Consider the following 230,686-nt stretch of genomic DNA (forward strand, 5'->3'; position numbering starts at 1 on the left):
GGTAACGGTTCCTATCTATCCTACCAACACGCCAGAGCAGGCGGCTTATATCTTACAGAATGCGGATGTGAAAGTGGTTTTTGTGGGTGAGCAGGCACAATTTGATGCTGCGCTCAGCCAATTTGAACAATGCTCAGAGCTGCGTCTGATTGTGGCTATGAATGCCAATATCGACCTCAAACAAGCCAGTTGTGCGATGCATTGGGATGAGTTTGTTGCTCAAAGTCACCATCAAGATCGAGCGCCGTTGGATGCCTTACTTGAGCAGGCCAACTATAACGATCTGTTTACCCTCATTTATACCTCAGGCACTACTGGGACGCCGAAAGGGGTGATGTTGGATTATCGTAATATCGGTGCTCAGTTAGAGGGGCACGATCAGCGCCTGAATCTGACTCAAGAGGATGTCTCACTCTGTTTCCTGCCACTCTCTCATGTCTTTGAGCGAGCATGGACGGCTTATGTGCTCTATAGAGGTGCAACGAACTGTTACTTGCAAGATGTGGCTCATGTACGTGAAGCTTTAGCTGAAGTCCGTCCAACCGTGATGTGTGCCGTACCGCGCTTTTATGAAAAAATCTTCTCAGCAATCCATGAAAAAGTCGCTAAAGCGCCGTTGGTACGCAAGGTTCTTTTTACTTGGGCTGTCAATATGGGCGCGAAAATGGCGGTGTGCCGTCAGCAGCAGCGCCAACCTTCTTGGATGCTTAAACAGAGCCATCAATTCGCTGACAAGCTGGTGTTAAGTAAGCTGCGCGCTTTGCTTGGGGGAAGGATCAATTTCATGCCTTGTGGTGGCGCGAAATTGGATGAAACCATTGGACGCTTTTTCCATGCGATTGGCATCAACGTCAAGCTTGGTTATGGCATGACCGAAACCACGGCCACGGTTTCTTGTTGGGATGACCACTGTTTTAACCCAGATTCGATTGGGCTTTCTATGCCGGGAGCACAAGTCAAAATTGGCGAGAACAATGAAATTCTGGTTCGTGGTCCAATGGTGATGCGTGGCTACTACAAGCTCGATAAAGAAACCGCCGAAAGTTTTGATGAGCATGGTTTCCTGAAAACGGGAGATGCGGGTCATATTGATGAAAACGGTAATCTATTTATTACCGATCGCATCAAGGAGCTGATGAAAACCTCAGGTGGTAAATATATTGCGCCGCAGGTGATTGAAGGGGCGATTGGCAAAGATCATTTCATAGAACAGATCGCGGTGATTGCCGATACGCGCAAGTTTGTCTCTGCCTTGATTGTGCCCTGCTATGATTCTTTGGAAGAGTACGCCAAAGAGTTGAACATTAAATATCACGACCGTTTGGAACTGATTAAACACAGCCAAGTGCTGGAGATGTTTGAAAAGCGCGTTAATGATTTACAAAAAGAGCTGGCGAAATTTGAACAAGTGAAGAAGTTTAGATTGTTGCCAAAGGCATTTTCGATGGACAGTGGTGAGCTGACTCCGACCCAAAAACTGCGTCGTAAAGTGATTAACGATCGCTATCAGGATGAAATCGAAGAAATGTACCAAGATTCTCCGAAAAAATAGCGCGATCAAGCTGTTATCTTGATGTTATGAACACCTCTTGGCGGAAATCGCTCAGAGGTGTTTTTATATCTGCAATACTATGATCCCATGCTCTTTCTACCTGAAGCGACAAGCTTCGCTCATGCCAATCACATTGTCTCTTAGTGTTGATGGAAGCATGGGAGCCGATACACCGGAGCGCTGACAAAATAATCTACTTTTTTTTAACTGCTCAATAGCTGTTCGACCTAAAAGCAAGGTAATGGTTGAAATGGAATGCTTAATCACCGTCTTATTTTCGATTCTGCTGTAAAAGTGCGCAAATTGGGGTTAGACCAGTTGCTAAGAAAGCGTTACATTTGTTGCGTAACCTCGCGGCTGTTATGACAGACGCAGGACATAGCCGAAAGCGGAGCGTTTTCGAATTAGGCTACAAATAAGCCCTAAACTATGTAAAACCAACCCTTTTGCCGACCGAGCACAAGGTATGTTGGTAAGGAGACAAGATGGAAATGCTATCTGGCGCAGAGATGATCGTCCAATCTCTGATCAATGAAGGTGTGGAGCAAATCTTCGGATATCCCGGCGGTTCAGTACTCGACATCTACGATGCCCTTCACGAAAAAACCGATCAAATTAAACACGTTCTGGTTCGTCACGAACAAGCCGCAACACATATGGCTGATGGCTATGCGCGCGCCACTGGAAAACCGGGCGTAGTGCTCGTCTGCTCAGGTCCAGGCGCCACCAATACGGTGACTGGGATTGCAACCGCCTATATGGACTCGATTCCGATGATTGTGATCTCCGGTAACGTAGCCACGAATCTTATTGGTAACGATGCATTTCAAGAGTGCGATATCGTCGGCGTGTCTCGCCCTATCGTTAAACACAGCTTTTTAGTGAAAAAAGCCGAAGATATTCCTGAAACCATCAAAAAAGCGTTTTATATCGCGTCAACGGGGCGTCCTGGTCCTGTGGTGATTGACGTGCCAAAAGATGTGATGAGCCCGCTTAATAAGCTGCCTTATGAGTATCCTGAAACCATCAAAATGCGCTCTTACAACCCAACGACGGCTGGCCACAAAGGACAGATCAAAAAAGGGTTACGCGCACTGCTCGATGCGAAAAAACCAGTACTGTACGTTGGTGGCGGGGCGATTATTGCTAATGCAGAGCAGCAAATTCGCCAACTTGCAGAGGCTTTAAATCTGCCCGTGGTCAGTACTTTGATGGGATTGGGCGTTTTTCCTGGCACTCATAAAAACTCACTGGGTATGCTTGGCATGCATGGTGTGTATGAAGCCAATATGGCGATGCACAATGCGGATCTGATTTTTGGGGTAGGTGTGCGCTTTGATGACCGTACGACTAACAACCTAGAGAAGTACTGCCCCAACGCGAAAATCATGCATATCGATATTGACCCGTCATCGATTTCTAAAAACGTGAAAGTCGATCTGCCGATTGTTGGTTCTGCTGACCAAGTATTGGATGGCATGCTCAAGCTTCTAGAAGAGAGTGCTGAGCGCAATGATGCGGCAGCATTGGATAGTTGGTGGAATGAGATCCAAGTGTGGCGTGATCGTCAGTGTTTGGCTTATGAAACCTCCGCTGAACGGATTAAGCCTCAGCAAGTGATTGAAACGCTTTATAAAATTACAGAAGGTAAAGCAATTTTGGCCTCGGATGTGGGGCAGCACCAAATGTTTGCGGCACTCTACTATCCGTTTGATAAGCCACGTCAGTGGATCAACTCTGGCGGGCTAGGCACCATGGGTTTTGGTTTGCCTGCGGGAATGGGCGTGAAATTCGCCATGCCAGAAGAAGAGGTACTGGTCGTGACGGGAGATGGCAGTATTCAGATGAATATTCAAGAGCTATCGACCGCACTGCAGTACGACATTCCAGTAAAAATCATTAACCTTAACAACCGTTTCCTTGGAATGGTGAAACAGTGGCAGGATATTATTTATCAAGGTCGTCACTCTAACTCATACATGAGTTCTGTGCCGGATTTTGCGGCGATCGCAGAAGCTTATGGTCATGTTGGGATCCGTATTTCTCACCCTGATGAGCTGCAAGCTGGGCTGGAAAAAGCGTTAGCGATGAAAGATCGTCTGGTGTTTGTCGACATTAATGTCGATGAAACTGAGCACGTTTACCCAATGCAGATCAAAGGCGAAGGGATGGACAAAATGTGGTTGAGCAAAACGGAGAGAACCTAAGATGAGACACATTATTTCACTGCTATTGGAAAACCAACCGGGTGCGCTATCTCGTGTTGTCGGGCTCTTTTCCCAGCGCGGGTACAACATTGAAACGCTAAACGTATCACCGACCGATGACGAAACCCTTTCACGGCTGAACATTACGACGAAAACCGATGAAATGCAGCTAGAGCAGATCCAAAAGCAGTTGCATAAATTGATTGATGTTTTGAAAGTGCAGGAAGTGACAGAGTGTGAACACATCGAGCGTGAGCTGATGCTGGTCAAAGTCAAGGCCTCTGGTTTTGCACGTGCGGAAGTAAAACGTACGGCGGATATTTTCCGTGGCCAGATTGTTGATGTCACAGCTTCACAATACACAGTGCAACTGGCCGGTACGAGCGAGAAACTGGATGCTTTTATTGAGGCGATTGCGGAAGTGACGGAAGTTATCGAAGTGGCACGAAGTGGTGTGGTAGGCATCGCGCGTGGTGAACGAGCGCTCAGAGCTTAGTTTATCCCCTTCCTACTTGAAGCTGCAGCGGTGTTGGCTACGTTGGTTCACCCCAATCACATAGTGTATCTATGCTTATGGGGATGAACTCAGTTGCCGCCTACCTGCAACTCCAAGTCGTTTGGGTATCGTCTTTATAATTACAAGCGAAGCACAAATAAAAAAACCAGCCGAAAGGCTGGTTGTTATATTCAGGATTCTGGATGGGTGAGCGATGTAGCCCACCCATCAATCAGTGCAGAATGCGGGCGCGAATCGTGCCGTCGATCGCTTTAAGCTTAGTTAACGCTTCTTCAGAGCGAGCCGTTTCCACATCGATGACCACATAGCCGATTTCTGCGGTGGTTTGCAGATATTGAGCCGCGATGTTGATCCCTTCTTCGGCGAAGATGGTGTTAATTTGGGTCAAAATGCCCGGACGGTTGGCGTGAATATGCAGTAAGCGAGAGCAGCTGCGATGCTCTGGCAGTGACACTTCAGGGAAGTTGACACTAGAGAGCGTTGAGCCGTTATCTGAGTATTTAGCCAGCTTGCCAGCCACTTCAATGCCAATGTTCTCTTGTGCCTCTTGGGTTGACCCCCCCACGTGTGGTGTCAAAATCACGTTATCAAACTTCATCAGTGGCGATTCAAACGGCTCTTTGTTTGATGCCGGTTCTTCTGGGAATACGTCAATCGCTGCCCCTGCAATATGACCAGATTCGAGCGCATTGCACAGAGCCGGGATATCGACCACAGTACCGCGCGCCGCGTTAATGAAGATAGCGCCCGGTTTCATGCGCGCAAACTCTTCCGCACCCATCATATTTTTAGTGCCAGCGGTTTCCGGAACATGGAGTGAAATGACATCACACTTATTGAGTAGCTCGCTTAAGGTATGCACTTGGGTAGCGTTACCGAGCGATAGTTTGCTTTCAATGTCATAGAAATACACGTGCATCCCCAAGTTTTCAGCAATGATCCCCAACTGAGTACCGATATGACCGTAACCGATAATGCCTAGGCGTTTCCCCCGTGCTTCATAAGAGTTATCTGCACTTTTTTTCCAGATCCCACGGTGAGCAAGTGCGTTTTTCTCTGGAATGCCACGCAGTAACAGTAAAATTTCGCCGAGCACCAGTTCTGCCACACTGCGAGTATTGGAGAATGGTGCGTTAAACACTGGAATACCGCGTTTGGCGGCGGCATTAAGGTCGACTTGGTTAGTACCGATACAGAAACAGCCAATCGCCACCAGTTTCTCTGCCGCATTGATCACCTTCTCCGTCAGATTACTGCGCGAGCGGATCCCGACAAAATGCACATCTTTGATAGCTTCAATCAGCTCAGCTTCTTCCAGCGAGCCTTTATGGTATTCGATATTGCTGTAACCGGCCGCTTGCAAAACTTCCACCGAAGAGGGGTGAAGTCCTTCAAGAAGGAGGATCTTAATTCTGTCTTTTTCCAGTGAAACTTTGGCCATTTTATCGTCCTTAAAACTATGGGAAGGTGGGCTAACAGGCGCTTGGGTTCGAATGGTTCGAATTTTGGTCGTAATTTAGAAAAGCAAACGTTTTCCTTGTGCGCCTTCTGCTCACTAAATTAACAAACTTTTTTTGCTTTGGGTAAGAAAATTACGGAATAAGGCATAATTTTCTTAGAGAAAAGGATAAAAAACGGCACACAGCGGTGCCGTTTGTAAGCAAATAACGGAATATGGGGAGAAATGCCCGATATTAATCTTCGATTTTTGCACCTTGTGGTGTGCCAGTGATGACCACATCAGCCCCTCGATGAGCAAAGAGACCCACGGTCACAACTCCTGCGATGCCGTTGATCTTGCTTTCGAGATCTTTGGGATGGGTGATCTTCATGTTGTAGACATCCAGAATAACGTTACCGTTATCGGTGATCACACCTTCACGATACACAGGATCGCCACCGAGTTTTACCAGTTCGCGCGCGACATAAGAACGCGCCATTGGGATCACTTCAACAGGTAGAGGGAAGTTGCCTAGAACATCGACCGCTTTAGTGCCATCGACAATACACACAAATTTCTTGGCAATCGCTGCGACGATCTTTTCACGCGTTAGCGCTGCACCGCCACCTTTGATCATGTCGCGTTCTGGGTTGATCTCATCAGCACCATCGACATAGATGTCCAGCTCCGATACATCGTTACAGTCATAAACACGGATACCGAGCGCTTCCAGTTTCGCAGTTGAAGCAATCGAGCTCGAAACCGCGCCTTTGATTTCGTCTTTGATAGTGCCTAAAGCATCGATGAAGTGATTAACGGTTGAGCCCGTACCAACACCGACAATGCTGCCTTTTTCTACGTATTTCAGAGCAGCCCAACCGGCGGCTTTTTTCATTTCATCTTGAGTCATGCCTATCTCCTGAGTATCGATTTGCGGGTATGTTGCGCGGCGCGATTATAACCCCAAACCGGAAGCAGAAGTAATCACTTAGGCTGAGCTAAACTGAGCAATTGTTCGACTACCACTGCCAAACCTTGCTGGGGGTCACGATTTTTCGTAACGGAATATCCCAGCTTGCAGTGGGCAGTTGTTCAACTTGCTGGCAATCGTGCGCGAGGCCAATCGGCATCGCGCCTTGCTGCGTTTTAAACCAAGGTGCGAGAGTGCGATCGTAATAGCCGCCACCCATTCCCAAACGCTGGCCTGATTGATCAAACGCCACCAAAGGAGTACCGATAATATCGAGCTCTCGAACCGGGCAGATCAAACGTTGGTCGAGTTTAGGCTCTGCGATCCCATAGCGATTGTTGCTCATCGGCGTGTGTGCGTGGTAGTGCAGAAACAGCAGGTGACCCTTTGCTAAAGGGTGCAAAACGGGGAGATACACTTGTTTACCTTGCTGCCAAAGCCATTCGATCAGTGGTTGGGTATTTAGCTCACCATCATTGGCAAGATAGAGGGCAATACGCTGCGCGGCAGTCACTTCCGGTAAGCTGGCAAAGGTATGGATAAGTTGTTGGCTGGCCGTCTGTTGCTCAAATGCAGAGAGTGATTGTCGACGCTGACGAATTTGCAGGCGTAGGTGTGTACGAGAATCTATCATAGAGGGAACCCCGGGATGCCGTTGAGGATCGTAGCCCTTGAACCATTAGGTTCAAGGCGGATCAGTAATGGTAACCGCAGGCTTCTCGGTACAAGCCGAGCTTGCTCAATAGCTACCCAATACCAACCCTGTTATGTTGCTTATCGGCTCAGGGACATAAATCCGCTGACGAACACCCCAGGGTAAATCAATGCTGTGTTTATTGCTTTCCTGGCTTCACATTTTTCAATGCAGCTTCTAATGAAGCGGCGAGCTGTTCCATGCGCTCGCTAAGTTGTGACTGAGTGCCCGCATTTTCTTGCTGTTTCGTTTGTAACTCGTAACAGATGTTGAGTGCGGCAATCGTCAACAGTTTCACCTCATTGGTGACTTTAGTTCGCTCTGCCATTTCTTTCAAACGATTATCGAGATCTTGCGCAGCTTGAAGCAAAGATACTTCTTGACCTGCTGGGCAATTTACCCGGGTCACCTTGCCCAAAATTTCAATGTCAACCGCTTGATTACTCATGATTAATGAACTCTTTTAGCATAACTAAAGATGAGTCAACTCAGGTGACCATCGAGGTGGAACTATAGGTAAACCCAATACAAGATTCAAGCCTTTCCCGTCGTAACCTGAAAAATGAAGGTTTGAAAACTCACGATTTGGACAATTTGCGCAAAAGCTAAGCACCAACGGCAAGCGAGCGTTTTCGCTCTGGCAATGAAGTGGTAGGATTAGGTTACCTTTCTCGGTTAGTGAATCCAATATGAGCAAAAATAAACTTCCTGCTTACCCAGCTTTGGCCAATGAGCTGCGTAGCGCTTCTCTCGGTATTAATCCTGCCGAGTTACAAGGGTTACTGACGGGGATGTTGTCCGGCGGTTTAAGCCTCAATGATAAAAGCTGGCAAGCCTTGGTTTTCGATTACACCAATGATGGTATGGGCTGGCCAATTGGCGCATTAGCCAGCGCTGAGCAGATTCTGCTGACGATGAGTGCGCAGTTGGTGGATACCGATTTTGAGCTTTCATTACTCCTACCTGAAGGCGAGGGCGAGGACGAGGACGCCTTGTTTGAGCTCGCGGATGCGGTTGCGGAATGGATTAACCACTTTATTTCTGGATTAGGTTTGAGTGGCGCCAATCTGAAGCACGCCTCTGTTGAAGCGAAAGAAGCATTAGAGGATCTGGAAGAGATGTCGAAATTAGGCATCGATGAAGAGGATGACTTAGCCGAGCAAGCAGAATTATTGGAACAAGTGATCGAACATATCAAAGCCTGTGTATTGGTATTACATGCGGAATTTGGTGTCAAACCAGAGCAAGACACTAAGCCCACCGTTCACTAAGTCAACAGAAAGGAAGCGCAATGACGGACAGCCAGCAGCCCAATATCAGTAAGCCTATCAGTTTTGATGTGATCATTGCGGGTGGTGCGATGGCGGGGGCAACATTAGCGCTCGCGTTGCAGCACCTCAGCCAAGGTAAGCTGAAGGTCGCCGTGATAGAGGCGTTTGCGACCGATCATTCTGCGCATCCTGGTTTTGATGCGCGCAGCATTGCGCTCTCCTACGGTACGGTACAGATTCTGCGGGAGTTACAACTTTGGCCGAGCCTACAGCCTTTTGCGACTCCGATTAAACATATCCATGTCTCGGATCAGTCTCATGCAGGGATGACGGATATTCACTGTGAGACGCTTGGGGTTAGTGCTCTAGGTTATGTGGTTGAACTGGCCGATGTGGGGCGCGTTTACGCCGAGCGCATGGCGCAGTGTTCTGCCATTCAACAATTTGTACCAAGCCGAGTGGTGAATATTACCCGTGAGCAAGAGTCGGTCACGGTCCAACTCGATACTAAAGAGACCTTGCAAGGTAAGCTGCTTGTGGCGGCAGATGGTGCGCTGTCGACGTGTTGCCAAGCGCTGGGCCTTGCGATGCAGGAGCACGATTTTGAACAAGTCGCGCTGATCGCCAATATCACCAGCGCGCAACCTCATGTAGGGCGAGCTTTTGAGCGTTTTACACCGCATGGCCCCGTTGCCTTGCTACCAATGAGCCAAGATCGCTTGTCTTTAGTTTGGTGTCTGCCACCAGAGCAAGTTGCGCACTGGCTGCATTGCAGCGAAGCTGAGTTCTTACAAGGCTTACAACAAGCCTTTGGTTGGCGGCTGGGCGCCTTGACCCATGCAGGTGAGAGAAGTGTTTATCCGCTGGTTTTGCGCTATCGTGAGCAAACGGTCTCCCACCGTTTTGCTATGGTGGGCAATGCGGCGCAAACCTTACACCCGATTGCAGGACAAGGTTTTAACCTTGGTATTCGTGATGTGGCGACTTTAGCCGAAGAGATTACGCGCAGCGACGATGCGGGTGAGTACGCGCTACTGCAGCGTTATTTTCAGCGTCGCCAAGCCGATCGCACGGCAACCATCAACCTGACTACAGGATTAGTACACACTTTCTCGAATGACTGGTTAGCGATGCGAATGGGGCGTAACCTTGGTCTAATGGCGATGGATAATTTGCCGTTATTGAAAGCTCCGTTATTGCGCCGCACTCTCGGCATAGTGAACCGTTAATAGGTAAAAGAATGATGCAAAGCGTTGATGTTGTAATTATCGGTGGCGGTATGGTCGGCCTAGCGTTAGCGGCGGCTCTGAAAGAGAGTGACCTACGCATTGCTGTGGTTGAGAACCAATTACCGGAAGAGGCGTTAAACCCGCTGCCGGATGTGCGCGTTTCTGCCTTGAGTCGCTCAAGTGAGATTGTGCTGCGTAATCTTAATGCTTGGGCGGGCATTGAAGCGCGCCGCGCTGCGCCCTACATCGCGATGGAAGTGTGGGAGCAAGATAGTTTTGCGCGGATTGAATTTAAAGCCAATGAGATGACGCAGCCTAATCTGGGACACATTGTTGAAAACCGAGTCATTCAGTTGGCGCTGTTAGAGCAAGTTCAGCAGCAAGCCAATGTGACACTGCATGTGCCTGCGACCTGTCAGAGCATCGTCGTGGGTGAAAGCGAAGCATGGCTAACCTTGAGTAATGGCCAAGCCTTGAGCGCAAAATTGGTCGTAGGGGCAGATGGTGCAAACTCTTGGCTGCGTCGACAAATGGATATTCCTTTGACTCATTGGGATTATGGACACAGTGCCTTGGTGGCCAATGTGCGTACCAGTGATCCGCACAATAAAGTCGCGCGGCAGATTTTTACTGCCCAAGGACCGTTAGCCTTTCTCCCCATGTCAGAGCCGCATATGAGTTCGATTGTGTGGTCGACAGAGCCTTCACGCGCTGAGGCTTTGCTCAATATGAATGATGCGCAGTTTAACAAAGCGCTGATCGCAGAATTCGATGCACGATTAGGCCGCTGTGAAGTAGTGGGCGAGCGGCAGGCTTTCCCACTTAAGATGCGTTATGCCCGTGATTTTGTTGCGCCTCGGGTTGCTCTCGTCGGGGATGCCGCACACACCATTCATCCGCTGGCAGGGCAGGGTGTGAATTTAGGTTTGCTGGATGCTGCCTGTTTGGCACAAGAGCTGCTGAGCTTATGGCAGCAAAATCGCGACATTGGTGATGAGCGTAATTTGCGCCACTATGAACGCTGGCGGAAAGCGGAAGCTGCCAAAATGATTGCGGCGATGCAAGGTTTCCGCGATCTGTTTGAGGGGGATAACCCTGCTAAGAAACTGATCCGTGGAATCGGCATGCGTCTGGTTGGTCAATTGCCGGGTGCCAAAGATGAAATCATGAAACGCGCCCTAGGCCTGAAGGGCGATCTGCCTGAGCTGGCGAAGCAGGTTTGGTTAGAGCGTGCCTACTGATTGAATAAAAAGTTGATCAAATAAAAAGGGTTGGCAGTGCCAACCCTTTTTACATTAAATCGTTTTACATTAAATCGAATGCGATTAAATGTTTGCTTGTTTATGCATAAGCGCAACGCAGTTTCATGATCTCTTGATTGACTTCTTTTACGGTCTGATAGTGGCGCTGTTCGGCTTTCTCTGGCAGCTTTAACTTGCCATTATCGAACTCGAATTTACCGACGCCAAAGATATAAATCCTACCTTTAAACAGACGGCTCACGTGTTTAGCAATCATACCTGGTGTATAGCGCTTAAACAGTCTCATACTTCGATCCTTGCGTTGTTCTGGCACTGCTTAGTATAGAAAAACCTAAACAAAAATAGTGTGATAGGTTTGGTGGAATAAGCAGTACTTACTGATTATTTGGAATATCTGTGCAGTACGAATCAAAACTGCAGTCAAATATCCAGAATCGTGTGACCAAATTTACAAATTCTTCTGATGTTCTCAGCGGGTAACTTATGAACAGCCCGTATTAAGCCAGCCTCTTATGACACTTTAAAGAATAGTCGTAAAAATTCTGAACAGGCAAGTTGATTGTAAAATAATTGTAAAAAAATGCCCGCATTTGGGCGGGCGAATAGTCACAGATGCATTACACAAAAAGTGGATAACTCGAATGCTCAGTTAATTCACTTTCTGTTGACGAGAGAGTGAGCAAACTTGGGTGCTCATTGCTCTCCTCAACGGTTTATAGCCTAGAGGATTGTTTTGGTTTTGACTATTTATGTTTTTAATTTAATTTTAAATTCATAAATAAGTATTGGTTTGTTTGAAGAGACTCGCGTGAAGATGCAACGAACAATAGTGTGTTGCAGCGAAGCTGAGAAGGGAGCCTGATGAGGGAGAGTTTGAGCTGCCGATTCAGGCAGCTCAAGTCGGTTTCGATGAATGACCGCTATTCTTCACTGAGTGAATAGGGTAGCGGTTGAATATGCCAACGGGTGTCTGGTTGAGCAGCTAGACGCAGCTCGACATCGTGCTCAAGATCGTTGGGCAGGACGATCAAACCGATCGCTATTGAATCGGTAAAACGATAATGAGTCAGTAGTGCGCCCGCGCTACGCCAGTTTTCTCCGACAGCGCGTTCAAGAACCACTGGCTCATCTTGGCTCAGTGGCGCACTCAGATTACCTTTGACTATGTACATGGCGCGCTTATTGATGCCGCGATACTTGGCGCGTGCCACAGTCTCTTGCCCTGTGTAACAACCTTTAGTAAAACTGATACCGTCAACGGCTTGCACATTGAGTGCTTGCGGAATGTGTTCATTTTGAGCCGTTTGGGTAACGACAGGCACGGCCTCTTCAATATCCATGCGTGTCCACAGTGATTGCTCGACATGCAGTCCTTGCCAAGCATTGACGTATTGCTCCGCCTGTTCGGCATTCACCAACAGCAGCCAGCGCTTTGGACTCATACGCACGGCTGTACCGCCTGCGATACGGCGTACATCGCCAGTCGTTTCACTCACGCTATCAATCCAAGCGTCGGCTTGACTACCCATCACACCTAGAGCGATATCGCTGCTTTCGGCAATCGTCACTTTAGAGAAGATGGCGTATTTCTTCAGCTCGCGCAGTTCGACTTCCATCGCCGATTGCGGTTGAAACATCGCGTAGCCATCGTGATGATGAAACAAGCGAAATACCGACCATACCTTACCTTTGGCATCACAGTGTGCACCAAAGGTGACTTGCTGCTCTTGCAAAGAAACCACATTGCAGGTGACTTGGCCTTGCAGATACGCTTTTTTATCGGCACCGACCAGCGTGATGGTTCCCCATCCAGTGAGATGCGTGAGCATCAGTTCAGGGAGAGGATCGTGAGAAGAAAGATTGAGTACTGAAAAACGATTTTGCCAGTCCATGTTGTTCACCACTGAGGAAAAAAGTCTCGCTATGTTAATCTGGATCAACTTTTTTGTCAGCTTGAACAGGGACTGTGACTGAGTTACTAGTTGTCTGTCTGCACCCTTGTTACACTCCGAATCAAACAAAAACCATAAGGTGAGGAATACTGATGTACACCGCTGAACAAAAAGCGCGAATCAAATGGGCATGCCGTCGTGGTATGTTGGAGCTTGATGTGGTCATCATGCCATTTTTCGAAGAGTGTTTTGATTCACTGACCGAGTCTGAGCAGGACGACTTTGTGGCTTTACTGGAAAGTGACGACCCTGATCTGTTTGCTTGGGTGATGGGACATGGCCGCTGTGAGAATTTAGGCCTTGCTGCGATGGTGGATAAGATTGTCGCTCATAACCTCAGCAAAGTCCGTTAAGCTTCTGTTTATCCCTTCCTTTTACGCTCAGATCATCGCGCTGCTGATTATGCTGTTGATGCTCTGGGCGTTATTCGTTTCTTCTATTCCCTTGGTGTTGGTGCCCTATTTTGCCGCTTGGATCTGGCGTGGTCATCTCCACAGCCAATGGATGCCGGCGAGTTTGGTCGGCAATGTGGAACTCACCTTTGCTGGTGTATTCGAGCAAGAGGGGCGGCGTGAAACCTTTCATTCGGTACATACGCTTTATGCTCCGCTGTTTATCTGCTTACAAGGGCAGGGCAAGCGTTGGTTTATCTGGCGTGATAGCTGCGATGAAGCCACCTATCGGCAATTGTTAGTGCGATTAAAGCGGGAGCTCAATGGCTCCCGTGATCGTGCGCAGATCTCTTGATTGCTGTTGCGAGCGGAGAGAGCGTTATTTTTCCGGCACAAGAATCGTTGGGCCACTCTCTGCCAGTTGATCTGGATAGTCCAACGTGTAGTGTAAGCCGCGACTTTCTTTGCGTTGCATCGCGCAACGCACCATCAATTCAGCGACTTGCAGTAAGTTACGCATCTCAAGGAGGTTGTTTGACACACGGAAGTTGCTGTAATACTCGTGGGTTTCCTGTTGCAGTAGCTGAATGCGGCGCATTGCTCGTTCCAAACGCTTGTTGGTGCGCACGATTCCCATGTAGTCCCACATAAAGAGGCGCAGTTCGTGCCAGTTATGCTGCAAAACCACTTCCTCATCAGAACAGGTGACTTGGCTTTCATCCCAAGCTGGGAGTGACTCTGGCATGCTCGCGTTGGGCAACTGAGCAATGATGTCTTGTGACGCTGACCATGCGTATACCACGCATTCTAGAAGAGAGTTGGATGCCATACGGTTTGCGCCGTGTAAGCCGGTGTAGCTTACTTCGCCGATCGCATACAACTGCTTAAGATCCGTTTGGCCTTGCGGATTCACCATCACGCCACCACACGTATAGTGCGCCGCAGGAACGATGGGGATCGGTTCTTTGGTCATATCAATGCCCAAATCCATCAAGCGTGAATAAATGGTGGGGAAGTGTTTTTCGATAAAGTCAGCAGGCTTATGGCTGATGTCGAGATACATACAGTCCGCGCCTAAACGCTTCATTTCAAAGTCGATCGCGCGTGCCACGATATCACGCGGAGCCAGCTCAGCTCGTTCATCGAAATCCGGCATAAAGCGGCTGCCATCTGGGCGGCGCAAATAAGCGCCTTCACCACGCAGCGCTTCGGTAAGTAGGAAGTTACGTGCTTCTGGATGGTATAAACAGGTTGGGTGGAACTGGTTGAACTCTAGGTTGGCCACACGGCAGCCCGCACGCCACGCCATGGCAATGCCATCACCAGAAGAAACATCAGGGTTAGAGGTGTACTGATACACCTTAGATGCACCACCAGTTGCCAACACCACAAATTTGGCGCGAATCGTTTCTACGTGTTCATCATTTCGGTTCCACACATAAGCTCCAACGACTTTGTTGGCATCACCGCCGATTTTATCTGCAGTGATTAGATCCAGCGCATTATGTCTTTCTAATACCGTAATGTTGGGATGGTTGTGGGCGTTATCTTGCAACGAAGTCTGCATCGCCATCCCAGTGGCATCGGCAGCATGCAAAATGCGCCGATGGCTGTGGCCGCCTTCGCGAGTCAAGTGGTAGCGTGGGTGGTCGTTATCGCTATCCTCTTCTTTATCAAAAGGAACACCACCATCAATCAGCCACTGCACGCACTCTTTGGCGTGCTCAGCAATAAAGCGCACGGTTTGTTCATCACAAATTCCAGCACCTGCAATTAAGGTGTCCTGCACATGCGATTCAATACTGTCCGATTCATCAAAGACTGCCGCAATTCCGCCTTGTGCATAAAAAGTCGCACCTTCACTGCGCGGCCCTTTACTTAATACAATCACTTTTCCGTATTGAGCGACCTGTAAAGCAAGCGATAAGCCTGCTGCGCCACTTCCTATGACTAATACATCACATTGATGCTCTCGGTCTGCATTCATAAAATTGCCAATTCCCAAACTGTAGCGAGTCATCCAACTCGACATTTCTTTAAATTCCTCAAAGAGTTGTTTTCTTTAAAGGAAAAAAACACCGCATCGATTGAGCAGACATGCCACTGTGCACAATCAAGTGGCAAGAAATTATCGAAAAATTCGGATCGTTGATACGGTGTAAGTCCTGCTATTATCATCGCGCTAAATGCAATAGTTTGTAAATCTTATTGTCATGTTAGCGGTTGCACTCTATTAATCCGCTGCATTCACCACTATATAAAGAGTGAAGCGCACGTGATGTATGGGGAATACCTATCTACGCGAGAGGCAAGGGGTGAAAATGCTGCCTTGATAAGGTTTTGAGTAAAATATTTCACCCAATAATGAACTTTCTCGATAATGCCGAGTCTCTAAAGGTGCTCATGCAAGTAATGGTGTCAATATTACAATTCGCATAATGAGTACCCATATCTGAGAAGGTAGGGGAATAACAATAGGAGTGACCGCTCGAATGAACGAGCAACTGACCGATCAAGTGTTGATTGAGCGAGTTCAGAATGGGGATAAGCAAGCATTTAACCTTTTGGTTTTGAGATATCAAAATAAAGTGTGCAACCTTATTTCCCGGTATGTAAGCAATTCCGGTGATGTGGCTGATGTAGCGCAGGAAGCGTTTATTAAAGCGTATCGAGCCATTCCAACCTTTCGTGGTGAGAGTGCGTTTTACACTTGGCTGTATCGTATTGCTGTCAATACTGCGAAAAATCACATTGTTGCGCAAAGCCGACGCCCACCCGCAAGTGATGTTGATGCTGAAGAAGCTGAATTCTATGAAGGTGGTGACGCATTAAAAGAATTATCGAACCCGGAGAACATTACGTTGTCCAAAGAGCTGAAGAAGACCGTGTTCGATGCAATTGATGCGTTACCGGATGATTTAAAAACGGCAATGACGTTGCGCGAGCTTGATGGCTTGAGTTACGAGGAAATCGCGGAAGTGATGGATTGCCCTGTAGGTACAGTGCGTTCACGAATTTTCCGTGCTCGTGAAGCGGTAGAGAAGAAAATTAAACCTCTTCTGTAACGCAAATTCCCTAATGACTATGGTGAATAGAATGGCTGACAAAGAAAAACTTTCAGCACTCATGGATGGCGAGATGATCGACAATGAGCTGATTTTAGGATTGGCTCAGGATCAAGATGCACGTGACACGTGGAAAAACTATCATCTGATCGGTGATGTACTCCGTGGTGATGCACCGATACACAAGGAGTGGAATATCGCTGAAAGTGTCGCCTTGGCGCTGGAAAATGAGCCTGCGCACAATCCGTTGCATCACTCAACGAAGGTGATCGACTTACAACAAGCAAGACTGGAAGCTCAGCCCAAACCGCAACAGGCTAAGCGCCAGCTGCCCGCTTGGTTGTCTCAGTTTGGTCAAGTTGGTATCGCCGCTTGTGTCTCTTTGGCGGTTATTTTCGGCGTACAACAGTATGGCGGACAAAGTTCAGGTGTGGAAAATGAACTGCCTGTGCTGCAAACCATTCCTCTTGCTGGAAGCGCTGAGCCAGTGAGTTTGACTCGTGATTCGGTGGAAAAGCATGCGCCAGACAGCAGCATGCAAGAGCAACGTCGCCGCGTAAACGCCTTGCTGCAGGACTACGAACTGCAATTACGCCTAAACAGTGAGAATAGTGCTTCTCACCAACACCCAGTTGAATCGGTTGTGGAATGAAGAAATTTTTGATCAGTGCGCTGACGCTGTTCTGTGTAAATTCAACTGCCGCCTTTGCAGACGAAGAGCCTGCAGAGGCGTTGTTGTATCAGATGAATGAAGCCAGCCAACATCTCAATTACGAACTCTCATACATCTTGGTTAAGAAAAATAGCATTGAGCCATTGCTGTATCGTCATGCGCGACAAAATGATCAACAACTGGCGCATTTGGTGTATTTAAGCGGCCCTGTACGTGAAGTGATCCGCCGTGGTGATGAGGTGAGTTACATCGAGCCGGGTGTTGAACCTTTTACGATTGAATCGGGCAATATGGTGGCTCCTACCATCCCTATGCTGAATGCGGATGTTGCAGAGTTGAGCCGCTACTATGACTTCGTGAAAGTCGGGCGCGCCCGAGAAGCGGGGGCAGCGTGCCAAGTACTGCGCGTGGTCCCGAAAGATGGTTTACGTTACTCGTATGTTGTCTGGGTCGATGAAAAAAGCCATTTGCCTTTAAGGGCGGATTTGCTGGATCGCGATGGCGAAGTGCTTGAGCAGTATCGCACCATTTCATTTTCGGTCAGCGAGCGTTTGGCCGAAATCATGGCAGGGCTAAACAAGGTGCAACTGCCTGAAGTCCTTAAGTTGCCAAAAGGCAGTGTGCAAGAGACCTTCTGGCAAGTCACTTGGGTTCCGGATGGTTTTCAAGCCATGGAGCTGAATCGTTATCGTATGGCAATGACAGAGCGTTTGGTGGAAAGCCAGATGTATTCGGACGGCCTGTTTAATTTCTCAGTGTATGTCTCTGCCAGTGATAACTACTCACTCAAAGGTCAGTTGGTTCGACAAGGCCGCCGTACTTTGCACAGTGTCGTCAAAGGTGAGAATGAAATTTCGGTAGTGGGCGATATTCCTCCTGCGACTGCGCAACGTATCGCTCAATCGGTGATGTTTGGTGTGGGTGGAGTGAAAGCGCAATGATGACGGCATTGGCTACGGTGACCAAAGTGGTACCCGCTCAACAAGGATTTCAAGTGACGCTGAGTTGTGAACAGCAAACCAGTTGCAGCAGTTGCCAATCCTCGAAAAGCTGCGGTACGGGCATTGTCTCTAAAGCGTTCGGTAATAAAACGTTATTCTGGCGTTTACACACCTTACAAGCTCTAGAAGCGGGTGAGGTGGTCGAGATTGGCTTGCCGGAAAAGAGCGTGCTGCAGTCGGCGGCTCTTGTCTATTTATTACCGCTGTTTTTCATGATGCTGGGTGCATGGCTTGGCAATCAATGGCTGGCCCCTATGTTGGGTTTTGGAGAAGGGATAGTGATCCTTACTGCACTGCTGTTTATTGCGCTCGGTGTCTGGGTTGCCAAACATTATGCGAAAGTGCTGGAGCTACGCTCTCAGCAGCAAGTGGTTTTGTTACGAAAGCTGGGTATCCCGGTTGCCTAAATTATGATGCGAACCCCAACGAAATTGGGTAGAATCGCCCAACTTGAATGAATGGCCGCCAACGCGGCTTTTCTATGTCCTTATTATTTAAGAGTTTAGTCATCCCAAACCTATGAAGCACATTCGTAACTTTTCGATTATCGCCCACATTGACCATGGTAAATCGACTCTATCTGACCGTTTAATCCAAGTCTGTGGCGGCTTGAGCGATCGTGAAATGGCCGAGCAAGTTCTTGATTCTATGGATCTGGAACGTGAGCGTGGTATCACCATTAAAGCGCAGAGTGTGACTCTCGACTATACAGCGAAAGATGGCCAAACCTATCAACTGAACTTTATCGACACCCCTGGACACGTTGACTTCGCGTACGAAGTATCACGTTCATTGGCGGCGTGTGAAGGCGCATTGTTGGTGGTGGATGCTGGGCAAGGTGTGGAAGCGCAGACCCTAGCCAACTGCTATACCGCGATCGAAATGGATCTGGAAGTGGTGCCAATTCTGAACAAGATTGATCTCCCTGCGGCAGAGCCTGAGCGTGTGGCGGAAGAGATTGAAGATATCGTCGGTATCGATGCGATTGATGCAGTGCGTTGTTCTGCAAAAACCGGTGTTGGTGTTGATGATGTTCTAGAAAAGATCGTTTCTGCCATCCCGGCACCACAAGGCGATCCTGATGCACCATTGCAAGCGCTGATCATCGACTCATGGTTCGATAACTACCTAGGTGTGGTTTCTCTGGTTCGTATTAAAAACGGTAGCCTGAAGAAAAACGATAAGATCAAAGTGATGAGCACTGGCCAGGCTTGGGGTGTAGATCGCTTAGGTATTTTCACGCCAAAACAAGTGGATACTGATTCACTGAATACTGGTGAAGTAGGCTGGGTGGTGTGTGGTATCAAAGACATCATGGGCGCACCTGTGGGTGATACCCTGACCTTAGCGAAGAACGGTTGTGAAAAAGCGCTGCCGGGCTTTAAAAAGGTGAAACCTCAAGTGTATGCGGGCTTGTTCCCCGTCTCTTCCGATGATTATGACAATTTCCGTGATGCGCTGGGTAAGCTGAGCCTCAACGACGCCTCGTTGTTCTATGAGCCAGAAACCTCGGCAGCACTCGGCTTTGGTTTCCGTTGTGGCTTCCTTGGTATGCTACACATGGAGATCATCCAAGAGCGTCTAGAGCGCGAATACGATCTCGATCTCATCACCACGGCACCAACCGTAGTGTATGAAGTGCTCAAAACCAACAAAGAGATTGTCTACGTTGATAGCCCAGCGAAACTGCCTGCTATCAATGATATCGAAGAGATCCGCGAGCCTATCGCGCGTTGTAACATTCTGGTTCCTGCTGATTATCTAGGTAACGTGATTACCCTGTGTATCGAGAAACGGGGTTGTCAGGTGGACATGGTTTATCACGGTAACCAAGTTGCGCTGACTTACGATATCCCGATGGCCGAAGTCGTTCTGGATTTCTTTGACCGTCTGAAATCGACCTCTCGTGGTTACGCGTCACTGGATTACGGTTTCCAGCGCTTTGAAATGTCGTACATGGTACGTGTGGATGTGCTGCTCAACGGCGACAAAGTGGACGCCTTGGCGATCATTACCCACCGCGATAACTCGCAAACCCGCGGTCGTCAATTGGTTGAGAAGATGAAAGAATTCATTCCTCGCCAGATGTTCGATATCGCGATCCAAGCTGCTATTGGTAACCACATCATTGCGCGCTCGACCGTGAAGCAGTTACGTAAAAACGTACTGGCGAAGTGTTACGGTGGTGACGTGAGCCGTAAGAAGAAACTGCTGAAGAAGCAGAAAGAAGGTAAGAAACGGATGAAGCAGATCGGTAACGTTGAGCTGCCACAAGAAGCGTTCCTTGCCATTTTGCATGTCGGCAAAGACTAATTTCTTTGCTGGCTTCAGACTTATTGGTTTTACACATGAGTGAAAGGGTTTCGGCTCTTTCACTTTCGTATTTTTTAGATAAGGGAAGTCAATGGCGAACTCATTCTCACTGATTCTGGTGATCGTAACTTTGGTCACAGGTATCGTCTGGACACTGGAAAAGCTGGTGTGGGCGAAAAGGCGCCAACAGAAACAGGCTCATTTACAGGCAAAAACACCAGAAATGCCGGCCTCAGCACTGGATAAAGTCGCGGCTCAACCGTGGTGGATTGAAAACAGTGTCTCGATTTTCCCTGTAATTGCTTTTGTGCTGGTGTTGCGTTCGTTCATTTATGAACCGTTCCAAATTCCATCCGGTTCGATGATGCCGACTCTGCTGGTTGGGGATTTTATTCTGGTTGAAAAATACGCTTACGGCTTGAAAGACCCCGTATGGCGCACTCAATTGGTTGAAACGGGTAAACCTGAGCGTGGTGACATTGTGGTGTTCAAATACCCAGTAAATCCTGATATTGACTACATCAAGCGTGTGGTGGGTATGCCCGGGGATACCGTACGCTACAGTGCGGGTAAAGAGCTGTGTATTCAGCACCAAGGCGAAAGCGAATGCCAAGCAGTTAAACTCTCTAACGTGCAAGAGAGCGAGTTTTACCAAAATGAGATCCCACTGATCGAGTTAAATGAACAATTAGGCAAGATCGAGCACAATATTTTGGTTAACCCATTGAGCATTGATAACGTGGCGAATTATCGCCCACGCAGTGGCGTGAATGAATGGGTTGTACCACAAGGGCACTATTTTGTGATGGGTGATAACCGTGACAACAGTGCTGACAGCCGTTTCTGGGGCTTTGTGCCAGAGCAGAATCTGGTCGGAAAAGCTGTGGCTATCTGGATCAGTTTCGAGTTTGAACGCGCTGAAGACAGCGTACTTCCACGCTGGATTCCTACCGGAGTACGATTCAATCGTGTTGGTGGGATCCACTAAGCCTGCATGAGCTGGCAATAACGTTGAGATTATGACACCTCCAATGAATAAATTAACAAGTAAGCTCGGTTATACCTTTAAGGAAGCTGAGCTGCTTAATCTGGCGCTGACACACCGCAGCGCCAATGGTAAGCACAATGAACGTCTTGAGTTTCTGGGCGATTCAATTTTAAGTTTTGTCATTGCTGATGAGCTCTATCGCCGCTTCCCGAAAGTGAATGAGGGTGATATGAGCCGTATGCGTGCCACCTTAGTACGTGGTAACACGTTGGCGGAGCTGGGTCGTGAATTCGATCTGGGAGATTACTTAAAATTAGGTCCAGGTGAGTTGAAAAGCGGTGGTTTCCGCCGTGACTCGATTCTGGCCGATGCCGTAGAAGCCATCATTGGTGCGATCTACCTCGATAGTGATTTAGAAACCGCGCGCCGCATTGTGCTGGAGTGGTATCAATGTCGACTTGAGGAGATCAAACCGGGCGCATCACAAAAAGACCCGAAAACTCGTTTACAAGAGTTTTTGCAAGGCAGAAGAAAACCGCTGCCCGTCTACACTGTGACTAATATTAAAGGTGAAGCGCACAACCAAGAATTTACGGTTGCGTGTGAAGTTGCAGGTATGGACACACCTGTGATCGGTAAAGGCACCAGCCGCCGCAAGGCAGAGCAAGCGGCTGCAGAAACGGCTCTGGAGCAATTAACTCATGGCTGATCAAGAATTTGATATCGATGCATACTTTGCTTCTCGCAGCGAAGGCCAAACGGCGACATCGACACCAGAGGACCAACACTGCGGTTTTGTCGCGATTGTCGGTCGTCCAAACGTGGGTAAATCGACCCTGCTCAATAACCTGTTAGGGCAGAAAATCTCGATTACTTCGCGTAAACCGCAAACCACTCGCCACCGTATTATGGGTGTTGAGACAGAAGGCAAGTATCAAGCCATTTACGTGGATACCCCAGGATTGCACATTGAAGAAAAACGCGCCATCAACCGTTTGATGAACCGCGCGGCATCAAGCTCGCTGAGTGATGTCAACTTAGTGCTGTTTGTGGTGGAAGGCACTCACTGGACCGCCGATGACGAGATGGTGTTCAACAAGCTGCAAAAAGCCAACTTCCCAGTGGTACTTTGTGTGAACAAGGTCGATCAGGTCAAAGATCGTAACGAAGTGATGCTGCACATGCTGGAGCTTTCTAAGCGCATGCCGTTTGTCGATATCGTCCCGATTTCTGCTAAACAGGGGAAAAACACCGATGTGCTGAAAAAGCATGTTCGTGATCATTTACCGAAAGCCGTGCACCATTTTCCTGAAGAGTATGTGACGGATCGTTCACAGCGCTTTATGGCCTCTGAAATCGTGCGTGAAAAGCTGATGCGTTTTACGGGTGAAGAGCTGCCGTATTCGGTGACTGTTGAAATCGAGCGTTTCGATTACAACCCAGATACCGATGGTTTCCACATCAACGCCCTGATTTTGGTTGAGCGTATTGGCCAGAAGAAAATGGTGATTGGTAAAAACGGCGAGAAGATTAAAACCATCGGCCGCGAAGCGCGTCTCGATATGGAAGAGCTGTTTGGCCGCAAAGTCTACCTAGAGACTTGGGTGAAAGTGAAATCTGGTTGGGCAGATGATGAGCGCGCCCTGCGTTCACTCGGCTATATCGACGATCTCTAAACACGAGAGGTGGCAACGGGGTTGCCACCTTTTTCATTTCTACCTTCAACTGCATGATAGAAAGGGAAAATGTCAGACGGACTGCAACGCTGTTTTGTTCTGCACCGCCGCCCTTACAGTGAATCGAGCTTAATTCTCGATGTGTTCAGTGAGGAGTACGGGCGAGTCAGCTTGATGGCCAAAGGCGCGCGCGGAAAACGCTCCAACCTCAAAGGTGCGCTGCAACCTTTCACTCCTTTACTGCTGAAATGGTCGGGCAATGGCTCGATGAAAACTTTGCGCCAAGCCGAACCGATTAGCCTCGGCTTACCGCTTTCCGGCGTTTATCTCTATTCGGCGATGTACATCAATGAGCTGGTGGATAGAGTGCTCATGCCCGAAGTCGCCAGCCCCGGGCTATTCCATGATTATCTGTTTGCGCTCACTGAACTGGCGCAAAGCACCAATCCTGAGCCCGCGTTGCGCCGCTTTGAACTCGCCTTACTTGCCGCGATGGGGTACGGCGTGGATTTTCTACATTGTGCGGGCACTGGCGAGCCAGTTTCACCAGACATGACCTATCGCTATCGTGAGCAAAAAGGCTTTATTGCCTCAGTACGCCGCGATAATCTCACCTTTCTCGGTAACGAGCTCATTGCAATCAGTGAACGGCGTTTTACCAGCAAAGAGCAACTGCAAGCGGCAAAACGCTTTACACGTTTAGCCTTAAAGCCGTATCTTGGCGGCAAACCTTTAAAGAGTCGTGAGTTGTTTCGTCAAACAACTCTACCCAGAGCACGGAGTACAGAAGAATGAGCTCAATTTATCTTGGTGTGAATATCGATCACGTGGCGACTTTGCGTAACGCACGCGGCACACAATATCCCGATCCAGTGCATGCAGCGGAAATTGCTGAACGTGCGGGCGCGGATGGCATCACCATCCATCTGCGTGAAGATCGTCGTCACATCACAGATCGCGATGTCCGTATTTTGCGTGAAACGCTGCAAACGCGCATGAACCTTGAAATGGCGGTGACGGATGAGATGGTCGAGATTGCGCTGCAAACTCAGCCAGAATATGTCTGCTTGGTGCCGGAAAAACGTGAAGAGTTGACCACTGAAGGCGGTCTTGATGTGCTAGGTCAGTTGGAGCGTGTCAAAGCGGCAACGGAAAAACTCACTGCGGCTGGCATTAAAGTTTCTCTGTTTATCGATGCCGATCGTGAGCAAATTGATGCGGCCAAAGCCTGTGGCGCACCTTTTATTGAGCTGCATACCGGGCACTACTCCGATGCGAAAAGCGATGTCGATCAGCAAAATGAGCTGAAGAAAATTGCAGCTGCAGCGGCTTACGCACACGATTTGGGCATTACGGTGAATGCGGGTCATGGCTTGACCTACCACAACGTCGCTGCGATTGCGGCCATTCCTGAAATTTACGAGCTGAACATCGGCCATGCGATCATTGGTCGCGCGGTATTTGATGGTTTAACGAAAGCCGTCGCCGATATGAAAGCCATCATGGTTGCTGCGCGTCGTTAAGCCTATGATCGTTGGACTCGGAACGGATATTGCTGAAATCGAACGGGTTGAAAAAGCGTTGGCGCGCTCTGGCGAAAGCTTTGCGCGCCGCATTCTTAGTGATGTTGAATTTGAGCAATTTCAATCTCTGAAGCAACAAGCCCGATTTTTAGCTAAGCGTTTTGCAGCCAAAGAAGCGGCTTCTAAAGCATTGGGAACTGGTATTGCGCAAGGTGTTACTTTTCAAGACTTTACTATCAGCAATAATGAACTCGGTAAACCGCTCTTAGCTTTAAATGGTAAAGCGGCTCAACTTGCCACTCAGCTTGGGGTGTGCTCTATTCACCTTTCCATTTCCGACGAACGCCATTATGCAATGGCGACTGTGATCCTTGAACGCCGTTAATGCGGCGTTCATGCTTTGGTTCATTTCAAATCTTTCATTTTCTGACTATATTTCCCTTATGTGCTTAATTTTTTCCAACGGAAGAATGAGTTTTCTGACTCTTTGCACCCAACGCGTATTTTTGTATCACCAATCACTAAAATGAAAGATATTGGGTGATGTCATTAATCATCAATGACGATCGACATGGAGAATATTTCACTTGGCGTGCAGGTTGGCGCTGTGGTGGAAATCGCGCTTGCTTAGGGATAACCCAATGATACGAAGCCTTTTTCAAACCCGCCTGATGAGCGGTGTTGTCGGTCTATTAGCCATGACGAGCGGTGCTGCCTTAGCGGCCGACTGGAGCGTCTCTGGTTATGGTTCGATTGGTTATAGCTATGAAAATGAAGAGAATCTCGGTTTCCTGCGCAACATCGCTCAGCCAGATGAGTATCAACGCAACGGATCGTTTAAGCCAGATAGCAATATCGGAGTGCAGTTTGATCTACAGTTAGATCCACAATGGTCGGTGACCACTCAGTGGGTAATGAAAGAGCGAGTCGAGCAGCGCTTCGATGATATTACTGAGCTGGCTTTTGCGCGTTATACGCCGGATGAAAATTGGGATATTCGTCTAGGACGCCTTGGGCTTAACGCCTATATCGCCGCTGATAGCCGACGGATTGACTACGCCCACCTTTGGTTGCGCCCTCCCCAAGAGTTTTACGGCGGCATTTTCTATGATGCCATCGATGGAATTGATGTCACTTATCGCAGCCAATGGGATGAGATCACTTGGTCGTTGGGTGCGCAATACGGCCGAATTAAACAGAAACTGCAAAATACCGCTTCCAGCGAAATTTCTGCCACGCAATCCGATCAAACATTAGCTTTGGTGTTGTCACTCGAACAAGATCGTTGGTTTGGGCGTCTCTCCTATGTGCATGTCGGGCAGTTGAAGGTGGATCTAGACGGTAATTCTTTACTGGGTATTCAAGTCGTCAATCAACTGGCGCAAGCTGGACTTGGACCGATCAGCGCTGAAGCAGCGCAGTTAATTGAGCAAATCAACCTTCGAGAAGAAACTATTGAATATTGGCAGTTGGGCTTTGGCTATCGAGGAGAGCAGTGGTCACTCCAATCAGAAATTTATACCATCCTAGGTGAGAAAGCCGTAGTTCCAGAAGGGGTGGGTGGTTACGCTATGGCTGGATATACCGTAGGTAGTGTCACGCCTTATGCTATCTATGGTCGGTTTAATCCGAAAAATGCCCCTTACCAAGCGCTGTCAGATTGGGGATTATCCCCTGTTAATGGCGCGCAGTTAGCAGAGGTACAAAAATGGTTGATTGGTGGCATTAATTCCACTTACATCGATCAGCAGACGTTTTCGCTCGGAGTCCGCTGGGACGTCACTGCTCAGATAGCCTTGAAAGCACAATATGATTACATCCAGATTGCCGATAATGGCTATGGATTATGGGCCATTCCTTTAGACGCTGATTTGCAGGGTCGGGATGTGCAGCTGTTTTCTATCAGCGTTAACTTTGTGTTTTAGGAGGACTCAATGCGATATTGGTTACTCCTCATTCTTTTGCTGAGTCCGTGGGTTTCGGCTTCCGCTGAATTGTATGTGGTTGCCAGTCCGAAAAGTCCGATTATCGAGATTAATAAGGAGCAGTTATCCGCCTTATATCTTGGACGTAATCGCGTGGTGGGCAACACTTATATTAATCAGGTGCTAGATCGTAGTGGTACGGTGCGTCAGCGCTTCTTTTTGCAGGTGACCAATATGCAAGAGAGCCAAATCAACGCTTATTGGGCCAAACTGAAATTTTCAGGGCGGCTGCGTGCGCCGGAATCTGTGGTGAGTGAACAAGAGCTGATTGCCAAATTAGAAGAAAATCCGTTCTCGATTGGCTATACCGATCAAGTGCCCAGTGACGCGCTGAAAGTATTACTGGTGCTCTATGACTGATCAAACGCACACTTCGCCACTGGTTAATCGCTTGCTGAAGATGATTTCACTGTGTGCGCTTGGGTATTTGCTGATCATTTTGGCCATCATTATTCCGCGCGGCATACAGAGTGTTGAGCAGCAAAAACAAGAGCTGGAGGAGAAGCTTGCGCTCTCTTTGAGTAACTCGGCGGCCATTGCACTGTATGTGAATAATTACGATATTGCCTCCGAGGTGATGGATGCGTTGCTGCTTCATCAAGAGATCAATGCGGTTAAGTTAGCCAGCGTGGATGGCATTGTCTTTGAGCGCACCACCATCCCCTCAACCTACAAAGAGCAGAATTATTGGAATGATGCGAACCGCTACCGATTAGATTCTCCCGTAGATGGTAATTTGATTGGCTATCTGATGATTCATGAGGATCATCAGGTGATTCGCCAGCAAGCCATTAATCAGATTCTTGATCATATAGCTGTGGTTTTGATCCAGTTTCTCGTGACTTTTATTGCGCTTATCTGGATCGTTCGCCGCTTGGTCGGTAAACCCCTGACGGATCTTTCACAGGCGTTATCCGAAGTGCGGCCAGATCATGATCGCAAAGTGGCGGTAGCCGCAGAGGATCACCATAACGAGATTGGTTTGGTGGCTAAAAGCATCAATGAATTTATCGATGCTTCCCATCAAGCCTTGCTGCGTGAACGCGAGTTGCGCCAACAGATTGAACGTTGGGAAAGCTACTATCGCACCATTGCCAAACAAGACACGCTGACGGGACTAAAAAACCGTTTAGGTTGTGAGAAGTTCGTGCTCCGCAAACAGCGCACTAGCACCATCATGGTACTGCTATTGATTGATTTGGATGGTTTTAAGCAGGTGAATGATACCTTGGGGCATGCGGCTGGCGATGAGGTACTACGTGAAATCGCTAAACGTTTTTATGCCTTGGCGCAAACGCATTTTTCTGATTTTGTGGTTGGAAGGCTCGGTGGCGATGAGTTTGCTATTTACATTCCGCTGGATAAATTTGTTGCCGAATCTATCGAGCGGTTTGCGGCGCAGTTGATCGAATCCTCCTCTGAGCCGATTGCATTCGGTCAGCAGAGTGCGCAAGTGGGTTGCAGTATTGGGATTAGTCATATGAACAGTCTGCACATTGACTTAGAAAAACTGCTGCTACAAGCCGATAAAGCCATGTACTGGGTCAAATACAGAGGCAAACATGGCTATCATATTTATCGAATGGGGGAAGAGATCCTGCCTCTTCCCAGTGCTAAAGAACTCAAGCAGGATCAGTTCAGATAGTCGCGAGAGGCTTCGAGCACTTTCGCCATCTCATCTTGCAGCTCAAATAACTCAGGCTCTAACTCATCGATGCTCGCCCCATTGCGCAGCGCTTGCTCCAAACTGGCGCAGATTTTTCGCAGGCGCGGTACGCCGCTGTACGAACAACTGCCATGCAACTTATGGATATGATGCAGCAGATCGCTAGCGGGGTATTCTTCATCCTCAAGCGCAGTATTGACCACAGTTTCGACTTCCCGCAAATAATCGACCAACATCCCGAGCATCTCTTTGGCGAGATCCTCTTTATTGGCGGATTGGCGCAGCGCGACAGGCCAATCAATAATGGCCTCTTCTGCTGGCGGTGATGAGGGTAAGGCGTTAGATATGACCGCGGCACCATCGGGTGGGGTCACTTTCGCGACCTGTTTACTGCGCGTGTGCGGGCTCCAGTGCACCAAAACCTGTTGCAGAATGTGCTCCTCAATCGGCTTGGTCAGGTAATCATCCATACCCGCTTTCAGTAGACGGTCACGTTCGCCTGCCATCGCATGGGCGGTTACCGCGATGATCGGCGTATCTTGATAATCTTTAAGCTGTTTAATCTCTTTGCAAGCGGTCACTCCATCCATGTGTGGCATCTGAATATCCATCAAAATAATATCGAACTGACGGATCTGAGCTTGCTCGATCGCCTCCTGACCGCTGGTGCAAGAGACCACGTACTCAACCCGCTCTTGCAATAGCGCAGTGATGAGTTTGAGGTTGGCTGGATTATCATCGACCGCCATGACGCACAGCGGAAGCTTATCGGCTTGAGGTTTGGGCGCGCTGGTATTGGCGAGTTGCGGCTGTTGCGCTGCCAAGGTTTGTAGCAGTTTTTTACGAGATAAAGGCTTACTGATGCATTTTACTGGGTAGCGCTGCATCAATTGGTCGGCGAGCGCCAGTTCTGTGCTCGGCACACCGACAATCACATTGTGGGTCATGGCTAATGCGCGTTGCACCCAAAGTTCCACCAAGGTCGGATTGGTCTCTTTACTTGGTGCTAAGTTGAGCAGTACATAGTCGTAAACGTGTTGCTCTTCCGGAATCGCTGAGCGGTACGTCACTTCTAAACCACTTTGGACCAGCGTTTGCTGCACAATCGCAGCAGCTTGCATATTGGGTTCAATCAGCAGCAAGTGGCGATGATTGAGTGAGTCCGCGTTATAACCGTCATTGAGTGGCAGCTCTGTGGTATGCAGGCGCAGCGTGAACCAGAAGGTTGAACCTTGGTGCAAACGGCTGGTGAGGCTGATTTCGCCGCCCATATGGCTGACCAGTTTTTGGGTAATCACCAGCCCAAGTCCTGTACCGCCATAACGGCGTGAAATACTGGCATCCGCTTGGCTAAAGGCTTGGAATAACTGAGCTTGCTGGCGCTCAGAAATGCCAATCCCAGTGTCGCGCACCATAAATTGCAGATCGATCACATCATCGCGTAGCGCGCGCATTTCCACGCTCACGTCTATGTTGCCACGCTCGGTAAACTTAATGGAGTTACCGACCAAGTTGGTCAAGACTTGCTGAATTCGTAGCGGATCGCCCACCACGCCGCGTGGAATTTTCGGGTCAATCTTGAGGGTGATTTCTAACCCTTTTTCATGAGCGCTGGTGGCTTGCAGGTTAACCACCTCTTCCAATACTTCTTGGAATTCAAACGGAATATTCTCCAAAGCCAGCTTACCGGCTTCGAGTTTGGAAAAATCTAAAATGTCATTGATGATGGCGAGAAGGTTATTGGCTGATTTTTCAATGGTTTGTAGGTAATCCGCTTGGCTGTTGGTCAACTGGGTTTTCAGCATTTGCCGCGTAAAACCAATCACACCGTTGAGTGGGGTGCGCAGCTCATGGGACATGTTAGCCAGAAATTCGGATTTCACTCGTGCCGCTTCTTGAGCGCGCTTTTTGGCAATATCGAGTTCAACGTTTTGAATCTCAAGCTGTTCAAGGGTTTCTCGGAGATCAGACGTCGCTTGGTCTATGCTGTGCTGCATTTCGACATGGTACTCGGAGAGCGATACCGCCATCGCGTTGATGCCTTTTTTCAGCGTATCCAACTCGCCGTGCATTTTACCTTCAATCCGCACATCCAAATGGCCGCGACGAATGCGGTCGACCATATTTTTCATGTGAGTGATTGGGCGAGTCACATCGTACATCAAGCGCGAAGCAAATACTCCTGACAGCAAAATCCCGATCACTAGCACTAAACCAGCGGAAAAAATTTCCTGATACTGTTGTAAACGCAGTGAGGAGAGATCCAGTTCTATCGCAATATAACCCATCACTGGAGTGGCGGGATTGGCATCGCCATTGTCGAGCACGGTGCGTTCAGAAATGATCGGCGTTCGTAATATCAGCGTGTTCTCGTCAATCGCGGAACTACTTAGAAACGGGATCGGCTTATCCTTGGGATACATCAGCTTTTCGAAATTGGGGTGGAAGTTCGAGGTGACAAACAGCTCATGATTGGCATCAAACACCGCGATGCTGCGTACTAACTTAGAATTCTTACGGTGGGCATAGCTGATAATGCGTCGCACCGATTCTCGGCTCTGCATACGCAGCGCATCTTCACTAGCAATCGCTAATGGCTCAATGATGCTGGCACCGGAATTGATCACTTGAGTTTCTAAATCGTGATAACGGTTAAAAGAGAACAGAGCGCTAAGCAGCAGACCAATAATCAGGGTAGGTGCCAAAGTGAGCGTCATAACGCGGGCGCGCAAGCCATATCTTTGAGTCATTATTGTCTAAACATTGTGGTGTGGATATGGGAAAATACCCCGTACAAATCGGATTGCGTGGGGAAACGTTGGCGTTAGCTTAATCAACTCCCTCATCTTCGACAATCTCCCCCGTGCAGAATAGTGATGCCGGGGCGAAAACAAATCTATTTCAACACTTGAGCACAGAGCATGGCACGTTTCTTTCAACCGAAAAAGCACAGCACGTTAGACACAAAGCATCAGCCGGTCACTATTGAACGGTTGGATCACCAAGGCAGCGGACTGGCCTTTTTACACAAGAAACCCTTGTTTGTTGACGGCGCTTTGCCGGGGGAAGAGGTGCTGATTCAGCTCACTGAAAACAAGAGCAAATACGCGCGCGGTCAACTGATTAAAGTGTTGAAGCCCAGCGCTGAGCGTGTTGCACCTTTCTGTGCGCATTATGCGCAATGTGGTGGTTGCGATTTACAGCATCTTGACCGAGCGGGACAAATCCATCACAAGCAACAAGCCTTAAGTCAATTAATGGTGAAGTTTGCAGGGCAGAGTCTTGCTCTGTCTGCGCCAGTTTGTTCTGATGATCAAGGCTACCGTCGTCGCGCACGCTTAAGCCTGATGTGGGATAAGAAAACTCAGCAACTACAATTGGGTTTTCGCCGCAAGCAGAGCAAAGCGATTGTTAATGTGACCCATTGCCCCGTGCTGGAGCCGAGTTTAAATGCGCTGTTGCCTGACTTGAACGCTTTGTTGAGCGAGTGGAGTCAACCGGAGCGGTTGGGGCATGTCGAATTGGTTAAAGGGGATAACACTCGCGTGTTGGTGCTGCGCCATTTAGGCGCGCTGACTGAACAAGATCAGCAGCGTTTGACTGACTTTGCTTCACAAAACCAACTAACCTTATATCTGATGCTGGAAGCAGGCGAGTTGCAACATGTGCAAGGTGAAGCGCCATACTGTGAAGAAACAGGCAGCCGCTTAAGTTTCTTGCCCAGTCATTTTATTCAGGTCAATCGCGCGGTGAATCAGCAAATGGTCGCGCAAGCCTTGAATTGGCTTGAGGTTAGCCCACAAGAACGCGTGCTCGATCTCTTCTGTGGCTTAGGAAATTTCACGCTGCCGCTGGCCAAACAAGCGCAAGCGGTGGTGGGTGTTGAAGGTGTTGATGAGATGGTGCAACACGCCACTCATAACGCGAAATTGAACCAAATCAATAATGTGGCGTTTTATCAGGCCAATTTGGAACAAGATATGACGAGCGCCTCATGGGCGCAGCAGAAATTTGCTAAAGTACTGCTCGACCCAGCCCGTGCAGGTGCAGAAGGGATTGTGGATCAACTTTCTGCGTTAGGTGCCAAGCGGGTTGTGTACGTGTCGTGTAACCCTGCGACACTAGCACGAGACAGTCAAAGCTTGCTGAGCCAAGGATTTCGCTTAGAGAAACTGGGTATGCTGGATATGTTCCCGCACACCAGTCATCTTGAGTCTATGGCTTTGTTTGTGAAAAAGGGCTAGCGATTGAACTCTTGATAGGAGCGTCAGTCGAAGGCTAAAAATACAATTATTAGGACGATATCAATGGTTGCGGTACGAAGCGCACACTTAAACCCAGACCAACAGTTTGAGCTAGAAACATGGATAGCCAGCCTGACCCAAGAGGGTAAAACGGCCGCTAAATTAACCGCAGTGTATCGCGATTGTGAACAACTGTTGGCGGGCAATCCACAAGGACCTCTGCTGCTTTGGCGTGGGCGGGAAATGATCGAAATTTTGATCACCCTATCGATGGACCGTCCAACGCTGGTGGCGGCTTTGCTGTTTCCGATCGCCACCAGTGGCGTGTTGGATAATGAGTCGCTCGAAGAGGGATATGGCCGCGAAGTGGTTAAACTTATCCACGGCGTGGAAGAGATGGCGGCGATTGGCCAGCTCAATGTCACCATGCATGGCAGTGAAGCCTCAGCGCAAGTGGATAACGTGCGCCGTATGCTACTGGCGATGGTGGATGATTTTCGCTGCGTGGTGATTAAGCTTGCCGAGCGGATTTGCAACCTGCGTGAAGTGAAAAACGAGCCAGATGAAGTGCGCCGCGTGGCTGCTAAAGAGTGTGCCAACATCTATGCGCCTCTGGCTAACCGCCTTGGCATTGGTCAGCTCAAATGGGAAATTGAAGACTACGCGTTTCGTTACCAACAACCGGATACCTATAAACAGATCGCCAAACAGCTTTCTGAGCGCCGCATCGTGCGTGAGCAGTATATTCGTGATTTTGTCAGCGACTTGCGCGCTGAGATGAAACAGTTAGGCATTAACGCCGAAGTTAGCGGTCGCCCGAAACACATCTACAGCATCTGGCGTAAAATGCAGAAGAAAAGCCTCGCTTTTGATGAGCTGTTTGATGTGCGTGCGGTGCGGATTATTGCTGATAAGCTGCAAGACTGTTATGCCGCGCTTGGCATTGTGCACACTAAATACAAGCACTTACCCAACGAGTTTGATGACTATGTGGCGAACCCCAAACCGAACGGTTATCAGTCAATCCATACCGTGATTTTGGGGCCAGAAGGCAAAACCATCGAGATCCAGATCCGAACCAAGCAGATGCACGAAGAATCAGAGCTTGGGGTGGCTGCCCACTGGAAATACAAAGAGGGTAGCAGCGCAGCGCGCAGTGGTTACGATGAGAAGATCACTTGGCTGCGTAAACTGCTCGATTGGCAAGAAGAGATGTCCGATTCGGGCGAGATGCTCGACGAACTGCGTAGCCAAGTGTTTGATGATCGCGTCTACGCCTTTACCCCGAAAGGTGATGTGGTCGACTTACCAATGGGCGCGACCCCACTCGATTTTGCCTACCACATTCACTCCGAAGTGGGGCATCGCTGTATTGGCGCGAAAGTGGCAGGGCGCATCGTACCTTTCACCCACAAATTGCAGATGGGTGATCAGGTTGAAATCATCACCGCCAAAGAGCCGAATCCATCACGCGACTGGTTGAATCCATCGCTTGGTTTCGTCCATTCAGGGCGTGCGCGCGCCAAGATCAATGCATGGTTCCGCAAACAGAGCCGTGAGAAAAATCTCGAAGCGGGACGGGAAATTCTCGAAATCGAACTGGCAAAAATCGGCGCCAATCTCAAACACGCCGAGGCGTATGCGCTCAAGCGCTTTAACGTCAATAGCGTGGATGAAATGTACGTCGGTATCGGCAGTGGCGATCTACGCATTAATCAGATTGTTAATCATATCAATGCGTTAGTAAATAAGCCGACTGCCGAGGAAGAAGACAAGCTCGTACTGGAAAAACTGCAGGAAAACAAATCCCTAACACCAAATCGTCCGCATAAAGATGCGGTGGTGGTAGAAGGGGTGGATAACCTGATGACCCACCTTGCACGTTGCTGCCAGCCGATCCCCGGCGATGAAATCCGCGGCTACATAACCCAAGGTCGTGGTATTTCGGTACACCGTAGCGACTGTGAGCAGCTTGAGGAACTTAACCTCCATGCACCGGAGCGGATCATTGATACCGTATGGGGCAGCGGTTTCGTTGGATCTTATCTACTGACCGTGCGTGTTGAAGCTATGGAGCGCAGTGGCTTACTGAAAGACATCACCACTTTGCTGGCGAATGAGAAAGTTAAAGTGGCGAGTATGAAGAGCCGCTCCGACTACAAACGCCAAATCATCATCATGGATTTCGATCTTGAGGTGAATAACGTTGAAGCTTTGGCGCGCGTTTCTAAACGTATCGAGCAGATCAAAGATGTTATGTTGGTCAAACGCTTAGGTTAAATCCAACGCAAACAGCGAGGTGTGAAGTGAAAACTTCCACCTCGTTGCTTTTTCAACTTCAATACGTTTAGGCCTCAATGCCTGATGTGAGGAAAGCCATGTCACACCCGATTGAACAACTCGAACAGATCATGCGCCGCTTGCGTGACCCAGAACAAGGTTGCCCGTGGGATAAAGAGCAAACTTTCGACACCATTGCACCTTACACCATCGAAGAAACCTTTGAAGTAGTAGATGCCATCACCCAGCGCGATTGGCCTAACCTGCGTGAAGAGTTAGGGGATTTGCTGTTTCAGGTGATTTTCTACAGCCAAATGGCCAAAGAACAAGGCTTGTTTGAGTTTCGTGATGTGGTGGAAACGGTCAACGAGAAACTGACCCGCCGCCATCCTCATGTGTTTGGGGATGTCACCTTTGAAAATGACGCGCAAATTCACGCCAATTGGGAAGCCGAAAAAGCCAAAGAAAAAGCGCAAGCAGGCAAAAGTGAGCAAAGTATTCTAGACTCTGTACCACGTTCGTTGCCCGCTTTATCGCGTGCCCACAAGATCCAAAAAAAGTGTGCTCAATACGGATTTGATTGGGATAGCCTTGGCCCTGTGGTTGAAAAAGTACACGAAGAAGTCGCCGAGGTAATGGAAGAAGCGCTGCAAGTTGACGTGAATACGCAAAAAGTCGAGGAAGAGCTAGGCGATCTTTTATTCGCAACCGTCAATTTAGTGCGTCATTTAGGCCATGATCCTGAAATGGCTTTGAGTAAAGCCAACGCCAAATTTGTGCGCCGTTTTCAAGGTGTCGAGGACAAAGCCAGAGCGAAAAATAAGCCGCTGAACGCGTTCACTTTGGCTGAACTCGATGGATTTTGGGATGAAGTAAAACTTGAAGAAAAACAGGCAATAAAGTCATTTACCCAGCATAAGCGATGAAATGTACATCATCGGCTTGGTAGGCTTACTATTTGATTAAACACTAGATTTATTGAGAGCTGAAAAATAATAGACCTCATGGCGAATCTGGTTAAGATAATGTGTGATTTATAGACTTAGCTTCAATTTGCTTTGATTTGAAGCAAAAAATAAAAAATTGAGTGTGATAGATTTCACGTTGTGGCAGTTGGGGGGTTCTGGTATAGTTTTATCCCGTCCAGAAGAAATCCATTTCCCTCATTCAACCAATTTCAGGTTAAACATGACGACAAATTATATTTTTGTTACTGGCGGGGTTGTATCCTCTCTAGGTAAAGGTATTGCAGCCGCATCCCTTGCTGCTATTCTTGAAGCTCGTGGTCTAAAAGTGACCATGATGAAGCTTGACCCTTACATCAACGTTGACCCAGGCACTATGAGCCCTACTCAACATGGTGAAGTGTTCGTCACGGAAGATGGCGCAGAAACCGACCTAGATCTTGGTCACTACGAGCGTTTCATTCGTACCAAGATGACCAAGCGCAACAACTTTACCGCAGGTCGTGTTTATGCTGATGTTCTGCGCAAAGAGCGTCGTGGTGACTACTTAGGTGCCACCATTCAGGTTATTCCTCATATCACTAACGCGATCAAAGATCGTGTGATTGCAGGCTCAGAAGGCCACGACATCGCTATCGTTGAAGTCGGCGGTACGGTGGGTGATATCGAATCACTGCCATTCATGGAAGCGATCCGTCAGCTTGCGATCGAAGTGGGCCGTGAGCACGCCATGTTTATGCATCTGACGCTGGTTCCTTACCTAGCAGCAGCGGGCGAAGTGAAAACGAAACCAACCCAACACTCGGTAAAAGAACTGCTGTCTATCGGTATTCAGCCAGATATTCTGGTTTGCCGTAGCGATCGCATGATCCCAGCCAACGAGCGTAAGAAAATTGCTCTGTTCTGTAACGTGCCTGAAAAAGCCGTTATCTCAATGAAAGATGTGGACTCAATCTACAAAATTCCACAACTGATCCGCTCTCAAGGGTTGGATGATTTGGTATGTGCACGTTTTGGTATTAACGCGCCAGAAGCGGATCTGTCTGAATGGGAACAGGTAATTTACGAAGAAGCGAACCCAACTGGTGAAGTGACTATCGGTATGGTCGGTAAGTACACCGAGCTGCCAGATGCTTACAAATCGGTCAACGAAGCCCTGAAACACGCTGGTCTGAAGAACCGTCTGAGCGTTACCATCAAATACGTAGATTCGCAAGATGTTGAAACCAAAGGCACTGATGTGCTGAATGGTCTGGATGCGATTCTGGTTCCGGGTGGTTTTGGCGATCGTGGTATCGAAGGCAAAATCCGTGCAGCGCAATATGCACGTGAAAACAAAATTCCTTACCTTGGCATCTGCTTGGGTATGCAAGTGGCACTCATCGAATACGCGCGCAACGTAGCGGGTATGGAAGGTGCACACTCAACCGAATTCAATAAAAACACCAAATACCCAGTGGTTGGTTTGATCACTGAATGGGTAGATGGCGAAGGCAATGTCGAAGAGCGTAGCGAAAAATCGGATCTGGGCGGCACAATGCGCCTAGGTTCACAGCTATGCCACCTTGAGAAAGGCACTAAAGCGTACGAGTTGTACGGTAGCGCAACCATTCATGAGCGTCACCGCCACCGTTACGAAGTCAACAACCTGCTGCGTCCTCAGATTGAAAAAGCAGGTTTGAAGGTTTCTGGTCTGTCAGCAGATAAGAAGCTGGTTGAAGTGATTGAGAACCCTGCTCACCCATGGTTTGTGGCAGCGCAGTTCCACCCAGAGTTCACCTCAACCCCACGCGATGGTCACCCTCTGTTTGCTGGCTTTGTAAAAGCAGCGGGTCAGTTCCAACGCGGTGAATTGAAGTAAAAGGATACGGGTAGCCACTTTAGCAGTGTGGCTACCCTTTTAGTTTTGACATTTAAATTCAATTGAGAGGAAACATTAATGTCTAAGATCGTTAAAGTTCTAGGTCGTGAAATCATCGACTCACGTGGTAACCCAACGGTAGAAGCAGAGGTTCATCTAGAAGGTGGTTTCGTTGGTATGGCTGCAGCTCCATCTGGTGCTTCTACTGGTTCTCGTGAAGCGCTTGAACTGCGTGACGGTGACAAGTCTCGTTTCCTAGGTAAAGGCGTTCTGAAAGCGCTGGCTGCGGTTAATGGCCCAATCGCAGATGCTCTGGTTGGCAAAGATGCAAAAGATCAAGCAACGATTGACCAAATCATGATCGACCTAGACGGTACTGAGAACAAATCAAACTTCGGTGCAAACGCGATTCTAGCGGTTTCTCTAGCAAACGCGAAAGCAGCAGCGGCAGCAAAAGGCATGCCTCTGTTTGAACACATCGCTGAGCTGAACGGCACTCCTGGCGTATTCTCAATGCCTCTACCAATGATGAACATCATCAACGGTGGTGAGCACGCTGACAACAACGTAGACATCCAAGAGTTCATGATCCAACCTGTTGGCGCAAAAACTCTGAAAGAAGCAGTACGTATGGGCGCAGAAGTGTTCCATAACCTAGCTAAAGTACTGAAGTCTAAAGGCTACAACACTGCAGTGGGTGACGAAGGTGGTTTCGCTCCTAACCTGAAATCTAACGCAGAAGCGCTAGAAGTTATCGCTGAAGCGGTTGCGGCTGCAGGTTACAAACTGGGTACTGACATCACACTGGCGATGGACTGTGCAGCTTCTGAGTTCTACGACGCAGAGAAGAAAGAATACAACCTGAAAGGCGAAGGTCGTATCTTCACTTCTAACGGTTTCACTGATTTCCTAGAAGAGCTGACTGAGAAGTTCCCAATCGTTTCTATCGAAGACGGTCTGGACGAGTCTGACTGGGAAGGTTTCGCATACCAAACTGAGAAACTGGGTAAGAAAATCCAAATCGTTGGTGACGATCTGTTCGTAACTAACACCAAGATCCTGAAGCGTGGTATCGACAACGGTATCGCTAACTCTATCCTGATCAAGTTCAACCAAATCGGTTCTCTGACTGAAACTCTGGCTGCGATCAAGATGGCAAAAGATGCTGGCTACACTGCAGTTATCTCTCACCGTTCAGGCGAAACTGAAGATGCAACTATCGCTGACCTAGCGGTAGGTACTGCAGCAGGTCAAATCAAGACGGGTTCTATGAGCCGTTCTGACCGTGTTGCTAAGTACAACCAACTGATCCGTATCGAAGAAGCTCTGGGTTCACGTGCTCCTTTCAACGGTCTGAAAGAAGTGAAAGGCCAAGCTTAATTTTAAGCGAGCGCCTTCGCGACTGTTGACAATAATAGTCTCGCGATAAAAAAACGCCCTGCATTGCAGGGCGTTTTGCTTTCTACGGTTGCAGGCAATGAACTACAGAGCCTCGATTGCCGATACGCGCCGTTTATCCAACTCTTCTTTGATATGCTTGCCTTGAAAGCCATCCGCTATCACGGCTTGAACTTCTACGCCAAGGGCGGCTTGGTAGGCACGCAGGAAAATCTCACGCTGCGGATACTGCTCACTCTCTAAACCTAAACGGCCACGATGATCTGCTTCACAACACAGTAGCACTTGCTCAAGACGCTCCGGTTTGCGCCACACATCCAAAAGCCCCAGCACTTTAAGCTTGGTGGCAGGCTTTAACTCGTCCGCACGATGGATATTGGAATGTTGCGCGCATACCGCGAGCGCTAAATCGCGAAACTCATTAGGCACGCGAATGCGCTCGCACAATGATTCAATGATGTTAAGCCCAGTATGGCAGTGCAATTTATGGCTTGGCCATTCAGAAGGTGGCGTCACGCCTTTTCCTAAATCATGCACTTGCGCGGCAAAACGCACGGGAAGGGAATCAGAAAGTTGTGCGGCTTGCTTGGCGACCATTAACGTGTGAATACCGGTGTCGATCTCTGGGTGCCATTTTTCCGGTTGTGGCACGCCGAACAAGCGATCGATTTCAGGCAGTACCACCGCCAATGCGCCGCAATCACGTAACACCTGCAAAAACACTTCGGGATGAGGGGTCGAGAGCGACTTATGCCACTCTTGCCATACACGCTCTGCGGTTAAGTGCTGCAACTCGCCCGATTGCGCAATCTTCGCCATTAACAGCATCGTTTCTTCGGCAACGGTGAAACCTAGGTGATGCAGCTTGGCCGCAAAGCGCGCCACGCGCAGCACACGCAAGGGATCTTCCACAAACGCGGGCGAAACATGGCGCAGTACTTTTGCGGCGAGATCGCGCTGACCTCCATAAGGATCAATCAGTTGCCCAGAGTTATCTTGCGCCATCGCATTGATGGTCAGATCGCGGCGCAGCAGATCTTCTTCCAAAGTCACGTCTGGCGCATAGTGGCAAGCAAAGCCCGTGTAACCTACACCCGTTTTGCGCTCGGTACGGGCAAGGGCATGTTCTTCTTTACTTTTCGGATGCAAAAACACCGGAAAATCTTTCCCGACGGCTTGAAAGCCTGCCGCTAACATAGCTTGTGGGCTACTGCCGACCACCACCCAATCACGGTCATAAACCGGAAGCTGCAGCAATTGATCGCGCACTGCGCCGCCAACGAGGTAAATTTGCATCGTAGAGTCTCAAAAAATTGCATGAATGACATTGGCTAATCTTAGTCAGCAATGATACGTTGCACCCACTGCGATGAATAGGGTCAACAAGCATGTATCTGAACTTCTTTGGGTTTGACGAATTACCGTTTTCTATCGTCCCCAATGCGCGTTATCTCTACCTGAGTCAGCGTCATCAGGAGGCCATAGTACACCTGCAAGCTGGATTGGGCGATGGCGGCGGCTTTGCCATGCTCACCGGAGAAGTCGGGACGGGGAAAACTACGGTAGCGCGAGCGATTCTGGCGAGTTTGCCGGGCAAAACGCGCGCGGGGATGATCCTCAATCCCACTTTCTCGGATCTGGAGCTATTGGAAGCGATCTGTGATGAATTTGAGGTTAGCTATCCGAAGAAGGCGACCTTAAAGAAACTCACGCAAGTACTGCATGAGTTTCTGTTGGCCGAGCACGCGCAAGGCATACAAGTGCTTTTGATGATTGATGAAGCGCAGCATTTGGCACCGGATGTGTTGGAGCAGCTACGCCTGCTGACCAATTTGGAAACCGAGAGCCATAAACTGCTTAAAGTACTGCTGATTGGCCAGCCCGAGTTACAAGAAAAACTGCGTTTGCCGCAGTTGCGCCAGCTCGCCCAGCGGATCACTGGGCGCTACCATTTACTGCCATTGAATGAAGAGCAAACGGCTGACTACATTCGCTTTCGGATTGAACAAGCCAGCGGTAACCCTGAGTTGTTTAATCGTAAAGCCTGTCAGTGGATTGCAGAGCAAACTCACGGCATTCCGCGCTTAATCAATCTGGTGTGTGATGCGACGTTAAAGCAAGCGTACCAAGCGGGTGAGTTAACGCTGAGCTTGGCGAGAATTAAGCTCGCCTGCCAAGAGGTGATGAGCTTCCAATCCTCAGTCTATCAAGTGGCATCGACCAAACCTCCTGTACCTAAACTCTCTTATCTCTCCAGCGCATTAGGGGGGATAGCTCTGGCTGTTGTACTGGCATGGCAATTACCGCCCCAGCTTGATCGGGTTATGCAACACTATTTTCCGTTACCCGCAGTGGTGCCGCCGACCGAGCTGACAGTTTTCCCCCAAGCGTTACGCAGTGCGTTACTCAATGCCACGAGCAGTGAGCATGCCCTTGAAACTCTGTATGCGGTCTGGGGCTATCAAGCCTCTGTGCAGGAGCAGTTTTGCCAAACTCAAGCAGATGCGGTGCTTTGGTGTGAAGAGCAGACAGGCGATTGGTCAACGCTGCAAACTTACGATTTGCCCGCTGTACTCACTTTAATGATGGATGATGTGCCCACTTACGCGCTGCTGTATCGCTTAACGGGCGATCAAGCGGAGCTGTTGGTGGGAGACGAACGTTATCGTATTGCGCGCCAATGGCTAGAGCCGTTATGGAATGGACAATTTGCGCTACTTTGGCAAGGTGGTTTTTCTCGAACTTTAAAACAGGGAATGCGGGGAGCCGATGTTGCCTTGCTCGAGAGCAAATTGGCGCAAGTGTTGGGTGAACCTGAGCGCCCGCGTGAGCAATTTGATAAGGATTTGTCACGTAAAGTCGAGTTATTCCAACGTTGGCAGAACATGCACGTTGATGGTATCGCAGGAAGACAAACCTTACGCCGACTAGAGCTATTAACCCAGCAGCAAGCGCCGAGTTTGAAGGAGAAAGGCTAATGTCAAAAGTGATGAATGCCTTGAAGCAGTCTCAACAAAAGTATCTGCAAGCTCAGCCTGTCAGCAGTCGCACTTATACCGAGCAAGAACCCACTGCGATGAATCCGTCACGCTGGTTGCATTTAGCGCTGTGGCTCGTGCCGGGGTTAGTGACCGCGGGTGTGATGACTTACCAACGCTATGAACTAGTGCAGCAGGAAGTGGCTAGTCGACAAACCGAGCCGACAACGGTGCAAGTTGATGCACCATTAGAGCGTTTAGCGTATCCCGAATTTCAAGATCTGCAACCTACCTTTGTCGAATCAGTACTCGACGAAGCTTATCCAGAAGAGGATTTCACTGCACTAGCCGACAACATTGTGGCCCCACCGGCGACAATCCAAGCTTCTGGTCAACAGAGTGCCTCAAATCAAGCGTTGGGCGATCTGGATTTAACACAGCTTTCCCCTGAATTAGCGTTGCGCGTTCAGGCGATTATGCGCGATCAATCCAGCGAGTCCGCCCCCGTAAGCACACCAACTTCTGCGACTGTGGCATTAACTCAGCACAGCGATCGTTATCAAGGGCTGCTCCCCGCACTGAATTTTCAGATGCACGCTTTTTCCAGTAATGAACAAAAACGCTGGATAAAAGTGAATGGGGTAGAGTACCGCGAAGGGGATATGCTGACACCAGAAGTGAAACTAGAGAGTATAAAACCACAAAGCAGCGTGATTATCTTTGGCGGTAATGAGATAGAGATACCCGCACTCTATGATTGGAAAGGTTAGGGTGTTGCCCAACGCTTATTGCCTACGATTAAAGAGAGCGAAAACAAAACGGTCACTTGCGTGACCGTTCTGCTATGCGATGAATCCCCACGATGAATTCCGCTTATGCCCACCCTGCAGGGTGGCGTTTACGGCGAGGAACGATATGGGGCAGTACTAGACCCAGTAATAATCCGCCGCCTGCTACTCCGCCACCATAGGTGAAATACTTGAGCAACAAATCTTCTTTTTGGGTATCGAGTTTAGCGCGCAGTTCACGAACTTCAGATTGAGAATCAGAGAGTTGCTTACTTATATCACTGTAGCTGCGTTCCAGATCTGCGATTTGTTGGTTACGCAATTCAAGAGACTCTGCAAGCCCTGCTTTTTCGCTATCGGCATTTTTACTCGCGTTAGCCAACTGCTTTTTAACGTCCGCTAATTCTTGCTCAAGTGCTGGTAAACGCATCGCGTTACTGATTTCACGGCTTAATAGGCGAGTTTCAACCCAACCGGTTCTGCCTCGTTCATCGGTGATCTGGCTGTACCCTGTTTCTTTATTGACACTGAGCAGTTTAACTTTCTCTCCAGCTTCGATACTGCCTAGAATACGGAATTGGTTATTGGGGCCTGAATGCATGTAAGTAAAGAGTTTGTCCGCAATGTAGCGGTCTTGTGCAAAAGTTGGTGCAGCCAACACGGAAAAGAGCACCATGCAGATCAGTTTTTTCACGGTAAATCCCTTATTTTCAAGATAGATTTGGCGGTAAGTCTCATAATGTGTGTGGCAAATAGTATGCAGTTTTGGCATGCGCTGCAACAAAGAAGGGAGGCTAAGCCTCCCTTTCTGTGCGTTTGAGTCAATAATGACAGTTCGCTAACATTGAGCTTACTGCGGTTTAGCCGACAAACACGGCTTGAATTGCGTAGAAAAATACCACAGCTAAGAGTGCGCCTGCCGGTAGAGTAACTACCCAAGAGGCAACGATATTACGCACCACACCTAAGTTCAGTGCAGCAATACCACGTGCGAAACCGACCCCCAGTACCGCACCAACCAGAGTTTGCGTGGTTGAAATCGGTAAGCCTGTGCCGGACGCCAGTACGACGGTTGAAGCGGTTGCTAGCTGGGCTGCAAAGCCACGGCTTGGCGTCAATTCTGTAATACCAGTACCGATGGTGGCCATCACTTTATGACCAAGCGTCGCTAAACCGAACACAATTCCCAAGCCACCCAGTGGCAGAATCCACCATGCGATAGAGCTTTTCGCGGCCACTTCACCCATGTGTTCAACGGTTGAAACCACAGCAGACAAAGGACCAATCGCATTAGCCACATCATTTGAGCCATGAGCAAAAGCCATAGCACACGCAGTGATAACCATGAGAGTGCTAAAGATACTCTCAACGCCGGCAAAACCATGGTCTTCATCACGATTAGCAAATTTCTTCTGAATGTAGAGATAGCCGCCGACCATCACGATGGCAGAAACCACAGCAGACCACATCCAAGCTTCTGAGCTTGAAAGGTGTAGCCCAACGTGCTTTAAGCCTTTTTTGATGGTAACTAGCGCAATCACCATAGTGGTGATGAACATGTATACCGGCACGAAACGCTTGGCATTGATCAGCGGTTTTTCTGTATCGAAAATGAGGCGTTGTGCGCTGACAAAAATGAGGTACGCAAAGAAGCCTGAAATCACCGGAGTAATAATCCAACTGCCGACAATGCCTTTTACTGAGCTCCAATCGACCGCTTCTGTACCAACCGATACACAAGCAAAACCAATGATGGCACCGATGATTGAGTGGGTGGTAGAGACTGGCCAGCCCATGTAAGACGCCACCAGCAACCAAGTGCCTGCGGCAAGAAGCGCTGACATCATGCCGTAAATCAGAACATCGGGTTTATCTGCGAAGAGAGAGGTTTCAATCACCCCATTACGGATCGTTTCTGTCACTTCACCACCGGCTAAGTAAGCGCCTGCGAATTCAAAAATCATCGCAATAATAATGGCTTGTTTAACGGTGAGTGCTTTTGAACCTACTGAAGTGCCCATTGCATTGGCAACATCGTTTGCACCAATACCAATCGCCATCAAGAAACCGAAGACAGCTGCCACAATAATCAAGACGGTGCCGTAGTTCGCAAGGATTTCCATCGTAATACCTAGTTGTTGATAACAAGCGGAGCAACCCAAGCTTGTTTTTGACGCAGATAACGACCTTCAGCGTAGAAAATACTCATCGCCTAGCGGGTCGTCATAGTGTGGTTGCTCTTCGTTATTTGGTTAACTTTTAAATTTAAGAACGAGAAAGCATAAGCTCTAAGCGAGCACCAACGCGCTGCGCTTGGTCGGCAATGCCGCCCACCCATTCCAGAATTTTGTACAAGAACATGACATCAATTGGATTCATTTTCGATTCGATAGCCATCAGCTGTTGGCGTAGGCGAATCTGCATGGAATCGGTGTCATCTTCAATCACATCCAGTTGATGGATCATTTCAGCCACGAGAGTTACCTCACGACCTTTGAATCCAGTTTCCAATAACTCGTCGAGCTCGTTGATCACATTCTGCGCTTGGTTAGCCGCATCTAAGCAACGTCTAACATAAGCAATGAAGTTTTCTTGGAGAGGCTCAGGGATGACAAGCTGACGGCCATATACACGGCCCGCAATGTCTTTGGCGAGGTTTGCTAATTTATCTTGTTGAGTCAGTAGTTCCAGCATGTCACTACGATCAACCGGCATGAATAGACCGCGAGGAAGTTTAAGGCGGATTTCACGCTTTAACACGTCAGCTTCTTTCTCTAGGTGAGAAATCTGTGCACGAATTTCGCCCGCTTTTTCCCAATCACCTTTGTTACAAACTTCAAAGAAATTGATCAGGTGTGAGCAACATTCATTCACACACACTACGTGGCGTTGCAAAGGCTTAATCGGGGACTTTGCAAATAACCCCATGATTGTATTTACTGGCATGGTCATTCAACCTAATAACTATAACCTTGAAATAACATACACCATAATATGGTGAAATGTTGAGCGTTGGCTATAAAGGCGCGCATGTTAACCCAAACACCGTCGCAATAAAACTGTTTTAGATCATGATTGGGCCGATATTTCTCTCTTGCTCCGGTGTCTATAAGGCAATATCCTGTCGGCATCTGCATCGAAAGGGATAACTATGGAAACCGAGATAGAACTGAAGTTTTTTGTTTCTCCAGATTTTTCAACCATCTTACGCGCGAAGATTTCTGAAACCAAAGTTCTTCAGCACAGCTGTCGGGAGTTAGGAAACACGTACTTTGACACCCCCGATAACTGGTTGCGTCAGCATGATATTGGACTGCGCATTCGTCGTTTTGATGAGGTGTATGTTCAAACGGTGAAAACCGCAGGTCGTGTGGTCGCCGGTCTACATCAGCGTCCGGAGTTCAATGCTGAACATCACAGTAATGAGCCCGATATTTTGCTGCACCCTGCCGATATCTGGCCGCAAGGCAAAGAGCTGACTCAGCTACAAGCGGAACTCATACCGCTCTTTTCGACCAATTTCACTCGTGAACAGTGGCTGATTAGCATGGCTGATGGTAGCCAAGTGGAAGTCGCCTTTGATCAAGGTCTTGTGGTGGCGGGCGAGCGCCAAGAGCCGATTTGTGAAGTGGAGCTGGAACTTAAGTCCGGTCAAACCGATGCACTATTTACCTTAGCGCGCCAGCTCTGTGAGCATGGCGGTATGCGCTTAGGGAATCTTAGCAAAGCAGCACGTGGCTATCGCCTCGCCGCCAATTATTCGGGTGATGAAATTCAACCCATGGCATTGGTCAGTGTTGATAAAAATGACACCGCCGAGTCTTGCTTTATCCGTGCTTTAGAACATGCGTTGGCGCACTGGCATTACCATGAGCAAATCTATACTGAGCGTGAAAACGTTGTGGCATTACATGAGATTCGTCATGCGGTGAGTTACCTGCGTCAACTGCTTTCAGTGTATGGTTGTATCGTGCCGCGCCGCGCTAGCGCGATTTTGCGCCAAGAGCTCAAGTGGTTAGAACAAGAATTGCAGTGGCTGAAAGAATTCGAATATCTGGAAAGTCTGCAAGAAGATAAAGGTTACGCGCTACGTAAATTGGATGCGCGTAAGTTCTTAGTGGCCGCATTGAAAACCTTGCAAGAGAGTCTGCCACAGCGTGAAGATACACTGCGTTTACTGAGCAGCGCTCGTTATACCGGCTTGTTATTGGATCTAAGTCGTTGGGTGCTGACGCGTGGTTGGCAGCCGTTTTTAGATGACAAAGCACGCGAAAAAATGGCGCAACCGCTGGAAGCGTTTTCCGTAAAACAACTCGACCGCACATGGGCGGAGTTGATGGAAGCTTTCCCACCGGGTAAAACCTTAACCGTACAAGAATACCTCGATCAGCAGTATCGCCTAATGCGTAACCTTTACACTGGGGTGAGTTTTGCAAGCTTATACGATGCTGAAAAACGTCAGGCATTTCGGATGCCGTGGGCGGATTTGTTGCACGGTATTGATGATTTATTGCGCCTCAAACCATTAGAGCGGTTAGTGGACCTGCTACAAGGTGAAGAGCAAGATCAATTGAAACGTTGGCTGATTCGTCAAGAGAACTCCATTTTGCATGCGATGGAGCAAAGCCGCACGATGGGTGTTGAAGCGCATCCGTATTGGCGTGAGTAGCTCTGGTTAACGCATTGATATAGATAAATAAGGGAGGCGGGGGCTTCCCTTTTCTTTTTATCTCGTTTCCCCATCTTTGTGATCCTTCACTATGCATGCCCACATCTCGTTATCGCGAGAAAAGACTCTAGATACGCCAGTTTATGCCGATAACACATAGTGAGTTTGATGAGTGATGGATAGAGACAATATCCCCTTCCTATTTGAAGCTGCAGTGGTGTTGGCTACGTTCGTTCACCAATCACATAGTCTGTCTATGTTCATGGGGATGAACTCACTTGCCGTCTAACTGCAACTCCAAGTCGTTTGGGTATAAGTCAAAGATCACAAATAGCGTGATGAATAAGAGAATTAGCGATAACAAGCTGATGGGTTTTGTTTCATTTTTGATATTATCGGCTTTCATACGAGGCTCGAAATAATAGGTTGCGGATCTTTTGCATCCTCACTCAGTGGCAATCAACAAGAATGGAGAACTGACAATGGCAACGATGTCGTTTAAGCCGTGGGAGCGGGTAATCACAGATGTTCGTCTCGTCCCGAAAATGGTGATGCTGATGGTATTCAGCACGGTGTTGATCATTGGCAAGCAACTTTGGGATGCGGATATTTTTTACCAATCTTTATTGGCTGCGACCAATAGTGTGGAAGTCGCGCAGCAGCATTACGATAACTATCTAGTGCAAGTTTTCTGGCAAACCTTGTTGCTGATTGTGGTGTTTGTGGTGCTATTGTTGTTTGCTGCGCGTGTCATGCTGCGTCAAACCCAATATTTGAGTGATGTGATCAAACTGATGGCGCAACGTAATCTTTCTGAGCCGATAAAAATGGACTGTAAAGATGAGTATGGGGATGTCGCGCGCGAGCTGGAGAAAACCCGCCGTCAGCTACAAGACCTGATCAAGTTGCAAATTGATGCCTCGCAAGAGCTGACCTCGCTCACAGAAGTGATGACCCTGAGCATGTCAGAGACCAAAGATTCAGCGCAAGAAGAGTTCAACGAAATTGACCAACTGGCGACGGCGATGAGTGAGATGTCGTCAACGGTTCAAACGGTCGCGGAACATGCGCAGAACGCCTCTTCCTTAACCGAAAATGCGTCTCAGCAGGCTCAAACTGGGCAGAAGTTTGTTAAAAGCACCATCAGCAAAATGAGTGATCTTTCGAAAGACATTCGCTCTTCTGCGCAAGCTGTCAATCAGGTGGAAGAGCGTGTGGTGGCGATCAGCAGCGTGGTGGGCACGATTCGCGGCATTTCAGAGCAAACCAATTTGCTGGCACTCAATGCGGCGATTGAAGCTGCGCGTGCAGGAGAAGCCGGGCGCGGTTTTGCCGTAGTTGCCGATGAAGTGCGAAATTTGGCACAGCGCACCCAAAATGCGACCGTTGAAATCCAAGAGATGATTTCACAGCTGCAAACTAGTGCCAATAGTGCTGTGAATTTAATGGAAAAAAGTGTGGTGCAAGCGGCGGATGGGGTGGAGCTCATCACTAACGCTGGCAGCGAGTTGGATGGCATCGTTAATCAGGTTCAATTGCTCAATGACATGAACTTCCAAATTGCCGCGGCAGCAGGCCAGCAAAGCAATGTGGCCGAAGAGATGAACGAAAACCTCAACAATGTGCGTGAGTTGGTGGAAGGTTCGGTTACCGTGATGACGGAGCTGCTCGAAACCTCAGAAATCATGCAAAGTAACGCTGAAGAGCTGGATAGAAAAATTACCGCATTTCGCGTGTAGGCCGAGCTATTGAGCAAAACAACAAAAAATTATTCGTAAAGCGCCCACAACTGCTCTGTGGGCGTTTTTTTTCCGCCAGAGTTTGCGATATAACTAGTGGACATTCAAAGACAAGGAAGCATCATGTCACTGCCCAGCGCGCTTTTGCCGACCGCCGAATTGCATTATCAATCACTGATTTCTGAACATCCATACATCGCCAATTGGCCTTCGCCTGTACTGAATCAATTGCGCTATGTACTCGGTTTAAGCCAGTTTGTAGCCCAAACCTTGCAGCGCGATGACCAACTGTGTCAGGTGCTCCCCTCGTTATTAGCCGAGCCAAGCCGTGAGCAAGATTATCGTCGTGAATTAGCGCAGTGGCTGGCCGAGTGTCAGGATGAAGCTGCAGCGCAGAAGCGTTTACGCCAGTTTCGTAACCAAGAGATGGTGTATATCGCATGGCGGGATTTTTGTGCGAGCTGGACATTGGAAGAGAGCCTTTCTCACCTTTCCCAACTGGCGGAAGCACTGATCTTTGAAAGCTATCAATGGCTCTATCAACGCTGCTGTTTTGAGATGGGCACGCCTTGTAATGCGCAAGGTGAAGCGCAGCCCATGCTGATCATCGGAATGGGCAAACTCGGCGGCGGTGAGCTCAACTTCTCCTCCGATATCGATCTGATTTTTACTTATCCTGAAAATGGCGAGACGCAAGGCGCGCGCCGCTCGATTGCCAATGCGCAATTTTTCACGCGCTTAGGTCAGCGGTTGATCAAGCTACTGGATCAATCCACACCGGATGGTTTTTGTTACCGAGTTGATATGCGCTTGCGCCCGTTTGGCGACAGCGGCCCACTCGCGATGAGTTATGCGGCGTTAGAGGATTACTACCAAGAGCAGGGGCGTGACTGGGAACGCTATGCGATGATCAAAGCGCGAGTGATGGGGCGAGAAATGTACCCGCAATACCAAGAGCTGCGCCAGATGCTGCGCCCGTTTGTGTTTCGCCGCTACATCGACTTCAGCGCCATTCAATCCCTACGCCGAATGAAATCCATGATCAGCAGCGAAGTGCGCCGCCGTGGTTTGAGTAACAATATCAAGCTCGGTGCGGGCGGCATTCGTGAAGTGGAATTTATTGCGCAAGTGTTCCAATTGATCCGCGGTGGCCGCGAGCCAAGCCTGCGCAAACGCGGCTTGCTAGAAACTTTGGATGCGATTGCAGAGCTTGAATTACTAACGCGCGAACAAGTGCAAGATTTGCGTGATGCTTACCGCTTTTTGCGCCGCTTAGAAAACTTGCTGCAAGCGATGGCCGATAAGCAAACTCAAACGTTACCGGATAAAGAAGACGATCAACTGCGCCTTTCGATCGCAATCGGATTGGCCGACTGGCCAAGTTTACAGCGTGAGGTGAGCGAACACATGCAGCGCGTGCATCGCGTGTTTGCCACCTTGATTGGCGAAGAAGACGAAGAAGAGGAACACACGGTAGCTCGTCATTTCCATGAGTTGTGGGATATGGCGCATAAACCGGAAGTGATTGAACACATCATTGAGCAGGATCTTGGGTTGAGCGAAGCAAGTGAGCAAATTCGCACCATCACTCAATTTAAAGATGATCTGGCTAAACGCACCATTGGCCCGCGTGGGCGCGAGGTGCTTAACCGGTTAATGCCGAAAGTGTATCAGGCTGTGTTTGCTCATCCCGATGCGGAATTTGGTTTGTCGCGCGTATTGACACTGCTGCACAGTATCGCAACGCGTACCACTTACCTTGAATTGCTCGATGAGCATCCCGCGGCCTTGGTGCAATTGGTGCGCTTGTGTACTGCTAGCCCAATGATTTCCGAGCAGCTCACGCGTTATCCGATTTTGCTTGATGAGCTGATTGATCCGCAGCATCTGTATAACCCGATCCCATTGGAGTCTTATCAAACTGAGCTACGGGATTTTTTGGCGCGCATTCCAGAAGAAGATATGGAGCAGCAGATGGAAGGGCTGCGCCAATTTAAGCAAATCTCTATCCTACGCATTGCGGCAGCGGATATCGCTGGCGTGCTTCCGGTGATGAAAGTGAGTGATCACTTAACCTATTTGGCCGAAGCGGTTGTTGAAGCGGTCGTGAGTCAAGCTTGGCTGCAAGTGAGCAGTAAATATGGCGAACCCACCCATCTTAAAGAGCGAGAAGGACGAGGGTTCGCGGTAGTGGGCTATGGCAAAGTCGGAGGCTGGGAGCTGGGTTATAACTCTGATCTCGATATCGTCTTTATGCACGACTGCCCAGTTGAGGTGAACACGGATGGTGAGAAAAGCATTGATGGTCGCCAGTTCTATCTGCGTTTAGCGCAGCGCATCATCCATATTTTCTCTACCCGCACAGCCTCGGGCATTTTGTATGAAGTCGATACTAGACTTCGCCCCTCTGGTGCATCCGGTTTACTCGTGAGTCCAACCGATGCCTTTGATGAATATCAGCGTCAAGAAGCGTGGACTTGGGAGCATCAAGCCCTAGTTCGCGCGCGGATGATCTATGGTGATGCACCGCTGCAACAAGCGTTTGCCAACACACGGCATCAGATTCTCTGTTTGCCCCGAGAGGAGCAAAAGCTTAAACAAGAGGTGGTCGAGATGCGGATCAAAATGCGTGATCATCTCGGCGGTAAAAAAGCGGGGCGCTTTATGCTCAAACAAGATGAGGGCGGGATCACCGATATTGAATTTTTAGCGCAATATCTGGTCTTACGCTTCAGTCATCAACAACCTAAATTAACGCGTTGGTCGGATAACGTACGCATTTTTGAATCCTTGATGAATCATCAAGTAATGGAAGAATCACAAGCGCTGGCTTTGACTCAAGCTTATACCAGCATGCGTGATCAGATTCATCGCCGTAATTTACTCAACCAATCGGCGGATGTGCGTGATTCACAATTTGTGGTTGAACGTGAACAAGTGATACAAGCTTGGCAGCAGTGGCTCGGTTGAGCACTTCTGCCACCTTGGCGGCTGTGATAAACTCCGCCCCAATCTGAATATTGGAGATTGAGAATGAAACCAGTGCTACCTGACTACAGCAAAGCGGGTGTGTTAATTGTCGGTGATGTCATGCTTGACCGTTACTGGTATGGCCCAACGGGACGTATCTCGCCGGAAGCACCAGTACCTGTAGTGAAAGTAGAGCAGAGTGAAGAGCGTCCGGGCGGTGCCGCTAACGTTGCGATGAACATCGCTTCTTTAGGTGGTCACGCGCACATCATTGGCCTGACAGGGCAAGATGAGCCGGCAAATGTGCTTGCCAACAAGCTCACCTCACTGAAAGTCCATTGTGATTTTGTGGCGCTGCCGGATTACCCGACCATCACTAAATTACGTGTCTTGAGCCGCGGTCAGCAGTTGATCCGTCTGGATTTTGAAGACAAATTCGAAAATACAGATGCGCAGCTTATCTTATCGCGCATGGAGAGTGCGCTACCTAAAGTGCGCGCGGTTATCTTGTCTGATTACGCGAAAGGTGCGTTAGAGCACGTACAGCAGTTTATTCAGAAAGCCAAAGCGGCTGACGTGTCAGTGTTTATCGATCCGAAGGGCAGCGACTTTGAACGCTATCGCGGTGCATCGCTGCTTACGCCAAACATGTCTGAATTTGAAGCTGTGGTCGGTAAAGTCAAATCTGAGCAAGAACTGGTTGAAAAAGGCTTTGCCCTGATTGAAAAGTTCGATCTCGGCGCATTACTGGTGACTCGTAGTGAACACGGTATGACTCTGCTGCGCCGTGGACTGGAACCTTTCCATTTGCCCACCCAAGCCAAAGAAGTGTATGACGTAACAGGCGCGGGCGATACGGTGATTTCTGTGCTTGCGGCGTCGGTTGCGGCAGGTAAAGCGCTGGATGAAGCTTGTGCTCTGGCTAATGCCGCCGCCGGTGTGGTGGTCGGTAAACTGGGTACGTCTACTGTTTCTACCATTGAATTGGCGGAAGCCGTGCACGGCAGCAAAGACACCGACTATGGCGTGATCAGCGAAGATGCTTTGATTGAAGCTGTGAAAAAAGCGCAAGCGCGTGGCGAAAAAGTAGTGATGACCAACGGCTGCTTTGACATTTTGCACGCCGGCCATGTTTCTTACCTTAACCATGCGGCAGAGCTTGGCGATCGCTTAATCGTGGCTGTGAATACCGATGAATCGGTGAAACGCCTGAAAGGCCCTGGTCGTCCGGTCAACAGTACCGATCGTCGTATGGCGGTATTGGCAGGTCTTGGCGCCGTGGATTGGGTAGTACCATTTAGTGAAGATACGCCACAGCGTTTGATCGCAGCCGTGTTGCCTAATCTGTTAGTGAAAGGTGGCGACTACAAACCAGAAGATATTGCGGGTGGCAAAGAAGTGATTGCCGCGGGTGGTGAAGTCAAAGTATTGAACTTTGAAGAAGGCTGCTCAACCACTGAAATCATTGAAGCGATCAAAGGTGGCCGTGGTTAATACGAATTGATAAGTAATGTGATACTTATCAATTGCTTAAGCGAAATTCAGCAAAAGGGGCCAAGTGGCCCCTTTATTTATTTCATGATTTATTTCATGCAGCTCAAAAGAGATGGATTATTTCTTCGCGGCTTTTAGGCCTGCGTTAATGTCCATAACGTCTTGCTCACTGAGAGTACCAATCGCTTGACGTAGCTGCAGCACGCTCAGAATGTAGTCATAGCGAGCATTCGAGAGATTTTTGTTCGCATCAAACAGGCGACGAGTCGAGTCGAGTACATCGACAATGGTACGCGTACCAACGTCAAAACCCGCTTCGGTGGCCTCCAGTGCGGACTTCGCTGAAATCACCGCTTGCTCGTAAGCGCGCAGCGCGCCGATTGAAGCGTTGATATTGTTGTTGTACGCACGTACATCTTTAACCACTGAACGGTAAGCGGCTTCCAAATCTTGGCTGGCGGCCACATAAGCAAATTCAGCTTGTTTGGTCAGTGACGTGGTTTTACCACCTGTGTACAGCGGCACTTTGAGGTTCACGCCGATTTTGAAATCGTTGTACTCTTCACCGGAAGTGTTTTTCGCATTGTCGTTGCTATTGTTGCCATAGTTGTAACCACCATCTAAGGTCAGTGATGGCAGGTGGCCAGAGCTGGCAAGCGAAATGCTGTCACGTGCAACGTCTTGATTGATACGAGCAGCAAGCAGCGATAAGTTTTGCTGTTGTGCTTTTTCGATCAACGCTTCGCTCGACTCGGTAGTACGACTCGCTGCAAAACGTTTGGTATCGAGTACCGCAAGCTTAGAGTATTCCTGCCCGGTAATTTCACGCAAAGCTTCATAGCTATTGGTTAGGCTGTTTTTAGCCAATACTTCATCGGCTAATACGCCATCGAATTGTGCTTGCGCATCATGTACGTCGGTAATCGCTGACAAACCTACTTCAAAGCGTTGTTTGGTTTGCTCTAATTGGCGACCCACCGCCGCTTTTTCTGCGCGCACGAATTCAAGGTTATCTTGAGCGCGGAGCACTTCAAAATAAGCCTTCGCCACACGTAAGATTAAGCCTTGTTGCGCTGCTGCATATTGAGAGTCTGCTTGGCGGGCTTTTTTCTCAGCCGTGTCTAAGCTTACCCAGCTAGAACGTTGGTACAGTTCTTGTGAGAAGTTAATTCCTGCAGAGAGAAGATCACTTTCGCGTGGGTCTTGATCGCTGCGGTTGATATTGTAACTCGCCGTCAGATTAATTTGTGGTAAAAGGGCACTACGGCTAGAGGTCACCGCTTCAAACGCAGCATCACGTTGAGCCGCTACGCTGAGTAACTGGGGATCATTTTCTTTTGCTTGGTTATAAATCTCTGCCAGGTTTTCTGCCCAAACGGCAGAGCTTAGTGTGCCTAGCGCAGCACTAACAAATAATGGAAGCAGTTTTTTCATCGGTCCTATTCCTGACGTGATGTGAAAGGATTTATTCCTCAAGAGTTTAACTCAAATTGATGGTAATTCACTCGAAACTTTGCACTTTTTTACACTTAACTATCCAACTGTGCAATAAAAATTATGGGCCACTTAAAAAATAAGATAATTTTTATATAAAAAGTTGAGCCATCACTTGGTAGTCGGCAAATTCCACGAGTAAACTATAAAGTTCATCAATAGGAGGTACGAATGCAAGACGCGAATCAGCAGCCAGTCTCTTTTAATAAGAAAGATGTCGAAATCCTTAATAAAGAGACACTGTTTAAAGGCTTTTTCCGCATGGTGAAGTACCGTTTTAAGCATAAACGCTTTGCGGGAGGCTGGAGTGAGCCTGTCGAGCGTGAAATGTTTGAACGTGGCCATGCCGCAGCGATGTTGCCGTACGATCCTATTCGTGACCAAGTGGTGATCATCGAACAGATCCGCGTCGGTGCGCTAGAACATGCACAGCCCTGGCAACTGGAAATTGTCGCTGGAGTGATTGATACCGATGAGAGTGCTGAACAAGTCGTGCGCCGTGAAGCGGTAGAAGAAGCTGGGCTGAGCGTAGGCAGAATTGAAAAAATTACCTCTTATTATCCTTCTTCTGGGGGATGTTCTGAAAAATTGGATGTCTTCATAGGAGAAGTCGATTGTTCACAAGCGGGTGGCATTCATGGTTTAGACTGTGAAGGAGAGGACATCAAAGTGCATGTGATGAGTCGGACTGAAGCGTATCAATTGGTCAAAGATGGGCGAATTGAAAATGGAGCATCAATCATTGCCTTACAGTGGTTGGCGCTGAATTATCAGCCATTACAACAGCAATGGCAGTAACGAGTAATGAGTCAATTGACAGTTAAAAAACCTTATCATGTTGATCTACCTGAATTAATGCGGGTGTATGAGACCAACTACGCCAAACTGAATGCTCTGCTGCCTGCGCAGCCGGAGGTCGGAGAGGTGCGTTGTTACCAAGCTGCTCAAATGACCTACCAACTGCAAGTGCTAGAGGTCACAAAGTACACAACTTTGTTGGAGGTCTGTCAAAGTGATGACTTGTCAGTATTTCCATTGCCCACCATGTCTGTCAGGCTGTACCACGATGCTCGCGTGGCCGAGGTTTGCAGTAGTGAACAGTTAGGTCGAGTGCAAGCGCGCTATGATTATCCGAACGAAAACATGGTGCAACCCGATGAAAAAGCGCAACTGAATCGCTTTTTAGGCGATTGGCTGACTTTTTGCCTCAAGCATGGCATCAGTCGCAGTCCAATCACCCTATCACAATAAATAACAGAGTTAGGTTTACCGATTTTGAAAGTGTCGTCTCAATCAGAGGATTCATCGATCAAGCTTATTCAGATCACGGACACCCATTTGTTCGCGGCAGAAGATGGTTGCTTGCTCAGTGTGAATACGGCTGACAGCTTTGCGGCTGTGGTTGCGGCCATTGGTGGAGAGCAGATCGAATTTGATGCCATTCTCGCCACCGGGGATATTTCGCAAGACCACACACCCGAGTCTTATCAACGTTTTGTGCGCGGTATTCAGCCGCTACAAAAAGCGTGTTATTGGCTGCCCGGTAATCATGATTACAAACCGAGTATGCACAGCGTACTGCCCACTCAGCAAATTCAAGCTGTTGAACATGTGCTGCTGGGGGAGCATTGGCAAGTGGTGTTACTCGATTCGCAAGTGGTTGGTGTACCGCACGGCAAACTGAGTGAGCAGCAGTTACAACTGCTGGATAATAAGCTGACCGAGTATCCAGAGCGCCACACTTTAGTTCTGCTGCATCATCATCCGCTCTTGGTGGGAAGCGCTTGGCTTGATCAACACACGCTCAAAGAGAGCGAGCGTTTTTGGGATGTCGTCACCAAGCACAGTAATGTGAAAGCCATTTTGTGTGGCCATGTGCATCAGGATATGGATCGTATTCACCTTGGCGCGCGTGTGATGGCGAGCCCCTCAACCTGTGTGCAGTTTAAGCCTAATTCACAAGATTTCGCGTTAGATAACTGCTCACCCGGCTGGCGTGAATTAACCCTTCACGCGGATGGGCAAGTGAGCACCCAAGTGAAGCGACTCAAACAAGGCCGATTTTTACCTGATTTTAACTCGAACGGATACTGATATGACTGCTCGTCCTGCTTTGCTGCTCTACATCCATGGCTTTAACAGCTCACCGTTGTCACACAAAGCGCAAGTGATGCAGCAGTATTGCCAGCAGCACAGGCCTGATATCAAAGTCGTGGTGCCCCAGTTACCGAGCTTTCCAGCGCAAGCGGCGCAGCATCTGTTGTCTGTCGTGGAGCAATATCGCGCGCAATATCGTATCGGGTTGGTCGGTAGCTCATTAGGCGGTTATCTCTCCACTTGGTTAAATGCCCAATTTGGCTTTCGCGCAGTACTGATCAATCCTGCTGTGAAGCCTTACGAGTTATTAGCCGATTTTCTCGGTGAGCAGGTTAATCCTTACACCCAAGAGAGTTACGTGCTCGAAGCGTGTCACATTGATGAGTTGAAAGCGCTCGATACGCCAGTGCTGAAACAGCCAAGCGATTTTTGGCTACTGCAGCAAAAAGGCGATGAAGTGCTGGATTATCGACAAGCTATTGAGAAGTACCAAGCGGCTAAACAGACCGTGGAAGAGGGCGGTGACCACAGTTTTGTGGATTTTGAACGTTACCCAGAGCAGATTATTCACTTCCTTGAACTTTGATTGATGACTGACTTTTGTTGTTTTCGGATTCAATCTGCGTTTTGCTGCGCAAAGCCTCATAAATTTACCTGATCCTTGCGCTGTGCCCTTGACATCAGAGGGCGGCTTCCAGACTATGTTGCCCTTAGACTTTAGCGCCAGCTGTGCGGCGGTGTAAGGGCAGAACGCGAGCTTGCTTGATCAGTGTCGTCTCGCTCCCATCGTTCAGCTTGCTGAAATGAACACCTGAAATAATGCGATTTTTCGCACAATTTATGCACAAAAAATCAGGTTTTCACACGGCGCTGATAAAGTTACCAATCATTGAGCAAATAAAGCATTCCGTATTATGACTGAACAATATAATGCTGGAGCCATTGAGGTTCTCAATGGCTTAGAACCAGTGCGTCGCAGACCGGGAATGTATACCGATACCACGCGCCCCAATCACCTTGGGCAAGAAGTGATCGACAACTCCGTCGATGAAGCGCTGGCCGGATACGCCTCCAAAATTCAGGTAATTCTTCATGCCGATCAATCGCTCGAAGTGATTGATGACGGGCGAGGCATGCCCGTCGATATTCACCCTGAAGAGAAGGTCTCAGGGGTGGAGCTTATTCTGTGCAAACTGCACGCCGGTGGTAAGTTCTCCAACAAAAACTACCAATTTTCCGGTGGCTTGCACGGGGTGGGTATTTCGGTGGTGAATGCGCTCTCCAAACGGGTAGAAGTGGCGGTACGCCGTGATGGTCAAGTGTATGAAATTGCCTTTGAACATGGCGATAAAGTGACTGAGCTGACGGTTACGGGGACTTGCGGTCGTCGCAATACCGGTACTAGCGTCCATTTCTGGCCAGACACCAAATATTTTGACTCACCGAATTTCTCTGTATCGCGCCTGATTAATAACTTGCGCGCCAAAGCGGTACTTTGCCCCGGTTTAGAAATCATCTTTACCGATAAGGTCAATAACAACGAGCACCGCTGGTTATACGAAGATGGCCTAAAAGATTATCTGGCCGAAGGGGTGAAAGGGTATACCTTACTGCCGGAAGAGCCGTTTACGGGTGAGTTTACTGCGCAAACCGAAGCAGCAACATGGGCGGTGATTTGGCTACCCGAAGGTGGCGAGCTCATCACCGAAAGCTACGTTAACCTGATCCCAACCGCGCAAGGTGGTACCCATGTCAACGGTTTACGCCAAGGCTTGCTGGATGCGATGCGCGAGTTTTGTGAGTTCCGCAACCTGCTGCCACGCGGGGTGAAATTGACGGGCGAAGACGTGTTTGATCGCTGTGCATACGTACTGTCGATCAAGATGCAAGATCCGCAGTTTGCTGGTCAAACCAAAGAGCGCCTCTCTTCACGTCAATCGGCGGCATTTGTCTCCGGCGTGGTGAAAGATGCCTTCAGCTTGTGGCTTAACGAAAAACCGCAACTGGCAGAGCAGTTAGCCGAAGTTTGTATTGCCAACGCGCACAGCCGAATGCGTGCCAGCAAGAAAGTGGTGCGTAAGAAGATTGCTTCCGGCCCTGCCTTGCCGGGTAAATTAACCGATTGTACAGTGCAAGACCTTAACCGCACCGAACTCTTCCTGGTGGAAGGGGATTCGGCGGGTGGCTCGGCGAAGCAAGCGCGGGATCGTGAATTCCAAGCGGTGATGCCACTGCGCGGTAAAATCCTCAATACGTGGGAAGTTTCTGCCGATCAGGTATTGGCTTCACAAGAAGTACACGATATCTCAGTTGCATTGGGGATTGACCCTGACAGCGACAACCTCGAAGCACTGCGTTACGGCAAGGTCTGTATCCTTGCCGATGCGGACTCGGATGGTCTGCATATTGCGACCTTGCTCTGCGCCCTATTTACCCGCCATTTCCGCGCGCTGGTGAAAGCGGGTCACGTCTATGTTGCTATGCCGCCGCTCTACCGCATCGACTGTGGTAAAGAGGTGTTCTACGCACTCGATGATCAGGAAAAAGAGGGCGTGTTAGAGCGTCTGAGCCAGAAAAAAGCCAAAGTGAACGTGCAACGCTTTAAAGGCTTGGGTGAAATGAACCCGCTGCAATTGCGTGAAACCACGATGGATCCCAACACTCGCCGCTTGGTGCAACTGACCATTGATGATGCTGAAGCGACCGACGAGATGATGGATATGCTGCTGGGTAAAAAGCGTGCGGATGACCGCCGAGCTTGGCTGCAACGTAACGGCGATATGGCAGAGGTGTAACGAATGTCTACTGAAATCAGCTTTGATGGCGTTGAACAACTGCCGCTGCGCAAGTTTACCGAAGACGCTTATCTCAACTATTCGATGTACGTCATCATGGACCGTGCCTTGCCCTATATTGGCGATGGTTTAAAACCGGTACAACGACGTATCATCTACGCGATGTCCGAGCTGGGTCTCTCGGCATCGGCCAAATACAAAAAATCAGCACGTACCGTGGGTGACGTACTGGGTAAATACCATCCGCATGGTGATTCGGCTTGTTATGAAGCGATGGTGTTGATGGCGCAGCCATTCTCCTATCGCTATCCGTTGGTGGATGGTCAAGGTAACTGGGGTGCACCGGACGATCCGAAATCGTTCGCGGCCATGCGTTATACCGAAGCCAAACTGTCAAAGTTTGCCGAGATTCTACTCAGCGAATTAGGCCAAGGCACCGTAGATTGGCAGCCAAACTTTGACGGCACCATGCAAGAGCCGAAAATGTTGCCAGCGCGTCTGCCGCACATTCTGCTCAATGGTGTCACCGGCATCGCGGTAGGTATGGCCACCGACATTCCACCGCATAACGTGCGTGAAGTGGCGGATGCGACGATTCACCTCATCGATAATCCTAACGCGCCGCTGACCGATTTAATGCAGTACGTCAAAGGCCCTGATTTCCCGACCGAAGCAGAAATCATCACCCCAACGGTTGAGCTAGAGAAAATCTACCGCTCAGGCCGTGGCAGCGTAAGAATGCGAGCCGTGTGGTGTAAAGAGGGCTCGGACATCGTGATCACCGCGCTGCCGCATCAAGTCTCTGGCGCGAAGCTGCTGGAGCAGATCGCCGCGCAGATGCGTGCTAAGAAACTGCCGATGGTGGAAGACTTACGCGATGAATCGGATCACGAGAACCCAACGCGTATCGTGATCGTGCCGCGCTCAAATCGCGTCGATTGCGATCTGCTGATGAACCACTTGTTCGCTTCAACGGATCTAGAAAAAAGCTTCCGGGTTAACCTGAACATGATTGGTCTCGACAATCGTCCTCAGGTCAAAGGTTTAGTGCAAATTCTGAGTGAGTGGATCACTTTCCGCCGTGAAACGGTACGCTCACGTTTGCAATACCGCCTCGATAAGGTGCTGGCTCGCTTGCATATTTTGCAAGGTTTGCTGATCGCTTATCTCAACCTTGATGAAGTGATTGAGATCATCCGTAACGAAGACGATCCGAAAGCGGTGCTAATGGCACGTTTCGATCTGACCGATCTTCAAGCGGACGCGATCTTAGATACCAAGTTACGCCACTTGGCGAAACTTGAAGAAATGAAGATCCGCGGTGAGCAAGATGAGCTGGAAAAAGAGCGTAAAAAACTGGAAGAGCTACTCGGCTCTGAACGTCGCCTCAATAATCTGCTCAAAAAAGAGATCAAAGCGGATGCCGATAAGTTTGGCGATGATCGCCGCTCACCACTGGTCGAACGCGAAGAAGCCAAAGCGCTGACTGAGCGTGATTTGATGCCAAGCGAAGCGATCACCGTTGTGCTGTCTGAAAAAGGCTGGATCCGCCACGCCAAAGGGCATGATGTGGATTGCCAGAGCCTGAACTACAAAGCGGGCGATAATTACCTCACTCATGCCTGTGGTAAGAGCAACCAGCAAGCAGTGTTCTTGGGCAGTGATGGCCGCAGTTACTCGCTCGAATCGCACACGTTGCCATCAGCTCGCGGTCAAGGTGAGCCGATCACGGGGCGTTTAAACGTAGCTGAAGGCACTACGATTCGTCAGGTGGTGATGGGCGAAGAAGATCAGCTCTGGTTGGTGGGTTCTGATGCCGGCTACGGCTTTGTGTGTAAAGGCGATGACCTGCTGTCGAAAAACCGCAGTGGTAAAGCTTTGATCAATCTACCAGAAAACTCGGAAGTGATGACGCCACAAGTGATCGCCGATCTCGATAACGATGAGATTTTAGCCATTACTAACCAAGGGCGTATGTTGCTGTTCCCGATTAAGGATCTGCCGCAACTGAGCAAAGGTAAGGGTAACAAGATCATCAATATTCCTGCGGCGAAAGCGAAAATCCGTGAGGAAGTGCTCTCCAACCTGATGGTGTTGCCACAAGGTGCATCGATTACCCTGTATGCGGGTAAACGTAAGCTAGGCTTGAAGGTGAGCGATCTGGATAACTTCCGCGGTGAACGCGGCCGCCGTGGCGCTTTGTTGCCCCGTGGCTTGCAACGCGTGACCGCGATTGAGATTGAAACCTCAGCGGAGCCAGAATCAACCCCGCATTCGGAATATGAATAGCTTTAGGTGAGTATCAAAGCGATCCCTCGCCGTTTAGGAGAGTACCGAGTGGTTACCACCCTATTTAAGATCGCAACGAACTGTTCCCTCCCCTTCAAGGGGAGGGCTAGGGTGGGGTACTTAGCGATCGCTAATGCTTGGGTTGTCAGGATTTAGCTTGGTGTGAATACCCCCTCCCAGCCTCCCCCTAAAAGGGGGAGGGGCAAAGAGTGTAATTCTAAAAGGGGAGAGCAAAGGGAGTTGTCCTAAAGCCAAGGGAGTAACCCTAAAAGTATAGACAGGAAACTAATACTGATCTTCTGACCAGCCATCGCTGTCGGACATATCCGGTGCGCCGGGAATTGCTTTCTCCTCATCTGCCCACTCGCCAAAATCAATCATTTGACACTGCTTACTGCAAAATGGACGGTGTGGGCTCTGTTCGCCCCATTCCACATCGGTGCCACATTGTGGGCATTTCACTATGGTGAGTTTTTTGGTCATAACGCAGTCCTATTGAAAAGCAGCAATGGCTTATCCCCTTAAAACCGGCAACGCCAAGTTGTGTGGGGATACTCTTCATCAAAGCCAAGCTGATAATGTATTTTCGGTTCGCAACATTGCTTCGAGAAAAAGTCGTTTCAAGAAAAGGTCGCGAGTTTTAGCAGCACACCGCCAAATCAAAGGCGATATCTTGAGTGCAGGCTTGCCCGCTGTGAAAATCGATAAACTTGATAGCAAAACGGTTTTTGTGCCCAGAAATCATCGGGTACACACCGTATTCGAGCGGAATCGCAAGGCGTAGGATATTGGCATCTTCCGCATCACTTTGGTAGAAACCGTTGCTTGCCATGCGTGAGCGGTAGTGGCCGGTTTCGCGAGTCAATTTAAGCCAGAGTTTGAGTGCATTCGAAAGCGGCGTCACGGTTTGCATCCACTGCTGGGCATCACGCATTTTACGATCCAACGGCAGATGCAGCCAGTAGTGCAGCGCAGGCAGATCAAAACAGCAGGAGCCACCCGGTAAATTAAAGCGCTGACGAATCGCACTCAGGAAACGGTCTTCTTTGAGTGATTGGCCAAAACGCTCGGCACTCATCAGATCCCGATGAACTTCATCGACGTCGGCGAGTAGCGAGTTAAGCATCTCTTGATCTACGCCTTCTACATGGAGCCAACTGCGGTAAGTTAAGCGCTGTTTTTCCATATCTTTAGCCAGTTCACTTTTCAGTTGGATCTGCTCAAAAATCTCCAGCATATCGAACAGTGAGCGGAAAAAGAGTTGATGTTGAATCCCATCACTGAAAGTGGACGCTCGCTCCATCTGATTGAGCAGCGCTTCGACACGCAGGTAGATGCGCGTTTTTTCATTGAGAGGGTGTTCAAACTGGTGCGTGGTCATTGAGCTAGCCTTGGGTTCTTTGCGCTTATTCTCACAAATTTTGCCTGCTCATGGCTAGATACTTTTGGTGCAATAGTGTGATTTGAGGCAAAAGTTTCTGGTTTTCTGCGTTATTTTTGAGCACATCATCAGCAATTGCCAAACGTTGAGCGCGTGAGGCTTGCGCAGCAAGGATAGCCTCAGCTTGTTCACGTGATACTTTATCGCGTGCCATGGTGCGCTCAATCTGTATTTTTTCATCCACATCGACCACTAACACGCGATCGGCCATGGTTTGCAGTTGGTTTTCGACCAACAGGGGCACAATCAACAACGCATAAGGTGAGGTCGTTTGGGTAAGCGCGTTGCGCATACCTTGGCGGATCATCGGATGCAGCAGTTGGTTTAGCCACGCTTTTTCATTAGGGGCGGCAAAGATGCGTTCACGCAGCGCGGTGCGATTGAGTGAGCCATCAGGGTGCAAGATGGCTTGCCCAAAATGGGCGGTAATCGCTTTTAATCCTTCGGTTTCCGGTTCAACTACGTCACGTGCGATCACATCGGCATCGACCAGATCAATACCAAACTGATCATGAAATAAATTGGCGACCGTGGTTTTGCCACTGGCGATGCCGCCGGTCAATGCCACGACAAAACTCATAATGGTTGTCCTACCCAAGTGGTGAAGTACCAATCAATTACCTTATCGCCCCACAGCAAGGCAAACCACCCCGCTATGGCGAGATAAGGGCCAAACGGAAAGGCCATATCGATACCTTTTTTCTGCTGGCGCAGTTGGATTAAACCGAAAATCACCCCGACCACCGATGAGAGCAGTACGATGACAGGCAACTGTTGCCAACCCAACCAAGCGCCCAGTGCGGCGAGCAATTTGAAATCGCCATAGCCCATGCCTTCTTTACCGGTCAGCAGTTTAAATAGCCAATAAATCGACCACAGCGAGAGATAACCCGCCATGGCTCCGATCACCGCATCACTGAGTGAAACCGGAGAAAAACCAAGCAGTGCCAGTGCAATACCGCCCCACAGTAAAGGTAGCGTTAATTGGTCGGGCAGCAATAGGGTATCGAAGTCGATGAAGGTCGCCGCAATCAATACATAGCTGAAAAACAGCAGCGCCACGGTAAACACTCCGAATGGAAAGTGAGTAGCAATCACTAAGCTCATGATGGCAGTGAGTAGCTCAATCAAGGGATAACGAGCGCTGATCGGCGCTTTACAGTGTGAGCATTGACCGCGCAGCGCCAGCCAACTCAGTAGCGGGATATTATCAATGACGCGAATCGGCGTTTGGCAGTGTGGGCAAGTGGAACGCGGCAAACTGAGGGTCAGTTTACCCTCTGGTGGCGTGATGCCATATTCAGGAAAACTCGCCGCACATTCCGCGCGCCATTCACGCTCCATGATTTTGGGTAAGCGGTAGATCACCACATTGAGAAAGCTGCCAACAATCAAGCCAAACAGGGTGGCGAGCACCGGAAACAGCAAAGGGTAGAAGTAAAACAGTTCCATTCTCTTGCTCTAAGCGAAATGAGGGCGCGCTCAATGGGCACGCCGTTTGTCGCCATACTAACCCAATACACTCATTAAGTTAAAGATAGGTAAGTACATCGCCACCACTAAGCCGCCCACAACCGTCCCAAGAAACACGATGATCAGTGGTTCAAGAATCTTGCCCAAGTTATCGACTGTGTTATCGACTTCAAATTCATAGATGGTCGCGACCTTGTTGAGCATGTCATCTAATTGCCCTGACTCTTCACCGATCATCACCATTTGCAGCACCATTTCGGGAAAAGCGTCGGTATTGCGCATGGCAATGTACATCGGCATACCCGCAGCGGTATCGCGGTACACCTCATTAATCGCGGTTTCAAAGTGCACATTGCCGGAGGTTTTGGCGGTGGTTTTTAAACTGGCGAGAATTGGGATCCCAGCAGCAAAGCTGGTGGCGAGGGTGCGGCTGAATTTGGCGATGGAAGCCTTAGCAAGCACATTACCAATAATCGGAAATTTCAGCCCCAAGCGACTGGTTTTTAAACGGATCTGCAAGGAGTTTTTACGTAGCGCTTTCAAGCCAAAAATGGCTGCTGCGATGGCGATAAATGCCCATAAACTGTAAGCCTGCACCCAGTGTGAGAGCTTCAGCACTTGCTGGGTAAACCAAGGCAGTTCAGCACCAAAGCCGTTAAACATGCTTTCAAATTCTGGGATGACCATGGTGAGCATTAAGTAGGAAACTCCGAGCGCGACCAACACTACCATGCTGGGGTAGATGAGCGCTTTAATCACCTTGGCGCGTAGCTGCTCGCTTTTCTCGCGGTAGGTGGCCAAACGCTCAAACACTTCAGGTAAGTTACCGGACATCTCTCCGGTTTCCACTAAGTCGACATACAAGGTATCAAAATGGGCGCTGGCGGTACGCATCGCCTTGGAAAGCGGCGTGCCCGCTTCCACGCTTTTGGTAATTTGCGCCAGAATCGATTTCATCTCAGCTTTACGGTGATTATCGCCCACCAACTTGAGGGCTTGCACAATCGGTACGCCCGTGGTGAGCATGGTCGCCAACTGCCGAGTCAAAATCGTGATGTCTTTGCCTTTCACGCGATGGGTTAGGCGCGCCAATAATGAGACACTGCCTTTTTTGAGTTTTTTGATCTGAATATGCTGATCTTTGAGCTTATCGCGCACCTCGATTTCGGAGATGGCGAGCATCTGGCCGGAAACTTTTTTGCCGTTGCTGTTGATGCCTTTCCAGCGATAATTTTTCAGAGGTAAGGTTTGGGTCGCTTTCATGTTGAGGCTCGTGCTGACAGGTTAGGTTATCGAATAAAACAGTTAAAAATAGAGCACACGCTGCAGCTCAGCAAAGCTGGTGATGCCTTCGCGCAGCTTTTCAAGGCTGGACTCTTGCAACGTTTGCATACCATTGGCTTTGGCTAAACGTTCAATTTGATGAATGCTGGCGCGTTGCATAATGGCCTCCGCCAGCTCGGTATTAAACGCCATCACTTCATAGATCCCAACGCGCCCTGAATAGCCGCCCGTACACTCGTTACACCCCGCCGCATTGGCTTCATACAAGATTTCATTGGGCTGAAATGCAAATTGGCTTTGCAATAGGGCAGAAGGGCGCACCGCGATTTTGCAATGTTTACATAGGCGGCGCGCGAGGCGTTGGGCGATGATTAAACTGAGTGATGACGCGAGGTTAAACGGCTCCACCCCCATATTGGCTAAACGAATCACGGTTTCGGCGGCCGAGTTGGTGTGCAGGGTGGAAAGCACCAAGTGACCGGTTTGCGCGGCTTTGACCGCGATTTCGGCGGTTTCCAGATCGCGTATTTCGCCGACCATCACCACATCAGGGTCTTGGCGTAGAAACGAGCGTAGCGCTTCGGCAAAGCCAAAGCCGATTTTCGGTTGCACTTGCACTTGGTTAATCCCAGAGAGGTTAATTTCTACCGGATCTTCCGCGGTGGAGATATTGATCTGTGATGTGTTGAGAATGCGCAGCCCAGTATAGAGCGAAACGGTTTTGCCGCTGCCGGTGGGGCCTGTCATCAAGATCATCCCTTGCGGTCTTTTCAGGGCATTGAGGTAGAGCTGCTTTTGCTGCGGGTTATAACCGAGCTTATCAATATCCAGATTGGCGGCGCTGCTATCGAGCAGACGCAGCACGATTTTTTCGCCCCATAAAGTGGGAAGCGTAGAAACGCGCAGATCAATGGCGGTATCGCGGCTTAGGCGCAGTTTAATCCGCCCGTCTTGCGGCAAGCGGCGCTCGGCAATATCTAATTTGGAGAGAATTTTAATCCGCGCGGCTAAACGGCGACTTAAATGGCTAGCCGGTTGCTGGGTTTCCACCAAAATGCCATCGCAGCGCAGGCGGATCCGATACTGGTTTTCATACGGCTCAAAATGAATATCGGATGCGCCTTTGCGCACCGCATCGAGCAGCACTTGGTTGATAAAGCGGCTAACCGGAGAGTCATCTTGGCTGAGATCTTCAATGGATTGCAGCTCGTCATCACTGACTTTAACCAGATTGGCGAGCTCATCTTGGCTGATCTCTTTCCCTTGGTTGGCTGCGCCTTGAATTGAGCGGCCATACAAACGGCGAATCGCGGCTTGCAGCGCGCGGTGATCGGCCAGTGCCAGTTCAACTTGCAGCCCAGTGGCAAAACGAAACTCTTCTTCAGCTTGCAGTAAGGTAGGGTCAGAGACGGCGAGCAGCAGTAAATTGCCTTGTTTGGCAATCGGCAAGGCGTCGTAGCGGGTAATCAGTTCACGCAGCCCAAGCTGTTGGCACAGGGTGGCGTAGTCGTAGCGGCTAAGGTCGGTTTCCGGCAAGCCGAAAATATGGCTCAGTTGCTCGGTCAGCTCTTGGGGGTGAAAAATCCCTAAACCAAGCAGCGCCTCGGGCACCGACGTCCCCGAAGCGCTAACCTGTGTAACCACCGCTTGTTCTTGTGTTGCGCTGATTAATTCAGCCTGACGCAAGATAGCAACAAGGTTGGTGAGCATTTTATTAAACTACTTCTTCTCTTATTATTGAGGGCAACCTTTAGGTGCATTAGCGGGTTTGGTTAGACCTGCGACTTTACAACTCCAACCTTTCGTGTCCTCTCTTGTTATGGTAGCTTGAGCGCCGGAAGGAGAGGTTAATGCTAGAGTTATTGCATTAGAAGCAAAAGATAAACCAGTAAGATCGATACCAATATCACTGCCTTGTGCTGGGAATGCTCCTTGCTCTTGATAATAGAGTTCTGCTGGAGTAATAATCGATTTTAGTGATGCAACCGCAGATGCGACTTCACTCTTGGTGACATAATCCTTATAAGCAGGCACAGCAATCGCTGCTAACACACCAATAATCGCCACCACAATCATCAATTCAATTAAGGTAAAACCTTTCTGTAGTTTATTTTTATACGCTTTCATAATTCCCTCCGTAGGTGTTTGCGTATTAAGCGCAGTGAGCATATGCCTTGCTACCCAAGGGGGGAATCGAGTCGCGAGCGCTCTTCGAGTGAGTTAGGGTTTTAACCTATTGATTTGCATGATGAATACAAAAAACTTCGAGTCACTTAAAAACTTATGTGACTAAATGAGTCATTAGAAACAAAAACAGGAGGCTTGATGCCTCCTGTTAACTGTTTGAAATGTTTGAAGTTAGTCTCAAGTGTTACGACTTAAAACGCATCGACAGATCAAGGGCTTTGAGGTGTTTGGTCAGTGCACCGACCGAGATGTAATCCACGCCGGTCTCGGCGCACTCTTTGAGGTTATCCAGCGTGATATTGCCGGAGTTCTCCAGCGCCGCACGCCCGGCGTTAATCTTTACCGCTTCACGCATCATCTCAAGACTAAAGTTATCGAGCATAATGATGTCGGCACCAGCGCTGATCGCCTCTTCCAATTCGGCCAAGGTTTCGGTTTCCACTTCCACCGGTTTGCCGGGATTGAGCTGTTTCGCTGTGCTAATCGCCTGACGGATCCCGCCACAAGCGATAATGTGGTTTTCTTTGATGAGGTAAGCATCAAACACGCCGATACGGTGGTTATAACCGCCGCCACACGCCACGGCGTATTTCAGGGCGCTACGCAGGCCGGGAATGGTTTTGCGGGTATCGAGCAATCGGCACTGGGTGCCTTTGAGCTCTTGCACATAACGCGCAGTAGCCGTGGCGCAACCGGAAAGGGTTTGAATAAAGTTCATCGCGTTGCGCTCACCGGTGAGCAGAATACGCGCAGGCCCAGTCAAGGTGCACAAGGTTTGGTTGGGCGTGAGCGTTTCACCATCTTGCACATACCATTCAATGCTCACTTGGCCGCCGAGCTGTTTAAACACTTCATCCGCCCACAACTGGCCGCAAAACACCCCCGCTTCACGAGTGATGATGGTCGCGGTGCTGATGCGATCGGCTGGAATCAGGCTTGCGGTAATGTCGGCCGCAGGGTCAAGTGTGCCGCCTAAATCTTCCTTTAGGGTGTCGATCACGCTGCGGGTAATATCGGCAGGCAGTTGCTGTTTCAGGTACGCAAGGCGATCCTGACTGTTGTGAGTCTCTTTCATCGCAAGTCGAATGTCCGTGTTATTTGCTGTTAAACCAAACCGCGTCATGATACTGGCTGGCGCGTAGAAATTCAGCTTCTAATCTCGTAATTTGTTATGCGTAAGGTAGAATCGGGCGCAGGTTATCCCCTTCCTACTTGAAACTGCAGCGGTGTTGGCTAGGTTCGTTCACCCCAATCACAGAGTTTACCTATGCTCATGGGTATACTCATGGGGACTTACTCACTTGCCGCCTAGCTGCAACTCCAAGTCGTTTAGGGATAGGCTGGGAGTCACTCTCAACCGACAAGATATCAAAGCAAGGAGTAAGGATGATTGATAGTCAAGGCTGGTACCGCCTCGCCAGAAAAGTACCTTCTCCACATTGTGATGCGCGCCATGATAGTGAGGATGTTTCGCTACTGGTGGTGCACAACATCAGTTTGCCACCCGGCCAGTTTGGTGGCCCGTACATTGAGCAGTTTTTTCTGGGCGAGCTGGATGCCAATCAACATTCGTTTTTTAAGGTGATCGCCAAGATGCGCGTCTCGGCGCACTGCGTGATCCGCCGAGATGGTGAGGTGGTGCAGTTTGTGCCGTTTCATCTGCGCGCGTGGCACGCGGGTGTTTCCTCTTTTGCAGGCCGAGCCAAGTGCAATGATTACTCGATTGGTATTGAGCTGGAGGGGAGCGATTTTGTGCCGTATAGCGATGCGCAATATCAGGCGCTGACTGAGCTGACCCAAGCCTTGATGGAGCGCTACCCGCACATCACGCTGCCGCGCATTACTGGACACCAATATATTGCGCCGCTGCGTAAAACCGACCCCGGTTTGGTGTTTGACTGGCGGCGTTTTCGGGCGGGCTTGAAGTCATAGGTTTTAGTTGGTGCGAAATACCCCCTCCCGGCCTCCCCCTAGAAGGGGGAGGGGCAAAGGTTGCTGCTCTAAAAGGGGAGGAACCAAAAACAGTTCCCTCCCCTTTTAGGGGAGGGTTAGGGTCTGTCTCTTATACACAAATCCCCAAGCCTCTGCTTGGGGATTTTTTTGAACTAATTTTATGTTTCATGATCTGATCATCTAAGCAATAACAAGGATGATTAGAATGACTTATATAGAACCAACCCTCTGGGCACAAAAGCAATTTGGTCAAGCTCACCTCAATGACCCAAGACGTACTCAAAGACTCGTTGCCCTAGCTGCCTCTCTGGCCGAGCAACCTGGCGTACCGGTCTCGAAACTCATCATCTCCCCTGCAGATATGGAAGGGGCTTATCGCTTTATCCGTAATGAGCAAATCAAAGCAGAAGATATCGCTGAAGCGGGCTTTCATGTCACAGCGCAAGAGGCTTTAGAACAACAAACACTTCTTGCATTAGAAGATACGACTTCTCTAAGTTACTCCCATCGCAGCATACAAGATGAACTTGGGCACTCCAATCAAGGCAATCGAAATCGAGCTATGTTCATACACTCGACCTTACTTTTTGCTCCCGAAACTCAAGTGGTTGTTGGCTTAATTGAACAACAACGCTGGACTCGAGATATTGAAAAGCGTGGACAAGGACACCAGTACGCCACTCGACCATACAAAGAGAAAGAAAGCTATAAATGGGAGCAAGCTTCTCGCCATGTCGCAGAGCGACTTGGCGATAAAATCTCAGATGTAATTTCTGTGTGCGATAGAGAAGCCGACCTATTTGAATACCTCACTTACAAGCAAGAGCAACAACAGCGATTCCTTGTTCGCTCAATGCAAAGTCGCTGTATAGAAGAGCATGATAATCGTCTTTATGACTACGCTTCCAAGCTGCAATCAGCAGGAGAAAGAGTGCTCGACATACCGCAAAAAGGCGGCCGTAAAGCTCGTACAGTTCACCTAGACATCAAATATGCCCCCGTGACACTCAAATCTCCCGCGAATAAAAAAGAGTTCAATAACATTCCGCTTTACTACGTGGGATGCATAGAACAAGGAGAGAGTAACGATAAGCTCGCATGGCACTTACTCACCTCAGAGCCAATAACGAGCAAGGAAGAGGCACTTAAAATCGTCAGTTATTATGAGCTGCGTTGGCTAATTGAAGATTTTCATAAAGTCTGGAAAAGTGAAGGCACTCAAGTCGAGCAATTGAGAATGCAAAGCAAAGATAACTTAGAAAGGCTCAGCGTTATTCTGGCTTTTATCGCGACTCGGTTGCTCCAGTTGAGATTTATGAATGAATCAGATGAGTTATCTAAGAGCAGTTGTGAGCCGATATTAAAAGGCAAAGCATGGAAGCTAATGTGGCTAAAGCTAGAAAGAAAAGGGCTACCGAAGGAAGATCCGGACATATCATGGGCTTACAAAGGTATTGCTCGATTAGGGGGTTGGAAGAATACAAAGCGAACGGGTCGTGCTTCTATAAAGACATTATGGCAAGGATGGTTTAGGTTACAAACCATCCTTGAAGGGTATGAACTGGCTAAGTCTCTTGATTCACCAGACTTGTGATCAAGAGACAGGGTTAGGGTGGGGTATTAAGCGCTCACGGATGCGCTTAAATCGCGTCGTGATACTCGGTCAGCACTTGCTCGACCCAAGTCGCGATGCGTTCGTCACTCAAGTCATATTGTGAATCTTCATCCAGTGCGAGGCCGACAAAATGGCTGCCATCTTCAGTCAAAGCCTTGGAGGCTTCAAAGTGGTAGCCTTGATTTGGCCAGTAGCCAAGCAGGTTAGCTCCGTTCTTCTTGATCTGGTCGTGCAGCAGCCCCATCGCATCCAGATACCATTCGCCATAGCCTTCTTGATCGCCTAAGCCGAACAACGCGACGTACTTGTTTTTTAGCGACACGCCACCGATGTGATCCCATACCGCACTCCAGTCCTCTTGGATTTCACCAAAATCCCATGTTGAAATGCCCAGCAGTAAAAGATCGTAATCACTCATTAAAGTGAGAGGCGATTCTTTTACGTTGTGGATATCCACCAGTTCTTCACCCAGTATGGCGCGAATTTTCTCCGCGGTCATTTCGGTGTAACAGGTGCTTGAGCCATAAAATAGACCAATCTTCATCAATAATTTGTATCTGTCTGCGAAGGAATGGCAAATTCTAACCATAAAAATGATCGGAATGCAGCCAATATCCTGCATCCTGCGTATTTTTATGCTATTAAACGCCCAGTAAAAAGAGAGCTAGAGCTGAGGATAGAGTGAGCGAAGCCTTATCTCCCGACCAAGGGTTGGTGGAACAATTTTTAGATACCATGTGGTTTGAGCGCGGTTTGGCAGAAAATACCGTGACGTCTTATCGTAATGACTTGAGTAAGCTATTAGAGTGGATGGCGAAGAACCAGTATCGGCTCGATTTTATTAGCTTTGCTGGTTTGCAGGAGTATCAAAGCTGGCTGTCGGAGCAAAATTACAAACCGACCTCGAAAGCGCGCATGTTGTCGGCGATTCGTCGCCTGTTTCAATATCTGCATCGGGAAAAGGTGCGCGCCGACGATCCGAGTGCGCTTTTGATTAGTCCTAAGTTGCCGACGCGCTTACCCAAAGATTTGAGCGAAGCGCAAGTTGAAGCTTTGCTGAGTGCGCCAGATCCGCAAAGTCCACTTGAGCTGCGTGATAAAGCCATGTTGGAATTGCTGTATGCTACGGGACTGCGTGTGACAGAGCTGGTCTCACTGACCATGGAAAACATGAGCTTGCGCCAAGGTGTGGTGCGAGTCATGGGCAAGGGCGGTAAAGAGCGTTTGGTGCCTATGGGTGAAAATGCCATTGAATGGATTGAAACTTTTTTGCAGCAGGGACGGTCTTTACTGCTGGGGGAGCAGACGTCGGATATCGTTTTCCCCAGTAGCCGCGGTCAGCAGATGACCCGGCAAACCTTCTGGCATCGCATTAAACACTATGCGGTCATTGCAGGAATTGATGTGGAAAAACTCTCGCCGCACGTATTGCGCCATGCGTTTGCCACTCACTTGCTCAATTATGGGGCCGATCTGCGCGTGGTGCAGATGTTGCTTGGGCATAGTGATTTATCCACGACACAAATTTATACTCATGTCGCCACTGAGCGGCTTAAACAACTCCACAACGAGCACCATCCAAGGGCTTGAAAATAAGGTGATTTTCATGAGCGTACTGCGCCGACTAACATGGCTGGCATTTCCTTTACTGAGTATGGCATTCAACGTACAAGCGAACACTGCACCAGCACAATTGAATAAAGCCGAGCTTGAGCAGCGCTTTGCCAAACTCGGATTGCAAGTGGAAGAGATCAAACCCTCTGATATCAATGGTTTGCTTGAAGTGCAAACGTCTGGTGGTGTGTTGTTCTCTTCGCCTGATGGTGAGCACTTTATCGCGGGTACTCTGTATGCGCTGGATGGTAATGGCGGTTATGTTGATGTGCTGGCTAAACGCCAAGCGCCACTCAACGCCAAGAAAATTGCCGCATTGCAAGACAGCATGATTGAGTTTAAAGCGCCCAATGAGAAATACGCGATTACCGTATTTACCGATATCACGTGTGGTTACTGTGTGCGTCTGCACAGTCAGATCAAAGATTACAATGATCTCGGTATTACGGTGCGCTATTTGGCTTATCCACGTCAAGGGCCGACAGGCCAAGTCGCGGATCAAATGGCGGCCATCTGGTGTTCTAACGATCCGAAAGCGGCGATGCACGATGCGAAAGTGAATCGTAAAACCATTACCGCCGATAAAGATATCGCCCAATGCCAAAAGACCATCGCGCAGCACTATATGCTGGGTCACGAGCTCGGCATTAGCGGTACTCCAGCGATTTTCTTACCCAATGGTGAGATGGTTGGCGGCTATTTGCCTGCGCCACAATTGCTGCAACGTCTGCAAGCCACACAATAGTTTTTCATTTTCGACTAATTAAGGAAACAGGCCAGAGGCAACTTTGGCCTGTCACAGCATGATAGAAATCCAGCGACGCCCCGAACCTGATCTCTCACTTCTTCCCGACCACATCGACCCACTATTACGTCGGCTTTACCTGAGCCGTGGCGTAAGTAACGTGGCACAACTTGAAAAAGCCGCCAAAGCGCTGCACTCATTCAAACAGTTACATGGTATTGATCGTGCGGTTGAGTTGCTGTTCGCAGCGATTGCTGAGCAAAAACGCATCATAGTCGTCGGTGATTTTGATGCCGATGGCGCAACCAGTTCGGCACTTTCCGTGCTCGCGCTGCGTATGCTCGGTAGTCGTAATGTCGATTACTTAGTGCCGAACCGTTTTGAAGATGGTTATGGTCTGAGCCCTGAAGTGGTTGACCAAGCGATTGAGCGTGGCGCAGAGATGATCATGACCGTGGATAACGGCGTTTCATCACTGGAAGGGGTGCGTTACGCCAAACAGAAAGGGCTACAAGTGGTGGTCACCGATCATCACTTACCTGGACAAGAACTCCCTGAAGTCGATGCCATGGTGAACCCGAACTTGCAGCAGTGTGCTTTTCCTTCTAAGGCGCTGGCTGGGGTAGGGGTTGCTTTCTATTTGATGATGGCACTTTGCGTGCACATGCGTCAGCAAGGTTGGTTTGTCGCGCAAGGCATGGCTGAACCGAAATTGATGGAACTGATCGATTTAGTGGCACTCGGTACGGTCGCCGATGTGGTGCCACTGGATGACAACAACCGTATTTTGGTGCACCAAGGTTTGCAGCGTATTCGTGCGGGTTTAGCGCGTCCCGGTATTCAAGCTCTGATTGAAGTCGCTAAGCGCGATGCGCGCCGTTTGGTCGCTGCTGATTTTGGCTTTGCGCTTGGGCCGCGGATTAACGCCGCAGGGCGTTTGGATGATATGTCATTCGGCGTTGAGCTTTTGCTGTGTAACAACATTCACGCTGCGCGGCGTATGGCGAGTGAGCTGGACGGCCTCAATCAAACCCGAAAAGAGATTGAAGAGGGGATGAAGCAAGAGGCGGTCGCATTTTGTGAGCGCTTGCAACTGAGCGATGATCGCGAGCTGCCTTACGGTTTAGTGCTGTTTCAGCGCGATTGGCACCAAGGGGTGATCGGCATTCTCGCTTCGCGCATCAAAGAGAAATACCACCGCCCCGTGATTGCGTTTGCTGAAGGCGGCGATGGCAAGCTGAAAGGTTCATGTCGCTCGGTTCCCGGTCTGCATATGCGTGATGCACTAGATAAAATTGATACGCAAAACCCGGGCATCATCCTCAAATTTGGTGGTCACGCGATGGCGGCTGGATTAACCATTGAAGAGCAAAATTTTGCACGTTTTTGCCGACTGTTTGACCAGCTAGTGCGTGAAGAGCTGGATGAAGCAGCACTCAAAGGCATCATTCTCAGCGATGGCGAACTGAAACCAGAAGAGTTTTCGCTGCATACCGCCGAATTACTGCGTGCTGGTGGCCCGTGGGGGCAAGCGTTTCCTGAACCCCTGTTTGATGGCGAATTTAAAGTGCTGCACCAAAAACTGGTCGGCGAAAAACACCTCAAACTGATGCTCGAACCGCTGTATAAAGGTTTTCCAACCAATGTGATGATCGACGGGATTGCGTTTAATGTCGACCTACGTCGTTGGCCGGATGCCTCAGTCAAAACGGTACGTTTGGCGTACAAACTCGACATCAACGAGTTTCGCGGTAATCAATCATTGCAACTCATGATTGATCATCTGGAAGCGAAGTAGAGTTTCTCCTCTTGCTATTAAAGGGGGGAATTCTGCCGCTGAAATATCCCCTTCTAACCAGCAACGCCAAGTGATTTGGGCATCTCTTTTTTGCTTTATTCTCAAGATGATGCCTCCCTCTTTATCCAACTTATTCAATTTATTCAAAAATTGTCATCAACTGACACTTCTAGCCCATCAAGTCCCCATCTGTATATGATTTGTAATTGGTCTGACCAATATTTTTGCTGTTTTAATCAACTATTGTTGCTGGATTGTTAGAGCGTGAGCGGTTCTATGATTTAGGTCAATTTTCGGCTGGACACTGGCGTTTTAATTATGTTAATTTCTGCACCAACTTAAAATTGGTATTACCAATTGCCAGCAAGAAGAATAAGAGTAGAAGAACAATAAATTATGGCTTATCAAAGGATCCGTCAGCCAAAGCTCTCCGATGTGATTGAACAAGAACTGGAGAGACTGATAGTGGAAGGAACACTCTCACCCGGTCAGCAACTTCCTCCGGAACGCGAACTGGCCAAACAGTTTGAAGTGTCTCGCCCCTCGATCAGAGAAGCCATACAACGCTTGGAAGCCAAACGCTTGCTTACCCGCCGTCAAGGTGGCGGTACATTCGTTAGTGACCGAATTTGGCAGAGCTTTTCTGATCCTCTGCTAAATTTATTGTCTAGCCACTCCGAAACTCAACTGGATCTGCTGGAAGCGCGTCATGCGCTGGAAGGTATTTGCGCCTATTTTGCGGCGTTGCGTGGTACCGAAGAAGATTTTGCTCGTATTCAACACTGTGTCACGCGTATCGCGGAGGCTCAGGCATTGAATAATGTGGATGAAGAAGCAGAGCGGGTGATGGCATTTTTGATTGCCATTACTGAAGCGGCGCACAACGTTGTGCTTCTGCACATCGTACGCAGCCTGAGTCCACTGCTTGAGCAGAATATTCGTCAGAATTTTAAACTCTTACATCGCCGCCCTGAAGCGGTAGATAAAGTAAGCAAACACCGGGCTAACATTGTGGATGCGATTGTTTCGGGTCAGCCGGAAAAGGCACGTGAAATGTCCCATTCTCACTTAGCTTATATCGAAGAAACGTTGTTGGATTTGACTCGTGAACAGACTCGCCGTGAGCGATCTCTGCGTCGAATTCAACAAGGTAATGAGCCGCAATAGCGGCCATTGCGATTCAACTTAAATCCAACCAACAGAAGGATAGATCGCCATGTCTGACATGAAGCATGACGTAGATGCACTGGAAACTCAGGAGTGGCTTGCTGCCCTTGAATCCGTTGTCCGTGAAGAAGGCGTAGAGCGCGCGCAATACCTGCTTGAGCAAGTATTGGAAAAAGCGCGTTTGGATGGTGTAGACATGCCAACAGGCGTGACCACCAACTACATCAACACGATTCCTGCGGCGCAAGAGCCTGCTTACCCAGGTGACACCACGATCGAACGTCGTATTCGTTCAATCATTCGCTGGAACGCGATCATGATCGTGCTGCGTGCATCGAAGAAAGATCTGGAACTGGGTGGCCACATGGCTTCTTTCCAATCTTCCGCTGCTTTCTACGAAACCTGTTTCAACCACTTCTTCCGTGCTCCAAACGAGAAAGACGGTGGCGACTTGGTTTACTATCAAGGTCACATCTCTCCAGGGATCTACGCGCGTGCTTTCGTTGAAGGCCGTTTGACCGAAGAACAACTGGACAACTTCCGTCAGGAAGTGGATGGCAAAGGTCTTCCTTCTTACCCGCACCCGAAATTGATGCCTGAATTCTGGCAATTCCCAACCGTATCTATGGGGCTGGGTCCAATTTCTGCGATTTATCAAGCTCGTTTCCTGAAGTATCTGAATGGTCGTGGCCTGAAAGACACCACTGCGCAGCGCGTATACGCCTTCCTTGGTGACGGTGAGATGGACGAGCCAGAATCTCGCGGCGCGATCTCTTTCGCAGCGCGTGAGAAGCTGGATAACCTATGCTTCCTTATCAACTGTAACCTGCAACGTTTGGACGGCCCTGTTATGGGTAACGGCAAGATCATCCAAGAACTGGAAGGTCTATTCCGTGGCGCAGGCTGGAACGTTGTGAAAGTGATCTGGGGTAATGGCTGGGACAAACTACTGGCGAAAGACACCACAGGTAAACTGCTGCAACTGATGAACGAAACCATCGACGGCGACTACCAAACGTTCAAAGCGAAAGATGGCGCTTACGTTCGTGAGCACTTCTTCGGTAAGTACCCAGAGACAGCTGCGCTAGTTGCAGATATGACTGACGATGAGATCTTCGCTCTGAAACGCGGTGGTCACGAGTCATCTAAACTGTACGCAGCGTTCAAAAACGCTCAAGACACCAAAGGTCGTCCAACCGTTATCCTAGCGAAAACCGTTAAAGGATACGGCATGGGTGATGCGGCAGAAGGCAAGAACATTGCACACCAAGTGAAGAAGATGGATATGACCCATGTTCTGGCGATGCGTAACCGTCTAGGCCTGCAAGATCTGATCTCTGACGAAGAAGTAAATAACCTGCCGTACCTGAAACTGGAAGAAGGCTCAAAAGAGTTTGAATACCTGCACGCTCGTCGTAAAGCGCTGCACGGGTACACGCCTCAGCGTCTGCCTAACTTCACTCAAGAACTGGTTATTCCAGCGCTGGAAGAGTTCAAGCCACTGCTGGAAGAGCAGAGCCGTGAAATCTCTTCAACCATGGCGTATGTACGTACTCTAAACATTCTGCTGAAAGATAAGAACATTGGTCAAAACATCGTTCCTATCATCGCGGACGAAGCGCGTACGTTTGGTATGGAAGGTCTGTTCCGTCAAATCGGTATCTACAACCCGCACGGTCAGAACTACACTCCACAAGATCGCGATATCGTTTCTTACTACAAAGAAGCGACGTCAGGTCAGGTACTGCAAGAAGGTATCAACGAGCTGGGTGCCATGTCATCTTGGGTTGCGGCGGCAACGTCATACAGCACCAACAACCTGCCGATGATCCCGTTCTACATCTACTACTCTATGTTCGGTTTCCAACGTGTTGGCGACATGGCGTGGATGGCGGGCGACCAACAAGCGCGTGGCTTCCTACTGGGTGCTACTGCGGGTCGTACCACACTGAACGGTGAAGGTCTACAGCACGAAGATGGTCACTCGCACATTCTGGCGGGCACAGTACCAAACTGTATCTCTTACGATCCAACCTTCGCTTACGAAGTTGCGGTAATCCTGCAAGACGGTATCCGTCGTATGTATGGTGAGCAAGAGAACGTGTTCTACTACCTGACACTGATGAACGAAAGCTACGCTCACCCAGCAATGCCTGCTGGCGCTGAAGAAGGTATCCGTAAAGGTATCTACAAGCTGGAAAGCTATTCGTCTCAAGGAACGGCTGGTAACAAAGCAAAAGTTCAACTGATGAGCTCAGGCACCATCATGAACGAAGTGCGTAAAGCAGCACAAATTCTGAGTGAAGAGTACGGCGTAGCGTCTGATGTTTACTCTGTGACTTCATTCAACGAGCTGGCGCGTGATGGCCAAGCGTGTGATCGTTTCAACATGCTGCACCCAGAAGCAGAAGTGAAAGTCCCTTACATCGCACAAGTGATGGGTACTGAGCCTGCTATCGCAGCGACTGACTACATGAAGAACTACGCGGATCAAGTACGTGCGTTCATTCCTGCACAGTCTTACAAAGTGCTGGGTACGGATGGTTTCGGCCGCTCAGACAGCCGTGAAAACCTACGTCGTCACTTTGAAGTGAATGCTGGCTACGTGGTAGTTGCAGCGCTGAATGAACTGGCAAAACGTGGTGAAGTTGAGAAGTCTGTGGTTGCAGCAGCAATCAAGAAATTCGACATCGATACTGAAAAAACCAACCCGCTGTACGCTTAATTGAAGGTAGGAAAAGTAATGGCAATCGAAATTTATGTACCTGACATCGGTGCGGATGAGGTTGAAGTCACTGAGATTCTCGTCAAAGTCGGCGACAAAGTGGCCGAAGAGCAATCTCTGATCACGGTTGAAGGCGACAAAGCTTCTATGGAAGTTCCTGCGTCTCAAGCGGGTATCGTTAAAGAGATCAAAGTAGTGGCAGGTGACAAAGTGTCTACTGGCTCTCTGATCATGGTCTTTGAAGCGGAAGGTGCAGCAGCGGCTGCACCAGCTCCTGCGCCTCAAGCGGCAGCACCAGTTGCTGCAGCTCCAGCGGCCGCTGCACTGAAAGAAGTGCAAGTACCAGACATTGGCGGTGATGAAGTTGAAGTGACTGAAATCATGGTCAAAGTGGGCGATGTGGTTGCGGAAGAGCAATCTCTGATCACCGTTGAAGGCGACAAAGCGTCAATGGAAGTACCAGCGCCTTTCGCTGGTACGGTTAAAGAGATCAAAATCGCTGCGGGCGACAAAGTCTCAACTGGCTCACTGATCATGGTGTTTGAAGTAGCCGGCGCTGCGCCAGTTGCAGCACCAGCTCAAGCGGCGGCACCAGCGGCAGCTGCTGCGCCAGCCGTTGCAGCGCTGAAAGAAGTTCAAGTACCTGATATCGGCGGTGACGAAGTGACCGTAACGGAAATCATGGTTAACGTGGGCGACAGCATCAGCGAAGAGCAATCTCTGATCACCGTAGAAGGCGATAAGGCTTCTATGGAAGTACCAGCACCTTTTGCCGGTACTCTGAAAGAGATCAAAGTAGCAGCTGGCGATAAAGTGAAAACAGGTTCGCTGATCATGGTGTTTGAAGTTGCTGGCGCAGCGCCAGTCGCGGCATCTGTTCAAGCAGCAGCACCAGCAGCTGCGGTAGCGCCTGCTCAAGCAGCGGCTCCTGCGGCGGCTGCACCTGCAACAAGTGGTGAATTCCAAGAAAACCATGAGTACTCACACGCTTCTCCAGTCGTGCGTCGTCTGGCTCGTGAATTTGGCGTTAACCTAGCCAAAGTCAAAGGCTCTGGCCGTAAGAACCGTATCCTGAAAGAAGACGTACAGAACTACGTGAAAGAAGCGCTGAAACGTCTGGAATCTGGCGCGCAAGCGGCGGCTTCTGGTAAAGGTGATGGCGCAGCGCTGGGCTTACTGCCTTGGCCAAAAGTGGACTTCAGCAAGTTCGGTGATACCGAAGTGCAACCACTGTCTCGCATCAAGAAAATCTCGGGTGCTAACCTGCACCGTAACTGGGTGATGATCCCGCACGTGACCCAATGGGACAATGCAGACATCACTGAGCTAGAGAAATTCCGTCAAGAGCAAAACGCGATGGAAGCGAAGCGCGACACAGGTATGAAGATCACTCCGCTGGTGTTCATTATGAAAGCCGCTGCGAAAGCGCTGGAAGCTTTCCCTGCGTTCAACTCTTCTCTGTCTGACGATGGCGAAAGCTTGATCCTGAAGAAATACGTGAACATCGGTATCGCAGTGGATACACCAAATGGTCTGGTGGTTCCTGTGTTTAAAGATGTGAACAAGAAAGGCATCTACGAGCTGTCAAAAGAGCTGGCTGAAGTCTCGAAGAAAGCCCGTGGCGGTAAGCTGACTGCTGCTGACATGCAAGGTGGCTGTTTCACTATCTCTAGCCTAGGTGGCATTGGCGGTACAGCGTTTACCCCAATCGTTAACGCACCTGAAGTGGCTATTTTGGGTGTGTCTAAGTCTGAGATGAAGCCAGTGTGGAACGGCAAAGAGTTCGCGCCACGTCTGCAACTGCCACTGTCACTGTCTTACGATCACCGCGTGATCGACGGTGCAGAAGGTGCACGTTTCATTACTTACCTGAACGAGTGTCTAAGCGACATCCGTCGTCTGGTACTGTAAGCGCATTCTCGGGTGGCGAAAGCCACCCGATTTAATGGTTATCTGCCAATTTGACGTTGAAACTGATTTTTCCGTTGAATTGTTGTCTAGCTCACAGGCTACATGGATTTACTTTTCACACCATTAACATCTCTGTAAACTGTTGCGGTCTGAAAGTAATCGTTTTACATGCTTGATTTGAAACATTCGTTTTTGATTCGTTTGTAAATAAAACAACTAGATAGAACACCCATCAGCCTGTTAGGGATATTGACTACAAGAGGTCGAAATGAGCAAAGAAATTAAAGCCCAAGTCGTGGTGCTTGGTGCCGGTCCTGCTGGTTACTCCGCCGCATTCCGCTGTGCAGACTTAGGTCTGGATACCGTCATCATCGAACGTTACAACACGCTAGGTGGTGTGTGTTTGAACGTTGGTTGTATTCCTTCTAAAGCACTGCTGCACGTGGCAAAAGTGATTGAAGAAGCCAAAGCGCTGACTGAGCACGGTATCGTGTTTGGCGAGCCAAAAACAGACATCGACAAAGTTCGTCTGTGGAAAGAAAAAGTGATCAATCAGCTGACTGGTGGTCTGGCTGGTATGGCAAAAATGCGTAAAGTGAACGTAGTCAACGGCTACGGTAAATTCACTGGCCCGAACACCATTGAAGTGGAAGGCGAAGAGGGCAAAACTGTTGTAACTTTCGATAACGCGATCGTTGCTGCAGGTTCTCGTCCAATCAAACTGCCATTCATTCCGCATGAAGACCCACGTATTTGGGATTCAACCGATGCGCTAGAACTGAAAGAAGTGCCTGGAAAACTGCTGATCATGGGCGGCGGTATCATCGGTCTGGAAATGGCGACTGTTTACCACTCACTGGGCTCTAAAATTGATGTGGTTGAGATGTTTGACCAACTTATCCCTGCAGCGGATAAAGACATGGTTAAAGTCTATACCAAACGCATCAAAGATAAGTTCAACCTGATGCTGGAAACCAAAGTGACCGCCGTTGAAGCGAAAGAAGATGGTATCTACGTTTCAATGGAAGGTAAGAGCGCACCAGCACAAGCTGAGCGTTACGATGCAGTTCTGGTTGCGATTGGCCGTGTACCAAACGGTAAACTACTGGATGCTGAGAAAGCGGGTCTGGAAGTGGACGAGCGTGGCTTTATCCGCGTGGATAAGCAAATGCGCACTAACGTTCCGCACATCTTCGCGATCGGTGACATCGTGGGTCAACCAATGCTGGCACACAAAGGCGTGCATGAAGGCCACGTAGCCGCAGAAGTGATCTCGGGTAAGAAGCACTACTTCGATCCAAAAGTGATCCCATCTATCGCTTACACTGAGCCAGAAGTGGCTTGGGTTGGTAAGACAGAAAAAGAAGCGAAAGCAGAAGGCATCAACTATGAAGTGGCGACTTTCCCATGGGCAGCTTCTGGCCGTGCGATTGCTTCTGACTGTGCAGACGGTATGACTAAGCTTATCTTCGATAAAGAGACTCACCGTGTGATCGGTGGTGCTATCGTAGGTACTAACGGTGGTGAACTGCTCGGTGAAATCGGTCTGGCGATCGAGATGGGCTGTGATGCAGAAGACATCGCACTGACCATTCACGCTCACCCAACGCTGCATGAGTCTGTGGGGCTGGCCGCTGAAGTCTTCGAAGGCACCATCACTGACCTACCAAACGCTAAAGCGAAAAAGAAAAAGTAATTTCTGATCCGCTTGGTTAAAGGAAGAAACCGCTGCTTGCAGCGGTTTTTTTTTCGCCTTTGATTGCCAATTGAATGCAAAGTAAGCAGTTGAGCGGAGATTTGATGCGCTGGAGGATTGTTTCTGGACTCTGCTCACACTTCTCGCTACAATCCGCCGCGGAGTTGACTGGGTAGTCGCTGCCTTATTGACGTCCCTTGGCCTATCGCCAGGGAGACTGATAAGGGGGAGGAAAGTCCGGGCTCCATAGAGCAGGGTGCCAGGTAACGCCTGGGGGGCGCAAGCCTACGACAAGTGCAACAGAGAGCAAACCGCCGATGGCCTCTCCTTCGGGATGGGATCAGGTAAGGGTGAAAGGGTGCGGTAAGAGCGCACCGTGCGACTGGCAACAGTTCGTAGCAGGGTAAACTCCACCCGGAGCAAGACCAAATAGGCCTCCACATAGCGTTGCTCGCGTTAGGAGGCGGGTAGGTTGCTTGAGCCAGTGAGTGATTGCTGGCCTAGAGGAATGGCTACTACCGCGCAAGCGGAACAGAACCCGGCTTATACGTCGACTCCACCTATTGCAGACCCATCATAGCCTTGTGTTATGGTGGGTTTTTTGCTTTTTGCTGACTCAGGTCGTAGCAAAACCATTAAACTTAGCGCAAAGTCACGTCCTGTATACGCTTATGGCTAGCGGTAGTGTCTGAAATCAGTACACTAAACCATATGACGGGCATGCCCAGCACAACGAGAAAATCATGACTGCATCTTTTCAACACATCTCTGTATTACTGAACGAATCGATTGAAGGATTGGCGATCAAGCCGGATGGTATCTACATCGATGGTACTTTTGGCCGCGGTGGTCACAGTCGCACTATTCTCGCTCAGTTAGGGCCGCAAGGTCGTCTGTACAGTATTGACCGTGACCCGCAAGCCATTGCCGAAGCGCAGAAAATTGATGATCCGCGTTTTACCATCATTCATGGCCCTTTCTCTGGGATTGCCGAATACGCACAGCGTTACGATCTGGTGGGTAAAGTCGATGGTGTGTTGTTCGATCTCGGGGTTTCTTCACCGCAGTTGGATGATGCTGAGCGCGGTTTTAGCTTTATGAAAGATGGCCCGCTTGATATGCGTATGGATCCAACCAGCGGCATGCCGGTTTCTGAGTGGCTTGCTCAAGCGGATCTGGATGACATCACTTGGGTAATTCGCGAGTTTGGTGAAGATAAACATGCACGCCGAATTGCTAAAGCCATTGTCGAATATCGGGAAAATGAGCTCAACGAGCCCTTGACGCGTACCAGCCAGTTAGCAAAACTCATCTCCGACGCGGCGCCGAAAAGTTTTAAAGAGAAAAAGCACCCCGCCACCCGTGCATTTCAGGCTTTTCGCATCTACATCAACAGTGAATTAGAAGAGATTGATACCGCATTGCGCGGCGCTTCTGACATTCTGGCTCCGCAAGGCCGTCTGTCCGTGATCAGCTTCCATTCACTGGAAGATCGCATGGTGAAACGCTTTATGCGTAAAGAGAGCCAAGGCCCAGAAGTACCACACGGCCTTCCTTTGACCCAAGAGCAAATTCGTGCCCTTGGTAGTGCCAAAATGAAAACCGTAGGTAAGGCACTCAAGCCATCGGATCAAGAAGTCGAACTTAACCCGCGTTCACGCAGCTCTGTTCTGCGCGTGGCAGAAAAACTGTAGAAGGTTGCCATGCCTCGTCAGTCGCCGCCTAACCTCGCGAAGTTAATTGCCCTCGATCTACTGACGGTAGGTCGAGTGCCATTATTGTTTTTAGTACTGATTTTTAGCTGCGCAATGGGGGTGGTGTTTATGACCCACCATACCAGACAGGCGATCAGTGAAAAAGACCAAGCGTTTATGGAACGTGAGCGGCTTGATAACGAGTGGCGTAACCTGATTTTGGAAGAAACTGCTTTGGCTGAGCACAGCCGAGTACAACAATTGGCAAGAAAAGATCTGGAGATGAAACGTCCAGATTCAGACAAAGAAGTCGTGATCAACCTTAAATGAAGAAGAAAGCCCCAGCCAAAGCCTCCCGAGTTTCTCCCCGTGTAACCACGGCTGAGCCTGCACCTATCTTTATCCGCTGGCGTTTTTATTTGCTGCTATTTTTTGTGCTAACGGCGTTCTGCGCTTTGGTTGCGCGGGTGGCTTATATCCAAATTATTGAGCCTGACAATCTGATTAAAGAGGGGGATTTACGCTCGATTCGCGCCAAAACCTTGCAATCAGCGCGCGGCATTATTTCCGATCGTAATGGTGAAGCGTTAGCGGTGAGTGTGCCGGTAGAAGCGGTCTGGGCAGATCCAGTGGCCATATACAAAGAAGGCGGTCTGGTTGAAAAAGACCGCTGGCATGCGCTCGCCGATGTCCTTGGTTTAGATCGTCAGGAGATGATGAAAAAAATCGAGGATAACCGTGCGCGCCGCTTTATTTATCTGCAACGTCAGGTCAGCCCTGCGATGGCAAAATATATCCGTGAACTCAAATTAGTGGGGATTGGCCTTAAAGAAGAGTCTCGCCGCTATTATCCTGCTGGTGAGGTGAGTGCCCACTTAGTCGGAGTGACAGGAATTGATGGCCACGGTCTTGAAGGGGTAGAGCGCAGTTTTGATAGCACCTTAACCGGTGAATCAGGTAAAAGCGTCACGCGTAAAGATAAGTTTGGGCGAGTCGTGGAAAACATTGCCTTAGAAGAGGGACAAGAAGGTAAGCCTATCCAGCTCACTATTGACCAGCGCTTACAAGCGATCGCTTTTCGTGCCGTAAAACAGGCAATGGCGGATTACCGTGCTACTTCTGCGTCGGCAGTAATGTTGGATGTGAAAACCGGCGCGGTACTGGCGATGGTGAATGCGCCTTCTTACAACCCGAATAATCGCAATGACTGGCAAAGTTTTAAAATGCGTAACCGAGTGATCACCGATGCGTTTGAGCCGGGTTCAACGGTTAAGCCTTTTGTGGTTTTGGCGGCGCTCGCCAATGGTGTCGCCGACAAAAACACCATCATAGATACTGGGGATGGCACCATGCAGATTGGCGGTAGCCGCGTACGTGACACCTCCAAAGTCGGTAAAGCCGATCTCACGCTGATTTTGAAAAAGTCGAGCAACATTGGTGTGGCTAAATTAGCCCTAGACATGCCTTTAGAGGCGTTATTGGGAATGTATAGCTCGGTGGGCTTGGGCGAAATGTCTGGCTTAAATTTAGTGGGAGAAACGATCGGTATTTTCCCGAACCGCCGCCGTTGGTCACAGTTTGAAATCGCGACCTTATCGTTTGGTTATGGTTTGGCGATTACGCCGATTCAGTTGGCTCACGCCTACGCGACCTTAGGCAACCATGGTAAATACCAACCAATTCATATCATTAAAGGTGATCAACGTGGCGAGACGCGACAAGTGGTTGACCCTAAATATGTCAATCAAGTGCTCGAAATGCTGGAAACCGTGACGCAACCTGGCGGTACAGCAACTCGTGCGGCGGTGCCTGGCTACCGTATTGCAGCAAAATCCGGTACGTCACGTAAAGCGATTGCTGGCGGTTATAGTGATGAATACTTTGCCTATACCGCTGGGGTCGCACCGGTGAGTGACCCAAGGATTTCGCTGGTGGTTATGGTCAATGAACCTCAAGGGGATTCGTATTACGGTGGTGCTGTAGCAGGTCCGGTATTCGGTGAGATTATGAAAGGAGCACTACAAATTCTCAACATCGCTCCCGATGAAAACCGTTTCCAAAATAAATAATAGTGTGAGATCGAAAATGAACACGTATAGAGCGCTTAGTGAATTGATCGCGCCTTGGTTAGAGCTTACCGATGCCGATCTCGCCGATTTGGCCATCCGCCATCTAGAGTTGGATAGCCGACTGATTAAAGACGGTGATACCTTTGTGGCCATTCAAGGCCATGCGACTGATGGGCGAACCTATATCGATAAAGCTATCACGCAAGGGGCGCATTCGGTATTAGCGCAAGCCGATAGCGAGCATCAACATGGTCTGATTGAATATCGCCAGTCCGTTCCGGTTATCTATTTAGCTGAGCTTAATCTGCATCTCTCGCAGCTGGCTGGGCGTCTGTATGGCGGCCACCACAATCAACTGATTGGTGTGACGGGTACGAATGGTAAAACCACCATCACCCAACTGATTGCTCAATGGCTCGAATTGCTCGGTCATAAAGCTGCCGTGATGGGCACCACGGGGAACGGTTTTTTAAATGCGCTTGAACCTACGGCCAATACCACAGGTAATGCACTGCAAATTCAGGCTACTTTACGTGATTTAGCCGAACGCGGCGCGCAATATACGGCGTTGGAAATCTCGTCTCATGGTTTAGTGCAAGGGCGCGTGAAAAAGCTCCATTTTGTGGCCGGTGTCTTTTCCAACTTAAGCCGCGACCACTTAGACTATCACGGTACAATGGAGGCTTACGCACAAGCGAAATTCTCCCTCTTTAGTGAGCATACCTGCCAAAACGCAATTATTAATGTCGATGATGCGGTTGGTGCACAATGGGTTAAACAATTGCCCAATGCGATCGGGGTTTCCTTATTGGCGAAACCTGAAACCGAACAAGCTATCTGGGCGAGCCAAGTGGCATATGCAGAAAGTGGTATCACGCTGAACTTTGAGAGTTCTTGGGGAAAAGGTGAACTGCACGCACCACTGATTGGCGAGTTCAATGCCTGTAACTTGTTATTGGCGTTGGCAACTTTGCTCAGCTTAGGTTTTGAGAAAAGTGCACTGCTCTCCGCTGCGCCAAAGCTGCGTCCAGTGTTAGGACGAATGGAACTGTTCCAACGTGAGCAAAAAGCCAAAATCGTCGTCGATTATGCGCACACTCCAGATGCATTAGAAAAAGCCTTACGCGCCTTACGTGTGCATTGTGCGGGTCAGTTATGGGCGATTGTGGGGTGTGGCGGCGATCGTGATCGCGGTAAACGTCCGATGATGGCTGCGATTGCTGAGCAGTTTGCCGATCGCGTGATCTTGACCGATGACAATCCACGCAGTGAATCGCCGCAAGCGATTGTAGCGGATATGGTAGCAGGACTGACTTGCCCCGAGCGCGCTCATATCGAACACAACCGTTTTCAAGCCGCGAGTTATGCGCTTCAGCATGCAGGCGCACAAGACATCATCCTGCTCGCGGGTAAAGGACATGAAGATTATCAGGTGCTGGCCAACGAAACGATTCACTACTCGGATCGTGAAACCGCCCAACAGTTACTGGAGTTACAACCATGATTCGCGTAATGCTTTCCCAGCTCTGCTCAGTATTGAATGCTCGTTTAATTGGTGAGGATCGCGCGGTCAGTGCCGTATCGACTGACAGCCGTACTATTCCCGCCGAAGCGCTGTTTGTTGCCTTGGTCGGTGAACGTTTTGATGCGCACGATTTTGCCTCTCAAGCGGTAACCGGTGGCGCGGTGGCGCTGTTGGTTGAGCGAGAGCTCGATGCAGACTGTTCACAACTGGTTGTTGCCGATACCAAACAGGCCTTAGGTCAGCTTGGCTCTTGGGTGCATGCGCAGTGTCAAACGCCTACGGTCGCGATCACCGGAAGCTGTGGCAAAACCACGGTCAAAGAGATGGTGGCCAGCATTTTAAGCCTGAAAGGCCAAGTGCTTTACACGCAAGGCAACTTCAATAACGACATCGGCGTTCCGCTGACTCTGCTACGCTCAACGGCCGAAGATGATTATGCCGTGATTGAATTGGGGGCGAATCATGTAGGTGAAATTGCCTACACTACCGCCTTGGTTAAGCCGGATGTCGCCCTAGTCAACAACGTAGCGGCAGCGCACTTAGAAGGTTTTGGCTCGATGGATGGCGTTAAACGCGCTAAAGGTGAAATCTATCAAGGGCTACAAGCGGGTGCAGTGGCGATTGTCAATTTAGACAGCAACGGTGGCGACTACTGGAAAGTGGTACTGGCGAACAAAACCGTGAAAACATTTTCCGCTACCGATCACAATGCTGACTTTTATCCACGTGATGTGCGGTTAAATGCGCTCGGTATAGCTAGCTTTACTTTGGTAACCCCAGTCGGTGAAGTGGATGTCGAGTTAGGCATCATGGGCCAACACAACGTGGCCAATGCGCTCGCGGCGGCGGCGTTATCACTGGAAATGGGCGCGAGCTTGGCGGAAATTGGTCAAGGTTTAGCGCATTTATCCAAAGTGAAAGGCCGAGTGGATATGGCACAGTTGCGTGACGATATCACGCTTATTGATGATAGTTACAACGCCAGCGTGCCAGCCATGAAAGCAGCGGTGGATCTGTTGGGCAGTTTTTCCGCTGTACGCTGGTTAATTTTGGGCAATATGGCGGAGTTGGGTGATGAAAGTCTTGCACTTCATCAGCAAGTCGGTGAACATGCTGCACCATTCGGTTTTGAGTTTGTCCTGACGTATGGCAAGGACGCAAAAGTGATCAGCGACCTTTGTCAAGGGCATCACTTTGCTACCCATCAGGACATGATGACATTTATTGAGCAGCACATAGAACAACAACAGGGTCGTACTCAAGTATTGTTGGTGAAAGGAGCCAATAGTGCAGGGATGAGTAAAATTGCCGCTGCTCTCAAGGAGAAATTTGCATGATTATTTGGCTTGCTGAACTGCTCCAGCCATATTTTTCGTTTTTCCGTCTGTTCGAATATCTCTCATTTCGCGCCATTGTCAGTATCCTGACTGCGCTTGGGATCTCGTTGTGGATGGGGCCGCGCATGATTAAGCGTCTACAAATGCTGCAGATTGGGCAAGTGGTGCGCAATGAGGGGCCTGAATCTCACTTCAGTAAACGCGGTACTCCGACCATGGGTGGGGTGATGATCCTTGCCGCGATCACCATCACTGTACTGCTGTGGGCCGACCTGACTAACCCTTATGTTTGGGCTGTGCTTGCGGTACTGCTCGGTTACGGTGCGGTCGGTTTTGTCGATGATTACCGTAAAGTGGTGCGTAAAAATACCGATGGCTTGATCGCGCGCTGGAAATACTTCTGGCAATCGGCGATTGCTTTAGTGGTTGCGTTTGCTCTGTATGTGCACGGCCAAGATACGGCGGCAACGCAGTTGGTGGTCCCTTTCTTTAAAGATGTGATGCCACAACTGGGCTTGATGTATATCGTGCTGACCTATTTCGTGATTGTTGGTACCAGTAATGCGGTGAACTTGACCGATGGTCTGGATGGTTTGGCGATCATGCCAACCGTATTGGTTGCCGCCGGATTTGCGGCGATTGCATGGGCGACCGGTAACGTTAACTTCGCGAACTATCTGCATATCCCTTATATTCCTCACTCTTCTGAGTTGGTGGTGGTGTGTACCGCGATGGTCGGTGCAGGTTTAGGCTTTTTATGGTTTAACACCTATCCAGCCCAAGTATTTATGGGCGATGTCGGCGCGTTGGCGTTAGGTGGCGCGTTAGGTACGATTGCGGTACTGGTTCGTCAAGAATTTGTGTTGGTGATCATGGGCGGTGTATTCGTGATGGAAACTCTGTCAGTGATCTTGCAAGTCGGCTCTTACAAGCTGCGTGGACAACGCATCTTCCGTATGGCGCCGATTCACCATCACTACGAATTAAAAGGCTGGCCAGAACCACGCGTGATCGTGCGTTTTTGGATCATCTCTATCGTTTTAGTATTGATTGGCTTAGCGACACTCAAAGTTCGTTAAGTGGATTAAGGATGTCAATTTCAATGGACCGTTGGCAAGGCATACAGCATGTGGTCATCGTAGGGCTCGGGATTACCGGGCTCTCTGTCGTTAATTATCTGCGAAAATATCATCCGTCGGTAACCGTGCAGGTTATCGATACGCGCGAAGCACCACCGGGGCAAGAGCAGCTTTCATCGGATGTTGCACTGCATCGTGGCGGTTGGAATCTTGAGTGGTTACTCAATGCCGATTTGGTGGTCACCAACCCAGGCATTGCGTTGGCGACTCCTGAGATTCAACAAGTACTGGCAGCTGGGATTCCTGTTGTGGGGGATATTGAGCTGTTTGCATGGCATGTGGATACACCCGTTATTGCGATCACTGGCTCAAATGGTAAAAGCACCGTCACTGATTTAAGTGGTGTGTTAGCTAATGCTGCTGGTGTGAAGGCCTCGGTAGGCGGCAATATTGGGGTTCCGGCACTGGATCTGATTTCTCCAGACGTTGAACTGTATGTGCTTGAGCTATCAAGCTTCCAATTAGAAACCACCTCTAGCCTAAAACTGAAAGCGGCCGCGTTTCTCAATCTTTCTGAAGATCATATGGATCGTTATCAGGGGATGGAGGATTACCGCCAAGCCAAATTACGCATTTTCGATCATGCCGAAACCGCAGTAGTGAATGCCGATGATACTCAAACGTTTCCTGACCACGCAGCACATCTGCAAGTGGTAACGTTTGGTGTCGAGCAAGCGGCACAATTTACTGTTGCTCAACATCAAGGCCATGAATACCTTTTTGCGCGCGATGAGGCCGTCATGGCGTGTGCTGAGCTGAGTTTAGTTGGCCGCCATAACGTGGCAAACGTGCTTACCGTGTTAGCTTTGCTTGATTCAGCAGGAGTAAACTTCCGTTTGGCTTTGGATGCACTCAAGTCTTACACGGGTTTGACACACCGCTGCCAAGTGGTTGCCGATAATCACGGCATCAAGTGGGTCAATGATTCTAAGGCGACCAATGTTGCGAGTACGCTGGCAGCGTTGTCGGGATTAAAAATCGCAGGCCAGCTCTATTTGCTAGTTGGTGGGGTGGGTAAAGGGGCGGATTTCACGCCGCTCGCTCCCGTATTGGCGACATTGCCTGTGCAATTGTGCTGCTTTGGTGTGGACGGCCATCAATTTATGCCACTGCACCCTTCAGCTCGCTTTTATGACTCGATGGAGAGCATCGTTCGCTCAATCCGCCCGCAATTAAAAAGTGGGGATATGGTGCTGCTCTCTCCCGCTTGTGCGAGCTTTGATCAGTTCAAAAACTTTATGGCGCGTGGGGATATTTTTGCCCAACTCGCTCGGCAATATGCATAAGCGTTAGGTAAGTCACTTGTTTTTATCCGGATCTTTCACAAAACTGAGCCACTGGTTGAGAACCTCCTCACCAGAGGCGCTGTTTGACCGTCAGTTGGTCTGGATTGCCTTTGGCTTGATGTTGATTGGCCTTGTAATGGTGACATCAGCTTCGTTTCCAATCAGTTCACGCCTAACCGATCAACCGTTTCACTTTATGTTTCGTCACGCCATCTTTCTTCTGTTGGCCTTCATTACCTCAAGCATGGTGTTACAAGTCCCTTTAGAACGCTGGATGAAATACAGCTCATTACTACTCGGCATCTCCTTTTTCTTGTTGATTGTCGTGCTGATCGTGGGGAAATCGGTCAATGGCGCATCACGCTGGATCCCGCTCGGTCTTTTCAATCTTCAGCCTGCGGAAGTGGCAAAACTGTCACTGTTTATCTTTATGTCCGGTTATCTAGTACGTAAGCATGATGAAGTGCGGCAGACTTTCTTTGGCGGCTTTTTAAAACCGATCATGGTATTTGGTACGCTCGCCGTATTACTACTCGGTCAGCCGGACTTAGGTACCGTGATCGTAATGCTGGTAACGCTGTTTGGTATGCTATTTATTGCCGGCGCGAAGCTTTCTCAGTTCTTGGCTTTGATGGTGGCAGGGGTGTTAGCTGTTGTCGCGCTAATTATCGCAGAACCTTATCGTGTGCGACGTGTTACCTCTTTTTTGGACCCATGGGAAGACCCCTTTGGTAGTGGTTACCAACTTACCCAATCTTTGATGGCTTTTGGCCGTGGTGAATGGTTTGGGCAAGGTTTGGGTAATTCGATACAAAAACTCGAATATTTACCTGAAGCGCACACAGACTTTGTATTTGCCGTGTTAGCTGAAGAGCTTGGCTTTATCGGCGTGGTCTTAGTGCTAGTTTTGCTCTTCAGTTTGGTACTGAAAGCGATTTTTATCGGCAAGAAAGCTTTTCAGCATGATCAGCAGTTTGGCGGCTACCTCGCGTTTGGCATCGGCATTTGGTTTGCGTTTCAGACCTTAGTTAACGTCGGTGCAGCAGCGGGTATGGTGCCCACTAAAGGCTTGACCTTACCGCTGATCAGTTATGGTGGTTCCAGTTTAATTATTATGTCAGTGGCGGTGTCGATTTTATTGCGCATCGATCATGAATGCCGTTTAGCGGATCGCCACGCACCAGAAGAAATCACAGTTGATGAACAAGAATAAAAAATTAATGGTGATGGCCGGAGGAACCGGTGGTCACGTATTTCCCGGTTTGGCCGTCGCCAAACAACTACAGCAACAGGGCTGGCAAATTCGTTGGTTGGGAACGGCTGACCGAATGGAAGCGGAATTGGTGCCTAAACACGGCATTGAGATTGACTTTATTCAAGTGAAAGGGCTGCGCGGCCAAGGGTTGATGCGCTTGCTCAAAGCACCTTTTCAAATCGTGAATGCGATTTTGCAAGCGCGCCGCCATTTGCTGGCTTATCAGCCGGATGCAGTACTCGGCATGGGCGGTTATGTGAGCGGACCCGGCGGGATTGCCGCTTGGTTACTGGGGATTCCAGTGGTGCTGCATGAGCAAAACGCCGTGGCGGGATTGACCAATCAATGGCTGGCTAAAATTGCGCGCCGCGTATTTCAAGCCTTCCCCGGAGCATTCGCTGACGCGCCTGTGGTGGGTAACCCAGTACGTCAAGATGTGGTGCAGCTTGCCGCGCCAGAGCAGCGTTTTGCCACGCGTAATGGTGCTATTCGAATTTTAGTCATGGGTGGCAGCCAAGGTGCCCGCATCCTAAACCAAACCTTGCCAGCGGTGATGGCGGCATTAGGTGAGGGGTATGAAATCCGTCATCAAGCCGGTAAAAACAGCCAACAAGACGTGGCTGAGGCTTATGCTGCTGCCGGAGTGGAAAGCGCGCAAGTCACCGAATTTATTGATGATGTGGCAGATGCATACGCTTGGGCGGATCTGCTTATCTGTCGTTCAGGCGCATTGACCGTTTCTGAAGTGTCGGCGGCGGGCGTTGGGGCGATTTTTATCCCTTTCATGCATAAAGATCGCCAGCAAGCACTCAACGCTGACCATTTAGTGGCCTGCGGGGCTGCCAAAATGATTGAGCAGCCCGATTTGAGTGTGGAAAAGCTCACCCAGATGGTGCGCGAACTCGATAGAGCACAATTATTGTCCATGGCACAGAAGGCGCGCCAAGTCGCCAAATTAGATGCTGACAAGGTGGTGGCGCAAGCGATCATCGCCATTACCGAATAACGAGAACAGAAATATGACGATTAAACATACCCAAGACCTCGCCCAAATTCGCGCTATGGTGCCAGAGATGCGCCGTGTAAAAGCGATCCATTTTATTGGTATTGGCGGGGCGGGGATGAGCGGGATTGCGGAAGTGCTGCTCAATGAAGGCTATCAAATTTCAGGTTCTGATCTGGCCGCGAATGCGGTCACTGACCGTTTAGCTGACAAAGGCGCGACCATCTTTATTGGCCATCAAGCGCACAATGTTGCTCATGCAAGTGTGGTCGTGGTCTCGACCGCTATTAATGAACAAAATCCTGAAATCCAAGCGGCGCGTGAAAAACGCATCCCGATTGTTCGTCGTGCTGAGATGTTGGCAGAGCTGATGCGTTTTCGTCACGGTATTGCGGTCGCGGGAACTCACGGTAAAACCACCACGACGGCACTCGTTACTCAGATTTATTCTGAAGCAGGATTGGATCCGACTTTTGTGAATGGTGGCTTGGTAAAAAGCGCTGGCACGAACGCACGTTTGGGCTCTAGCCGTATTTTGATCGCCGAAGCGGATGAGAGCGATGCATCATTTCTGCATCTGCAGCCAATGGTCACCATAGTGACCAATATTGAAGCGGATCATATGGATACTTATGGCGGCGATTTTGAAAACCTTAAACAGACCTTTATCGATTTTCTGCACAACCTACCTTTTTATGGGCAAGCGATTTTGTGCATTGATGATCCGGTGATTCGTGAGCTTATTCCGCGAGTTAGCCGCCAAGTCATCACTTACGGCTTTTCGGATGACGCCGACGTACGTATCGAAAATTATCGCCAAAATGGCCAGCAAGGGCGGTTTACTGTAGTGCGCCAAGGCAAGGCGAATTTAGATATCACGCTCAACATTCCTGGGCGTCACAATGCGTTGAATGCCGCTGCCGCGATTGCCGTTGCGACAGAGGATGATATTCACGATGAAGCGATTTTACGTGCGATGGCTAATACTCAAGGTACAGGCCGCCGTTTTGACCATCTTGGTGAGTTTGAAACCGGGAATGGCGTCGCTATGCTGGTGGATGACTACGGCCATCATCCAACCGAAGTCGATGTAACGATTAAAGCGGCGCGTAATGGCTGGGCAGAAAAACGCTTAGTGATGATTTTTCAGCCCCATCGCTATACACGAACACGCGATTTGTATGATGATTTTGCTAACGTACTTGAGCAAGTTGATGTACTGATCATGCTCGATGTCTATGCCGCAGGTGAAAAGCCTATCGCAGGAGCTGATGGGCGATCTTTGTGCCGAACTATCCGTAGCCGAGGCAAAATAGATCCGATTTTTGTGCCAGATAGCCAAACCTTACCTTCGGTACTTGCCAATATCTTGCAAGATGGTGACTTAGTACTGACGCAAGGGGCAGGCGATGTCGGGAAAGTAGCAAGACATTTAGCCGCGCTTGAACTTAATATTGGGCGTATGCAATAGATTTAAACCGACAAAAAGTTGTCTCATTGGTGAATTCCTTGGTATCAAGCCCAGATTTCTGATGTTGGGTATTTGATACTTTGGATCACCTCAGTATAATCCGGAGGTTAAAGTCATTGCTTTAACCCTCTATGACGCTACGAAATAGGGAATCAAATTGCCAGTCGATAACAGGATCACCGGGCTTTGATCAACAAGGTACTTTTAGAAGGCCAGAGAATCACCCGCTCACCACAAGTTAAACAACATGCCTGTGGTGCGAGTTTTTTTCTGGTGGTGCTATTGCTGATAGGTGGTTTGCTGTATTCGACGATCAGTTGGATGTGGGACGAACAACGTTTGCCTCTCTCGAAACTCGTTCTACAGGGTGACTTACATTATGTTTCGGCTCTCGATGTTCAGCGGGTATTAGCACGCTTAGATCATATCGGGACTTTTATGTCACAAGATATTAATGTTCTGCAAGAGAGTGTGCGGTCGATCCCGTGGGTTTCCCACGCATCGATAAGAAAACAGTGGCCAGATACGATTAAAGTCTATTTAACCGAATATCAGGTTGAAGCTCTGTGGAATGCGAATGCGTTATTAGATAAAAATGGCACGGTATTTTATGGCGATATTGCACGAGTGAATGGTGAATACGTCAAATTATATGGGCCAGATGGCACTGCGCCACAAGTATTAAAAGCATGGCGAGATTACAATCCAAAATTTGCTCAGCTAGGTTTAAATATCTCTTCATTAGTATTAAATGATCGACGAGCTTGGCAAATTATTCTCGACAATGGTATTCGTCTGGAATTGGGAAAAGAGTCATTAGAAGAACGAATATCGCGCTTCTTTTTGCTCTACAAACAATTAGGTAATAAAGCTGACCAAGTCAGCTATATTGACCTCAGGTATGATACTGGAGCCTCGGTGGGTTGGTTCCCTGAACAAGAGTTAACACAAGAGAAAAACGATGACTAAGACTGTCGATGACAACATTATTGTTGGTCTGGACATAGGCACTGCCACCGTCTCCGCTCTCGTGGGTGAAATACTCCCTGATGGTCAAATCAATATTATTGGCGCTGGCAGTAGTCCATCTCGCGGGATGGATAAAGGCGGCGTGAACGACCTTGAATCGGTTGTAAAATCGGTACAACGGGCGATTGATCAAGCGGAGATGATGGCTGAATGTAAAATCAGCCATGTATTCCTTTCTATTTCTGGACGGCACATTGCCAGTCGTATAGAGAAAGGTATGGGGACGATTTCGGATGAAGAAGTCTCCCAAGAGGATATGGATCGCGCGATCCATACAGCAAAATCGATCAAAATTGGTGAAGAACAGCGTATATTGCATGTTATTCCGCAGGAGTTCACCATAGATTATCAGGAAGGCATCAAGAATCCGCTCGGTTTATCCGGGGTTCGCATGGAAGTGAGTGTGCACCTGATCACTTGCCATAATGATATGGCGAGAAACATTATTAAAGCGGTTGAACGCTGTGGTTTAAAAGTTGAACAATTGGTGTATTCCGGTTTGGCAGCTGGCAACGCAGTGATTACTGAAGACGAGCGCGAGCTAGGTGTTTGCGTAGTCGACATTGGTGCTGGCACCATGGATATCGCGATTTGGACCGGTGGCGCCCTGCGTCATACCGAAGTATTTTCTTACGCAGGCAATGCGGTAACCAGTGATATTGCGTTTGCTTTTGGTACGCCAGTCAGTGATGCGGAAGAAATTAAAGTAAAATATGGTTGCGCACTGAGTGAATTGGTCAGCAAAGACGACACGGTCAATGTACCAAGCGTCGGCGGCCGTCCATCAAGAAGTTTGCAACGACAAACCTTGTCGGAAGTGATTGAGCCTCGCTACACTGAGTTAATGGGGCTGGTCAATCAAACCGTGGATTCGGTGCAAGAATCCCTACGCAAAGAAGGCATCAAACATCATTTGGCTGCTGGAGTTGTGTTGACAGGGGGCGCAGCACAAATAGAAGGTTTAGTGGCATGCGCAGAACGCGTATTCCGCAATCAAGTTAGGGTGGGTAAACCGCTAGAAGTAAGTGGCCTTACCGACTATGTAAAAGAGCCGTATCATTCTACGGCAGTGGGATTGCTTCATTACGCAAGAGATAGTCAAATCAGCGACGATACTGAATATCATGAACCTAAACGACCCTCTATGACGGGTTGGATAGGCCGCTTGCGCAACTGGATACAAAAAGAGTTTTAACCTGAGAGACAGGAAAAACGGAGATAACACATGTTTGAACCGATGATGGAAATGTCTGACGATGCGGTAATCAAAGTCGTTGGAGTGGGTGGCGGCGGCGGTAACGCGGTTGAACACATGGTGCGTGAATCCATCGAGGGTGTGGAATTCATGAGTATCAATACTGATGCTCAGGCACTACGCAAAACGAGCGTTGGTACTGTTATTCAGATTGGTGGCAATATCACCAAAGGTCTAGGTGCCGGAGCTAACCCACAAGTGGGTCGTGATGCAGCACTAGAAGATAAAGAACGTATTAAAGAATTCCTAACTGGTGCCGATATGGTATTTATCGCAGCAGGTATGGGTGGCGGTACAGGAACCGGAGCTGCACCAGTGATTGCCGAAGTGGCAAAAGAACTGGGCATTTTGACGGTTGCTGTTGTAACCAAACCTTTCAGCTTTGAAGGTAAAAAGCGTTTGGCTTTTGCTGAGCAGGGAATTGAAGAGCTGTCTAAGCACGTTGATTCACTGATCACTATTCCAAACGAAAAACTGCTCAAAGTGTTGGGTCGTGGTATCACGTTACTGGAAGCCTTTGCGAGCGCGAACAACGTACTTAAAAATGCAGTGCAAGGCATCGCTGAACTGATTACTCGCCCTGGCATGATTAACGTCGACTTTGCGGACGTACGTACTGTGATGTCGGAAATGGGTCATGCCATGATGGGTAGTGGTGTTGCAAGAGGTGAAGACCGCGCGGAAGAAGCTGCTGAAATGGCGATTTCTAGCCCGCTGCTGGAAGACATCGATCTTGCTGGTGCGCGTGGTGTTCTGGTGAACATTACTGCTGGCCTAGATATGCGACTGGATGAGTTCGAAACTGTCGGCAATACTGTTAAGGCATTTGCTTCTGACAATGCAACTGTAGTTATCGGTACTTCGTTAGACCCAGATATGGCAGACGAAATCCGTGTAACTGTAGTGGCAACCGGTATCGGTACCGAGAAAAAGCCAGATATTACCCTCGTCGCGGGTGGGAAATCTAAAGTTGCTGCAGTATCGGCCCCTGTTACCTCTCGTGTAGAAGAGAAAGCGGCACAGCATTTGCAAGAAAGAGTTGAAGTCAAAACTCAGCCAGCAGCAGCGCCATCGCACTCTTCAGCAAGTCAGAGTGTCGCGCCAAAACCAGAAAAAGAGAGCGGATATCTTGATATCCCAGCTTTCCTGAGACGTCAAGCTGACTAAAATATCAGCGTAATTTGACAGTGTTCAGAATTCTGGTAGGATGTCGGTCAGTGTTGTGCCGGCCGTTCATTGTGGCTAAATAAATCGAGGCAACTAGATGATCAGACAACGTACTCTGAAAGAAATAGTGAAAACAACTGGGGTGGGCTTACACTCTGGTCGTAAAGTTACGCTGACTCTTCGCCCGGCCGCAGCCAATACGGGGATTATTTATCGTCGTACTGACGTCAACCCACCGGTTGATTTCCCTGCCGATCCGGCTTCTGTGCGTGACACCATGCTTTGTACTGCTTTGGTGAATGATCAAGGTATACGAATCTCTACCGTAGAGCATCTTAATGCTGCTTTAGCGGGGATGGGGATCGACAACGCGATTATCGAAGTGGATGCACCCGAAATTCCAATTATGGATGGCAGTGCGAGTCCTTTTGTTTACTTGCTGCAACAAGCGGGTATCCAAACACTCAATGCACCAAAACGCTTCATCCGTATTAAGAAACCTGTACGCATTGAAGATGGCGATAAGTGGGCTGAATTCGTTCCATTTAACGGCTTCCGTATGGATTTCGAAATTGAGTTCAACCACCCAGCGATTGATGGCGATGACCAACGCCTCGTGTTTGATTTTTCTTCACAAGGTTTTGTGAAAGAAATCTCTCGTGCGCGTACCTTTGGTTTTATGCGTGATATCGAATATCTGCAATCACAAAACCTCTGCTTAGGTGGTAGCTTTGATTGCGCGATCGTGCTGGATGATTACCGTATCCTGAATGAAGAAGGACTGCGTTTCGATAACGAGTTTGTGACTCATAAAGTGCTGGATGCGATTGGTGATCTCTACATGGCTGGTCATGCGATTGTTGGTGAGTTCCGTGCCTACAAATCAGGCCACGGCTTGAACAACCAACTGCTGCGTGCGGTATTGGCCGATCAAGAAGCATGGGAATGGGCAACCTTTGAAGAAGAAGTGGGTTCACCTGTTGCTTTTGCTGAGCCGAACATGGTTCTCGCGTAAGCCATTCAGAAAGAACAATCATAATAAAGCCAGACCGATGTCTGGCTTTATTTTTTCTTTTAAATTCAATGGCATTAAAACGCTATCCGGCGAGTGTAACCTGTTCAATCGTCTTTCTGATTTGCTTTCGCTAAACGCGCTAAGCTCTGTAAGCGTTTTTTGACTTTATCAGAAGCTTGATCGGCAATCGCGAGCAGCACATGAGCGGCATGTTCAGAGAGCGGTGGGCGAGGATTTGCCGCCCGTACATCCTCAGAGGTGACTTTGCTTTGTCGATACAGCTCTGGATTGACTCGCACTTCGATACTGATCAAATGACCAAACCCGTTTTGTCTAAGCTGAGTCAAAATATGTAAACGCTCATAATCGACTTTCATTTTGAGCGCTGCACTGGCTGCTTCAAGCACCAGATTTCCACCACGCACATTAGCGGCGCGCACTTGGGTTTTTAAGCCTTTGGGCAGGATTTCTTGTAATTGGCGATTAATAAGCAAAATTGCTTTTGCATGCTCTTGGATCTGCTTGAGTTTGGATGCCTGAATCAACTCATCGGTAGCGGTAGGGCGGTGATCACGCATCGGATTCTCCTTTGGCTGGTGTGACGCTATTCTAACGCGCTTCTTGGCACATCGAAACGTACATCTTAGTTTGCCAAGATGAATTAAAAAGCACGAGAAACCTTGTAAACATTGGGCTTAGTGCACAAAACCGCAAGCTCGTATTCAACAAATCATAGAGAACCTTGGTTGTTGAGACAAAAATTCCTTAAACTAGGCGGCACTTAATTAACTGCGTGCCTTGAAAATAAACGCTGTCATCACAATATCTCACACAGATGACTTATCTCAGTATCCTTAGTTGAAAATAGGTAGAGACTAAAGACATTCCAAGGTCGATAGACAGCGATTTAGCACAGAGAGATTCACAACAAATGATAACTAAGCTACTGACAAAGGTGATTGGCAGTCGCAATGACCGCACACTGCGCCGTTTACGCAAGATTGTAAAAGAGATTAATAACTACGAACCCGCCTTCGAAGCCCTCTCCGATGAAGAGCTAAAAGCGAAAACTGTCGAGTTCCGTCAACGCATTGAACAGGGCGAAAACCTTGATCAACTCTTGCCAGAAGCTTTTGCCACCGTGCGCGAAGCTTCTAAGCGTGTGTTCGGCATGCGCCATTTTGATGTACAGCTGATTGGCGGTATGGTGCTGCATGGCGGTCAAATCGCTGAGATGCGTACCGGTGAAGGTAAAACGTTAACCGCAACGCTGGCCGCTTACCTGAATGCTCTACCTGGCAAAGGTGTACACATTGTTACTGTCAACGACTACTTGGCCAAACGTGACGCAGAAACCAACCGAGCACTTTTCGAATTCTTAGGCATGACCGTGGGCGTGAATATTCCCAACATGCCGCAGCCTGCTAAAAAAGAGGCTTACCAAGCCGACATCCTGTACGGTACCAACAACGAATTTGGTTTTGACTACTTGCGCGATAACATGGCATTCCGCCCTGAAGATCGCGTGCAACGTGCCCGCTTTTTTGCCGTGGTCGATGAAGTGGACTCGATCTTAATCGATGAAGCACGTACCCCGCTGATTATCTCAGGTCCTGCGGAAGACAGTTCGGATCTCTACATCCGCATCAACAAGCTGATCCCGCTGCTACAAAAGCAAGATAAAGAAGATTCGGAAGAGTACCGCGGTGACGGTCACTTCACCGTGGATGAAAAATCTAAGCAGGTGCATCTGACCGAAACGGGTCAAGAGTTTGTCGAAGAGCTCTTGGTGAAAAATGGCATGATGCAAGAGGGTGATACGCTTTACTCTCCCGCTAACATTAGCTTGCTGCACCATGTTAACGCGGCATTGCGTGCGCATGTTCTGTTTGAAAAGAACGTCGATTACATCGTGACTCCAGATGGCGAAGTGGTGATCGTTGATGAACACACTGGTCGTACTATGCCGGGTCGTCGCTGGTCTGATGGTTTGCACCAAGCGGTAGAAGCAAAAGAAGGGGTGAAGATCCAGAACGAAAACCAAACTCTGGCTTCGATCACTTTCCAAAACTACTTCCGTCTGTATGAAAAGCTGTCAGGTATGACGGGTACCGCCGATACCGAAGCGTTCGAATTCCAGCAAATTTACGGTTTGGAAACGGTCGTTATTCCAACCAACAAGCCTATGGTGCGTCACGATATGCCAGATGTGGTGTATCGCTCCGAAGCAGAAAAGTTTGCTGCGATCATTGAAGATATCAAGTTACGTGTTGAGAAAGGTCAACCTGTGCTGGTTGGTACGGTTTCGATTGAGAAATCAGAACTGCTCTCCAATGCACTGAAAAAAGCAGGCATCAAGCACAATGTTCTGAACGCGAAGTTCCATGAAAAAGAAGCGGAAATTGTTGCTGAAGCCGGTAAACCTGGCGCAGTCACCATCGCAACTAACATGGCGGGTCGTGGTACGGATATCGTATTGGGTGGTAGCTGGCAGGCCAAAGTAGAGAAGCTGGAAAACCCAACTCAAGAGCAAATTGATGCGATTAAAGCCGAATGGAGACAAGTGCACGATCAAGTGTTGCAAGCGGGCGGCCTACACATCATTGGTACTGAGCGTCACGAATCTCGTCGTATCGACAACCAGCTACGTGGTCGTTCTGGTCGTCAAGGTGATGCGGGTTCATCGCGTTTCTATCTCTCAATGGAAGATACTCTACTGCGTATTTTCACCTCTGATCGTATGGCGGCATTGATCCAAAGCGGTATGGATGAAGGCGAAGCGATTGAGTCCAAAATGCTCTCTCGCTCGATCGAAAAAGCGCAGCGTAAAGTCGAAGGCCGTAACTTCGACATTCGTAAACAGTTGCTGGAATACGATGACGTGGCAAACGATCAGCGTAAAGTGGTTTACGAACTGCGTGATGAACTGATGAGCGCAGACGACATCAGTGACATGATCGCGCAAAACCGTGAAGATGTGCTGAATGCGGTGATGGATGAGTACATTCCGCCACAATCTCTAGAAGATATGTGGGATATCAAAGGGTTGGAAGAACGTCTGAAAAACGATTTCGATCTGCCACTGCCGATCCAATCTTGGTTAGATGCTGACAACAAGCTGTATGAAGAAGCGCTACGTGAGCGCATCATCGAGCAAGCGGTTGAGGTTTATAAAGCCAAAGAGCAAGCGGTTAGCCCTGCGGTGATGCGTAACTTTGAAAAATCGGTGATGCTGCAAACGCTAGATACACTGTGGAAAGAGCATCTGGCGGCGATGGATCACTTGCGTCAAGGTATTCACTTACGTGGTTACGCACAGAAAAACCCGAAACAAGAGTACAAGCGCGAGTCGTTTGAACTGTTTGAAGATCTGCTCGAGTCACTCAAATCGGATGTGATCACTGTGTTGTCCAAAGTCCGTGTCCAGCAGCAAGAAGAAGTGGAGCGTATGGAAGCTCAACGCCGCGCTCAAGCTGAAGAGGCGGCGCGTCATGCACAAGCGCAACATGCGAGTGCTGATGATGCTGAGCAAGACGAGTCGAACCAGCCTATGGTGCGTGATGAACGCAAAGTGGGCCGTAACGAACCTTGTCCATGCGGTAGCGGTAAAAAATACAAACAGTGTCACGGGCAAATTAACTAAGCCAGTTTCACCTTATTAAATAAAAGAGTCGCTAAGGCGACTCTTTTTATACCCAAACAACTTGAAGTTGCAGCCAACACCGCTGTGGCTTTGAGTAGGAAAGGTATACAACTGAAATTCACGTCAGCCAGAAATACAGGAGTCGCCCCTTGAAACGCATCCATATTGTTGCAGGGATCATCTTCAACTCAGATCAGAGCGAAATTTTCATCACCAAACGTCCAGACCATCTGCATAAAGGCGGTTTTTGGGAGTTCCCCGGTGGTAAGGTGGAAGCGGGGGAAAGCCGAGAGCAAGCCATGGTTCGTGAGCTTGAAGAAGAGATCGGCATTACCGTGACGGAGCAACAAGCTTTCCAACATTTTGATTTCGACTATACGGACAAATCGCTGAGTTTTGATTTTATGCTCGTGACGGCTTTTGATGGTCAGCCTCATGGCCGTGAAGGCCAGCAAGGCGGTTGGGTAAAAATTGCCGATCTGGCCAATTACCGCTTTCCTGAAGCGAATGATCCGGTGGTGAAGCAAGTGATTGCTCAATTTGGTTAAGTGGTTTTTTCCTCGCTTGGCCAAGTTGTGAGGCTAGCCAGAGTGGAAGATAGTTGGTAGTTTAAGTCTACAAATTGGAACTGCCTCAAGGCAGTGGAGAATGGAGACAGCAAGATGGTTAGAATTGCGATTGCGGGTGCCGCAGGACGTATGGGACGCAATCTGGTAAAAGCAACACACCAGAATCCGCTTTCCGAATTGGGCGCGGGCTCTGAGCGTCCAGAATCCTCATTAGTGGGCGTTGATATTGGTGAGCTGTGTGGTATCGGTAAACAAGGTATTGTTTTAGTCGATAACCTAGAGCAAGCCGTTGAACAGTTTGATGTGATTATTGATTTCACTGCGCCTGCCAGCACCTTAGCTAACTTAGCCTTGTGTGAGCAGCATGGTAAAAAACTGGTGATTGGCACAACGGGCTTTACCGATGCTCAGCGCCAAACCATTGAGCAAGCAGCAAAGAAGATCCCGATTGTCATGGCGCCCAACTACAGCGTTGGTGTCAACTTGGTGTTTAAACTGCTGGAAAAAGCCGCCAAAGTGATGGGTGACTACTGTGATATCGAAATCATTGAAGCTCATCATCGCCATAAAGTCGATGCGCCTTCGGGTACCGCGATTGGCATGGGCGAAGTGATTGCCCATGCGATGGGCAATCAACTGAGTGATGTGGCGGTGTATGCACGAGAAGGGATCACCGGTGAGCGCTCACGCAATGAAATTGGCTTTGCCACGATTCGTGCGGGAGACATCATTGGTGAGCATACCGCCATGTTTGCCGATATTGGTGAGCGAGTGGAGATCACCCACAAAGCCACTGACCGAATGACGTTTGCCAATGGTGCGGTCAAAGCCGCCATTTGGCTCGCGGAGCAACCCGCCGGTTTCTACACCATGACCGACGTGCTCGGATTAAATGACCTGTAAATACATAATTATGCGCCAGCGATCAGCTGGCGTTTTTTTTATCCTTAAAACTTGATTGAAAATCTTCTCACCCATTTTTGGCGATTGGAAAGTTTGTTTTGTTGTTATTTTGACTATCTCGATTGGTTTTTGTGGCTTTTGTCTTATTTTTTACTAAAAACTTTGCCTGTTAACGATTGCTTTATGTGTGGTTGTTTTTTTGTCACCTATTTCAGTTTTTAAAATGTTCATTCTTATTGAATGAGGTGTTGTTAGGTGAAAAAGACCCAATAAATGTGTTTTTTTGATGGGTTTGATGAGTAAATGCATTAGGAGTTGGTTAATTTAAATTAATTTTTTAGGCTTATGTTGACAGCGTTAACTCGCATCTCTAGAATATCGCCAATTTGTCTACAGCATCCTAATGCATGATTTAGCGGTTGGTAGTCAGGCGAATTTGCAATATAATTTATTTTTTATGCATTTTTATTCTGGAGGTTGTCTTGAGTAAATCAGCACTGTTAGTCCTAGAAGATGGGACAGTGTTCCGCGGAGTGTCCATCGGGGCAGATGGTATTTCCGTCGGTGAAGTCGTTTTCAATACCTCGATGACGGGGTACCAAGAAATCCTCACTGATCCTTCTTATTCCCAGCAAATCGTTACTCTTACTTATCCTCACATTGGCAATACCGGAACCAACTCCGAAGACGAAGAATCCACAGCGATTCATGCTCAAGGCCTTGTGATTCGCGATCTCCCTCTTATCGCTTCTAACTTCCGCAGTGAACAATCCCTCTCTGATTATCTCAAGTCACAAAACATTGTCGGTATTGCTGACATTGATACCCGTAAACTGACTCGTATCTTGCGTGAGAAAGGCGCACAGAACGGCTGCATCATGGCGGGCGATAATCTGGATGAAGCATTAGCACTGGCGAAAGCGAAAGAGTTTCCTGGCCTGAAAGGCATGGATCTCGCGAAAGTGGTTTCCACCAAAGAAGCGTATGCGTGGAAACAAGACTCATGGACGCTAGAAGGCGGCCTACCTGAAGCGAAAGCAGACAGCGAGCTGCCTTACCATGTTGTGGCTTACGATTTTGGTGCGAAGCGCAACATCCTACGTATGTTGGTGGATCGTGGCTGCCGCTTAACTGTGGTGCCAGCGCAAACCTCTGCAGAAGAAGTGCTCGCCCTTAATCCAGACGGTGTGTTTCTATCCAATGGCCCAGGCGACCCAGAGCCATGTACTTATGCTATTGAAGCCACACGCGTTTTCCTTGAGAAAAACATTCCTGTTTTTGGGATCTGTCTAGGTCACCAAATTCTGGCACTCGCCTCCGGCGCGAAAACAGTAAAAATGAAGTTCGGTCACCATGGTGCAAACCACCCAGTGAAAGATTTGGATCGCGGTGTGGTGATGATCACCTCGCAAAACCACGGTTTTGCAGCCGATGAAGCGACTCTGCCTGACAACCTGCGTGCAACCCACAAATCGCTGTTTGATGGTTCACTACAAGGGATTCATCGTACGGACAAGCCAGCGTTTAGCTTCCAAGGTCATCCAGAAGCAAGCCCAGGTCCACACGATGCAGCACCGCTGTTTGACCACTTTATTGAACTGATTAAACAATTCCGCGCTTAATTTGGAGTAGTAGATAATGCCAAAACGTACTGACATTCAAAGCATCCTTATCCTTGGTGCGGGTCCAATTGTTATCGGTCAGGCTTGTGAGTTTGACTACTCAGGCGCGCAAGCGTGTAAAGCCCTGCGCGAAGAGGGTTACCGCGTTATTCTGGTTAACTCAAACCCAGCGACCATCATGACTGACCCAGAAATGGCTGATGCGACTTACATCGAGCCCATCCACTGGGAAGTGGTGCGTAAGATCATCGAAAAAGAGCGCCCTGATGCGATTTTGCCCACCATGGGCGGCCAGACTGCGCTGAACTGTGCGCTGGCACTGGAAAAACATGGCGTATTGGCTGAGTTTGGCGTTGAGATGATTGGTGCAACCGCCGATGCGATTGATAAAGCGGAAGACCGCTCACGCTTTGATAAAGCGATGAAATCGATCGGCCTAGAGTGTCCTCGCGCTGATACCGCAAAAAGCATGGAAGAAGCGTACAAAGTCCTCGATATGGTCGGCTTCCCATGTATCATCCGTCCTTCTTTCACCATGGGCGGCAGCGGTGGTGGTATCGCTTACAACCGTGAAGAGTTTGAAGAAATCTGTACTCGCGGTCTGGATCTTTCACCGACCAATGAACTGCTGATCGACGAATCACTGATTGGTTGGAAAGAGTACGAGATGGAAGTGGTGCGTGATAAGAACGATAACTGCATCATCGTCTGTGCGATTGAAAACTTCGACCCAATGGGCATCCACACGGGTGACTCGATCACTGTCGCTCCAGCGCAAACCCTGACGGACAAAGAATACCAAATCATGCGTAACGCCTCTTTGGCGGTACTGCGTGAAATCGGCGTAGAAACCGGCGGTTCAAACGTTCAGTTTGGTATCAACCCGAAAGATGGTCGCATGGTGATCATCGAGATGAACCCACGTGTATCACGCTCTTCGGCGTTGGCTTCCAAAGCCACCGGTTTCCCAATTGCGAAAGTGGCGGCCAAACTGGCGGTGGGTTTCACACTCGATGAGTTGATGAACGACATTACAGGCGGCGCAACGCCAGCTTCGTTCGAACCGACCATCGACTACGTAGTGACTAAGATCCCTCGTTTCAACTTCGAAAAATTCGCCGGCGCCAATGACCGCCTGACCACACAAATGAAGTCAGTGGGTGAAGTGATGGCGATTGGCCGTAACCAACAAGAATCACTGCAAAAAGCACTGCGCGGTTTGGAAGTCGGTGCGGCTGGTCTGGATGAGAAAGTGGATCTGGACGCGCCAGATGCCCTGACCAAAATTCGTTATGAGCTGAAAGAAGCAGGCGCAGAGCGTATTTGGTACATCGCGGATGCCTTCCGTGCCGGTATGTCAGTGGATGGGGTATTTAACCTGACCAACATTGATCGCTGGTTCCTAGTGCAAATCGAAGAACTGGTGAAGCTTGAAGCCGAAGTAAAAGCCGGTGGCTTTGCGGGCTTGAACCAAGATGTACTGCGTAAGATGAAGCGTAAAGGTTTCTCTGATGCGCGTTTGTCAAAACTGCTCGGTGTGAGCGAAAACGAAATCCGTCGTCTGCGTGACCAATACAACATCCACCCAGTTTACAAGCGTGTGGATACCTGCGCGGCAGAATTTAAGTCAGACACGGCTTACATGTACTCCACGTATGATGAAGAGTGTGAAGCCAATCCGACTGACAAAGACAAGATCATGGTGCTGGGCGGTGGTCCAAACCGTATCGGTCAAGGTATCGAGTTTGACTACTGCTGTGTACACGCCGCGCTTGCCCTGCGTGAAGATGGTTACGAAACCATCATGGTTAACTGTAACCCAGAAACCGTATCAACTGACTACGACACCTCAGATCGCCTCTACTTTGAGCCTGTAACTCTAGAAGACGTGCTCGCTATCGTGCGTGTTGAGAAGCCAAAAGGTGTGATCGTACAGTACGGCGGTCAAACACCACTGAAACTGGCTCGCGCGCTGGAAGCGGCGGGCGTACCGGTAATTGGTACCAGCCCGGATGCGATTGACCGTGCGGAAGACCGTGAACGTTTCCAACAAGCGGTACAGCGTTTAGGCCTCAAACAGCCAGACAACGCAACCGTAACCGCTATCGAGCAAGCGATTGAGAAGTCGCGTGAAATCGGTTTCCCACTCGTGGTTCGCCCCTCTTATGTTCTGGGTGGCCGTGCGATGGAGATTGTGTACGATGAGCAAGATCTGCGTCGTTACTTCAACGAAGCGGTGAGCGTGTCGAATGAATCACCAGTTCTGCTGGATCGCTTCCTCGATGATGCAACCGAAGTGGACGTGGATGCGATTTGTGACGGTGAACGCGTGGTGATTGGCGGCATCATGGAGCACATCGAACAAGCGGGTGTTCACTCTGGTGACTCAGCCTGTTCTCTGCCGGCTTACACCTTGAGCCAAGAAATCCAAGATAAGATGCGTGAGCAAGTTGAGAAATTGGCATTTGAACTCGGTGTTCGCGGTTTGATGAACATTCAGTTCGCGGTCAAAGACAACGAAGTTTACCTGATTGAAGTAAACCCACGTGCTGCGCGTACTGTACCGTTTGTTTCTAAAGCAACCGGTGCACCGCTGGCGAAAATCGCGGCGCGCGTGATGGTTGGACAAACTCTGGAGCAACAAGGCTTCACCAAAGAGATCATCCCACCTTACTACTCAGTTAAAGAAGTGGTTCTGCCGTTCAACAAGTTCCCGGGTGTTGACCCACTGCTTGGCCCTGAAATGCGCTCAACCGGTGAAGTGATGGGTGTGGGTGCCACGTTTGCTGAAGCCTACGCTAAAGCAGAGTTGGGTTGTGGCTCGGTTTACCCTGAAGGTGGTCGTGCGCTACTTTCGGTGCGTGAAGGTGACAAACAGCGTGTGGTGGATTTGGCTTCTAAGCTAGTGAAACTCGGTTACCAGTTGGATGCGACTCACGGTACTGCGGTGATTCTGGGCGAAGCGGGCATCAACCCACGTCTGGTTAACAAAGTGCATGAAGGTCGTCCACACATTCTGGATCGCATCAAAAACCGTGAATACACCTACATTGTGAACACGGCTTCTGGCCGCCAAGCAATTGAAGACTCAAAAGTACTGCGCCGTGGTGCATTGGCTCACAAAGTGAACTACACCACCACACTGAACGCTGCCTTCGCAACTTGTATGTCACAAACGGCAGATGCCAAAGCATCCGTCACTTCAGTACAAGAGCTGCATGCGCGTGTAAAAGCGAACCAAGCTTAATTGGTATTACAACAAGAGAGGCTCAAGGCCTCTCTGACAACCTCTTTGCCCGCTCGTCAGCGGGCTTTTTTCTGCACGGATTTTGCGGTTTAGTTTGATGTAGCGTCTGTGGCTGCCAATATCGCGGCAGTGTCGAGCTTGCCATCCTTATCAACCAAAACCAGACGTTGATGATCACTTGAGAGTTTGACCCATTTGATCTGCTCAATTTCTGGCTGACGCCAATTCAGGATAAACAGTGATGCATTCTCATCTTGCTCAAAGCCGCGCTCGGTATTGAGTTCCCCAAGCGTCACTAGCCCATCAACAGACATCCGATAGCCATCACCGTGACCAATGATCTCCAAGCTGACGGATTTACCATCCACTACGCCATGGTAGATCACACCATCGAAGGCATCGTAGGCAATATCATCCATGCTGTGATCACAACTTTGCGTTGCTTTCTGGTAGGCACCTCCCGCATCTAAACAGCGATCTTGAGCGATAAACTCCCGTCCCCAAAATTGATAAAGCAAGCCGATGGAGACAAGGCCAATACCTAGCAAAGCCGCGATGCTCTTTTTACTCATGAATATTTCTCTGTCGTTATGTGGTGAAAATCGCCATGCATCATAGTTGGGTTTTATTGGTTAGCCAAAGATATTTGTGCGACAAATGAAAAGAGTGGTGGAATTTTCTTCGAGAAGAATGGTGGGGATAGAGAGAGGGGAATACTACTTTTGCCCGATTGTAAGCTAGAACATAGGCAAAAAGACCTGATTGTTTCGGAAGCGAAAACTGAACGAGAACGAATTATAAGCAATGCAGAAGCAGAATTCCAAGTAATCGTAAATAAAGCAAAGACATATGGAGATAAAGCACTAGCGGATGTTGAAAAAAAGATTAAATTGCGTGAAAAACGAGAAAAGGTGCTTTTAAGTAGTATTGAGAAACTTCGAAATGAGCTAAGTGATTTGGAATTAGTCCAAGATAATCAAGACCTTCTTTCTACAGTGACGCCATTTGAGTATATTCTCAATGGGCCTACTAGTGATGAAATTAAGACTTCTCTGGAGCAAGTGAAAAATAAACAGAAGGAACTGATAAAGCAAGGAAAAGCATTTGAGATTCTTCAGGATATCTATTGGAATGACAATCTTGCTCAAGGAAAAGAAAGACAAAAGAGACACGGTAAATTTTTGATAACAGCCTTCAATGCAGAGGTAGATAATATTATTGCTAATACTAACGCGCGTAACTTTGCGGCTAATTCCAAAAAAATAGACAGGTGGTTCCAAAAGGTAAATAAGAGTGGTGATGATAGCTATGTAGAATTAAATCGAACTCTACTATTTTTGCGTTTAGAAGAGCAGCGCTATGCTTTTGAGCATAAGTATAAAAAGGAAATGGAATTGGAAGAGCAACAATTCATGAAAGAGTCTCTACGTGAGGAAGCTAAAGTTAAAAAAGAGATAGAAAGCTTTGTCACAGCTCGCGAAAAGGAAGAGAAAGCTTACCAAAAAGATCTGAGTGATACTCTAGCGAAAGTGCAAACTGCTAACCAAGAAGAAGTAGAAAAGCTTAATTCTCACATTGCAGATTTGAAACTGAAATTAGAACGAGCAACTTCTGAGAAAGAGAGAGCGTTAAGTATGGCTCAGCTTACAAGGTCTGGGTATGTTTACGTTATTTCTAATAAGGGATCATTTGGCGAAAATGTTTATAAGATTGGAATGACAAGGCGTTTAGAGCCAATGGATCGTGTAAAAGAGCTAGGAGATGCGTCTGTCCCATTCTTTTTTGATGTCCATGCTTTAATTCCATCTGATGACGCTCCTGCCTTAGAAAACAAACTTCACTCTAGGTTTGCTTCTCGAAGAGTAAATAAAGTGAATCACCGAAGAGAATTTTTTAACCTGACGTTTGAAGAAGTTAAAGATGCATTAAATGAGTTTGTTGAAGGTGACTTTAACTTGGTTCGGGATGTTGCTGCTACGCAGTATGAAGAATCTAAGTTTTTAGAGGGAAAGGAAGTGGCTAATGGCTAGCATAATAAGTGACCTCAAGCGTATTCAACGAGTATCCTCGGTTGTTACTCGGGCTACTGAACGTTGTTTTCCTAGCGTAGAATTTTCGCGAGTAACGTGTGAGTATAGTGATGGTGAGTTTTCTATTGAGCTATCAGCTACAGTTTTGGATTATCACGATCTTGATGCTGATATTTGTAGTGTTAGTGCTGAGAAATGCACATCAATGTTTGTTGAAAGCATCTTAAACTCTGTAGACAGGATCATTAGAAGACTCGAAAAAGAAGAAGAAGAGTTTCGAAGTGATATAAGGGAATATGGTGAGGCGTTCTCAGAAAGTCCTGCGGCACACTTGTCTTCTGCATTGATGTTCAAACAAATTTTAACAGGAATTAAACCGTAAATAATCACGGGTTTTGTCCAGATTGGTTCTCGTGGATAGCGTAATATGAAGCTGTCCAACTTCGTTCAACTCTGCTCTGACTGAAACGTTTTGCCCCATTATCAACTAGAGTAAATGCTTATTCCCCTCCCCCTAGAAGGAGGAAGATGCATGTAACAGAGGCGTATATGGCATCGATGAATAAATGGAATAGATTGTCGTCTTGCGTTTCGCTGTTTTGATGTTTTGAGCAGTGATACTGTTGGGCTTTGTCATTCAAGATGTTGATTAGAAATGGAACTTTCACTGGAAGTATTGGGGCTGCTGTTTTTAGTGGCGGGCGTTGCGGGATTTATTGATGCCATGGCGGGCGGTGGCGGTTTGCTGACTTTACCAGCCTTGCTGGCCGCAGGGGTGCCGCCGACTCAAGCTTTGGCGACCAACAAACTGCAAAGCTCCTTTGGTAGCTTTTCGGCCACACTCTATTTTGTGCGCAAGGGCGTTGTGAGCCTAAAAGCGATGCGATTGGCGATTGCTTGTACCTTTGTTGGCGCGGCGCTTGGCGCAGAAGCAGTGCAATATATTGATGCCACTTTGCTAACCAGCCTTATCCCCCTGTTACTGCTCGGAATTTCGCTCTATTTCTTATTGGCACCGACCACCAAAACGCACACAGGGCCTGCGCCTTTATCCGAAACCGCGTTTGCTTTCACGGTGGGTTTTGGTATCGGTTTTTATGATGGTTTTTTTGGCCCCGGTACTGGCTCAATTTTTACCGTCTGCTTTGTGGCTTTGGGGCATTTTAGTTTGGTGGAAGCCACCGCTCGCACCAAGGTACTCAATTTTACGTCCAACATTGCCGCGTTGACCTTCTTCTTAATCGCTGGTTTGCCGATTTGGGAAATTGGCTTAACCATGGCGGTAGGCGGATTTATCGGCGCTCGTATGGGCGCAAAAGTGGTGATCAGCAAAGGGCAGCGTTGGATCCGACCGTTGGTGATCACCATGTCTATGCTGATGGCGCTAAAACTGCTTTGGGAACAGCATCATGCAGCGCTGTTATCAATGCTTGGACTCTAGAGCTGCGATACCGGCTGGCCCGCAGACAAATATGAATAGGCCGAGTAAGGTCTGCTAATTCAGCAAAATCAAAGCAGTGTTGGGGCTCAATTTTTAGGGTACTGACAATCGAGCGTGGTACTAGGGCGGGTAACATGCCGCCGAGTGCGAGCTGCGCCGCCGCGGTGTAAGAGTCCATCTCCATCGCGGGTCGAATGCCTTGTTTGTGCAGCATGGCCGCTTGGTAGGTATTGGCGGGATTGGCCAAATCATTGGTGATAAGCTCGCTTGGCAGTGCGTGCAGCGGCGCTTGGCTAATCACGGTAAATGGCTCATCACCTAGATGAAAGGTCAGCAAACCGTGATTGGCGGGCAGATAGCCGGCACAAAAGCCTAAGGTGGCTTTGCCAGATTGCACATTTTCGACAATTCGCGGTGTGTGGTTGGTAGTGATCACCCAATGCGGATCCTGCTTGCGATGTTGCCCCACCGTCTGGCCAAGATAACCCGCGACTAACGTCTCCGAGCAATCCATACGCAGCAGCGTGTTATCTTCCAGTGTCTGCTGCTCGAAAATCAAGCCATGCAACTCATTAAAGGTGGGGCCGATGCTGGCAATTAATTGCTCGGCATCCGCGGTCAATTTGATATGTCGCCCCGCTGGAACAATCAGTTTCTTGCCGAGTTTTTTCTCTAAGTTCGCAATGCGTTTACTGACTGCTGACTGGCTGATATAGAGCTGGCTACCGGTACGGCTCATGGTTTTTTCTTTGCTGAGCACCAGTAAGGTTTCAATGCCTTCGAGTAACATGTGTTGATGACAAATGGGAATAGATGCGTGGATTGTATGTGGAATCTCAAGCGAGGTCGTGCATTAAGCTCACAAAGTGAACTGAGCTTTAAATACGAGGGAGATTTTCGGGATAGCGGCACCTCGCATGGGGCGTTAGGTGCCGAGCCTGTTATTTGGTCAGGGCAAAGGTTGGCAGAGAAAGGTGCCAGCGGATCGCTCCGAGACGAATTAAGAGCGTGGAAAAAACGCCAGAGAGCAGAGCGGTCGAGCTGCTGTAGCCCATCGCCAGTGCGGTAGTGTGGAAAATGCCACCGATAATACAGGCGGTCGCGTACACTTCACTGCGCAGCACCATAGGAATTTCTCGGGCGAGGACATCGCGGATAATTCCACCGCCGCAGCCCGTTATCACGCCCATAATGATCGCGATTAAGGCGGAATCTTGATAGATCAGCGCTTTTTCAACCCCGATCCCGACGAAAACCGCAAGGCCAATCGCATCGCACACGGGCAAAATCCACCACGCGAGTCTTTTCGGGCGACGCACCAGTAGCATGGTCAGGGCGCAGGTGATCATAATCACCCACAGGTAGTTGGTGTCTTTGATCCAAAATACCGGAGTGGCTCCGAGCGCCATATCGCGGATGGTGCCGCCACCAATCGCGGTCACGCTGGCGAGGACCATGACGCCAAACGGATCCATTTTCAAACGCCCCGCTAAGAGCACTCCAGAAACCGCAAAAACGGCAGTACCAAACATATCAATCAGATAAAGCAGAGAAGTATCCAAAGCGGTCTCACTATCTACACAACGATGAAAAATATCGAGCAGGCAAATTGGGGCGGATTTTACGAGATTTAATCCGCTAAAGTTACTGCTTTTGTGCAATTTTGAGGTATGTGCACACTTGCTCTACCGCATCTAGGGTTCTTGGGGTCGGGCGGTTTAACCAATCGGCATTGAGTGCCCAAACCTGATTGTTTTGCACGGCGCTGAGCTCTGCCTGCCAAGCTCGCCACATATGGCCATTGGCGATCGCATGCTCTGAGGTAAAAATCACTTGCGGCTGTTTAACCAAGACTTGCTCTATGCTCACTTGCGGATAGGGCACCTCACTGTCGGCAAAAATATTGACGCCGCCACAGAGGCTAAATACTTCACTCGGCCAGTGACCTTGAGCCAAGGTAATGATGGGTTTTTCACTGAGTTGATAGAAATAACGGATCGGCTGATTGCTCGCGTATTGCGTGCGTAAATCCTGTAAACGTTGCCGAAAGTTGTGTGCCGCTTTTTGCCCAACGTCAGGGTTGGCCGAATAGTGACTCAATGCTTCGATATTATCGGCAATTTCATCCAGTGTTTTGGTTTGTGAATCGTAAATCGTAAAACCGAGTTGGCGCAGTTTGGCCAATTCACGTGGTGGATTGCCCGCAGGCCAAGCGATGATCAAATCGGGTTTGAGCGTCAGGATTTTCTCGATATTAATGGTTTGGTGATTGGCGACGCGCTCCAGTTCGAGCGCTTGTGGCGGATAGTCGCTGTACTCGCTAACCGCAACCAACTTATCACCCAAACCGGCGGCATAAGCAATTTCTGTCGCGTGAGGAGCAAGGCTGATGATGCGCTCGGCGGGAAAAGGCTTGGCCAATAAGCTTGGGGTGATGAACAGAAACGTGCAGGCGATAAGCCGGATAACAAGCATTTATACTCCGCGATAAATCAGTAGTAACAGTAAACTTTCTAGCGCAATCCAGACAAAAATACGCCACGCAATAAGGCTTTGCACTTGCGCAATATGAATCGCCGCTGGGGCGATGCGCCCGCCAATTTTGGCGCGTACGCTTTTTTGCTCACCATAAATGGCAGGGCCGCCTAAGGCGAGCTGCAATTTATTGCCAACTGCACACAGTAGCCAAGCGGGTCCCGGCAGTGGCCAGCTGCGGCTTTGTTCAAGTACCGCTGTGAAAACCGTCCCCGCTTGTTTACCGAGAATAATCAACAGACTAAATAGACGCAGTGGCAGCCAATCAAGCAGGGCGAGAATACGCACCGCAGTAAAACCAAACGGTTGGAAGGTGGCGCGCGACGGTGACCAAGCACGAGCCAGCTCGGCAATTAAGCGATACAAGAATGCGCCGCTTCCACCCAGTACTCCATACCAAAACAGCACGCCAATCACGTTACGGCCAAAGCCCATGACTAAGGTTTCCACCCCCGCCTTGCCAAGCCCCAGCGCGGACAGTGTCGTGGTTTGGCGATTGACAAAAGGTTGTAATAAGGCGCGTGCTTGTGGCTTGTCCTCTTTCGCGAGAGCTTGTGCCAGTTGATTGGCTAAAGTCTCTTGGCGTCGCCAATCTAATGACAGAAGCAGCAGCGCTAAATCAAACAGTTGTGGTTGCCAGACTAAGGGTTTGAGTGCCCAAAGAAGTGCCATCGTCGGGAAAATCATCAACCCCCACGCGAGGGCGCCAGACAGGAGATTTTGCGCATAACTGGCTGGTGTGTTGACCTTACTTGCCAGTAGTTCAGCAAACTTGTGCCACAAAGTGACTGGATGCGCAGCATGAGGAATAGGCAGCAGCAGATGAAATAAGAGTGCGCCCCACATCACGAGGAGCGCACCATTGGCATAAAAGTGGGAAAACCCAGTTTCCATTAATGAACTCGCTTATTTGAGCAGTTCGACCATTTTCAGCACCATAGCGGAAGAGCTTTTGGCGGCCAGTGGCAAGAACTCTTCAAACGACAGTGGCGATTCTTTATCAGCAACGTCAGAAATCGCGCGAACCACCACAAAGGGCACCTTGAATTGGTGACAAGTTTGCGCAATCGCAGAGGCTTCCATTTCGACGGCAACAACGCTTGGGAAATGTTGGCGGATAAATTGCTGACGTTCAGCGGTGCATACAAACGCATCACCGGTACAGATAAGGCCACGCACTGCATGAGTATTTGGCAATTGAGCCAATGCTTGTTCCGCCACCGTCATCAATTTCTCGTCGGCTTTAAAGGCGGCGGGTTGGCCCGCCATTTGGCCAATTTCATAACCAAACGCAGTCACATCCGCATCGTGATGGCGCACTTCGCTTGAAATGACCACATCACCCACATTCAAACTTGCGTCAAAGCCGCCTGCAGAACCCGTATTGATCACCACATCCGGCGCATACTGGCTAATCAGCAAAGCGGTGCCTAATGCTGCTGAGACTTTACCAATGCCTGATTGCAGTAAAACGACGTCGATACCTTGGATTTGACCGCTGTAAAAAGTACAACCGGCTTGGTTAACTTCTTGCACGTCTTCGATGAGATCTTTCAGGATGGCGACTTCTTGTTGCATTGCGCCGATGATGCCGATTTTCATAGGGGCTCTCTTTCATCTATCAATAGGAAAACAGGCCGCAGTGTAGCATGAGCGAACGCAATCGATCGAGGTTAGGGGCGATCGAGATTAGGGTTGCTCAAGTAAACCAGACAGCGTGAGCTTTTCGCGCAGCTCTTCAGCGCGGCGGCGATTCACCCCAAAATCACTGTAGCCAATCCGCGATTCAGAGCGAACCCATAAGTGATCTTGTTCGATTTTGAGTTCCAGATCATCGACGAAGCGGAATACTTTGGAGGTGCATTCGATACGGACATACTGGGCATTTTTTTCAGCGGTCACCGCACCAGGAAGAGAAAGGGCAATCCGTTCAACCTGCTCAATCGTGACCCCTGGGCGCAAAATAAACGGTGCAAGGTTAAATTTATCCCGCTCATCTTGAGTTGAAACACAGTTCGGTCGACTGGCGCAAGGTGTGGCGGTGCGGTCTGGCATAGAATCGACTCCCTGACTGCAGGCGGTAAGCGAAAAGGCAGCAATAATGGCATAAAACGATGGGTGCATGTTGGTAAGCTCACTCTCATCTCAGATCCCCCATTCACATGAGGTGGCAGATGGAGTGTCCGCCACTGCAAGTTATTTTGGGTTATCAATCTAATTTGAGCTCATTATAGGTAGCAAAAATAAAAAAGGATCCATAACACTATGAATCCTTTGTTGTTTGCTTCGATCTAATCTCAAAACTGTGAGCTAGACTCCAAGATAGTCGAGAATTCCCTCGGCAGCTTTGCGTCCTTCATCAATGGCAGTGACCACTAGATCCGAGCCGCGAACCGCATCACCACCAGCAAAAATCTTGGGATTGGTGGTTTGATACTGGTAAGTCTGCTTGGCTGGAGCTTTGATGCGTCCCCATTGATCGAGCTCGACATCAAACGGTTCTAGCCAAGCCATTTTGTGCGGTTGGAAACCAAACGCCATGATGACGGCATCGGCAGGCAAGACGTGCTCGCTGCCTGCGACCGGTTCAGGTTTGCGACGACCTGCCTCATCCGGTTCTCCAAGCGCGGTTTTGACCACTTTCACGCCAGTCACTTGGCCTTGGGCATTCACTTCAATTCCCAGCGGCTGCAAGTTAAACATAAATTCAACGCCTTCTTCTTTGGCGTTTTTCACTTCACGGCGTGAGCCGGGCATGTTTTCTTCGTCACGGCGATAAGCACAAATCACGCGAGATGCGCCTTGGCGAATCGAGGTGCGCACACAGTCCATCGCCGTATCACCACCGCCGAGCACCACGACATTTTTTCCTGCCATATCAATGAATGGCGCCTCGTTGTTAAGTTCCATCACTTTATAGGTGTTGGAGATCAAAAACGGCAGTGCATCATAAACGCCGGAGGCGTCTTCGTTGGCTAAGCCTGCGCGCATATATTGATAAGTGCCGACGCCGAGAAAAACCGCGTCGTACTCATCGAGCAGTTGTTGCAGTGTGATGTCTTGGCCGACGTCGACATTGAGACGAAACTCGATACCCATCTCGCTAAAAATGCGGCGACGATTTTCCATCACCCCTTTTTCAAGTTTGAATGAGGGAATGCCAAAGGTGAGCAGACCGCCGATTTCGGGATAGCGATCAAACACGACAGGTCGTACACCGTTGCGAACCAGAATGTCCGCGGCGGCAAGACCAGCAGGGCCCGCACCGATGATCGCGACTTTTTTGTCGGTCCAGACCACGTTGGACATGTCGGGTTTCCAGCCCATTTCGAAGGCGGTATCCGTAATGTATTTTTCGATGTTGCCAATGGTGACGGCACCGAAATCCGCATTCAAGGTACATGAACCTTCGCACAGCCTATCTTGCGGGCAAACCCGGCCACACACTTCAGGCAGGCTGTTGGTCTGGTGCGCCAAATCGGCCGCTTCGAGGATGCGTCCTTCATTGGCGAGCTTTAACCACTGCGGAATGTAGTTGTGTACTGGGCACTTCCATTCACAGTAAGGGTTACCACAGTCGAGGCAGCGATCGGCCTGTGCGGTGGCTTGTTGCTTAGTAAAGGGCTCGTAAATTTCGACAAATTCAATTTTGCGGATGTGCAGCGGTTTTTTGGCCGGATCCACACGATTGACATCGATAAATTGGTAAACGTTTTGGCTCATCAATCAGGCTCCTTCCAATTATTGTGCTTGCACGCGCAGTTCGGCTGCGCTGCGGCTCTGATGGCCGAGCAGGGTACGTAAGTCCGCTGCTTGTGGTTTGATCAGATAGAACTTCGGAATCCATTCATCAAAGTTCGCCAAAATTCGCTCTGCGTGGGCGGAACCAGTCTCTTCGAGATGTTCAGCAACCAACCCGCGCAGATGCTCTTGATGGATATATAAGTCGGTCAAGGCTACCGCTTCAACGGATTCATCATTGACGCGGCCTTGGAAATCGCCATTCTCATCGAGTACGTAAGCAAAGCCGCCGGTCATGCCTGCGCCAAAGTTCACGCCCGTTGCGCCTAAAATGGCAACGATGCCACCGGTCATGTATTCACAGGCGTTATCGCCAGCGCCTTCAATCACCGCAATCGTGCCGGAGTTGCGCACCGCGAAACGCTCGCCAGCTTTACCTGCGGCAAACAGTTTGCCGCCCGTTGCGCCATACAAGCAGGTGTTGCCGATAATGGTCGCTTCGTTACACACAAAAGCGGTGCCTTGGTGAGGGCGAATCACAATCTTGCCGCCAGCCATGCCTTTACCGACATAGTCGTTGGCATCACCGGTGAGATACAGCTCAAGACCACCTGCGTTCCAGACTCCGAACGATTGCCCAGCGGTACCATTGAGGACAACCTTGATGGGCGAGGTGGCGACGCCGAGATTGCCGTAACGTTTCGCGATTTCACCAGACAGACGTGCGCCAATCGAGCGGTCGGTGTTGATCACGTTGTAATAGAGCTCCAGCGATTGCTGATTTTCCACAGCCGCTAACGCATCTTCCACGATCTTCTGGTTAAGTGCCCCTTTATCAAACGGGGTGTTCGGTTCGGTGCAGTACAGTGGCAGATTTTGTGGTGACACTGGCGCTTCGAGCAGATCGGAGAGATCCAATTTGCTCTGTTTCGCGGTCATGCCTTCTACCACTTCCAGTAGATCGGTGCGGCCGATGAGATCGGTGAGCTTCTCAACGCCCAATTCGGCCAGATATCCGCGCACTTCTTCCGCTAAGCCTTTGAAATAGTTCATCACCATCTCTGGCAGACCTTTGAAGTAATCTTTGCGCAGCGTTTCATCCTGCGTTGCCACACCGGTTGCACAGTTGTTGAGGTGGCAAATACGCAAGAATTTACACCCCATCGCGACCATAGGCGCAGTACCAAAACCAAAACTTTCTGCGCCTAAAATCGCTCCTTTGATCACATCCAATCCGGTTTTCAAACCGCCATCGACTTGTAGACGGATCTTGTGACGCAGACCGTTGGCGACCAAGGCTTGTTGCGTTTCCGCTAAACCGAGCTCCCACGGGCTTCCTGCATATTTTACCGAGGTGAGCGGGCTGGCTGCGGTGCCGCCGTCATAACCTGAGATGGTGATAAGGTCGGCGTAGGCTTTTGCTACACCGGTGGCAATTGTGCCAACGCCCGGCTCAGAGACGAGCTTGACCGAGACCAAGGCTTTGGGGTTGATCTGTTTAAGATCGAAAATCAGCTGCGCCAAATCTTCAATCGAGTAGATATCGTGATGCGGCGGCGGCGAAATCAAAGTCACTCCGGGAACGGAATAACGCAGTTTGGCGATCTCCGCCGTGACCTTATGTCCCGGAAGCTGACCGCCTTCACCGGGTTTTGCCCCTTGCGCCACTTTAATTTGCAGCACATCCGCATTGGTTAAATAGTGCGGTGTTACCCCAAATCTGCCTGACGCCACTTGCTTGATACGTGAGTTACGCTCAGTGCCAAAGCGGCGTGGATCTTCACCACCTTCACCTGAGTTGGAATAGCCGCCTAAACGGTTCATCGCGGTGGCCAACGCTTCGTGGGCTTCTGGGCTTAACGCGCCAATCGACATGGCGGCGGAGTCAAAGCGTTTGTAGAGATCGCTCGCGGGCTCGATATGCTCCAGTGGCAGCGGTTTATCCGTGGTTTTCAAACGCAGTAAATCGCGCAGCATGGCGACAGGGCGCTGGTTGACTTGCTGAGCAAACTCACGGTAATCCATGGTTTCGCCGGATTTGACTGCTTTTTGTAGGGTGCCAACCACATCTGGGTTGTAGGCGTGGTATTCGCCACCGTGAACGTATTTGAGTAAACCACCGTGTTCGAGAGGCTTACGTTTTGCCCATGCTTTACGCGACAGATTAAACAGATCTTGCTCAAAATCGTCGAAGCTCGCGCCTTGAATGCGAGTGGTAACCCCTTTAAAGCAGAGATCAACCACATCGCGGTGCAGCCCTACCGCTTCAAACAGTTGTGAGCAGCGATAAGAGGCGACAGTCGAAATGCCCATTTTGGACATGATTTTGTACAGACCTTTGTTGATGCCGTATTGGTAATTCTGCATCACTTCGCGATAGCTCTTTTGCAGCGCGCCATCATCAATCATTTTGCCCAGCGTTTCGTAGGCGAGGTAAGGATAAACGGCCGTGGCGCCAAAGCCGATCAGCACCGCAAAATGGTGTGGATCGCGCGCGGCACCGGTTTCAATAATGATGTTGGCATCGCAGCGTAAATTGGCTTCCACCAGACGAGCTTGTACTGCACCGACCGCCATTGCAGCGGGGATTGGCAAGCGATCCGCGGTTAATGCGCGGTCGGAGAGCACCACTAAAACGGTGCCTTCGCGCACCACTTGTTCGGCTTTGTCACACAAATCCAATACCGCTTGTTTGAGATTTTTCTCTTGCGGATCGAAATTGATGTCAAGAATGGTGTTGCGATAGTGCTGATCGCTGAGCGTCAGTAACTGCTGCATATCCGAGTAGAGCAGGATCGGCGAATCAAAAGTGACGCGATGTGCGTGACCATCGGTTTCGCAAAATACGTTCATCTCTTGGCCGATGCTGGTGGCCAGCGACATCACATGTTTCTCACGCAGTGGATCGATCGGTGGGTTGGTCACTTGAGCAAACTTTTGGCGGAAATAATCGCTGATCAGGCGCTCTTTGGAAGAAAGCACCGCCATCGGCGTGTCATCGCCCATGGAACCGACCGCTTCTTGCGCCATATCGCCAAGCACGCGCAGGATTTGATCGATCTCTTCGTTGCTCATCGCAAACTGCTTTTGATAGGTTTTTAGCAAGTCAGCATCAAAGCTGCGCTCACCAACCTTATCGTCGGGCAACTGTGAAAAGGGTGTGAGTTTATAGACGTTATTGTCCATCCACTCACGATAGGGGTGACGGCTTTTTAGGTCGTTATCAATTTCGCTCGATTGCCAAATTTTCCCTTTGCGAGTGTCGATCACCAGCAGCTCGCCGGGGCCAACCCGACCTTTTTCAGACACTTCATCTGGTGCGTAATCCCAAATCCCGACTTCTGAAGCGAGGGTGATAAGCTTATCTTTGGTGATCACATAACGCGCAGGACGCAGGCCGTTGCGGTCAAGGTTACATGCGGCGTAGCGACCATCGGACAGCACGATCCCAGCCGGGCCATCCCAAGGCTCCATGTGTTTGGAGTTGAAATCGTAGAAAGCACGCAGATCCGGATCCATATCCGGATGGTTTTGCCATGCGGGCGGAACCAGCATGCGCATCGCACGGAAAATGTCCATCCCGCCGGCTAAAAACAGATCCAGCATGTTGTCTAGGCTCGAAGAGTCCGAACCGGTTTCGTTCACAAAAGGGGCGGCGCTTTGCAAATCGGGCAGCAGCGGTGACGCGAATTTATAAGCCCGTGCGCGCGCCCACTGGCGGTTACCTTCAATGGTGTTGATTTCACCATTGTGCGCCAGATAGCGAAACGGCTGAGCCAGCGGCCAGCGTGGCTGAGTATTGGTGGAGAAACGTTGGTGGAACAAGCAAATCGCCGATTCCATACGCAGATCGGCTAAGTCGAGATAAAAGCGTGGTAGGTCTGCGGGCATGCACAGGCCTTTGTAAACCAATACTTGAGTCGAGAGCGAACAGATGTAGAAATCGCGATCATCCGTAATCTGCTTTTCAATGCGACGACGCGCAATATACAGACGGCGCTCGACATCGCGCTCACGCCAACCGGCCGGGGCAGAGATAAAGACTTGTTGAATATCGGGTAAAGAGTCGAGAGCAATCGGGCCAAGCACTTTCGGGTTGGTGGGCACTTTGCGCCAACCTGCCACGCTTAAGGTTTCTTTAGCGAGTTCTTGGTTAACAATTTGCTGTGCCAACTGCGCTTTGTGTGGATCTCGGCTGAGAAACAGCATGCCAATCGCGTACTGTTTGCTGAGTTTCCAATGTTGCTCTTCTGCGATCAGGCGCAAATAAGAGTCAGGTTTTTGCAGCAAAAGACCACAGCCATCACCAGTTTTACCATCGGCGGCGATACCGCCACGGTGAGTCATGCGATCAAGTGCTGAAATCGCGGTACGAACGAGTTTGTGACTGGCTTGCCCTTCCATGTGCGCGATCAAGCCGAATCCACAGTTGTCTTTTTCAAGACTTGGATCGTATAGAGCCATTGCAATTCTCCCTTTGCATCTCTGTCATCCAGACAGTAAATGACTATTCCCTTGCTCCTTGAAACTGCCTCGGTATGGGCGGTGTCTGTCTATTCCAATCACATAGTTATCTATGCTGATGGGGATTCATCCACTTCCGTTTAACGATAGCTTCAAGTGGCTTGGGTATAACTATTCATTTAAATCTTTATAATTTGAATATTTAACTAACATTTTAGGTTAATTAATTAACATTTTTGCGGGATTTTATTTTCACCGAATTCACAACCTATAGCTTATTGTACAAAAGGTCAAGTTATTGGTTGAAAATAGGGTTTGTAGGGTATTTGCCGAGGAATGCTTCAAATAATGTCATTATATTCAATGAGATAGTTTTCTCTCAGTTACAGATAACTCAAGGTTTTATCCCGTGTGATGAGAATAGACACAAAAAAGGCCAGCAGGGAGTGCTGGCCGAAGTAAAACAATATGGAAGGAAACGGTTGTGTTGACACGGATGAGGATGCATCACCCGCGCCAACAGAGGATTATGCTGACAGCATGAGTGAGTCCGCTTTTGCCTCAAGATGGGTATTCCCCATCAAGAAGGTGTCAACGGCTCGCGCACATTCGCGCCCTTCGTTGATACAGCGCACCACCAAGGATTGGCCTGTGCGCATATCACCTGCGGCGAATACGCCTTTTTGGTTGGTCGCAAAATCTTGCGTCGCCACATTGCCGCGCTCATCAAGCTTAATCCCCAACTGAGCAAGCACGCCGTGTGGCTCTGGATGCAAGAAGCCCATCGCCAGAAATGCCATATCACAAGGAATGACGCGTTCACTGCCCGCCACTTCGTCAAAGCTTGGTCGCTCACCGAGGGCTGCATCTTTCCAAACGATGTCAGCGATGCGTAGACCCGTCACTTCACCTTGTTCATTACCAATGAATTCTTTGGTGAGGATATTCCAATGACGCTCACAGCCTTCTTCATGAGAGGTGGAGGTGCGCAGAATCATAGGGTATTGCGGCCAAGGCATATTCACTGGGCGCTTTTGCGGTGGGATCGGCATGATCTCCACTTGAGTGATACTCGCAGCGCCGTGGCGGTTAGAGGTGCCGACACAGTCGGAGCCGGTATCGCCGCCCCCGATCACTACCACATGTTTGCCTTTAGCGTGGATCTCTTCACCTTTCAGATCCATGCCATTGGCTCGGCGGTTATTTTGCGCGAGGAACTGCATCGCGAAGTAAACGCCTTTCAGATCACGTCCGGGAATGCTCAGATCACGTGGTACGGTTGAGCCGCCCGTCAGCAATACCGCATCAAACTCCTGACGCAACTGTTGAGCGTTGATGTCTACACCGATATGCGCATTGACCACGAATTTAACGCCCGCTTGTTCCATCAGATTGATTTTGCGATCAATCACATCCATACCGAGTTTGAAATCCGGAATCCCAAAGCGCAGCAAGCCGCCGACTTTTTCATCTCGCTCAAACACGGTGACGCTATGACCCGCGGCATTCAACTGCTCCGCCGCGGCCAGCCCCGCAGGGCCTGAGCCAATGATGGCGACCGTTTTACCAGTGCGTGAACGTGGCGTTTTCGGCTTGGCATAGCCTTCTTGGTAAGCACGTTCCACAATGGTTTTTTCGATGTTACAGATGGTGATCGGATCTTGGTTGATGCCAAGCACACAAGCGGTTTCACAAGGTGCAGGGCAGACACGACCGGTAAACTCTGGGAAGTTGTTGGTCGAGCTCAGAATATTCCAAGCCTCTTCCCAACTGTCGCGATACACCGCATCGTTAAACTCGGGAATGATGTTGCCAATCGGGCAGCCGTTATGACAAAACGGCACGCCACAATCCATACAACGTGAAGCTTGCTGATTGATCTTCTTACCAAACTCTTGGTTAAGAACAAACTCTTTGTTGTTTTTGATGCGCTCTGCCGGGTCGATTTTTTTCGGCAGTTCACGACCAAATTCTAAAAATCCGGTTGCTTTACCCATTTATACCGCCTCCGCTGCTAATGTGGCTTGTTGCTCCTGTGCTTTACGCTTTTGCAGTACCGCTTTGTAATCACGCGGCATGACCTTGACCATAGTGGCCAGGCTTGCGTCAAAGTTGGCAAGGAATGCTTTGGCCACTTCACTTCCTGTGAATTGAACATGCTTGGTTAACATCTCTTTGAGTAGGGCTCTGTCTTCCGCTTCGATAGGGTCCAGATCAACCAATTCTGCATTGAGCTTAGATTGGAAGTCGCCAGATTTATCCCACACGTAAGCCACACCGCCACTCATACCTGCGGCGAAGTTACGGCCAGTTGAGCCGAGGATCACTGCGACACCGCCGGTCATGTATTCACAGCCGTGATCGCCGATACCTTCCACCACCACTTTGGCACCTGAGTTACGCACGCAGAAACGCTCGCCCGCTAGGCCGCGAATGTAAGATTCGCCAGAGGTTGCGCCGTAGAAACAGACGTTACCGACCACAATGTTCTCTTCCGGAACTATGGTGGCGTTTCGGTTCGGGTAGAGCACCAGCGTGCCACCAGAAAGACCTTTGCCCCAGTAGTCGTTAGCATCGCCTTCCACTTCAAAGTAAACGCCTTTAGTGAGGAATGCCCCGAAGGATTGTCCTGCACTGCCGTTGAATTTCACCTGCATTGGCTGTGGTAGACCTTGGTCTTTGTAAACCTTACAGATTTCGTTAGACAACATAGTGCCGGTACTGCGATCGGTGTTGATGATCGGTAACTCTGCTTTGACCGCTTCACCACGCTCAAGGGCAGGCGTTGCTAATTGGATCAAGGTGCGATCCAGTACGCTTTCGAGCTGGTGGTTCTGCTGAGTCTGGCAGTAAATACCATCTTCACTGCGCGGCTGCTCAATAAAGAGGATCGGCGACAGATCGAGGTTTTTGTACTTCCAGTGGCCAATATCATCACGCACTTTGAGTTTGTGCGCTTGGCCAACCATTTCGTTAATGGTGCGAAAACCGAGCTCAGCCATGATTTCACGCAGGCCTTGTGCCATGTATTGGAAGAAGGTCACAACGTCATCCACACGGCCAGCAAAACGCTCACGCAGAGTTTTGTTTTGTGTGGCGATACCGACAGGGCAAGTGTTTTTATGACACTTACGCATCATGATACAGCCTTCAACCACCAGTGCAGCGGTTGCGACGCCCCATTCTTCAGCGCCCAGCAGTACCGCAATCGCGATATCGCGTGGGGTTTTCATCTGTCCATCGGCTTGCACCACAATGCGGTTACGCAGGCCGTTTTTGAGCAGAGTCTGGTGGGTTTCAGCCAGACCCAATTCCCAAGGCAAACCGGTATGACGGATAGAAGAGATGGGTGATGCGCCCGTACCGCCATCGTGACCGGCAATCAGTACTACGTCGGCTTTGGCTTTAGCCACACCCGATGCGATGGTGCCGACACCGGCTTCAGAAACCAGTTTGACGTTTACGCGGCCTTTGCGGTTGGCGTTTTTCAGATCGAAAATCAGCTGAGCTAAGTCTTCGATAGAGTAAATGTCGTGGTGTGGTGGTGGTGAAATCAGGCCGACTCCCGGTGTGGAGTGACGCGTTGCCCCGATCCATTCATCGACTTTATCACCCGGTAGCTGACCACCTTCGCCCGGTTTTGCCCCTTGCGCCATCTTGATCTGGATTTCATCCGCGTTGGTCAGATAGTAAGAGGTCACGCCGAAACGGCCAGATGCTACTTGCTTGATCGCTGAACGCTCTGAATCACCGTTGGCATTTGGCTCAAAACGCATTGGGTCTTCACCACCTTCACCGGAGTTGGATTTCGCGCCTAAACGGTTCATCGCAATCGCCAGTGTGGAGTGCGCTTCGTAAGAGATAGACCCAAACGACATCGCACCGGTTGCAAAGCGCTTCACAATGCTCTCGATTGGTTCCACTTCCTCAATCGGAATGGAACCGGCTGGATTTTTCACAAAATCAAGCTGGCTGCGCAGAGTAACGGCTTTATCGCCTTGGCTATCCACCGCGGCTGCGTATTTCTTGAACTGCTGATAATTTTTGTGGCGAGTCGATTCTTGCAGCAGGTGAATCGTTTCTGGGTTAAACAGATGCTGCTCACCACGCTGTTTCCATTGATACACGCCGCCGACATCCAACACTTGCAGTGGGATTTCACGCGTTGGGTAACCAATGCGATGACGAACCAACACTTCTTTGGCGATGTCGTCGAGGGTCAAACCTTGAATACGGGTGATAGTGCCAGTGAAGTATTTATCGACCACCGCTTTACTGATCCCGAGCGCTTCAAAAATCTGTGCACCGTGATAAGACTGCAGCGTCGAAATCCCCATTTTAGAGAAGATCTTCAAAAGACCGCCGTTCACGCCTTTGCGGTAATTCTCGAAGTATTTCTCTACCGATACGTCGGCATCAAGTTTCTTCTGACGCTTGAGATCGACGATGGTTTCCACTACTAAATACGGGTTAACCGCATTGGCGCCGTAGCCGAGTAGGGTTGCAAAGTGGTGCGTTTCACGCGCATCACCGGTTTCCACCACAATGCCGCATTTCGAACGCAGACCTTTGCGGATCAGGTGATGGTGCACCGCGCCTATAGCTAGCATGGCTGGGATGGCGGCGTGGTTGGAGTTTACCGCGCGGTCGGTCAGCAAAATGATCGAATAGCCATCAATCACCGCATCTTCCGCGTATTGGCAAATACGTTTCAGAGCGCGTTCGAGCTTGCCCGGTTCATCGCTGGCACGAAATACGATGTCTAAGGTTTTGGCTTGCAAGTGCTCGTTATCAATTGCCCGGATTTTCTCAAGCTCAGCATTAGAAATGACTGGCGATTCCAATTCGACCTTACGACAGTGCGCAGGGGTTTCTGCCAGCAAGTTTTGATCGCGGCCGATATAAGTGTTGAGCGACATCACCATGCGTTCACGGATCGGGTCGATCGGTGGGTTGGTCACCTGTGCAAACAACTGCTTGAAGTAGTTGGAGAGATGCTGAGATTGGTGTGATAGCACGGCGACCGGCCAGTCTGCCCCCATCGAACCGAGCGGCTCATAACCGGTTTGCGCGAGAGTCAGAATGATGTCATTGACCTCTTCGCTACTCACCCCAAACGCTTGTTGGCGATGGAGGAGACGCTCTGGCGACGGTTGGCTGTGTACGTTGTCGGCATCCGGCAGTTTTTTCAAACTGAGTAGGTTTTCTTCTACCCATTTTTCATAAGGCTGCGCGCAAGCGATACCGTCTTTCACCTCTTCATCCGAGATGATGCGGCCTTGTTCTAGGTCGGCAACAAAGATACGTCCCGGTTGCAGACGACCACGGTATTCCACATTGGCCGGATCAATTTCCACGACGCCAGATTCGGAAGCCATGATCAGGAAATCATCTTTGGTCACGGTATAACGAGACGGACGCAGACCGTTACGATCCAGCGTGGCGCCCACTTGTACCCCATCGGTAAAGCACACTGATGCAGGGCCGTCCCAAGGTTCCATGACGTTAGCGTGGTATTGATAGAAGGCGCGGCGCTTAGGATCCATCGCTTTGTTTTCTTGCCATGCTTCTGGGATCATCATCATTAGAGCGTGAGGCAAGCTGCGACCGGAAAGCACCAGCAGTTCGAGTACCATATCAAAGTTAGCCGAATCGGATGCGCCTTCTTGGCAGATAGGCAGCAGCATATCGATTTCAGCTTGAGTAAACAGTTTGGATTGTAAAATCGCTTCGCGCGCTTTCATCCAGTTTAAGTTACCGCGAACCGTGTTGATTTCACCGTTGTGCGCGATGTAGCGGAAAGGCTGAGCCAGTCGCCATTTCGGGAAGGTGTTGGTCGAAAAACGCGAGTGCACCAGCGCCAGTGCAGTGACCATGGTCGGATTTTGCAAATCGAGGAAGTATTGTGGTACTTGCTCAGTAGTCAACTGACCTTTATAGACCAAGGTTTTGTACGACATCGAGTTGATATAAAAATCATCACCGATGTTCGACACGCTCTCAAGGCAGACGCGAACGGTGTAGTTACGCAGCACGTACAGCTTGCGTTCTAGCTCGTCAGGCTGCATACCCGGGCCGCCAGAAATGAACACGTGTTCAAATTGTGGTTCGGTACTGAGGGGGTCGGCACCCAACATGCTGTTATTGGTTGGCAAAACGCGATAACCAATCACATCCAGATCAAGGCGTTTAGCATTACGCTCTAAAATATCTCGGCATTGGGCGCGTTTATGTTCATCTTTCGGGAACAGCACCACACCAACACCGTACTTTTCGAATGAAGGCAGCTTAATACCCAGTTTAACCGCTTCTTCGAGTAAAAATTCGTGAGGTTTTTGCAACAAAATACCCGCACCGTCACCGCTGCAAGGGTCACAACCCTGACCGCCACGGTGTTCCATGCGTGCGAGCATGTCCAAAGCTTGAGTGACTACCTGATGAGACTTGCGATTTTTCAGGTGAGCGACAAAGCCGATGCCACAAGCATCATGCTCCAACTCAGGCGTATAAAGACCACGCGAACGTTGCGCTTTATCTACCATAGATACATCCTTCCAGTTATTGAGGACGCAACCGCACTGAGTGTGCACTCAGTTATTCCCGCCACGCATCAAGCAGCATCCGCTGAATGAGTCGCTTGGGCGATACGTCCTGTCCTTTTTTGTTTTGAGTGAAATCTGCTTAGGGAGCAGATCCGCGTCCTTTCCGTCTCTCACAGGAAATATGTTGTGAGAAAGACAATCCTTAGTGACATTCCTGTTGTTGAGCCACTTTACTAGTGGATTCTTTTGGTAGGTATGGAATATCACCGATAGTCTGCCGCGTTTTTTGTAATTAATTGAGCAAAAAAGCACGGAAAACTGAAAGTATCCTACAATTTTGCTGGCGCAAATTCCAACGAAAAGTCTGCGGTTTGGTTTATTTTTTTACAGCTAGATGAATGTTTTGTTTAACAAACTAGCAACAAAATGCAAATGGTGTTTATTTTATGCCTATTTATTGATTTGACGCTGTTTGAAATCAAACGCGAGGGATTAAAATTTGTGACCAATTCGATTGGAAATGTAATTAAATTACACGGATGGTAGTGAGAGATATTTGTATTTAGATTGAGCGAGCCGATGCATTTACATCAACTGGTGAACACCATAGGTCAAGATTTACAACGCCGTTATGGAGAGAAGGTCCATAAGTTAACGCTGCATGGTGGATTCAGTTGCCCGAATCGCGACGGCACGATAGGCCGTGGCGGCTGCACTTTCTGCAATGTAGCGTCGTTTGCCGATGAAAATACTCAGCAGCAGAGTATTCAAGCGCAGTTGAAAGATCGGGCGGGCGAGATCAAACGCGCCAAAAAATACCTCGCCTATTTTCAGGCTTACACTAGCACCTATGCGGAAGTGCAAGTGCTGAAATCCATGTACGAACAAGCCCTAGAAGAAGCGGATATTGTGGGGTTGTGCGTTGGCACTCGTCCTGATTGTGTGCCGGATGCGGTGCTTGAATTGCTCGCCGATTATGTGCAGCAAGGTTATGAAATTTGGCTTGAATTGGGCTTACAGACGGCGCACGATCAAACTTTAAAACGCATTAACCGTGGCCACGATTTTGCCTGTTACGCAGAGATCACAGCCAAAGCCAGAGCGTTAGGCATCAAAGTGTGTACTCACTTGATTGTTGGGTTACCCGGTGAAGGGCGCACTGAAAACCTGACCACATTACAGCAGGTACTGAAGGTGGGCACCGATGGTATTAAGTTGCATGGTTTACACATTGTGGAAGGCAGCACTATGGCCAAAGCGTGGCGAGCGGGGCGTTTAACGGTGCTCGATCAGGATGAATATGTGTCCATCGCTTGTGAAATGATCCGTTCTACGCCCCCTGAGATTGTTTATCATCGTGTCTCTTCCGCAGCCCGTAGGCCAACGCTACTTGCCCCGTTGTGGTGCGAAAATCGCTGGTGGGCGATGACAGCCATTGGCCAAAAATTGGAAAGAGAAGGGGCTCAAGGCTCGTTGCTCGGCACGCCTTTTGAGTATTCGCCTTTGAACTTAAAGTAATAATCCGCAGCAAAGTCAGATAATCTTTTGTACTATTTAAAGAATCATCAATAACATCGCTGAATGCATGCCTGAATTTTTCTCTGAATTCGTACTGATCTTGTTTGCCACTGGGTTTGTGCTTGGTGGTGGACTATTACTGTTTTCGCGATGGCTGAGCTATTTTCAACCTCAACAATGGATTCAGTTACTCCACCATGCACCTTCAGGGGTGCTTTTGGTAGGAGAGGATCGCGTTTTACGTGCCAATCTTGCCGCGCATTTGTTATTGGGGATCCGCTTGGTGGGACGTCACTATCTGTTTTCTGCCGAACAGAGTGAAGAGAATCAGCAAGCTTTTTATCGAGCGCTCGCCAGCAGTGCGCAGCAAAAGCGCTCCGCCCCTTTGCTTTGGCCTGTGCCGGGTAATTTGACCCAAACCCTAGAGATCTCCGCTTCGCTCTTACGTCGTTGGCCGAAGAAATTATGGCTAGTCAATGTGATTGGTTTTGAGTGTCCCAGCCATGATATTCAGCAAGAGCGCCACTCACTGGCGATAGCGCACACGGCACTTGATTCCCTCTCTGAGCTGATTTTTATTAAAAGTACCGAAGGCAACTTAATTTCAACCAACCGAGCGTTTGATCAGTTTTGGCAAGGCCGGATTGAAGAGGGCAGCGCTACTTTTAAAGGCATTATGAAAGGGCGCACGAGTCAGCGTTGCTGGACAGTGACGCCTGATGGACGCAGCTGTCTGTTAGAAACCTACCAACGGGTATTGATGTCGCCACAAGGTGAAAATATTGGGCTACTGGGTATCAGTCATGATGTGACCGACTGGTACAACATGCAGCGTCAATTAAGAGAAGAGATGGAAAAACGCCGCGACACCGAAGTGGCATTGGCACAGCGCGATACGATTTTACAAAACATCTTAGAATCTAGCCCCGATTCGATTGGTATTTTCAATGAAAACATGGTCTACCAAGCCTGTAATCAGCCGTTTGTGGAAGCTCTCGGGATCGCGGAAGTGTCAGATCTGGTTGGTAAACGGCTCCAAGATGTGATCCCAGAGCACATCTATGCGCGCCTTTCCGATACGGATAGCCAAGTCCTGCACCAAGGTAAATCTTTGCGCTACATCGACAGAATTGAACGCTCGGATGGTGAGGTTATCTGGTTTGATGTCGTGAAATCGCCTTTTCGAGATCCGGCTTCAGGCACCAATGGCGTGCTGATCATGGCGCGAGATGTTTCAGAGCGCTATCTTGCCGCTGAACAATTAGAAGCCGCTAACCAAGAGCTGGAACGCCTAAGCTTTTTAGATAGCTTGACCCATGTCGCCAATCGTCGTCGTTTTGATGAACAACTGCATACCCTTTGGCATTTGCATGTGCGCGAAGGCAAACCATTAAGCATCATTTTATGTGATGTCGATTATTTTAAAGATTACAACGACGCTTATGGTCATGTGATGGGCGATGATACGCTCAAACAGATAGCGCTCGCCTTTACTCAAGTCGCCAATCGCCATTCTGATTGTGTTGCCCGCTACGGGGGAGAAGAGTTCGGTATTTTACTGCCCAATACACCACAAGCCGGAGCAATACTGGTCGCAGAGCGAATCCATGAGAAAATTCGTGGATTAGCGATTCCACATGGTCATTCTAAGGTTGCCGATAGGATTACCGTCAGCTTAGGTATAGTGACGCTTATTCCTCGGCCTGAGGATGTACCTGAGCAAATGGTTGAGCTAGCGGATCGGGCTTTATACCAAGCCAAAGCGAATGGCCGCAATCAGACCTCAATTTATCAACCAAACCACTAAAACTGTGCGGTTCGCCCTGTCACAGAGCCAAGAAGTGGATAAGTGCTGCTAACGTTTGTGTGGGAAAAAGGCTAGACTAAGTGCTCTTTATCTGACGGAGCAGTGAATGAAACCGATGAAAAATCTCGCCCAGTATTACGTTGATTTGTTAGTCAAATTGGGCATTTTACGTTTCTCCATTCTCTTAGCTCTCGCCTTGGTTGCTTTGGCTGTGGTAGTACAAGTGGGGATCACGCTGATCCTCAACGGTTTCGTCGATGATATCGACATTATCCGCTCGGTATTCTTTGGTTTACTTATCACGCCTTGGGCAGTGTACTTTCTTTCTGTGGTGGTCGATCAGCTTGAGGAGTCACGCCAACGCCTCTCTAAATTGGTTTCTAAACTCAAAGACATGCGTTCGCGCGATCAAGAGCTCAATCAAAAACTTCAGCAAAACATCGTTAAACTCAATCAAGAAATCGAAGAGCGGATCAAGGCAGAAGAGGCACGCGAAGAAGCGATGGCCGACCTTGAAAATGAAGTGTATCAGCGTGAAAAAACCCAAGTGGAATTGGCCGAACGTACCGCTTTGCTACGCTCTTTCATCGACGCATCTCCCGATTTGATCTATTACCGCAACGCCAAAGGTGAGTTTTCAGGCTGCAACCGAGCGATGGAAGAGCTGACCGGAAAGCGCGAAAGTGAGCTAGTGGGGTTAACGCCTTGGGATGTTTATCGCAAAGAGATTGCTCAATCAATTGTCGAAACGGATCAGCAAGTTTTTAACAACAACACCGCAATTACTTACGAGCAGTGGTTGGAGTACCCTGATGGTCGTAAGAGCTTCTTTGAACTGCGTAAAGTGCCTTTTTATAACAAAGATGGCCGCCATCTTGGCTTAGTCGGTTTTGGCCGTGATATCACCGAGCGTAAACGCCATGAAGAATCACTAGAGAAAGCCAGCCGCGACAAAACCACGTTTATTTCTACCATTAGCCATGAGCTACGCACTCCGCTCAATGGTATTGTTGGTTTGAGTCGTATGCTGCTCGATACGCCATTGAGCGGTGAGCAGCGTAAGCATTTACAAACCATCAATGTCAGTGCAGTCACGCTGGGTAATATCTTTAACGATATTATTGATATGGATAAGTTTGACCGCCGCAAATTAGAACTTTTCCCTGTGGCACTGAATTTTGAAGAGTTTGTGGCAGAAATTGAAGTATTGGCGGCCTTAATGGCGGAGCAAAAAGGATTACGCTTTGATTTAGAACGGTTAACTGACTTGCCTTCTTTAGTGGAAGTGGACTCGACACGTCTGCGTCAAGTGTTATGGAACCTACTCAGTAACGCGATGAAATTCACCAAAGAGGGCGGTGTGGTGATGACGGTCAGCGCGGAATGCGATGCGCAGCATGCCGAGATCACGATTGAAGTTGAAGATACCGGGATTGGCATTCCGGAAGCGGAACAAGAAAAAATCTTTGCCATGTATTATCAGGTCAAGTCAGGCAAAGATAACTTACATGCGGTGGGTACTGGCATCGGCTTAGCCGTATCACGTCAGTTGATTAAGTTGATGGGCGGCGATATCAGCGTCAACAGTGAAGAGGGTTTTGGCAGCACCTTTACCGTAACGATCCGAGTCCCCTTGTTAGCCGAAGCGCCGATTGAGATTGAGCCACAGGAGCCGCAAACTCAGCTGAATATTTTCATGGTCGAAGACATTGAGCTCAATATTACGGTTGCTCGTTCATTACTTGAAAGTATGGGGCATAAGGTGACGGTCGCCATGACGGGCGAAGAAGCCATCCAAGGCTTTAACCCAACAGAGTACGATCTGGTGTTCCTCGATATTCAGCTACCGGATATGACAGGCTTCGATATCGCTCATTATTACCGCACCCATTACTCTTTATTACCGCCATTAGTGGCATTAACTGCCAATGTACTGAAGGATAAAGAAGAGTATCGTCAAAAAGGGATGGATGCTGCGATAAGCAAACCTTTATCGGTAGCGGCGGTGCGAGAAGTGATTGCGAAGATGACGCAACATCATACCGGTGAGAGCGTCGCTAAAGCGATATCAAATAAGGAAAAAGAAGTACCAGACGATCTCTATCAGCAGTTACTGGATCTCGAGATGCTGCAATCCTATGTTGAGATTGTCGGTAGCCAACCCGTGATTGATAGCGTGCACTTATTCGAACAATCCATGCCAGCCTATCTTGCTGTATTGGACTCGAATATGGTGGCCAAAGATCAAGAAGGCATTGTCAGTGAAGCCCATAAAATCAAAGGTGCGGCCGGCTCTGTCGGGTTAAAACGCATTCAAAAGATTGCTCAGAAAGCGCAATCGCCGGAAGCTCCTGCATGGTGGGAGAACATCAGTGATTGGGTTGAAGAGATTAAAAACGAATATCAGTCTGACATTGCTGTATTGAAGCGCTGGCTGACTCAGCAAGCAAACGCTAAGCAGTGAAAAAAAAGACCCTAGCCATTGGCTAGGGTCTTCTCTAATTAGATATAAAAGAAGAGGTTAATCTTCTAAATCACCACAGAAGCGGTAGCCTTCACCGTGAATGGTGGCAATGATTTCTGGCGTACCTGACACCGATTCAAAGTGCTTACGGATACGGCGGATCGTTACATCAACAGTACGATCGTGTGGTTTGAGTTCACGGCCAGTCATCTTTTTCAGGAGATCGGCACGAGTTTGAATTTTGCCCGGATTTTCACAGAAGTGCAGCAGAGCACGGAACTCAGAACGTGGCAGCTTGTAGCTATCACCATCAGGGCTCACCAGTGAACGGCTGTTGATGTCCAGTTCCCAACCATTAAACACGTATTTTTCAACGCTACGTTTTTCTTCTTGTGTGGTGCCCGCATGCATTGAGCGGCTCAACAAGTTACGTGCGCGAATGGTTAATTCACGTGGGTTGAAAGGCTTGGTGATGTAATCATCTGCGCCGATCTCTAGGCCCAGAATCTTATCTACTTCATTATCGCGACCGGTCAGGAACATCAGCGCAACATCCGCTTGTTCACGCAGTTCGCGTGCAAGCAGCAGGCCATTTTTTCCTGGCAGGTTGATGTCCATAATCACCAAGTTAATTGGATAATCGGACAGCACTTGGTGCATCTCTTCACCATTGCTGGCCTCAAAAACAGCGTATCCCTCTGCTTCAAAAATACTCTTAAGAGTGTTACGAGTTACTTGCTCGTCTTCGACGATAAGGATCTGCGGGGTTTGCATTAGCGTTACCTAAACTTGTGAAAAAATCGTGCTAGTAGAAGTCATTCTAGGCAAAAAGATTACATACCGGTTAGTGATGTTAACAATAAAGTAAAAAATCTAATTTATGTCACTACTTTTTGTCCGCCATCCTTGGTGTAACTAGTGTTGAGACTCCCATTCTCAAGAGGTTCTACTAGTCTATGGGGCGGATTCTATAATGTTAACAGCATGCTAACAACGCCCGAATGTTAATTCCAATCACTTTGTTGATTTACATCAAGAGTTAGAATGTAACAGATATTAAGAACAATCACGAGTTGTAAAATTACCAAATGATCAAGATTGACGCTAGCCTTTGGCAGGCCTACCAAAGCGTGAAATTTGCCTTTGAAAAGCCAGTAAATTGGCCATTTTACTGCATAATTACCGCATGGAACCCTGAGAGTATCCGCTTGTCAGATGATGAGAATTGCGTAAATAATCAACGTTTACAGCAATGCTTGATCGATTATGATTGGGTGAAAGTGAGGGTAGGAGACGCTCATTTTCACTGGTTTGAAGAGAGTTTTGCGGTCGTAATGCCGCTTTCAGAAGCCCGAAAATTGGCGCAGAGATTTGCTCAAAACGCACTCTATTTTGTACAAGACGGCGACCTTTATCTCTGTTCTTGTGTTGATGAGAGCGAGCTTCATCTCGGGCCAATGGGGAAACAATAGATCTGAAAAATAAAAATCATGGAGGAATGATGAGAGATATAACCCCAGATCTTTGCGATAAGTACGAATCGCAAGTCACCTTACTCAATTTACCGCTGCAAAATTTTGGTCAACGCAGCGCATTTTGGGGCGAAATAGTGACAGTTCGTTGCTATCACGACAACTCTAAAGTACGTGATGTGCTCAGCCAAAATGGCAAGGGCAAAGTATTGGTCGTTGATGGTCACGGTTCATGCCACAAAGCCTTAATGGGCGATCAGTTGGCGATTTTAGCCATCAAAAATGATTGGGAAGGCGTAATTATTTACGGCGCTGTACGTGATGTGGTCGCAATGTCTGAGATGGATTTAGGCATCAAAGCACTAGGTACCAGTCCCTTCAAAACCGAAAAGCGCGGCGCAGGGCAGGTGAATGTCACTTTGACGATGCAAAATCAGATCGTTGAACCGGGCGATTATTTGTATGCTGATTGGAATGGTATTTTGATGTCAGAAACGGCGCTTGATGTAGCCTAAAAGCGAAAACCGACACCAAACTCGACGGCTTGCTGCCATTCTTGGTAGTCCAGTGTGGCATGCAAGTCGAGATTTTCGGTTAATTTTAATCGGCTCGACAATTCGGCTGATACCCCGGCTTCTTGGTTTTTACTTTCCACCTTGGGTGAGGCAATTAAGGTGCTTTTGAACGAGAGACGTTCGGTAAATTGATAGCCAATGCCACTCAGCCAACCCTGCGCTCCATTATCCAGCCGATTATGGATGCGTGCACCGACATACAGGTCGATATCGTTAAACAGGTTATAAGCGTAACCACCATCAATCGTCCAACTATCAAAGCTTTGGCTGCTGTTATCGCTAGCAATAAATAATTTGTGTGGCGAGGCATTGCTCTCTGAGGGCAAGGCAGGAAGCAGCTCTGCTCCGGCAATGGGAGACATTAAGGTTATCAAACAGAAAAAAGCAGTTTTCACGATAGCCCCGGATGTACCAGTCAAGATTAATAGGTACGCTCAATTTAAGCATAAAAACACATACATTCCACGAGGAGTTTTATAGCATTTTGTTATTTCTATATAGACGGATTGTTGGTGGCTTGCTGTCTGGTTGTGCGGATTGAAAAACTCATGATTTCCTTCCTAGATAAATTTGCAGGTGAAGTTGTGGCTTTATTGACGACACTCGTGCCTTTCAATCATCGCCTCTGCCTATCTTGAGCGTGATATGCTCATTTGCTGCCTATTTGCAACGTCAACTCGTTTGAGTATACACAGTCGAGGATTTGTAAAATCCCCAATAAAAAAAGCAGATTTTCGTTGACGACTTGAACGCAAATGAGTTAAACGTATTTGCAAGCAAACACACAGATAGATAGAAAAACCGTTATGTTGAATCACAGCCTAATCGTAATGACCACCATTATTACCATTACCGACACGTCGCATGTTGGGGCAGGCTGCTGAGCGCAAAAATTCACAAAAAAAGGCCTGTATCCCAACCGATACAGGCCTTTTTTTATACCCGTTTAAAATGCATTTGGAGGAAGGAATGCGAGTATTAAAGTTTGGAGGTTCATCACTGGCGGATCCAGAGCGTTTTTTACGTGCTGCTGATATCATCGTAAATAACGCACAGCAGGAAGAGGTGGCCGTTGTCCTCTCTGCTCCGGGAAAAACCACTAATAAACTGGTGGCAGTGATTGAAAGTGCTTTACGTCAGGGAAAGGCGGAAGCGCAAATTGTAGAGCTAGAGAGCTCATTCTATGCCTTGCTTGATGGCATTAAAGCGCAGCTCCCGAATTTGGATGACAGTGCTTATCAACAGCAAGTGCACTCTTCCATGACTCAATTACGTCAGTTTGTGCATGGTATTACCTTACTTGGTATGTGCCCAGACAATGTCAATGCGCGTATTATCAGTAAAGGTGAGCGCGTTTCCATTCAATTGATGAAAGCGGTGATGGAAGCCAAAGGTCTGCCGGCTAATCTGATTGACCCCGTCAAATACCTATTGGCAAAAGGTGATCACCTTGAAGCTATGGTTGATGTGGAAATCTCGACTCAGCGTTTCAGACAATCGCCGTTACCACAGCAGCACGTCAATATCATGCCGGGCTTTACTGCGGGTAATGCGCAAGGTGAGTTGGTCTGTTTAGGGCGTAACGGTTCGGATTATTCAGCAGCGGTACTGGCTGCCTGTTTACGTGCGGATTGTTGCGAGATTTGGACGGATGTGGATGGTGTGTATAACTGCGATCCGCGTTTGGTCGATGATGCGCGTCTTTTGAAATCTCTTAGCTATCAAGAGGCGATGGAGCTCTCTTACTTCGGTGCTTCGGTTTTGCATCCTAAAACTATTGCGCCGATTGCTCAATTTCAAATCCCTTGCCTGATCAAAAACAGCTTCAATCCACAAGGTGCAGGCACCTTGATTGGCCAAGACACTGGCGAAGATAAACTCGCGATCAAAGGCATTACCACTCTGAGCAATCTCACTATGGTTAACGTGTCCGGCCCCGGAATGAAAGGCATGGTGGGGATGGCGAGCCGCGTGTTTGGCGCGATGTCAGCGGCCGATGTGTCGATCGTGCTCATTACTCAATCTTCTTCGGAATACAGCATCAGTTTCTGTATCGAAGCACAACATAAAGCTTTGGCACAGCAAGCGCTGGCGGATGCATTTGAACTTGAACTCAAAGATGGCTTGCTTGAGCCGGTTGAGTTTGTCGATAACGTCGCCATCATCACGCTGGTTGGTGATGGTATGCGCACCTCTCGCGGTGTCGCGTCGCAATTTTTCTCATCTCTGGCCGAAGTACACGTCAACGTGATTGCAATTGCCCAAGGCTCTTCTGAGCGTGCGATTTCAGCGGTGATCCCCGATGATAAGATTTCAGAAGCGATCAAAGCTTGTCACGAAAACCTTTTCAACTCTAAACACTTTTTAGATGTGTTTGTGGTCGGTGTTGGTGGCGTGGGCGGTGAGTTGGTGGATCAAATTCAGCGTCAACAAGCCAAGCTTGCGGAAAAAGGCATCATGATGCGCGTTTGTGGACTCGCTAACAGTAAAGGCATGCTGCTTGATAGCCAAGGCTTGCCGTTGGAGCAGTGGCGCGATCGTATGGTCAATGCGGATCAAGCGTTCAGTTTAGAGAATCTAGTAGCTTTGGTGCAGCGTAATCACATCATTAACCCAGTATTGGTGGATTGCACGTCCAGTGATGAGATTGCTAACCAGTATGCGGATTTCCTCGCCGCGGGTTTCCATGTGGTGACCCCGAACAAGAAAGCCAATACCGCTAGCATGAGTTATTACCATCAGCTACGTAATGTAGCGCGTCACTCGCGTCGTAAACTGATGTATGAAACTACAGTTGGCGCGGGTCTGCCCGTTATCGAAAACTTGCAAAACCTAATTGCAGCAGGAGATGAGCTGGAAAAATTCAGCGGTATTCTCTCAGGTTCTCTCTCCTTTATCTTTGGTAAATTGGATGAAGGCATGACCTTGAGCCAAGCAACGCAGCTTGCTAAAGAGAAAGGCTTTACAGAGCCAGATCCGCGCGATGATCTCTCTGGTATGGATGTGGCGCGTAAGTTACTGATTTTGGCGCGTGAAGCGGGGTACGAATTGGAGCTGAGCGATGTGGATGTTGAACAAGCACTGCCCGCAGGCTTTGATGCTTCAGGCAGTGTTGAGGAGTTCATGGCTCGTTTAGCGCAAGCCGATGCCGCGTTTGCCGAGCGAGTAGCGCAAGCCAAAGCCGAAGGTAAAGTGCTGCGCTATGTCGCGCAAATTGTCGATGGCCAGTGCCAAGTGCGGATTGTCGCGGTTGATGAAAACGATCCTATGTTCAAAGTCAAAGAAGGTGAAAACGCGCTGGCTTTCTACAGTCGTTACTATCAGCCCATCCCATTGGTATTGCGTGGTTACGGCGCGGGTTCTGAAGTGACTGCTGCAGGCGTGTTCTCAGATGTGATGCGTACACTCGGTTGGAAATTAGGGGTTTAATAGAAATGAGTTCAGGAGACATGAGTGTTGTGGTGTACGCACCCGCTTCGATTGGTAATGTCAGTGTCGGGTTTGATGTGTTGGGGGCCGCCGTGTCCCCGATTGATGGCACGTTACTCGGCGATCGAGTGAAAGTAGAAGCTGGCGCAGAGGTTTTCACACTGAAAACGGCGGGGCGATTTGTCGATAAGCTTCCCGCTAATCCGCAAGAAAACATTGTGTATGACTGCTGGCAAGTCTTCGCGCGTGAGCTAGAGAAAAAATCGGTGGCACTGAAGCCGCTGACCATGACCCTAGAAAAAAATATGCCGATTGGTTCAGGGTTGGGCTCCAGTGCTTGCTCGATTGTCGCGGCTCTGGATGCGTTGAATCAGTTTCACGCCAGTCCGCTGGATGAAACCGAGCTTCTGGCTCTGATGGGCGAAATGGAAGGCAAGATCTCTGGCAGTATTCACTATGACAACGTTGCTCCCTGCTATTTAGGTGGTGTGCAGCTCATGCTTGAAGAGCTTGGCATCATCAGTCAATCCGTGCCGAGTTTTGATGACTGGTATTGGGTGATGGCCTATCCGGGGATCAAGGTGTCCACGGCGGAAGCACGTGCCATTTTGCCTGCGCAGTATCGCCGCCAAGATATCGTGGCGCATGGCCGCTATCTGGCAGGATTTATTCACGCTTGTCATACTCAGCAGCCTGAATTAGCAGCAAAAATGATCAAAGACGTGATTGCCGAACCCTATCGTGAGAAACTGCTGCCGGGGTTTGCCAAAGCACGCAGCTACGCCGCTTCAGCTGGCGCGCTGGCAACGGGCATCTCGGGCAGTGGTCCGACTCTGTTTAGCGTGTGCAAAGAACAAGCAGTGGCTGAACGCGTGGCACGTTGGCTTGAGCAAAACTATGTGCAAAATGAAGAAGGATTCGTCCACATTTGTCGTCTAGACAAGCAAGGTTCGAAAGTAACAGGAAGTGAGCTATGAAGCTGTACAACATAAAAGAAAATGATGAACAAGTCTCCTTTGGCCAAGCCGTTCGCCAAGGGTTAGGCCGCAATCAAGGCCTATTTTTTCCGGCACAATTGCCGAAGTTTGACGATATTGATGCGCTATTGGCTGAAGATTTTGTCTCTCGTAGCAGCAAGATTTTATCGGCGTTGATTGGCGATGAACTGCCTGCGGATAAAATTCGCGCTATGGTAGATTCCGCCTTTCAATTCGCCGCACCGATTGCCAAAGTGAAAGAGGGCGTTTACGCGCTCGAATTGTTCCACGGGCCAACCCTCGCGTTTAAAGATTTTGGTGGTCGCTTTATGGCCCAGTCTCTAGCGGCGGTCTCGAACGGCGGAAAAATCACGATTTTGACGGCGACATCGGGGGATACCGGCGCTGCGGTTGCGCATGCTTTTTATGGCATGCCAGACATCAATGTGGTGATCCTCTACCCGAAAGGCAAAATCAGCCCGCTGCAAGAAAAGCTGTTCTGCACATTAGGTAAAAACATTCACACCGTGGCGATCAATGGTGATTTTGATGCGTGCCAAGCGCTAGTGAAACAAGCTTTTGATGACGCAGAGCTGCGTCAACAGATCGGTTTGAATTCCGCCAACTCAATTAACATCAGCCGTTTGATGGCGCAAATCTGTTACTACTTTGAAGCCGCTGCGCAGATGAGCAAAGCCGAGCGTGAAAATCTGGTGATTTCAGTGCCTAGTGGCAACTTTGGTAACTTAACCGCAGGGCTGTTAGCCAAAGCACTGGGTTTACCGGTGAAGCGCTTTATTGCGGCAACCAATGCCAACGATACCGTGCCACGTTACTTGGAAACGGGGCGTTGGGAACCTAAACCCACGGTAGCGACAACGTCAAATGCGATGGATGTCAGCCAACCGAACAACTGGCCGCGTATCGAAGAGCTCTGCCAACGTATGGGATGGGGCTTAGAAACGCTGGGCAAAGGCGCGGTTTCTGACGAGGAAAGTGCGCAAGCCGTACAAGAACTTTACGATCTAGGCTACTTGTGTGAGCCGCATGGTTCGATTGCTTACCGTGTATTGGAAGAGCAGCGTCAGCCGCAAGAAACGGGGCTATTCTTATGTACTGCGCATCCCGCCAAATTCAAAGAAGTGGTGGATGAGATTTTAGGTACCGACATTGCTCTACCAGCGCCATTGGCAAAACATGCGGCGATGGAGTTGCTCTCACAAGAACTGAATGCCGATTTCGCAGCGCTGCGTGCGTTACTGGTGAATGTGAAATAATCCGCGGATTTGCGAAAGCGAAGATCATAAAAAACGGTGCTCATTGAGCACCGTTTTAGTCTGGATTCTTTACTGACGATTACAGAGATTCAGTGAAGGTACGCGCGATAACGTCGCGTTGCTGCTCAGCAGTCAGAGAGTTGAAACGCACGGCGTAACCAGAAACACGGATAGTCAGCTGTGGGTATTTTTCTGGATGCGCAACCGCATCTTCCAGAGTTTCACGCTTCAGTACGTTTACGTTCAGGTGTTGACCACCTTCGATGCGTGGTGCCGCTTCGATAGCCACTTCACGGCTTTCGAATTGGCCAAGATCGTTGATGCTAACCACTTGATCAGCTTCAAAGCCTTTCAGCGCAGCAACACAGCGTGCTTCATTCTTTTCGCTATCTAGCAACCAGATTGAGTTCAGTAGGTCGTCGTTAGCAGCTTTAGTGATTTGGATACCTTGGATCATCGCTTTCTCCTAGTCCACATCAAGTGGCGTTATTGGTGTTAATTTTCAGATCTTGTTGAGCTGGCTATTATATAGCAAATATCCATACTGCTGATATTGATTTAGGTCAAATTACAACAAGAAACCATTTTTATACTAGGGTTTGGTTTTTGATTTGTATCAATAAATGCTTTAAAAACAATTATGATTAAATTTATTTTAAATAATAAAAAATAGTTAAGTGATATTTTGTTGTAATTTTACTACAAACTTGTAATCCAACTTGACCCGTGCCAGAGAAAATCAGAAAGTTAGCGCTGTGAACTGAAAGTCCGAAGTCATTTAGCAACAATAAGAAGTCGTAATATGTATGAGAAGTTAATCGGGGCACATGTATCGGCCTCTGGTGGTGTCGAGCTAGCGCCAGTTCGAGCTCATGAAATCGGAGCGAATGCTTTTGCTCTTTTCACCAAAAACCAGCGCCAATGGGCAGCTAAGCCACTGGAAGCGAGCAGCATTCGTGCTTTCAAAACCAATTGTAAAAAATGGGGATTTGGTAGTGAGGCGATTTTGCCGCACGACTCTTATCTGATTAATTTAGGGGCTCCGGAACCCGAGAAGCTTGACAAATCACGGGCCGCTTTTGTTGATGAAATGCTGCGTTGTGATCAGTTAGGGTTAACTTTGCTTAACTTTCATCCCGGTAGTCATTTACAGCAGGTCTCTGAAGAGGCGTGTTTAGCGACAATTGCTGAGTCAATTAATCTTGCGCATCGTCAAGTACCGAATGTGATTGCGGTGATTGAAAATACCGCAGGGCAGGGGAGTAACTTAGGTTGGCGTTTTGAGCATCTGGCGGTAATCATTGACCAAGTTGAGGATAAAGATCGGGTTGGCGTATGCCTAGATACTTGCCACACCTTTGCCGCAGGGTATGACTTGCGTACGAAAGCCGCGTGTGATGAGACATTCACTGAGTTTGAGCGAGTGGTCGGTATGCACTATTTGCGCGCAATGCACATCAATGATTCAAAAGGCAAGCTGGCTAGTCGTGTTGACCGTCACCATTCCTTAGGTATGGGAGAGATTGGCTGGGAGTGTTTTGAGTATATCGCGCAAGATGATCGATTTAACGGTATCCCTCTGATTTTAGAAACGATTGATCCTGATATTTGGGCGACTGAGATCGCAACGCTACGCAAATTTTCGACGCAAAAAGAGAATTAATCGGCAAACTTCACAGATTTGGCATCTTTCTTTCATCATGCTCAGGGTCAGCGTTGTAAGAAGGATGCCGCTATGAACTTATTAACTCAAACTGCTTCACCCAGTTCCAGACCTGCCGCTCGTCGCCCAGTGCCTAATCGACACGTAAATGGGCAAGGGCATCATCGTGCTCCACAGCCGCAAAAACCGCATTAAGATAACGAAAAGCGTTAAGATGAATGGCTAAGCAACCTCTCTCTTTAACAGGAGAGTGAGGTTGTCTTCAGCTTGTGAATATTGCAGGCGGTGCACTTATTTTCGCATAGCTGCAACTGAGCGTGGTTTGGGTATACAATGCCAACAGAAATCATAATTTAAGGTATTGATATGTCTGAATCACTGACGTGGCATGATGTCATTGGTAATGAAAAGCAGCAGGCTTACTTTCAACAAACTCTGCAATTTGTCGAAAGCCAGCGTCAAGCCGGAAAAGTTATCTACCCTCCCGCTAAAGATGTATTTAACGCCTTTCGCTTTACCGAATTTGGTGAGGTGAAAGTGGTGATCTTGGGGCAAGATCCTTATCACGGCCCGAATCAGGCGCATGGTTTGTGTTTCTCTGTGCTACCGGGTGTCAAAACACCGCCCTCGTTAGTCAATATTTATAAAGAGTTAGCGCAAGATATCCCTGGATTTCAAATCCCACCTCATGGCTACCTACAAAGTTGGGCACAGCAGGGCGTTTTGCTACTCAACACCGTATTGACTGTTGAACAAGGTATGGCCCATTCTCATGCGAATACTGGCTGGGAAACCTTCACGGATCGTGTGATTGACGCCTTGAATCAACACCGAAATGGGTTGATCTTCCTATTGTGGGGATCGCACGCGCAGAAAAAGGGCCAGATGATCGATCGCCAGCGCCATCATGTCTTGATGGCTCCGCACCCTTCACCGCTTTCGGCGCACAGGGGCTTTTTAGGATGTCAGCATTTCTCTAAAACCAATCAATTGCTGCAAGCGCAAGGTATCGCTCCCATTAACTGGCAGCCCGAGCTCGAATCTTAATGCAGTTGGCGTTTTTTCGACCAGTTTCAAAGCCGAGATATCAATCCTTATGTACACTTTACCTCAGTACAAGTATGGAGATTGATAAGATGATGATGGAACGAATCCGCCGCGAGCACAGTTATATGGTGCGTCTGTTGTCGATTTTACGCCACAAATTGGATCTGGTGAAAAGCGAGCAGCCGATCAACTACAGCCTTCTGAAAGAAATCGTGGATTATTTAGCAAGCCATTCAGAGAAAGTGCATCACCCGAAAGAGGACATTCTGTACCGCCACTACATGGCACATTACGGCGATGAACAGCAAGTGGCTAATTTGGAGCGTGAACATCAAGAGTTGGCGCAAATTACCCATCAGTTTCTCGATGTCATGGAGATGATTTTAAACGATGCGGTTGTGCCACAAGATGTGTTTATTGAGCAACTGGAGGCCTTTTTACAAGGTCAAAAACAGCATTTAGAGTTGGAAGAACAATCGATTTTGCCATTGATTAATCAAACGTTTGAATTAGAAGATTGGCAGAGCGTTGAGTCGCAATGGCAAAACAACGATGATGATCCGGTATTCGGTGAAACGATCGCTGAGCGATATGCGCTTTTGGCTCGTCGTGTTCGTAAAAGTGAGAGTGAATACACCTAACCAATCAAAGGTATACCATGCAGGATTGCTTCAGTTTCACATGACACTGCGTTGTTTAGAGAAGCTTGCTGTGGATAGCCGTTCTCACTTAAAGTCTTAAAAACAACAAAGGCACGCGAAACGTGCCTTTGTTGCTCAATCCTTTAAATTTTTATGTCGTCAGCGTCGAGACAAACATCCATATCCAACAACTCTTTCTCTAGTCGTTTACGATCTCGAATCGCTTCGATCTCGCGCCACATCCGTTTCACAGGTTTAGAACGGCTAGTACGAATTTTCGAGATTTCCATTTCCAACAGCTCATCAAAGTGCAGTTCGTCCATAAGTCGCCTCATTATTGTTGTCATCATTCCTTGAGTGCTCTCTAAATAGCACACCTTGGCGAAGCGTAACTATGATTTGTTTCTCATTTGTTTCGTTTTAATGAAGCTTTAGTGAGCTTTTGAATGGAATTTCACAGTTTTCACCCTGTGTTATCGATGGAAAACTGAACAATAAATTGAGGCAATCGATTAACTGGACGATTTTTTTGTGTTGCTGAAATGTTGTTTTTTACGTTGCACGGAATTGCGTTGGTTGTTTTTTGTGCGAACAAACAGGAAATATGACACTCTCCTGACAAAATTTACTGGTTCGCACAGGCATGCTGCGATTCCCAAAGCGTGAGATTTCATTAATGCAACAAAGCATTTGTGGTGAATAAATGTACTGATTTGTGTGCTTTTTGTTTGTGTTTTGTTCTTGGTTTGTAATTCAAATGGTTTTATTGATGTTAATAAAGCGTGATTTTAAGGTGAAAAATAACATTTTAATGCAATTTCGTTCATATTGATTTTTGCGGATTGAGGTTGCATTATCCGCCCGTCAAAAAATAGGCTGGGTGCTTTTCGAGGTCTCTTCTGCTCGAGAGTGCCATGACATACACGGCAAAAAGATAATCTCAATACCGTATCCGTGTAACAGAAACTCTTACTCATCGGAGTCAGAGCAGCTCATCACTCTATGCGAGGTTCCTGTGACAGACTTAATTAATTTAATGAATGACCTACTATGGGGTTCCATCTTGGTATACCTATTGGTCGGGGTCGGTATCTACTTCACTTTGCGATTGGGTTTTATCCAATTTCGTCATTTCACCCACACTTTTACCGTCCTCAAAAATAGCCGTAAAGCGGATAACGCTGGCATCTCCTCTTTCCAAGCGTTATGTACCAGCCTTGCTGCGCGTGTCGGTACGGGGAACATGGCGGGGGTTGCGGTTGCTTTAACCGCTGGTGGTCCTGGCGCCATCTTCTGGATGTGGTTGATTGCTATGTTAGGCATGGCGACTTCTTTTGCTGAAAGTACCTTAGCCCAGTTGTATAAAACGCGTGACAAAGATGGCAATTACCGCGGCGGTCCAGCGTATTACATGGAAAAAGGCCTTGGTATGCGTTGGATGGGGGTGTTGTTCTCCATCTTCCTGATCATTGCGTTTGGTTTGGTGTTTAATGCGGTACAAGCCAACTCAATTACCAGTGCGATGAAAACGGCTTTCGGTTTTGAACCCATGCTGATCGGTATTGGTATCGTGTTGCTGACCGCTTTCGTGATTTTTGGTGGTATCCGTAAGATTGCACGTACCGCAGAGCTGATTGTGCCTTTCATGGCGTTTGCTTATCTGGCGATTGCTCTGTTTGTCGTGGTCATGAATTATGAGAAAGTACCAGATGCGATTAGCCTCATTTTCAAAAGTGCCTTCGGTTTACAAGAAGCGGCTGCAGGTGGCCTAGGCTATGCGATTGCACAAGCTATGATCAACGGTGTGAAACGTGGTTTGTTCTCAAACGAAGCGGGCATGGGTTCTGCACCTAACGCTGCGGCTTCTGCAACGCCATATCCACCACACCCAGCTTCACAAGGTTACGTGCAAATGCTTGGTGTGTTTATCGATACGATTGTGATCTGTACCGCGACAGTGGCGATTATCCTCATGTCGGGTGAGTATGTACCGCACGGCGAGTTAACGGGTATTGAGCTGACTCAGCGTGCACTCAGTTCACAAGTAGGGGATTGGGGCGGTATCTTTATTGCGGTTGCGATCTTCTTCTTCGCCTTCACTTCAATTATCGCCAACTATTCTTATGCTGAAACTAACCTGATTTTCCTTGAGCATAATAACAAGAGAGGATTAGTCGTTTTCCGTTTGGTGTTCTTAGCAATGGTGATGTTTGGATCATTGGCGACACTGCCAACAGTGTGGGCGATGGCGGATGTCTCGATGGGCTTGATGGCGATTGTGAACTTAGTGGCTATCCTCTTGCTCTCTGGCATCGTGATTAAACTGGCGAAAGATTACAACCGTCAGTTGGATGCCGGCAAAGTACCGACCTTTGATGCCAATGACTATCCAGAGCTGAAATCTCAGCTTGAAGATGGCATTTGGGATAACAATAAAGCGTCATAGACAGCGCCGATGTCAGAAATTGAAAAAGCCATGCAGACACCGCATGGCTTTTTTTGTACCCTAACTTGCGTAATCTTATAAAAAATCTAATCACTTGGAATAACGGCCAGTGCTGTCGTTTCAAGTCGGTTGGCTACACGCTCAACAAAAGATAGGAATTATTATGCTGATTGTCGTTTCACCTGCGAAAACGCTGGATTATGAATCTCCCGTTTCAACCTCAAACTTTACGCAGCCTGAATTAACCGCGCATTCGGCAGAGTTAATTCAAGTCTGTCGTACTTTGTCATCACAGGATGTTTCTGAGCTGATGAGCGTCAGCGATAAAATTGCCGGACTCAATGTGGCTCGATTTGCGCAGTGGAGTGAAACCTTCACTCTCGATAACGCACGACAGGCGATTTTCGCTTTCAAAGGTGATGTATACACTGGGCTGGAAGCGGAAACACTCTCTTCACAAGATTTGGATTTTGCCCAGCAACATCTGCGTATGCTCTCTGGCTTGTATGGCGTGTTGCGCCCGCTGGATTTGATGCAGCCTTATCGTCTAGAAATGGGCACAAAATTAGCCAACGCGCGTGGTGCGAATCTGTATCAGTTTTGGGGGGACATTATTACGGAGAAGCTCAATCAAGCGATTGAAGCACAAGGTGATAATGTACTGGTAAACCTTGCCTCTAATGAGTATTTCAAAGCGGTCAATCCGAAGCGATTGAACGCGCAAATTGTGACGCCAATCTTTAAAGATGCCAAAAACGGCCAATATAAAATCATCAGCTTCTTTGCGAAGAAAGCACGCGGCATGATGGCTCGCTACATCATTGAAAATCGAATTAAATCGGTAAAGGATTTAGAAGGTTTTAACACTGCGGGCTACTATTTTGTGGCAAGTGAATCAACACCCACCGAGTTGGTGTTTAAGCGCGAAGAGCAATAACCTCCAAGGTTCAAAATAAGGAACACATGATGTGGCTATGGTTAAAACGTTGGATTGCGAAATACGATGCTTGGTGCCAAAGTATGGGGTTAACGCCGGGGCAAAAGCGCAGTTGTGTTCCTTATCGAAAAGATCCGGCCAATGAACGAGACGATTCCACCTCCGCTTGAATGGGCGTTGTTTGACACCCATTGCCACTTTGATTTTCCTCCGTTTACTGCCACCCCTGAGCTTGAGTTGCAAAAAGCGGCGCAGCATGGGGTTAGGCGGCTCGTTGTGCCATCGATTGGGCCGCAAGATTGGCAGACCGTGACTGAGCTTGCGCAGCGCTTTCCCTCTACCATTTACTATGCGTTGGGATTTCATCCGCTCTATTTAGATGCCTCTTCACCGACCCATTTACCTGCGTTAGAAAAGGCTCTAATGCAGGCAGAACAGGCTTGTGTAGCCGTTGGGGAGTGCGGTTTAGATGGCATGATAGACGTCGATGTGGTGCTACAAGAGCAGATGCTAATCGCCCAACTCTCTATGGCTTCACAGGCAAAACTGCCCGTGATTTTGCATAGCCGACGTACTCACAATCGATTGTTACAGTTATTGAAACTGCAGCGTTTTCAACAAGGTGGTGTGCTGCATGCTTTTTCTGGCAGTGTGCAAGAAGCGCAACAGTTTGTAGACCTAGGGTTTAAGATTGGTGTGGGAGGCGTCATCACTTACCCAAGAGCCAACAAAACACGTCAAGCGATTGCGGCATTAGCACCCGAGCACTTAGTCTTGGAGACCGACGCTCCTGATATGCCACTCAACGGATTTCAAGGCCAAGCTAACCATCCCGCTCAATTACCCAAGGTTTTAGAAACACTCGCCGAGCTAAAAGGGGTTTCGGAGCAATTTCTCGCACCAATCCTCTGGCAAAACAGCCAAATTCTGTTTGGCTTGTGTGAACAAAACCGAAACAAGATGTAGCGTTAATGACGCATCTGTCACTAAAAGTTGAGTGCTGTCACAGATATTGGTGAACGCGTGATGAATCTTATCCGAAAGTGTGAATCCTGCATTACTTTCTCTCTGTGCCCGTGAGTATAATTGCCCCCGCTTAATCGCTCCATTTTGTAACACGCCAACATTAAACTAATAAGGAAGTCATAAACTATGAGCCTGTTTATGAGCCTCATCGGCATGGCAGTTCTGCTAGGAATCGCAGTTCTACTGTCAAGTAACCGTAAAGCTATCAATCTAAGAACTGTGGGTGGCGCTTTTGCTATCCAATTTTCACTGGGTGCATTTATTCTGTATGTGCCTTGGGGCCAAGAGCTACTTCGTGGCTTTTCGGATGCCGTATCGAATGTTATTAACTATGGTAATGACGGTACAGGTTTCCTATTTGGTAACCTAGTTAACTTCTCTGTTGACGGTCTTGGTTTTATCTTTGCTTTTAAAGTGCTACCAACACTGATCTTCTTCTCAGCACTGATTTCTGTACTGTACTACTTGGGTGTTATGCAATGGGTTATCCGCATTCTTGGCGGTGGTCTGCAAAAGGCACTGGGTACATCACGCGCTGAATCTATGTCTGCTGCTGCAAACATTTTCGTGGGTCAAACTGAAGCACCATTAGTCGTTCGTCCATTCGTTCCAAAAATGACTCAATCTGAGCTGTTTGCGGTAATGTGTGGTGGTCTGGCTTCTATCGCAGGTGGTGTACTTGCAGGTTACGCTTCAATGGGCGTTAAGATCGAATACTTGGTCGCTGCGTCATTCATGGCGGCACCGGGTGGTCTACTGTTCGCAAAACTGATGATGCCTGAAACTGAAAAAGCACAAGACCATGAAGACATTGCTCTTGATGGTGGTGATGACAAACCGGCTAACGTTATCGATGCGGCTGCTGGCGGTGCTTCTGCAGGTCTGCAACTTGCTCTGAACGTAGGTGCAATGTTGATTGCCTTTATCGGTTTGATTGCTCTGATCAACGGTATGTTGGGTGGCATCGGTGGTTGGTTCGGTATGCCTGAACTGAAACTGGAAATGCTACTGGGCTGGTTGTTTGCACCTCTGGCTTTCCTGATCGGTGTTCCTTGGAATGAAGCAACTGTTGCGGGTGAGTTCATCGGTCTAAAAACCGTTGCCAACGAATTCGTTGCTTACTCTCAGTTTGCGCCTTACCTGACTGAAGCGGCACCAGTGGTTCTGTCTGAGAAGACCAAAGCGATCATCTCTTTCGCTCTGTGTGGTTTTGCGAACCTTTCTTCTATCGCAATTCTGCTTGGTGGTTTGGGTAGCTTGGCACCTAAGCGTCGTGGCGACATCGCTCGTATGGGTGTCAAAGCGGTTATCGCAGGTACTCTATCTAACCTGATGGCAGCGACCATCGCTGGCTTCTTCCTCTCTTTCTAATTCATAGAGACAGAGTTTTATAGACGCCGTTTAAATTCACCCCGTAGCAAGTGATTGCTGCGGGGTGTTTTGCTTTTAGGTGCCCCGAGTTTTAGGGGGAGGCCTAGGGGGAATGTTGTAATGGATTGCAGAGCTGAAGCCTTGTGTGGTAAGGGATTGCCCTTTAAATTTCAGCTGTTTTTTGAGATACAAACCGTTTGCGCTTCGCGCAGCACTACCGTTTTGCGACAAATATCTATACTGTAGCCATGGATAAAAAACGAGTGGATTGAATACGGAATACACCACGCGTTTGACCGTGAGCTTAGGCTCAGGTGGCGGGCTTATCTAATGGAATATGGATGAGTTTTCGCTGGCTCTCAGCATGACTAAGAGTATGATGAGCGCCGGAGGCAATCGCCTTGCCTGTATGCAGTAAAATACCGCAAACGCAGATTGTTGTGCCATTAACCAAACTGGTACTGTGCGGTGACAAGGATAGCAATTGGTGCATGAGCACCGAGTCTTCAAGGAACCAAGTCCGTTCATTTGTGGCTGCTCAGCAGAAAATAGCACTCTGCTGGGGAGTGAACTAGATGACTATATTGATCGGAGATAGAAATGAGCGAATTAAAAGTAGCAGCTCTACGTGCACTGAAACTGATGGATCTCACCACGTTGAATGACAACGATACGGATGCCAAAGTGATCCAACTTTGTCATGACGCGAAAAGTCCAGTCGGCAATACGGCTGCCATCTGTATTTATCCTCGCTTTATTCCTATTGCTAAGAAGACACTTTGCGAGCAAGGAACCCCTGAAATCCGTATTGCTACGGTAACCAATTTCCCTCACGGTAATGACGATATTGAAATCGCCGTTGCTGAAACGAAAGCCGCTGTTGCTTACGGTGCTGATGAAGTGGATGTGGTATTCCCATATCGCGCTCTGATCGCAGGCAACGAGCAAGTGGGTTTTGAACTGGTGAAACAGTGTAAAGCGGCTTGTGGCGACAAAGTGCTACTGAAAGTGATCATCGAAACCGGTGAGCTGAAAGAAGAAGCGCTGATCAAAAAAGCCTCTCAAATCTGTATTGAAGCAGGCGCAGATTTCATTAAAACCTCAACCGGCAAAGTGCCAGTGAATGCGACACCAGAATATGCGCGCATGATGCTGGAAGTGATCCGTGATATGGGCGTAGCCAAAACCGTCGGTTTCAAACCCGCCGGTGGTGTTCGTACCGCAGAAGATGCGCAGCAATATCTGGCTATGGCCGATGAGATCCTTGGTGGCGATTGGGCGGACAGCCGTCACTACCGTTTCGGCGCTTCAAGCCTACTGACCAACCTTCTGAATACATTAGAAGTGACAGACCAAAAGGCAGATCCTGCCGCTTACTAATATCCATTGTGTCTGAGAGCAGCGCGAGGCTTCGCGCTGCTTAACCTCTTTACACTACGCAGTTTCTTTGGGAACTGGGAGGCAGCTATGTCTTTATCTCAAGCAAAGTATTTACCTCAAGAAATTATCCGCAGAAAGCGTGATGGTGAAGTTCTCACCAACGATGAAATCAACTTCTTCATTCAAGGTGTAGCGAATAACACCGTCTCTGAAGGGCAAATTGCCGCGTTTGCGATGGCGATTTTTTTCCGTGAAATGACCATGCCTGAGCGTATTGCACTGACGTGTGCGATGCGCGATTCCGGTATGGTGATTGATTGGAGCCACATGAATTTTGATGGTCCGATTGTGGATAAACACTCCACGGGCGGTGTGGGTGATGTGACCTCACTGATGCTTGGCCCTATGGTGGCAGCCTGTGGCGGTTATGTGCCGATGATTTCTGGCCGCGGCCTTGGTCACACCGGTGGTACGCTCGACAAACTTGAAGCAATCCCTGGCTATAACATCACCCCAACCAATGACGTATTTGGCAAAGTGACCAAACAAGCAGGCGTGGCGATCATCGGTCAAACTGGTGATCTGGCTCCGGCGGATAAGCGTGTGTACGCAACGCGTGATATTACCGCGACGGTGGATAACATCTCGCTGATCACCGCTTCAATTCTTTCTAAGAAACTGGCGGCTGGCCTTGAATCGCTCGTGATGGATGTGAAAGTTGGCTCTGGTGCTTTCATGCCAACTTACGAAGCGTCTGAAGAGCTCGCCAAATCGATCGTGGCAGTGGCCAACGGCGCAGGCACCAATACCACGGCGATTTTAACCGATATGAACCAAGTGCTGGCGTCCTCTGCGGGTAACGCGGTGGAAGTGCGTGAAGCAGTACGTTTCCTCACTGGCGAATACCGCAATCCGCGTCTGCTGGAAGTCACCATGGCGTCGTGTGCAGAAATGCTGGTACTTGGCAAGTTAGCCCAAGATACCGCGCAAGCGCGTGAGAAACTGCAAGCGGTGCTGGATAACGGCCAAGCTGCCGAGCGTTTTGGCAAAATGGTCGCAGGCCTCGGTGGCCCAAGCGATTTTGTTGAAAACTACGACAAGTATCTTGCGAAAGCCGAAATTGTTCGCCCAGTTTACGCTCAGCAATCTGGCGTTATTTCTGCGATGGATACCCGTGCCATCGGTATGGCGGTGGTCGGCATGGGCGGTGGCCGCCGCGTGGCGACCGATCGCATCGATTACGCTGTCGGCTTTGATCAGTTTATCCGTCTGGGTGAAATCGCCGACAGCAACAAACCTTTAGCAATGATTCATGCCCGCAATGAAGAGCAGTGGCAACAAGCTGCCAATGCACTACAAAGTGCGATTAAAGTGGGCGGATATTACCTACCAACACCGGATGTCTACCGTCAAATTCGAGCACAAGACGTGTAAGTTCGGGGGAGTGAGCAATGAAAAGAGCATTTATTTTAGTTTTAGACTCGTTTGGCATTGGCGCAACAGCGGATGCACAAGCCTTTGGTGATGTTGGTTCTGATACCTTAGGCCACATTGCAGATCAATGTGCGCAAGGTTTGGCGGATAACGCAGAGCGTAAAGGCGCATTGCAACTGCCGAATCTTTCTAAGCTGGGTTTGGCGATGGCGCATAAAGAGTCGACGGGACGTTTTGCACCGGGGCTGGATGAGCGTGCGGATATCATCGGCGCTTATGCCCATGCCGCAGAGCTGTCATCAGGCAAAGATACTCCGTCAGGCCACTGGGAAATTGCTGGTGTACCAGTGCTGTTTGAATGGGGCTATTTTAGCGATAAGCAAAATAGCTTCCCGCAAGAGCTGACCGATCGTATTTTAGCGCGTGCGGGTCTGGACGGATTTTTAGGCAACTGCCACGCCTCGGGCACTCAAGTGCTGGATGACTTGGGCGAAGAGCATATGCGCACGGGCAAGCCGATTTTCTACACTTCGGCAGATTCCGTATTCCAAATTGCCTGCCATGAAGAGACATTTGGTTTAGATCGTCTGCTGGAGCTGTGCCAAATCGCTCGTGAAGAGCTGGCGGATTACAACATCGGTCGCGTCATTGCGCGTCCATTCGTTGGCCCGGGCAAAGGACAATTTGCTCGTACCGGTAATCGCCGTGACTTGTCGGTTGAGCCACCTTCAGCCACAGTGTTGCAAAAGTTGGTGCAAGAGAAGCAAGGCCGAGTGGTCTCTATCGGTAAAATTGCCGATATCTACGCGTACTGCGGCATTACCGACAAAGTCAAAGCGACGGGCATTCCAGATCTGTTTGAAGCGACTTTAGAGCAGATTAAACAAGCCGGTGATAACACCATCGTATTCACTAACTTTGTGGATTTTGACTCGGCTTATGGTCACCGCCGTGATGTCGCAGGTTATGCGGCGGCATTGGAGTATTTCGATAAGCGTTTACCTGAAGTTCTAGCGCTGATGCAGGAAGATGACATTCTGATTTTAACTGCCGATCACGGATGTGACCCAACATGGCCGGGCACTGACCATACTCGTGAACACATTCCGGTACTGGTTTATGGCAAGAAAGTGGCTCCGGGTTCATTAGGTCGTCGTGACACTTTTGCTGATATCGGGCAAACTCTGGCAAGCTACTTTGGCACTTCGCCAATGGATTACGGTAAGAACTTTTTATAATACGCATACCCTAAGGCTAGTTTCAGTCTTAGGGTTTTGTTGAATGATGGCGATTGAGCCAACAAACCAAAGGAACGAAAACATGGCAACTCCACATATTAATGCGCAAATGGGTGATTTCGCTGACGTTGTACTGATGCCGGGTGATCCGCTGCGCGCGAAATACATCGCAGAAAACTTCCTCGATAACGCAGTTCAAGTATGTGATGTGCGCAATATGTTCGGCTACACAGGCACTTACAAAGGCCGCAAGATCTCTGTGATGGGGCATGGTATGGGTATCCCATCTTGCTCAATCTATGTGACCGAGCTTATCAAAGATTACGGCGTGAAAAAGATCATCCGCGTCGGTAGCTGTGGTGCAGTGAACGAAGGCATCAAAGTGCGTGATGTGGTGATCGGCATGGGCGCGTGTACTGACTCTAAAGTGAACCGTATTCGCTTCAAAGATCATGATTTTGCTGCGATTGCGGACTACAAAATGGTAAAAGCTGCAGAAGAAGCAGCCAAAGCACGTGGTATTGACGTGAAAGTTGGCAACCTGTTCTCTGCAGAACTGTTCTACACGCCAGATCCTTCCATGTTCGATGTGATGGATAAATACGGCATCGTTGGCGTAGAAATGGAAGCGGCAGGCATTTACGGTGTAGCGGCGGAATACGGCGCGAAAGCACTGGCGATCTGTACTGTGTCTGACCACATCAAAACCGGTGAGCAAACCACCTCAGAAGAGCGTCAAAACACCTTCAATGAGATGATTGAAATCGCACTGGACTCTGTACTGATTGGCGACCAAGCGGGTTATTAATCTCGCTATTTTTTGTCCCTGATACAAAAAACCTCAGTCAGTACTGAGGTTTTTTTTACTACGCAATTATTATCTCGCTTACTCATTCAAAGGCTGTTCGGCTTGCTTGAGCAGTAAGTTCTCACCTGTTGGCTTTTTCGGTCTGCGTCGTAGTAACAGCGTGAGTAGCACACCGCTAACAAAACTCATCAACAGCATCCAATACATGTTGTGATCGCTCTTACGGTAGTGGTGGTCTGAAATCGCTGTCACTTTACCGGTTTCAAAAGTAATCCGTACAAAACCAATTAAACTGCCATCGTGAACTACGGGTTCAACTAATTGTTGGCGGCCAATGCTGGCAGTATGCAGAGGCGTATCTAAACCCAGCACTTCACGCACGCTGAGTGCTGAATCACTCGCGGCCAGCAATACGCCTTCAGAATCATAAATCGAGGCATCAAATACCAGGCGCTCGGTCGCGAGTTGGTTAGTAAGTGTTAACAAACGTTCCTGATCTTGATCGGCAATCATGTTGCCTGCCGACATCGCCGCTTGAGTAATCAGGACTTTGGTTAAGGTTTCTAGCTGGTTTGCTTGAATACGTTCATTGCCTTTACTGATCACAACGCTGTTTTGGATGGTGATAAAAAACATGACTGCGACAGCGAACATCGTTGCCACGCGCACAACGACTCGGAATGAAAAAAGTGAACCATCCATGTTGAAATAACCTTGTAAAAAACCAACTGCGCTCATATTGAGACTTGCGTTTTTAAATTGCAATAGGGTAACGTCTGGCTATACCGAATAAGGAAAGTGGACATGGATGCTTTAACAACTTTACCGATTAAAAAACACACAACGCAGCTCAATCGTTTTCCTGAAACGCGTTTTGTCACCCAATTAGCGAAAAAACGAGCCAGTTGGATTGTGTTTGGATCCTATCTAACCCCAGCTCAATTTGAAGATATGGATTTCTTTACCAATCGCTTCAATGCCATTTTAGATATGTGGAAAGTGGGACGTTATGAAGTCGCATTGATGGACGGTGAGCTGACGTCTGAGCATGAAACCATTCTTAATGCGTTAGAACTCGATTACGCGCGGATTCAGGATGTGCCCGATCTCACCAAGCCGGGGTTAATTGTGCTGGATATGGACTCGACCGCAATCCAGATCGAATGCATTGATGAAATTGCTAAGCTTGCGGGAGTCGGAGACGAGGTTGCTGAAGTCACTGAGCGCGCGATGCAAGGTGAGCTGGATTTTGAGCAGAGTTTACGTTTGCGAGTCAGTAAACTTAAAGATGCTCCGGAGCAGATCCTAAGCCAAGTACGTGAAACCCTGCCGTTAATGCCTGAATTACCGGAGCTGGTGGCGACGCTGCATGCCTTTGGTTGGAAAGTTGCGATCGCCTCGGGCGGCTTTACCTACTTCTCTGATTATCTCAAAGAGCAGTTGTCGCTAGACTATGCACAGTCCAACACTCTAGAAATTGTGAACGGCAAACTGACCGGACAGGTGCTGGGAGAGGTAGTCTCCGCGCAAACCAAAGCGGATATTTTGCTGACGCTTACTCAGCAATACGATGTGGAGATTCATAACACGGTAGCGGTTGGCGATGGCGCAAATGATTTGGTGATGATGGCGGCCGCAGGGCTTGGGGTGGCATACCATGCCAAACCTAAGGTTGAAGCCAAGGCGCAAACGGCGGTGCGTTTTGCAGGATTAGGTGGAGTCGTGTGTATCCTTTCTGCCGCACTGGTCGTTCAGCAAAAACTGAGTTGGAAAAGTAAGCCTTAGCTCGCGCTTAGAACTTAGATTAATCAAATAAGCCACGTTCAGTGACGTGGCTTATGTTTGGAAGAGATATACCCTTCCTACTTGAAGCTGCAGGAGTGTTGGCTACGTTCGTTCACCCCAATCACATAGTCTGTCTATGCTCATGGGGATTCACTCACTTGCCGCCTACCTGCAACTCCAAGTGGTTTGGGTATAACGCTAGTCTCAGGTCAACTCAAGTCGGATCAACACTTCCTCAGTAATATCGACCAATTCACCATAGCCGACTTGCGCCAGCATCTCCTTTTCTAAACTTTTGGCGTGGTGTGGGCTGATCTCCGCCAGCTCGGTTAAATCGCTGCGTAGCAAATTCGTGATCGGTGCAAACACCGGAACACCACTCACCCGGAGTGCGTAGAATTCGCCCATTGCTTGCCCTTGGCGGATAAAACGGATGCGTTCACGAGTATCGGTAAAGTCACTCAACAAACGTGATTCCACGGATTGAATGCGAGTTCCGTATTTCACTGCACTCAAATACACCTCATGGTATTGCGGTACCGCGCCTTCAATTCGTTTCATTGGCGTTGCGAGTAACGAGTTGGTATGTCCCTTAAATATTGGTTGCAGAGTAATTCGATTCTCACTTCCCAATTTGGCCAACAGTGCCAGATGTGGTGGGAGTGGGTAGTTCACCCCAATCACTTTGGGTTTGAGATTACTCCCGACCTTTTCAACAAAAAACGGCGTACTCACCATCTTATCGAGCAGAATATTATGCAAACTTTCGAGTAGGGCGTTGCTCGGTAGTATTTCTTCTTTAATTAGTAGCTTGTCTTGGTTGTGTTCAATGATGCCATTAAAGAAGGTAATGGTTTTGAGGGTTTGTAAATTCTCCTCGATCACCAGTTGTAAACGGCGTCCCTCTGGGCCGATACGCACCACTTTGTAAGGGGCATTATCTAGGGGAAGGTTTTTGTCGTACAGCTTGAGCTCAAGGTAATCAACCCAGACTTGATCGTTAGCTTTGACATCCAGTGGCGCATCTAATAGCAAACTTAGACCACGTTTAGAGATATCAACCGTTGCTCCCGTGACCTTGAGTGCATCTATGCTCACTTGTACTGGTGTTCTAAACCGATAACGCGGCTCCTTGCGCCGTGAGCGCGCATCAAAATAGATGCCCATTGGTGTACCGACGACTTGACGCGGGTGGCGGAAATCATTCAGTGCGCTGCTCGGTAAATTGGGTTTATCTACCAGCAAATAGTCATGTGCCGCTTCAATATCACTGATTTCTTGCAATACGCCACAATGAGTCAGCGAGCTGGATTGGTTAGCCAATTCACGAGAGTGTCCAGCAAGCGTTTGTCGCTCTTCTTCGGAGAGTTCAAACACAAACAGTCGAAACGCTTTCCAGCTATCGCGTTTAGCGCCAATATGCCAAAACAGTTTGCGCTGCTCTTGGGTCGCCTCTGGCATCAGCATAGAGAAAAACAAAGTCTTGTGTTGGTGCTCATGTTTAAAGGCGTACAACACATTATTGCTGCCCCGAACGCCCGGAGCGGTTAAGTGCGTCATGCGTTCTGGTTTGAATAAGGTGCCAAGCGCTTGTTGGTTACGCTCATCGTGCCAATATTGCCAAATGGGGCGGTTGTTCTCGGTGAGTAACGCTAGCTTGAGTTCATTGCCACTAAAAAACAGCGGTAGATTACAGGTGTGTTTGAGGTACATGTGCTCATAGCCACGAGTACGCGCACGGATAATCTTATCTTGGTTGTCGTGGCGTGCTTTTTGCGTATTGGTCTGAATCGCTTCCTCGATGACTTTTTCAATCACATCAGTGTCACTGAGTTTCAATACCCGCAGAAATTTAATCGCATCGCTGTCATAGGACTCATCGACGCCGAGAATCCGGTAATCGATACTTTTATGCAGTCCCACCACGTTTGAGGTTTTATTTAAGTCAGAAAAATAGACTTGAATCACCTCGCCCAACTTGTAGTCAAATGCTGCTGGCACTTTTAATTTGGCCCCAGAAGGGGAGAGGTCAACACTCAGACCGTGTACTAATTGCTCGTTCTTCAGATGGATTTCGATCTGGCTGGAGATTTTTAAGCGGTTTTCTTGGCGTTTGAGGTCGTATCCGAGCTTGACCGGCTCAACTTCAAAACTCGTATCTTTCGGCTGATCTGTTTTCGGATCGAGTTTGCCTTGTTGCTTCATGACTCGGAAATTATTGCGCGTGTTATTGACCGCTTCCCACACCCCTTCGGTATAAGCCCCAAATTTCTTGAGACATTTTTGGTAAGAGTTGAACGCCACATCATCAAGCCAGTGTTGGCGGCCATCAAAATGGTATTCCCGACATTCTCCTTGAACCTTGCCACGTAAATCAATGCTTTTTGTGCAAGGTGCCATTAGGCGGTTTAGTTCCATTTTGACCAACAATTTGGCCGAAGGCGGGTGCCCTTCGGTCATTTGCGACAAAAGGTAGTCAAGGTCACCGGAACGGTAAACGGGGATAAGCCTTTCAACCAGAGAGAGAATTTCGGTCTGCTGCATACTTTTCTGTTAAAGTGTCTTCCATTCTGATGCATCGGCATCAACATACTAATCTTTAGCGATATGTTGCAGCCGTTCCACTTTTTCTTAAAGTATTACGCCTGATAAGTGAGAGCAAGTTCGAGGATTGATTGTGAAAGCTAAGCGCGCCTATGTATGTAATGAATGTGGAGCGGATTTTCCGCGTTGGCAAGGACAGTGTAATGCCTGTGGTTCGTGGAATTCGATTTCAGAAGTTCGTTTAGCGGCTTCACCGCAAGTGGCGCGCAATGAACGGTTGGTCGGTTATGCGGGAGCCGTTGAAGCGAAAGTACAAACTTTGGCTGATATTGATTTACAAGAAGTGCCTCGCTTCACCAGTGGCTTTAAAGAACTAGATCGCGTACTCGGCGGTGGAATTGTGCCGGGGGCGGCGATTTTGATTGGTGGTAATCCGGGCGCGGGTAAATCGACCTTACTACTGCAAACCATGTGTTTACTTTCCGGACAGATGCCGACGTTGTATGTGACGGGCGAAGAATCGTTGCAGCAGGTCGCGATGCGTGCTTCACGGCTTGGTTTGCCGAAACAGCATCTAAAAATGCTCTCAGAAACCAATGTGGATCGGATTTGCCAGATTGCTGAGCAAGAAAAGCCGCGCATTATGGTCATCGATTCGATTCAAGTGATGCATGTGGCGGATGTGCAATCGTCGCCGGGGAGTGTCGCGCAAGTGCGTGAATCGGCCACGGCGCTCACGCGTTATGCCAAACAAAATAATGTGGCGGTATTTATTGTCGGCCACGTAACCAAAGATGGTACGTTGGCGGGACCTAAAGTTCTTGAACACATCATCGATTGCTCGATTCTGCTTGATGGTGATACCGACAGCCGTTTTCGTACACTTCGTAGTCATAAAAACCGTTTTGGTGCGGTCAATGAACTCGGTGTGTTTGCGATGACCGGACAAGGGATGCGTGAGGTGAGTAATCCATCGGCGATTTTCCTTTCTCGTGGAGAAGAAGCGACATCTGGTAGCTCAGTGATGGTGGTGTGGGAAGGAACTCGCCCACTCTTAGTCGAGATTCAAGCGTTGGTCGATTACTCACAACTCGCTAACCCAAGACGCGTTGCGGTTGGCTTAGAACAAAACCGTCTCTCTTTATTACTGGCCGTGCTACATAAACATGGCGGTTTGCAAATGGCAGATCAAGACGTGTTTGTCAACGTAGTGGGTGGTGTGAGAGTGACGGAGACCAGTGCAGATTTAGCGCTACTTATGGCGTTATTGTCGAGTTTTCGTGATCGTCCGCTGCCAAAAGATGTCGTGGTTTTTGGTGAAGTCGGATTGGCCGGAGAAATTCGTCCCGTACCCAGTGGTCAAGAGCGCCTTAACGAAGCCTTCAAACATGGTTTTAAGAAAGCGATTGTGCCGATTGCCAATATGCCGAAAGGTGGTATTGAAGGTATGCAGATCCACGGTGTGAAAAAGCTTTCTGATGCGATCGCGGCTTTTGATGAGCTGTAATGGGTGGTTGGTTTTGAACACGAATGCCACCAAAAAGCGCAGCGTAAAAATATCATGGTTGCGCCTCGCGAGCCGTTTGAGGATCACCTATAGTTTCTCAGCGATAGGCACTCGCTCATCCCCTTGGCTACTTGAAACTGCTGCCGTGTCGGCTGCAACGCTAAGTCGCTAGGGCATATTTTTTTTCAGCAAGCGCATGCAGGGGTATCAGTCTTGACAGATTGTGATATACTCTGCGCGCACTTTATACCTTATTAACAGAGTAAGACAATGGCAGATTTATCATTATACAGAAACATTGGTATCTTCGCGCACGTTGACGCGGGTAAGACCACTACCACTGAGCGTATCCTGAAGCTGACTGGTAAAATCCACCGTCTAGGCGAAGTACATGACGGCGCTTCAACGATGGACTTCATGGAACAAGAAGCTGAGCGTGGTATCACTATCCAGTCTGCTGCGACTACCTGTTTCTGGAAAGGTCACCGTTTTAACGTAATCGACACCCCGGGACACGTTGACTTCACCGTTGAAGTATACCGTTCTCTGAAAGTTCTTGACGGTGGTATCGGTGTATTCTGTGGTTCTGGCGGTGTTGAACCTCAGTCAGAAACTAACTGGCGTTACGCGAACGAATCAGAAGTATCTCGTCTGATTTTCGTTAACAAACTAGACCGTATGGGTGCTGACTTCTTCCGCGTAGTTGAGCAAGTGAAGAAAGTTCTTGGCGCAAACCCACTGGTTATGACTCTACCTATCGGTCGCGAAGATGAATTCGTTGGTGTAGTTGATGTACTAACTCGCCAAGCGTTCGTATGGGATGACTCTGGTATTCCAGAAAACTTCGAAATCAAAGAAGTTCCAGCAGACATGGTTGATCAGGTAGAAGAATACCGTGAAATGATGATCGAAACTGCTGTTGAGCAAGATGACGAGCTGATGATGTCTTACATGGAAGGCGAAGAGCCAACTGTTGAGCAAATCAAAGCATGTATCCGTAAAGGTACACGTGATCTAGCGTTCTTCCCAACTTTCTGTGGTTCTGCGTTTAAAAACAAAGGCATGCAGCTAGTTCTGGATGCAGTTGTTGACTACCTGCCTTCTCCAACTGAAGTTGATCCACAGCCACTGACTGATCCAGCAACGGGTGAGCCTACTGGTGAAGTAGCAACAGTATCTGTTGATGCGCCACTAAAAGCGCTAGCGTTCAAGATCATGGATGACCGTTTTGGTGCCCTGACCTTCGTTCGTATCTACTCAGGTAAGATTAAGAAGGGTGATACCATTCTTAACAGCGCAACAGGTAAAACTGAGCGTATCGGCCGTATGGTGGAAATGCACGCAAACGACCGTAACGAAGTTGAATCTGCACAAGCAGGTGACATCATCGCGATCGTTGGTATGAAGAACGTTCAAACAGGTCACACTCTATGTGATCCTAAGCACGAATGTACTCTTGAGCCAATGATTTTCCCAACACCAGTTATCTCTATCGCTGTTAAGCCTAAAGATAAGAACGGTTCTGAGAAAATGGGTATCGCGATTGGTAAGATGGTTGCTGAAGATCCATCATTCCAAGTTGAGACTGACGAAGATTCTGGCGAAACCATCCTGAAAGGTATGGGTGAGCTGCACTTAGACATCAAAGTAGACATTCTTAAGCGTACTTACGGCGTTGAGCTGGAAGTGGGTGCTCCTCAAGTTGCTTACCGTGAAACTATCACTAAAGCAGTTGAAGATAGCTACACGCATAAGAAACAGTCTGGTGGTTCAGGTCAGTTCGGTAAGATCGACTACCGTATCCGCCCTGGAGAGCAAAACTCTGGTTTCACCTTCAAGTCAACTGTCGTTGGTGGTAACGTTCCTAAGGAATTCTGGCCAGCAGTTGAGAAAGGCTTCAAGTCTATGATGGATACCGGTACTCTTGCTGGCTTCCCAGTACTTGACGTTGAAGTTGAACTGTTCGACGGTGGCTTCCACGCAGTTGACTCATCTGCAATCGCATTTGAAATCGCAGCGAAAGGCGCATTCCGTCAGTCAATTCCAAAAGCGGCTCCTCAGCTTCTTGAACCAATCATGAAAGTGGATGTGTTCACTCCTGAAGATCACGTTGGTGACGTTATCGGTGACTTGAACCGTCGTCGTGGCATGATCAAAGACCAAGAAATGGGTATGACTGGCGTTCGTGTTAAAGCTGACGTACCACTATCTGAGATGTTTGGTTACATCGGTACTCTACGTACAATGACTTCTGGTCGTGGTCAGTTCTCTATGGAGTTCTCTCACTACTCAGCATGTCCAAACAACGTAGCTGAGCAAGTTATTGCTGAAGTTAAAGAGCGTAACGCGAAGAAGTAATTCTTTGTTTTAAAGCTTAAAAAGCCCCGTAAGTGAAAGCTTACGGGGCTTTTGTTTTCCTGCCGGTGAGGACGGTTCGACAAGAAAGGTCGTGCGCTTAAGGCGCTAAGTACTTACTCTTCCCAAACGACTAGTTGACCTTTAGGCCAGTTTTGGCCGACATCGTGATATTTCTTCTCTAGAACATGACGTTTGATCTTGAGCGTCGGCGTTAAGATGCCGTTATCAATGCTCCAAGGATCTTTAATCATTAACACCCCTTTAATTTGTTCGTGAGATTCTAACTGACTATTGATGCGTGCTATCACTTTTTGAGTGGTGCGTTCATAACGTGCACGATCAAAGTGAGGGAAATTGTGCGGAACGGCTAACAAGATGGGGGCAGGTAGACCCGAGCCGATCAAGCACATCATTTCAACCCGGCTGTATTCAAACAGCTTTTTCTCGATAGGAACGGGGGCGACGAACTTGCCTTTAGCGGTTTTAAAGGTGTCTTTTTTACGACCTTGAATGGTTAAATAGCCTTCACTATCCAAGGACCCGATATCGCCAGTATGTAGCCAACCGTCATCGTTAAAGCTCTCGGCTGTCGCGGCGTCATTTTTATAGTAGCCAGCAAACAAGCCTTTGCTGCGGACTAAAATTTCTTCATCCCCCGCGATTTTCAGTTCAATTCCTGGACCCGCGTTACCCACAGTACCGATTTTGTCAGCACGGAATGGATAGTTGAGCGTGCTGTATGCAAAGGATTCCGTCATGCCCCACGCTTCGGTAATGTTTAGTCCGACACTGCGATACCATTCGAGTAATGCTGGAGAGACAGGTGCGGAGCCACAACCGAGCACGCGAGCTTGATCTAGCCCTAAACCATCGGCCAACTTGCGTTTGATGAGTGAGTTGACGAAGGGTATTTTGAGTAGAATATTCAGCTTTTTCTGTGGCAGCTTATCTTGGATGCGTTGCTGGAACAGTGTCCATAAACGAGGTACGGAAATAAACAGGGTTGGACGATGCATTTTGACATCTTCGATAAAGGTATCGAGAGATTCTGGGAATGCGGTCAGTACGCCACCGATGATCGATGAGCCAAAAATATAAACCCGCTCAGTGATATGGGCGAGCGGCAGATATGAGAAAAGTCGATCGTTTTCTTCGATACCTATGTGATTGATCAGCTGTTGGGCGGACCAAGTAAATGCGCCATAAGTGAGCATGGCACCTTTAGGTTGTCCTGATGTACCAGAGGTATAAACGATGGACATCAGTTTTTCATCAAAGTGGGTGGGGCGCTCTTCACTTGGTTGATGCTGTTTGAGCAGCGTTTGAAACTCATATTGGCATTTGGCCGCCGAAGGATAAGGAAGCGAGATACTGATGAGATTAGGACGCTCTGCTAAAACATGCGTAGTGGCTTTACTATCATCCAGTTTACCGACAATCAGGATTTTACTTTCACTGTGTTCAAGACAGTAATCAATAGTTTCACTGCCTGCTGTCGGGAAGATAGGCACACTGATGTAATCCCCGAGCATCATAGCTAAATCGCAAATAAACCATTCCGCACAGTTTTTTGAAATTAATGCGACTTTATCGCCCGGCTCAGCACCTAAGGCTCGCAAAGCGGAAACGAGGCGTAAAGCCTTATCCGCGACTTCGGCGTATGTAAACTCAACAAATTGGCGGTTAATAATCTGCTTTAGGTACACCTCGTTCGGGCGCTCTTGAGCCCAACGCAGCAACATCTCATTGGGTGGTGGGAGAGCACAAGGAGGGTGATTGAACTTATTAGGCTGGATCATTCTCAAACTCCGGATAACGTTGTTATTATGTTAATTTATTGTAAAAAGTAGCATGGTGAGCGTATTTCATCGAACCTTTTTGCATTGGATAAGTGTAAAACTTTAAGATCTGTCGGCGAGATCAAACAAGACTCTGAATCTAATCAGTGGATTACTTACCCCAAGCGGTTCTACTTTGCCGATGCACATCACTAGGAGGACGTACTCAATGGGTGATTCCCTCGTCCTTGGGATCTTGTTCAGGGAAACGGGCAACGATCTCTTTAAGCTCTTCTTGATTCTCACGCAGGGCATTCACACAGTGACGATCTAACTTTCCCTCTCTGACCATTTTTTCCAGTTCCAATAGGGCATGAGGAATGGATTGCGCTTGTTTATAAGGGCGATGTGTGGTCAGGGCATCAAAGATGTTGGCGACCGCTATAATGCGTGCTGGGATAGGAATTTGCTCACTGACTAGACCAAATGGATAGCCGCTGCCATCCAAAAACTCATGGTGATAAGCCATGATTTCTCGCAGAACAGCCAAACAAGGATGGTGAGGTGTACCTAGCTTTGCAATCACCTCATTGAGTAAATCAATGCCGTATTCAATATGGTTATGAACTTGTGCTTTTTCATGGTTAGTCAGTGAAGCGCGTTTTTGCAGAAGGTCAGCTGGCAAGGCCAATTTGCCGAGATCATGGCAAGTGGCGAACTGGCTGATGTTTTCTATCAGCTCATCATCAAGCGCATACTGATCTGCGACATCGAGTGCGATGATCCGCGCGTAACGGCTGATCCGCTCTTTATGTTGCTTTATGTGCAGCCAGTGTTCGGGAGATTGAGTTTCAATTTGGTGTACATGGTCAATCAACTGATGGATCAAGGCGTATTCACCACAGATGGATTGTTGGATGAGCGACAAATAGGTTTCCAGCCGTTCGACAACTGGCGCAGAAAAATAATGGCTAATTGAAGCGTTGAAAAATAGGAAACCGACGAAGGTGTGTTGATCAAAAATGGGTTTGACTAACGAAGAGCAATATTGCTGTTCCAGTAACCAGCGGTTATGAGGTGTATGGTTTTTGGCTTGATTCGCGAGATCGTGAATAACGCGCAGTGCACCGGACTCTTTGCTCTGTTGTAAAGAGGGTAAGTTCGCGAGTGGTAACTCATAATGTACAAAGTCATGACTGACCGGAGAGCTGTCGGCACAGGTTTTAATCGAGTCTTTCTTCTCATCGTACAGAGCGAATGAAATCCTTTGGATATCAGGCAGCTCTACCCGAATTTTCTCGAGCATATTGGTTAAATAGGTATTTAGCGAACCCACCGATGGGTAATAGCGAAACTGACCGACTTTGGGTTGCATCTGCATATCACCGCCCTTCCTTGTTAGCTACTTATTAAGTTTAGACAAGGTTTTGTGGATTGCCGCATTAGGGTGGTGCTTTTCTATGTCTGTTTGGCTAGTCGATCACGTTTAGTTGCTTTTTAGATCAAACCGCTGAGCACACCAAATAATAAGGCGCTCCCTACCATAGCAATTAAAGGAAGTCGCAATACTTTAAACAAGAAGAAGCTGACTAAAAGGGCCGCCCAATCGAGTGGGGCATGTACTGTGCTATTCCAAACGGGTTGATACAAGGCTGCGAGCAGTAAACCGACCACACAGGCGTTTACCCCTTGCATGGCTCCTGCAACTTTCGGGCGCAGAGCCAATGCTGACCAGTTTTTTAGTACGCCGAGTAGCAATAAAAAACCGGGGAGAAACACGGCTAAAGTTGTGGTTAAAGCCCCAACCACGGGCATCTCAGGTGTGAGCACATAGCCAAGGTAAGTGGCTAAGGTAAACATGGGACCCGGCACCGCTTGGGCTGCCGCGTAACCTGTCAGAAACTGATCGGTCGCTAGGCTGTCACCTAAGGCATTTTGCAGCAAGGGAAGAACCACATGACCGCCACCAAACACTAAGCTTCCCGCTTGAAAGAAATGGCCAAATAACTCAACCAGCGGTGAGCTTGCAGCCAATAGTGGCAGTCCGAGTAATAAACTCACAAAGAGCAGCAGTGAAAGCCAAGAAGGATGAAAGGTCTTTAAGGAAGAAGAGGATTGCGGCGCTAAGCGGGCTTGGCCGACCAATGCGGCAAGCAGTAACACCGCAAATTGGGTGAGTAAACCGGGTGCCAGCGTAATCGCAACCGCAGTAAGAACACATAACCCTGCAGTAAGGCGTTGCTGACAAAAATTGCGATACATGGTTAAACAGGCATCTGCCACCACTATGATCGCGAGTAGCTTCAAGCCATGAATCACCTGATCAAACAATGGCGTATCAAGGAGATGGCTACTCAGCCCCGCAAGCAGCAGCATGATGAGCACGGAGGGAAGGGTAAAACCGAGAAACGCTGCCCAAGCGCCAGCCAGACCACCACGATGATAACCAATCGCAAAGCCAACTTGGCTAGAACCTGGGCCAGGTAGGAACTGGCTTAGAGCGACAAACTGCGCGTATTCCTGCTCGCTAAGCCAGCCTAACTTTTCCACAAAAGTATGACGAAAATAGCCAATATGTGCTGCCGGGCCACCAAAGCTCACCCAACCTAAAGCAAAAAAAGTTTTAAAAATCGTCAGCATAATGATCTGAAGTCATCCGTAATCAATGGAAGGTCAACATCCGTAGGAGCATAGGTTATGGAGAGCCAAAGCGCAGAACAACTCCGAATGTGTAAAAAATTACACCATTATGATGGCAATCGTATGAATCGATTCATAAATAGAAAAATTGGGTCAATATCGACCTCTATTTAAAATGTGGAAACGTTTACACAATTGGTGAGTGGTTCACAGAATCGGTGTTTGAAAGTTTGTTAGACTTTTTTGCATCTGCAGCATGTCATTATTCCTATTCAAAGCTGCAAATCTTATTGAATGACTTCTTTACTCCTCGGCTTGAGAGATGTACGCCGTAGAGCAAAGGCGTTATTGGCTTGTTGCCTCGCGTATTCAAGAGGATCTTATGCGCAACTTTTCCGATATTGTTCTTAGCCAAGATTGGCAAAACCCGCACATCGTTAAATGGCACTGCCGTACGCCCCATGTTCCTTTGTACAGTTATCGCAGTGAGCAGGAGGCTCGTTTGGCTATTGGGGGGAGTCGCCAATCTCTAAATGGTCAGTGGCGATTTGCTCTATTTGAGAAGCCAGAAGCGGTTGAGCCTGCGGTGATAGAGGCGGATTTCGATGATAGCGCTTGGGCACACATTCCTGTACCGAGTAACTGGCAGATGCAAGGCTTTGATAAGCCGATTTACACCAACATCCAATATCCATTTGCGGATCGGCCGCCTTACGTGCCGCAAGATAATCCAACCGGCTGTTATCGCCACCGTTTTACACTGGAAAAACAAGCGCTAACGGAGTCCATTCGCATCGTGTTTGATGGGGTCAATTCGGCATTTCATCTGTGGTGCAATGGTCATTGGGTCGGTTATTCGCAAGATAGCCGCTTGCCTGCCGAGTTTGAGCTCACCCCTTATCTACAAGAGGGTGAAAACCTGTTGGTGGCCATGGTGCTGCGCTGGTCTGATGGCTCTTATTTAGAAGACCAAGATATGTGGTGGCTGAGTGGCATCTTTCGCGATGTGTATCTCTACCGCAAGCCGATACTCGCGATTGAAGATTTTTTTATCCGCACTGAATTGGATGCGTTTTATCAACACGCTGAGTTGCGGGTCGAAACTCGCTTAAGCCAAGTGACTCGTCATCATCAAGTGCAAGTTGCCTTGTTCGATGCACAAGGTGAATGCGTGGCGCGTTCGCAAGCCTTACATACCGGTCAGCGTGTGGTGGATGAAAAAGGAGCATGGCACGATAAAACTGAACACAGTTTAGCGATTTGCTCTCCGACACTGTGGAGTGATGAAGCGCCTTACCTTTACCGTTGCGTGATCAGTTTGCTTGATGAAGATGGCGCACCGATCGAGTTTGAAAGTGCAGCGGTCGGTTTTCGCAAAGTAGAAATCGCTCAGGGGCTACTGAAGCTCAATGGTCAGCCCTTGTTGATCCGCGGGGTGAACCGTCATGAACATCATCCCGAACTCGGGCATGTGATGGATGAAGCAAGCATGCGCCGCGATATTGAATTGATGAAACAGCATAATTTCAATGCGGTGCGCACCGCCCATTACCCCAATCATCCGCGTTGGTACGAACTGTGTGATGAGTACGGTTTGTATGTGGTGGATGAGGCCAATCTCGAAACCCACGGCCAATTTCCGATGAGCCGACTTTCCAATAATCCACAATGGGTGAATGCCTATTTGCAGCGCATGATTGGCATGGTGGAGCGCGATAAAAACCACCCTTGTGTGATCATTTGGTCGCTCGGCAATGAATCGGGGATTGGTACCAATCATCACGCCATGTATCAGTGGACGAAACAGCGCGACCCATCGCGTCCTGTGCAATACGAAGGGGGCGGTGCTAATACGGCGGCGACCGATATTGTTTGCCCGATGTACGCGCGGGTCGATCAGCACCAGCCGCATCCTGCGGTTCCCAAATATGCGCTGAAAAATTGGATCAGTTTGCCGCAGGAAACTCGCCCCCTCATCTTGTGTGAATATGCTCATGCAATGGGTAACAGCTTGGGGGCGTTTTATAAATACTGGCAGGCGTTTCGTGAGTTTCCTCGTCTGCAAGGTGGCTTTATTTGGGATTGGGTCGATCAGGGAATTTCCAAATGGGATAGCGAGGGGCGCCACTATTGGGGCTATGGCGGTGATTTTGGAGATACGATTAACGATCGCCAATTCTGTATTAACGGTTTGCTGTTTCCGGATCGCTCGCCGCATCCTGCTTTACATGAAGTCAAAAAAGTCCAGCAGCCGTACCAGTTTTCGCTGAACTATCCCAAGCTCACCATTCACAATGAGCGACTGTTTGCGGCGCTGCCGCTGGAGTTGGTAGTCAGTGTGCTGTGCGATGGGCAAGAGATTAAGCAAGAGCGTCAGCCGCTTGATATTGCGCCGCGTGGCACAACCGTGCTGGATTTAGCGTCGCTGCCAATGTTGCCAGAGCATGAATACCACCTCAATGCAGTCTTATTGTGTCGTGAAGATCAGCCTTGGTCTAAGGCTGGGCACTGCATCGCTAGTGAGCAGTGGTGTTTGCAGCCACGAAGAAGCATGTTACCTAAAATTAAACAAGCTCCGCTGCCTCAATGGCAGCAAGATGGAGATAAGGTGCGCATTGAGGCGGCCAATCAGCAATGGCAGTTTAACCGCCAAACTGGGCTATTGGAGCAGTGGTGGCAAAACGGTCAGCCCGTATTGAGTGAACCGCTGCGCGATAATTTTTACCGCGCGGTGCTGGATAACGATATTGGTACCAGCGAAGCGCAGCACCTAGACCCGAATAGCTGGATCGCACGCTGGCATGCGGCGGGCTTAGATAAGCTGCGTGCGGTATGTGACGATCTTCGCGTCACCACCTTGAACGAGAGTGTCGAAGTCGTGGTCGATGTCGCCCATTACCATCAGCAAGCGTTAGCGCTTCGTACCCGTTGGCGTTACCAAATTTTCGGTGATGCGCGGGTAGAACTGAATGTTGAGGTGATGGTCTGCGCCGATTTGCCGCCGCTGCCAAGAGTGGGGTTAACGCTCGCATTGCCAGTGATAGAAACCCCAGTGTCTTGGTTTGGTCGCGGGCCGCATGAGAATTATCCGGATCGTTTGCAAGCGGCGTATGTGGGGCGATACACCGCCACAGTCGATGAGCTGCATACGCCGTACATTTTCCCGAGCGAAAATGGTTTGCGTTGTGATACTCGCCAGCTACAAGTGGGCGCTTTGGTGGTGGAAGGGCATTTTCACTTCTCGCTCAGTCGCTACTCACAAGCGATGTTGGATAAAGCCAAACACAGCAACGAGTTGGTGGCGGACGATAAGTTGTATCTCAATCTGGATGCGCAGCATATGGGTGTAGGCGGCGATGATTCTTGGAGCCAAAGTGTGCACCCTGAGTTTTTGCTCACTCAGCCGCACTATCAGTATCAGCTCACCTTACGTGTGAAAGCGTCATCCCCACCACAACAAGCCAGAGAGCCCTAAGGCTCTCTTTTTTGTGCCACGCTGTCGCGGCGAACTATGGTGGGCGAAAAGATCATCGGATCATTTTCACGCGGCGCATCGGTTGCCAAAGCAAGAGCCAATTGAGTGGCTTTTTCTGCCATCAGTTGGATTGGGTAACGCACGGTCGTCAGGCGTGGGCGCAAATAGCGCGAAATCAGGGCATCGTCAAAACCAATCACTGAGACATGTTCAGGAACCGAATGCCCATTTTCCTCAAGCACCAACAGGGCTCCGGCGGCCATATTGTCGTTGTAGGCGACCACTGCGGTAAAAGGCAGTGATTTCACCAGTAGGTTAGTCATCGCCTGTTCGCCGCCTTCACTGTCTGGGCTGGCTTTTTCAATATAGCTGCTGCTTAGGGTGATGCCATGTTCGTTCAAGGCTTGTTGATAGCCCGCAATACGCTGGTCGGAATCCTCTATTTGATGAGAGGAGCTGATGCAAGCAATGTTTCTATGTCCTTGACGGATGAGAAAATCGGTTGCTAAATAAGCACCTTTCTGGTTGTCGAGTGAAATACAGCGATCGGCGAGCTGAGGAATATGGCGATTGATCAACACCAGCGTTTTTACCTCGTTGGCGTAGTCAATCAGCTCTTCATCGGGAAGCGCTTTGGAGTGGATGACCAGTGCATCACAGCGACTGTTGATGAGCAGCTCCAGCGCGCGGCGCTCTTCTTCCGCTCGATGATAGCCATTGCCGATCAGCAAATGTTTTCCTTCGCGGTGGGCGACAGTATCGACGGCTTTGACTAAAGTTCCAAAGAAGGGATCAGAAACATCGCTGACCAAGACCCCTATGGTATTGGTGCTTTGATTGACTAAAGCGCGAGCGGCGGCGTTCGGACGATAGCCGAGCTTGTGCATCGCACTGGTCACAGCATCAATCGAGGCTTGGCTGGCTTTCGGGGATTTATTGAGCACGCGTGAAACCGTTGCCACAGATACACCGGCTTCACGCGCTACGTCTTTTATGGTTGCCATAAGATTCCTTCTCTATCACAGGCGCAATAGTAGCGCTCTCTGTGAAAACAGCGTAATGGTAACTGAGTACATAAGAGTGAATTGTGAGCCATGACGCTTGTTCAACAGGGATTGGCGTAAAGTGTAAACGTTTTTAATGATTAAGAAGGATAAGGGTTATGGACTCGGCGTTTTTGACGGTAGGGTACGATGATTTTGCGCGGCTGGATTTACGCATTGGCACCATTGTTGAGGCAAAGATTCATCCTCGTTCGACCCGCAACTATATTGTGCAGATTGCGTTGGGAGAACAGATGTTACAAGCCGTCACCGCGTTAGCGCCTTATTACTCGGCAGAACAATTACTCAATCAACAAGTGGTGGTGCTGTGCAATCTCAAACCGAGCTTGGTAGCTGGTGTAGAATCCCACTGCATGCTGCTGTGCGCGGAAACGCAAGATGGGGAAGAGAGTGTATTGCTCACCCCACAACGGGTTATCGCCAATGGGGTGAGAATCGTTTAGCGTACTGCGGCAATCAGTTGATCAATCAACCCATGCTGCTCCGGTTTTACCCCCGCCAAGTTGCCGTATTTGGGGGCGTGACGGTCATTGTCTAACGGATGCTGCCAGCCCAAAGTTTGCTCGACAAATTGACGTGCAAACGCTTCGGAAAACTCAAGGCAGCCACTGAGTACGGTATCGACATAGGTTTGCACGATCGGGCTTTGTGAACAGGGCGGTTGATGCTGCTCGGTGACGTAAATCCAAATCGGTTTTTCAGGATCAAAATGCTCGTGGGTGTGAATACGATCTGCGGTTAACGCGATGCGCTGATAACCGCGCTCACGGCGATCAAATTCTGCTAACGTAACCTCATCAATTTCCAACAGCACACCGTTAATTTGCCCGTCACCTTGATGAACCACTAAGGGTGAAAGAATGTAACTGTCATCGATTTTGCCAAAATAGCGCACCAATCCGCTTGCGCTGGCGGGAATGGCACGCCCAGTCTGGCCGGTTAAACGGCGTGAGGCGGAATTAATCAGGCTTCCATAGCCAAAGATGTACATGATGAGTTCCTGTAACGATTTACGATTGATTATCAAAAAAGCGCAGACGGCGCAAAATCCAAAACTCTAAGCCGAAAATCAGCCCAAGTCCTGCGCAAAATAGCCCAAAGGCGATGGGCGATTCAGTCCCCGGAATGCCGCCAACGTTCACGCCTAACAAACCCGTTAAGAAACTGGTCGGCAGGAAAATTGCCGCGATCACTGAAAACAAATACGTGTTCTGGTTCATCTTCTCTGCATGGTACTGGCGCAGCTCACCTTTGATGATTTCCAGCTCACTCAAGAAGAAGTCCAAGGTTTCGTTAATCCGCGTCACCGTGTTGACGCTGTGACGCAAACGTAAATGTTGGCTCTGCGCCAGGGCAACTTCTGAAGTGAGATAATCATCTAAAGCGTATTGCTGTGGTTTAATGAATCGCTTCAATTTGAGCAGCGACTTATGGGTTTGCATCAGCTCATTACTGAGTTCGAGTTCGTCATCAAACTGGGTGATACGCTCTTCAATCTGGTCGAGATAGAGGTCAATGTTTTTATTGATGGAATCGACCACGTGCACAATCAGCTCTGCCAAATTGGATGGGCCTTGGCCGGCTTCAAGCGCTGCGCGTACGGTACTGATCGCTTTGGACGGTGTTTTACGCGTCGAGATCAACGCGCCGTGATAATAGAGAATACGCACACTGAGCATGTCCGCAGGGTCAGCGTTATCGTTAAGATTCACCCCACGCAAAATCAACAGAAAGTTCTGTTCATCATACTGCTCAAACAGGGGGCGAGTATCTTCGGCCAACAAACTGTCGATCACCGAAGAGGGAACATTTTGGTCGAGTAACCACTCGCGCAGCCCTTTAGCATCGCGTTGGCAGTGATACCAATCACCCGCTTGTAGTTTTTGCAATTGAGCAGGATGTCGTTGTGGCGCGGAATCGCCAAAACGCCAGTGATCGATGAGAAACTCCATGGATATCCTTGTTTGCAAACTTTTGATGGCAAGAAAGTAACAATGGAGTGATAAAGAGTCAAAGCCCAGAATATTTCTGGGCTTTGATTAGAGGAGGATATTCCCTTCCTACTTGAAGTTGCAGCGGTGTTGGCTACGTTCGTTCACCCCAATCACATAGTCTATCTATGCTCATGGGGACTCACTCACTTGCCGCCTACCTGCAACTCCAAGTTGTTTGGGAATAAACGGCTTAAAAACCACGCATCTGAATGCGGCGTAAGAACTCGGTCATGATGCGATCGTAGAGCAGATCACCCAAAAAGGCGTCTTCCACATGGTGATCGATGCTCGGGTTATCGTTCACTTCAATGACATACACTTGGCCATCAATCTCTTTGAGATCCACACCATAGAGGCCACCACCAATCAAGTTTGCGGCTTTGACCGCCACATCGACCACATGCTTAGGTACTTGTTTGAGATCGAGCGTTTCAAAGCCACCTGCGGTCACACGGCCGCTGTTGTGGTGTTGGTAAATCTGCCAGTGGCCACGGCTCATCATGTACTTACAAGCAAAAATCGCTTGGCGGTTCATCACCCCGATACGCCAGTCAAAGTCGGTCGGCATAAAGGCTTGCGCCAAAATCAGCGCGCTTTTCTCAAACAGGGTGCCGGCTTCTTTCTCTAGCTCTTGCTCATTGCGCACTTTCACCACACCACGAGAAAAGGCACCATCAGGAATTTTCAGCACCATAGGGAAATCCAACTGCTCCATCAGCCCGGTTTTCCACTCTGGGTCAAAACTGCGGATGATCACGCTCTTTGGTGCGGGCACCTTGTTAGTTTCCAACAGTTCAGTCAAAAATACCTTGTTGGTGCATTTCATGATCGATTCAGAGTCATCCATCACCACTAAGCCCATCTTTTCTGCCGTTTTCGCGAAGCGATAAGTGTAGTTGCTGATGTTGGTGGTGGCGCGAATAAACAGACCATCAAATTCCCCCAAACGTGACAAATCATCGGGTGAAATGGTTTCCAAGTTCATGCCTAAGCGGTTGGCGGCGCGGTGGAAACGTTTGAGCGCAGAAGCATCAGACGGTGGCATTTTTTCATCTGGGTCGACCAGCATCGCGATGTCGTAGCGGTACTTCTTCTCTTGTTTTGGGCGACGCCACACTTTGGTTGAGAACATTTCTAGCGACTCAATGAAGAAATCCTGCTCGGGGTCTTCTAAGTCTTGGAACGGGAAGGGGGCGATTTTGATGATCTGCCATTGCCCTTGGTATTTGTGCATTTCCAGTTCAATCACGGGTACCATGAACTGCTCAAACAGGCGGCGCGCCAGCTTTTCTAAGCCTTTTTGTGGGGTGCGGCCAAAGTAAATTTTCGTGCTGATCACATCCGTGCCGCTGCTCAGTTTGTGCATCTTGATCAGGCCGGAAGAGAGGAAAAATGGCTGATTGATGTCATTAATCGCCATCACGCGTGGGATCACGCGGTGGCCACGGGCTTCGGCCATCAAGGAAACATAGTAACCGCTACTCATGTAGCCGTAATCGCGACACAGGTTGACTACCTGTACACTGCGGTGATTGAATTTCCAGTCAGTATCGAGATATTGATCGACACTAACAACTTGTTCTGAAGGGAAATATTGTTGCCAGTCACTGACCTGATCGGTCACGATTAAAAGGTTAGCCATCGGTATATTCTTCCTATTGTCATAGGTTTATGCCCTTCCTACTTGTCATGGCAGCGGTGTTGGCTAGGTTCATTCACCCCAAACATAGAGTGAACTATGCTCATGGGGATGAATTCACTTGCCGCCTACCTGCAACTCCAAGTCGTTTGGGGCTATTATGTGAGTCGCAATCTCGTCAATCCACTCATTACTAAGGATGTTGAATGGACATTCGTCGTGCCAATAGCGCTGATCTCAATGCGCTCAATGCGTTAGAACAACAGCTTTTTGACGGGGATAGAATCTCTCCTCGCCAAATGAAGCGTTTTTTACATTCCGACCATGCGGCGTTATTCGTGGCAGATGCCGGCGACCAGCTGGCGGGATATGCATTGCTTCTATTTCATCAAGGTACACAGCTATCAAGATTGTATTCGATTGCCGTAAAACCTGAATTCAGAGGGCAGAGAATTGCTCAGAGTTTAGTCGAGCAATGCGAGCGTGCTGCTCTTGATCAAGGCTCAACTACATTACGGCTGGAAGTGCGTGAAGACAATACCGCCGCCCTAAAATTATATGAAAAGATGGGCTATAAAACCTTGAAGTTGCTCATCCATTACTATGACGATTTGTGCGATGGGCGCAGAATGCAGAAAAGGTTAACGCCTCAAGAGTCCAAGGTCTTGCTGCCGATGCCTTTGTATGTACAAACCACGCCGTTTACGTGTGGCGCAGCCTGTCTGTTAATGAGTTTTGCCTGCTTGGATAAAACCTTTGAGCCGAGCCGCACGCAAGAGATGCAGTTGTGGCGTGAAGCCACCACGATTTTTATGGCGGCTGGGCATGGTGGCTGCAGTGGGCAAGGTTTGGCGCTCGCTGCCGCAAGACGTGGCTATCATGTTGAGCTATGGAATCAATCTCGATCAACGCCTTTTATTGATAGCGTACGTGACCCCAACAAAAAGCAGATCATTGAGTTAGTGCACCAAGATTTTTGCCAGCAACTTGCTGAGCAAGATGTAAGTATGATTGATGCGCCGCCATCGCAAGCCCAGCTCGAAGAGTGGGTACGGCAAGGTGCCTGTGTGTTGCTGCTCATTAGCACGTACCGTTTTGATGGCAAGAAAGAGCCGCACTGGATTGTGCTCAGTGGTTTGAGTGATAAGTTCTTCTTTTTCCACGATCCGCATGCAGAATCAGAAGAGCATGTAAGCGGTTCGGGTTATATTCCAGTGGGCAAAGCGGCACTGTCGCAAATCATCGGCTTTGGTAAGCAAAAGCAGATCGCTTGTGTGGTGATCACACCTTGCCTATAGAGTTTGAGTGAAACACACACCAAAAAGTCATAATGACTCGATTTTTCGGTGTCATTATGACTTTTCCTTTTTCTAGTCTATTGATTTTAAATATGAATTATCTTGGCTTGGTTTGTGCTCATCACTGGTTCGGTCTGTGATGAAGTCGGCGAAGGAGCCAAAGTGATCAACATTATCGATAAACGTGTCGAAGAGCGTATTCCTGCCGTACTGCGGTTGGGATTTCGTCCTTTCTTCTTACTTGGCAGTGTTTATGCCGTGGTGGCGATTGTGGCTTGGGTGTGGATGTTTCAAACCGGACAACCGCCACGCTTGCAAGTCCCCGCGCTGTGGTGGCATGTGCATGAAATGCTGTTTGGTTTTGCGATGGCGATTGTGGCGGGATTTCTGCTCACGGCGGTGCAAAACTGGACGGGCATTACTGGCACGAAAAGTCACCGTTTAGCTCTCATTGTGGCTTTGTGGCTAATGGTGCGGATTCTGTTTTGGTTGCCTGTACCGCTGTGGTTAACGTCGAGTATTGAAGCGCTATTTCTTCTGGCGGTGGCCTATGAAGTAGGGTTACGGGTGGTAAAAGCCAAAGGGTGGCGCAACCTATTTTTTATCCCCCTGTTTCTGTTGGCGATTGCCGCTAACTTTGCCAGCTACGCCACCATTAAAGGCATGCCGCCATTCACGAGCAGTGCGGTGTGGCAAGCCATGCTGTGGTGGTTTATGTTGCTGCTTTCGGTGATGGGCGGGCGAGTGATACCATTTTTCACCGCAAGACGTTTCCAGTTTACCAAAGCGGAGCCGATTTTGGCTTTGGATGTGATCGCTAACGGTAGCTTACTGGCGCTGTTTGTACTTAGTTTCTTCCCATTGACCATGGCTCAACTCGGCCAGCCTTTGATGCTGTTAGCTGGCGTCGCGCAATTGATCCGCTTTTTACGTTGGCAGCCTTGGCGTACGGTGAGTGAGCCTTTAGTCTGGTCGCTACATGCCACTTATCTGTGTATCCCGCTGAGTTTGCTGCTGCGCGGGGGAGTGAATAACGCTTGGCTGAACCACAACTTACTGCATTTATTTGCGATTGGTGCGCTCTCTGGCCTAGTTTTAAGCATGATTGCGCGTGTCACTATGGGACATACAGGAAGAGCGATATATCAAGGCCCTAATATGCGATGGGCATTTATCGCTTTGTTGCTTGCTGCACTTGTGCGCAGTTTCGGTGTGGGTTTGCTGCCGCAGCAGTTGCTGATTTGGGTCAACCTGAGTGCTGCGCTGTGGGTGATTGCGTTTGCACTGTTTGTGCTGCGCTTTGGCGCTATGTTGCTGAAACCAAGAGTGGATGGTCATCCCGGTTAAGCGTACTGACATGCAAAAATGGAGATAAAAATGGCTTGGATTTCCAAGCCATTTTTCTTGCATCACGAACTTCTCAAGATCAGTTGTTCTTGTGTAGTTCGCTGTTGAGTTCCACGGCCGATTTGTTGGCCAGACACTCGATTTGTCCAGTCAGTGAGTTACGACGGAACAGCAGATCAGAAACCCCAGCCAGATCACGCGCTTTAACGATATCGACTTGGTTGCCATCTTTATCCAGCATGCGCACTTTGGTGCCGGCCGTCACGTACAAGCCTGATTCCACAGTACAGCGATCGCCAAGTGGGAAGCCCAAGCCTGCGTTTGCACCAAGCAGAGAGTTTTCACCAATCGATACCACCACTTTGCCGCCGCCAGACAGCGTACCCATGATGGATGCGCCGCCGCCGATGTCTGAGCCATTGCCCACCACAACACCCGCAGAGATACGGCCTTCAACCATGCTCACGCCAGTGGTACCCGCGTTGAAGTTGATGAAGCCTTCGTGCATGACTGTGGTGCCTTCGCCCACATGAGCGCCAAGACGTACGCGAGAAGTGTCCGCGATACGAATACCCGCAGGGACCACGTAATCGACCATTTTCGGGAATTTGTCGACGCAATCAACCGTCAGCACTCGGCCTGCCAAACGCGCTTCGATTTGGCGCTCCGCCAGCTCTGGCAGATCAATGGGGCCTTCATTGGTCCATGCGATGTTATGCAGCAGACCGAAAATGCCATCCAGTACCGTACCGTGTGGTTTAACCAGACGGTGAGAAATCAGTTGTAGCTTGAGGTAGCCTTCAGCCACGCTTTGTGGCTTGTCATCGCTGGCCAGAATCACCAGAACGAGAGGCTGTTTGGCACTGGCAGCTTTATCAGCAAACGCAGCGCTTGCGGCTTGTTGATGAGCGGTGAAAACTGCGGCTAATTGCGCGCTTTGTGCCGCGGTGATTTCTAGCGCTTGATTGCCTTCTTGGTAACCTGCTATCGGTGCCAATGCTGCAACCAAAGCGTCGCTAGGAGCCAGAATTGGGGTTGGGAAGAAGGCTTCAATAATTTTTCCATCACGATTTTTGGTCGCGGTTGCTAGACCTAAAGCAAAGTACGCCATGTTTATTCTCCATCATCAAATGTGAGCGGTTTACTGTTGTGTTTTGCAGCAGCAAAGGCATTGAGTTGAGCATCCACCGCTCAACCGATAAGGGGTTCATCATAAAGAGTGGATGAGCAGGATAAAAGACCGCAGAGGCAATACGTCTGTAGAAGAATGCATTTTGTCTTTTTAAAGTGATCCCCGTCCTACTTGAAGCTGCAGCGCTGTTGGCGACGTTCGTTTTTCGCAACGTTCCGTGTGAGCCAACTTCAATAAATAAAAAACCGCTGGTTTCACTCAGCGGTTTTATTGATTAGGCAGCGTCGTCGACAGACTCATCTTCATCATCACTGTCTGCAACCGCTTTCGGCTTCTTGCCAGTTGCTGGAGCAGGTTTACGCTTGGCTCCCAGTGCACACAGTACGTCTTCTTTGTTTTGAGCCAAGAACATCGCCAGCTCTTCTTGCTTGGTTTCATCTTCGAACAGAGCACTTTTACCCAGCAGATCGAACAGCTCGTCTGCCATATCCAGCATTTTGTCATAAGCGTCAGCTTCGGCTTTCGAGGTAAAAGTCATTTTCTCTTCTCCGTTGCGCTCCACCACGTACTTCACGATAACAGCCATGGTTAATCCTCTAGTTTGTCGCTAAAAATAACTGGCTGTTTATACAGTTTCTATTCACTAAAGTCCAGTTGCGACCACCAAAATGCGCGCTGAGTCATATCCCTTGATTCACTGATTAATCGAGTTGCAGTAGGGCGCTTTGGCTCGCCCATTGGGGACAAAATTCAATGAACTGCCGTAGCAGTGGGTTTTGGTATTTCTCTTTATGAACCAACATCCAGAAGCGACGTTTCATATCGAGCGGGACATTGAGAATCACCACGCGCCCATCTTGTTGAGGCGTTTTCGCGGCCAATCGAGACAAGCAGCCTAGCCCTAAACCGGAAGAGACACTATTGATCAGCGCTTCGGTGGTATTGAGCTCAAAAGCTTCAATCCAGTGCTCGATGCGCGGCGCAATCACACGTAAGAAAAACTCGCGCGAGCCAGAACCTGCTTCACGCAGCACCCAATCACTATGTCCAAAATCGCTCATGACCAAGCGCTCTTGCTGCGCGAGAGGATGATCGGGCGCACAGATGATACACATCTCATCTTGGCTAAACTGAGTAGAGATAAGCTCGGGATGCAGCGTTTTGCCTTCAATCAGACCGATATCGAGCTCGTAATCGACCAGCTTTTGGCACACTTGCGCTGAGTTGGAAATAAACAGGCTTTGTGACGGATGCGGATGCAACTGACGAAAGGCGCTAATCAAATAAGGTGCAACTTGATTACCTATGGTATCACTTGAACCGATGCGCAGTTTGCCAGTGAGCACCTGCTGCTCTGCAAACAAACGGTCGATATCTTTGGCGCGCTGCAGCAGTTCATCGGCCATTGGCAGCAGTTTTTGCCCTTCTTGATTGAGCACCAAGCGGTTGTTGACGCGATCAAACAGTGCGTGACCAAGCTGTTTTTCCAGCTCAGACAGCGCCACACTGACCGCCGCTTTGGAGAGGCACAGCACTTCTGCGGCGACAGTCAAACTTTTATGTTGAGTGATGGTGGTGAAAACCCGCAATTGTTTGAGCGAAATATGGCTAGCCATGGCATTCGTTTAGTTTTATTAAACATGTGTTAGTAATAATTAGATAGTTGAAAACAAAGTGCAAGCGTAAAATAAGACTATCAATCAATGACCATCAATAGAGAGACAATATGATTCGAACAGCAAAAGCAAAAGTGATGGGGGCTCCAACCCCAATGGCTGGTCTTGCGCTAGGGATTGCGAGCTTAGGATGGTGTTGGGAAAACATGATTGCGGCACACGGTGTCGCGCAGTGGGTGGGTGCAGCAATCGCCAGTGTGCTATTGATTGTGCTAGCCTTTAAATTTTTATGGCACGGCCACCTGTTACGCCAAGATTTGGCGCATCCGGTAGTGGGCAGTGTGGTGCCAACCTTTGCCATGGCAACCATGGTGGTATCGGCGTCGCTGGGTCATTTTTACCCTGTGGCTGGCGATGCCTTGTGGCTGTTTGCCGTCGGCTTACATATTCTGTTTTTGGTGAGCTTTTTGTATCATCGCGCCCAAGCGTTTGAGCTGCATCATATGGTGCCAAGCTGGTTTGTGCCACCTGTCGGCATTATCGTCGCTGACGTTTCTTTCTCGGGTCATCCTGCCTTAGCGCCAATTGCCTACGCGTGTTTAGTGTTTGGCATGCTGGCTTACGCCGTGATGCTGCCTATGATGATCTATCGTTTTATTTTTACACATGAAATTCCAGATGCGGCGAAGCCAACATTGGCGATCATGGCTGCACCAGCCAGCCTCTCTCTGGCGGGGTATTTGACAGTCGTGGCAGATCCTTCACCTGTGATTGTGGCGCTGCTGTTTGGGATTGCGGTGCTGATGACCGCCATTATCTATTTGGCGTTCACGCGCTTACTGCGTCTGCCATTTAGCCCTGGCTACGCGGCATTCACCTTCCCGATGGTGATTGGTGCGACCGCGCTGTTTAAAATGGCGCACTGGATGGAAAATATCGGCGTGGCAGAGCATTACGTAGCACAAGTGCATTGGTTAGCGAGCCTTGAGCTGATCGTAGCCACGGTGGTGGTGAGCTATGTTGCGATTCGTTATCTGGCGTTTTATCAACCACATAAAGTTTTGGTGCGTTCTCGTTAACCAATTGAGATCCTGCCCAGAGCTTTTTTATCCTTCCTGACATGCACTTATGCTACTCTCAGCTCATGATGAGTCGAGCAGCATGAGTGCATTGTGTTTACGGTCTACCACTCCAACCAAGTTGAAACGCTGAAGATCCTGTTGGTGCATTTAATCAAAAATGAGCCGTTGGACGATCCCTTTATTCCTGAGAGCATTTTGGTGCAAAGCCCTGGCATGTCGCAGTGGCTGAAAATGGCGCTGGCTAGCGAATTAGGGGTTGCCGCGAATCTTGAGTTTCCTCTACCGGCAACCTTTATCTGGCAGATGTTTACTCAGGTACTGCCAGACGTTCCGCAGCGCAGCGCATTCAATAAAGAAGCCATGAGTTGGCGTTTGATGGAGCTACTGCCCAAGCTGCTTGACCGAGCCGAATTCCAACCGCTGCAACGCTATTTACAAGACGATGAAGACGACTCTAAGCGCTTCCAATTAGCGGAAAAAATTGCCGATATTTTCGATGGTTACTTAGTGTATCGCCCCGACTGGATTTTAAGTTGGGAAGCGGGGGAAGAGGTGGCGGAAATCGCTGATCAACATCCGTGGCAGCCGATTTTGTGGCGTGAACTTTACGCTTACACGCATAAGCAAGGGCATTCGATTTATCACCGTGCCAACCTCTATCAGCGGTTTATTGAACAGTTGGCGAGTGGCAATTTTGATCGCAGCGTATGGCCTAAGCGGTTGTTCATCTTCGGTATTTCTGCGCTGCCGCCCCGTTATATTGATGCGCTGCGCGCGATGGGTGAGCATATCGACGTGCACCTGATGCTGACCAACCCTTGTCAGCACTATTGGGGCGACATTCGTGACCGCAAATATCTGGCGCGAGTGGCAGCGCAAAAACGCAAACTGCTGCACATTAACGGTGAACAAGTCACCATCGGCAGTGAAGTCTCGCCGCTTAAAGGTGATGTGGAAAACTATCTGCAAGAGCCGATGCACCTGAGTCACGCGGTGGGCAATAGCTTACTGGCCTCGATGGGCAAAATGGGGCGCGATAATCTCTATCTTCTGGCACAAAACGATCAGTCCGAATTAGAGCTGTTTATTGAGATTCAACGCGACTCGCTGCTGCATCACATCCAAGCGGATATTTTGCATCTGCAAGAGCATCAAGACGATGCCAAGTTTGCCAGCAGCGGTCATAAACCGAGCATTGCCGCGCAGGATGATTCCCTGCAGATTGCCCTATGTCACAGCCCAATTCGTGAAGTGGAAGTGCTGCACGACCGATTGCTGGCCGAGTTTGAGCGTGACCCTAGCCTAAAACCGCGCGATGTAATTGTGATGGTGCCAGACATTAACGCCTACGCGCCTTACATTCAGGCGGTGTTTGGCAACGCGCCCGGCGAGCGTTTTATTCCGTTTTCAATTTCCGATCGCAGCGCCGATCAGGAAAGCCCGATCTTAACCGCCTTCTTGCAACTGCTCGCGCTGCCGCAATCGCGCTGTCTGGCGTCTGAACTGCTTGAGCTACTTGAAACCCCCGCGATTATGGCGCGGTTTGCGATTGACGAAGAAGAGTTTGCCACTGCCAAACGTTGGGTCGAAGAAGCGGGCATTCGTTGGGGACTCAATAGCGATACGGGCGCAGAGTTTGAATTGCCCGCCAGTGAACAAAATACGTGGCAGTTTGGCATTGAGCGTATGTTACTGGGTTACGCCATGCCGGCTGAAGCTGGGTTGTATGAGCTTGGCGGCCAGTGGCTTGCCCCCTATAACCAAGTGCAAGGTATGAGCGCAGAGTTGGCGGGTAAGCTCGCGCACTTTGTACAAACGCTCAGCGAGCTGCGTAGCCAGTTTGCACAAACCCAAAGCATGGAGCAGTGGCGTTATTGGCTCAACGAATTGTTGGAGCGCTGTTTTAATGTCGATCTGCAAGGTGAGCTGGCGCTGAAAACCATCCGCGATAGTTTGGTGAACCTAAAACAGCAGTTGGCCGATGCGGGCTACCAACAAGCGATTTCACCGGCCATCATTCGCCAAGTGCTAACCAATAAACTCTCCGGCACGCGGATCAGCCAACGCTTTTTAGCGGGACAAGTCAACTTCTGTACCCTGATGCCGATGCGTTCGATCCCGTTTCGCCGAGTGTGCCTGCTTGGCATGAATGATGGCGTTTATCCACCCAATGAAATGGTGGAAGGGTTTGACCTGCGCAATGTGCAGCGCCGAGTCGGTGACCGTTCGCGGCGTGAAGAGTCGCGCTACCTATTCCTCGAAGCATTGTTGTCGGCCAAAGAGCAGCTGTATATCAGCTATGTCGGCCGCTCGATTCAAGATAACAGCGAGCGCGTGCCTTCAGTGCTGGTCAGTGAGCTTTTGGAATATTGCGAGCAGAACTACTGCTTGGCTGGCGATGAACATTTAGAAAGTGATGACTCCGGACGCCGCTTGGTTGAGCACTTAACCACCCAGTATCCTATGGTGCCGTTTAGCCCGCAGGCGTTTATTGCCGGCAGTTTTGCCCGCGAATGGCTGCCTGCCGCGCGTCGCCAAGGGCAGAGCAGCGCCGATTTTCTCACGCCACTCAGTGATTATCTGCTCGAAGTAAGTTGGCCGATGGAGCTGGATCTGGTTGAGCTGCAACGTTTTTGGCGTCTGCCCGTTGAGTATTTCTTCAAACGCCGCTTGAAAGTGAGCTTTGAGCCGCCGCTGGCCGTGCTGGAAGATGATGAGCCGTTTGCGTTGGATGGATTGAGCGCGTATCAGCTGCGTGATGAGCTGGTGGAAAATCTGCTGACTTGCCGCGATGGCGCAGAGCGTGACCAAGTGGTGGCGCAGTTTGCTAAGCAGCAACGAGCGCAAGGCAAGTTGCCGGTGGCGGCGTTTGGCGATCTTGAATTGGCGCAAAGTGCGCAGCAAGCTTTGGCGCTGGCGGAAAAAATTGGCTTTTTGTGTCACCAACCACTGGAAGATGACGAGATTGATCTACGCTTGCAGCCCTTTGACGATGGCCGAGAAGTCTTACTACGTGGTTGGCTCGTGAAGCGTTATCAATCTGGTTTGGTGCGTGCGCGCAGTGGCGCGATTCGCTCGGAAGATTTATTAGCCGCATGGATTGATCATCTCTGCTTGGCGGCGAGCGGCAAAGTCGTCACGACCCATTTGATTGGTTATGAGCGCAAAGAAGGAGTGCAGCACCAAATGCTGCCGCCACTTAATGACGCGCAGCAAGCCAAGGCGCTACTGAGTGAACTGGTGACGCTGTTTTGCCAAGGCATGAACCAACCTTTGGCTTATTTCCCGAAAACGGCGTTGGCTTGCGTTGAGGCCGGATTTTCCCGTGGCAAATGGCAGGAAGATGAAGAGAAGTCCTACAAAAAAATGGCGGACACCTTCAACGATAGCTTTTACATCAAGGGGGAAGGCGGTAATCGCTATATTGCGCGCATTTGGCCGCAGTGGAGTGATGAACTGGCAAAAACGCTGCGCCAATTGGCCATCACAGTGCTGCAAACTCCGCGTTTGCAAGTGCAAGATGCCGAACAGGCCTAACCATGAATGGAATAGCAATGAATAGATTCGCCATGAATGGATTGGAAATGAGAGAAGTGGGTGGCCGCCAGAAAATCATTATTGGTGTAGGGCGTTCGCTGTACGGCCACAGGTCAGAGGGACCTAAATTCTTGTGTAACAAATGAATTTGTTAACGTGCGCGCAGTGTAAAGCGCCGCCTTGGCTTGTGCCGTGAAGTGGATCTCATAAGCCCATACTCAATCACGGTTTTTTAGTTTAATGCAGAGAAATATTCGTTTTAGGTCACATCTCTGTCATCGGTAGATAGAAGGATTAAGGCTGATGAGTGCCGATTCAAATAAGCTCGCTGTTACGCTCGATACGTTGCGCTTTCCCTTGCATGGAGCGCGACTGATTGAAGCTTCTGCAGGTACCGGAAAAACCTACACCATTGCCGGACTCTATCTGCGTCTGGTGCTTGGGCATGGCTTAGCGGAAACTCGCCACGCGCATCCGCTAAGCGTTGATCAAATTCTGGTGGTGACTTTTACCGAAGCAGCTACCGCAGAGCTGCGTGACCGTATTCGTCGCCGCTTGCACGATGCGCGCCTCGCCTTTGCCCGCGGCGCGAGTGACGATCCTCTGCTTCGCTCCCTGCTGGCTGAATTTACCGATCACAACTTAGCCGTCTCTTTGCTACTTAATGCCGAGCGGCAGATGGACGAAGCGGCCATTTTCACCATCCACGGTTTTTGCCAACGCATGCTGACGCAAAATGCGTTTGAATCGGGCAGTCGCTTTGAAAATGAATTCGTCACTGATGAAAGTCGCCTCAAAGCGCAAGTGGTGGCCGATTATTGGCGCAGACAGTTCTACCCTTTATCGATTGCCCTCGCGAGCGAAGTGCGCCGCTTGTGGCCGGCACCTTCTGCACTGTTGGCTGAGATTGCCGGTTATCTTTCTGGGCCGCCAGTCAAACTGACCACACCTTTAATGGAAGGGGATTTGGCCGCGCTGCAACAAGCGCAGATAGCGCGAATTTCCGAGATTAAGCAGCACTGGTTAGCGGAGCGAGAGGAGATTGAGCCCGCGATAACTGGCTCTGATCTGCACAAAAATAGCCAAAATGCGCTGCTGCGCCGCTTGCCGATTCTGGATACTTGGGCGCAAAGTGAAACGCACGATCTGCACGTGCCGTCAGAGCTTGAAGAGTTCACCCAAAGCGGGTTGCTTGCCAAATCAAAGAAAGGCAATCCGCCACAATTAGCGCTGTTTGAACGGATAGAAGCGTTTCTTGCTGAGCCTGTTTCACTCAAAACACCGCTTTTGGTGCATGCGATTCATCACTGTCGCCACTGGTTGGCGAAAGCCAAATCCACCCATCACTGGCTCTCGTTTGATGACTTACTGACTCAACTCAGCGCTGCGCTGGATAATGATGAGCAAGGGCTATTGAGGGAGCGGATCCGCACGCTGTATCCGGTGGCGATGATCGACGAGTTCCAAGATACCGACCCGCTGCAGTACAGCATTTTCAGTCGGCTGTATCTGGACTATCCGCAGTGTGGATTGCTAATGATCGGCGACCCGAAACAGGCGATTTACGCTTTCCGTGGCGCCGATATTTTCACTTACATCAAAGCGCGCAATCAGGTGCGCGCTCACTACACCTTAGGCACTAACTGGCGCTCCAGCGCAGCGATGGTGGCGGCCGTGAACCAAGTGTTCAGTTCGGCCTCGCATCCTTTTATTTACAGTAATGACATTCCCTTTCAGCCCGTGGCGGCAAGCCCTGACGCTGATAAACGCCATTGGTCACTGGAGGGGCAAGTGCAACCAGCTTTGACCTATTGGTGGCCGGAAGATCTCGATAAGCCGCAAAGCAAGACCGATTACTACGCGCAAATGGCTGAGGCGTGTGCGGCGCAAATCCAGCATATTTTGACTGCTTCGGCCTCTGGCGCGGCGGCCTTTCACCGCGGCGAGGCGATTGAAGCGGGCGATCTGGCGGTGCTGGTGCGCACCGGTAATGAAGCGCGCATGGTGCGCGATGCACTCAGCCAGCAAGGCATCGCCAGTGTGTATCTTTCCAACCGTGACAGCGTGTTTGCCAGCGATGTGGCGCAAGATATTGAACGCTTGCTGCTCGCCGTGTGGCAGCCAGAAGATGAACGCTTGCTCCGTGCGGCTGTCGCCTCGAATCTGTTTGCGTTAACCGCCAGCGAGCTGGATGCGCTGAATAACGATGAAAACGAATGGGAACAGTTGATTGCCGAATTTCGTCAATATCGCCGTTTGTGGAGTGAACGCGGCGTATTGCCGATGCTGCGTGCGGTGTTAACTCAGCGTCACATTGCCGAGCGTTGGCTGGCGGAAAGTGAAGGCGAGCGCTGGCTCACCGATTATCTGCACATCAGCGAGCTCTTGCAGCAAGCGACACGTGAGATCGATAGCGATCAGGGCTTACTGCGTTTTCTGACTCAGGCGATGGCGGATGCTGCGCAAGGATTGGGGGGCAGTGATGAGCAGATCCAGCGCCTCGAATCTGAGCGGCGTCTGGTGCAGATTGTCACCATTCACAAATCAAAAGGGCTTGAGTACCCGCTGGTATTTTTGCCGTTTGTGATGAGCTATCGCGAGAGCAGCGAAGGCAAATATTACGATGCTGAATCGGCCACCACTTGGGTCGATTTAACCGGCAATGAAGAGGCGTTAGCCAAAGCCGATCAAGAACGTTTGGCAGAAGATTTACGCTTGCTGTATGTGGCGCTCACTCGCGCTGTGTATGGCTGTTTTATTGGCATTGCGCCGCTGCGCAACGGCAATTCGAGCCAAGAGCCGACCTCGGCGCATTGCAGTGCGATGGGTTTCCTGCTGCAAGATGGTCAAGAGGGCGGTATTGCGGATCTGCAGCAAGCGCTGCTCAAACAGTGTGAAAACTTGCCAGATGTCGCGCAATGCCCGCCACCGAAGCGTTTCGAACAAGCGTATCAGCCACCAAAATTGGACGAGCGAGAGCTGGCTGCCCGTGAGTTAAGCCAAGTGATTGATCGCCGCTGGCGAGTCACCAGCTACTCAGGCTTGGTGATGCAATCAAGTCATGCTCGTCACGATCCTTTGCAAGAGTTTCCCTTGCTTGAAGTGGGCGGTTTTGATCTTGAGAGCGCGCAAGAGCGTGATGGCGCGGCGCTGGAATCTGTCGAGCGCTCGATTTTCAATTTCCCGCGTGGTGCACGCCCTGGCACGTTTTTGCATTCGCTGTTTGAAGAGGTGGATTTTCAGCAATCGGCGCACAGTGAACCCAATACTAAAATCATCCTTGATTTGATGGAAAGTGAGCAGATTGAAGCCGAGTGGCTGCCGGTGTTGCAACACTTGGTTGACACCGTATTGAGCACGCCACTGGATGGTAAAGCGCTGCGCTTACAACAAATTATGGCCGACCAGCGTCTGACCGAATTGGAGTTTTTACTGCCAATCGAAGTGTTGGATGCGCCAACCTTAAATCGCATCACCCAGCGCCATGATCCGCTTTCGGCACAGGCGGGCGATCTCGGTTTTCACTCGGTGCAAGGCATGCTCAAAGGCTTTATCGATCTGGTGTTTCAATATCAAGGGCGCTATTACGTGCTGGATTGGAAATCCAACCATTTGGGTGACGATCCAGCGGCGTATCATCCACAGCGTTTGGGCAGTGCGATGGCCGATCACCGTTATGATCTGCAATACCAAATTTATGCGTTAGCGCTGCATCGCTTTTTGCGCAGCCGTTTAGCCCATTACGACTACGAGCAGCATTTCGGCGGCGTGTTTTATCTCTTCTTACGCGGGATTGATGGCCGCAGCGATCAAGGCGTGTTCCATACCAAGCCAAGCTTGGCCTTGTTAGATGAGTTGGATGGATTGATTGCAGGGCGCGAGCTGGCACAAAGAGCGAGTAAAGCTGGGCAGATGGAGCTTGATTTATGATGTTTTGGGATAGTGAAGTAGCGAAACGTCTGCTGGCACAAGGCGCGCTGCGTCCTTTGGATGTGCAGTTTGCCCGCTTTATTGGCAAGCAAGCCACGTTAGCTGGGCACAACGCTGCAGAAAGTGAGCTTTTGAGTGTACTGAGCGCAGCGCTCAGTGCAGAACTTGGGCGTGGACACATCTGTCTGCCACTGTGTGATGCACACAGTAATCGCTGCGATCTGGCGGCGCTGATTGGCCTTTATGGTGAAGCGAGTTTGCAGCACAGTGAACGCTGGTTAGCGGTAGACTGGCAAGCCTTACTGCAAGCCTCGCCTTTGGTGGGGCAGCAAGGTGAAGCTGTGCCGTTAATGTTTGATGGCGCAAGGCTCTATCTGCATCGCTACTGGTATTATGAAAAGCAACTGGCGGCGCGATTGACTGAGCTGGCCTTACCCCAACGTTTAAGCCCTGCTGAACTGGCTAACTTGCGTGAACGCCTGAATACCTTATTTGCCCGCGACTATTTAGGCTTGTGGCAAGCGCTACAGCAAAAGCCGCTAAGCTCCGTCGAGCGGATTCAACTGCTGAATGATCGATTGGATGTGGTGGAGTCGGACGCGCTGGATTGGCCTGCGATTGAAGCTGTAGTCGAAAAAGCGCAGCGCGCGGCGGATTTGCAACCGTTAGAGCAGCTTATTCCGCTTACTCACTGCTTAAACTGGCAAAAAGTGGCGGCAGCCGTCGCGCTCACCCGCCGTTTTGCGGTGATTTCCGGTGGGCCGGGAACCGGCAAAACCACCACAGTGACCAAGCTTTTGGCGGCGCTGATTAGCCAAAGCATGGCGCAAGGTAAAGTGCCAGAGATCAAATTGATTGCTCCAACCGGTAAAGCCGCGGCGCGGTTAACCGAGTCGATGGGTAAAGCTGTGAGTCAACTGGCGATAGAGCCTGAGATCGCCGCGGCGATCCCGAGCACTTCCAGCACCATTCACCGTTTGCTTGGCGCGATTCCGGGCAGCGCTGAGTTTCGTCATCATGCACGTAATCCACTCCATCTTGATCTGTTGGTGGTCGATGAAGCGTCCATGGTTGATTTACCTTTAATGGTGAAACTGGTCGAAGCGCTGCCCAAGCACGCTCGGTTAATTTTGCTGGGCGATAAAGATCAATTGGCCTCGGTGGAAGCAGGGGCGGTGCTCGGTGATATTTGTACCTTCCTGAACCAAGGTTACGGCAATGAGCAGGGCGTGCAGTTGGCTGAACTGACGGGGTTTGCCTCTTTGCGCCAAACTGCCAGTAAAACGGTGAATCCGGTGGCGGATTGCTTATGCATGCTGCAAAAAAGCTACCGTTTTGATGCACGTTCTGGCATTGGCCAACTGGCGAAAGCGATCAACAGTGGATCTCCGGCGCGCGTTGAAGCGGTGTGGCAACAGTCGTTCAGCGATATTGAACATTTTGCCCTTAGTGGCGAGCATTATCAGCAACTGCTGCAAACCTTAGTGCAGGCTTATCGTCCTTATCTGAATTTGCTCAATCAATCGACTGAGCAATTTGAGTCGACAAAGCAAACCATGCTCATACTTGCCAAATCAGCACTTGATGCGTTCAGTCGCTGCCGATTGCTTTGTGCGCTGCGTGAAGGCGATTTTGGAGTGATGGGGCTGAACACTCGTATCGAACGGGCGTTGAATGCTCATAAGCTGATTAAAACGCAAGAAGAGATCTGGTATCACGGGCGGCCGATCATGGTCACGCGTAACGATCATGGCTTGGGGTTATACAATGGTGATATCGGTTTGTGTATGCGCGATCGTGAAGATGAGCAGGGCAGACTGAAAGTCTATTTTGAGCTGCCGGATGGCAGCATCAAAGCCGTGTTACCGAGCCGAGTCCCGCAACATGAAACCGCGTATGCGATGACCATACATAAATCGCAAGGCAGCGAATTTGATTTAACCTTGCTGATTTTACCGCCGGATTACAGTCCGATCCTGACGCGTGAGTTAGTTTACACGGGGATCACAAGGGCTAAAAAACAGCTCAAATTGTATTGTGATAATCAAATATTGCAGCGGGCAATTAAAGTGAAAACCCAACGGGCGAGTGGCTTAGTGGCAAGGTTGGAGCAGTAAATGCTCCGCCATTCCGTGGCGGCACAGCGTTAAAGGTTGGCAAAAGCTTTAGTAAAGGTGATGCTGCGGATCTGGTAACGTTCGCGAGATTGGATCAGAAACGTTTTGAGATTATCACTAACGGGAAATACGCAGTGTACATCAAGCCCTGATAGGAACTCGGCGTCAGCCATGTCCCAAAAGCTTTGTAGAGAGTTGCAAATAACAGTTTTCATAGACGATTTTGCTCTTAGATACGTAATGTACTCATAAAAGCAATCCATGCGTGAATTGAGAAAGATCTCAAGCGTCAAATCCTGACTTGATGATTGAACAACATTTAATCAAACGCGCGCATTCTACCGATCTCTATCACAAAATAAAAGCGAAAATCGAAGAAAAAAGATGCAACAATTTGCATCTTTTATTCACTTCTGTTCACACGCTTTTCAACCTGTTGAATTTAAAGCTGCAGCATCAAAATTTTTGAGCGGCGTTGGTAGTTGTATAAGCTCTTTTTCGCCATCGGTAGCGCTTCGACATCGACTTCATTGAAACCTTGTTCACGGAACCAGTGTGTGCTGTGAGTGGTTAGCACAAACAGGTGACGAATGCCCATTTGCTTGGCTTGATGCTTGGTGTGTACCAATAAATGCAATCCACGGTGACCATCACGATATTCAGGATGAATCGCGACACAAGCCATCTCAGCCATGCGTTCCTCTGGATAAGGGTAGAGTGCCGAGCAGCCAATCACTAAGCCATCTTTGTCGATAATGGTGAACTTATGGATCTCTTGTTCCAACTGTTCACGAGAGCGGCGAACCAGAATGCCTTGCTCTTCCAGCGGACGAATCAAATCAAAAATACCGCCGATATCATCAATCGTGGCTTGGCGGATCTGCTCGGCACTGGCCATCACAATTTGGGTGCCGATACCATCAAACGAGAACAGCTCTTGGATTAATGCACCATCTTCTTTGTAACTCACCAAGTGACTGCGTGGCACACCCGCGCGGCAGGCTTTTAAAGCGGCGCGCAAAAAACGCATGGTACTGAAACACTCTTCATCATCAGGTGCGCACTCTTGCTCCATGTTTTTGACGAGGCGTTCAACATCGCTTGGGAAGAGTTCAGCAATCGCATTGCCTTTGGCATCGATGATCCCTTGCTGTGGGCAAAAACCGATCAGCTTGTCGGCTTTAAGTTTTATCGCCACTTGGGTCGCCACTTCCTCAGAAAGCAGATTGAAACACTCACCAGTGACAGAGCTAGCAATTGGGCCAAGCAGCACAATTGAGCCTAAATCCAGCATGCGGTTGATGCCTTCCACATCAATCCGGCGAATGCGTCCGCTGTGGCAGTAATCGACACCTTCATCTATACCTAGTGGTTGAGAGATGATGAAATTGCCGCTCACAACGTTGAGTTGAGTACCCGCCATTGGCGTATTGTTGAGGCTCATCGAAAGACGTGCGGTGATCGCGTGCTGCAGTTGTCCGGCGGCTTGCATCACTAAGCCGAGTGAGGATTCATCGGTGATCCGCACCCCTTTGTGGTATGGCGTATCACGTTGATTTTTCTCAAGGATTTGATTGATTTGTGGCCGAGCTCCGTGCACGAGTACCACTTTAACGCCAAGGCTGTGCAGCAGAGCGATATCGCTGATGATGTTAGGAAAATTTTTATCGGCAATCGCTTCTCCTCCCAGCATAACGACCATGGTTTTCCCACGGTGGGCATTAACGTAGGGCGCTGACTGGCGAAATCCTTTGACGAGAGCGGTACTGCGAATTTTCACGGCTTAACATCCTTGGTGTTTAAATATGCGCAAATAATGACTTTTTATTCCATCTTGAGCAAGTGGTTTTTTATATGACAGGCGGAACCCTTTGTTTATTAGAGACGTTACTGGTCAAAATAAATGAGATGTAAAACAGAGGGATGACAAAAGTATGAACAGCAAGGTTGATGGCAGCATCAATCTGCATCAACGAATGGCACAGTTAATAGTGCAAAGCCTCGCCCAAGAGGTTTGGATAAAGTGAGATAAAGCGCTATGGCAAAAACGGAAAGCAAAAGTAAGGCCTTGAGTAAAGAGCGTTTACTGCTCTTGCTGGCGATTTTAGGTACCTCCTACGTTTTGATGTTGTACAGCAACATCTTTGGTCGTCTGCAAGAGCAGTGGTTTCCTAAGTCTGAGCTGTATGGGATATGGGTTGAGCAGAATGTTGCCCCTTATGCGGCACAAAAAATCACCATTGGCACTCAAGGTATTGTGTTGAATGGGCGTTTGGTCACCACCCATTTTAACTACGATGGCGCTCGACTTGAATTCACGGTTAATGATCAGCCGTATCAATTTGAGATCATGCGTGAGAAAAAGCAGATGAAACAGCGCTTGTCCGCTAACTATCAACCGGTTTATCAATTGTCAGAAAAAGTAAAAAATAATCGCGATTAATCAAACGCTAATTGCACTGTCGCTATGAGTTTGTCATGCTCTGCGCAATAAGCTCAACCCATGGATCATTTTTGTGAGTAAACGTCTTCTCCCCCTATTTACTGCGTTAGTTTTGTTTGGTTGTGCCCAGTCGGTCGACCAAAAGTCGACCGATCTGGCTAAGCAACCTTCTACATCGACTTTTCCTGCTTTGCTCAATCGAAGTACAGTAATTGAATCGAATAAACCTCGCGACTTTACCGAATTCAGTAAGCAGAGTGAGATGGTGGTAAAAAACTCTGCCTCTATGGCGAAAATTTATCAGCCTCTCTATGAAAAGCTGAATGAGTGGGTATTAGAGAGTGGCGATCCTAGCGCTTTAGCACAATTTGGTATTCAGGCTGCGCAGCTTGGTGGAAGTGATAAACAAGGTAATGTTTTGTTTACGGGGTATTTTTCACCTGTGATGGAATTGCGTCACAAGCCAGACAGTGTGTTTAAATACCCTGTTTATGGTTTGCCTAAATGTAATAAAGATTGCCCAACGCGCGCAGAAATTTATCAAGGTGCTCTTAAGGGGAAAGGCTTAGAACTCGGATATGCGGCCAATTTGATCGACCCTTTCATTATGGAAGTGCAGGGGAGCGGTTTTGTGCACTTTGAAGATGACGACACTTTGGAATATTTTGCTTACGCTGGAAAAAATAACAAAGCGTATATAAGCATTGGCAAAGTATTAATCGAGCGTGGTTTGGTTGCTCGGGAAAATATGTCACTTAAGGCCATCAAAGATTGGGTGATGGCAAATGATGAAGCAACAGTGCGTGAGTTATTGGAGCAAAATCCTTCCTTCGTCTTCTTTAAACCGCGTGCAGCTGCGCCTGTTACTGGCAGCGCGGGAATACCATTGTTGCCGATGGCCGCAGTCGCAGGAGATCGTTCAATTTTCCCAATGGGAACCCCGATTTTAGCCGAAGTTCCTTTGTTAAATGCTGATGGTACTTGGTCTGGCGTCCATCAATTACGCTTGTTGATCGTGCTAGATACTGGCGGTGCAGTAAAACAGAACCATCTCGATCTCTATCACGGTATGGGACCTCGTGCTGGGTTAGAAGCGGGTCACTATAAGCACTTTGGCCGCGTGTGGAAACTTGGGTTAGAAAACTCACCAACCCAAGCGCCGTGGGCATTACCGCCAGAGAAGCAGAAATAGTTTTGCCTCTATTGAGTCGGCAGCAAACTGGACATTTTTGTGAAGAGTGCGTATAAATCGCACTCTTTATTTTTCAGCTAGAGTGGAAATGTGGTTATGCGTGAACTCGATACTCCTGCCTCCGACAGTTACAACCAACGTTTTGGTGGTACGCGCCGTTTGTATGGTTATAACGAAGTCGACATTTTACGTGCTGCGCACGTATGTGTGATTGGGATCGGTGGTGTCGGTTCGTGGGCGGTGGAAGCTCTGGCGCGAACCGGGATTGGCGAGCTGACTCTGATTGATATGGATGATGTGTGTGTTACTAACATCAACCGTCAAATCCATGCCATGACCGGGACGATTGGCAAAAGCAAAATCGAAGTGATGGCAGAGCGCGTTAAGCTCATCAATCCAGAGTGCAAAGTCAATTTGGTGGATGACTTCATCACGCCGGATAACCAGCATCTTTATCTCAATAAATCCTTTGATTATGTGTTGGATGCAATTGATAGCTTGAAAGCCAAAGCTTCTCTTCTGGCTTACTGCCGCAGCAACAAAATCAAAGTGATTACGGTCGGAGGTGCGGGCGGACAAACCGATCCAACGCAAATCACTGTGGCCGATTTGACCAAGACGATTCAAGATCCACTGGCGAAAAAGCTCAAAGATCGCCTGCGTCAGCACCATAACTTCCCAACCAATCCAGCGCGTAAATTTGGGATTGATTGTGTGTTTTCGACCGAGCAACTCAAATACCCACAAGCAGATGGTTCGGTATGCGCGACCAAATCAACCGCAGAAGGTCCAAAACGTATGGATTGCGCCAGCGGATTTGGCGCTGCGACGGTAGTGACCGCGACGTTTGGTTTTGTCGCGGTGGCGCGCATCGTCGATAAATTGATTCAAAAGAATAATGTGAAGGCGTGAGGGCATGATGAGTCCATTTCCCGCTCATCCGTTTGGTGATGACATCAATGCACAAACCGTCTTAGAAACCATGCAAACTCTGCACGGTTGGGAAGATCGTTATCGCCAGATCATCCAATGGGGCAAACGGCTGCCTGTGATGCCAGAAGCGCTGAAAAGTGAGCAAGTTCTTGTCTCTGGCTGTGAAAGTGAAGTGTGGCTAGTGGCCGAGCAGCAAGGTGAGCAGTGGTTTTTCTGCGCGGATTCCGATGCACGGATTGTGCGCGGTTTGATTGCGATTGTGCTGGCGGCGCTGAATGGCAAAACGTCTGCAGAAATTAGCGCGTTTTCGATGGATAACTATTTTGCCGAGCTTGGCTTGCTGGCACATTTAAGCCCGTCACGTGGCAATGGCTTGCAAGCGATTGTGGCGACAATTCAGGCCAAAACGCTGAACTGATTTGAATAAACGGATGCTGAATGAAAAGAGCCTCATCGTGATGAGGCTCTTTTGTTGTCATCCCTAAACCACCGCTTAGCTGTGGTGATTGTTTGGCACTTTGCGTTACAGCAGATCCACCGCTTTATGGATGGCGGCGATCAAGCGTTCCACCTCTGCTGCGCTGTTGTACACTCCGAAAGAAATTCGCACCGTCCCTTTTACGCCAAACGCATCCATCAAAGGATGAGCACAATGGTGACCCGCACGAACGGCAATTCCTTGTTGATCGAGTAAGGTGGCGAGGTCTTGATGATGTACACCATCCATTACTAAGCTCAGCACACTGGCGTTAGGCTGATAACCGAGCACGCGAATATCATCGATTTGCGAAATGGCTTGGTAAGCTTGCTGTTGCAGTTGGTGTAAGTGCGCTTCCACGGCGGCTCGATCAAGACTTTGATACCAGTCAATCGCGGTGGCCAGAGCAATGGCACCTGCGACATTCGGCGTGCCTGCTTCGAATTTTCCGGGCAAGCCGGTAAAGGTTGTACCATCAAACGAGACCTTTTCAACCATCTTGCCGCCGCCGTGCCAAGGTGGCATCGCTTCTAAAAGCGCCGTTTTGCCATACAGCACACCAATGCCCGCTGGCGCATAGAGCTTATGGCCGGAGAATACATAGAAATCCGCATCCAGAGCTTGAACATCCACGGTTTCATGGACTATGCCTTGAGCGCCATCGATCACCACCACCGCGCCTTGTTGATGTGCGGCTTGGATGACCGCTTCAATTGGCTGGCGAGTTCCCGTGACATTGGTGATATGGGCGAGGGCAACGATTTTGCAGCGTGGTGACAGCAATTGCCGAAAGGCAGCAAGGCCAAATTCACCCGTTGTTGTCATCGGGATTTTGACCACTTTCGCGCCCGTTTGCTCAGCGACCATTTGCCACGGCACGATATTGGCGTGGTGTTCAGTTTCACTGACCAGAATCTCATCCCCAGCTTGTAATGTGCTGCGGGCATAACTTTGCGCAATTAGGTTGAGTGCTTCGGTAGCACCGCGCGTCCAGATAATATTTTTGCTGCTTGGCGCACCAATAAATTGTGCGACTTGTTCACGCGCGCCTTCAAATTGGCTGGTGGCTTGCGCCGTCAAACTGTGGCTACCGCGATGTACATTGGCATTGTGCTGGCTATAGTAGTGGCTGATGGCATCAATCACACATTGCGGTTTTTGTGTAGTGGCCGCACTGTCGAGATAGACTAGCGGGTTACCGTTGACGATTTGTTGCAGCGCCGGAAACTGCGCGCGGATTGCATCAAGATTGAGCATCAATAAAACCTGAAAGTTCGGTCAGTTGTTGAGGATGAAGAACCATGGGGGCGGCAACGTGTTGCGCCAATTCCACGCCTGCGAGCAGTGCAATCATGGCGAGCGCAAACTCCAGCGCGGTGCCTGGCCCTTGGCTGGTGAGTAAATGTTGCGTGGCATAATAACAGACGCGCTGACGACTCAGGCGTTCTGAAGGAATATGGTCAAAAAAGTTGGGGTGACAAGTCATGCGTGCGCCGACAAATTTCTGCTGTTTGGCGAAAACCAGTGCAGGGGTCGCGCAAATCGCGGCAACCAGTTTGCCTTGTTGTGAGAACGCATCAATCAGTGCTAGTAGCAGCGTACTATCGGCAAACGCTTGCGCTCCGCCCACACCTCCGGGTAGTGCCAGTGCATCAAACGCTTCGGCAGAGCACGCTTCAAGCGTCTGCTCTGCCGTCAGCCAAACACCCCGTGAGCCTTGCACTTGTAACTTGTCGCCGACCGCTGCCATCGTGACCTGAAATCCTGCACGCACCAAAGTATCGACGATGATGACAGTTTCCATCTCCTCGCTGCCATGGGCGACGGGGACGAGAATTCGTTTGCTCATGCCTTGCTCCAACTCTGCTCTAAGGTTTTGATTTGCTCATATAACTCGCTGTTTACCGGAGTTGCAATGCCATGCTGTTCGCCTTTGCGTACTACGTAACCGGTAATAAAGTCTATCTCGGTTGGACGTCGGTGGAAAACATCTTGATGCATGGAAGAGCGATTGGCCGCCGTAGCTTGGATAACTTGATAAACCCCATCACGCAGTGCTTCAGCCTCGCCGCTTATCGCTTCTGCCTGCATAACGGCAGTCACCTCATCTAAAATGGCAGTGATGATCGGCGTAAATTCAGGTGCAGCTAATGCACCGTTGGCGCATTGATGAATCGCGGTTAGCGGATTAATCGCGCAATTCACCGCGAGTTTGCGCCACAAAGCCTGTTGGATCTCAGGATTCCATGTCACTGGAGCGAGTGCGTGATTAAAAACGTCTGCGATAAAATCGCAGCGTGCTCCGAGAGGATTGTAGGGGCCGATCTGGGTTTGCCCTAAGCCAGTATGACGAACTTGGCTACGCGTCATTTTGAGTGCACCGTGGGTTGTGGTGGCAAGCAATACCGGGAAGTTGGCCACAGATTCGTGGATGGTTTCAACGGCGCCCATGCCATTGTGCATAAACAGCAAAATGGTTTCTCGATTCAGATGGGGGAGCAAAGGCTGCAATGCCGCTTCCACTTGCCAAGCCTTGACGGTGATCAGCAGTAAATCGGCATTGATGAGCGTGTCTAAATTTTGATTACGAAATGAGATGGGCGCTTCTTCATCGAGCTGTAGTGTTATGGTCGGCTGAGCTTGACGGCTCCATAGCGCGACTTGATGACCTGCACGATGTAAGTGCAGTGCCCACAAAGAGCCGACAGCTCCCGGGCCAAGTACCACAATATTCATCTCTGTCCCCTACTGAAATTCCAATGCGCCAAGGATAGCGAGGGGAGTTTTGAAAGCAATAAAAAATGGCGCGAAGTCGCGCCATACAGAGAAGGTTTGTTTAAAAGTTGTACTGGAGTCGGTAGATAACCAAATCCTCGTAATTTTTACGAGCTAGTTTATTGACCGTGTAACGGTAAAGAACACCTGCGGACCAATCTTTGTGGAAATTCCACAGAGCATTTACAGAGCCATTTAGTCCCCAGTTATCACCCTGTATTGCAGCGTATTCATCATTACGAGCAAATTCATATTCTCCCCAAGTTGAGAATGTGAAGTTTTGACCCGCAATGTCAGTGTTATAGAAGCCAACCCAGCCTAGCATGCCACCGTTGTTACCGCTGATACCACCATCCGTGTTAATTTGATGCACACCGATAAATGGAGTGAAGCCCCACCCGTCACCTTTTAGACCGGTATAGCCAATACCTGCTACACGATTCTGTTCATGTAATGTTGGGCCTTTGTCTTTATCTGTGTTGTACACCTGTGCGTATAGCGATACACCAGATTCAGTTAAGTTATAGTGAATAGTCCCTTTCAGAGATGCACCACGATCATCGCCAGCACGATCTACGCCTTCGTAGTCATAGAAACCGTAGATTTGCCCCCAATCAAAAACAGCCCCTCCTTCAATACCGATAACTGCTTGGTTGCGATCTGATATGGTTTGACCAAAGTTAGATGCATCATTACCAAAACCGTGATTCCAAACTTGGTAGTCAGCATAGGCACTACCAAAACCAAATAAGTATTCAGCCTGTGCAGGAACAGCTGTGACAGCAACAATCGTGCTGATGGCTAAAAGTGATTTACGCATAAGGGGAACTCTCTGTAAGTGTGTTGTGTATGGCGGCCGCTTAACTGCAGCTCGTTCAACTGGCGGGCATAATAACGATAAAAATCGCAATTAAAAGTGATAAGAAGTGCAAAATTAAAGGCGTTGAGTGATGTAAATCACACCTTTGTTAATTAATTTTGAACTTATTTTGTATTTCACAATTTTGCATTTTTATTGTGATCTTAATCGCTTTGGTTGCGAGTTGACTAAACTTATACGCTAATCGATAAACCAACAAATTCAGTGAGTGATCGACGAATGAACTCTTTTCGTATACCTAAGTAAATTTATGAAAAGGAGTGAGTAATGGAAGAGATAATGTTGTTTCCACTTAGCTCCGTCGTACTTCCTGAAGGGAAAATGAAGCTACGTATTTTTGAACCGCGCTATCAGCGTATGGTCGCTCAGTGCAGTAAAACGGGCAGTGGATTTGGTCTCTGTTTGTTCGATAGCAAGTCGAATAAAAATGCAAACGAATTATCTGAGTTTGGGACTTTAGTCAAAATCGTTGATTTTGAAACGTTAAGTGATGGTTTGCTTGGGATCACTGTCGTCGGAATGCGACGTTTTGCAATTCGCAAAGTTCGGGTTGAGTATGACGGTTTACGGATTGCTACGGTACAGTGGTTTCCGGATTGGCCAAACCAAGAATTGTTAGATCGGGAGCGTTTCTTAGGTGAGCAACTGCAGGAAGTCTATCGGCAATTTCCACAAATTGGTGAGTTGCACAGTTTGTGCTTTTTTGATGATGCGAGCTGGGTCTGTCAACGTTGGCTAGAACTGCTACCTTTAAGCAAAGGGCAATTTGATGTACTGGTTGGGCAGCGAGATTGTCATGCCGCCTTAGCTTTTTTACAGCGTACCATTGAATCGCATCTCGACACATGAACAATTTGCTTGTGACGAATGATCTCAAGTGGTAACACTGACGTATAGGTTTACTAGAGGTTCGCCTGAGTCATTAAGGATGAGTTTATATGTTTAATCCATCACCTCATACGTTTGGCCGCCAAGAGTGGCTAGAGTGTATGGAAAAAGTTAAAAGCAGGGACACACAGGCTTTTGCTCTGGTATTTAGCTATTACTCGCCGAAATTGAAGCAGTTTGTGATGAAGCATGTCGGTAGTGAACAGGTAGCGTTGGAGCTGGTTCAAGAAACCATGTCAACCGTATGGCAAAAAGCCAGTCTGTTTGATGGGCAGAAAAGCTCTCTCGCGACTTGGATTTACACCATAGCGCGTAACCTAAGCTATGACTTGCTACGCCGACAAAAGGGGCGTGACGCTTATGTGTTGGCCGATGATATTTGGCCGGAAGATTATTGTCCTCCTGATCTGGTTGATCACTACGCACCAGAACAAGATCTGCTCAAAGAGCAGGTGATGAAATTTCTCGACCGCCTGCCAGAAGCACAGCAGCAAGTGATCAAAGCGGTCTATCTAGAAGAAATTCCCCAGCAAGATGTAGCCGATATGCTCGACATTCCACTCGGCACTGTGAAATCACGTCTACGCCTTGCGGTAGAAAAGTTAAGATTATCAATGGATGCGGAGTCCTTATGAGTTATCACCCTAATTATGCTTTACTCGCAGCCTATGCTGAGGGCGGTCTTGATTCTGCGCATGGTTTGGCGATTTCTGCTCATTTGGAAATCTGCCCACATTGTCGTGACTTAGTACATGAGATTGAGGCAGAACTTGGTGAGTTACTCAATCAGCAAGTGGCCTCTTCTGTCGCCTTGTCAGACGATGCCAACTGGCAAGCGATGTTCGATTCGATTGTGGCCTTACCGCAGCAAACGGCATTGAACCCTCCCGTTAAAACCACACCGGTAATGGTGACGGTAAACGGTAAGCAGATTGCGATTCCCAAAGTCTTAGCGCGTTTGGTTAAACCTGAGCAGCAGTGGCGCAGCTACGGTGGCAAAGTGTTCAGTTTACCTTTGCAGTCGGAAGATAATGTACGGATGAATCTGATGTACATTAGCCAAGGGGTTTCTATTCCTCAGCACACCCATAAAGGGTTTGAGTCGACCTTGGTGTTGCACGGTGGTTTTAGTGATGAAAATGGTCATTACGACGTGGGTGATTTTATGCAGCATGATGGTCAAATCTGCCATTCGCCAAGCACACCGCAAGATCAAGATTGTCTTTGCTTAACCGTATTGACTGAGCCTATGGTCTTTACCCAAGGGGTAGCGCGGATCTTTAACCTGTTTGGCAAGGGACTTTACCCGTAACCGTTGATGAGCCTGAAAATAAACAAGGGAGCGATGAAGCTCCCTTGTTGTTTTCGTGAATGGTTTATTTGGTGAATGGTGTGCGCCTTACTGGATGATTTTATCCTCAGGCGGTAACTCTTCTTTATGCTTCTTGGCGTCTTCCAGCATCTGAGTGAAGTCATGACGTAGCGAGTAAAGCATGATCAAACTCGGGATCACCATTACCGCGGTCAAAATGAAGAACAGTGACCAGTCGTTCAGAAAATCCGCTAACTCACCACTAAACGAAGCGATAGTGGTTCTGCCTAAATTACCTAATGAAGCCAGCAACGCGTATTGCGTGGCGGAAAAAGCCTGTCCAGTCATTAAGGTCAAGAAGGAAACAAAAGCTACCGTTGAGAAGGCAGAAGTGAAGTTATCGACGACGAGAGTCGCTAAAAATAGGTGTTCATTAGGACCGACTTTGGCTATCCAAGCAAACATCAAGTTACTGGACGCCATGGCGATGCCGCCAATCAGTAATCCTCGCACAATACCGAACTTGATATTAACTAGGCTACCAAGCAAGGTGAACAAAATGGTGATACCCCAACCGAGTAGCTTAGAGTAGTAGCCAATCTGTTCATTGCTAAAGCCAATTTCTTTGTAAAAGGCAATTGACATGCGTCCTAAGAAGGCTTCGCCGATTTTGAACAGAAACACAAACAGTAGCAGCGTCAATGCAACACGAAAACCATTACGACGGAAAAAGTCGATAAACGGCTCTAAGACCGTGACGGTTAACCAACGGAGTACTGGATTACTAACGACCTGTTGGTGGCGTTCTTCAGCTAGTTGCTGTAATTGATCCCGCTGAGTGTGTGGCTCACCCACCAGCAAGGTAAACAACATCAATAAGCCAACCACTCCCGCCATAATGTAGTAAACCCCATTCCAGCCGATGCTATCGGCATTGACGAAAGCGAAGTAGCCGGGAAGCGAGTAGCCCGTCCACCAACCGACGACCGCCATGGCTGATGCTTGTGGCAATTTGGTCGATTCACTTTTGGGAAAGGTATCAATCCGGAAGGCATCGACAGCCACATCTTGCGTTGCCGAAGCAATCGCAATCCCCAAGGCGAATATGGAGGTCAGCATGAGATTGTTGGCTGGGTTAACCCCCGCGATCAGTAACGTACAGACCAAAACGATGGATTGGCAGAAAAAGATCCAGCTTCGGCGCTGACCAAGCATCGAGTGCAGAATGGGTAACTTGACTCTATCGACGAGTGGTGCCCAAAGAAAGTTAATCGCGTATACCGCAAATACACTGCCAAAATAACCGATGGCAGCGCGGCTGAGTCCGGCATCTTTTAGCCAGCCTGTCATGTTGGAACCAATCAATACCCATGGGAAGCCGCTGGCACAACCCAGCATAAATACCCAGAGCAAGCGTCGATCAAAATAGCTAGTAATAAGTTCTAGCCAAGAATGGGACCGGGGTTGCTGAACCATAACGAGTCCTTTTGAATGTGATTATGATGATTGCCGCACTCCCGAGTGCAGGAGTGCGGTGAGGCAGTTTAAGGTAAGCGAGTGACTTTATTAATGACGATGGGTGTGACAGGAACGTTCTGCATTCGACTTTTATTTTGAGTCGGTTGCTGAGCCATTTTTTCAATCACATCAAATCCTTCGATCACTTGACCAAACACCGCATAGCCAGGCGGCTTTGCGGAATAGTTCAAGAAATCATTATCCACCAAGTTAATGTAAAACTGTCTTGTAGCCGAATTGGGGTTTTGCGTACGAGCCATAGCAATGGTCGCGGTATCATTACGCAGGCCATTACTGGCTTCATTCTCGATCGGGGCGTAAGTCGGTAGCTGGTTAAGGTAAGCATCAAAGCCACCCCCTTGCGCCATAAAGCCTGGGATCACGCGATGAAATTGGCTGCCGACATAGCTGCCGTCATCCACATAGCGTAAGAAATTTGCAACCGAGATCGGTGCTTTTTCTTGATTCAGCTCGATCGTAAAATTGCCGAGTGTGGTTTCCACTGCGACTTTGGGACCTGCCCACACGCAGCTACTGACCACTGCTATGGCTGCCAATAGCCATGACTTAGCCATTGAAGCGTTCCTGCATGTAATTTTGCAGTTCTGCGTCGTTAGCGATCTCTTTGAGCACTTTATTGATCACGTCATTGAGCACAGTTTCAATTTCATCGTTAGAGGCGCTGAGAACTCCGGTGCGTTTTGCGGTGCCGACGTAGCTTTTCACTAATTTACCTCTTGGTGTTTCAGCAGTGATTTCCAATACCACGCTGCCATCCATTTGGTTTTCCATCATCGAGTGTTTTACCGAAACCAAAAGTTCTTGGATTTCGAGAGTGATGGTATTTTCACTGTTGACGCTGAGACGAAAACCTTGCGATCCAAACTGTTCAGCCAGTGCGTTTTCTAGAGTAATACGCACATTTTGGCGTGGATGAATGGGCTCAATATTGTTGCGGCCACTATCGACTAAAGCCACATATTGCGCTGAACGCACATCTTTGCTAGCCAGTGAAAAGCTGCTGTTATTAACAATCGTATTTTGGCTTAATGCCGCTTGAGGGTTAACGTTGATTTGACTCTGCTGAGGAGCAGAACAAGCGGTCAGTAAAGCGATTGAAGCCGCAAGAACCAGTTTTTTCATGGTTAATTCCTTTCGTTTTATTGTGCACACAGCCGCAAGGCTCAAGATTTAATAGCTTGTAAGATAACAAATTTACTGTTGCTGGCGATCACTCTAACATGACTTTTACCAAACAATCTTGCCAGTTTTACATCGTAGCTGAGGTGGCGATTGCCGATCACCCATAATTTCCCGCCTTTTTTCAGAACATGCTTTGAATCACAGAACATTTGCCACGCGATGTGATCCGTAATGGTTTGTTGTTGATGGAACGGCGGATTACACACAATCATTGAGCTGCTGTGCGCTGGGAAACCATCCAGACAGTTGTTGGCGATACAGTGAATATCTCGTTTACCGAGATTATCGTGTAAGTTTTTTTGTGCGGAGGCGATCGCCATAAAGCTTTCATCAACACAGGTGATCTTCGCTTGTGGGTTCAATTGTCCGAGACGAACCGATAACACGCCATTGCCACACCCAAGATCAATAAAGTCTTCCAGAGTCGGATCGGCTGGCAAATGCTCAAGGAAAAATCTGGCACCCAGATCTAAACTTTCACCCGAATACACATTCGGTAAGTTAGTGAGGGTGATAGCATAGGGCTCAACGCTCCAACCGCATTCAGGGTTAACCTCATTAGCGGGATTCACCGTCGCAGAACTGAACACTAAACGATGTTTTTTCCACGCCAGCGAAGTGGTGGTGGGGCCTAGATGCTTTTCAAACAGATTTAAGGTTGATGTATGAATCTCCTTCGCTTTATTCACCGCAATGATCGGGATGTTCGGCGAAAGGGATTTACGCAGTTGGCTCAGGATCCACACCAGATGACGATGACTCTTGGGCAGTTGCAGTAGCACAACAGAGGCATCATTTGGAACCGGATCTAAAGTCGTCAGTAACTGAACAGGCGGACGCTGATTTTGCTGCAAATTCGCTTGAGTCGCTTGATGGGCAATGTAGGAGTCACTCATCATGCTGACTTTGTGTTTTTGACTAAACCAACAACTTAAAGTGCCGAAATGGTCATTAATGATCACGATATGGCTAGATTCTGGGAGAGCGAGTTGTTCCACATGCTGGATGAGGTACTCATCGCCGGCATCCCAAGCTTGCAAGGTTTCGTTATTGCGCTTTGGGAAACGATGAAGAGTGAGCGTCTGCTCAAGCAAAGTAAGCTCAGTTTTCATATTGCTCGTGTTTCTAGTAAATTGACGGCGCATTGTCTCAGATGGCAATAAAACAGCAAATGAAAACCTAGGTTTTTGCATTTTTAGCCACACGCAAGATTCGCTATGGTCTACTCTCAATTTGTCATGTTGTCGACACTCAAGTGTTCAACAAGGAAAGCAATATGATTCAAAATGTTATTGAAAAGAAGCTGAGTGATGAATTTCAGCCCGAGTTTCTGAAAGTGATTAATGAAAGTGATATGCACAACGTGCCGCGAGACTCGGAGAGTCATTTTAAGGTCACAGTAGTGAGTGAACGCTTTGCCGGCCTGCGTCCCGTCGCTCGTCATCGCTTGGTCAATCAAACCTTGGCGGATGAGTTAGCGAATCATATCCACGCGCTCGCCATTCATACCTACACGGCTCAAGAGTGGCAGCAAATGAATCAGGAAAGTCCAGAAAGCCCTATGTGTTTAGGGGGCTCGCGCAAAAGCGCTCAATGATAGGTTTAACACCTATAATGTTTGATTGGATTTTGAGCAAATCATTAACACGGTTTAAACAAATGCATTCGAATATGTCAGGTTATGCTGCGGTTTAGTGGCTTAAGTCAGTCAATAGGCCTACATAAAATAGGCCTTAGTGAGTTTGTGCGATGCTTCAAAAATATGATGATTTCTTAGCCTTTCACTCCGGATTCGTTTGAAATTAAACAGTGATTCAGGGCATTGGTCATGGCATCAAGTTCCCAAAAGATGCTAGACTACAGCACCTGACAAATCCCCCACATGATTTGTGATGGGATTTTTAAAAGGATGTTGCGATTTTAATGGTTCAAGCCATTAAAAACGGACACAAACAATGTCGTGTCTACCGAGGTAAGGATTCCGCTAGCGTTGTTCAGTTGTAAGGACAAGGCAAACGGAGTGCGCCTCGAATTTGCGCAATGAAAGAATCTTTTTCCCGATAAAAGTAGTGCAAGTGCGTATGATTACAATAAAAAAGGGATTGGACCTTCCTATCGCAGGAACTCCTTCCCAGGTGATTAGTGATGGTAAAACCATCAAAAAAGTCGCCTTGCTTGGCGAAGAGTACGTCGGCATGCGTCCTACAATGCATGTCCGCGTAGGTGATGAAGTAAAAAAAGCTCAGATTCTTTTTGAAGATAAGAAGAATTCTGGTGTGAAATTTACTTCACCAGTCAGCGGTAAAGTGGTTGAAATCAATCGTGGTGCAAAACGCGTTCTTCAATCTGTAGTGATTGAAGTGGCGGGTGATGACCAAGTGACCTTCGACAAGTTTGAAGCCAATCAATTAGCCAGTTTGAATCGCGATGCGATCAAAACACAGCTGATTGAATCCGGTCTTTGGACTGCTTTCCGTACTCGTCCGTTCAGCAAGGTTCCAGCCATTGATTCCACTTCTGAAGCCATTTTTGTCACTGCTATGGATACCAATCCGTTGGCAGCTGAGCCGACCGTTGTGATCAATGAACAATCTGAAGCCTTTGTTGCTGGTCTAGATGTGCTTTCCGCACTGACAACTGGCAAAGTGTACGTTTGTAAAAAAGGTACCAGCTTGCCACGTTCTCAACAGCCGAATGTTGAAGAACACGTCTTTGACGGCCCACATCCTGCAGGCTTAGCTGGCACTCACATGCATTTCCTCTATCCAGTAAGTGCAAACCACGTGGCGTGGAGCATCAACTATCAGGACGTGATCGCAGTTGGTCAACTCTTCCTGACGGGCGAGCTATATAACCAGCGTGTGGTTTCTCTTGCCGGTCCGGTGGTGAACAAACCTCGTTTGGTTCGTACTGTTATGGGCGCATCACTAGAGCAACTGGTTGATAGCGAAATCATGCCAGGCGAAGTACGCATCATCTCTGGCTCTGTGCTGTCTGGTACGAAAGCCACTGGACCACACGCTTATCTTGGTCGTTACCATTTACAGGTGTCAGTCCTTCGTGAAGGACGTGATAAAGAACTGTTTGGTTGGGCAATGCCGGGTAAGAACAAGTTCTCTGTGACTCGCTCTTTCCTTGGTCACTTATTCAAGGGCCAAGTGTACAACATGACCACAACCACTAATGGTAGTGATCGATCTATGGTTCCAATCGGTAACTATGAGAAGGTCATGCCACTAGATATGGAGCCAACCTTGTTGCTTCGTGATCTGTGTGCTGGTGACAGTGACAGCGCGATTCGCTTAGGTGCTTTAGAGCTGGATGAAGAAGATCTAGCACTGTGTACGTTCGTTTGCCCTGGCAAATACGAGTACGGTCAGCTCCTGCGTGAGTGCTTAGACAAGATCGAGAAAGAAGGGTAATTTCCATGGGCCTTAAAAAGTTTCTTGAAGACATCGAGCATCATTTTGAGCCAGGTGGCAAACACGAGAAGTGGTTTGCTCTGTATGAAGCAGCGGCGACGCTGTTCTATACACCAGGTCTGGTAACCAAAAGAAGCTCGCACGTTCGTGATAGCGTTGATCTAAAACGTATCATGATCATGGTTTGGCTTGCCGTATTTCCAGCAATGTTCTGGGGTATGTACAACGCTGGCGGCCAAGCTATTGCAGCACTTAACCATCTGTATTCCGGTGATCAACTCGCGGCGATTGTGGCGGGTAACTGGCACTACTGGCTAACCGAAATGCTTGGCGGAACCATGTCAAGCGATGCTGGTTGGGGCAGTAAAATGCTGTTGGGTGCAACCTACTTCCTACCTATCTACGCTACGGTGTTCATCGTCGGTGGTTTCTGGGAAGTGTTGTTCTGTATGGTGCGCAAGCATGAAGTCAACGAAGGTTTCTTCGTTACCTCTATTCTGTTTGCTCTGATTGTTCCTCCAACTCTGCCTCTGTGGCAAGCCGCACTGGGTATTACCTTTGGTGTTGTGGTTGCGAAAGAAGTGTTTGGTGGTACAGGCCGTAACTTCCTTAACCCAGCGTTGGCTGGCCGTGCTTTCCTGTTCTTTGCTTACCCAGCACAGATCTCAGGTGACCTAGTATGGACTGCAGCAGATGGTTATTCAGGCGCAACTGCTCTGAGCCAATGGGCACAAGGTGGTGCAGGTGCACTTATTAACAACGCGACGGGTCAAACGATCACTTGGATGGATGCTTTCATTGGTAACATCCCAGGTTCAATTGGTGAAGTATCTACACTGGCACTCATGATTGGTGCGGCGTTCATTGTTTATATGGGCATTGCTTCATGGCGCATTATTGGCGGCGTGATGATTGGTATGATCCTGCTGTCGACACTGTTTAACGTGATTGGCTCAGATACCAACGCAATGTTCAACATGCCTTGGCATTGGCACCTAGTATTGGGTGGTTTCGCATTCGGTATGTTCTTCATGGCGACTGACCCAGTTTCTGCGTCCTTCACCAATAGTGGTAAATGGGCTTACGGTATTCTGATCGGCGTTATGTGTGTGCTGATCCGTGTTGTGAACCCGGCTTACCCAGAAGGCATGATGCTGGCGATCCTATTCGCGAACTTATTTGCGCCACTGTTTGACCATGTGGTTGTAGAGAGAAATATCAAGCGGAGATTAGCGCGCTATGGCAAGCAATAACGATAGCATTAAAAAGACGCTGTTTGTTGTTATCGCGTTGAGCCTAGTGTGCTCAATCATTGTATCGGCAGCGGCTGTCGGTCTGCGTGACAAGCAAAAAGAAAATGCGGCATTAGACAAGCAGAGCAAGATCCTGCAAGTGGCTGGCATTGAAGCGAAAGGCAGTAAACAAATCGTTGAATTGTTCAATAAAAGCATTGAACCACGTCTGGTTGACTTCAACACGGGTGACTTTGTTGAAGGTGATGCAGCTAACTACGATCAACGTAAAGCAGCGAAAGAAGCCTCTGAATCTATCAAGCTGACCGCTGAACAAGATAAAGCGAAGATCCAACGTCGTGCTAATGTTGGTGTGGTTTATCTGGTGAAAGACGGCGACAAAACCAGCAAGGTGATTCTGCCTGTACACGGTAACGGCCTATGGTCGATGATGTACGCGTTTGTAGCAGTAGAAACTGACGGTAACACGGTTTCAGGTTTGACCTACTATGAACAAGGTGAAACTCCGGGATTGGGTGGCGAAGTTGAAAACCCAGCTTGGCGTGCTCAATGGGTCGGTAAAAAACTGTTTGATGAAAACCACAAACCTGCGATCAAGATTGTCAAAGGTGGTGCACCTCAAGGTTCAGAGCATGGCGTAGACGGTCTGTCTGGCGCAACTCTTACTGGCAATGGTGTGCAAGGTACATTTGACTTCTGGTTAGGCGACATGGGCTTTGGTCCATTCCTAGCAAAAGTACGTGACGGAGGTCTTAACTAATGTCTAGTGCAAAAGAGCTGAAAAAAAGTGTGTTAGCTCCTGTTCTGGACAACAACCCGATTGCACTGCAAGTGCTCGGTGTTTGTTCAGCACTGGCGGTAACCACTAAGCTGGAAACGGCATTTGTTATGACGCTAGCGGTAATGTTTGTTACTGCATTGTCTAACTTCTTCGTTTCTCTGATCCGTAACCATATTCCTAACAGTGTGCGTATTATCGTGCAAATGGCGATTATCGCTTCGTTAGTTATTGTGGTAGACCAGATTCTGAAAGCGTATCTGTACGATATTTCTAAGCAACTGTCGGTATTCGTTGGTCTGATTATTACCAACTGTATCGTAATGGGCCGTGCAGAAGCGTTTGCGATGAAATCTGCACCACTCCCATCTTTGATTGATGGTATCGGTAACGGTTTAGGATACGGTTTTGTACTGTTGACTGTTGGCTTCTTCCGTGAGCTTTTAGGCTCAGGCAAACTGTTTGGTTTGGAAGTTCTGCCTCTTATCAGCAACGGTGGTTGGTATCAGCCAAACGGTCTGATGCTGCTCGCGCCTTCTGCATTCTTCCTAATCGGTTTCTTGATTTGGGCGATTCGTACGTTCAAGCCTGAACAAGTAGAAGCGAAGGAGTAAGGTAGTCATGGAACATTATATTAGTCTGCTGGTGAAAGCGGTTTTCATCGAGAACATGGCACTCTCTTTCTTCTTAGGGATGTGTACCTTCTTGGCGGTGTCGAAGAAAGTTAAGACATCATTCGGCTTAGGTATTGCGGTAATCGTAGTACTAACTATCTCTGTACCAGTCAACAATCTGGTGTATAACCTAGTGCTCAAGCAAGATGCACTAGTTGAAGGGGTAGATCTCAGCTTCCTGAACTTTATTACTTTCATCGGTGTTATTGCGGCACTAGTGCAGATTTTAGAGATGATCCTCGATCGTTTCTTCCCGCCTTTGTACAACGCACTGGGCATCTTCCTTCCGCTGATCACAGTAAACTGTGCGATCTTCGGTGGTGTGTCTTTCATGGTGCAGCGTGATTACACTTTTACTGAATCTATTGTGTATGGTTTCGGTTCTGGTGTGGGTTGGATGCTGGCTATCGTCGCTCTTGCAGGTATCCGTGAGAAGATGAAGTACTCAGACGTTCCTCCAGGTCTGCGTGGTTTGGGTATTACCTTTATCACAACAGGACTTATGGCGTTAGGTTTTATGTCCTTCTCTGGTGTTCAACTGTAAGCCGGGTAAACCGCAGCAATAAAGGAATAGTTAATGTCTACTATTATTTTTGGTGTAGTGATGTTTACCCTGATTATACTGGCCTTGGTTTTGGTGATTCTGTTCGCCAAATCCAAACTAGTACCAACAGGTGACATTACAATTTCTATCAATGGCGATCCTGAAAAAGCGATCGTAACCCAACCGGGTGGTAAGTTGCTGACTGCATTGGCTGGCGCTGGTGTATTCGTATCTTCAGCTTGTGGTGGTGGTGGTTCATGTGGCCAATGCCGCGTAAAAATCAAATCAGGTGGCGGTGATATTCTGCCGACAGAACTGGATCACATCAGCAAAGGCGAAGCCCGTGAAGGTGAGCGTTTGGCGTGTCAGGTTGCTGTGAAAGCAGATATGGATCTGGAACTGCCAGAAGAGATCTTTGGCGTGAAGAAGTGGGAATGTACGGTTATCTCTAACGATAACAAAGCCACTTTCATCAAAGAGCTGAAGCTTGCGATTCCTGATGGTGAATCAGTACCGTTCCGTGCGGGTGGTTACATTCAGATTGAAGCCCCTGCGCACCATATTAAGTACGCCGATTTTGATGTACCTGAGAAATACCGTGGTGACTGGGATAAATTCAATTTGTTCCGTTATGAGTCTAAAGTGGATGAGCCAATCATCCGTGCATACTCAATGGCGAACTACCCAGAAGAGTTTGGCATCATCATGCTGAACGTGCGTATCGCGACTCCGCCGCCAAATAATCCAAATGTGCCACCAGGCCAAATGTCTTCTTACATCTGGTCACTGAAAGCCGGTGATAAATGTACGATTTCTGGTCCGTTCGGTGAGTTCTTCGCGAAAGACACTGATGCAGAGATGGTATTTATCGGTGGTGGTGCGGGTATGGCGCCAATGCGTTCGCACATCTTTGACCAACTTAAGCGTCTGAAGTCTAAGCGTAAGATGTCTTACTGGTACGGTGCCCGTTCTAAGCGTGAAATGTTCTACGTGGAAGATTTCGATGGCCTAGCGGCTGAGAATGACAACTTCGTATGGCACTGTGCTCTGTCAGATCCTCAACCAGAAGATAACTGGACAGGCTACACCGGTTTCATCCATAACGTACTGTATGAAAACTATCTGAAGGATCACGAAGCTCCAGAAGATTGTGAATACTACATGTGTGGACCTCCGATGATGAACGCGGCAGTGATCAACATGCTGAAAAACCTAGGTGTAGAAGAGGAAAACATCCTACTGGATGACTTCGGTGGTTAATCGATAACTCGCTACACTGCGATGGCTGGCTCGTTCGAGTCAGCCATTGTTTTTTACAAATCGGATATTGAAAGTGTCGATGGTTATCTGGTTTAGGGCATCGGTATTTCCCATATCAATTTTTAACTATGAAAGGAGTAAACAAGTGAGAAATTGGCTTGTTGCATTAGCTTCTCTTCTCTTGCTGGCTGGCTGTGAAAAGCCCGTAGAGCAGGTACATCTCAGTGGCCCAACCATGGGAACTACTTACAACATCAAATACATTCAACAGCCGGGCGTTGCGGATTCGAAAACACTGCAAATCGAGATTGATCGACTCCTTGAAGAAGTGAACGATCAAATGTCGACTTACCGTAAAGACTCTGAGTTAAGCCGTTTTAACCAGCATACTAGTAGTGAACCTTTTGCCGTTTCTACACAAACGTTAACCGTGGTGAAAGAGGCGATTCGTTTGAACGGTCTTACTGAAGGTGCTTTAGATGTGACCGTCGGACCTTTGGTTAATCTGTGGGGATTTGGCCCTGAAGCTCGTCCTGATGTGGTACCAACCGATGAAGAGCTTAATACACGTCGTGCTATTACTGGCATCGAGCACCTGACGATTGAAGGGAATACGCTGAGTAAAGATATTCCTGAACTGTATGTCGACTTGTCTACGATTGCCAAAGGTTGGGGGGTAGATGTGGTTGCCGATTACCTTCAATCTCAAGGTGTCGAAAACTACATGGTAGAAATTGGCGGAGAAATCCGTTTGAAAGGATTGAACCGTGATGGTGTACCGTGGCGCATTGCGATAGAAAAGCCAAGTGTTGATCAGCGTAGTGTGCAAGAGATCATCGAACCGGGTGATTATGCGATCGCAACCTCCGGTGATTACCGTAACTACTTTGAGCAAGATGGCATTCGTTACTCGCATATCATCGACCCAATCACTGGACGCCCAATCAATAACCGTGTGGTCTCGGTGACGGTACTGGATAAGTCTTGTATGACGGCGGATGGCTTAGCGACAGGTTTAATGGTCATGGGCGAAGAGCGTGGTATGGCTGTCGCAGAAGCCAACCAGATCCCGGTTTTAATGATTGTGAAAACGGATGATGGCTTTAAAGAGTACGCATCAAGCAGCTTTAAACCGTTTTTAAGTAAGTAATAGTGAGCATAAAACAATGAACACCTTTTTGATTACTTTTGGTTTCTTTCTGGCCGTAATTGCCGCCATGGCCGTTGGGTACATTTTCCAACGTAAAGTGGTGAAAGGCAGCTGTGGTGGTTTAGGTGCAGTGGGCATTGAAAAAGTCTGCAATTGCCCTGAGCCTTGTGATGCACGTAAAAAACGTGAAGCTAAAGCAGCCGCCCGCGCCGAGCGTCTTGCGGCTTGGGAAAAAGATCGGATCGCATAATTCGTGTTATCGCATCAAAAAGCTCGCTCCGGCGGGCTTTTTGTTTATCAGACTTTCCTTATCGATGGCTTATTATTATACTGTTTATGTATACAGTGTTGGTGGGCTATGCAAGACAGAATTCGTAAAATCATCCATGTTGATATGGACTGCTTTTTCGCTGCCGTTGAAATGCGAGATAACCCTGCGTATCGAGAGATACCACTGGCTGTGGGCGGACATGAAAAGCAGCGTGGAGTGATCAGTACATGCAACTATCAGGCGCGCAAATTTGGCGTTCGTTCTGCTATGCCTACCGCTCAGGCATTAAAACTCTGCCCTCAACTGCATGTCGTTCCGGGGCGGATGTCTGTCTACAAAAGTGTTTCTCAACAAATCCAAACTATTTTTCAGCGTTATACCACGTTGATTGAGCCTCTTTCACTTGATGAGGCCTATCTTGATGTCAGTGAATCGACTGCCTATCAAGGTAGTGCGACCTTAATTGCTCAAGCGATTCGACGTGATATTTGGCAAGAGTTGAATTTAACGGCGTCCGCTGGTGTTGCGCCGATCAAGTTTCTTGCAAAAGTCGCGTCCGACTTAAATAAACCTGATGGTTTGTATGTGGTGACGCCTGACAAAGTACAGGAGATGGTCGATAGTTTGCCGCTGGAAAAAATTCCGGGTGTTGGCAAAGTGGCGTTAGAAAAGCTGCATCAAGCCGGTCTTTATGTCGGAGCGGATGTAAGGCGAGCCGATTATCGCAAGTTACTGCATCAATTTGGGCGTTTAGGGGCTTCTTTGTGGAAAAAAAGTCACGGCATTGATGAACGTGAAGTGGTGACTGAGCGCGAACGAAAATCTGTCGGTGTGGAGTACACCTTTAGCCAAAACATTTCGACGTTTCAGGAGTGTTGGCAAGTGATTGAACAGAAATTGTATCCGGAGCTAGATGCTCGTTTGAGTCGGGCTCACCCACAGCGAGGCATTATTAAACAAGGCATTAAAGTGAAATTTGCTGATTTCCAACAGACAACCATTGAGCATGTTCACCCTGCATTAGAGCTCGACTACTTCCACGAGCTGTTAGAGCAAGTGTTAACTCGCCAGCAAGGACGAGAAATTCGCTTACTTGGTTTAAGTGTAATGCTTAAGCCGGAATTGCAGATGAAACAGCTATCGATGTTTCCGAGTGATGGATGGCAATAGGCCGATGTCTCTCTTAAAACAGGCATAATGGAGTTGTGTGATAATGAGCGTTATCCCCTTGCTACTTTTGTTGTGGCCGTGTGGGGTAACTACATTCACCTCAATCATGAAATTTGTCTATGCTCATGGGGATGTAAACCTGTGCCGCCCACTGTAAATCGCTTGGGAGAGTGCGTTCGTTATTGATATACCACTCTAAATGAATGAGAGAGATTTCGCTTTGGGTTCCGTTATAAGCGATTTGATTTGATGAATTGAACAATAAACGGCAGGAAAGTGTCATTTTTGACGTTATATTGGCGTAGGATTCATCAGGATTGATTATAGTTGGCAAAAAATAAGCCAGAGAACACCATGAAAAAATCGTTTTTAACTTTAGCGCTACTAATGAGTTCCTCCACTTGGGCGGCACAATGTAAAGTGGATATCCAAAATGAAGTACATCTTAATACTCAACGTGTTGAGATTCTGCGCACCAGCAGTGATAAAGCGCTGATCGATAAGCAGAACAATCTTTATATTCAAGGTAAGAGAGTTTCGCTTAATACAGATCAGCAGGCTGCGGTACGTCAGTATCGTGAGCAGTTGACCAGTTTATTGCCGAAAGCTCAGCGTTGGGCAGACGATAGTTTGAAGCTAGCCAATCAGTTAGTTGACGATGTTGCGTACTCTCTAGAGGCTCCACAAGCGTTTAATAATGTGAAAGCCTCTATGGCCACCTTGTTTGCTGAAGCGAAAGCCGAGTACTTTAAAAACGGCGATTTGGTTATTCCCGCTGAAACGTTTGCTGCGATGCAAGCTCGGTGGCAACAGAAATTATCGCAAGGTAAAGAAGTTCTCACACAGCAATTTTTTACCAGTGCGTTTGATGTGATGGCGAGTAAAATGCAGCAGGGGGGCGGTATGAATCTTAGCCAGCTTGGTAAAAACATGGCGGATTTAAAAACCAAATTGGACAACAAACTAAAAGAGCAAAGCTCGACGTTTGAGAAACAAGGACGAGAGTGGTGTGATACTTTGAATAAAATGACGCAACAAGAACAGCAATTACACAAAAAGATCCCTCAACTAAAGAACTATCAAGTCTTCACCATCTAAACTGATAAGAGCGTGACCTGTGCTCTTTTGTTTATGTAAGGTTTATTATGACGATGGTGATATGAATTTAAATAACTTTAGCCTGCGCTGGCTAACGACACTCAATGCGTTAGCGGTGGTGTTAGGCTTTTTAATGTTTTATCTGACCTTTAAATATTTCTGGTCACATGATCGTGAAGTTGCACAAGTGCTGCAGTTACAACAGGCCGAGCTGCAGCGTGTTGAAACCCTGCTATCGTTAGAGCGTAAGGCTATGGGAGCATCCTTGGAGGACTATGCCGCTTGGGATGAAATGGCAGCCTTCATCGCGGAGCCAAATCTTGAATTCACACAAAGCAATATTGGAGAACACGCATTCACGTCCCAATTTCTGGATGGTGTATTTATTTATGATCCTGAGGGTAATTTAGTTTGGGGCAAGAAATATGACGCAGCAACGATGCAGAGCTCTAGCTATGAGCACTTATTGCCGGATTTTTCTCGTATTTTACAGCAGGCTACACGTTTAAGTGTGAATGAAATTTCCACGTCCGTTCGCTATATGGTGGTGGAAGATGAACCTTATTTAGCTGCCACGGCTCGGGTGTGTGGTAGTGATGGAAAAGCGTGTAACAAAGGTTACTTAATCTTTATTAAAAAAGTCCGCGCCCAGTTTGCGAATGTGGTTGAGCAAGCCACGGGTGTCGATATCGAAGTACTAACGTGTAAAATTGATGCGCCTTTACCGCAAGACGAGGTGGATGTCTCATACATCAAGCAACTCGATTACAGTGGTAACTCCAGCGTGTTATTTAAAATTAACCATCACATTAAGCATCCTCCCTTCATTCGAACTGAAGAAATTTTCGCTTTGCTGTTCTTTTCACTGGTGATGTACTTAGTCAATTTATGGGTGGTAATCGCCTTGATCAAACCGATCACGACCGCCAGTCAAGTGTTACAACAATTCAAAACCTCGGGCGGAAAAATGCCAGATGCGAGTACTTTTATCTCATCGGAAATGAAGGAGTTTGCCACTACGATCAACCGAATCGTTGGGCAATTGGAGGACAGTCAACAAGTGTTACGTTGGCAATCTGAGCATGACCCACTAACGCGTATTTCCAATCGCCGTCATTTAGAAAAGCAGCTTAAAAGTTATCTGAGCGATCGCCCGCAGGCCTATCTGGTGCTGTTTCTTGTCGATATCGATTTTTTCAAACGTTTCAATGACAGCTTTGGGCATTTAGCCGGCGATGAAGCCTTATGTTCCGTGGCTGATGTGCTCCAATCGGTAGAGTTCCATGGCGAGAAAATCGTGGCGCGCTTTGGGGGAGAAGAGTTTTGTGTTGTTTTAGCTTCTGAGTGTGCATTTGATGCAGAACAGTATGCACAGCAGATGAGAAGTAAAATTGCACAGTTGGCGATTGCTAATCCTGTTGATTCACTTTGCCAATATCTGACTGTGAGTATTGGCGGAGTGTATGCCATCTCTCCAAAGATGGAGTCTTATCTCTCTTTGTTCCATCAGGCGGATATGGCACTTTATCATGCGAAAGAACACGGACGAGATCGATACGTTGTGCGAAGTTTTGTCTAAATTTTAAACGATATGTAATTCAAAATTTGGTTCGAGTCGATAAAAGTAAAGTGATTGGGTGATTTTTCAGCAAATGATTCTGTTGCTGATTGAGTCAATCTCCGCTTTGTATTAATGTACTAGTCAACTAGTGTGTTGGTATCGTGAGTCGTTGTAATGGCACAATCAAATTCTCGTGAGACATTTAGCTCTCGTCTCGGTTTTATTCTTGCGGCTGCTGGAGCCGCGGTCGGTTTAGGTAATATCTGGGGGTTTCCTACCCAAGCGGCCAGCAATGGTGGCGGCGCATTTTTATTGGTTTATCTGATTTTGATTTTTGTGGTCGCATTCCCTATGTTGGTGGTGGAAATGGCGATTGGCCGCTATGGCCAAGCTAACCCTGTCGATAGTATGCGTTCACTTACCTCTCAATCTGCTGCGAAAAAAATCGGTGGATTCGTTGGCTGGGTCGGCCTTAGTGTACCCAGTGCCGTCTTGGCCTTTTACAGCATTGTGGGGGGCTGGATTATCTGTTTCTTACTGGGGGCGATGACTGATCTGTTTGGTCTCACCGCAGCAAGTGCGTGGCTGAAAGGATTCAGTGTCGAGCGTAATCTTTTTGGTACGCTGATTTTTTATGTGTTAACTATCTTGATTGTACAGGGCGGCGTTAAGCAGGGGATTGAGCGCTGGTCGACCCGACTCATGCCTGCTCTATTTGTACTGTTTGCCGTGCTGTTTATCTACATCATGACTCAGCAAGGAGCTTGGGAAGGATTGAAGCATTATCTGATCCCTGATTTTGAAAAAGTGTGGGATCGTAAGTTGATCTTGGCCGCAATGGGACAGGGATTCTTCTCATTAACCATTGGGGGTTGTTCGATGCTGATTTACGGCTCTTATCTGAGTAAGAAAGAAAACTTGCCGAAAATGGCGATGAACGTGACCTTGGTGGATACGGCGGTGGCTTTCATTGCGGGTTTGGTGGTGTTGCCCGCGATGTTTGTGGCAATGAATAAAGGCGTGCAGATTTATGCGCAAGATGGCTCTTTGCTGAGCTCTGATACCTTAGTCTTTACCGTATTACCTTTGATGTTTGATAGCTTGGGCTTACTGGGACAGATTTTCGCCATGGTGTTTTTCCTTCTGCTCACCATCGCTGCGCTCACTTCTTCTATCTCTATGCTTGAATGTCCAGTTGCACTGGTGGGTGAGCGTTTCAATACTCGCCGTACGCCAACCAGCTGGGTGTTGGGCGGTTTGATTGCCCTGTTCAGTGTGGTGATTGTCTATAACTTTGGTGCCCTGTTTGGTTTGGTTGCCACTCTAGCGACGCAATATTTGCAGCCTACTGCCGCCTTAATGTTCTGCCTCTTTGGTGGTTGGGTATGGCAGCGTGATGCCAAAATGAAAGAGCTGCAAGCCGGATTTCCGGAACTGCAACAAAGCTTATTTGGAAAAATCTGGCCTTGGTATGTGAAATTTGTCTGCCCGGTTTTAGTGGCGACAGTGATTTGGGCTTCATTTGGCTAAATAAAGCACGGCTAGCGTAAGAAAAAGCCCTCATGATGAGGGCTTTTTCTATTGAGCAGAGGCGGTATTTAGAGAGTGACAAGATGTCCTGTGGTTAAGGGCTCCAAATCGGCTTCCGTTAATTCTTCGATAAACTCTTCGACCACTTGTTCGATAAGGTCATCAGCTTTATGAAAATAGGCGAGATGGAACACCGCATCCCCCTCATTGACTAAGGGAAGCGTTTGTTGCCCAATCACGATGCCGCTCTTGTTGGCTCGTATCTCCACTTCTAGCTTGCCAAGTGGGGAGTTGATGTAAGCTAACACTTGGCCTTTTTCGACCTTATCTCCTAAAGACACCAATGTACGTAAAATACCGTCGGCTTCGGCACGTAGCCAACTGGTTGATTTTGCAATGATCGAGTTAGGTATCTTTTTACGGCTAGGACGCAGCATGCCGATGGTCTGCATCACTCGCTTGATACCGATGATCCCAGCATTGATCGCAATCGGATCAAAACGCAGAGCTTCCCCCGCTTCATAAGTTAAGACGGGGATCTGCTGCTTTTCCGCTTCACTACGCAGTGAGCCATCGCGTAAAGGTGAATCAATGATCACTGGAGTAGCAAAGGCTTGAGCAATGCGCAGGGTTTCGCTGTTGCTCAGATCGGCACGAATTTGCGGTAGGTTGGTTCGGTGAATCGCTCCGGTATGCAGATCGAGGATGTAATCACAACGCTCGGCGACTTTGGAAAAAAAGGTGTACGCCATACGTGAGGCTAGAGAGCCTTTTTCACTGCCGGGAAAGCAGCGATTTAAATCACGACGATCGGGTAAGTAGCGTGATTTGTGAATAAAACCGAAAACATTGACGATCGGCACCGCAATCACTGTGCCTTTGAGTTTTTTTTCATCAAGTGTATTGAGCAGTTGGCGGATGATTTCTACGCCATTGAGTTCATCACCATGAATGGCGGCATTGATCATCAAAACGGGGCCGGGAGATGCGCCATGGAGAACTTCGATAGGGATAGAAAGAGGGGAGTCGGTATACAGTTTGGCGGCTTCGAGTTCGATAACTCGCCGAGAAGAGGGGGGAATGGTTTCCCCCAAAAATGAAAAGTCGCCGTACTTTTTAGCCTTTGCCACGAGTTTTAGTCCTTTTACTGGCTGCATTTTTCTCTATGAATTCGACGATCATACCCGCAATGTCTTTCCCCGTCGCGGCTTCAATACCTTCTAAACCCGGTGAGGAGTTGACTTCCATCACCAGTGGGCCGCGGGCAGAACGCAGCAGATCTACACCCGCTACATTCAATCCCATAATTTTGGCCGCTTCAATCGCCGTTTTACGCTCTTGAGGGGTGATTTTGACCAATGATGCCGTACCACCACGATGCAGGTTCGAGCGAAACTCACCATCTGCGCCTTGGCGCTTCATCGCTGCAATCACTTTATCACCAATCACAAAGCAGCGAATATCCGCACCGCCTGCTTCTTTGATGTACTCTTGCACCATGATGTTGGCTTTGAGTCCCATAAAGGCTTCAATAACGCTTTCCGCCGCAGTACGGGTTTCTGCCAATACCACGCCGATGCCTTGTGTGCCTTCTAGTAGTTTAATCACTACTGGCGCGCCGCCGACCATATCGAGCAAGTCTTTGACATCATCAGGCTTACTCGCAAAACCCGTGATGGGCATACCAATGCCGCGACGAGAGAGCAATTGCATGGAGCGCAGCTTGTCACGAGAGCGAGTAATCGCAACGGATTCATTGGCTGGGTAAACGCCCATCATTTCAAACTGGCGCAGTACAGCAGTACCGTAGAAAGTGACAGAAGCACCGATACGAGGAATCACAGCATCAAAACCAGCTAGCTCTTCGCCTTTGTAATGAATCTCCGGTTTGTCAGAGTTGATATTCATGTAGCAGCGCAAGGCATCAATCACTCGAACTTCATGGCCACGCTGTTTGCACGCTTCTATCAAACGCTTGGTCGAATACAGCGAAGCGTTACGCGATAGAATACCAATTTTCATTTACTCGGCTCCTCGAAAGGGATTAAAAACGATTTTGTAGGATCGACCATGATTCGATGGTGCATGGCGGTACGTCCTAACAACATACGAAAAGCCATATTTTCTCGATTGGTCAAGGTGATCTCAATTGGCCAAATTTGGCCACCAAAGCTAAGTTCCGATCGAATGACGTAGCGCTTTTCTTCGTGGCCACCGGAATCGCGAACCACACGTTCGTCAATCACTTCGGCTTCACACACATTCACTAGCTGATCATTCTTTTGCATCGGATGGATCCAAAAACGAACCCATTGAGCTCCTTCCTTAGTGAAGCTCTCCACTTTGAACGCGTGCAAGCAAGACGTTCGGGCTCCGGTATCGATTTTCGCTTTAATGCGTTCAATACCTAACCCTGGAAGGCTGAGTTCCTCACGCCATCCGACAATCATTTTTTCTTTCATCGCAATTTCATTAGTTTGAGAATTTCAGATACCGCTAAGGACAAGCAGCACCCTCGAAACAACTCGCATTTGGCCAGTTGTCGCTTGAAGAGAGTTTGGTGAATAACTCTGGGAACTTCAAGGGGGCGAACTCTAGCAGCCAACCTCAAACTCAAGCTAATGAATTAAATTTGCCTTTTCGACAAAAAAAATTGATATAAAAAAGCCGAGTTATGCACTCGGCTTCTTAGCGGTTAGGCTTTCACTGGGATATTGGCGAGTAGCGCCACCATCTGTTGCCAGAACAGATCAACCGTGTCTATCTTCACTTTTTCATCCGGTGAATGTGGGAACTTGATGGTTGGACCGAAAGAGACCATATCCATGTTTGGATAGGGTTTTTTGAACAGCCCACACTCAAGACCCGCGTGGATCACCATGATGTTCGGTTTGTGGCCATAAATGCCTTCATACATATCACGGAAAATATGCATGATTTCAGAATTAGCATCGGGTTTCCAGCCAGGATAAGCACCAGAAAGTTCCAGTTCTGCCCCCGCAAGTTGTGCCAGCGATTGCAACATGCCCTCGACTTGGTGGCGGCCAGAATCCATCAGGGAGCGAATCAAGCACAGCACTTTGATTTTGTTGGCTTCTGTGGTGATCACTCCCACGTTGAGCGAGGTTTCTACAACACCTGCAATATCATCACTCATGCGGATCACACCGTTTGGACACGTGTTCAGAGCGGCAACAAAACGTTGTTGAGTGTGCGCGGTCAGCACTTCACTTTGCAGTTCTTTGGCTTCAAGGAAAGTCACCAAGTGAGTTTCAACTTTACCCAGCTCGGCTTTGAGTAGTTCAGTGTAGCGGTGGAATAGGGTTTCTAATTCGGCTACGTGCTGTTCTGGCAAGGCGACGGTGACAAAAGCTTCACGCGGGATCGCATTACGCAGACTACCGCCACGGAATTCGACTAAGCGCAGATCTAATTCTTTCGCATGGCCTGCAAGAAAGCGCGCCATCAGCTTGTTAGCGTTACCACGGCCAGTGTGAATATCACAACCCGAGTGACCGCCTTTCAAACCCTTTAAGATCAGTTGGCGACCAACATAACCAGCAGGGATCGCTTCACGCTCAATGGAGAAAGTGAACTCGGCGTTCACGCCTCCCGCGCAGCCCATATAGACTTCACCCTCTTGCTCAGAGTCGGTATTGAGCAGAATGTCGCCCTCCAGCCAACCTTCTTTGAGGCCAAAAGCGCCGGTCATGCCCGCTTCTTCATCAATAGTCAGTAGAACTTCAATTGGACCATGTTGGATCTCTTTAGAGGCCAGTACTGCTAGGCAAGAAGCCATGCCGATACCATTATCCGCGCCAAGCGTAGTGCCTTTAGCAGTAACCCATTCACCATCAATATAAGGCTGGATCGGATCTTTGGTGAAATCATGCACTGTGTCTTCATTTTTTTGCGGCACCATATCAATGTGCGCTTGAAGTACCACACCTTTACGATTTTCCATGCCCGGTGTCGCTGGCTTTTTAATAAAGACGTTACCGGTCTCATCACGACGAACGGCCAATCCTTGTTCTTTAGCCCAGTTGATAATGTATTGAGCTAATGCCTCTTCATGTTTTGAAGGGTGCGGGATGGAACAGATAGTGGCGAAAAATGGCCAAATTGGATTTGACGATAACTTACTGATTTCGGTTTGGAACTCAGACACAGATGACTCCTTACTGTAATTTTTCCCGTGTATCCTCTCTCCAGAGCTGGGTCGTGGCAGAGAATTTGCCTGTAACAGGTAGGTACTTTCGTTGCACAGCATATCACTGTGCAGGGGCAGGGTGTAGGTCAAAAGTGGCAGGAAAACGGGTTTTGATCATCGGCTCGCGTCAGGAATAATAAGAAGACGTAACGTGACTGAGGTAGGCAAATGCATCTTCATGCACTTTAACTGTAATTTTTCTTAATAAAGTTGTAATTAAATTACTAAAAAATGCTGACCAAGATCAATTTAAATGATTTTTGTGATTTTAATCACCTTAAGTGTTGTAATTTAATTTCTTGGTGGTATATTTGTGTACAGCTTCGCTAGCGAAGAGAAAACGCTCAAAGGATGAGTCCGATTTATCGCCTCCATGGAACCGAGAAATCAAGTAAACAGTTTTGATTTTAATGGTGATAGTTATGAATAAAGGTTTATCGTCTGCAATGTTCTGGAACCAACACTCTGTGTACACCGGTAACTTTGCATACCCTCGTAGCTTCGGCTACTGATACGCAACTTTTGCGTCTCGAACAAGTTTTGTTCACCCCTAAATTGGAATTTATTGACGACCAAATTTGGTTGATATGATTCACCGCCATCTCGCTTGAGGTGGCGTTTTTTTATCCTCAAAAAATCTTCCCTATTCGAACTTGATCGCAACATTCTGTTGGCATTGAGCAATTGACTTATCCTCTGATCGACAGATTCCCTTTTTGGTTAGAAAACCCGCGTACAGTCAGAATTGTGTCTGGAATTTGTTTTTTGATAACTCTATAATCGCCGCCAATCGTTTACGCAACCGTTTACTTTTTTACCACTAAAGGATTCGAACATGCTGGAAAAGCTTTTTAAACTCAGTGAATACGGCACTAACGTGCGCACTGAGATCCTCGCTGGGGTCACGACTTTCCTGACCATGGCTTACATTATTTTTGTTAACCCAGCCATTTTATCGGATGCGGGAATGGATCGCGGTGCGGTTTTCGTGGCGACCTGTTTGGCGGCCGCGATTGGCTGTTTCATTATGGGTTTTATTGCCAATTATCCTATCGCTCAAGCACCAGGTATGGGGCTTAATGCCTTCTTCACTTATGGTGTGGTTCTGGGTATGGGACACACTTGGCAAGTCGCACTGGCTGCGGTGTTCTGCTCGGGCGTGCTGTTTATTTTGCTCAGCTTGTTCAAAATCCGTGAGTGGATCATCAACTCGATTCCTCACTCTTTACGTACCGGCATTTCAGCGGGTATCGGTTTGTTCTTAGCTTTCATCGCATTAAAAAATGCGGGCATTGTGGTCGATAATCCGGCAACACTGGTTTCTTTAGGCGCAATCACCTCGCTGAATGCGGTGTTGGCAGCAGTGGGTTTCTTCCTGACGATTGGTTTAGTCTATCGCGGCGTCAAAGGCGCGGTGATGATTGCTATTTTAGCGGTGACAGCTCTCGGTCTCGTATTTGGTGATGTGCAATGGGGCGGCATTATGTCTACGCCACCGAGTATCGCGCCGACCTTCATGCAACTCGATTTCTCTGCTGTCTTTGAGATCGGCATGATATCTGTGGTGTTTGCGTTCTTGTTTGTTGACCTATTTGACACTGCGGGGACTTTGGTTGGTGTTGCAACCAAAGCGGGACTGATCGAAAAAGATGGCAAAATTCCACGCCTGAATCGTGCCCTGTTGGCGGATTCGACAGCAACGTCTGTCGGCGCTCTGCTCGGTACTTCAAACACCACTTCTTATATTGAAAGTGTCTCCGG

189 protein-coding genes, 2 other RNA genes and 1 other annotated feature (2 of these 192 cut by a window edge) are annotated in these 230,686 nt (G+C 48.7%); of the genes, 125 read left to right on the forward strand and 66 right to left on the reverse strand.

The genetic code is table 11. From position 1 onward, the window contains the following. The 3 genes from R4537_RS07565 to ilvN all read left to right on the forward strand — a co-directional run. Positions 1–1,552, forward strand: partial view of an AMP-dependent synthetase/ligase gene (locus R4537_RS07565; RefSeq protein WP_071178218.1) — the 3' portion only. It extends 254 nt beyond the left edge of the window; the window shows 1,552 of its 1,806 coding nt (coding positions 255–1,806); its start codon lies beyond the left edge, outside the window; the stop codon is at positions 1,550–1,552. Between the two features lie 485 nt (positions 1,553–2,037). Next, positions 2,038–3,759, forward strand: coding sequence for an acetolactate synthase 3 large subunit (locus tag R4537_RS07570; protein WP_069648343.1), 1,722 nt, complete (start codon positions 2,038–2,040; stop codon positions 3,757–3,759). A 1-nt stretch (position 3,760) separates the two neighbouring features. Next, positions 3,761–4,255 carry an acetolactate synthase small subunit gene (ilvN, locus tag R4537_RS07575; protein ID WP_001215918.1) on the forward strand — a complete coding sequence of 165 codons (495 nt, stop codon included), beginning with the start codon at positions 3,761–3,763 and terminating at the stop codon, positions 4,253–4,255. 232 nt (positions 4,256–4,487) lie between these two features. Here ilvN and serA read toward each other — a convergent pair whose 3' ends face one another. The 5 genes from serA to R4537_RS07600 all read right to left on the reverse strand — a co-directional run bounded on the left by serA (position 4,488) and on the right by R4537_RS07600 (position 7,829). Continuing rightward, positions 4,488–5,717, reverse strand: a complete 1,230-nt coding sequence (gene serA / locus R4537_RS07580) for a phosphoglycerate dehydrogenase (RefSeq protein ID WP_001151637.1) — start codon at positions 5,715–5,717, stop codon at positions 4,488–4,490. A gap of 253 nt (positions 5,718–5,970) precedes the next feature. Beyond that, complete coding sequence (rpiA, locus tag R4537_RS07585; RefSeq protein WP_071178217.1) at positions 5,971–6,627, reverse strand: ribose-5-phosphate isomerase RpiA; 657 nt, start codon at positions 6,625–6,627, stop codon at positions 5,971–5,973. Between the two features lie 109 nt (positions 6,628–6,736). Next, on the reverse strand, positions 6,737–7,321 hold the full coding sequence (locus R4537_RS07590) for a 5-formyltetrahydrofolate cyclo-ligase (RefSeq protein ID WP_071178216.1): 585 nt from the start codon (positions 7,319–7,321) through the stop codon (positions 6,737–6,739). 3 nt (positions 7,322–7,324) lie between these two features. Then, a non-coding RNA gene (gene ssrS, locus R4537_RS07595) (6S RNA) lies at positions 7,325–7,508 on the reverse strand. A gap of 12 nt (positions 7,509–7,520) precedes the next feature. Continuing rightward, on the reverse strand, positions 7,521–7,829 hold the full coding sequence (locus tag R4537_RS07600) for a cell division protein ZapA (protein ID WP_071178215.1): 309 nt from the start codon (positions 7,827–7,829) through the stop codon (positions 7,521–7,523). Between the two features lie 241 nt (positions 7,830–8,070). Between R4537_RS07600 and R4537_RS07605 the strand changes: the two genes are divergently transcribed. From R4537_RS07605 to R4537_RS07615, 3 genes are read left to right on the forward strand one after another with little or no spacing between them, the layout of a single operon-like run. Next, a complete protein-coding gene (locus tag R4537_RS07605; protein ID WP_071178214.1) occupies positions 8,071–8,652 on the forward strand; it encodes a YecA/YgfB family protein in 582 nt (193 codons plus the stop codon). 20 nt (positions 8,653–8,672) lie between these two features. After that, on the forward strand, positions 8,673–9,881 hold the full coding sequence (gene ubiH, locus R4537_RS07610; protein WP_071178213.1) for a 2-octaprenyl-6-methoxyphenyl hydroxylase: 1,209 nt from the start codon (positions 8,673–8,675) through the stop codon (positions 9,879–9,881). Positions 9,882–9,892: 11 nt separating this feature from the next. Next, a complete protein-coding gene (locus tag R4537_RS07615) occupies positions 9,893–11,122 on the forward strand; it encodes an FAD-dependent 2-octaprenylphenol hydroxylase (protein WP_071178212.1) in 1,230 nt (409 codons plus the stop codon). A gap of 100 nt (positions 11,123–11,222) precedes the next feature. Here the strand turns inward: R4537_RS07615 and R4537_RS07620 are convergent, their stop codons facing one another. Together R4537_RS07620 and ygfZ are read right to left on the reverse strand one after the other, a co-directional pair. Beyond that, on the reverse strand, positions 11,223–11,429 hold the full coding sequence (locus R4537_RS07620; RefSeq protein WP_001235991.1) for a DUF1107 domain-containing protein: 207 nt from the start codon (positions 11,427–11,429) through the stop codon (positions 11,223–11,225). 634 nt (positions 11,430–12,063) lie between these two features. Further along, the gene (gene ygfZ / locus R4537_RS07625; protein ID WP_057551661.1) at positions 12,064–13,035 is read right to left on the reverse strand and encodes a tRNA-modifying protein YgfZ; all 972 of its coding nucleotides are present in this window, start codon (positions 13,033–13,035) and stop codon (positions 12,064–12,066) included. Positions 13,036–13,187: 152 nt separating this feature from the next. On the opposite strand from ygfZ, the gene R4537_RS07630 reads away from it, so the two are divergent. Both R4537_RS07630 and R4537_RS07635 read left to right on the forward strand, forming a co-directional pair. Continuing rightward, complete coding sequence (locus R4537_RS07630; RefSeq protein ID WP_000287742.1) at positions 13,188–13,448, forward strand: FAD assembly factor SdhE; 261 nt, start codon at positions 13,188–13,190, stop codon at positions 13,446–13,448. 49 nt (positions 13,449–13,497) lie between these two features. Beyond that, entirely contained in the window at positions 13,498–13,842 is a 345-nt protein-coding gene (locus tag R4537_RS07635) for a hypothetical protein (RefSeq protein WP_000925738.1), read from the forward strand. Positions 13,843–13,866: 24 nt separating this feature from the next. On the opposite strand, the gene nadB is transcribed toward R4537_RS07635, so the two are convergent. Next, positions 13,867–15,474: an L-aspartate oxidase gene (gene nadB / locus R4537_RS07640; protein ID WP_001925916.1), complete on the reverse strand. Its 1,608-nt coding sequence runs from the start codon at positions 15,472–15,474 to the stop codon at positions 13,867–13,869. Positions 15,475–15,979: 505 nt separating this feature from the next. On the opposite strand from nadB, the gene rpoE reads away from it, so the two are divergent. The 14 genes from rpoE to R4537_RS07710 all read left to right on the forward strand — a co-directional run bounded on the left by rpoE (position 15,980) and on the right by R4537_RS07710 (position 28,356). Further along, positions 15,980–16,552, forward strand: a complete 573-nt coding sequence (rpoE, locus tag R4537_RS07645) for an RNA polymerase sigma factor RpoE (RefSeq protein WP_001005346.1) — start codon at positions 15,980–15,982, stop codon at positions 16,550–16,552. A 31-nt stretch (positions 16,553–16,583) separates the two neighbouring features. After that, positions 16,584–17,204 carry a sigma-E factor negative regulatory protein gene (locus R4537_RS07650; RefSeq protein ID WP_071178211.1) on the forward strand — a complete coding sequence of 207 codons (621 nt, stop codon included), beginning with the start codon at positions 16,584–16,586 and terminating at the stop codon, positions 17,202–17,204. Beyond that, complete coding sequence (gene rseB, locus R4537_RS07655; protein WP_071178210.1) at positions 17,201–18,166, forward strand: sigma-E factor regulatory protein RseB; 966 nt, start codon at positions 17,201–17,203, stop codon at positions 18,164–18,166. The genes R4537_RS07650 and rseB overlap by 4 nt, the downstream gene beginning before the upstream one ends. Further along, on the forward strand, positions 18,163–18,633 hold the full coding sequence (locus R4537_RS07660) for a SoxR reducing system RseC family protein (protein WP_071178209.1): 471 nt from the start codon (positions 18,163–18,165) through the stop codon (positions 18,631–18,633). Before rseB ends, R4537_RS07660 begins: the two co-directional genes overlap by 4 nt. 112 nt (positions 18,634–18,745) lie before the next feature. Continuing rightward, positions 18,746–20,539, forward strand: coding sequence for a translation elongation factor 4 (lepA, locus tag R4537_RS07665; protein ID WP_029628465.1), 1,794 nt, complete (start codon positions 18,746–18,748; stop codon positions 20,537–20,539). Between the two features lie 91 nt (positions 20,540–20,630). Continuing rightward, positions 20,631–21,527: a signal peptidase I gene (gene lepB, locus R4537_RS07670; RefSeq protein ID WP_071178208.1), complete on the forward strand. Its 897-nt coding sequence runs from the start codon at positions 20,631–20,633 to the stop codon at positions 21,525–21,527. A gap of 31 nt (positions 21,528–21,558) precedes the next feature. Beyond that, entirely contained in the window at positions 21,559–22,236 is a 678-nt protein-coding gene (gene rnc / locus R4537_RS07675; RefSeq protein WP_029628467.1) for a ribonuclease III, read from the forward strand. Further along, positions 22,229–23,203, forward strand: coding sequence for a GTPase Era (gene era, locus R4537_RS07680; protein ID WP_000774937.1), 975 nt, complete (start codon positions 22,229–22,231; stop codon positions 23,201–23,203). The genes rnc and era overlap by 8 nt, the downstream gene beginning before the upstream one ends. Before the next feature lie 69 nt (positions 23,204–23,272). After that, complete coding sequence (gene recO, locus R4537_RS07685) at positions 23,273–23,998, forward strand: DNA repair protein RecO (protein WP_001279487.1); 726 nt, start codon at positions 23,273–23,275, stop codon at positions 23,996–23,998. Beyond that, entirely contained in the window at positions 23,995–24,726 is a 732-nt protein-coding gene (pdxJ, locus tag R4537_RS07690; protein WP_000095366.1) for a pyridoxine 5'-phosphate synthase, read from the forward strand. The genes recO and pdxJ overlap by 4 nt, the downstream gene beginning before the upstream one ends. Before the next feature lie 4 nt (positions 24,727–24,730). Continuing rightward, entirely contained in the window at positions 24,731–25,111 is a 381-nt protein-coding gene (gene acpS, locus R4537_RS07695) for a holo-ACP synthase (protein ID WP_000635074.1), read from the forward strand. A gap of 256 nt (positions 25,112–25,367) precedes the next feature. Next, positions 25,368–26,651: a hypothetical protein gene (locus R4537_RS07700; protein WP_071178207.1), complete on the forward strand. Its 1,284-nt coding sequence runs from the start codon at positions 25,368–25,370 to the stop codon at positions 26,649–26,651. A 9-nt stretch (positions 26,652–26,660) separates the two neighbouring features. Next, positions 26,661–27,071, forward strand: a complete 411-nt coding sequence (locus tag R4537_RS07705) for a hypothetical protein (protein WP_001271114.1) — start codon at positions 26,661–26,663, stop codon at positions 27,069–27,071. Beyond that, entirely contained in the window at positions 27,064–28,356 is a 1,293-nt protein-coding gene (locus tag R4537_RS07710; protein ID WP_071178206.1) for a diguanylate cyclase domain-containing protein, read from the forward strand. The genes R4537_RS07705 and R4537_RS07710 overlap by 8 nt, the downstream gene beginning before the upstream one ends. Here the strand turns inward: R4537_RS07710 and barA are convergent. Continuing rightward, a complete protein-coding gene (gene barA, locus R4537_RS07715; RefSeq protein ID WP_071178205.1) occupies positions 28,344–31,127 on the reverse strand; it encodes a two-component sensor histidine kinase BarA in 2,784 nt (927 codons plus the stop codon). The genes R4537_RS07710 and barA overlap by 13 nt on opposite strands. Positions 31,128–31,298: 171 nt before the next feature. Between barA and rlmD the strand changes: the two genes are divergently transcribed. The 5 genes from rlmD to eno all read left to right on the forward strand — a co-directional run bounded on the left by rlmD (position 31,299) and on the right by eno (position 39,107). Continuing rightward, positions 31,299–32,621 (forward strand): 23S rRNA (uracil(1939)-C(5))-methyltransferase RlmD, encoded by a 1,323-nt coding sequence (gene rlmD, locus R4537_RS07720; protein WP_071178204.1) that lies wholly within the window; start codon positions 31,299–31,301, stop codon positions 32,619–32,621. 63 nt (positions 32,622–32,684) lie between these two features. Next, entirely contained in the window at positions 32,685–34,901 is a 2,217-nt protein-coding gene (relA, locus tag R4537_RS07725; protein ID WP_029628474.1) for a GTP diphosphokinase, read from the forward strand. A gap of 98 nt (positions 34,902–34,999) precedes the next feature. Then, entirely contained in the window at positions 35,000–35,827 is an 828-nt protein-coding gene (gene mazG / locus R4537_RS07730) for a nucleoside triphosphate pyrophosphohydrolase (RefSeq protein ID WP_071178203.1), read from the forward strand. 262 nt (positions 35,828–36,089) lie between these two features. Beyond that, complete coding sequence (locus R4537_RS07735) at positions 36,090–37,727, forward strand: CTP synthase (RefSeq protein WP_000210846.1); 1,638 nt, start codon at positions 36,090–36,092, stop codon at positions 37,725–37,727. Between the two features lie 78 nt (positions 37,728–37,805). After that, the gene (eno, locus tag R4537_RS07740) at positions 37,806–39,107 is read left to right on the forward strand and encodes a phosphopyruvate hydratase (protein WP_071178202.1); all 1,302 of its coding nucleotides are present in this window, start codon (positions 37,806–37,808) and stop codon (positions 39,105–39,107) included. A 102-nt stretch (positions 39,108–39,209) separates the two neighbouring features. Here eno and R4537_RS07745 read toward each other — a convergent pair whose 3' ends face one another. Further along, on the reverse strand, positions 39,210–40,421 hold the full coding sequence (locus R4537_RS07745) for a multifunctional CCA addition/repair protein (protein ID WP_071178201.1): 1,212 nt from the start codon (positions 40,419–40,421) through the stop codon (positions 39,210–39,212). A gap of 92 nt (positions 40,422–40,513) precedes the next feature. Here R4537_RS07745 and R4537_RS07750 point away from each other — a divergent pair, with 92 nt between their 5' ends. Together R4537_RS07750 and R4537_RS07755 are read left to right on the forward strand one after the other, a co-directional pair. Then, entirely contained in the window at positions 40,514–42,103 is a 1,590-nt protein-coding gene (locus tag R4537_RS07750; RefSeq protein WP_000281110.1) for an ExeA family protein, read from the forward strand. Next, on the forward strand, positions 42,103–42,873 hold the full coding sequence (locus R4537_RS07755) for a general secretion pathway protein GspB (protein ID WP_071178200.1): 771 nt from the start codon (positions 42,103–42,105) through the stop codon (positions 42,871–42,873). The genes R4537_RS07750 and R4537_RS07755 overlap by 1 nt, the downstream gene beginning before the upstream one ends. Positions 42,874–42,976: 103 nt before the next feature. Here R4537_RS07755 and R4537_RS07760 read toward each other — a convergent pair whose 3' ends face one another. From R4537_RS07760 to R4537_RS07770, 3 genes are all read right to left on the reverse strand, one after another. Next, on the reverse strand, positions 42,977–43,585 hold the full coding sequence (locus tag R4537_RS07760) for a TIGR04211 family SH3 domain-containing protein (RefSeq protein WP_001925912.1): 609 nt from the start codon (positions 43,583–43,585) through the stop codon (positions 42,977–42,979). Positions 43,586–43,751: 166 nt separating this feature from the next. Further along, positions 43,752–45,014, reverse strand: coding sequence for an inorganic phosphate transporter (locus R4537_RS07765; RefSeq protein WP_000404205.1), 1,263 nt, complete (start codon positions 45,012–45,014; stop codon positions 43,752–43,754). Positions 45,015–45,156: 142 nt separating this feature from the next. Next, the gene (locus R4537_RS07770; protein WP_001911782.1) at positions 45,157–45,837 is read right to left on the reverse strand and encodes a TIGR00153 family protein; all 681 of its coding nucleotides are present in this window, start codon (positions 45,835–45,837) and stop codon (positions 45,157–45,159) included. 205 nt (positions 45,838–46,042) lie between these two features. Here R4537_RS07770 and R4537_RS07775 point away from each other — a divergent pair, with 205 nt between their 5' ends. The 4 genes from R4537_RS07775 to hldE all read left to right on the forward strand — a co-directional run bounded on the left by R4537_RS07775 (position 46,043) and on the right by hldE (position 53,763). Next, positions 46,043–47,560 carry a CYTH and CHAD domain-containing protein gene (locus R4537_RS07775; RefSeq protein ID WP_071178199.1) on the forward strand — a complete coding sequence of 506 codons (1,518 nt, stop codon included), beginning with the start codon at positions 46,043–46,045 and terminating at the stop codon, positions 47,558–47,560. Positions 47,561–48,042: 482 nt separating this feature from the next. After that, the gene (locus R4537_RS07780) at positions 48,043–49,299 is read left to right on the forward strand and encodes a methyl-accepting chemotaxis protein (RefSeq protein WP_071178198.1); all 1,257 of its coding nucleotides are present in this window, start codon (positions 48,043–48,045) and stop codon (positions 49,297–49,299) included. Between the two features lie 123 nt (positions 49,300–49,422). Beyond that, the gene (gene glnE / locus R4537_RS07785; RefSeq protein ID WP_071178197.1) at positions 49,423–52,269 is read left to right on the forward strand and encodes a bifunctional [glutamate--ammonia ligase]-adenylyl-L-tyrosine phosphorylase/[glutamate--ammonia-ligase] adenylyltransferase; all 2,847 of its coding nucleotides are present in this window, start codon (positions 49,423–49,425) and stop codon (positions 52,267–52,269) included. A 63-nt stretch (positions 52,270–52,332) separates the two neighbouring features. Further along, complete coding sequence (gene hldE, locus R4537_RS07790) at positions 52,333–53,763, forward strand: bifunctional D-glycero-beta-D-manno-heptose-7-phosphate kinase/D-glycero-beta-D-manno-heptose 1-phosphate adenylyltransferase HldE (protein WP_071178196.1); 1,431 nt, start codon at positions 52,333–52,335, stop codon at positions 53,761–53,763. A gap of 117 nt (positions 53,764–53,880) precedes the next feature. Here the strand turns inward: hldE and tolC are convergent, their stop codons facing one another. Next, positions 53,881–55,197: an outer membrane channel protein TolC gene (tolC, locus tag R4537_RS07795; protein ID WP_071178195.1), complete on the reverse strand. Its 1,317-nt coding sequence runs from the start codon at positions 55,195–55,197 to the stop codon at positions 53,881–53,883. A gap of 231 nt (positions 55,198–55,428) precedes the next feature. Here tolC and nudF point away from each other — a divergent pair, with 231 nt between their 5' ends. From nudF to parC, 6 genes are all read left to right on the forward strand, one after another. Next, positions 55,429–56,055, forward strand: a complete 627-nt coding sequence (gene nudF, locus R4537_RS07800) for an ADP-ribose diphosphatase (RefSeq protein WP_001150034.1) — start codon at positions 55,429–55,431, stop codon at positions 56,053–56,055. Between the two features lie 6 nt (positions 56,056–56,061). Beyond that, complete coding sequence (locus tag R4537_RS07805; protein WP_000080926.1) at positions 56,062–56,508, forward strand: DUF1249 family protein; 447 nt, start codon at positions 56,062–56,064, stop codon at positions 56,506–56,508. A gap of 30 nt (positions 56,509–56,538) precedes the next feature. Continuing rightward, positions 56,539–57,351, forward strand: a complete 813-nt coding sequence (gene cpdA, locus R4537_RS07810; RefSeq protein ID WP_175463833.1) for a 3',5'-cyclic-AMP phosphodiesterase — start codon at positions 56,539–56,541, stop codon at positions 57,349–57,351. Between the two features lies 1 nt (position 57,352). Beyond that, entirely contained in the window at positions 57,353–57,940 is a 588-nt protein-coding gene (yqiA, locus tag R4537_RS07815) for an esterase YqiA (RefSeq protein WP_071178193.1), read from the forward strand. A 328-nt stretch (positions 57,941–58,268) separates the two neighbouring features. Then, positions 58,269–60,149 (forward strand): DNA topoisomerase IV subunit B, encoded by a 1,881-nt coding sequence (gene parE, locus R4537_RS07820; RefSeq protein ID WP_000139795.1) that lies wholly within the window; start codon positions 58,269–58,271, stop codon positions 60,147–60,149. Between the two features lie 3 nt (positions 60,150–60,152). Then, positions 60,153–62,438, forward strand: coding sequence for a DNA topoisomerase IV subunit A (parC, locus tag R4537_RS07825; protein WP_071178192.1), 2,286 nt, complete (start codon positions 60,153–60,155; stop codon positions 62,436–62,438). A gap of 285 nt (positions 62,439–62,723) precedes the next feature. Here the strand turns inward: parC and yacG are convergent, their stop codons facing one another. From yacG to nadC, 8 genes are all read right to left on the reverse strand, one after another. Beyond that, positions 62,724–62,921, reverse strand: coding sequence for a DNA gyrase inhibitor YacG (gene yacG / locus R4537_RS07830; RefSeq protein WP_000162865.1), 198 nt, complete (start codon positions 62,919–62,921; stop codon positions 62,724–62,726). Positions 62,922–63,078: 157 nt separating this feature from the next. Further along, positions 63,079–63,819, reverse strand: a complete 741-nt coding sequence (gene zapD / locus R4537_RS07835; RefSeq protein ID WP_071178191.1) for a cell division protein ZapD — start codon at positions 63,817–63,819, stop codon at positions 63,079–63,081. A gap of 31 nt (positions 63,820–63,850) precedes the next feature. Further along, the gene (gene coaE, locus R4537_RS07840; RefSeq protein WP_071178190.1) at positions 63,851–64,459 is read right to left on the reverse strand and encodes a dephospho-CoA kinase; all 609 of its coding nucleotides are present in this window, start codon (positions 64,457–64,459) and stop codon (positions 63,851–63,853) included. Further along, complete coding sequence (locus tag R4537_RS07845) at positions 64,456–65,331, reverse strand: prepilin peptidase (RefSeq protein WP_071178189.1); 876 nt, start codon at positions 65,329–65,331, stop codon at positions 64,456–64,458. Before R4537_RS07845 ends, coaE begins: the two co-directional genes overlap by 4 nt. 57 nt (positions 65,332–65,388) lie before the next feature. Continuing rightward, positions 65,389–66,615, reverse strand: a complete 1,227-nt coding sequence (locus R4537_RS07850) for a type II secretion system F family protein (RefSeq protein ID WP_071178188.1) — start codon at positions 66,613–66,615, stop codon at positions 65,389–65,391. 42 nt (positions 66,616–66,657) lie between these two features. Further along, positions 66,658–68,346 carry a type IV-A pilus assembly ATPase PilB gene (gene pilB, locus R4537_RS07855; RefSeq protein ID WP_071178187.1) on the reverse strand — a complete coding sequence of 563 codons (1,689 nt, stop codon included), beginning with the start codon at positions 68,344–68,346 and terminating at the stop codon, positions 66,658–66,660. Positions 68,347–68,370: 24 nt separating this feature from the next. Beyond that, complete coding sequence (locus R4537_RS07860; RefSeq protein ID WP_071178186.1) at positions 68,371–68,763, reverse strand: type IV pilin protein; 393 nt, start codon at positions 68,761–68,763, stop codon at positions 68,371–68,373. Positions 68,764–69,007: 244 nt separating this feature from the next. Continuing rightward, positions 69,008–69,898 carry a carboxylating nicotinate-nucleotide diphosphorylase gene (nadC, locus tag R4537_RS07865; RefSeq protein ID WP_071178224.1) on the reverse strand — a complete coding sequence of 297 codons (891 nt, stop codon included), beginning with the start codon at positions 69,896–69,898 and terminating at the stop codon, positions 69,008–69,010. Positions 69,899–70,209: 311 nt separating this feature from the next. Between nadC and ampD the strand changes: the two genes are divergently transcribed. Both ampD and R4537_RS07875 read left to right on the forward strand, forming a co-directional pair. Next, positions 70,210–70,755, forward strand: a complete 546-nt coding sequence (gene ampD / locus R4537_RS07870) for a 1,6-anhydro-N-acetylmuramyl-L-alanine amidase AmpD (RefSeq protein WP_071178185.1) — start codon at positions 70,210–70,212, stop codon at positions 70,753–70,755. Positions 70,756–70,981: 226 nt separating this feature from the next. Beyond that, on the forward strand, positions 70,982–72,370 hold the full coding sequence (locus R4537_RS07875; protein ID WP_071179251.1) for an IS4-like element ISVa18 family transposase: 1,389 nt from the start codon (positions 70,982–70,984) through the stop codon (positions 72,368–72,370). A gap of 46 nt (positions 72,371–72,416) precedes the next feature. Here R4537_RS07875 and fldB read toward each other — a convergent pair whose 3' ends face one another. Beyond that, the gene (gene fldB, locus R4537_RS07880; protein WP_019828645.1) at positions 72,417–72,935 is read right to left on the reverse strand and encodes a flavodoxin FldB; all 519 of its coding nucleotides are present in this window, start codon (positions 72,933–72,935) and stop codon (positions 72,417–72,419) included. A 137-nt stretch (positions 72,936–73,072) separates the two neighbouring features. Between fldB and xerD the strand changes: the two genes are divergently transcribed. From xerD to lpxC, 22 genes are all read left to right on the forward strand, one after another. Then, positions 73,073–73,981: a site-specific tyrosine recombinase XerD gene (xerD, locus tag R4537_RS07885; RefSeq protein WP_071179238.1), complete on the forward strand. Its 909-nt coding sequence runs from the start codon at positions 73,073–73,075 to the stop codon at positions 73,979–73,981. Positions 73,982–73,997: 16 nt separating this feature from the next. Then, the gene (gene dsbC / locus R4537_RS07890; RefSeq protein ID WP_071179237.1) at positions 73,998–74,750 is read left to right on the forward strand and encodes a bifunctional protein-disulfide isomerase/oxidoreductase DsbC; all 753 of its coding nucleotides are present in this window, start codon (positions 73,998–74,000) and stop codon (positions 74,748–74,750) included. A 58-nt stretch (positions 74,751–74,808) separates the two neighbouring features. Beyond that, positions 74,809–76,548, forward strand: a complete 1,740-nt coding sequence (recJ, locus tag R4537_RS07895) for a single-stranded-DNA-specific exonuclease RecJ (protein WP_071179236.1) — start codon at positions 74,809–74,811, stop codon at positions 76,546–76,548. 396 nt (positions 76,549–76,944) lie between these two features. After that, entirely contained in the window at positions 76,945–77,715 is a 771-nt protein-coding gene (gene pdhR, locus R4537_RS07900; protein ID WP_071179235.1) for a pyruvate dehydrogenase complex transcriptional repressor PdhR, read from the forward strand. Between the two features lie 49 nt (positions 77,716–77,764). Next, the gene (gene aceE / locus R4537_RS07905; protein WP_071179234.1) at positions 77,765–80,440 is read left to right on the forward strand and encodes a pyruvate dehydrogenase (acetyl-transferring), homodimeric type; all 2,676 of its coding nucleotides are present in this window, start codon (positions 77,765–77,767) and stop codon (positions 80,438–80,440) included. Between the two features lie 18 nt (positions 80,441–80,458). Further along, positions 80,459–82,351, forward strand: a complete 1,893-nt coding sequence (aceF, locus tag R4537_RS07910; RefSeq protein WP_071179233.1) for a pyruvate dehydrogenase complex dihydrolipoyllysine-residue acetyltransferase — start codon at positions 80,459–80,461, stop codon at positions 82,349–82,351. Between the two features lie 268 nt (positions 82,352–82,619). Further along, the gene (lpdA, locus tag R4537_RS07915; protein ID WP_000031534.1) at positions 82,620–84,047 is read left to right on the forward strand and encodes a dihydrolipoyl dehydrogenase; all 1,428 of its coding nucleotides are present in this window, start codon (positions 82,620–82,622) and stop codon (positions 84,045–84,047) included. A gap of 160 nt (positions 84,048–84,207) precedes the next feature. Further along, positions 84,208–84,609: RNase P RNA component class A (rnpB, locus tag R4537_RS07920), an RNA gene on the forward strand. A gap of 181 nt (positions 84,610–84,790) precedes the next feature. Next, positions 84,791–85,741, forward strand: coding sequence for a 16S rRNA (cytosine(1402)-N(4))-methyltransferase RsmH (gene rsmH, locus R4537_RS07925; protein WP_000127223.1), 951 nt, complete (start codon positions 84,791–84,793; stop codon positions 85,739–85,741). A gap of 9 nt (positions 85,742–85,750) precedes the next feature. Then, on the forward strand, positions 85,751–86,071 hold the full coding sequence (gene ftsL, locus R4537_RS07930; protein ID WP_001137973.1) for a cell division protein FtsL: 321 nt from the start codon (positions 85,751–85,753) through the stop codon (positions 86,069–86,071). Further along, positions 86,068–87,810 carry a penicillin-binding transpeptidase domain-containing protein gene (locus R4537_RS07935; protein ID WP_071179232.1) on the forward strand — a complete coding sequence of 581 codons (1,743 nt, stop codon included), beginning with the start codon at positions 86,068–86,070 and terminating at the stop codon, positions 87,808–87,810. Before ftsL ends, R4537_RS07935 begins: the two co-directional genes overlap by 4 nt. A 16-nt stretch (positions 87,811–87,826) precedes the next feature. Next, positions 87,827–89,314 (forward strand): UDP-N-acetylmuramoyl-L-alanyl-D-glutamate--2,6-diaminopimelate ligase, encoded by a 1,488-nt coding sequence (murE, locus tag R4537_RS07940; protein ID WP_071179231.1) that lies wholly within the window; start codon positions 87,827–87,829, stop codon positions 89,312–89,314. Then, positions 89,311–90,672 carry a UDP-N-acetylmuramoyl-tripeptide--D-alanyl-D-alanine ligase gene (locus R4537_RS07945; RefSeq protein WP_071179230.1) on the forward strand — a complete coding sequence of 454 codons (1,362 nt, stop codon included), beginning with the start codon at positions 89,311–89,313 and terminating at the stop codon, positions 90,670–90,672. The genes murE and R4537_RS07945 overlap by 4 nt, the downstream gene beginning before the upstream one ends. Beyond that, complete coding sequence (gene mraY / locus R4537_RS07950) at positions 90,669–91,751, forward strand: phospho-N-acetylmuramoyl-pentapeptide-transferase (protein ID WP_000587842.1); 1,083 nt, start codon at positions 90,669–90,671, stop codon at positions 91,749–91,751. The genes R4537_RS07945 and mraY overlap by 4 nt, the downstream gene beginning before the upstream one ends. Positions 91,752–91,774: 23 nt before the next feature. Continuing rightward, positions 91,775–93,097, forward strand: coding sequence for a UDP-N-acetylmuramoyl-L-alanine--D-glutamate ligase (gene murD, locus R4537_RS07955; RefSeq protein ID WP_071179229.1), 1,323 nt, complete (start codon positions 91,775–91,777; stop codon positions 93,095–93,097). Between the two features lie 16 nt (positions 93,098–93,113). After that, the gene (gene ftsW / locus R4537_RS07960; protein WP_071179228.1) at positions 93,114–94,310 is read left to right on the forward strand and encodes a cell division protein FtsW; all 1,197 of its coding nucleotides are present in this window, start codon (positions 93,114–93,116) and stop codon (positions 94,308–94,310) included. After that, positions 94,297–95,358, forward strand: a complete 1,062-nt coding sequence (murG, locus tag R4537_RS07965) for an undecaprenyldiphospho-muramoylpentapeptide beta-N-acetylglucosaminyltransferase (RefSeq protein WP_071179227.1) — start codon at positions 94,297–94,299, stop codon at positions 95,356–95,358. The genes ftsW and murG overlap by 14 nt, the downstream gene beginning before the upstream one ends. Before the next feature lie 13 nt (positions 95,359–95,371). Continuing rightward, complete coding sequence (gene murC, locus R4537_RS07970; protein WP_000152811.1) at positions 95,372–96,826, forward strand: UDP-N-acetylmuramate--L-alanine ligase; 1,455 nt, start codon at positions 95,372–95,374, stop codon at positions 96,824–96,826. 186 nt (positions 96,827–97,012) lie between these two features. Then, entirely contained in the window at positions 97,013–97,795 is a 783-nt protein-coding gene (locus R4537_RS07975; protein ID WP_000608982.1) for a cell division protein FtsQ/DivIB, read from the forward strand. Next, on the forward strand, positions 97,788–99,050 hold the full coding sequence (ftsA, locus tag R4537_RS07980) for a cell division protein FtsA (RefSeq protein ID WP_000169465.1): 1,263 nt from the start codon (positions 97,788–97,790) through the stop codon (positions 99,048–99,050). Before R4537_RS07975 ends, ftsA begins: the two co-directional genes overlap by 8 nt. 30 nt (positions 99,051–99,080) lie before the next feature. Then, positions 99,081–100,277, forward strand: coding sequence for a cell division protein FtsZ (ftsZ, locus tag R4537_RS07985; RefSeq protein ID WP_000462808.1), 1,197 nt, complete (start codon positions 99,081–99,083; stop codon positions 100,275–100,277). 97 nt (positions 100,278–100,374) lie between these two features. Beyond that, positions 100,375–101,292: a UDP-3-O-acyl-N-acetylglucosamine deacetylase gene (lpxC, locus tag R4537_RS07990; RefSeq protein WP_071179226.1), complete on the forward strand. Its 918-nt coding sequence runs from the start codon at positions 100,375–100,377 to the stop codon at positions 101,290–101,292. 104 nt (positions 101,293–101,396) lie between these two features. Here the strand turns inward: lpxC and R4537_RS07995 are convergent, their stop codons facing one another. Then, complete coding sequence (locus R4537_RS07995) at positions 101,397–101,870, reverse strand: DUF721 domain-containing protein (RefSeq protein WP_071179225.1); 474 nt, start codon at positions 101,868–101,870, stop codon at positions 101,397–101,399. Between the two features lie 353 nt (positions 101,871–102,223). Between R4537_RS07995 and secA the strand changes: the two genes are divergently transcribed. From secA to carB, 5 genes are all read left to right on the forward strand, one after another. Continuing rightward, positions 102,224–104,935: a preprotein translocase subunit SecA gene (gene secA, locus R4537_RS08000; RefSeq protein WP_071179224.1), complete on the forward strand. Its 2,712-nt coding sequence runs from the start codon at positions 102,224–102,226 to the stop codon at positions 104,933–104,935. Between the two features lie 149 nt (positions 104,936–105,084). Continuing rightward, positions 105,085–105,483, forward strand: a complete 399-nt coding sequence (gene mutT, locus R4537_RS08005) for an 8-oxo-dGTP diphosphatase MutT (RefSeq protein ID WP_000821181.1) — start codon at positions 105,085–105,087, stop codon at positions 105,481–105,483. A gap of 114 nt (positions 105,484–105,597) precedes the next feature. Continuing rightward, on the forward strand, positions 105,598–106,407 hold the full coding sequence (gene dapB, locus R4537_RS08010) for a 4-hydroxy-tetrahydrodipicolinate reductase (protein WP_071179223.1): 810 nt from the start codon (positions 105,598–105,600) through the stop codon (positions 106,405–106,407). Between the two features lie 482 nt (positions 106,408–106,889). Then, positions 106,890–108,029 (forward strand): glutamine-hydrolyzing carbamoyl-phosphate synthase small subunit, encoded by a 1,140-nt coding sequence (carA, locus tag R4537_RS08015; RefSeq protein ID WP_080483517.1) that lies wholly within the window; start codon positions 106,890–106,892, stop codon positions 108,027–108,029. A 16-nt stretch (positions 108,030–108,045) separates the two neighbouring features. Continuing rightward, the gene (carB, locus tag R4537_RS08020) at positions 108,046–111,276 is read left to right on the forward strand and encodes a carbamoyl-phosphate synthase large subunit (RefSeq protein WP_071179222.1); all 3,231 of its coding nucleotides are present in this window, start codon (positions 108,046–108,048) and stop codon (positions 111,274–111,276) included. Positions 111,277–111,365: 89 nt separating this feature from the next. Here the strand turns inward: carB and R4537_RS08025 are convergent, their stop codons facing one another. Beyond that, entirely contained in the window at positions 111,366–111,848 is a 483-nt protein-coding gene (locus R4537_RS08025; protein WP_071179221.1) for a hypothetical protein, read from the reverse strand. Positions 111,849–111,998: 150 nt separating this feature from the next. On the opposite strand from R4537_RS08025, the gene R4537_RS08030 reads away from it, so the two are divergent. The 3 genes from R4537_RS08030 to R4537_RS08040 all read left to right on the forward strand — a co-directional run bounded on the left by R4537_RS08030 (position 111,999) and on the right by R4537_RS08040 (position 114,747). After that, entirely contained in the window at positions 111,999–113,306 is a 1,308-nt protein-coding gene (locus tag R4537_RS08030) for an SNIPE associated domain-containing protein (protein ID WP_071179220.1), read from the forward strand. Further along, positions 113,299–113,688, forward strand: a complete 390-nt coding sequence (locus tag R4537_RS08035; protein WP_071179219.1) for a hypothetical protein — start codon at positions 113,299–113,301, stop codon at positions 113,686–113,688. The genes R4537_RS08030 and R4537_RS08035 overlap by 8 nt, the downstream gene beginning before the upstream one ends. Before the next feature lie 273 nt (positions 113,689–113,961). After that, complete coding sequence (locus R4537_RS08040; protein ID WP_000423593.1) at positions 113,962–114,747, forward strand: TSUP family transporter; 786 nt, start codon at positions 113,962–113,964, stop codon at positions 114,745–114,747. Here the strand turns inward: R4537_RS08040 and R4537_RS08045 are convergent. From R4537_RS08045 to gltB (R4537_RS08090), 10 genes are all read right to left on the reverse strand, one after another. Further along, the gene (locus tag R4537_RS08045; RefSeq protein ID WP_071179218.1) at positions 114,677–115,537 is read right to left on the reverse strand and encodes a LysR family transcriptional regulator; all 861 of its coding nucleotides are present in this window, start codon (positions 115,535–115,537) and stop codon (positions 114,677–114,679) included. The genes R4537_RS08040 and R4537_RS08045 overlap by 71 nt on opposite strands. A 151-nt stretch (positions 115,538–115,688) precedes the next feature. Further along, entirely contained in the window at positions 115,689–116,309 is a 621-nt protein-coding gene (locus R4537_RS08050; RefSeq protein ID WP_000381501.1) for a TRIC cation channel family protein, read from the reverse strand. 82 nt (positions 116,310–116,391) lie between these two features. Then, positions 116,392–117,222, reverse strand: coding sequence for a vitamin B12 ABC transporter substrate-binding protein BtuF (gene btuF / locus R4537_RS08055; protein ID WP_001897607.1), 831 nt, complete (start codon positions 117,220–117,222; stop codon positions 116,392–116,394). Further along, positions 117,223–118,176, reverse strand: a complete 954-nt coding sequence (locus R4537_RS08060; protein ID WP_019828681.1) for a cobalamin biosynthesis family protein — start codon at positions 118,174–118,176, stop codon at positions 117,223–117,225. It abuts the gene before it with no gap. A gap of 12 nt (positions 118,177–118,188) precedes the next feature. Then, positions 118,189–118,884 (reverse strand): 5'-methylthioadenosine/S-adenosylhomocysteine nucleosidase, encoded by a 696-nt coding sequence (gene mtnN, locus R4537_RS08065; RefSeq protein WP_071179217.1) that lies wholly within the window; start codon positions 118,882–118,884, stop codon positions 118,189–118,191. 87 nt (positions 118,885–118,971) lie between these two features. Then, on the reverse strand, positions 118,972–119,406 hold the full coding sequence (locus tag R4537_RS08070; RefSeq protein WP_080483516.1) for a DUF1499 domain-containing protein: 435 nt from the start codon (positions 119,404–119,406) through the stop codon (positions 118,972–118,974). Between the two features lie 186 nt (positions 119,407–119,592). After that, positions 119,593–121,005 (reverse strand): FAD-dependent oxidoreductase, encoded by a 1,413-nt coding sequence (locus R4537_RS08075; protein ID WP_071179215.1) that lies wholly within the window; start codon positions 121,003–121,005, stop codon positions 119,593–119,595. Positions 121,006–121,023: 18 nt separating this feature from the next. Next, a complete protein-coding gene (gene gltB, locus R4537_RS08080; RefSeq protein WP_071179214.1) occupies positions 121,024–125,487 on the reverse strand; it encodes a glutamate synthase large subunit in 4,464 nt (1,487 codons plus the stop codon). Positions 125,488–126,014: 527 nt separating this feature from the next. Beyond that, entirely contained in the window at positions 126,015–127,484 is a 1,470-nt protein-coding gene (locus R4537_RS08085; protein ID WP_071179213.1) for a glutamate synthase subunit beta, read from the reverse strand. Continuing rightward, the gene (gene gltB / locus R4537_RS08090; protein ID WP_071179212.1) at positions 127,485–132,029 is read right to left on the reverse strand and encodes a glutamate synthase large subunit; all 4,545 of its coding nucleotides are present in this window, start codon (positions 132,027–132,029) and stop codon (positions 127,485–127,487) included. Positions 132,030–132,608: 579 nt separating this feature from the next. Here gltB (R4537_RS08090) and mnmL point away from each other — a divergent pair. The 3 genes from mnmL to arcB all read left to right on the forward strand — a co-directional run bounded on the left by mnmL (position 132,609) and on the right by arcB (position 137,818). Next, positions 132,609–133,547, forward strand: coding sequence for a tRNA modification radical SAM protein MnmL/YtqA (gene mnmL / locus R4537_RS08095; RefSeq protein ID WP_071179211.1), 939 nt, complete (start codon positions 132,609–132,611; stop codon positions 133,545–133,547). A gap of 67 nt (positions 133,548–133,614) precedes the next feature. Then, complete coding sequence (locus tag R4537_RS08100) at positions 133,615–135,354, forward strand: sensor domain-containing diguanylate cyclase (protein WP_071179210.1); 1,740 nt, start codon at positions 133,615–133,617, stop codon at positions 135,352–135,354. Positions 135,355–135,460: 106 nt separating this feature from the next. Beyond that, complete coding sequence (gene arcB / locus R4537_RS08105) at positions 135,461–137,818, forward strand: aerobic respiration two-component sensor histidine kinase ArcB (protein ID WP_071179209.1); 2,358 nt, start codon at positions 135,461–135,463, stop codon at positions 137,816–137,818. A 57-nt stretch (positions 137,819–137,875) separates the two neighbouring features. On the opposite strand, the gene arcA is transcribed toward arcB, so the two are convergent. Next, a complete protein-coding gene (gene arcA / locus R4537_RS08110) occupies positions 137,876–138,592 on the reverse strand; it encodes a two-component system response regulator ArcA (RefSeq protein WP_001194426.1) in 717 nt (238 codons plus the stop codon). A 314-nt stretch (positions 138,593–138,906) separates the two neighbouring features. On the opposite strand from arcA, the gene R4537_RS08115 reads away from it, so the two are divergent. Both R4537_RS08115 and R4537_RS08120 read left to right on the forward strand, forming a co-directional pair. Continuing rightward, entirely contained in the window at positions 138,907–139,290 is a 384-nt protein-coding gene (locus tag R4537_RS08115) for a DUF3293 domain-containing protein (RefSeq protein WP_069730986.1), read from the forward strand. 29 nt (positions 139,291–139,319) lie between these two features. After that, a complete protein-coding gene (locus R4537_RS08120) occupies positions 139,320–139,805 on the forward strand; it encodes a putative 4-hydroxy-4-methyl-2-oxoglutarate aldolase (RefSeq protein WP_001204903.1) in 486 nt (161 codons plus the stop codon). Here R4537_RS08120 and R4537_RS08125 read toward each other — a convergent pair. Continuing rightward, positions 139,802–140,227, reverse strand: coding sequence for a hypothetical protein (locus tag R4537_RS08125; RefSeq protein WP_000074505.1), 426 nt, complete (start codon positions 140,225–140,227; stop codon positions 139,802–139,804). The genes R4537_RS08120 and R4537_RS08125 overlap by 4 nt on opposite strands. A gap of 408 nt (positions 140,228–140,635) precedes the next feature. Between R4537_RS08125 and thrL the strand changes: the two genes are divergently transcribed. From thrL to thrC, 4 genes are all read left to right on the forward strand, one after another. Then, positions 140,636–140,749: a thr operon leader peptide gene (gene thrL, locus R4537_RS08130; protein WP_001925859.1), complete on the forward strand. Its 114-nt coding sequence runs from the start codon at positions 140,636–140,638 to the stop codon at positions 140,747–140,749. Then, positions 140,685–140,804 (forward strand) — a sequence feature (Thr leader region). It overlaps the preceding gene by 65 nt. Before the next feature lie 30 nt (positions 140,805–140,834). After that, positions 140,835–143,294 (forward strand): bifunctional aspartate kinase/homoserine dehydrogenase I, encoded by a 2,460-nt coding sequence (thrA, locus tag R4537_RS08135; protein WP_071179208.1) that lies wholly within the window; start codon positions 140,835–140,837, stop codon positions 143,292–143,294. 20 nt (positions 143,295–143,314) lie between these two features. Next, the gene (gene thrB / locus R4537_RS08140; protein ID WP_002032856.1) at positions 143,315–144,271 is read left to right on the forward strand and encodes a homoserine kinase; all 957 of its coding nucleotides are present in this window, start codon (positions 143,315–143,317) and stop codon (positions 144,269–144,271) included. Beyond that, positions 144,268–145,548 carry a threonine synthase gene (thrC, locus tag R4537_RS08145; protein WP_000780993.1) on the forward strand — a complete coding sequence of 427 codons (1,281 nt, stop codon included), beginning with the start codon at positions 144,268–144,270 and terminating at the stop codon, positions 145,546–145,548. The genes thrB and thrC overlap by 4 nt, the downstream gene beginning before the upstream one ends. A 79-nt stretch (positions 145,549–145,627) precedes the next feature. Here thrC and grcA read toward each other — a convergent pair whose 3' ends face one another. Beyond that, entirely contained in the window at positions 145,628–146,005 is a 378-nt protein-coding gene (gene grcA / locus R4537_RS08150) for an autonomous glycyl radical cofactor GrcA (RefSeq protein WP_000614136.1), read from the reverse strand. A gap of 345 nt (positions 146,006–146,350) precedes the next feature. On the opposite strand from grcA, the gene nfo reads away from it, so the two are divergent. The 4 genes from nfo (at position 146,351) to R4537_RS08170 (ending at position 148,899) form a co-directional block, all read left to right on the forward strand. Next, a complete protein-coding gene (gene nfo / locus R4537_RS08155) occupies positions 146,351–147,211 on the forward strand; it encodes a deoxyribonuclease IV (RefSeq protein ID WP_071179207.1) in 861 nt (286 codons plus the stop codon). A 72-nt stretch (positions 147,212–147,283) separates the two neighbouring features. Then, complete coding sequence (locus R4537_RS08160) at positions 147,284–147,406, forward strand: hypothetical protein (protein WP_255233345.1); 123 nt, start codon at positions 147,284–147,286, stop codon at positions 147,404–147,406. Positions 147,407–147,577: 171 nt separating this feature from the next. Beyond that, positions 147,578–148,258 carry a uracil-DNA glycosylase gene (gene ung, locus R4537_RS08165; protein ID WP_029628406.1) on the forward strand — a complete coding sequence of 227 codons (681 nt, stop codon included), beginning with the start codon at positions 147,578–147,580 and terminating at the stop codon, positions 148,256–148,258. Positions 148,259–148,347: 89 nt separating this feature from the next. Beyond that, on the forward strand, positions 148,348–148,899 hold the full coding sequence (locus R4537_RS08170; protein ID WP_000979818.1) for a hemerythrin domain-containing protein: 552 nt from the start codon (positions 148,348–148,350) through the stop codon (positions 148,897–148,899). 143 nt (positions 148,900–149,042) lie between these two features. Here the strand turns inward: R4537_RS08170 and R4537_RS08175 are convergent, their stop codons facing one another. Continuing rightward, positions 149,043–149,222: a DUF3545 family protein gene (locus R4537_RS08175; protein ID WP_000343854.1), complete on the reverse strand. Its 180-nt coding sequence runs from the start codon at positions 149,220–149,222 to the stop codon at positions 149,043–149,045. A 692-nt stretch (positions 149,223–149,914) separates the two neighbouring features. Here R4537_RS08175 and R4537_RS08180 point away from each other — a divergent pair. The 5 genes from R4537_RS08180 to R4537_RS08200 all read left to right on the forward strand — a co-directional run bounded on the left by R4537_RS08180 (position 149,915) and on the right by R4537_RS08200 (position 154,679). Beyond that, positions 149,915–151,345, forward strand: a complete 1,431-nt coding sequence (locus R4537_RS08180) for an alanine/glycine:cation symporter family protein (RefSeq protein WP_032482678.1) — start codon at positions 149,915–149,917, stop codon at positions 151,343–151,345. A gap of 163 nt (positions 151,346–151,508) precedes the next feature. Next, a complete protein-coding gene (yaaA, locus tag R4537_RS08185; protein WP_002032846.1) occupies positions 151,509–152,282 on the forward strand; it encodes a peroxide stress protein YaaA in 774 nt (257 codons plus the stop codon). Between the two features lie 29 nt (positions 152,283–152,311). Next, positions 152,312–152,452: a DUF5363 family protein gene (locus tag R4537_RS08190; protein ID WP_001913748.1), complete on the forward strand. Its 141-nt coding sequence runs from the start codon at positions 152,312–152,314 to the stop codon at positions 152,450–152,452. Further along, positions 152,424–153,248: a TatD family hydrolase gene (locus R4537_RS08195; RefSeq protein ID WP_071179206.1), complete on the forward strand. Its 825-nt coding sequence runs from the start codon at positions 152,424–152,426 to the stop codon at positions 153,246–153,248. Before R4537_RS08190 ends, R4537_RS08195 begins: the two co-directional genes overlap by 29 nt. A 186-nt stretch (positions 153,249–153,434) precedes the next feature. Beyond that, on the forward strand, positions 153,435–154,679 hold the full coding sequence (locus tag R4537_RS08200) for a NupC/NupG family nucleoside CNT transporter (protein ID WP_002032843.1): 1,245 nt from the start codon (positions 153,435–153,437) through the stop codon (positions 154,677–154,679). Between the two features lie 310 nt (positions 154,680–154,989). Here R4537_RS08200 and R4537_RS08205 read toward each other — a convergent pair whose 3' ends face one another. Beyond that, entirely contained in the window at positions 154,990–155,172 is a 183-nt protein-coding gene (locus tag R4537_RS08205) for a hypothetical protein (protein WP_001911798.1), read from the reverse strand. A gap of 107 nt (positions 155,173–155,279) precedes the next feature. Here R4537_RS08205 and deoC point away from each other — a divergent pair, with 107 nt between their 5' ends. The 4 genes from deoC (at position 155,280) to deoD (ending at position 159,539) form a co-directional block, all read left to right on the forward strand. After that, positions 155,280–156,059: a deoxyribose-phosphate aldolase gene (deoC, locus tag R4537_RS08210; protein WP_071179205.1), complete on the forward strand. Its 780-nt coding sequence runs from the start codon at positions 155,280–155,282 to the stop codon at positions 156,057–156,059. Between the two features lie 87 nt (positions 156,060–156,146). After that, complete coding sequence (deoA, locus tag R4537_RS08215; RefSeq protein ID WP_071179204.1) at positions 156,147–157,493, forward strand: thymidine phosphorylase; 1,347 nt, start codon at positions 156,147–156,149, stop codon at positions 157,491–157,493. Positions 157,494–157,510: 17 nt separating this feature from the next. Next, complete coding sequence (locus R4537_RS08220) at positions 157,511–158,731, forward strand: phosphopentomutase (protein ID WP_071179203.1); 1,221 nt, start codon at positions 157,511–157,513, stop codon at positions 158,729–158,731. Between the two features lie 82 nt (positions 158,732–158,813). Continuing rightward, positions 158,814–159,539 carry a purine-nucleoside phosphorylase gene (gene deoD / locus R4537_RS08225; protein ID WP_000224887.1) on the forward strand — a complete coding sequence of 242 codons (726 nt, stop codon included), beginning with the start codon at positions 158,814–158,816 and terminating at the stop codon, positions 159,537–159,539. Positions 159,540–159,617: 78 nt separating this feature from the next. Here deoD and R4537_RS08230 read toward each other — a convergent pair whose 3' ends face one another. Then, complete coding sequence (locus R4537_RS08230; protein WP_002032837.1) at positions 159,618–160,241, reverse strand: YtjB family periplasmic protein; 624 nt, start codon at positions 160,239–160,241, stop codon at positions 159,618–159,620. 102 nt (positions 160,242–160,343) lie between these two features. Here R4537_RS08230 and serB point away from each other — a divergent pair, with 102 nt between their 5' ends. After that, positions 160,344–161,324: a phosphoserine phosphatase gene (gene serB, locus R4537_RS08235; RefSeq protein ID WP_071179202.1), complete on the forward strand. Its 981-nt coding sequence runs from the start codon at positions 160,344–160,346 to the stop codon at positions 161,322–161,324. A gap of 204 nt (positions 161,325–161,528) precedes the next feature. On the opposite strand, the gene R4537_RS08240 is transcribed toward serB, so the two are convergent. After that, complete coding sequence (locus R4537_RS08240) at positions 161,529–163,868, reverse strand: PilZ domain-containing protein (protein WP_071179201.1); 2,340 nt, start codon at positions 163,866–163,868, stop codon at positions 161,529–161,531. A gap of 130 nt (positions 163,869–163,998) precedes the next feature. Between R4537_RS08240 and radA the strand changes: the two genes are divergently transcribed. Together radA and fusA are read left to right on the forward strand one after the other, a co-directional pair. After that, positions 163,999–165,375, forward strand: a complete 1,377-nt coding sequence (radA, locus tag R4537_RS08245; RefSeq protein ID WP_071179245.1) for a DNA repair protein RadA — start codon at positions 163,999–164,001, stop codon at positions 165,373–165,375. 270 nt (positions 165,376–165,645) lie between these two features. Beyond that, positions 165,646–167,733, forward strand: a complete 2,088-nt coding sequence (gene fusA / locus R4537_RS08250; protein WP_071179200.1) for an elongation factor G — start codon at positions 165,646–165,648, stop codon at positions 167,731–167,733. Between the two features lie 113 nt (positions 167,734–167,846). Here the strand turns inward: fusA and R4537_RS08255 are convergent, their stop codons facing one another. From R4537_RS08255 to chrA, 3 genes are all read right to left on the reverse strand, one after another. After that, the gene (locus R4537_RS08255; protein ID WP_071179199.1) at positions 167,847–169,532 is read right to left on the reverse strand and encodes an AMP-binding protein; all 1,686 of its coding nucleotides are present in this window, start codon (positions 169,530–169,532) and stop codon (positions 167,847–167,849) included. A gap of 205 nt (positions 169,533–169,737) precedes the next feature. Next, positions 169,738–170,892, reverse strand: a complete 1,155-nt coding sequence (locus R4537_RS08260) for an HD-GYP domain-containing protein (protein WP_071179198.1) — start codon at positions 170,890–170,892, stop codon at positions 169,738–169,740. A gap of 116 nt (positions 170,893–171,008) precedes the next feature. Next, positions 171,009–172,151 carry a chromate efflux transporter gene (chrA, locus tag R4537_RS08265; RefSeq protein ID WP_071179197.1) on the reverse strand — a complete coding sequence of 381 codons (1,143 nt, stop codon included), beginning with the start codon at positions 172,149–172,151 and terminating at the stop codon, positions 171,009–171,011. Between the two features lie 382 nt (positions 172,152–172,533). On the opposite strand from chrA, the gene R4537_RS08270 reads away from it, so the two are divergent. Next, positions 172,534–175,626: a beta-galactosidase gene (locus R4537_RS08270; protein ID WP_071179244.1), complete on the forward strand. Its 3,093-nt coding sequence runs from the start codon at positions 172,534–172,536 to the stop codon at positions 175,624–175,626. On the opposite strand, the gene R4537_RS08275 is transcribed toward R4537_RS08270, so the two are convergent. Continuing rightward, a complete protein-coding gene (locus tag R4537_RS08275) occupies positions 175,623–176,630 on the reverse strand; it encodes a substrate-binding domain-containing protein (protein WP_071179196.1) in 1,008 nt (335 codons plus the stop codon). The genes R4537_RS08270 and R4537_RS08275 overlap by 4 nt on opposite strands. A gap of 158 nt (positions 176,631–176,788) precedes the next feature. Between R4537_RS08275 and R4537_RS08280 the strand changes: the two genes are divergently transcribed. Then, positions 176,789–177,133 (forward strand): tRNA-binding protein, encoded by a 345-nt coding sequence (locus R4537_RS08280; protein ID WP_071179195.1) that lies wholly within the window; start codon positions 176,789–176,791, stop codon positions 177,131–177,133. Here the strand turns inward: R4537_RS08280 and R4537_RS08285 are convergent. The 3 genes from R4537_RS08285 to R4537_RS08295 form a co-directional block, all read right to left on the reverse strand. Beyond that, a complete protein-coding gene (locus tag R4537_RS08285; protein ID WP_071179194.1) occupies positions 177,130–177,681 on the reverse strand; it encodes a gamma-glutamylcyclotransferase family protein in 552 nt (183 codons plus the stop codon). The two genes, R4537_RS08280 and R4537_RS08285, sit on opposite strands and share 4 nt — an antisense overlap. 19 nt (positions 177,682–177,700) lie before the next feature. Further along, positions 177,701–178,642: a zinc transporter ZntB gene (locus R4537_RS08290; RefSeq protein ID WP_057643856.1), complete on the reverse strand. Its 942-nt coding sequence runs from the start codon at positions 178,640–178,642 to the stop codon at positions 177,701–177,703. A 232-nt stretch (positions 178,643–178,874) separates the two neighbouring features. Beyond that, positions 178,875–180,326, reverse strand: coding sequence for a RimK family protein (locus tag R4537_RS08295; RefSeq protein ID WP_001285017.1), 1,452 nt, complete (start codon positions 180,324–180,326; stop codon positions 178,875–178,877). Between the two features lie 203 nt (positions 180,327–180,529). Between R4537_RS08295 and R4537_RS08300 the strand changes: the two genes are divergently transcribed. Together R4537_RS08300 and R4537_RS08305 are read left to right on the forward strand one after the other, a co-directional pair. Next, positions 180,530–181,621: a GNAT family N-acetyltransferase/peptidase C39 family protein gene (locus R4537_RS08300; RefSeq protein WP_071179193.1), complete on the forward strand. Its 1,092-nt coding sequence runs from the start codon at positions 180,530–180,532 to the stop codon at positions 181,619–181,621. Positions 181,622–181,783: 162 nt separating this feature from the next. Further along, positions 181,784–182,968, forward strand: a complete 1,185-nt coding sequence (locus tag R4537_RS08305; RefSeq protein ID WP_071179243.1) for an NnrS family protein — start codon at positions 181,784–181,786, stop codon at positions 182,966–182,968. A 79-nt stretch (positions 182,969–183,047) separates the two neighbouring features. Here the strand turns inward: R4537_RS08305 and dapD are convergent, their stop codons facing one another. From dapD to R4537_RS08320, 3 genes are all read right to left on the reverse strand, one after another. Continuing rightward, entirely contained in the window at positions 183,048–184,079 is a 1,032-nt protein-coding gene (gene dapD, locus R4537_RS08310) for a 2,3,4,5-tetrahydropyridine-2,6-dicarboxylate N-succinyltransferase (RefSeq protein WP_071179192.1), read from the reverse strand. 295 nt (positions 184,080–184,374) lie between these two features. Then, positions 184,375–184,686 (reverse strand): YebG family protein, encoded by a 312-nt coding sequence (locus R4537_RS08315; protein ID WP_071179191.1) that lies wholly within the window; start codon positions 184,684–184,686, stop codon positions 184,375–184,377. Between the two features lie 115 nt (positions 184,687–184,801). Continuing rightward, complete coding sequence (locus R4537_RS08320; protein ID WP_071179190.1) at positions 184,802–185,716, reverse strand: LysR family transcriptional regulator; 915 nt, start codon at positions 185,714–185,716, stop codon at positions 184,802–184,804. A 110-nt stretch (positions 185,717–185,826) separates the two neighbouring features. Between R4537_RS08320 and R4537_RS08325 the strand changes: the two genes are divergently transcribed. From R4537_RS08325 to recD, 4 genes are all read left to right on the forward strand, one after another. Further along, complete coding sequence (locus tag R4537_RS08325; RefSeq protein WP_071179189.1) at positions 185,827–186,795, forward strand: TDT family transporter; 969 nt, start codon at positions 185,827–185,829, stop codon at positions 186,793–186,795. A gap of 93 nt (positions 186,796–186,888) precedes the next feature. Then, entirely contained in the window at positions 186,889–190,335 is a 3,447-nt protein-coding gene (gene recC / locus R4537_RS08330; RefSeq protein ID WP_071179188.1) for an exodeoxyribonuclease V subunit gamma, read from the forward strand. A gap of 303 nt (positions 190,336–190,638) precedes the next feature. Beyond that, positions 190,639–194,265, forward strand: a complete 3,627-nt coding sequence (gene recB, locus R4537_RS08335) for an exodeoxyribonuclease V subunit beta (protein ID WP_071179187.1) — start codon at positions 190,639–190,641, stop codon at positions 194,263–194,265. Beyond that, complete coding sequence (recD, locus tag R4537_RS08340; protein WP_071179186.1) at positions 194,262–196,382, forward strand: exodeoxyribonuclease V subunit alpha; 2,121 nt, start codon at positions 194,262–194,264, stop codon at positions 196,380–196,382. The genes recB and recD overlap by 4 nt, the downstream gene beginning before the upstream one ends. 29 nt (positions 196,383–196,411) lie before the next feature. On the opposite strand, the gene R4537_RS08345 is transcribed toward recD, so the two are convergent. Then, complete coding sequence (locus tag R4537_RS08345) at positions 196,412–196,597, reverse strand: hypothetical protein (RefSeq protein WP_029627461.1); 186 nt, start codon at positions 196,595–196,597, stop codon at positions 196,412–196,414. A 227-nt stretch (positions 196,598–196,824) separates the two neighbouring features. Continuing rightward, a complete protein-coding gene (argA, locus tag R4537_RS08350) occupies positions 196,825–198,162 on the reverse strand; it encodes an amino-acid N-acetyltransferase (RefSeq protein WP_000702682.1) in 1,338 nt (445 codons plus the stop codon). Between the two features lie 258 nt (positions 198,163–198,420). On the opposite strand from argA, the gene R4537_RS08355 reads away from it, so the two are divergent. The 4 genes from R4537_RS08355 (at position 198,421) to csdE (ending at position 201,368) form a co-directional block, all read left to right on the forward strand. Further along, positions 198,421–198,825: a DUF2850 domain-containing protein gene (locus tag R4537_RS08355; protein WP_001140308.1), complete on the forward strand. Its 405-nt coding sequence runs from the start codon at positions 198,421–198,423 to the stop codon at positions 198,823–198,825. 73 nt (positions 198,826–198,898) lie between these two features. Next, complete coding sequence (gene mltA, locus R4537_RS08360; protein WP_000044376.1) at positions 198,899–200,017, forward strand: murein transglycosylase A; 1,119 nt, start codon at positions 198,899–198,901, stop codon at positions 200,015–200,017. Between the two features lie 96 nt (positions 200,018–200,113). After that, positions 200,114–200,929 carry a tRNA cyclic N6-threonylcarbamoyladenosine(37) synthase TcdA gene (gene tcdA, locus R4537_RS08365; RefSeq protein WP_071179185.1) on the forward strand — a complete coding sequence of 272 codons (816 nt, stop codon included), beginning with the start codon at positions 200,114–200,116 and terminating at the stop codon, positions 200,927–200,929. Positions 200,930–200,936: 7 nt separating this feature from the next. Beyond that, positions 200,937–201,368 (forward strand): cysteine desulfurase sulfur acceptor subunit CsdE, encoded by a 432-nt coding sequence (gene csdE / locus R4537_RS08370; protein ID WP_029627459.1) that lies wholly within the window; start codon positions 200,937–200,939, stop codon positions 201,366–201,368. A gap of 105 nt (positions 201,369–201,473) precedes the next feature. Here csdE and csdA read toward each other — a convergent pair whose 3' ends face one another. From csdA to R4537_RS08390, 4 genes are all read right to left on the reverse strand, one after another. Continuing rightward, complete coding sequence (csdA, locus tag R4537_RS08375; protein WP_071179184.1) at positions 201,474–202,685, reverse strand: cysteine desulfurase CsdA; 1,212 nt, start codon at positions 202,683–202,685, stop codon at positions 201,474–201,476. Continuing rightward, positions 202,672–203,277 carry a DJ-1 family glyoxalase III gene (locus R4537_RS08380; RefSeq protein ID WP_071179183.1) on the reverse strand — a complete coding sequence of 202 codons (606 nt, stop codon included), beginning with the start codon at positions 203,275–203,277 and terminating at the stop codon, positions 202,672–202,674. The genes csdA and R4537_RS08380 overlap by 14 nt, the downstream gene beginning before the upstream one ends. Beyond that, entirely contained in the window at positions 203,274–204,164 is an 891-nt protein-coding gene (gene panE, locus R4537_RS08385; protein WP_071179182.1) for a 2-dehydropantoate 2-reductase, read from the reverse strand. The genes R4537_RS08380 and panE overlap by 4 nt, the downstream gene beginning before the upstream one ends. A gap of 100 nt (positions 204,165–204,264) precedes the next feature. Next, complete coding sequence (locus R4537_RS08390) at positions 204,265–205,023, reverse strand: outer membrane protein OmpK (RefSeq protein ID WP_071179181.1); 759 nt, start codon at positions 205,021–205,023, stop codon at positions 204,265–204,267. 327 nt (positions 205,024–205,350) lie between these two features. Between R4537_RS08390 and R4537_RS08395 the strand changes: the two genes are divergently transcribed. The 3 genes from R4537_RS08395 to R4537_RS08405 all read left to right on the forward strand — a co-directional run bounded on the left by R4537_RS08395 (position 205,351) and on the right by R4537_RS08405 (position 207,283). After that, positions 205,351–205,932: an LON peptidase substrate-binding domain-containing protein gene (locus R4537_RS08395; protein WP_071179180.1), complete on the forward strand. Its 582-nt coding sequence runs from the start codon at positions 205,351–205,353 to the stop codon at positions 205,930–205,932. A gap of 89 nt (positions 205,933–206,021) precedes the next feature. After that, positions 206,022–206,606: an RNA polymerase sigma factor gene (locus tag R4537_RS08400; RefSeq protein WP_000483035.1), complete on the forward strand. Its 585-nt coding sequence runs from the start codon at positions 206,022–206,024 to the stop codon at positions 206,604–206,606. Continuing rightward, complete coding sequence (locus tag R4537_RS08405; RefSeq protein WP_071179179.1) at positions 206,603–207,283, forward strand: ChrR family anti-sigma-E factor; 681 nt, start codon at positions 206,603–206,605, stop codon at positions 207,281–207,283. The genes R4537_RS08400 and R4537_RS08405 overlap by 4 nt, the downstream gene beginning before the upstream one ends. A gap of 87 nt (positions 207,284–207,370) precedes the next feature. On the opposite strand, the gene R4537_RS08410 is transcribed toward R4537_RS08405, so the two are convergent. The 4 genes from R4537_RS08410 to R4537_RS08425 form a co-directional block, all read right to left on the reverse strand. Further along, the gene (locus R4537_RS08410) at positions 207,371–208,759 is read right to left on the reverse strand and encodes an AmpG family muropeptide MFS transporter (RefSeq protein WP_080483502.1); all 1,389 of its coding nucleotides are present in this window, start codon (positions 208,757–208,759) and stop codon (positions 207,371–207,373) included. A gap of 68 nt (positions 208,760–208,827) precedes the next feature. Then, positions 208,828–209,376: a peptidylprolyl isomerase gene (locus tag R4537_RS08415; RefSeq protein ID WP_071179178.1), complete on the reverse strand. Its 549-nt coding sequence runs from the start codon at positions 209,374–209,376 to the stop codon at positions 208,828–208,830. Further along, positions 209,369–209,944, reverse strand: coding sequence for a YajG family lipoprotein (locus R4537_RS08420; protein WP_000737549.1), 576 nt, complete (start codon positions 209,942–209,944; stop codon positions 209,369–209,371). The genes R4537_RS08415 and R4537_RS08420 overlap by 8 nt, the downstream gene beginning before the upstream one ends. A 41-nt stretch (positions 209,945–209,985) precedes the next feature. Next, entirely contained in the window at positions 209,986–211,116 is a 1,131-nt protein-coding gene (locus tag R4537_RS08425) for a methyltransferase (protein WP_071179177.1), read from the reverse strand. Positions 211,117–211,280: 164 nt separating this feature from the next. Here R4537_RS08425 and R4537_RS08430 point away from each other — a divergent pair, with 164 nt between their 5' ends. The 13 genes from R4537_RS08430 (at position 211,281) to R4537_RS08490 (ending at position 224,715) form a co-directional block, all read left to right on the forward strand. Then, on the forward strand, positions 211,281–211,601 hold the full coding sequence (locus tag R4537_RS08430) for a BolA family protein (RefSeq protein WP_071179176.1): 321 nt from the start codon (positions 211,281–211,283) through the stop codon (positions 211,599–211,601). Positions 211,602–212,085: 484 nt separating this feature from the next. Then, on the forward strand, positions 212,086–213,426 hold the full coding sequence (locus tag R4537_RS08435) for a Na(+)-translocating NADH-quinone reductase subunit A (protein WP_071179241.1): 1,341 nt from the start codon (positions 212,086–212,088) through the stop codon (positions 213,424–213,426). A 5-nt stretch (positions 213,427–213,431) separates the two neighbouring features. Then, the gene (locus tag R4537_RS08440; RefSeq protein WP_000523294.1) at positions 213,432–214,679 is read left to right on the forward strand and encodes an NADH:ubiquinone reductase (Na(+)-transporting) subunit B; all 1,248 of its coding nucleotides are present in this window, start codon (positions 213,432–213,434) and stop codon (positions 214,677–214,679) included. Beyond that, the gene (locus R4537_RS08445) at positions 214,666–215,439 is read left to right on the forward strand and encodes a Na(+)-translocating NADH-quinone reductase subunit C (protein WP_000157901.1); all 774 of its coding nucleotides are present in this window, start codon (positions 214,666–214,668) and stop codon (positions 215,437–215,439) included. The genes R4537_RS08440 and R4537_RS08445 overlap by 14 nt, the downstream gene beginning before the upstream one ends. Further along, complete coding sequence (locus tag R4537_RS08450; RefSeq protein ID WP_032479882.1) at positions 215,439–216,071, forward strand: NADH:ubiquinone reductase (Na(+)-transporting) subunit D; 633 nt, start codon at positions 215,439–215,441, stop codon at positions 216,069–216,071. The genes R4537_RS08445 and R4537_RS08450 overlap by 1 nt, the downstream gene beginning before the upstream one ends. Positions 216,072–216,078: 7 nt before the next feature. Then, on the forward strand, positions 216,079–216,675 hold the full coding sequence (gene nqrE, locus R4537_RS08455; protein ID WP_071179175.1) for an NADH:ubiquinone reductase (Na(+)-transporting) subunit E: 597 nt from the start codon (positions 216,079–216,081) through the stop codon (positions 216,673–216,675). 33 nt (positions 216,676–216,708) lie between these two features. After that, entirely contained in the window at positions 216,709–217,935 is a 1,227-nt protein-coding gene (nqrF, locus tag R4537_RS08460) for an NADH:ubiquinone reductase (Na(+)-transporting) subunit F (protein ID WP_000103962.1), read from the forward strand. Between the two features lie 145 nt (positions 217,936–218,080). Next, entirely contained in the window at positions 218,081–219,085 is a 1,005-nt protein-coding gene (locus R4537_RS08465) for an FAD:protein FMN transferase (protein ID WP_071179174.1), read from the forward strand. 16 nt (positions 219,086–219,101) lie between these two features. Next, on the forward strand, positions 219,102–219,335 hold the full coding sequence (gene nqrM, locus R4537_RS08470) for a (Na+)-NQR maturation NqrM (RefSeq protein WP_001091359.1): 234 nt from the start codon (positions 219,102–219,104) through the stop codon (positions 219,333–219,335). 108 nt (positions 219,336–219,443) lie between these two features. Further along, the gene (gene dinB, locus R4537_RS08475; RefSeq protein ID WP_001153995.1) at positions 219,444–220,526 is read left to right on the forward strand and encodes a DNA polymerase IV; all 1,083 of its coding nucleotides are present in this window, start codon (positions 219,444–219,446) and stop codon (positions 220,524–220,526) included. A gap of 327 nt (positions 220,527–220,853) precedes the next feature. Beyond that, on the forward strand, positions 220,854–221,624 hold the full coding sequence (locus R4537_RS08480; RefSeq protein WP_071179173.1) for a YggN family protein: 771 nt from the start codon (positions 220,854–220,856) through the stop codon (positions 221,622–221,624). A gap of 61 nt (positions 221,625–221,685) precedes the next feature. Continuing rightward, the gene (locus R4537_RS08485) at positions 221,686–223,203 is read left to right on the forward strand and encodes a diguanylate cyclase (protein ID WP_071179240.1); all 1,518 of its coding nucleotides are present in this window, start codon (positions 221,686–221,688) and stop codon (positions 223,201–223,203) included. Between the two features lie 156 nt (positions 223,204–223,359). Further along, positions 223,360–224,715, forward strand: a complete 1,356-nt coding sequence (locus tag R4537_RS08490) for a sodium-dependent transporter (RefSeq protein ID WP_071179172.1) — start codon at positions 223,360–223,362, stop codon at positions 224,713–224,715. Between the two features lie 68 nt (positions 224,716–224,783). Here R4537_RS08490 and R4537_RS08495 read toward each other — a convergent pair whose 3' ends face one another. From R4537_RS08495 to R4537_RS08510, 4 genes are all read right to left on the reverse strand, one after another. Then, positions 224,784–225,872, reverse strand: a complete 1,089-nt coding sequence (locus R4537_RS08495) for a succinylglutamate desuccinylase/aspartoacylase family protein (protein WP_071179171.1) — start codon at positions 225,870–225,872, stop codon at positions 224,784–224,786. Beyond that, positions 225,832–226,737, reverse strand: a complete 906-nt coding sequence (rimK, locus tag R4537_RS08500; protein WP_000689982.1) for a 30S ribosomal protein S6--L-glutamate ligase — start codon at positions 226,735–226,737, stop codon at positions 225,832–225,834. Before rimK ends, R4537_RS08495 begins: the two co-directional genes overlap by 41 nt. Continuing rightward, on the reverse strand, positions 226,734–227,177 hold the full coding sequence (locus R4537_RS08505; protein WP_000660269.1) for an ATP-dependent zinc protease family protein: 444 nt from the start codon (positions 227,175–227,177) through the stop codon (positions 226,734–226,736). Before R4537_RS08505 ends, rimK begins: the two co-directional genes overlap by 4 nt. Before the next feature lie 233 nt (positions 227,178–227,410). Next, positions 227,411–228,883, reverse strand: a complete 1,473-nt coding sequence (locus R4537_RS08510; RefSeq protein WP_071179170.1) for an aminoacyl-histidine dipeptidase — start codon at positions 228,881–228,883, stop codon at positions 227,411–227,413. A gap of 877 nt (positions 228,884–229,760) precedes the next feature. Between R4537_RS08510 and R4537_RS08515 the strand changes: the two genes are divergently transcribed. Beyond that, positions 229,761–230,686 carry the 5' portion of an NCS2 family permease gene (locus R4537_RS08515; RefSeq protein ID WP_000890419.1) on the forward strand. Its footprint extends 367 nt past the window's final position, so only the first 926 of its 1,293 coding nucleotides appear in the window; the start codon lies at positions 229,761–229,763; the stop codon falls past the right edge of the window.

This window comes from Vibrio paracholerae (genome assembly GCF_037672085.1).
GTDB classification, from domain to species: Bacteria; Pseudomonadota; Gammaproteobacteria; order Enterobacterales; family Vibrionaceae; genus Vibrio; species Vibrio cholerae.

Coding starts and splice junctions, on each gene's coding strand:
- R4537_RS07780 (WP_071178198.1), top strand. CDS start 48,043: ATGGCAACGATGTCGTTTAAGCCGTGGGAGCGGGTAATCACAGATGTT.
- R4537_RS08380 (WP_071179183.1), bottom strand. CDS start 203,277: ATGAGCAAACGAATTCTCGTCCCCGTCGCCCATGGCAGCGAGGAGATG.
- R4537_RS08190 (WP_001913748.1), top strand. CDS start 152,312: ATGTGGCTATGGTTAAAACGTTGGATTGCGAAATACGATGCTTGGTGC.
- R4537_RS08255 (WP_071179199.1), bottom strand. CDS start 169,532: ATGATCCAGCCTAATAAGTTCAATCACCCTCCTTGTGCTCTCCCACCA.
- R4537_RS07600 (WP_071178215.1), bottom strand. CDS start 7,829: ATGAGTAATCAAGCGGTTGACATTGAAATTTTGGGCAAGGTGACCCGG.
- R4537_RS07605 (WP_071178214.1), top strand. CDS start 8,071: ATGAGCAAAAATAAACTTCCTGCTTACCCAGCTTTGGCCAATGAGCTG.
- R4537_RS07710 (WP_071178206.1), top strand. CDS start 27,064: ATGACTGATCAAACGCACACTTCGCCACTGGTTAATCGCTTGCTGAAG.
- serB (WP_071179202.1), top strand. CDS start 160,344: ATGGATGCTTTAACAACTTTACCGATTAAAAAACACACAACGCAGCTC.
- gltB (WP_071179214.1), bottom strand. CDS start 125,487: ATGGCTCTATACGATCCAAGTCTTGAAAAAGACAACTGTGGATTCGGC.
- R4537_RS08230 (WP_002032837.1), bottom strand. CDS start 160,241: ATGGATGGTTCACTTTTTTCATTCCGAGTCGTTGTGCGCGTGGCAACG.
- R4537_RS07700 (WP_071178207.1), top strand. CDS start 25,368: ATGATACGAAGCCTTTTTCAAACCCGCCTGATGAGCGGTGTTGTCGGT.
- R4537_RS08495 (WP_071179171.1), bottom strand. CDS start 225,872: ATGCAGCCAGTAAAAGGACTAAAACTCGTGGCAAAGGCTAAAAAGTAC.
- nqrM (WP_001091359.1), top strand. CDS start 219,102: ATGAACACCTTTTTGATTACTTTTGGTTTCTTTCTGGCCGTAATTGCC.
- era (WP_000774937.1), top strand. CDS start 22,229: ATGGCTGATCAAGAATTTGATATCGATGCATACTTTGCTTCTCGCAGC.
- R4537_RS08450 (WP_032479882.1), top strand. CDS start 215,439: ATGTCTAGTGCAAAAGAGCTGAAAAAAAGTGTGTTAGCTCCTGTTCTG.
- arcB (WP_071179209.1), top strand. CDS start 135,461: ATGAAACCGATGAAAAATCTCGCCCAGTATTACGTTGATTTGTTAGTC.
- recJ (WP_071179236.1), top strand. CDS start 74,809: ATGATAGAAATCCAGCGACGCCCCGAACCTGATCTCTCACTTCTTCCC.
- aceE (WP_071179234.1), top strand. CDS start 77,765: ATGTCTGACATGAAGCATGACGTAGATGCACTGGAAACTCAGGAGTGG.
- rsmH (WP_000127223.1), top strand. CDS start 84,791: ATGACTGCATCTTTTCAACACATCTCTGTATTACTGAACGAATCGATT.
- R4537_RS07805 (WP_000080926.1), top strand. CDS start 56,062: ATGAGTCAATTGACAGTTAAAAAACCTTATCATGTTGATCTACCTGAA.
- R4537_RS08045 (WP_071179218.1), bottom strand. CDS start 115,537: ATGTTACTCGAAGGCATTGAAACCTTACTGGTGCTCAGCAAAGAAAAA.
- R4537_RS08355 (WP_001140308.1), top strand. CDS start 198,421: ATGGCAAAAACGGAAAGCAAAAGTAAGGCCTTGAGTAAAGAGCGTTTA.
- ampD (WP_071178185.1), top strand. CDS start 70,210: ATGATTGATAGTCAAGGCTGGTACCGCCTCGCCAGAAAAGTACCTTCT.
- rpiA (WP_071178217.1), bottom strand. CDS start 6,627: ATGACTCAAGATGAAATGAAAAAAGCCGCCGGTTGGGCTGCTCTGAAA.
- R4537_RS08315 (WP_071179191.1), bottom strand. CDS start 184,686: ATGGCTGTTATCGTGAAGTACGTGGTGGAGCGCAACGGAGAAGAGAAA.
- R4537_RS08485 (WP_071179240.1), top strand. CDS start 221,686: ATGAATTTAAATAACTTTAGCCTGCGCTGGCTAACGACACTCAATGCG.
- R4537_RS08440 (WP_000523294.1), top strand. CDS start 213,432: ATGGGCCTTAAAAAGTTTCTTGAAGACATCGAGCATCATTTTGAGCCA.
- R4537_RS08270 (WP_071179244.1), top strand. CDS start 172,534: ATGCGCAACTTTTCCGATATTGTTCTTAGCCAAGATTGGCAAAACCCG.
- eno (WP_071178202.1), top strand. CDS start 37,806: ATGTCTAAGATCGTTAAAGTTCTAGGTCGTGAAATCATCGACTCACGT.
- csdE (WP_029627459.1), top strand. CDS start 200,937: ATGAGTCCATTTCCCGCTCATCCGTTTGGTGATGACATCAATGCACAA.
- hldE (WP_071178196.1), top strand. CDS start 52,333: ATGAAACCAGTGCTACCTGACTACAGCAAAGCGGGTGTGTTAATTGTC.
- R4537_RS07705 (WP_001271114.1), top strand. CDS start 26,661: ATGCGATATTGGTTACTCCTCATTCTTTTGCTGAGTCCGTGGGTTTCG.
- R4537_RS08120 (WP_001204903.1), top strand. CDS start 139,320: ATGAGAGATATAACCCCAGATCTTTGCGATAAGTACGAATCGCAAGTC.
- R4537_RS07935 (WP_071179232.1), top strand. CDS start 86,068: ATGAAGAAGAAAGCCCCAGCCAAAGCCTCCCGAGTTTCTCCCCGTGTA.
- btuF (WP_001897607.1), bottom strand. CDS start 117,222: ATGCTTGTTATCCGGCTTATCGCCTGCACGTTTCTGTTCATCACCCCA.
- parC (WP_071178192.1), top strand. CDS start 60,153: ATGTCTACTGAAATCAGCTTTGATGGCGTTGAACAACTGCCGCTGCGC.
- R4537_RS08100 (WP_071179210.1), top strand. CDS start 133,615: ATGCCTGAATTTTTCTCTGAATTCGTACTGATCTTGTTTGCCACTGGG.
- R4537_RS07995 (WP_071179225.1), bottom strand. CDS start 101,870: ATGCGTGATCACCGCCCTACCGCTACCGATGAGTTGATTCAGGCATCC.
- murD (WP_071179229.1), top strand. CDS start 91,775: ATGGACCGTTGGCAAGGCATACAGCATGTGGTCATCGTAGGGCTCGGG.
- R4537_RS07765 (WP_000404205.1), bottom strand. CDS start 45,014: ATGGAAATCCTTGCGAACTACGGCACCGTCTTGATTATTGTGGCAGCT.
- R4537_RS07850 (WP_071178188.1), bottom strand. CDS start 66,615: ATGAAAGCGACCCAAACCTTACCTCTGAAAAATTATCGCTGGAAAGGC.
- R4537_RS08260 (WP_071179198.1), bottom strand. CDS start 170,892: ATGCAGATGCAACCCAAAGTCGGTCAGTTTCGCTATTACCCATCGGTG.
- tcdA (WP_071179185.1), top strand. CDS start 200,114: ATGCGTGAACTCGATACTCCTGCCTCCGACAGTTACAACCAACGTTTT.
- R4537_RS08220 (WP_071179203.1), top strand. CDS start 157,511: ATGAAAAGAGCATTTATTTTAGTTTTAGACTCGTTTGGCATTGGCGCA.
- rseB (WP_071178210.1), top strand. CDS start 17,201: ATGAAGAAATTTTTGATCAGTGCGCTGACGCTGTTCTGTGTAAATTCA.
- csdA (WP_071179184.1), bottom strand. CDS start 202,685: ATGCTCAATCTTGATGCAATCCGCGCGCAGTTTCCGGCGCTGCAACAA.
- lepA (WP_029628465.1), top strand. CDS start 18,746: ATGAAGCACATTCGTAACTTTTCGATTATCGCCCACATTGACCATGGT.
- panE (WP_071179182.1), bottom strand. CDS start 204,164: ATGAATATTGTGGTACTTGGCCCGGGAGCTGTCGGCTCTTTGTGGGCA.
- dapB (WP_071179223.1), top strand. CDS start 105,598: ATGGTTAGAATTGCGATTGCGGGTGCCGCAGGACGTATGGGACGCAAT.
- ubiH (WP_071178213.1), top strand. CDS start 8,673: ATGACGGACAGCCAGCAGCCCAATATCAGTAAGCCTATCAGTTTTGAT.
- R4537_RS08405 (WP_071179179.1), top strand. CDS start 206,603: ATGAGTTATCACCCTAATTATGCTTTACTCGCAGCCTATGCTGAGGGC.
- R4537_RS08070 (WP_080483516.1), bottom strand. CDS start 119,406: ATGCACCCATCGTTTTATGCCATTATTGCTGCCTTTTCGCTTACCGCC.
- glnE (WP_071178197.1), top strand. CDS start 49,423: ATGTCACTGCCCAGCGCGCTTTTGCCGACCGCCGAATTGCATTATCAA.
- recD (WP_071179186.1), top strand. CDS start 194,262: ATGATGTTTTGGGATAGTGAAGTAGCGAAACGTCTGCTGGCACAAGGC.
- R4537_RS07570 (WP_069648343.1), top strand. CDS start 2,038: ATGGAAATGCTATCTGGCGCAGAGATGATCGTCCAATCTCTGATCAAT.
- R4537_RS08025 (WP_071179221.1), bottom strand. CDS start 111,848: ATGAGTAAAAAGAGCATCGCGGCTTTGCTAGGTATTGGCCTTGTCTCC.
- R4537_RS08325 (WP_071179189.1), top strand. CDS start 185,827: ATGATTCGAACAGCAAAAGCAAAAGTGATGGGGGCTCCAACCCCAATG.
- nadB (WP_001925916.1), bottom strand. CDS start 15,474: ATGAATGCAGACCGAGAGCATCAATGTGATGTATTAGTCATAGGAAGT.
- ftsL (WP_001137973.1), top strand. CDS start 85,751: ATGCCTCGTCAGTCGCCGCCTAACCTCGCGAAGTTAATTGCCCTCGAT.
- R4537_RS07945 (WP_071179230.1), top strand. CDS start 89,311: ATGATTCGCGTAATGCTTTCCCAGCTCTGCTCAGTATTGAATGCTCGT.
- R4537_RS08445 (WP_000157901.1), top strand. CDS start 214,666: ATGGCAAGCAATAACGATAGCATTAAAAAGACGCTGTTTGTTGTTATC.
- carB (WP_071179222.1), top strand. CDS start 108,046: ATGCCAAAACGTACTGACATTCAAAGCATCCTTATCCTTGGTGCGGGT.
- R4537_RS07660 (WP_071178209.1), top strand. CDS start 18,163: ATGATGACGGCATTGGCTACGGTGACCAAAGTGGTACCCGCTCAACAA.
- arcA (WP_001194426.1), bottom strand. CDS start 138,592: ATGCAAACCCCGCAGATCCTTATCGTCGAAGACGAGCAAGTAACTCGT.
- R4537_RS08410 (WP_080483502.1), bottom strand. CDS start 208,759: ATGGTTCAGCAACCCCGGTCCCATTCTTGGCTAGAACTTATTACTAGC.
- rnc (WP_029628467.1), top strand. CDS start 21,559: ATGACACCTCCAATGAATAAATTAACAAGTAAGCTCGGTTATACCTTT.
- nfo (WP_071179207.1), top strand. CDS start 146,351: ATGTATGAGAAGTTAATCGGGGCACATGTATCGGCCTCTGGTGGTGTC.
- dsbC (WP_071179237.1), top strand. CDS start 73,998: ATGAGCGTACTGCGCCGACTAACATGGCTGGCATTTCCTTTACTGAGT.
- pilB (WP_071178187.1), bottom strand. CDS start 68,346: ATGCTCACCAACCTTGTTGCTATCTTGCGTCAGGCTGAATTAATCAGC.
- thrB (WP_002032856.1), top strand. CDS start 143,315: ATGAGTGTTGTGGTGTACGCACCCGCTTCGATTGGTAATGTCAGTGTC.
- ung (WP_029628406.1), top strand. CDS start 147,578: ATGTCTGAATCACTGACGTGGCATGATGTCATTGGTAATGAAAAGCAG.
- nqrF (WP_000103962.1), top strand. CDS start 216,709: ATGTCTACTATTATTTTTGGTGTAGTGATGTTTACCCTGATTATACTG.
- rimK (WP_000689982.1), bottom strand. CDS start 226,737: ATGAAAATTGGTATTCTATCGCGTAACGCTTCGCTGTATTCGACCAAG.
- R4537_RS07755 (WP_071178200.1), top strand. CDS start 42,103: ATGTCAAAAGTGATGAATGCCTTGAAGCAGTCTCAACAAAAGTATCTG.
- ftsZ (WP_000462808.1), top strand. CDS start 99,081: ATGTTTGAACCGATGATGGAAATGTCTGACGATGCGGTAATCAAAGTC.
- serA (WP_001151637.1), bottom strand. CDS start 5,717: ATGGCCAAAGTTTCACTGGAAAAAGACAGAATTAAGATCCTCCTTCTT.
- acpS (WP_000635074.1), top strand. CDS start 24,731: ATGATCGTTGGACTCGGAACGGATATTGCTGAAATCGAACGGGTTGAA.
- thrC (WP_000780993.1), top strand. CDS start 144,268: ATGAAGCTGTACAACATAAAAGAAAATGATGAACAAGTCTCCTTTGGC.
- R4537_RS08175 (WP_000343854.1), bottom strand. CDS start 149,222: ATGGACGAACTGCACTTTGATGAGCTGTTGGAAATGGAAATCTCGAAA.
- R4537_RS08290 (WP_057643856.1), bottom strand. CDS start 178,642: ATGGAGTTTCTCATCGATCACTGGCGTTTTGGCGATTCCGCGCCACAA.
- R4537_RS08285 (WP_071179194.1), bottom strand. CDS start 177,681: ATGTACATCTTTGGCTATGGAAGCCTGATTAATTCCGCCTCACGCCGT.
- R4537_RS08345 (WP_029627461.1), bottom strand. CDS start 196,597: ATGAAAACTGTTATTTGCAACTCTCTACAAAGCTTTTGGGACATGGCT.
- R4537_RS07635 (WP_000925738.1), top strand. CDS start 13,498: ATGCTGTTGATGCTCTGGGCGTTATTCGTTTCTTCTATTCCCTTGGTG.
- dinB (WP_001153995.1), top strand. CDS start 219,444: ATGCAAGACAGAATTCGTAAAATCATCCATGTTGATATGGACTGCTTT.
- deoA (WP_071179204.1), top strand. CDS start 156,147: ATGTCTTTATCTCAAGCAAAGTATTTACCTCAAGAAATTATCCGCAGA.
- R4537_RS08415 (WP_071179178.1), bottom strand. CDS start 209,376: ATGGCTAAGTCATGGCTATTGGCAGCCATAGCAGTGGTCAGTAGCTGC.
- R4537_RS08390 (WP_071179181.1), bottom strand. CDS start 205,023: ATGCGTAAATCACTTTTAGCCATCAGCACGATTGTTGCTGTCACAGCT.
- fusA (WP_071179200.1), top strand. CDS start 165,646: ATGGCAGATTTATCATTATACAGAAACATTGGTATCTTCGCGCACGTT.
- R4537_RS08125 (WP_000074505.1), bottom strand. CDS start 140,227: ATGTCTCCCATTGCCGGAGCAGAGCTGCTTCCTGCCTTGCCCTCAGAG.
- R4537_RS08195 (WP_071179206.1), top strand. CDS start 152,424: ATGAACGAGACGATTCCACCTCCGCTTGAATGGGCGTTGTTTGACACC.
- R4537_RS07875 (WP_071179251.1), top strand. CDS start 70,982: ATGACTTATATAGAACCAACCCTCTGGGCACAAAAGCAATTTGGTCAA.
- thrA (WP_071179208.1), top strand. CDS start 140,835: ATGCGAGTATTAAAGTTTGGAGGTTCATCACTGGCGGATCCAGAGCGT.
- R4537_RS08275 (WP_071179196.1), bottom strand. CDS start 176,630: ATGGCAACCATAAAAGACGTAGCGCGTGAAGCCGGTGTATCTGTGGCA.
- R4537_RS08400 (WP_000483035.1), top strand. CDS start 206,022: ATGTTTAATCCATCACCTCATACGTTTGGCCGCCAAGAGTGGCTAGAG.
- R4537_RS07845 (WP_071178189.1), bottom strand. CDS start 65,331: ATGGAACTGTTTTACTTCTACCCTTTGCTGTTTCCGGTGCTCGCCACC.
- R4537_RS08085 (WP_071179213.1), bottom strand. CDS start 127,484: ATGGGTAAAGCAACCGGATTTTTAGAATTTGGTCGTGAACTGCCGAAA.
- R4537_RS08240 (WP_071179201.1), bottom strand. CDS start 163,868: ATGCAGCAGACCGAAATTCTCTCTCTGGTTGAAAGGCTTATCCCCGTT.
- mazG (WP_071178203.1), top strand. CDS start 35,000: ATGTCACACCCGATTGAACAACTCGAACAGATCATGCGCCGCTTGCGT.
- R4537_RS07750 (WP_000281110.1), top strand. CDS start 40,514: ATGTATCTGAACTTCTTTGGGTTTGACGAATTACCGTTTTCTATCGTC.
- R4537_RS07860 (WP_071178186.1), bottom strand. CDS start 68,763: ATGAAAGCGTATAAAAATAAACTACAGAAAGGTTTTACCTTAATTGAA.
- R4537_RS07615 (WP_071178212.1), top strand. CDS start 9,893: ATGATGCAAAGCGTTGATGTTGTAATTATCGGTGGCGGTATGGTCGGC.
- R4537_RS07630 (WP_000287742.1), top strand. CDS start 13,188: ATGTACACCGCTGAACAAAAAGCGCGAATCAAATGGGCATGCCGTCGT.
- R4537_RS08505 (WP_000660269.1), bottom strand. CDS start 227,177: ATGAAAGAAAAAATGATTGTCGGATGGCGTGAGGAACTCAGCCTTCCA.
- mraY (WP_000587842.1), top strand. CDS start 90,669: ATGATTATTTGGCTTGCTGAACTGCTCCAGCCATATTTTTCGTTTTTC.
- parE (WP_000139795.1), top strand. CDS start 58,269: ATGACTGAACAATATAATGCTGGAGCCATTGAGGTTCTCAATGGCTTA.
- dapD (WP_071179192.1), bottom strand. CDS start 184,079: ATGGCGTACTTTGCTTTAGGTCTAGCAACCGCGACCAAAAATCGTGAT.
- R4537_RS07775 (WP_071178199.1), top strand. CDS start 46,043: ATGGAAACCGAGATAGAACTGAAGTTTTTTGTTTCTCCAGATTTTTCA.
- secA (WP_071179224.1), top strand. CDS start 102,224: ATGATAACTAAGCTACTGACAAAGGTGATTGGCAGTCGCAATGACCGC.
- lpdA (WP_000031534.1), top strand. CDS start 82,620: ATGAGCAAAGAAATTAAAGCCCAAGTCGTGGTGCTTGGTGCCGGTCCT.
- R4537_RS08425 (WP_071179177.1), bottom strand. CDS start 211,116: ATGAAAACTGAGCTTACTTTGCTTGAGCAGACGCTCACTCTTCATCGT.
- yqiA (WP_071178193.1), top strand. CDS start 57,353: ATGACTGCTCGTCCTGCTTTGCTGCTCTACATCCATGGCTTTAACAGC.
- R4537_RS08295 (WP_001285017.1), bottom strand. CDS start 180,326: ATGGCTAACCTTTTAATCGTGACCGATCAGGTCAGTGACTGGCAACAA.
- ftsA (WP_000169465.1), top strand. CDS start 97,788: ATGACTAAGACTGTCGATGACAACATTATTGTTGGTCTGGACATAGGC.
- pdxJ (WP_000095366.1), top strand. CDS start 23,995: ATGAGCTCAATTTATCTTGGTGTGAATATCGATCACGTGGCGACTTTG.
- coaE (WP_071178190.1), bottom strand. CDS start 64,459: ATGAGTTTTGTCGTGGCATTGACCGGCGGCATCGCCAGTGGCAAAACC.
- R4537_RS07745 (WP_071178201.1), bottom strand. CDS start 40,421: ATGCAAATTTACCTCGTTGGCGGCGCAGTGCGCGATCAATTGCTGCAG.
- R4537_RS08300 (WP_071179193.1), top strand. CDS start 180,530: ATGGACATTCGTCGTGCCAATAGCGCTGATCTCAATGCGCTCAATGCG.
- R4537_RS07650 (WP_071178211.1), top strand. CDS start 16,584: ATGGCTGACAAAGAAAAACTTTCAGCACTCATGGATGGCGAGATGATC.
- chrA (WP_071179197.1), bottom strand. CDS start 172,151: ATGCTGACGATTTTTAAAACTTTTTTTGCTTTAGGTTGGGTGAGCTTT.
- deoC (WP_071179205.1), top strand. CDS start 155,280: ATGAGCGAATTAAAAGTAGCAGCTCTACGTGCACTGAAACTGATGGAT.
- R4537_RS08040 (WP_000423593.1), top strand. CDS start 113,962: ATGGAACTTTCACTGGAAGTATTGGGGCTGCTGTTTTTAGTGGCGGGC.
- murC (WP_000152811.1), top strand. CDS start 95,372: ATGACGATTAAACATACCCAAGACCTCGCCCAAATTCGCGCTATGGTG.
- yacG (WP_000162865.1), bottom strand. CDS start 62,921: ATGACCAAAAAACTCACCATAGTGAAATGCCCACAATGTGGCACCGAT.
- rpoE (WP_001005346.1), top strand. CDS start 15,980: ATGAACGAGCAACTGACCGATCAAGTGTTGATTGAGCGAGTTCAGAAT.
- nadC (WP_071178224.1), bottom strand. CDS start 69,898: ATGAAAGAGACTCACAACAGTCAGGATCGCCTTGCGTACCTGAAACAG.
- mtnN (WP_071179217.1), bottom strand. CDS start 118,884: ATGAAAATCGGCATCATCGGCGCAATGCAACAAGAAGTCGCCATCCTG.
- R4537_RS08060 (WP_019828681.1), bottom strand. CDS start 118,176: ATGGAAACTGGGTTTTCCCACTTTTATGCCAATGGTGCGCTCCTCGTG.
- fldB (WP_019828645.1), bottom strand. CDS start 72,935: ATGAAGATTGGTCTATTTTATGGCTCAAGCACCTGTTACACCGAAATG.
- R4537_RS08280 (WP_071179195.1), top strand. CDS start 176,789: ATGGACTCGGCGTTTTTGACGGTAGGGTACGATGATTTTGCGCGGCTG.
- murE (WP_071179231.1), top strand. CDS start 87,827: ATGAACACGTATAGAGCGCTTAGTGAATTGATCGCGCCTTGGTTAGAG.
- R4537_RS08075 (WP_071179215.1), bottom strand. CDS start 121,005: ATGAGCCAAAACGTTTACCAATTTATCGATGTCAATCGTGTGGATCCG.
- relA (WP_029628474.1), top strand. CDS start 32,685: ATGGTTGCGGTACGAAGCGCACACTTAAACCCAGACCAACAGTTTGAG.
- murG (WP_071179227.1), top strand. CDS start 94,297: ATGAACAAGAATAAAAAATTAATGGTGATGGCCGGAGGAACCGGTGGT.
- R4537_RS08200 (WP_002032843.1), top strand. CDS start 153,435: ATGAGCCTGTTTATGAGCCTCATCGGCATGGCAGTTCTGCTAGGAATC.
- lepB (WP_071178208.1), top strand. CDS start 20,631: ATGGCGAACTCATTCTCACTGATTCTGGTGATCGTAACTTTGGTCACA.
- rlmD (WP_071178204.1), top strand. CDS start 31,299: ATGGCACGTTTCTTTCAACCGAAAAAGCACAGCACGTTAGACACAAAG.
- mnmL (WP_071179211.1), top strand. CDS start 132,609: ATGCATTTACATCAACTGGTGAACACCATAGGTCAAGATTTACAACGC.
- ygfZ (WP_057551661.1), bottom strand. CDS start 13,035: ATGGACTGGCAAAATCGTTTTTCAGTACTCAATCTTTCTTCTCACGAT.
- R4537_RS08160 (WP_255233345.1), top strand. CDS start 147,284: ATGAACTTATTAACTCAAACTGCTTCACCCAGTTCCAGACCTGCCGCT.
- zapD (WP_071178191.1), bottom strand. CDS start 63,819: ATGACCACGCACCAGTTTGAACACCCTCTCAATGAAAAAACGCGCATC.
- lpxC (WP_071179226.1), top strand. CDS start 100,375: ATGATCAGACAACGTACTCTGAAAGAAATAGTGAAAACAACTGGGGTG.
- recB (WP_071179187.1), top strand. CDS start 190,639: ATGAGTGCCGATTCAAATAAGCTCGCTGTTACGCTCGATACGTTGCGC.
- R4537_RS08435 (WP_071179241.1), top strand. CDS start 212,086: ATGATTACAATAAAAAAGGGATTGGACCTTCCTATCGCAGGAACTCCT.
- R4537_RS08205 (WP_001911798.1), bottom strand. CDS start 155,172: ATGCACCAATTGCTATCCTTGTCACCGCACAGTACCAGTTTGGTTAAT.
- R4537_RS08395 (WP_071179180.1), top strand. CDS start 205,351: ATGGAAGAGATAATGTTGTTTCCACTTAGCTCCGTCGTACTTCCTGAA.
- yaaA (WP_002032846.1), top strand. CDS start 151,509: ATGCTGATTGTCGTTTCACCTGCGAAAACGCTGGATTATGAATCTCCC.
- pdhR (WP_071179235.1), top strand. CDS start 76,945: ATGGCTTATCAAAGGATCCGTCAGCCAAAGCTCTCCGATGTGATTGAA.
- grcA (WP_000614136.1), bottom strand. CDS start 146,005: ATGATCCAAGGTATCCAAATCACTAAAGCTGCTAACGACGACCTACTG.
- R4537_RS07770 (WP_001911782.1), bottom strand. CDS start 45,837: ATGCCAGTAAATACAATCATGGGGTTATTTGCAAAGTCCCCGATTAAG.
- nudF (WP_001150034.1), top strand. CDS start 55,429: ATGCAAGACGCGAATCAGCAGCCAGTCTCTTTTAATAAGAAAGATGTC.
- R4537_RS08170 (WP_000979818.1), top strand. CDS start 148,348: ATGATGATGGAACGAATCCGCCGCGAGCACAGTTATATGGTGCGTCTG.
- R4537_RS08320 (WP_071179190.1), bottom strand. CDS start 185,716: ATGGCTAGCCATATTTCGCTCAAACAATTGCGGGTTTTCACCACCATC.
- R4537_RS08490 (WP_071179172.1), top strand. CDS start 223,360: ATGGCACAATCAAATTCTCGTGAGACATTTAGCTCTCGTCTCGGTTTT.
- R4537_RS07735 (WP_000210846.1), top strand. CDS start 36,090: ATGACGACAAATTATATTTTTGTTACTGGCGGGGTTGTATCCTCTCTA.
- recO (WP_001279487.1), top strand. CDS start 23,273: ATGTCAGACGGACTGCAACGCTGTTTTGTTCTGCACCGCCGCCCTTAC.
- R4537_RS08430 (WP_071179176.1), top strand. CDS start 211,281: ATGATTCAAAATGTTATTGAAAAGAAGCTGAGTGATGAATTTCAGCCC.
- barA (WP_071178205.1), bottom strand. CDS start 31,127: ATGACTCAAAGATATGGCTTGCGCGCCCGCGTTATGACGCTCACTTTG.
- ilvN (WP_001215918.1), top strand. CDS start 3,761: ATGAGACACATTATTTCACTGCTATTGGAAAACCAACCGGGTGCGCTA.
- R4537_RS08035 (WP_071179219.1), top strand. CDS start 113,299: ATGGCTAGCATAATAAGTGACCTCAAGCGTATTCAACGAGTATCCTCG.
- nqrE (WP_071179175.1), top strand. CDS start 216,079: ATGGAACATTATATTAGTCTGCTGGTGAAAGCGGTTTTCATCGAGAAC.
- R4537_RS08115 (WP_069730986.1), top strand. CDS start 138,907: ATGATCAAGATTGACGCTAGCCTTTGGCAGGCCTACCAAAGCGTGAAA.
- R4537_RS08420 (WP_000737549.1), bottom strand. CDS start 209,944: ATGAAAAAACTGGTTCTTGCGGCTTCAATCGCTTTACTGACCGCTTGT.
- deoD (WP_000224887.1), top strand. CDS start 158,814: ATGGCAACTCCACATATTAATGCGCAAATGGGTGATTTCGCTGACGTT.
- gltB (WP_071179212.1), bottom strand. CDS start 132,029: ATGGTAGATAAAGCGCAACGTTCGCGTGGTCTTTATACGCCTGAGTTG.
- tolC (WP_071178195.1), bottom strand. CDS start 55,197: ATGAAAAAACTGCTTCCATTATTTGTTAGTGCTGCGCTAGGCACACTA.
- R4537_RS07620 (WP_001235991.1), bottom strand. CDS start 11,429: ATGAGACTGTTTAAGCGCTATACACCAGGTATGATTGCTAAACACGTG.
- aceF (WP_071179233.1), top strand. CDS start 80,459: ATGGCAATCGAAATTTATGTACCTGACATCGGTGCGGATGAGGTTGAA.
- R4537_RS07590 (WP_071178216.1), bottom strand. CDS start 7,321: ATGATAGATTCTCGTACACACCTACGCCTGCAAATTCGTCAGCGTCGA.